Annotated in this window: 266 protein-coding genes, 1 tRNA gene and 19 pseudogenes; 133 read left to right on the plus strand and 153 right to left on the minus strand. The window is 42.2% G+C overall.

Going from position 1 to position 195,138, the window contains the following annotated elements; translation table 11 throughout:
* A pseudogene (locus K6984_RS09830) lies at positions 1–321 on the plus strand (IS30 family transposase); the annotation flags it as partial.
* A gap of 2 nt (positions 322–323) precedes the next feature.
* Here the strand turns inward: K6984_RS09830 and K6984_RS09835 are convergent.
* Positions 324–464 (minus strand): DUF433 domain-containing protein, encoded by a 141-nt coding sequence (locus tag K6984_RS09835; RefSeq protein WP_263458704.1) that lies wholly within the window; start codon positions 462–464, stop codon positions 324–326.
* Between the two features lie 302 nt (positions 465–766).
* Here K6984_RS09835 and K6984_RS09840 point away from each other — a divergent pair, with 302 nt between their 5' ends.
* The 7 genes and pseudogenes from K6984_RS09840 to K6984_RS36905 all read left to right on the plus strand — a co-directional run.
* Positions 767–1,003 (plus strand): hypothetical protein, encoded by a 237-nt coding sequence (locus K6984_RS09840; protein WP_221895383.1) that lies wholly within the window; start codon positions 767–769, stop codon positions 1,001–1,003.
* A 317-nt stretch (positions 1,004–1,320) separates the two neighbouring features.
* On the plus strand, positions 1,321–1,566 hold the full coding sequence (locus tag K6984_RS09845) for a hypothetical protein (protein ID WP_221895384.1): 246 nt from the start codon (positions 1,321–1,323) through the stop codon (positions 1,564–1,566).
* A gap of 20 nt (positions 1,567–1,586) precedes the next feature.
* Positions 1,587–2,012 (plus strand): hypothetical protein, encoded by a 426-nt coding sequence (locus K6984_RS09850; protein WP_221895385.1) that lies wholly within the window; start codon positions 1,587–1,589, stop codon positions 2,010–2,012.
* A gap of 9 nt (positions 2,013–2,021) precedes the next feature.
* Positions 2,022–2,150: a hypothetical protein gene (locus tag K6984_RS33090; protein ID WP_263458596.1), complete on the plus strand. Its 129-nt coding sequence runs from the start codon at positions 2,022–2,024 to the stop codon at positions 2,148–2,150.
* A gap of 267 nt (positions 2,151–2,417) precedes the next feature.
* Positions 2,418–2,546: a hypothetical protein gene (locus K6984_RS33095; protein ID WP_263458596.1), complete on the plus strand. Its 129-nt coding sequence runs from the start codon at positions 2,418–2,420 to the stop codon at positions 2,544–2,546.
* A 242-nt stretch (positions 2,547–2,788) separates the two neighbouring features.
* A complete protein-coding gene (locus tag K6984_RS30830; RefSeq protein WP_230988002.1) occupies positions 2,789–3,004 on the plus strand; it encodes a hypothetical protein in 216 nt (71 codons plus the stop codon).
* Positions 3,003–3,302 (plus strand): annotated as a pseudogene (locus tag K6984_RS36905) (S1C family serine protease); the annotation flags it as partial. The gene K6984_RS30830 and the pseudogene K6984_RS36905, both read left to right, overlap by 2 nt.
* Here K6984_RS36905 and K6984_RS30840 read toward each other — a convergent pair.
* Entirely contained in the window at positions 3,280–3,417 is a 138-nt protein-coding gene (locus tag K6984_RS30840; protein WP_230988003.1) for a hypothetical protein, read from the minus strand. The pseudogene K6984_RS36905 and the gene K6984_RS30840 overlap by 23 nt on opposite strands.
* 12 nt (positions 3,418–3,429) lie before the next feature.
* Here K6984_RS30840 and K6984_RS09860 point away from each other — a divergent pair, with 12 nt between their 5' ends.
* The 4 genes and pseudogenes from K6984_RS09860 to K6984_RS09870 all read left to right on the plus strand — a co-directional run bounded on the left by K6984_RS09860 (position 3,430) and on the right by K6984_RS09870 (position 4,617).
* Positions 3,430–3,600 carry a hypothetical protein gene (locus K6984_RS09860; RefSeq protein WP_221895386.1) on the plus strand — a complete coding sequence of 57 codons (171 nt, stop codon included), beginning with the start codon at positions 3,430–3,432 and terminating at the stop codon, positions 3,598–3,600.
* A pseudogene (locus tag K6984_RS09865) lies at positions 3,563–3,700 on the plus strand (trypsin-like peptidase domain-containing protein); the annotation flags it as partial. The gene K6984_RS09860 and the pseudogene K6984_RS09865, both read left to right, overlap by 38 nt.
* Positions 3,701–3,839: 139 nt before the next feature.
* The gene (locus K6984_RS33100; RefSeq protein WP_263458628.1) at positions 3,840–3,968 is read left to right on the plus strand and encodes a hypothetical protein; all 129 of its coding nucleotides are present in this window, start codon (positions 3,840–3,842) and stop codon (positions 3,966–3,968) included.
* Between the two features lie 316 nt (positions 3,969–4,284).
* Positions 4,285–4,617 (plus strand): hypothetical protein, encoded by a 333-nt coding sequence (locus K6984_RS09870; protein WP_221895387.1) that lies wholly within the window; start codon positions 4,285–4,287, stop codon positions 4,615–4,617.
* A gap of 124 nt (positions 4,618–4,741) precedes the next feature.
* Here K6984_RS09870 and K6984_RS09875 read toward each other — a convergent pair whose 3' ends face one another.
* On the minus strand, positions 4,742–5,071 hold the full coding sequence (locus tag K6984_RS09875) for a DUF5615 family PIN-like protein (protein ID WP_230988004.1): 330 nt from the start codon (positions 5,069–5,071) through the stop codon (positions 4,742–4,744).
* Between the two features lie 153 nt (positions 5,072–5,224).
* Here K6984_RS09875 and K6984_RS09880 point away from each other — a divergent pair, with 153 nt between their 5' ends.
* Complete coding sequence (locus tag K6984_RS09880; protein WP_221895389.1) at positions 5,225–6,217, plus strand: IS30 family transposase; 993 nt, start codon at positions 5,225–5,227, stop codon at positions 6,215–6,217.
* Between the two features lie 2 nt (positions 6,218–6,219).
* On the opposite strand, the gene K6984_RS09885 is transcribed toward K6984_RS09880, so the two are convergent.
* A complete protein-coding gene (locus tag K6984_RS09885; protein WP_221895590.1) occupies positions 6,220–6,402 on the minus strand; it encodes a DUF433 domain-containing protein in 183 nt (60 codons plus the stop codon).
* Between the two features lie 262 nt (positions 6,403–6,664).
* Here K6984_RS09885 and tnpA point away from each other — a divergent pair, with 262 nt between their 5' ends.
* The 3 genes from tnpA to K6984_RS09900 all read left to right on the plus strand — a co-directional run bounded on the left by tnpA (position 6,665) and on the right by K6984_RS09900 (position 8,147).
* Complete coding sequence (gene tnpA / locus K6984_RS09890; RefSeq protein WP_221895390.1) at positions 6,665–6,988, plus strand: IS66 family insertion sequence element accessory protein TnpA; 324 nt, start codon at positions 6,665–6,667, stop codon at positions 6,986–6,988.
* A gap of 199 nt (positions 6,989–7,187) precedes the next feature.
* Positions 7,188–7,949 (plus strand): hypothetical protein, encoded by a 762-nt coding sequence (locus K6984_RS09895; protein WP_221895391.1) that lies wholly within the window; start codon positions 7,188–7,190, stop codon positions 7,947–7,949.
* Between the two features lie 3 nt (positions 7,950–7,952).
* Positions 7,953–8,147, plus strand: coding sequence for a hypothetical protein (locus K6984_RS09900; RefSeq protein WP_221895392.1), 195 nt, complete (start codon positions 7,953–7,955; stop codon positions 8,145–8,147).
* Here K6984_RS09900 and K6984_RS09905 read toward each other — a convergent pair.
* The gene (locus tag K6984_RS09905) at positions 8,137–8,355 is read right to left on the minus strand and encodes a hypothetical protein (protein ID WP_221895393.1); all 219 of its coding nucleotides are present in this window, start codon (positions 8,353–8,355) and stop codon (positions 8,137–8,139) included. The two genes, K6984_RS09900 and K6984_RS09905, sit on opposite strands and share 11 nt — an antisense overlap.
* Before the next feature lie 12 nt (positions 8,356–8,367).
* Between K6984_RS09905 and K6984_RS09910 the strand changes: the two genes are divergently transcribed.
* Complete coding sequence (locus K6984_RS09910; RefSeq protein WP_221895394.1) at positions 8,368–8,529, plus strand: hypothetical protein; 162 nt, start codon at positions 8,368–8,370, stop codon at positions 8,527–8,529.
* A complete protein-coding gene (locus K6984_RS09915) occupies positions 8,510–8,764 on the plus strand; it encodes a hypothetical protein (protein WP_221895395.1) in 255 nt (84 codons plus the stop codon). The genes K6984_RS09910 and K6984_RS09915 overlap by 20 nt, the downstream gene beginning before the upstream one ends.
* Here K6984_RS09915 and K6984_RS09920 read toward each other — a convergent pair.
* Complete coding sequence (locus K6984_RS09920; RefSeq protein WP_221895396.1) at positions 8,674–9,390, minus strand: hypothetical protein; 717 nt, start codon at positions 9,388–9,390, stop codon at positions 8,674–8,676. The genes K6984_RS09915 and K6984_RS09920 overlap by 91 nt on opposite strands.
* A gap of 25 nt (positions 9,391–9,415) precedes the next feature.
* Positions 9,416–9,778, minus strand: a complete 363-nt coding sequence (locus tag K6984_RS09925) for a hypothetical protein (protein WP_221895397.1) — start codon at positions 9,776–9,778, stop codon at positions 9,416–9,418.
* A gap of 188 nt (positions 9,779–9,966) precedes the next feature.
* Between K6984_RS09925 and K6984_RS33105 the strand changes: the two genes are divergently transcribed.
* Entirely contained in the window at positions 9,967–10,095 is a 129-nt protein-coding gene (locus K6984_RS33105; protein WP_263458643.1) for a hypothetical protein, read from the plus strand.
* Positions 10,096–10,274: 179 nt separating this feature from the next.
* On the opposite strand, the gene K6984_RS09930 is transcribed toward K6984_RS33105, so the two are convergent.
* Positions 10,275–10,589: a hypothetical protein gene (locus K6984_RS09930; protein WP_221895398.1), complete on the minus strand. Its 315-nt coding sequence runs from the start codon at positions 10,587–10,589 to the stop codon at positions 10,275–10,277.
* Positions 10,590–10,903: 314 nt separating this feature from the next.
* On the opposite strand from K6984_RS09930, the gene tnpB reads away from it, so the two are divergent.
* The 3 genes from tnpB to tnpC (K6984_RS09945) all read left to right on the plus strand — a co-directional run bounded on the left by tnpB (position 10,904) and on the right by tnpC (K6984_RS09945) (position 13,096).
* Entirely contained in the window at positions 10,904–11,116 is a 213-nt protein-coding gene (tnpB, locus tag K6984_RS36090) for an IS66 family insertion sequence element accessory protein TnpB (RefSeq protein WP_420831657.1), read from the plus strand.
* A 79-nt stretch (positions 11,117–11,195) separates the two neighbouring features.
* Complete coding sequence (locus K6984_RS09940) at positions 11,196–11,387, plus strand: hypothetical protein (RefSeq protein WP_221895400.1); 192 nt, start codon at positions 11,196–11,198, stop codon at positions 11,385–11,387.
* 251 nt (positions 11,388–11,638) lie between these two features.
* A complete protein-coding gene (gene tnpC, locus K6984_RS09945; RefSeq protein ID WP_263458714.1) occupies positions 11,639–13,096 on the plus strand; it encodes an IS66 family transposase in 1,458 nt (485 codons plus the stop codon).
* Here tnpC (K6984_RS09945) and K6984_RS09950 read toward each other — a convergent pair.
* The 5 genes from K6984_RS09950 to K6984_RS09970 all read right to left on the minus strand — a co-directional run bounded on the left by K6984_RS09950 (position 13,088) and on the right by K6984_RS09970 (position 15,575).
* Positions 13,088–13,327: a hypothetical protein gene (locus K6984_RS09950; protein WP_221895402.1), complete on the minus strand. Its 240-nt coding sequence runs from the start codon at positions 13,325–13,327 to the stop codon at positions 13,088–13,090. The genes tnpC (K6984_RS09945) and K6984_RS09950 overlap by 9 nt on opposite strands.
* Positions 13,328–13,609: 282 nt before the next feature.
* A complete protein-coding gene (locus tag K6984_RS09955) occupies positions 13,610–14,170 on the minus strand; it encodes a PEP-CTERM sorting domain-containing protein (RefSeq protein WP_221895403.1) in 561 nt (186 codons plus the stop codon).
* A gap of 104 nt (positions 14,171–14,274) precedes the next feature.
* Positions 14,275–14,916, minus strand: coding sequence for a lipoyl(octanoyl) transferase LipB (gene lipB / locus K6984_RS09960; protein WP_221895404.1), 642 nt, complete (start codon positions 14,914–14,916; stop codon positions 14,275–14,277).
* The gene (locus K6984_RS09965; RefSeq protein ID WP_221895405.1) at positions 14,906–15,409 is read right to left on the minus strand and encodes a 2-thiouracil desulfurase family protein; all 504 of its coding nucleotides are present in this window, start codon (positions 15,407–15,409) and stop codon (positions 14,906–14,908) included. Before K6984_RS09965 ends, lipB begins: the two co-directional genes overlap by 11 nt.
* A gap of 1 nt (position 15,410) precedes the next feature.
* Positions 15,411–15,575 (minus strand): hypothetical protein, encoded by a 165-nt coding sequence (locus tag K6984_RS09970; RefSeq protein WP_221895406.1) that lies wholly within the window; start codon positions 15,573–15,575, stop codon positions 15,411–15,413.
* A gap of 12 nt (positions 15,576–15,587) precedes the next feature.
* Here K6984_RS09970 and K6984_RS09975 point away from each other — a divergent pair, with 12 nt between their 5' ends.
* Complete coding sequence (locus tag K6984_RS09975) at positions 15,588–15,776, plus strand: hypothetical protein (protein ID WP_221895407.1); 189 nt, start codon at positions 15,588–15,590, stop codon at positions 15,774–15,776.
* On the opposite strand, the gene K6984_RS09980 is transcribed toward K6984_RS09975, so the two are convergent.
* From K6984_RS09980 to K6984_RS33110, 4 genes are all read right to left on the minus strand, one after another.
* Entirely contained in the window at positions 15,731–16,003 is a 273-nt protein-coding gene (locus K6984_RS09980; protein WP_221895408.1) for a YbeD family protein, read from the minus strand. The genes K6984_RS09975 and K6984_RS09980 overlap by 46 nt on opposite strands.
* The gene (locus K6984_RS09985) at positions 16,000–16,839 is read right to left on the minus strand and encodes a D-amino acid aminotransferase (protein WP_221895409.1); all 840 of its coding nucleotides are present in this window, start codon (positions 16,837–16,839) and stop codon (positions 16,000–16,002) included. The genes K6984_RS09980 and K6984_RS09985 overlap by 4 nt, the downstream gene beginning before the upstream one ends.
* Before the next feature lie 8 nt (positions 16,840–16,847).
* On the minus strand, positions 16,848–18,008 hold the full coding sequence (locus K6984_RS09990; protein WP_221895410.1) for a D-alanyl-D-alanine carboxypeptidase family protein: 1,161 nt from the start codon (positions 18,006–18,008) through the stop codon (positions 16,848–16,850).
* 83 nt (positions 18,009–18,091) lie between these two features.
* Positions 18,092–18,220, minus strand: coding sequence for a hypothetical protein (locus tag K6984_RS33110; RefSeq protein WP_263458705.1), 129 nt, complete (start codon positions 18,218–18,220; stop codon positions 18,092–18,094).
* A 12-nt stretch (positions 18,221–18,232) separates the two neighbouring features.
* On the opposite strand from K6984_RS33110, the gene K6984_RS09995 reads away from it, so the two are divergent.
* Positions 18,233–18,376 carry a hypothetical protein gene (locus tag K6984_RS09995; RefSeq protein ID WP_221895411.1) on the plus strand — a complete coding sequence of 48 codons (144 nt, stop codon included), beginning with the start codon at positions 18,233–18,235 and terminating at the stop codon, positions 18,374–18,376.
* 105 nt (positions 18,377–18,481) lie between these two features.
* Here K6984_RS09995 and K6984_RS10000 read toward each other — a convergent pair whose 3' ends face one another.
* On the minus strand, positions 18,482–18,802 hold the full coding sequence (locus tag K6984_RS10000; RefSeq protein ID WP_221895412.1) for an SPOR domain-containing protein: 321 nt from the start codon (positions 18,800–18,802) through the stop codon (positions 18,482–18,484).
* Positions 18,803–18,814: 12 nt separating this feature from the next.
* Here K6984_RS10000 and K6984_RS10005 point away from each other — a divergent pair, with 12 nt between their 5' ends.
* Together K6984_RS10005 and K6984_RS10010 are read left to right on the plus strand one after the other, a co-directional pair.
* Positions 18,815–18,964, plus strand: coding sequence for a hypothetical protein (locus K6984_RS10005; RefSeq protein ID WP_221895413.1), 150 nt, complete (start codon positions 18,815–18,817; stop codon positions 18,962–18,964).
* A 118-nt stretch (positions 18,965–19,082) separates the two neighbouring features.
* Positions 19,083–19,298 (plus strand): hypothetical protein, encoded by a 216-nt coding sequence (locus tag K6984_RS10010; RefSeq protein ID WP_221895414.1) that lies wholly within the window; start codon positions 19,083–19,085, stop codon positions 19,296–19,298.
* Here the strand turns inward: K6984_RS10010 and K6984_RS10015 are convergent.
* From K6984_RS10015 to K6984_RS10045, 7 genes are all read right to left on the minus strand, one after another.
* Entirely contained in the window at positions 19,271–19,603 is a 333-nt protein-coding gene (locus K6984_RS10015) for a septal ring lytic transglycosylase RlpA family protein (RefSeq protein ID WP_338024480.1), read from the minus strand. The genes K6984_RS10010 and K6984_RS10015 overlap by 28 nt on opposite strands.
* 206 nt (positions 19,604–19,809) lie before the next feature.
* Positions 19,810–20,802: a lytic murein transglycosylase B gene (gene mltB, locus K6984_RS10020; RefSeq protein WP_221895415.1), complete on the minus strand. Its 993-nt coding sequence runs from the start codon at positions 20,800–20,802 to the stop codon at positions 19,810–19,812.
* A 68-nt stretch (positions 20,803–20,870) separates the two neighbouring features.
* On the minus strand, positions 20,871–22,283 hold the full coding sequence (gene lpdA / locus K6984_RS10025; protein ID WP_221895416.1) for a dihydrolipoyl dehydrogenase: 1,413 nt from the start codon (positions 22,281–22,283) through the stop codon (positions 20,871–20,873).
* An 11-nt stretch (positions 22,284–22,294) separates the two neighbouring features.
* Positions 22,295–23,884, minus strand: coding sequence for a dihydrolipoyllysine-residue acetyltransferase (gene aceF, locus K6984_RS10030; protein ID WP_221895417.1), 1,590 nt, complete (start codon positions 23,882–23,884; stop codon positions 22,295–22,297).
* 16 nt (positions 23,885–23,900) lie between these two features.
* Entirely contained in the window at positions 23,901–26,582 is a 2,682-nt protein-coding gene (gene aceE, locus K6984_RS10035) for a pyruvate dehydrogenase (acetyl-transferring), homodimeric type (RefSeq protein ID WP_221895418.1), read from the minus strand.
* 718 nt (positions 26,583–27,300) lie between these two features.
* The gene (locus tag K6984_RS10040; RefSeq protein WP_221895419.1) at positions 27,301–28,638 is read right to left on the minus strand and encodes an IS701 family transposase; all 1,338 of its coding nucleotides are present in this window, start codon (positions 28,636–28,638) and stop codon (positions 27,301–27,303) included.
* Positions 28,639–28,842: 204 nt separating this feature from the next.
* Positions 28,843–29,025, minus strand: a complete 183-nt coding sequence (locus K6984_RS10045) for a hypothetical protein (RefSeq protein WP_221895420.1) — start codon at positions 29,023–29,025, stop codon at positions 28,843–28,845.
* On the opposite strand from K6984_RS10045, the gene K6984_RS10050 reads away from it, so the two are divergent.
* A complete protein-coding gene (locus K6984_RS10050) occupies positions 28,982–29,209 on the plus strand; it encodes a hypothetical protein (RefSeq protein ID WP_221895421.1) in 228 nt (75 codons plus the stop codon). The genes K6984_RS10045 and K6984_RS10050 overlap by 44 nt on opposite strands.
* Positions 29,210–29,458: 249 nt before the next feature.
* On the opposite strand, the gene K6984_RS10055 is transcribed toward K6984_RS10050, so the two are convergent.
* Positions 29,459–29,884, minus strand: a complete 426-nt coding sequence (locus tag K6984_RS10055) for a hypothetical protein (protein ID WP_221895422.1) — start codon at positions 29,882–29,884, stop codon at positions 29,459–29,461.
* A 448-nt stretch (positions 29,885–30,332) separates the two neighbouring features.
* On the opposite strand from K6984_RS10055, the gene K6984_RS10060 reads away from it, so the two are divergent.
* A complete protein-coding gene (locus K6984_RS10060) occupies positions 30,333–30,506 on the plus strand; it encodes a hypothetical protein (RefSeq protein ID WP_221895423.1) in 174 nt (57 codons plus the stop codon).
* 430 nt (positions 30,507–30,936) lie between these two features.
* Here K6984_RS10060 and K6984_RS10065 read toward each other — a convergent pair whose 3' ends face one another.
* The 6 genes from K6984_RS10065 to K6984_RS10090 all read right to left on the minus strand — a co-directional run bounded on the left by K6984_RS10065 (position 30,937) and on the right by K6984_RS10090 (position 36,812).
* Complete coding sequence (locus K6984_RS10065; protein ID WP_221895424.1) at positions 30,937–32,070, minus strand: GNAT family N-acetyltransferase; 1,134 nt, start codon at positions 32,068–32,070, stop codon at positions 30,937–30,939.
* 78 nt (positions 32,071–32,148) lie between these two features.
* On the minus strand, positions 32,149–32,787 hold the full coding sequence (locus K6984_RS10070; protein WP_221895425.1) for an electron transport complex subunit E: 639 nt from the start codon (positions 32,785–32,787) through the stop codon (positions 32,149–32,151).
* The gene (gene rsxG, locus K6984_RS10075) at positions 32,788–33,372 is read right to left on the minus strand and encodes an electron transport complex subunit RsxG (protein ID WP_221895426.1); all 585 of its coding nucleotides are present in this window, start codon (positions 33,370–33,372) and stop codon (positions 32,788–32,790) included.
* Positions 33,372–34,379, minus strand: coding sequence for an RnfABCDGE type electron transport complex subunit D (locus K6984_RS10080; protein WP_221895427.1), 1,008 nt, complete (start codon positions 34,377–34,379; stop codon positions 33,372–33,374). Before K6984_RS10080 ends, rsxG begins: the two co-directional genes overlap by 1 nt.
* A gap of 76 nt (positions 34,380–34,455) precedes the next feature.
* Entirely contained in the window at positions 34,456–35,694 is a 1,239-nt protein-coding gene (locus K6984_RS10085; RefSeq protein ID WP_221895428.1) for an IS630 family transposase, read from the minus strand.
* 344 nt (positions 35,695–36,038) lie between these two features.
* Entirely contained in the window at positions 36,039–36,812 is a 774-nt protein-coding gene (locus K6984_RS10090) for a transposase (protein ID WP_230988007.1), read from the minus strand.
* 714 nt (positions 36,813–37,526) lie between these two features.
* On the opposite strand from K6984_RS10090, the gene K6984_RS10095 reads away from it, so the two are divergent.
* The 5 genes from K6984_RS10095 (at position 37,527) to K6984_RS10115 (ending at position 40,131) form a co-directional block, all read left to right on the plus strand.
* A complete protein-coding gene (locus tag K6984_RS10095) occupies positions 37,527–37,919 on the plus strand; it encodes a DoxX family protein (RefSeq protein WP_221895429.1) in 393 nt (130 codons plus the stop codon).
* 509 nt (positions 37,920–38,428) lie between these two features.
* Positions 38,429–38,938, plus strand: a complete 510-nt coding sequence (locus tag K6984_RS10100; RefSeq protein ID WP_221895430.1) for a lipase family protein — start codon at positions 38,429–38,431, stop codon at positions 38,936–38,938.
* On the plus strand, positions 38,824–39,162 hold the full coding sequence (locus K6984_RS36095; RefSeq protein ID WP_420831655.1) for a lipase family protein: 339 nt from the start codon (positions 38,824–38,826) through the stop codon (positions 39,160–39,162). The genes K6984_RS10100 and K6984_RS36095 overlap by 115 nt, the downstream gene beginning before the upstream one ends.
* A gap of 443 nt (positions 39,163–39,605) precedes the next feature.
* Positions 39,606–39,821: a hypothetical protein gene (locus K6984_RS10110; RefSeq protein ID WP_221895432.1), complete on the plus strand. Its 216-nt coding sequence runs from the start codon at positions 39,606–39,608 to the stop codon at positions 39,819–39,821.
* A complete protein-coding gene (locus K6984_RS10115; protein ID WP_221895433.1) occupies positions 39,793–40,131 on the plus strand; it encodes a helix-turn-helix transcriptional regulator in 339 nt (112 codons plus the stop codon). The genes K6984_RS10110 and K6984_RS10115 overlap by 29 nt, the downstream gene beginning before the upstream one ends.
* Positions 40,132–40,155: 24 nt before the next feature.
* Here K6984_RS10115 and K6984_RS10120 read toward each other — a convergent pair whose 3' ends face one another.
* Positions 40,156–40,716, minus strand: a complete 561-nt coding sequence (locus K6984_RS10120) for a sugar transferase (RefSeq protein ID WP_221895434.1) — start codon at positions 40,714–40,716, stop codon at positions 40,156–40,158.
* 143 nt (positions 40,717–40,859) lie between these two features.
* Positions 40,860–42,197, minus strand: a complete 1,338-nt coding sequence (gene dnaA / locus K6984_RS10125; protein WP_221895435.1) for a chromosomal replication initiator protein DnaA — start codon at positions 42,195–42,197, stop codon at positions 40,860–40,862.
* 134 nt (positions 42,198–42,331) lie between these two features.
* On the opposite strand from dnaA, the gene K6984_RS10130 reads away from it, so the two are divergent.
* The 5 genes from K6984_RS10130 to K6984_RS10150 all read left to right on the plus strand — a co-directional run bounded on the left by K6984_RS10130 (position 42,332) and on the right by K6984_RS10150 (position 44,827).
* Positions 42,332–43,159 (plus strand): SDR family oxidoreductase, encoded by an 828-nt coding sequence (locus K6984_RS10130; protein ID WP_221895592.1) that lies wholly within the window; start codon positions 42,332–42,334, stop codon positions 43,157–43,159.
* Between the two features lie 364 nt (positions 43,160–43,523).
* Positions 43,524–43,925 carry a hypothetical protein gene (locus K6984_RS10135; protein WP_221895436.1) on the plus strand — a complete coding sequence of 134 codons (402 nt, stop codon included), beginning with the start codon at positions 43,524–43,526 and terminating at the stop codon, positions 43,923–43,925.
* A gap of 27 nt (positions 43,926–43,952) precedes the next feature.
* Positions 43,953–44,093: a hypothetical protein gene (locus tag K6984_RS10140; RefSeq protein ID WP_221895437.1), complete on the plus strand. Its 141-nt coding sequence runs from the start codon at positions 43,953–43,955 to the stop codon at positions 44,091–44,093.
* Positions 44,086–44,481, plus strand: coding sequence for a hypothetical protein (locus K6984_RS10145; protein WP_221895438.1), 396 nt, complete (start codon positions 44,086–44,088; stop codon positions 44,479–44,481). The genes K6984_RS10140 and K6984_RS10145 overlap by 8 nt, the downstream gene beginning before the upstream one ends.
* A gap of 37 nt (positions 44,482–44,518) precedes the next feature.
* Positions 44,519–44,827: a hypothetical protein gene (locus tag K6984_RS10150; protein WP_221895439.1), complete on the plus strand. Its 309-nt coding sequence runs from the start codon at positions 44,519–44,521 to the stop codon at positions 44,825–44,827.
* Positions 44,828–44,963: 136 nt separating this feature from the next.
* On the opposite strand, the gene K6984_RS10155 is transcribed toward K6984_RS10150, so the two are convergent.
* Positions 44,964–46,253 carry an IS630 family transposase gene (locus K6984_RS10155; protein ID WP_221894531.1) on the minus strand — a complete coding sequence of 430 codons (1,290 nt, stop codon included), beginning with the start codon at positions 46,251–46,253 and terminating at the stop codon, positions 44,964–44,966.
* Between the two features lie 151 nt (positions 46,254–46,404).
* On the opposite strand from K6984_RS10155, the gene K6984_RS10160 reads away from it, so the two are divergent.
* Positions 46,405–46,944, plus strand: a complete 540-nt coding sequence (locus tag K6984_RS10160) for an OmpA family protein (protein WP_221895440.1) — start codon at positions 46,405–46,407, stop codon at positions 46,942–46,944.
* A gap of 71 nt (positions 46,945–47,015) precedes the next feature.
* On the opposite strand, the gene K6984_RS10165 is transcribed toward K6984_RS10160, so the two are convergent.
* The 3 genes from K6984_RS10165 to K6984_RS10175 all read right to left on the minus strand — a co-directional run bounded on the left by K6984_RS10165 (position 47,016) and on the right by K6984_RS10175 (position 49,145).
* Complete coding sequence (locus K6984_RS10165; RefSeq protein WP_221895441.1) at positions 47,016–47,549, minus strand: DUF4136 domain-containing protein; 534 nt, start codon at positions 47,547–47,549, stop codon at positions 47,016–47,018.
* A gap of 150 nt (positions 47,550–47,699) precedes the next feature.
* A complete protein-coding gene (locus K6984_RS10170) occupies positions 47,700–48,542 on the minus strand; it encodes an AI-2E family transporter (RefSeq protein WP_338024484.1) in 843 nt (280 codons plus the stop codon).
* 456 nt (positions 48,543–48,998) lie between these two features.
* A complete protein-coding gene (locus K6984_RS10175) occupies positions 48,999–49,145 on the minus strand; it encodes a hypothetical protein (protein ID WP_221895443.1) in 147 nt (48 codons plus the stop codon).
* Here K6984_RS10175 and K6984_RS33115 point away from each other — a divergent pair.
* The 4 genes from K6984_RS33115 (at position 49,102) to K6984_RS10190 (ending at position 52,175) form a co-directional block, all read left to right on the plus strand.
* A complete protein-coding gene (locus K6984_RS33115; protein WP_263458706.1) occupies positions 49,102–49,233 on the plus strand; it encodes a hypothetical protein in 132 nt (43 codons plus the stop codon). The genes K6984_RS10175 and K6984_RS33115 overlap by 44 nt on opposite strands.
* Before the next feature lie 76 nt (positions 49,234–49,309).
* Positions 49,310–51,070 (plus strand): arginine--tRNA ligase, encoded by a 1,761-nt coding sequence (argS, locus tag K6984_RS10180; RefSeq protein WP_221895444.1) that lies wholly within the window; start codon positions 49,310–49,312, stop codon positions 51,068–51,070.
* A gap of 152 nt (positions 51,071–51,222) precedes the next feature.
* Positions 51,223–51,729, plus strand: coding sequence for an SPOR domain-containing protein (locus K6984_RS10185; protein WP_230988008.1), 507 nt, complete (start codon positions 51,223–51,225; stop codon positions 51,727–51,729).
* Between the two features lie 95 nt (positions 51,730–51,824).
* Positions 51,825–52,175: a DUF1622 domain-containing protein gene (locus tag K6984_RS10190; protein ID WP_221895446.1), complete on the plus strand. Its 351-nt coding sequence runs from the start codon at positions 51,825–51,827 to the stop codon at positions 52,173–52,175.
* Positions 52,176–52,929: 754 nt separating this feature from the next.
* Here K6984_RS10190 and K6984_RS10195 read toward each other — a convergent pair.
* The gene (locus K6984_RS10195) at positions 52,930–53,070 is read right to left on the minus strand and encodes a hypothetical protein (protein WP_221895447.1); all 141 of its coding nucleotides are present in this window, start codon (positions 53,068–53,070) and stop codon (positions 52,930–52,932) included.
* A gap of 12 nt (positions 53,071–53,082) precedes the next feature.
* Between K6984_RS10195 and K6984_RS33120 the strand changes: the two genes are divergently transcribed.
* Positions 53,083–53,205 (plus strand): hypothetical protein, encoded by a 123-nt coding sequence (locus tag K6984_RS33120; protein ID WP_263458707.1) that lies wholly within the window; start codon positions 53,083–53,085, stop codon positions 53,203–53,205.
* A gap of 143 nt (positions 53,206–53,348) precedes the next feature.
* Here the strand turns inward: K6984_RS33120 and K6984_RS10205 are convergent, their stop codons facing one another.
* Both K6984_RS10205 and K6984_RS10210 read right to left on the minus strand, forming a co-directional pair.
* A complete protein-coding gene (locus K6984_RS10205) occupies positions 53,349–53,567 on the minus strand; it encodes a hypothetical protein (RefSeq protein ID WP_221895449.1) in 219 nt (72 codons plus the stop codon).
* Complete coding sequence (locus tag K6984_RS10210; protein WP_221895450.1) at positions 53,542–53,787, minus strand: hypothetical protein; 246 nt, start codon at positions 53,785–53,787, stop codon at positions 53,542–53,544. Before K6984_RS10210 ends, K6984_RS10205 begins: the two co-directional genes overlap by 26 nt.
* On the opposite strand from K6984_RS10210, the gene K6984_RS10215 reads away from it, so the two are divergent.
* From K6984_RS10215 to K6984_RS10250, 11 genes and pseudogenes are all read left to right on the plus strand, one after another.
* A complete protein-coding gene (locus K6984_RS10215; RefSeq protein ID WP_221895451.1) occupies positions 53,744–53,938 on the plus strand; it encodes a hypothetical protein in 195 nt (64 codons plus the stop codon). The genes K6984_RS10210 and K6984_RS10215 overlap by 44 nt on opposite strands.
* A 58-nt stretch (positions 53,939–53,996) precedes the next feature.
* Positions 53,997–54,599, plus strand: coding sequence for a transposase (locus tag K6984_RS10220; RefSeq protein ID WP_221895452.1), 603 nt, complete (start codon positions 53,997–53,999; stop codon positions 54,597–54,599).
* Positions 54,600–54,685: 86 nt separating this feature from the next.
* Positions 54,686–55,003 carry a hypothetical protein gene (locus K6984_RS10225; protein WP_221895453.1) on the plus strand — a complete coding sequence of 106 codons (318 nt, stop codon included), beginning with the start codon at positions 54,686–54,688 and terminating at the stop codon, positions 55,001–55,003.
* Positions 54,952–55,080: a hypothetical protein gene (locus K6984_RS33125; protein ID WP_263458596.1), complete on the plus strand. Its 129-nt coding sequence runs from the start codon at positions 54,952–54,954 to the stop codon at positions 55,078–55,080. The genes K6984_RS10225 and K6984_RS33125 overlap by 52 nt, the downstream gene beginning before the upstream one ends.
* 27 nt (positions 55,081–55,107) lie before the next feature.
* Positions 55,108–55,314 (plus strand): hypothetical protein, encoded by a 207-nt coding sequence (locus K6984_RS10230; protein ID WP_221895454.1) that lies wholly within the window; start codon positions 55,108–55,110, stop codon positions 55,312–55,314.
* Positions 55,281–55,745, plus strand: a complete 465-nt coding sequence (locus tag K6984_RS10235) for a helix-turn-helix domain-containing protein (protein ID WP_221895455.1) — start codon at positions 55,281–55,283, stop codon at positions 55,743–55,745. Before K6984_RS10230 ends, K6984_RS10235 begins: the two co-directional genes overlap by 34 nt.
* A 46-nt stretch (positions 55,746–55,791) precedes the next feature.
* Positions 55,792–55,920 carry a hypothetical protein gene (locus tag K6984_RS33130; protein ID WP_263458596.1) on the plus strand — a complete coding sequence of 43 codons (129 nt, stop codon included), beginning with the start codon at positions 55,792–55,794 and terminating at the stop codon, positions 55,918–55,920.
* A gap of 27 nt (positions 55,921–55,947) precedes the next feature.
* Positions 55,948–56,091, plus strand: coding sequence for a hypothetical protein (locus K6984_RS10240; RefSeq protein WP_221895456.1), 144 nt, complete (start codon positions 55,948–55,950; stop codon positions 56,089–56,091).
* A 183-nt stretch (positions 56,092–56,274) separates the two neighbouring features.
* Positions 56,275–56,466, plus strand: a pseudogene (locus K6984_RS36100) (UPF0175 family protein); the annotation flags it as partial.
* Complete coding sequence (locus K6984_RS36910) at positions 56,463–56,603, plus strand: PIN domain-containing protein (RefSeq protein WP_476693189.1); 141 nt, start codon at positions 56,463–56,465, stop codon at positions 56,601–56,603. The pseudogene K6984_RS36100 and the gene K6984_RS36910, both read left to right, overlap by 4 nt.
* 131 nt (positions 56,604–56,734) lie before the next feature.
* Complete coding sequence (locus K6984_RS10250) at positions 56,735–56,950, plus strand: PIN domain-containing protein (protein WP_221895457.1); 216 nt, start codon at positions 56,735–56,737, stop codon at positions 56,948–56,950.
* A 361-nt stretch (positions 56,951–57,311) separates the two neighbouring features.
* On the opposite strand, the gene K6984_RS10255 is transcribed toward K6984_RS10250, so the two are convergent.
* Together K6984_RS10255 and K6984_RS10260 are read right to left on the minus strand one after the other, a co-directional pair.
* Complete coding sequence (locus tag K6984_RS10255) at positions 57,312–57,476, minus strand: hypothetical protein (protein WP_221895458.1); 165 nt, start codon at positions 57,474–57,476, stop codon at positions 57,312–57,314.
* A gap of 128 nt (positions 57,477–57,604) precedes the next feature.
* A complete protein-coding gene (locus K6984_RS10260) occupies positions 57,605–60,130 on the minus strand; it encodes a UvrD-helicase domain-containing protein (protein ID WP_221895459.1) in 2,526 nt (841 codons plus the stop codon).
* On the opposite strand from K6984_RS10260, the gene K6984_RS33135 reads away from it, so the two are divergent.
* The gene (locus K6984_RS33135; protein ID WP_263458596.1) at positions 60,108–60,236 is read left to right on the plus strand and encodes a hypothetical protein; all 129 of its coding nucleotides are present in this window, start codon (positions 60,108–60,110) and stop codon (positions 60,234–60,236) included. The genes K6984_RS10260 and K6984_RS33135 overlap by 23 nt on opposite strands.
* Positions 60,237–60,263: 27 nt before the next feature.
* Complete coding sequence (locus K6984_RS33140; RefSeq protein ID WP_263458708.1) at positions 60,264–60,389, plus strand: hypothetical protein; 126 nt, start codon at positions 60,264–60,266, stop codon at positions 60,387–60,389.
* Here the strand turns inward: K6984_RS33140 and K6984_RS10265 are convergent.
* Positions 60,349–60,660 carry a class I SAM-dependent methyltransferase gene (locus tag K6984_RS10265; protein ID WP_221895460.1) on the minus strand — a complete coding sequence of 104 codons (312 nt, stop codon included), beginning with the start codon at positions 60,658–60,660 and terminating at the stop codon, positions 60,349–60,351. The genes K6984_RS33140 and K6984_RS10265 overlap by 41 nt on opposite strands.
* A gap of 132 nt (positions 60,661–60,792) precedes the next feature.
* On the opposite strand from K6984_RS10265, the gene K6984_RS10270 reads away from it, so the two are divergent.
* Positions 60,793–61,785, plus strand: a complete 993-nt coding sequence (locus K6984_RS10270; RefSeq protein WP_221895461.1) for an IS30 family transposase — start codon at positions 60,793–60,795, stop codon at positions 61,783–61,785.
* A gap of 2 nt (positions 61,786–61,787) precedes the next feature.
* Here K6984_RS10270 and K6984_RS10275 read toward each other — a convergent pair whose 3' ends face one another.
* The 10 genes from K6984_RS10275 to K6984_RS10320 form a co-directional block, all read right to left on the minus strand.
* Positions 61,788–61,994, minus strand: a complete 207-nt coding sequence (locus K6984_RS10275) for a class I SAM-dependent methyltransferase (protein WP_221895462.1) — start codon at positions 61,992–61,994, stop codon at positions 61,788–61,790.
* 148 nt (positions 61,995–62,142) lie between these two features.
* Positions 62,143–62,976 carry a thymidylate synthase gene (locus K6984_RS10280; protein WP_221895463.1) on the minus strand — a complete coding sequence of 278 codons (834 nt, stop codon included), beginning with the start codon at positions 62,974–62,976 and terminating at the stop codon, positions 62,143–62,145.
* An 83-nt stretch (positions 62,977–63,059) separates the two neighbouring features.
* Positions 63,060–63,851, minus strand: coding sequence for a prolipoprotein diacylglyceryl transferase (lgt, locus tag K6984_RS10285; RefSeq protein WP_221895464.1), 792 nt, complete (start codon positions 63,849–63,851; stop codon positions 63,060–63,062).
* Between the two features lie 98 nt (positions 63,852–63,949).
* The gene (gyrB, locus tag K6984_RS10290) at positions 63,950–66,364 is read right to left on the minus strand and encodes a DNA topoisomerase (ATP-hydrolyzing) subunit B (RefSeq protein ID WP_221895465.1); all 2,415 of its coding nucleotides are present in this window, start codon (positions 66,362–66,364) and stop codon (positions 63,950–63,952) included.
* A 79-nt stretch (positions 66,365–66,443) separates the two neighbouring features.
* The gene (recF, locus tag K6984_RS10295; protein ID WP_221895466.1) at positions 66,444–67,517 is read right to left on the minus strand and encodes a DNA replication/repair protein RecF; all 1,074 of its coding nucleotides are present in this window, start codon (positions 67,515–67,517) and stop codon (positions 66,444–66,446) included.
* Positions 67,518–67,523: 6 nt separating this feature from the next.
* Positions 67,524–68,624, minus strand: coding sequence for a DNA polymerase III subunit beta (gene dnaN, locus K6984_RS10300; protein ID WP_221895467.1), 1,101 nt, complete (start codon positions 68,622–68,624; stop codon positions 67,524–67,526).
* A 248-nt stretch (positions 68,625–68,872) separates the two neighbouring features.
* On the minus strand, positions 68,873–70,288 hold the full coding sequence (locus tag K6984_RS10305; protein ID WP_221895468.1) for a TonB-dependent receptor: 1,416 nt from the start codon (positions 70,286–70,288) through the stop codon (positions 68,873–68,875).
* A gap of 296 nt (positions 70,289–70,584) precedes the next feature.
* Positions 70,585–71,157 carry an arylesterase gene (locus K6984_RS10310; RefSeq protein WP_221895594.1) on the minus strand — a complete coding sequence of 191 codons (573 nt, stop codon included), beginning with the start codon at positions 71,155–71,157 and terminating at the stop codon, positions 70,585–70,587.
* Between the two features lie 449 nt (positions 71,158–71,606).
* Positions 71,607–71,744 (minus strand): hypothetical protein, encoded by a 138-nt coding sequence (locus tag K6984_RS10315; protein WP_221895469.1) that lies wholly within the window; start codon positions 71,742–71,744, stop codon positions 71,607–71,609.
* A gap of 27 nt (positions 71,745–71,771) precedes the next feature.
* Positions 71,772–72,200, minus strand: coding sequence for a hypothetical protein (locus tag K6984_RS10320; RefSeq protein ID WP_221895470.1), 429 nt, complete (start codon positions 72,198–72,200; stop codon positions 71,772–71,774).
* A 66-nt stretch (positions 72,201–72,266) separates the two neighbouring features.
* On the opposite strand from K6984_RS10320, the pseudogene K6984_RS10325 reads away from it, so the two are divergent.
* Positions 72,267–72,782, plus strand: a pseudogene (locus tag K6984_RS10325) (ABC transporter ATP-binding protein); the annotation flags it as partial.
* A 246-nt stretch (positions 72,783–73,028) separates the two neighbouring features.
* Here the strand turns inward: K6984_RS10325 and K6984_RS10330 are convergent.
* On the minus strand, positions 73,029–73,337 hold the full coding sequence (locus K6984_RS10330) for a hypothetical protein (protein WP_221895472.1): 309 nt from the start codon (positions 73,335–73,337) through the stop codon (positions 73,029–73,031).
* Between K6984_RS10330 and K6984_RS10335 the strand changes: the two genes are divergently transcribed.
* Both K6984_RS10335 and K6984_RS36105 read left to right on the plus strand, forming a co-directional pair.
* Positions 73,294–73,470, plus strand: coding sequence for a hypothetical protein (locus K6984_RS10335; protein ID WP_221895473.1), 177 nt, complete (start codon positions 73,294–73,296; stop codon positions 73,468–73,470). The genes K6984_RS10330 and K6984_RS10335 overlap by 44 nt on opposite strands.
* Before the next feature lie 40 nt (positions 73,471–73,510).
* Entirely contained in the window at positions 73,511–73,708 is a 198-nt protein-coding gene (locus K6984_RS36105; RefSeq protein ID WP_221895474.1) for a hypothetical protein, read from the plus strand.
* On the opposite strand, the pseudogene K6984_RS10345 reads toward K6984_RS36105, so the two are convergent.
* Positions 73,676–74,239, minus strand: a pseudogene (locus tag K6984_RS10345) (transposase); the annotation flags it as partial. The gene K6984_RS36105 and the pseudogene K6984_RS10345 sit on opposite strands and share 33 nt — an antisense overlap.
* Positions 74,240–74,475: 236 nt before the next feature.
* Here K6984_RS10345 and K6984_RS10350 point away from each other — a divergent pair.
* A complete protein-coding gene (locus K6984_RS10350; protein ID WP_221895476.1) occupies positions 74,476–74,982 on the plus strand; it encodes a hypothetical protein in 507 nt (168 codons plus the stop codon).
* Positions 74,983–76,614: 1,632 nt separating this feature from the next.
* Here K6984_RS10350 and K6984_RS33145 read toward each other — a convergent pair.
* Positions 76,615–76,743, minus strand: a complete 129-nt coding sequence (locus K6984_RS33145) for a hypothetical protein (RefSeq protein ID WP_263458596.1) — start codon at positions 76,741–76,743, stop codon at positions 76,615–76,617.
* A 303-nt stretch (positions 76,744–77,046) separates the two neighbouring features.
* Here K6984_RS33145 and K6984_RS10355 point away from each other — a divergent pair, with 303 nt between their 5' ends.
* Positions 77,047–77,961, plus strand: a complete 915-nt coding sequence (locus K6984_RS10355; RefSeq protein ID WP_221895477.1) for an ABC transporter permease — start codon at positions 77,047–77,049, stop codon at positions 77,959–77,961.
* A 111-nt stretch (positions 77,962–78,072) separates the two neighbouring features.
* Here the strand turns inward: K6984_RS10355 and K6984_RS10360 are convergent, their stop codons facing one another.
* The 3 genes from K6984_RS10360 to K6984_RS33150 all read right to left on the minus strand — a co-directional run bounded on the left by K6984_RS10360 (position 78,073) and on the right by K6984_RS33150 (position 79,776).
* The gene (locus K6984_RS10360; RefSeq protein WP_338024485.1) at positions 78,073–78,999 is read right to left on the minus strand and encodes a transposase; all 927 of its coding nucleotides are present in this window, start codon (positions 78,997–78,999) and stop codon (positions 78,073–78,075) included.
* Positions 79,000–79,014: 15 nt separating this feature from the next.
* On the minus strand, positions 79,015–79,371 hold the full coding sequence (locus tag K6984_RS10365; RefSeq protein WP_221895479.1) for a hypothetical protein: 357 nt from the start codon (positions 79,369–79,371) through the stop codon (positions 79,015–79,017).
* A gap of 276 nt (positions 79,372–79,647) precedes the next feature.
* Positions 79,648–79,776, minus strand: a complete 129-nt coding sequence (locus K6984_RS33150) for a hypothetical protein (protein WP_263458709.1) — start codon at positions 79,774–79,776, stop codon at positions 79,648–79,650.
* On the opposite strand from K6984_RS33150, the gene K6984_RS10370 reads away from it, so the two are divergent.
* Entirely contained in the window at positions 79,733–79,954 is a 222-nt protein-coding gene (locus K6984_RS10370; protein ID WP_221895480.1) for a hypothetical protein, read from the plus strand. The genes K6984_RS33150 and K6984_RS10370 overlap by 44 nt on opposite strands.
* A 119-nt stretch (positions 79,955–80,073) precedes the next feature.
* Here K6984_RS10370 and K6984_RS10375 read toward each other — a convergent pair whose 3' ends face one another.
* Together K6984_RS10375 and K6984_RS33155 are read right to left on the minus strand one after the other, a co-directional pair.
* Positions 80,074–80,229: a hypothetical protein gene (locus tag K6984_RS10375; RefSeq protein ID WP_221895481.1), complete on the minus strand. Its 156-nt coding sequence runs from the start codon at positions 80,227–80,229 to the stop codon at positions 80,074–80,076.
* Positions 80,230–80,256: 27 nt separating this feature from the next.
* Entirely contained in the window at positions 80,257–80,385 is a 129-nt protein-coding gene (locus tag K6984_RS33155) for a hypothetical protein (protein WP_263458596.1), read from the minus strand.
* Positions 80,386–80,678: 293 nt separating this feature from the next.
* On the opposite strand from K6984_RS33155, the gene proC reads away from it, so the two are divergent.
* From proC to K6984_RS10390, 3 genes are all read left to right on the plus strand, one after another.
* Positions 80,679–81,506: a pyrroline-5-carboxylate reductase gene (proC, locus tag K6984_RS10380; protein ID WP_221895482.1), complete on the plus strand. Its 828-nt coding sequence runs from the start codon at positions 80,679–80,681 to the stop codon at positions 81,504–81,506.
* A complete protein-coding gene (locus K6984_RS10385; RefSeq protein WP_221895483.1) occupies positions 81,506–82,081 on the plus strand; it encodes a YggT family protein in 576 nt (191 codons plus the stop codon). The genes proC and K6984_RS10385 overlap by 1 nt, the downstream gene beginning before the upstream one ends.
* A 110-nt stretch (positions 82,082–82,191) precedes the next feature.
* On the plus strand, positions 82,192–82,512 hold the full coding sequence (locus K6984_RS10390; RefSeq protein WP_263458717.1) for a DUF4124 domain-containing protein: 321 nt from the start codon (positions 82,192–82,194) through the stop codon (positions 82,510–82,512).
* Here K6984_RS10390 and K6984_RS10395 read toward each other — a convergent pair.
* The gene (locus K6984_RS10395; protein ID WP_221895485.1) at positions 82,454–82,747 is read right to left on the minus strand and encodes a hypothetical protein; all 294 of its coding nucleotides are present in this window, start codon (positions 82,745–82,747) and stop codon (positions 82,454–82,456) included. The two genes, K6984_RS10390 and K6984_RS10395, sit on opposite strands and share 59 nt — an antisense overlap.
* An 84-nt stretch (positions 82,748–82,831) precedes the next feature.
* On the opposite strand from K6984_RS10395, the gene K6984_RS10400 reads away from it, so the two are divergent.
* The 3 genes from K6984_RS10400 to K6984_RS10410 all read left to right on the plus strand — a co-directional run bounded on the left by K6984_RS10400 (position 82,832) and on the right by K6984_RS10410 (position 86,010).
* Entirely contained in the window at positions 82,832–83,680 is an 849-nt protein-coding gene (locus K6984_RS10400; protein WP_263458718.1) for an IS701 family transposase, read from the plus strand.
* A 194-nt stretch (positions 83,681–83,874) separates the two neighbouring features.
* Entirely contained in the window at positions 83,875–84,975 is a 1,101-nt protein-coding gene (locus K6984_RS10405; RefSeq protein ID WP_221895487.1) for an NAD(P)/FAD-dependent oxidoreductase, read from the plus strand.
* Between the two features lie 9 nt (positions 84,976–84,984).
* Entirely contained in the window at positions 84,985–86,010 is a 1,026-nt protein-coding gene (locus K6984_RS10410; RefSeq protein WP_221895488.1) for a quinone-dependent dihydroorotate dehydrogenase, read from the plus strand.
* Positions 86,011–86,288: 278 nt separating this feature from the next.
* On the opposite strand, the gene K6984_RS10415 is transcribed toward K6984_RS10410, so the two are convergent.
* The 3 genes from K6984_RS10415 to trxA form a co-directional block, all read right to left on the minus strand.
* Positions 86,289–86,666 (minus strand): hypothetical protein, encoded by a 378-nt coding sequence (locus tag K6984_RS10415; RefSeq protein ID WP_221895489.1) that lies wholly within the window; start codon positions 86,664–86,666, stop codon positions 86,289–86,291.
* A gap of 86 nt (positions 86,667–86,752) precedes the next feature.
* On the minus strand, positions 86,753–88,009 hold the full coding sequence (gene rho, locus K6984_RS10420; RefSeq protein WP_221895490.1) for a transcription termination factor Rho: 1,257 nt from the start codon (positions 88,007–88,009) through the stop codon (positions 86,753–86,755).
* Positions 88,010–88,197: 188 nt separating this feature from the next.
* Positions 88,198–88,524 carry a thioredoxin TrxA gene (gene trxA / locus K6984_RS10425; protein WP_221895491.1) on the minus strand — a complete coding sequence of 109 codons (327 nt, stop codon included), beginning with the start codon at positions 88,522–88,524 and terminating at the stop codon, positions 88,198–88,200.
* A gap of 145 nt (positions 88,525–88,669) precedes the next feature.
* On the opposite strand from trxA, the gene K6984_RS10430 reads away from it, so the two are divergent.
* On the plus strand, positions 88,670–89,920 hold the full coding sequence (locus K6984_RS10430; RefSeq protein WP_221895492.1) for a DEAD/DEAH box helicase: 1,251 nt from the start codon (positions 88,670–88,672) through the stop codon (positions 89,918–89,920).
* A gap of 482 nt (positions 89,921–90,402) precedes the next feature.
* Here K6984_RS10430 and K6984_RS10435 read toward each other — a convergent pair whose 3' ends face one another.
* The 3 genes from K6984_RS10435 to K6984_RS10440 are packed head-to-tail and all read right to left on the minus strand — an operon-like array spanning position 90,403 to position 91,286.
* Positions 90,403–90,564 (minus strand): hypothetical protein, encoded by a 162-nt coding sequence (locus K6984_RS10435; RefSeq protein WP_221895493.1) that lies wholly within the window; start codon positions 90,562–90,564, stop codon positions 90,403–90,405.
* 27 nt (positions 90,565–90,591) lie between these two features.
* Positions 90,592–90,720 (minus strand): hypothetical protein, encoded by a 129-nt coding sequence (locus tag K6984_RS33160; protein WP_263458596.1) that lies wholly within the window; start codon positions 90,718–90,720, stop codon positions 90,592–90,594.
* Complete coding sequence (locus K6984_RS10440; protein ID WP_221895595.1) at positions 90,669–91,286, minus strand: HAD-IA family hydrolase; 618 nt, start codon at positions 91,284–91,286, stop codon at positions 90,669–90,671. The genes K6984_RS33160 and K6984_RS10440 overlap by 52 nt, the downstream gene beginning before the upstream one ends.
* Before the next feature lie 261 nt (positions 91,287–91,547).
* On the opposite strand from K6984_RS10440, the gene nudE reads away from it, so the two are divergent.
* Positions 91,548–92,099, plus strand: coding sequence for an ADP compounds hydrolase NudE (gene nudE, locus K6984_RS10445; RefSeq protein ID WP_221895596.1), 552 nt, complete (start codon positions 91,548–91,550; stop codon positions 92,097–92,099).
* 50 nt (positions 92,100–92,149) lie between these two features.
* On the opposite strand, the gene K6984_RS10450 is transcribed toward nudE, so the two are convergent.
* From K6984_RS10450 to K6984_RS10460, 3 genes are all read right to left on the minus strand, one after another.
* Positions 92,150–92,983 (minus strand): transposase, encoded by an 834-nt coding sequence (locus tag K6984_RS10450; protein ID WP_221895494.1) that lies wholly within the window; start codon positions 92,981–92,983, stop codon positions 92,150–92,152.
* Positions 92,889–93,149, minus strand: a complete 261-nt coding sequence (locus tag K6984_RS10455) for a hypothetical protein (protein ID WP_221895495.1) — start codon at positions 93,147–93,149, stop codon at positions 92,889–92,891. Before K6984_RS10455 ends, K6984_RS10450 begins: the two co-directional genes overlap by 95 nt.
* A 79-nt stretch (positions 93,150–93,228) precedes the next feature.
* Positions 93,229–93,708 (minus strand): hypothetical protein, encoded by a 480-nt coding sequence (locus K6984_RS10460; protein ID WP_221895496.1) that lies wholly within the window; start codon positions 93,706–93,708, stop codon positions 93,229–93,231.
* Positions 93,709–93,941: 233 nt separating this feature from the next.
* On the opposite strand from K6984_RS10460, the pseudogene K6984_RS10465 reads away from it, so the two are divergent.
* Positions 93,942–94,505 (plus strand): annotated as a pseudogene (locus K6984_RS10465) (transposase); the annotation flags it as partial.
* Between the two features lie 21 nt (positions 94,506–94,526).
* Positions 94,527–94,784 (plus strand): hypothetical protein, encoded by a 258-nt coding sequence (locus K6984_RS10470; protein ID WP_230988010.1) that lies wholly within the window; start codon positions 94,527–94,529, stop codon positions 94,782–94,784.
* 560 nt (positions 94,785–95,344) lie between these two features.
* On the opposite strand, the gene recC is transcribed toward K6984_RS10470, so the two are convergent.
* The 4 genes from recC to mutY form a co-directional block, all read right to left on the minus strand.
* A complete protein-coding gene (gene recC, locus K6984_RS10475; protein ID WP_221895498.1) occupies positions 95,345–98,491 on the minus strand; it encodes an exodeoxyribonuclease V subunit gamma in 3,147 nt (1,048 codons plus the stop codon).
* Between the two features lie 457 nt (positions 98,492–98,948).
* Positions 98,949–100,238, minus strand: a complete 1,290-nt coding sequence (locus tag K6984_RS10480; protein WP_221894715.1) for an IS630 family transposase — start codon at positions 100,236–100,238, stop codon at positions 98,949–98,951.
* 338 nt (positions 100,239–100,576) lie between these two features.
* Positions 100,577–100,849 (minus strand): oxidative damage protection protein, encoded by a 273-nt coding sequence (locus K6984_RS10485; RefSeq protein ID WP_221895499.1) that lies wholly within the window; start codon positions 100,847–100,849, stop codon positions 100,577–100,579.
* Positions 100,850–100,851: 2 nt separating this feature from the next.
* Positions 100,852–101,895, minus strand: coding sequence for an A/G-specific adenine glycosylase (gene mutY / locus K6984_RS10490; protein ID WP_221895500.1), 1,044 nt, complete (start codon positions 101,893–101,895; stop codon positions 100,852–100,854).
* A gap of 233 nt (positions 101,896–102,128) precedes the next feature.
* Here mutY and K6984_RS33165 point away from each other — a divergent pair, with 233 nt between their 5' ends.
* Both K6984_RS33165 and K6984_RS35675 read left to right on the plus strand, forming a co-directional pair.
* Positions 102,129–102,257 (plus strand): hypothetical protein, encoded by a 129-nt coding sequence (locus tag K6984_RS33165; protein ID WP_263458596.1) that lies wholly within the window; start codon positions 102,129–102,131, stop codon positions 102,255–102,257.
* Positions 102,258–102,284: 27 nt separating this feature from the next.
* On the plus strand, positions 102,285–102,521 hold the full coding sequence (locus K6984_RS35675) for a hypothetical protein (RefSeq protein ID WP_338024482.1): 237 nt from the start codon (positions 102,285–102,287) through the stop codon (positions 102,519–102,521).
* On the opposite strand, the gene K6984_RS10495 is transcribed toward K6984_RS35675, so the two are convergent.
* Both K6984_RS10495 and tnpC (K6984_RS10500) read right to left on the minus strand, forming a co-directional pair.
* A complete protein-coding gene (locus K6984_RS10495; RefSeq protein WP_338024483.1) occupies positions 102,466–102,684 on the minus strand; it encodes a type II toxin-antitoxin system RelE/ParE family toxin in 219 nt (72 codons plus the stop codon). The two genes, K6984_RS35675 and K6984_RS10495, sit on opposite strands and share 56 nt — an antisense overlap.
* A 57-nt stretch (positions 102,685–102,741) precedes the next feature.
* On the minus strand, positions 102,742–104,151 hold the full coding sequence (gene tnpC, locus K6984_RS10500) for an IS66 family transposase (RefSeq protein ID WP_221894171.1): 1,410 nt from the start codon (positions 104,149–104,151) through the stop codon (positions 102,742–102,744).
* A 1,104-nt stretch (positions 104,152–105,255) separates the two neighbouring features.
* Between tnpC (K6984_RS10500) and K6984_RS10505 the strand changes: the two genes are divergently transcribed.
* Positions 105,256–107,352: a TonB-dependent receptor plug domain-containing protein gene (locus K6984_RS10505; RefSeq protein WP_221895501.1), complete on the plus strand. Its 2,097-nt coding sequence runs from the start codon at positions 105,256–105,258 to the stop codon at positions 107,350–107,352.
* A 706-nt stretch (positions 107,353–108,058) separates the two neighbouring features.
* Here the strand turns inward: K6984_RS10505 and K6984_RS10510 are convergent.
* The 4 genes and pseudogenes from K6984_RS10510 to K6984_RS33170 all read right to left on the minus strand — a co-directional run bounded on the left by K6984_RS10510 (position 108,059) and on the right by K6984_RS33170 (position 109,731).
* On the minus strand, positions 108,059–108,280 hold the full coding sequence (locus K6984_RS10510) for a type II toxin-antitoxin system PemK/MazF family toxin (RefSeq protein ID WP_420831656.1): 222 nt from the start codon (positions 108,278–108,280) through the stop codon (positions 108,059–108,061).
* A gap of 359 nt (positions 108,281–108,639) precedes the next feature.
* A pseudogene (locus K6984_RS10515) lies at positions 108,640–109,451 on the minus strand (IS30 family transposase); the annotation flags it as partial.
* Entirely contained in the window at positions 109,438–109,575 is a 138-nt protein-coding gene (locus tag K6984_RS10525; RefSeq protein ID WP_221895502.1) for a hypothetical protein, read from the minus strand. The gene K6984_RS10525 and the pseudogene K6984_RS10515, both read right to left, overlap by 14 nt.
* 27 nt (positions 109,576–109,602) lie before the next feature.
* Complete coding sequence (locus K6984_RS33170) at positions 109,603–109,731, minus strand: hypothetical protein (protein WP_263458710.1); 129 nt, start codon at positions 109,729–109,731, stop codon at positions 109,603–109,605.
* Positions 109,732–109,878: 147 nt separating this feature from the next.
* Between K6984_RS33170 and K6984_RS10530 the strand changes: the two genes are divergently transcribed.
* Positions 109,879–111,168 (plus strand): IS630 family transposase, encoded by a 1,290-nt coding sequence (locus K6984_RS10530; RefSeq protein WP_221895503.1) that lies wholly within the window; start codon positions 109,879–109,881, stop codon positions 111,166–111,168.
* Positions 111,169–111,492: 324 nt separating this feature from the next.
* Here K6984_RS10530 and K6984_RS10535 read toward each other — a convergent pair whose 3' ends face one another.
* From K6984_RS10535 to K6984_RS10550, 4 genes are all read right to left on the minus strand, one after another.
* The gene (locus K6984_RS10535; protein ID WP_221895504.1) at positions 111,493–112,176 is read right to left on the minus strand and encodes a TSCPD domain-containing protein; all 684 of its coding nucleotides are present in this window, start codon (positions 112,174–112,176) and stop codon (positions 111,493–111,495) included.
* A 14-nt stretch (positions 112,177–112,190) separates the two neighbouring features.
* The gene (locus tag K6984_RS10540) at positions 112,191–115,472 is read right to left on the minus strand and encodes an LAGLIDADG family homing endonuclease (protein ID WP_221895505.1); all 3,282 of its coding nucleotides are present in this window, start codon (positions 115,470–115,472) and stop codon (positions 112,191–112,193) included.
* A 539-nt stretch (positions 115,473–116,011) separates the two neighbouring features.
* Positions 116,012–116,614, minus strand: coding sequence for a hypothetical protein (locus K6984_RS10545; RefSeq protein WP_221895599.1), 603 nt, complete (start codon positions 116,612–116,614; stop codon positions 116,012–116,014).
* 25 nt (positions 116,615–116,639) lie between these two features.
* Entirely contained in the window at positions 116,640–117,305 is a 666-nt protein-coding gene (locus K6984_RS10550; RefSeq protein ID WP_221895506.1) for a transposase, read from the minus strand.
* A gap of 145 nt (positions 117,306–117,450) precedes the next feature.
* Here K6984_RS10550 and K6984_RS10555 point away from each other — a divergent pair, with 145 nt between their 5' ends.
* From K6984_RS10555 to K6984_RS10565, 3 genes are read left to right on the plus strand one after another with little or no spacing between them, the layout of a single operon-like run.
* Positions 117,451–117,759: a hypothetical protein gene (locus K6984_RS10555; protein ID WP_221894176.1), complete on the plus strand. Its 309-nt coding sequence runs from the start codon at positions 117,451–117,453 to the stop codon at positions 117,757–117,759.
* Positions 117,760–117,786: 27 nt separating this feature from the next.
* The gene (locus K6984_RS10560) at positions 117,787–118,779 is read left to right on the plus strand and encodes an SPL family radical SAM protein (protein WP_221895507.1); all 993 of its coding nucleotides are present in this window, start codon (positions 117,787–117,789) and stop codon (positions 118,777–118,779) included.
* Positions 118,767–119,480 carry an SDR family oxidoreductase gene (locus K6984_RS10565; protein ID WP_221895508.1) on the plus strand — a complete coding sequence of 238 codons (714 nt, stop codon included), beginning with the start codon at positions 118,767–118,769 and terminating at the stop codon, positions 119,478–119,480. The genes K6984_RS10560 and K6984_RS10565 overlap by 13 nt, the downstream gene beginning before the upstream one ends.
* A 92-nt stretch (positions 119,481–119,572) precedes the next feature.
* Here the strand turns inward: K6984_RS10565 and K6984_RS10570 are convergent.
* The 9 genes and pseudogenes from K6984_RS10570 to tnpC (K6984_RS10595) all read right to left on the minus strand — a co-directional run.
* Positions 119,573–120,031, minus strand: a pseudogene (locus tag K6984_RS10570) (transposase); the annotation flags it as partial.
* On the minus strand, positions 120,013–120,147 hold the full coding sequence (locus tag K6984_RS33175) for a hypothetical protein (protein ID WP_263458711.1): 135 nt from the start codon (positions 120,145–120,147) through the stop codon (positions 120,013–120,015). The gene K6984_RS33175 and the pseudogene K6984_RS10570, both read right to left, overlap by 19 nt.
* A 27-nt stretch (positions 120,148–120,174) precedes the next feature.
* Positions 120,175–120,303 (minus strand): hypothetical protein, encoded by a 129-nt coding sequence (locus tag K6984_RS33180; RefSeq protein ID WP_263458596.1) that lies wholly within the window; start codon positions 120,301–120,303, stop codon positions 120,175–120,177.
* A complete protein-coding gene (locus K6984_RS10575; RefSeq protein ID WP_221895509.1) occupies positions 120,252–120,536 on the minus strand; it encodes a hypothetical protein in 285 nt (94 codons plus the stop codon). The genes K6984_RS33180 and K6984_RS10575 overlap by 52 nt, the downstream gene beginning before the upstream one ends.
* Positions 120,537–120,553: 17 nt before the next feature.
* Positions 120,554–121,264, minus strand: a complete 711-nt coding sequence (locus K6984_RS10580) for a transposase (RefSeq protein WP_221895510.1) — start codon at positions 121,262–121,264, stop codon at positions 120,554–120,556.
* The gene (locus tag K6984_RS10585) at positions 121,216–121,392 is read right to left on the minus strand and encodes a hypothetical protein (RefSeq protein ID WP_221895511.1); all 177 of its coding nucleotides are present in this window, start codon (positions 121,390–121,392) and stop codon (positions 121,216–121,218) included. The genes K6984_RS10580 and K6984_RS10585 overlap by 49 nt, the downstream gene beginning before the upstream one ends.
* Before the next feature lie 27 nt (positions 121,393–121,419).
* Positions 121,420–121,548, minus strand: coding sequence for a hypothetical protein (locus K6984_RS33185; protein WP_263458596.1), 129 nt, complete (start codon positions 121,546–121,548; stop codon positions 121,420–121,422).
* Positions 121,497–121,844, minus strand: a complete 348-nt coding sequence (locus tag K6984_RS10590; protein WP_221895512.1) for a helix-turn-helix domain-containing protein — start codon at positions 121,842–121,844, stop codon at positions 121,497–121,499. Before K6984_RS10590 ends, K6984_RS33185 begins: the two co-directional genes overlap by 52 nt.
* Before the next feature lie 75 nt (positions 121,845–121,919).
* Positions 121,920–123,329 carry an IS66 family transposase gene (tnpC, locus tag K6984_RS10595; RefSeq protein ID WP_221894171.1) on the minus strand — a complete coding sequence of 470 codons (1,410 nt, stop codon included), beginning with the start codon at positions 123,327–123,329 and terminating at the stop codon, positions 121,920–121,922.
* Positions 123,330–123,643: 314 nt separating this feature from the next.
* Here tnpC (K6984_RS10595) and K6984_RS10600 point away from each other — a divergent pair, with 314 nt between their 5' ends.
* The 7 genes from K6984_RS10600 (at position 123,644) to K6984_RS10630 (ending at position 129,473) form a co-directional block, all read left to right on the plus strand.
* Positions 123,644–123,841 (plus strand): hypothetical protein, encoded by a 198-nt coding sequence (locus K6984_RS10600; RefSeq protein ID WP_221894617.1) that lies wholly within the window; start codon positions 123,644–123,646, stop codon positions 123,839–123,841.
* Between the two features lie 304 nt (positions 123,842–124,145).
* A complete protein-coding gene (locus K6984_RS10605) occupies positions 124,146–124,703 on the plus strand; it encodes a protein-methionine-sulfoxide reductase heme-binding subunit MsrQ (protein WP_230988011.1) in 558 nt (185 codons plus the stop codon).
* A 71-nt stretch (positions 124,704–124,774) separates the two neighbouring features.
* A complete protein-coding gene (gene glyQ, locus K6984_RS10610) occupies positions 124,775–125,695 on the plus strand; it encodes a glycine--tRNA ligase subunit alpha (RefSeq protein ID WP_221895513.1) in 921 nt (306 codons plus the stop codon).
* On the plus strand, positions 125,692–127,761 hold the full coding sequence (gene glyS, locus K6984_RS10615) for a glycine--tRNA ligase subunit beta (RefSeq protein WP_221895514.1): 2,070 nt from the start codon (positions 125,692–125,694) through the stop codon (positions 127,759–127,761). Before glyQ ends, glyS begins: the two co-directional genes overlap by 4 nt.
* Positions 127,761–128,306 carry a D-glycero-beta-D-manno-heptose 1,7-bisphosphate 7-phosphatase gene (gmhB, locus tag K6984_RS10620; protein WP_221895515.1) on the plus strand — a complete coding sequence of 182 codons (546 nt, stop codon included), beginning with the start codon at positions 127,761–127,763 and terminating at the stop codon, positions 128,304–128,306. Before glyS ends, gmhB begins: the two co-directional genes overlap by 1 nt.
* Positions 128,275–129,048, plus strand: a complete 774-nt coding sequence (locus K6984_RS10625; protein ID WP_221895516.1) for a lysophospholipid acyltransferase family protein — start codon at positions 128,275–128,277, stop codon at positions 129,046–129,048. The genes gmhB and K6984_RS10625 overlap by 32 nt, the downstream gene beginning before the upstream one ends.
* Positions 129,045–129,473 carry a hypothetical protein gene (locus K6984_RS10630; protein WP_221895517.1) on the plus strand — a complete coding sequence of 143 codons (429 nt, stop codon included), beginning with the start codon at positions 129,045–129,047 and terminating at the stop codon, positions 129,471–129,473. Before K6984_RS10625 ends, K6984_RS10630 begins: the two co-directional genes overlap by 4 nt.
* A 237-nt stretch (positions 129,474–129,710) precedes the next feature.
* Here K6984_RS10630 and K6984_RS10635 read toward each other — a convergent pair whose 3' ends face one another.
* The 4 genes and pseudogenes from K6984_RS10635 to K6984_RS10650 form a co-directional block, all read right to left on the minus strand.
* Positions 129,711–130,814, minus strand: coding sequence for a peptidoglycan DD-metalloendopeptidase family protein (locus K6984_RS10635; protein WP_230988012.1), 1,104 nt, complete (start codon positions 130,812–130,814; stop codon positions 129,711–129,713).
* Positions 130,815–130,881: 67 nt separating this feature from the next.
* On the minus strand, positions 130,882–131,220 hold the full coding sequence (locus K6984_RS35680) for an NADPH-dependent FMN reductase (RefSeq protein WP_338024486.1): 339 nt from the start codon (positions 131,218–131,220) through the stop codon (positions 130,882–130,884).
* A 107-nt stretch (positions 131,221–131,327) separates the two neighbouring features.
* A pseudogene (locus tag K6984_RS10645) lies at positions 131,328–131,762 on the minus strand (transposase); the annotation flags it as partial.
* Complete coding sequence (locus K6984_RS10650; RefSeq protein ID WP_221895519.1) at positions 131,665–131,895, minus strand: hypothetical protein; 231 nt, start codon at positions 131,893–131,895, stop codon at positions 131,665–131,667. The pseudogene K6984_RS10645 and the gene K6984_RS10650, both read right to left, overlap by 98 nt.
* 12 nt (positions 131,896–131,907) lie before the next feature.
* Here K6984_RS10650 and K6984_RS33190 point away from each other — a divergent pair, with 12 nt between their 5' ends.
* A complete protein-coding gene (locus K6984_RS33190; protein WP_263458712.1) occupies positions 131,908–132,036 on the plus strand; it encodes a hypothetical protein in 129 nt (42 codons plus the stop codon).
* Here the strand turns inward: K6984_RS33190 and K6984_RS10655 are convergent.
* Genes K6984_RS10655 through K6984_RS10660 form a run of 3 tightly spaced genes read right to left on the minus strand, consistent with a single transcriptional unit; the run spans position 131,975 to position 132,909 of the window.
* Positions 131,975–132,499, minus strand: a complete 525-nt coding sequence (locus K6984_RS10655) for a transposase (protein WP_221895520.1) — start codon at positions 132,497–132,499, stop codon at positions 131,975–131,977. The two genes, K6984_RS33190 and K6984_RS10655, sit on opposite strands and share 62 nt — an antisense overlap.
* A 27-nt stretch (positions 132,500–132,526) precedes the next feature.
* A complete protein-coding gene (locus K6984_RS33195; protein ID WP_263458596.1) occupies positions 132,527–132,655 on the minus strand; it encodes a hypothetical protein in 129 nt (42 codons plus the stop codon).
* Positions 132,604–132,909: a hypothetical protein gene (locus K6984_RS10660; RefSeq protein ID WP_221895521.1), complete on the minus strand. Its 306-nt coding sequence runs from the start codon at positions 132,907–132,909 to the stop codon at positions 132,604–132,606. Before K6984_RS10660 ends, K6984_RS33195 begins: the two co-directional genes overlap by 52 nt.
* Between K6984_RS10660 and K6984_RS10665 the strand changes: the two genes are divergently transcribed.
* The gene (locus K6984_RS10665) at positions 132,866–133,165 is read left to right on the plus strand and encodes a hypothetical protein (RefSeq protein WP_221895522.1); all 300 of its coding nucleotides are present in this window, start codon (positions 132,866–132,868) and stop codon (positions 133,163–133,165) included. The two genes, K6984_RS10660 and K6984_RS10665, sit on opposite strands and share 44 nt — an antisense overlap.
* On the opposite strand, the gene K6984_RS10670 is transcribed toward K6984_RS10665, so the two are convergent.
* Positions 133,079–133,348 (minus strand): hypothetical protein, encoded by a 270-nt coding sequence (locus tag K6984_RS10670; RefSeq protein WP_221895523.1) that lies wholly within the window; start codon positions 133,346–133,348, stop codon positions 133,079–133,081. The two genes, K6984_RS10665 and K6984_RS10670, sit on opposite strands and share 87 nt — an antisense overlap.
* Positions 133,349–133,722: 374 nt before the next feature.
* On the opposite strand from K6984_RS10670, the gene K6984_RS10675 reads away from it, so the two are divergent.
* Positions 133,723–135,129: a transposase gene (locus K6984_RS10675; protein ID WP_221895524.1), complete on the plus strand. Its 1,407-nt coding sequence runs from the start codon at positions 133,723–133,725 to the stop codon at positions 135,127–135,129.
* Here K6984_RS10675 and K6984_RS10680 read toward each other — a convergent pair.
* The 5 genes and pseudogenes from K6984_RS10680 to K6984_RS10700 form a co-directional block, all read right to left on the minus strand.
* Positions 135,109–135,438 (minus strand): annotated as a pseudogene (locus K6984_RS10680) (NADPH-dependent FMN reductase); the annotation flags it as partial. The gene K6984_RS10675 and the pseudogene K6984_RS10680 overlap by 21 nt on opposite strands.
* Before the next feature lie 569 nt (positions 135,439–136,007).
* Positions 136,008–137,009: an NAD(P)H-dependent glycerol-3-phosphate dehydrogenase gene (locus K6984_RS10685; RefSeq protein ID WP_221895526.1), complete on the minus strand. Its 1,002-nt coding sequence runs from the start codon at positions 137,007–137,009 to the stop codon at positions 136,008–136,010.
* Between the two features lie 8 nt (positions 137,010–137,017).
* A complete protein-coding gene (gene secB / locus K6984_RS10690) occupies positions 137,018–137,488 on the minus strand; it encodes a protein-export chaperone SecB (protein WP_221895527.1) in 471 nt (156 codons plus the stop codon).
* Positions 137,489–137,520: 32 nt separating this feature from the next.
* Entirely contained in the window at positions 137,521–137,916 is a 396-nt protein-coding gene (locus tag K6984_RS10695; protein ID WP_230988013.1) for a rhodanese-like domain-containing protein, read from the minus strand.
* 61 nt (positions 137,917–137,977) lie between these two features.
* Positions 137,978–138,292, minus strand: coding sequence for an ArsR/SmtB family transcription factor (locus tag K6984_RS10700; protein WP_221895529.1), 315 nt, complete (start codon positions 138,290–138,292; stop codon positions 137,978–137,980).
* A gap of 425 nt (positions 138,293–138,717) precedes the next feature.
* Between K6984_RS10700 and gpmI the strand changes: the two genes are divergently transcribed.
* Complete coding sequence (gene gpmI, locus K6984_RS10705) at positions 138,718–140,256, plus strand: 2,3-bisphosphoglycerate-independent phosphoglycerate mutase (protein ID WP_221895530.1); 1,539 nt, start codon at positions 138,718–138,720, stop codon at positions 140,254–140,256.
* Between the two features lie 431 nt (positions 140,257–140,687).
* On the opposite strand, the gene K6984_RS10710 is transcribed toward gpmI, so the two are convergent.
* Positions 140,688–140,972 (minus strand): hypothetical protein, encoded by a 285-nt coding sequence (locus tag K6984_RS10710; protein ID WP_221895531.1) that lies wholly within the window; start codon positions 140,970–140,972, stop codon positions 140,688–140,690.
* Here K6984_RS10710 and K6984_RS10715 point away from each other — a divergent pair.
* Positions 140,929–141,144 carry a hypothetical protein gene (locus K6984_RS10715; protein ID WP_147636564.1) on the plus strand — a complete coding sequence of 72 codons (216 nt, stop codon included), beginning with the start codon at positions 140,929–140,931 and terminating at the stop codon, positions 141,142–141,144. The two genes, K6984_RS10710 and K6984_RS10715, sit on opposite strands and share 44 nt — an antisense overlap.
* A 777-nt stretch (positions 141,145–141,921) precedes the next feature.
* Here the strand turns inward: K6984_RS10715 and K6984_RS30860 are convergent.
* Together K6984_RS30860 and K6984_RS30865 are read right to left on the minus strand one after the other, a co-directional pair.
* Complete coding sequence (locus tag K6984_RS30860) at positions 141,922–142,602, minus strand: hypothetical protein (protein ID WP_230988014.1); 681 nt, start codon at positions 142,600–142,602, stop codon at positions 141,922–141,924.
* A gap of 25 nt (positions 142,603–142,627) precedes the next feature.
* Entirely contained in the window at positions 142,628–143,293 is a 666-nt protein-coding gene (locus K6984_RS30865) for a transposase (protein WP_230987948.1), read from the minus strand.
* 41 nt (positions 143,294–143,334) lie between these two features.
* On the opposite strand from K6984_RS30865, the gene K6984_RS30870 reads away from it, so the two are divergent.
* From K6984_RS30870 to K6984_RS10735, 3 genes are all read left to right on the plus strand, one after another.
* Entirely contained in the window at positions 143,335–143,520 is a 186-nt protein-coding gene (locus K6984_RS30870) for a peptidoglycan DD-metalloendopeptidase family protein (RefSeq protein WP_263458719.1), read from the plus strand.
* 178 nt (positions 143,521–143,698) lie between these two features.
* Positions 143,699–145,030 carry a S41 family peptidase gene (locus tag K6984_RS10730; RefSeq protein ID WP_221895532.1) on the plus strand — a complete coding sequence of 444 codons (1,332 nt, stop codon included), beginning with the start codon at positions 143,699–143,701 and terminating at the stop codon, positions 145,028–145,030.
* Between the two features lie 343 nt (positions 145,031–145,373).
* Complete coding sequence (locus K6984_RS10735) at positions 145,374–145,580, plus strand: cold-shock protein (RefSeq protein ID WP_221895533.1); 207 nt, start codon at positions 145,374–145,376, stop codon at positions 145,578–145,580.
* A gap of 15 nt (positions 145,581–145,595) precedes the next feature.
* Here K6984_RS10735 and K6984_RS10740 read toward each other — a convergent pair whose 3' ends face one another.
* Positions 145,596–145,838, minus strand: a complete 243-nt coding sequence (locus tag K6984_RS10740) for a hypothetical protein (RefSeq protein ID WP_221895534.1) — start codon at positions 145,836–145,838, stop codon at positions 145,596–145,598.
* Between K6984_RS10740 and K6984_RS10745 the strand changes: the two genes are divergently transcribed.
* Complete coding sequence (locus K6984_RS10745; protein WP_221895535.1) at positions 145,795–146,016, plus strand: hypothetical protein; 222 nt, start codon at positions 145,795–145,797, stop codon at positions 146,014–146,016. The two genes, K6984_RS10740 and K6984_RS10745, sit on opposite strands and share 44 nt — an antisense overlap.
* A gap of 91 nt (positions 146,017–146,107) precedes the next feature.
* Positions 146,108–146,566, plus strand: coding sequence for a hypothetical protein (locus tag K6984_RS10750; RefSeq protein WP_221895536.1), 459 nt, complete (start codon positions 146,108–146,110; stop codon positions 146,564–146,566).
* 286 nt (positions 146,567–146,852) lie between these two features.
* Here K6984_RS10750 and K6984_RS10755 read toward each other — a convergent pair whose 3' ends face one another.
* The 4 genes from K6984_RS10755 to K6984_RS10770 all read right to left on the minus strand — a co-directional run bounded on the left by K6984_RS10755 (position 146,853) and on the right by K6984_RS10770 (position 148,388).
* Positions 146,853–147,686: a transposase gene (locus K6984_RS10755; RefSeq protein ID WP_221895537.1), complete on the minus strand. Its 834-nt coding sequence runs from the start codon at positions 147,684–147,686 to the stop codon at positions 146,853–146,855.
* Complete coding sequence (locus K6984_RS10760) at positions 147,592–147,852, minus strand: hypothetical protein (protein ID WP_221895538.1); 261 nt, start codon at positions 147,850–147,852, stop codon at positions 147,592–147,594. Before K6984_RS10760 ends, K6984_RS10755 begins: the two co-directional genes overlap by 95 nt.
* A gap of 79 nt (positions 147,853–147,931) precedes the next feature.
* The gene (locus K6984_RS10765) at positions 147,932–148,144 is read right to left on the minus strand and encodes a hypothetical protein (RefSeq protein WP_221895539.1); all 213 of its coding nucleotides are present in this window, start codon (positions 148,142–148,144) and stop codon (positions 147,932–147,934) included.
* 97 nt (positions 148,145–148,241) lie between these two features.
* Positions 148,242–148,388 (minus strand): hypothetical protein, encoded by a 147-nt coding sequence (locus K6984_RS10770; protein ID WP_221895540.1) that lies wholly within the window; start codon positions 148,386–148,388, stop codon positions 148,242–148,244.
* Here K6984_RS10770 and K6984_RS10775 point away from each other — a divergent pair.
* From K6984_RS10775 to K6984_RS10805, 7 genes are all read left to right on the plus strand, one after another.
* Entirely contained in the window at positions 148,345–148,560 is a 216-nt protein-coding gene (locus tag K6984_RS10775; protein ID WP_147660483.1) for a hypothetical protein, read from the plus strand. The two genes, K6984_RS10770 and K6984_RS10775, sit on opposite strands and share 44 nt — an antisense overlap.
* 131 nt (positions 148,561–148,691) lie before the next feature.
* Complete coding sequence (locus K6984_RS10780; RefSeq protein WP_221895541.1) at positions 148,692–149,519, plus strand: transposase; 828 nt, start codon at positions 148,692–148,694, stop codon at positions 149,517–149,519.
* Between the two features lie 33 nt (positions 149,520–149,552).
* Positions 149,553–149,711 (plus strand): hypothetical protein, encoded by a 159-nt coding sequence (locus K6984_RS10785; protein ID WP_221893723.1) that lies wholly within the window; start codon positions 149,553–149,555, stop codon positions 149,709–149,711.
* Positions 149,712–149,750: 39 nt separating this feature from the next.
* On the plus strand, positions 149,751–149,945 hold the full coding sequence (locus tag K6984_RS10790; protein WP_221895542.1) for a helix-turn-helix domain-containing protein: 195 nt from the start codon (positions 149,751–149,753) through the stop codon (positions 149,943–149,945).
* Between the two features lie 24 nt (positions 149,946–149,969).
* Entirely contained in the window at positions 149,970–150,431 is a 462-nt protein-coding gene (locus K6984_RS10795; RefSeq protein ID WP_221895543.1) for a hypothetical protein, read from the plus strand.
* A gap of 14 nt (positions 150,432–150,445) precedes the next feature.
* A complete protein-coding gene (locus tag K6984_RS10800) occupies positions 150,446–150,664 on the plus strand; it encodes a transposase (protein WP_221895544.1) in 219 nt (72 codons plus the stop codon).
* A complete protein-coding gene (locus K6984_RS10805; RefSeq protein WP_221895545.1) occupies positions 150,619–151,401 on the plus strand; it encodes a class I SAM-dependent methyltransferase in 783 nt (260 codons plus the stop codon). The genes K6984_RS10800 and K6984_RS10805 overlap by 46 nt, the downstream gene beginning before the upstream one ends.
* Positions 151,402–151,415: 14 nt before the next feature.
* Here the strand turns inward: K6984_RS10805 and K6984_RS10810 are convergent, their stop codons facing one another.
* Entirely contained in the window at positions 151,416–152,390 is a 975-nt protein-coding gene (locus K6984_RS10810; RefSeq protein WP_230988016.1) for a glycosyltransferase, read from the minus strand.
* Positions 152,391–152,681: 291 nt separating this feature from the next.
* Between K6984_RS10810 and K6984_RS10815 the strand changes: the two genes are divergently transcribed.
* Complete coding sequence (locus K6984_RS10815) at positions 152,682–153,641, plus strand: transposase (RefSeq protein ID WP_221895546.1); 960 nt, start codon at positions 152,682–152,684, stop codon at positions 153,639–153,641.
* A gap of 187 nt (positions 153,642–153,828) precedes the next feature.
* Positions 153,829–154,137 carry a hypothetical protein gene (locus K6984_RS10820; protein ID WP_221895547.1) on the plus strand — a complete coding sequence of 103 codons (309 nt, stop codon included), beginning with the start codon at positions 153,829–153,831 and terminating at the stop codon, positions 154,135–154,137.
* On the opposite strand, the gene K6984_RS10825 is transcribed toward K6984_RS10820, so the two are convergent.
* Positions 154,108–154,377, minus strand: a complete 270-nt coding sequence (locus K6984_RS10825) for a hypothetical protein (RefSeq protein WP_221895548.1) — start codon at positions 154,375–154,377, stop codon at positions 154,108–154,110. The two genes, K6984_RS10820 and K6984_RS10825, sit on opposite strands and share 30 nt — an antisense overlap.
* 12 nt (positions 154,378–154,389) lie before the next feature.
* Between K6984_RS10825 and K6984_RS10830 the strand changes: the two genes are divergently transcribed.
* Complete coding sequence (locus K6984_RS10830) at positions 154,390–154,554, plus strand: hypothetical protein (protein WP_221895549.1); 165 nt, start codon at positions 154,390–154,392, stop codon at positions 154,552–154,554.
* A 113-nt stretch (positions 154,555–154,667) separates the two neighbouring features.
* Here the strand turns inward: K6984_RS10830 and K6984_RS10835 are convergent, their stop codons facing one another.
* Positions 154,668–154,865 carry a hypothetical protein gene (locus K6984_RS10835; RefSeq protein ID WP_221894617.1) on the minus strand — a complete coding sequence of 66 codons (198 nt, stop codon included), beginning with the start codon at positions 154,863–154,865 and terminating at the stop codon, positions 154,668–154,670.
* A 314-nt stretch (positions 154,866–155,179) separates the two neighbouring features.
* Here K6984_RS10835 and K6984_RS10840 point away from each other — a divergent pair, with 314 nt between their 5' ends.
* The 6 genes and pseudogenes from K6984_RS10840 (at position 155,180) to K6984_RS36915 (ending at position 161,425) form a co-directional block, all read left to right on the plus strand.
* Entirely contained in the window at positions 155,180–156,034 is an 855-nt protein-coding gene (locus K6984_RS10840; RefSeq protein WP_221895550.1) for an IS66 family transposase, read from the plus strand.
* A 27-nt stretch (positions 156,035–156,061) separates the two neighbouring features.
* Entirely contained in the window at positions 156,062–156,190 is a 129-nt protein-coding gene (locus K6984_RS33200; protein ID WP_263458713.1) for a hypothetical protein, read from the plus strand.
* Positions 156,174–156,884: pseudogene (gene tnpC, locus K6984_RS10845) on the plus strand (IS66 family transposase); the annotation flags it as partial. The gene K6984_RS33200 and the pseudogene tnpC (K6984_RS10845), both read left to right, overlap by 17 nt.
* 178 nt (positions 156,885–157,062) lie before the next feature.
* Positions 157,063–158,295: an O-antigen ligase family protein gene (locus tag K6984_RS10850; RefSeq protein WP_221895551.1), complete on the plus strand. Its 1,233-nt coding sequence runs from the start codon at positions 157,063–157,065 to the stop codon at positions 158,293–158,295.
* Between the two features lie 58 nt (positions 158,296–158,353).
* Positions 158,354–159,364, plus strand: coding sequence for a glycosyltransferase family 4 protein (locus K6984_RS10855; protein WP_221895552.1), 1,011 nt, complete (start codon positions 158,354–158,356; stop codon positions 159,362–159,364).
* 557 nt (positions 159,365–159,921) lie between these two features.
* A pseudogene (locus K6984_RS36915) lies at positions 159,922–161,425 on the plus strand (transposase).
* A gap of 40 nt (positions 161,426–161,465) precedes the next feature.
* Here the strand turns inward: K6984_RS36915 and K6984_RS10875 are convergent.
* The 10 genes from K6984_RS10875 to K6984_RS10910 form a co-directional block, all read right to left on the minus strand.
* Positions 161,466–161,627, minus strand: a complete 162-nt coding sequence (locus tag K6984_RS10875; protein WP_221895555.1) for a hypothetical protein — start codon at positions 161,625–161,627, stop codon at positions 161,466–161,468.
* 27 nt (positions 161,628–161,654) lie between these two features.
* Positions 161,655–161,783, minus strand: coding sequence for a hypothetical protein (locus tag K6984_RS33205; protein WP_263458596.1), 129 nt, complete (start codon positions 161,781–161,783; stop codon positions 161,655–161,657).
* Complete coding sequence (locus K6984_RS10880; protein WP_221895556.1) at positions 161,732–162,286, minus strand: nucleoside hydrolase; 555 nt, start codon at positions 162,284–162,286, stop codon at positions 161,732–161,734. The genes K6984_RS33205 and K6984_RS10880 overlap by 52 nt, the downstream gene beginning before the upstream one ends.
* Entirely contained in the window at positions 162,253–162,486 is a 234-nt protein-coding gene (locus tag K6984_RS10885; protein WP_221895557.1) for a hypothetical protein, read from the minus strand. The genes K6984_RS10880 and K6984_RS10885 overlap by 34 nt, the downstream gene beginning before the upstream one ends.
* Complete coding sequence (locus K6984_RS10890; protein WP_221895558.1) at positions 162,441–162,932, minus strand: hypothetical protein; 492 nt, start codon at positions 162,930–162,932, stop codon at positions 162,441–162,443. The genes K6984_RS10885 and K6984_RS10890 overlap by 46 nt, the downstream gene beginning before the upstream one ends.
* A 159-nt stretch (positions 162,933–163,091) precedes the next feature.
* On the minus strand, positions 163,092–163,727 hold the full coding sequence (nth, locus tag K6984_RS10895) for an endonuclease III (protein WP_221895559.1): 636 nt from the start codon (positions 163,725–163,727) through the stop codon (positions 163,092–163,094).
* Positions 163,728–163,980: 253 nt separating this feature from the next.
* Positions 163,981–164,751, minus strand: coding sequence for an IS701 family transposase (locus tag K6984_RS10900; RefSeq protein WP_221895560.1), 771 nt, complete (start codon positions 164,749–164,751; stop codon positions 163,981–163,983).
* Positions 164,745–164,918: a hypothetical protein gene (locus K6984_RS10905; RefSeq protein WP_221895561.1), complete on the minus strand. Its 174-nt coding sequence runs from the start codon at positions 164,916–164,918 to the stop codon at positions 164,745–164,747. Before K6984_RS10905 ends, K6984_RS10900 begins: the two co-directional genes overlap by 7 nt.
* A gap of 27 nt (positions 164,919–164,945) precedes the next feature.
* Positions 164,946–165,074: a hypothetical protein gene (locus K6984_RS33210; RefSeq protein WP_263458596.1), complete on the minus strand. Its 129-nt coding sequence runs from the start codon at positions 165,072–165,074 to the stop codon at positions 164,946–164,948.
* A gap of 796 nt (positions 165,075–165,870) precedes the next feature.
* Positions 165,871–166,068: a hypothetical protein gene (locus K6984_RS10910; protein WP_221894617.1), complete on the minus strand. Its 198-nt coding sequence runs from the start codon at positions 166,066–166,068 to the stop codon at positions 165,871–165,873.
* A 314-nt stretch (positions 166,069–166,382) separates the two neighbouring features.
* On the opposite strand from K6984_RS10910, the pseudogene tnpC (K6984_RS10915) reads away from it, so the two are divergent.
* Positions 166,383–167,793: pseudogene (gene tnpC, locus K6984_RS10915) on the plus strand (IS66 family transposase).
* 786 nt (positions 167,794–168,579) lie between these two features.
* On the opposite strand, the pseudogene K6984_RS36110 reads toward tnpC (K6984_RS10915), so the two are convergent.
* From K6984_RS36110 to K6984_RS30890, 5 genes and pseudogenes are all read right to left on the minus strand, one after another.
* Positions 168,580–169,614: pseudogene (locus K6984_RS36110) on the minus strand (IS30 family transposase); the annotation flags it as partial.
* A 420-nt stretch (positions 169,615–170,034) separates the two neighbouring features.
* Positions 170,035–170,337: a transposase gene (locus tag K6984_RS36115; protein WP_221895563.1), complete on the minus strand. Its 303-nt coding sequence runs from the start codon at positions 170,335–170,337 to the stop codon at positions 170,035–170,037.
* Positions 170,338–170,364: 27 nt separating this feature from the next.
* Complete coding sequence (locus K6984_RS33215; RefSeq protein WP_263458596.1) at positions 170,365–170,493, minus strand: hypothetical protein; 129 nt, start codon at positions 170,491–170,493, stop codon at positions 170,365–170,367.
* A gap of 94 nt (positions 170,494–170,587) precedes the next feature.
* Positions 170,588–170,821: pseudogene (locus tag K6984_RS30885) on the minus strand (transposase); the annotation flags it as partial.
* On the minus strand, positions 170,734–170,952 hold the full coding sequence (locus K6984_RS30890; protein WP_230988023.1) for a hypothetical protein: 219 nt from the start codon (positions 170,950–170,952) through the stop codon (positions 170,734–170,736). The gene K6984_RS30890 and the pseudogene K6984_RS30885, both read right to left, overlap by 88 nt.
* Positions 170,953–170,964: 12 nt before the next feature.
* Between K6984_RS30890 and K6984_RS10940 the strand changes: the two genes are divergently transcribed.
* A complete protein-coding gene (locus tag K6984_RS10940; RefSeq protein ID WP_221895565.1) occupies positions 170,965–171,114 on the plus strand; it encodes a hypothetical protein in 150 nt (49 codons plus the stop codon).
* Here the strand turns inward: K6984_RS10940 and K6984_RS10945 are convergent.
* Positions 171,076–171,538 (minus strand): annotated as a pseudogene (locus K6984_RS10945) (IS1595 family transposase); the annotation flags it as partial. The gene K6984_RS10940 and the pseudogene K6984_RS10945 sit on opposite strands and share 39 nt — an antisense overlap.
* Before the next feature lie 283 nt (positions 171,539–171,821).
* Here K6984_RS10945 and K6984_RS10950 point away from each other — a divergent pair.
* A complete protein-coding gene (locus tag K6984_RS10950) occupies positions 171,822–172,349 on the plus strand; it encodes a dihydrofolate reductase (protein WP_221895566.1) in 528 nt (175 codons plus the stop codon).
* 19 nt (positions 172,350–172,368) lie between these two features.
* Positions 172,369–172,596 (plus strand): hypothetical protein, encoded by a 228-nt coding sequence (locus K6984_RS10955; RefSeq protein ID WP_221895567.1) that lies wholly within the window; start codon positions 172,369–172,371, stop codon positions 172,594–172,596.
* Positions 172,597–173,035: 439 nt separating this feature from the next.
* Here K6984_RS10955 and K6984_RS10960 read toward each other — a convergent pair whose 3' ends face one another.
* Genes K6984_RS10960 through K6984_RS10970 form a run of 3 tightly spaced genes read right to left on the minus strand, consistent with a single transcriptional unit; the run spans position 173,036 to position 174,177 of the window.
* On the minus strand, positions 173,036–173,476 hold the full coding sequence (locus K6984_RS10960) for a hypothetical protein (protein WP_221895568.1): 441 nt from the start codon (positions 173,474–173,476) through the stop codon (positions 173,036–173,038).
* A 16-nt stretch (positions 173,477–173,492) separates the two neighbouring features.
* A complete protein-coding gene (locus tag K6984_RS10965) occupies positions 173,493–173,945 on the minus strand; it encodes a hypothetical protein (RefSeq protein WP_221894666.1) in 453 nt (150 codons plus the stop codon).
* Between the two features lie 52 nt (positions 173,946–173,997).
* Positions 173,998–174,177, minus strand: a complete 180-nt coding sequence (locus tag K6984_RS10970; RefSeq protein ID WP_221895569.1) for a hypothetical protein — start codon at positions 174,175–174,177, stop codon at positions 173,998–174,000.
* Positions 174,178–174,189: 12 nt separating this feature from the next.
* On the opposite strand from K6984_RS10970, the gene K6984_RS10975 reads away from it, so the two are divergent.
* Positions 174,190–174,330, plus strand: a complete 141-nt coding sequence (locus K6984_RS10975) for a hypothetical protein (RefSeq protein ID WP_221895570.1) — start codon at positions 174,190–174,192, stop codon at positions 174,328–174,330.
* Between the two features lie 189 nt (positions 174,331–174,519).
* Here K6984_RS10975 and K6984_RS10980 read toward each other — a convergent pair whose 3' ends face one another.
* Entirely contained in the window at positions 174,520–174,726 is a 207-nt protein-coding gene (locus tag K6984_RS10980) for a hypothetical protein (RefSeq protein WP_221894665.1), read from the minus strand.
* On the opposite strand from K6984_RS10980, the gene K6984_RS10985 reads away from it, so the two are divergent.
* From K6984_RS10985 to K6984_RS30905, 4 genes are all read left to right on the plus strand, one after another.
* A complete protein-coding gene (locus K6984_RS10985; protein ID WP_221894664.1) occupies positions 174,683–174,823 on the plus strand; it encodes a hypothetical protein in 141 nt (46 codons plus the stop codon). The genes K6984_RS10980 and K6984_RS10985 overlap by 44 nt on opposite strands.
* A 432-nt stretch (positions 174,824–175,255) precedes the next feature.
* Positions 175,256–175,735, plus strand: coding sequence for a hypothetical protein (locus tag K6984_RS30895; protein ID WP_230987931.1), 480 nt, complete (start codon positions 175,256–175,258; stop codon positions 175,733–175,735).
* Between the two features lie 86 nt (positions 175,736–175,821).
* Entirely contained in the window at positions 175,822–176,064 is a 243-nt protein-coding gene (locus K6984_RS30900) for a hypothetical protein (RefSeq protein ID WP_230988017.1), read from the plus strand.
* 25 nt (positions 176,065–176,089) lie between these two features.
* Entirely contained in the window at positions 176,090–176,551 is a 462-nt protein-coding gene (locus K6984_RS30905; protein WP_230988018.1) for a hypothetical protein, read from the plus strand.
* Positions 176,552–176,556: 5 nt separating this feature from the next.
* On the opposite strand, the gene K6984_RS10995 is transcribed toward K6984_RS30905, so the two are convergent.
* On the minus strand, positions 176,557–178,440 hold the full coding sequence (locus K6984_RS10995; protein ID WP_221895571.1) for an IS1634 family transposase: 1,884 nt from the start codon (positions 178,438–178,440) through the stop codon (positions 176,557–176,559).
* Positions 178,441–178,763: 323 nt separating this feature from the next.
* On the opposite strand from K6984_RS10995, the gene K6984_RS11000 reads away from it, so the two are divergent.
* On the plus strand, positions 178,764–179,294 hold the full coding sequence (locus K6984_RS11000) for an IS110 family RNA-guided transposase (RefSeq protein ID WP_230988019.1): 531 nt from the start codon (positions 178,764–178,766) through the stop codon (positions 179,292–179,294).
* A 440-nt stretch (positions 179,295–179,734) separates the two neighbouring features.
* Here K6984_RS11000 and K6984_RS11005 read toward each other — a convergent pair whose 3' ends face one another.
* Genes K6984_RS11005 through cobM form a run of 3 tightly spaced genes read right to left on the minus strand, consistent with a single transcriptional unit; the run spans position 179,735 to position 181,773 of the window.
* Positions 179,735–180,145, minus strand: coding sequence for a ribonucleotide reductase subunit alpha (locus K6984_RS11005; RefSeq protein WP_221895572.1), 411 nt, complete (start codon positions 180,143–180,145; stop codon positions 179,735–179,737).
* Between the two features lie 9 nt (positions 180,146–180,154).
* The gene (locus K6984_RS11010; RefSeq protein WP_221895573.1) at positions 180,155–180,985 is read right to left on the minus strand and encodes a sirohydrochlorin chelatase; all 831 of its coding nucleotides are present in this window, start codon (positions 180,983–180,985) and stop codon (positions 180,155–180,157) included.
* Between the two features lie 2 nt (positions 180,986–180,987).
* The gene (gene cobM / locus K6984_RS11015) at positions 180,988–181,773 is read right to left on the minus strand and encodes a precorrin-4 C(11)-methyltransferase (RefSeq protein WP_221895574.1); all 786 of its coding nucleotides are present in this window, start codon (positions 181,771–181,773) and stop codon (positions 180,988–180,990) included.
* A 213-nt stretch (positions 181,774–181,986) separates the two neighbouring features.
* Between cobM and K6984_RS11020 the strand changes: the two genes are divergently transcribed.
* A complete protein-coding gene (locus K6984_RS11020) occupies positions 181,987–182,229 on the plus strand; it encodes a type II toxin-antitoxin system RelE/ParE family toxin (RefSeq protein WP_221895606.1) in 243 nt (80 codons plus the stop codon).
* Positions 182,230–182,436: 207 nt separating this feature from the next.
* Positions 182,437–182,724 carry a HigA family addiction module antitoxin gene (locus tag K6984_RS11025; RefSeq protein ID WP_221895575.1) on the plus strand — a complete coding sequence of 96 codons (288 nt, stop codon included), beginning with the start codon at positions 182,437–182,439 and terminating at the stop codon, positions 182,722–182,724.
* 172 nt (positions 182,725–182,896) lie between these two features.
* Here K6984_RS11025 and K6984_RS11030 read toward each other — a convergent pair whose 3' ends face one another.
* On the minus strand, positions 182,897–183,637 hold the full coding sequence (locus K6984_RS11030; protein ID WP_221895576.1) for a porin family protein: 741 nt from the start codon (positions 183,635–183,637) through the stop codon (positions 182,897–182,899).
* 325 nt (positions 183,638–183,962) lie between these two features.
* Between K6984_RS11030 and K6984_RS11035 the strand changes: the two genes are divergently transcribed.
* Together K6984_RS11035 and K6984_RS11040 are read left to right on the plus strand one after the other, a co-directional pair.
* On the plus strand, positions 183,963–184,619 hold the full coding sequence (locus K6984_RS11035; RefSeq protein WP_221895577.1) for a hypothetical protein: 657 nt from the start codon (positions 183,963–183,965) through the stop codon (positions 184,617–184,619).
* Between the two features lie 175 nt (positions 184,620–184,794).
* Positions 184,795–185,463 carry an IS701 family transposase gene (locus tag K6984_RS11040; protein ID WP_476693190.1) on the plus strand — a complete coding sequence of 223 codons (669 nt, stop codon included), beginning with the start codon at positions 184,795–184,797 and terminating at the stop codon, positions 185,461–185,463.
* Here the strand turns inward: K6984_RS11040 and K6984_RS11045 are convergent.
* Together K6984_RS11045 and K6984_RS11050 are read right to left on the minus strand one after the other, a co-directional pair.
* Positions 185,443–186,258: a hypothetical protein gene (locus K6984_RS11045; protein WP_221895579.1), complete on the minus strand. Its 816-nt coding sequence runs from the start codon at positions 186,256–186,258 to the stop codon at positions 185,443–185,445. The two genes, K6984_RS11040 and K6984_RS11045, sit on opposite strands and share 21 nt — an antisense overlap.
* A 234-nt stretch (positions 186,259–186,492) precedes the next feature.
* Positions 186,493–186,777 carry a hypothetical protein gene (locus K6984_RS11050; RefSeq protein WP_221895580.1) on the minus strand — a complete coding sequence of 95 codons (285 nt, stop codon included), beginning with the start codon at positions 186,775–186,777 and terminating at the stop codon, positions 186,493–186,495.
* 35 nt (positions 186,778–186,812) lie between these two features.
* On the opposite strand from K6984_RS11050, the gene K6984_RS33220 reads away from it, so the two are divergent.
* Both K6984_RS33220 and K6984_RS11055 read left to right on the plus strand, forming a co-directional pair.
* A complete protein-coding gene (locus K6984_RS33220) occupies positions 186,813–186,941 on the plus strand; it encodes a hypothetical protein (RefSeq protein WP_263458600.1) in 129 nt (42 codons plus the stop codon).
* Between the two features lie 27 nt (positions 186,942–186,968).
* Positions 186,969–187,241: a hypothetical protein gene (locus K6984_RS11055; RefSeq protein ID WP_221895581.1), complete on the plus strand. Its 273-nt coding sequence runs from the start codon at positions 186,969–186,971 to the stop codon at positions 187,239–187,241.
* A gap of 22 nt (positions 187,242–187,263) precedes the next feature.
* On the opposite strand, the gene K6984_RS11060 is transcribed toward K6984_RS11055, so the two are convergent.
* On the minus strand, positions 187,264–187,428 hold the full coding sequence (locus K6984_RS11060) for a hypothetical protein (protein WP_221895582.1): 165 nt from the start codon (positions 187,426–187,428) through the stop codon (positions 187,264–187,266).
* Between the two features lie 97 nt (positions 187,429–187,525).
* Here K6984_RS11060 and K6984_RS11065 point away from each other — a divergent pair.
* Positions 187,526–188,029: pseudogene (locus tag K6984_RS11065) on the plus strand (IS30 family transposase); the annotation flags it as partial.
* A 1-nt stretch (position 188,030) separates the two neighbouring features.
* Here the strand turns inward: K6984_RS11065 and K6984_RS11070 are convergent.
* Complete coding sequence (locus K6984_RS11070) at positions 188,031–189,329, minus strand: transposase (RefSeq protein WP_221894003.1); 1,299 nt, start codon at positions 189,327–189,329, stop codon at positions 188,031–188,033.
* Between the two features lie 233 nt (positions 189,330–189,562).
* On the opposite strand from K6984_RS11070, the pseudogene K6984_RS11075 reads away from it, so the two are divergent.
* Positions 189,563–190,060, plus strand: a pseudogene (locus K6984_RS11075) (IS30 family transposase); the annotation flags it as partial.
* On the opposite strand, the gene K6984_RS11080 reads toward K6984_RS11075, so the two are convergent.
* Together K6984_RS11080 and K6984_RS36120 are read right to left on the minus strand one after the other, a co-directional pair.
* Positions 190,034–190,189, minus strand: coding sequence for a hypothetical protein (locus tag K6984_RS11080; RefSeq protein WP_221895585.1), 156 nt, complete (start codon positions 190,187–190,189; stop codon positions 190,034–190,036). The pseudogene K6984_RS11075 and the gene K6984_RS11080 overlap by 27 nt on opposite strands.
* 174 nt (positions 190,190–190,363) lie before the next feature.
* Positions 190,364–190,660: a LapA family protein gene (locus K6984_RS36120; protein ID WP_221895607.1), complete on the minus strand. Its 297-nt coding sequence runs from the start codon at positions 190,658–190,660 to the stop codon at positions 190,364–190,366.
* Between the two features lie 129 nt (positions 190,661–190,789).
* On the opposite strand from K6984_RS36120, the gene K6984_RS11090 reads away from it, so the two are divergent.
* On the plus strand, positions 190,790–192,088 hold the full coding sequence (locus tag K6984_RS11090) for a transposase (protein ID WP_221895586.1): 1,299 nt from the start codon (positions 190,790–190,792) through the stop codon (positions 192,086–192,088).
* Between the two features lie 273 nt (positions 192,089–192,361).
* Here K6984_RS11090 and K6984_RS11095 read toward each other — a convergent pair.
* The 3 genes from K6984_RS11095 to rep all read right to left on the minus strand — a co-directional run bounded on the left by K6984_RS11095 (position 192,362) and on the right by rep (position 195,088).
* Positions 192,362–192,438 (minus strand) — tRNA-Arg (locus K6984_RS11095).
* A 66-nt stretch (positions 192,439–192,504) separates the two neighbouring features.
* Positions 192,505–192,981 carry a hypothetical protein gene (locus K6984_RS11100; RefSeq protein ID WP_221895587.1) on the minus strand — a complete coding sequence of 159 codons (477 nt, stop codon included), beginning with the start codon at positions 192,979–192,981 and terminating at the stop codon, positions 192,505–192,507.
* Positions 192,982–193,066: 85 nt separating this feature from the next.
* Complete coding sequence (gene rep / locus K6984_RS11105) at positions 193,067–195,088, minus strand: DNA helicase Rep (RefSeq protein WP_221895588.1); 2,022 nt, start codon at positions 195,086–195,088, stop codon at positions 193,067–193,069.
* Between the last annotated feature and the right edge of the window lie 50 nt (positions 195,089–195,138).

Below are 195,138 nucleotides of genomic sequence, written 5' to 3' on the forward strand. Positions count from 1 at the left end.
AAACAATTACTTTTTATAACGGGAAAGAGTTTACCCTGCATGAAAAAATAGCAGAAGCACTAGGTTGTGATACGTATTTTTCGACTCCCATACAGCTCTTGGGAAAGAGGGCAAAATGAGAATGCTAATGGCTTATTAAGACAGTATTTCCCTAAAGTAATGGAGTTGATTGATGTTACGATAAAAGAGGTTTTTATAGCCGTTGATAAGCTAAATAGTCGCCCTAAAAAGTGTCTCAATTACAAAACACCTTATGAGGTATTTGAAGAGCTGACTGGGATAGATATGAAAAATTTATTGGGTTATGTACTTATGACTTGAATTCAGGGAGTATATCTGTGCCCCATCACTTTACTAGCAAAAACTAAACAGGCATGAATATCATTGCTCTCCAGAGTAGGGTACTGCTTCAAGATTTCTTCTTCTGTCTCACCCATACGAAGAAACTCAACCACTGTTTGCACTGTTATATAATGATCCCCAAAACTAGACCAGCATTTAAGATAGAATCTTGCCCTCAAAACTGTGGATTAAGAAATGACCATAAATCGGAAGAAGCATAGTACGCAAACCAAAGTAAAAGTGGTATTAGACGTACTAAAAGGGGAAAGACAAGAGCTGAAATTACCGCGAAATATGATATTCATGCAACACAAATCAACAATTGGAAAAAAGCTGTATTAGAGTAAGCGTCAATTAAAGTACACATTCTAAACCAATATAAAAAATGGCAGACTAATACCTCCAATTAACTCAGGAGGAATTTATGAGTCCATCTCAAAAAATAAAGCGGCTATGCAAAATCATATACCGCAATGGCAAGCCAGTCGTTTTAACTCAGGTCGGGTATTGCAAAGCCCATGATATTCAAGCCGCATATCTTCAGTTTATACAAAAAGCAATTCAGTTCGCTCGCTCCACCAGTGTTACAAGCCAAGCAATTGGTTCCGGTAACACTGGTTGCAGAGGACATGTTGAACGGGATATCAGGCGTACCTGCTGATTTCATCAGTTATCAAAGTGACTTCATCTCTAATGGCTTCATGTTTGGAAATTTTGTGCCACTAGTACATCAGTGTTTCCCATTGAAAGAAGAAGTAACCTAAACAAAGCAGCCCTATACCTAACCTTGAAAGAGTAAGCACACACTCGAATTATTTACATTCTGTGTGTATTACTTTAATCACAATTATAACAAGCATCATAGACACTCTGTAGGCACCGTAAAAAAACAACAAATAATTTCAAATAAAGCTTGCAATTGCCGAAAAAATTTTTCTAAAAATTTCCGTTTAATCACCTCATAAACGGATATCACCCATGCTTAAAGACCTACCACTCTCTGAACATATTCACCAACACTGCAATGAAAGTATGGAACGTGCCCTGTTAGCAGAGCGTCATCCTTTGTGGGCTCGTTCATGCCCAGAGTTGAAGGATATCGACTTTATTCGCCTTGGGTTATTACGCTGTATCAGTGTAGTCGATAGTGGTCGCCATTTCCTCCAAACCAATGAACAGATTTATGGCCAGCTGCTTCCCCATCAACGTATTTTAAATCACTGAAGTCGCATAGACGAACAAGTATGCTTGAGGCATTTGAACAGCAGAGCTATCATCTTCACGCTGAAACACTGCTATCGCAAGGCATTGATTATCTTAAAGCATTCCCAGAACTTGACGAATACACCATAGAAGCAGCGGATGGACATTTTATTGATCATGCCTGCCATACTGAAAAAAACAGCAAGGGGAAAGTTTATGCGGCCGGGGGGGATTTACGCGTTGAATCTCAGAAGTGGGTTGCTCAGATTTCTTTGTCTGGTGACAAACGGAACTCAGAGGACATCAAGAAATACCTGTGTTACGAGATCATATTGAAAAGCAAAACAAGGGAAATAACAGCTCTCAGAAACATCTCTATGTCTACGATAAAGCCGTCACCGACTTTGTCTGGTGGGATCGGCAGAAACAGACATGCTAATTACATGATTTCCATGCTATCGGGGTAGTCGCTATTTTTGCGAAAGCTTGTTTTGGGCATCCCAGCCCAAGCAAGCAGCAAAAACTTAACGCGACCACTTATGCCTCCGGCGGCCCCGATTCGTCCTCGTCACCTCGTCCCGACCCAACAAGGGGTCGGAACATAGGCTCCAAATGACTTGACGCCGTGTCGGATGGCCTTTATTTTGTCTCCACCTTCGCTAACGCTCAGACTCCGACAAAATAACGGCCCTACGGCTATCGCGGACTAAAAATCATCACTTCGCTTAGGCTCCGTTTCCCTGATTTTCAGCGATCGAGGTTTATTTTAGGTGGTTTTGCCATGTTTATAGCAAACCCCTACTAATTCCCCTTAGGCAATAGCATTTGAAACGAATGAAAAGACTATTTTTTCATGCGGGGAGTCGCTATTTTTGCGAAAGCTTGTTTTGGGCATCCCAGCCCAAGCAAGCAGCAAAAACTTAACGCGACCACTTATGCCTCCGGCGGCCCCGATTCGTCCTCGTCACCTCGTCCCGACCCAACAAGGGGTCGGAACATAGGCTCCAAATGACTTGACGCCGTGTCGGATGGCCTTTTATTTTGTCTCCACCTTCGCTAACGCTCAGACTCCGACAAAATAACGGCCCTACGGCTATCGCGGACTAAAAATCATCACTTCGCTTAGGCTTGTCCAACAACCCAGTTTACTGCTTAGATTGTAACAAGCTCAAACCAACCTATAGTTCTGTATTCTTACTCCACTTTCACTTAGACCGTTCAATAGAGCGGGGAGTCGCTATTTTTGCGAAAGCTTGTTTTGGGCATCCCAGCCCAAGCAAGCTTTCGCAAAAATAGCGACTCCCCGATTTCGCCCAGCCAGGCTGTTCCAACGCTGGCGCCCATGCTAAAAAATGTCTTACCCAGTGTGGTGAATATTTCAACTCAGGGTATAGTGGCCATACAACAACACCCACAAATGAATAACCCTTATTTTCGCCGTTTTGCGCCGCGCGCCTAAAGAACGACAAACTCAGGGCATAGGTTCGGGCGTTATTGTGGATGCAGAAAACGGGTATATCATTACCAATAATCATGTGATTGCTCACGCAGATACTATTTTTGTAACGCTACACAACAAGAAAAAATTAAAGGCGACATTAATCGGCACAGATGCTGAAACGGATATTGCCGTATTACAGGTCGCTGCAAAAGACCTCACCAGCATTCCCCTGGGTGATTCAGATAATTTACAGGTAGGTGATTTTGCCGTCGCTATTGGCAATCCATTTGGGCTTAGCCATACAGTGACTTCTGGCAGGCGCGCCATGCTACCTCACGAAATTCCGGGACTCCTGTCGCCGTAATTCGTTCACCTACGCAGCGAATAGGAGATGCTCCAGCCGCCCTGCGTCCGCCACAGACTGAGCACAAAGCAGCTCAGTCATGGCTACCACAAATGGCTCTACGGCTATTCGGGATAAAATTTTAGCCTCCCTCGCGCGCTATCGCGCACTTCGGATTGGCAAATTTCCCTGCGCCTTCTGGAGACTATCAGCCCGTCCGGGGCTGACAGCGTATGGTCAGCGCGCTGGGTCGTACCGACCTGGGCATTGAAGGCTATGAAAATTTCATTCAGACGGATGTTTCAATTAACCCAGGTAATTCAGGCGGTGCTTTAATTGATCTACGTGGTCGCTTAATTGGTATTAATTCCATCAGTGTTCCCATTGAAAGAAGAAGTACCTAAACAAAGCAGCCTATAACCTACCTGAAGGTAGCACCACTCGAATATTTCCATATTTTTGATTTTAATCACTTATAACAGCAAATAGACACTCGGGGAGTCGCTATTTTTGCGAAAGCTTGTTTTTGGCATCCCAGCCCAAGCAAGCAGCAAAAACTTAACGCGACCACTTATGCCTCCGGCGGCCCCGATTCGTCCTCGTCACCTCGTTCCGACCCAACAAGGGGTCGGAACATAGGCTCCAAATGACTTGACGCCGTGTCGGATGGCCTTTTATTTTGTCTCCACCTTCGCTAACGCTCAGACTCCGACAAAATAACGGCCCTACGGCTATCGCGGACTAAAAATCATCACTTCGCTTAGGCTCCGTTTCCCTGATTTTCAGCGCTTGCAATTGCCGAAAAAATTTTCTAAAAATTTCCGTTTTAATCACCTCATAAACGGATATCACCCATGCTTAAAGACCTACCACTCTCTGAACATATTCACCAACACTGCAATGAAAGTATGGAACGTGCCCTGTTAGCAGAGCATCATCCTTTGTGGGCTCGTTCATGCCCAGAGTTGAAGGATATCGACTTTATTCGCCTTGGGTTATTACGCTGTATCAGTGTAGTGATAGTGGTCGCCATTTCCTCCAAACCAGTGAACAGATTTATGGCCAGCTGCTTCCCCACTCAACGTATTTTAAATCACTGAAGTCGCATAGACGAACAAGTATGCTTGAGGCATTTGAACAGCAGAGCTATCATCTTCACGCTGAAACACTGCTATCGCAAGGCATTGATTATCTTAAAGCATTCCCAGAACTTGACGAATACACCATAGAAGCGGCGGATGGACATTTTATTGATCATGCCTGCCTGACTGAAAAAGCCATCTTATAGTTCCCACGGTCTCCGTGGGAATTTATGCAGGAACGCTCTGCGTTCCGTGACGCAGAGCGTCACAACAGGCATTCCCACGCAGAGCATGGGAACGATATATTTGTTATTCGATACGAAATAATATTTAATCAATACCTTCGATTTTAGTTGCATAAACTCTAATTAACTTAAATTCTTCACTCACTTTACAATCATCATTCCAAATATTGGTTAATAGCTGGTGAAATTCTTTCATTTTCATATTACCAACCTTTATATGTATCACTCTTGGCGGAGGGTTATTCATCAAAATCAAATCAGAAAAATCGGTGTCTTTAGTAACTATCGTAAGGTCATGTTCTTTTGCATACGCCCAAATTTCACTATCTTTTAATTCATCATTAATATGAACCACATGCTCATATTCATCACCAGCCCACAAAGAAAACCGACTTGGAAGATTTACATCTATCAAGTATTTCTTCATTTATGCTATTTCTTGAAGAGCCTGAATTCGTATAATAAGTGCATAACCCTCTGCAAGTATTGGCTAGACTAACACCTGTTGAATTAAGACAAGACATAGGTGTAAAGTAAACAGCTACCAAACAATTTACAGAGGCTACAAATGAGCTATACACACCTATGTCCTAAAGAAAGATATTATATAGAAATTGAATTAAAAAAGGGAACTTCACAGAATAAAATAGCAGAAGCCTTAGAACGAAGCCAAAGCAATATTTCACGCGAGATTAAACGCAATACAGGTCAAAGAGGCTACAGGCATAAACAAGCAGAAGATTTTGCCCAAGAACGACACAAAAACAAGCCTAAAGAGGTTAAATTAACGGATGAAATAAAAGGCATTGTTAATGTTCGCATTGAGGATGACTGGAGTCCTGAGCAGATTGCAGGGCGGTTAAAACAAGAGGGTATAATTAGTCTTCATCATGAAACAATCTACCAGCATATTCTGGCGGACAAAAAGGCAGGGGGTGAACTATACAAGCATCTTCGGCATCAGAACAAAACCTATCGCAAGCGGTATGGGTCAGCCCATAATAGGACAGGAATCCCTAATAGAGTCGATATAGATGAGCGTCCTGAAGAGGTCAACAACCGTAAGCGTATAGGTGATTGGGAGGCAGATACAATCATTGGGAAAAATCACAAAGGGGCGATTGTAACGTTGGATGAGCGAGTCTCTAAATTACGGTTGGCCTTCCCTTTAGCGGGGAAAAAGGCTCAATATGTATTAGACGCAACTATTTTAATGCTTGATCCTATAAAAAGCTTTGTTAAAACAATTACTTTTTATAACGGGAAAGAGTTTACCCTGCATGAAAAAATAGCAGAAGCACTAGGTTGTGATACGTATTTTTCGACTCCATACAGCTCTTGGGAAAGAGGGCAAAATGAGAATGCTAATGGCTTATTAAGACAGTATTTCCCTAAAGTAATGGAGTTGATTGATGTTACGATAAAAGAGGTTTTTATAGCCGTTGATAAGCTAAATAGTCGCCCTAAAAAGTGTCTCAATTACAAAACACCTTATGAGGTATTTGAAGAGCTGACTGGGATAGATATGAAAAATTTATTGGGTTATGTACTTATGACTTGAATTCAGGGAGTATATCTGTGCCCCATCACTTTACTAGCAAAAACTAAACAGGCATGAATATCATTGCTCTCCAGAGTAGGGTACTGCTTCAAGATTTCTTCTTCTGTCTCACCCATACGAAGAAACTCAACCACTGTTTGCACTGTTATATAATGATCCCCAAAAACTAGACCAGCATTTAAGATAGAATCTTGCCCTCAAAACTGTGGATTAAGAAATGACCATAAATCGGAAGAAGCATAGTACGCAAACCAAAGTAAAAGTGGTATTAGACGTACTAAAAGGGGAAAAGACAAGAGCTGAAATTACCGCGAAATATGATATTCATGCAACACAAATCAACAATTGGAAAAAAGCTGTATTAGAGTAAGCGTCAATTAAAGTACACATTCTAAACCAATATAAAAAATGGCAGACTAATACCTCCAATTAACTCAGGAGGAATTTATGAGTCCATCTCAAAATAAAGCGGCTATGCAAAATCATATACCGCAATGGCAAGCCAGTCGTTTAACTCAGGTCGGGTATTGCAAAGCCCATGATATCAAGCCGCATATCTTCAGTTATTACAAAAAGCAATTCAGTTCGCTCGCTCCACCAGTGTTACAAGCCAAGCAATTGGTTCCGGTAACACTGGTTGCAGAGGACATGTTGAACGGATCAGGCGTACCTGCTGATTCATCAGTTATCAAAGTGACTCATTCTAATGGCTTCAGTCTGGAAATTTGTGCCAGTACCATCAGTGTTCCCATTGAAAGAAGAAGTACCTAAACAAAGCAGCCTATAACCTACCTGAAGGTAGCACCACTCGAATATTTCCATCTTTTTGATTTTAATCAATTATAACAGCAAATAGACACTCTGTAGGCACCGTAAAAAAACAACAAATAATTTCAAATAAAGCTTGCAATTGCCGAAAAAAATTTTCTAAAAATTTCCGTTTTAATCACCTCATAAACGGATATCACCCATGCTTAAAGACCTACCACTCTCTGAACATATTCACCAACACTGCAATGAAAGTATGGAACGTGCCCTGTTAGCAGAGCGTCATCCTTTGTGGGCTCGTTCATGCCCAGAGTTGAAGGATATCGACTTTATTCGCCTTGGGTTATTACGCTGTATCAGTGTAGTCGATAGTGGTCGCCATTTCCTCCAAACCAATGAACAGATTTATGGCCAGCTGCTTCCCCATTCAACGTATTTTAAATCACTGAAGTCGCATAGACGAACAAGTATGCTTGAGGCATTTGAACAGCAGAGCTATCATCTTCACGCTGAAACACTGCTATCGCAAGGCATTGATTATCTTAAAGCATTCCCAGAACTTGACGAATACACCATAGAAGCAGCGGATGGACATTTTATTGATCATGCCTGCCATACTGAAAAAAACAGCAAGGGGAAAGTTTATGCGGCCGGGGGGATTTACGCGTTGAATCTCAGAAGTGGGTTGCTCAGATTTCTTTGTCTGGTGACAAACGGAACTCAGAGACATCAAGAAATACCTGTGTTACGAGATCATATTGAAAAGCAAAACAAGGGAAATAACAGCTCTCAGAAACATCTCTATGTCTACGATAAAGCCGTCACCGACTTTGTCTGGTGGGATCGGCAGAAACGACATGCTAATTACATGATTTCAATGCTAAAAGAAAATTCAATTGCGACTCTGGTTGAGTCTATCCCTTTTGACTCCCGCCATGAGATCAATACAGGGGTTGAAGCATAAAGTGTGTACGAAAACAAGGGCATCAAATTTAACGTGGTGGATTACCGTGATCCAGAAACCGGAAAACTTCACCGGTTTGTGACAACCTTGCCAATGACTATTAACCCTGGAACCATTACCATGCTGTATTTCAAGCGATGGACGATTGAAAAGACATTCAATAACACTAAAAGTAATTTCAAGGAAACTAAAGCTTGATCTTCCAATACCCGCTCACTTGAAAATCAAATGCGCCTGACTGCAATGAGCTATAATTTAATGCGCGTGTTTGAAGAGATTTCAAAAACACACAGGCGCGCCATGCTACTTCACGAAATTCCGGGACTCCTGTCGCCGTAATTCGTTCACCTACGCAGCGAATAGGAGATGCTCCAGCCGCCCTGCGTCCGCCACAGACTGAGCACAAAGCAGCTCAGTCATGGCTACCACAAATGGCTCTACGGCTATTCGGGATAAAATTTTAGCCTCCCTCGCGCGCTATCGCGCACTTCGGATTGGCAAATTTCCCTGCGCCTTCTGGAGACTATCAGCCCGTCCGGGGCTGACAGCGACAGCCAGAATTGATTCATCCATCGGATAAAAAATATAGCGAGGCTCTGGAGATAAGGCAGCAACAGGCTCAAAAACGAGATCGTTTTGTGAATCCATTATTTTTCCAGGCAAGAATGTCTCGTATCACTCGATGTTCAAGTTTTTCCATCCCATTGCCATCAAACTCTTACCTTCACCCAGCAGAACAATACTTTAATGATGCTGTTGGCCCTAAGCGCCCTAAATCTCTGCCAATCATATGTTTTCCTGATGACATCAGTTGAAACACATCCTTTATTAATTCACCTAACTCTTTCAGCTTATCACCAGGATCTGGAAACTCTAGCAATGACGTGATGAACTCAAGCAGTACATCCATTTGAGACTTGCGCTGTAAGCTTCCTACGGTATACGCAGGTAGTTTGCTTTCAATGCGGGCTATTTGCCCTGGGTGAAGGAGAAGGCAATGGTCAAACAAAAGACTCAGAATCAGGCCACGGCTTGATCCCTCTTCATCTAATTGTTTGGCCTCACGCCCCCATCCTTCATAAAGCTTCCAGTCCTCAAAGAAAACATCAATCAGCCATCTCAACGTATAGGCTTGAATAATATCTTGTGTGCGCCAAGTCAGGTCTGTCGCCACTAAATAGCGATAGTCGTTTTCACCGTCATATTTTAAGGCAATGACAAAGCGTTTTTTACTGTGAGAACTCACCTTTAATCGTGCACTGCTGACAGTCACTTTAATCTCTTTGCCGCCACGTACGCGTATTATCTGATCAATGCCTTTGTTAATCGAATTAAAGTAGCTCTCGACTGACCTTATTCTACCTCTATATTCAATATTTTGGTTTTTACGTAATTGGCTAATCACCTGCGAGCCTCCAGATTCTTTAGCGGCTTCGTCCATAAAGGCTTTTTCACCATACAGCGCATCAAGCCAGTACGCCTTTAATTTTAATCAGGCTATGCGCAACTTTAAACTCTTTTAATAAGCCTAATGCAATCTCTGTTTTGGTCGGGTAGGCACTGTCACGTTCAGGCTCAATAGGCCGATCTTTTTTTGCTATACCGCTCTTTTTCAACCGTTTATCTTCTTTATCCCACTGCTTTAAGGCTGGATCCGGCATATAAAAGAAAAAACCGACAGGCACTGTAATGGATGAGGTAACTAGCAGCAATAATACTATCGTTTGTCCATTAACATACCCGCCGGAGCCTTTGTGTTTCTGCTTGTAAACCTTATAAATACGTTTTGTAGACTTAGATCGTGCTCGGTCTGATTCATCAAAGGCCAACACACCTTCAGTAACTGAAGTTTCCCAATTATTGAGTGGCTGAAATACACAATGCTGGTGTATCGAGGTTTATTTTAGGTGGTTTTGCCATGTTTATAGCAAACCCCTACTTAATTCCCCTTAGGCAATAGCATTTGAAACGAATGAAAAGACTATTTTTTTCATATAGTTTCGGGGAGTCGCTATTTTTGCGAAAGCCTGTTTTGGGCATCCCAGCCCAAGCAAGCAGCAAAAACTTAACGCGACCACTTATGCCTCCGGCGGCCCCGATTCGTCCTCGTCACCTCGTCCCGACCCAACAAGGGGTCGGAACATAGGCTCCAAATGACTTGACGCCGTGTCGGATGGCCTTTTATTTTGTCTCCACCTTCGCTAACGCTCAGACTCCGACAAAATAACGGCCCTACGGCTATCGCGGACTAAAAATCATCACTTCGCTTAGGCTCCGTTTCCCTGATTTTCAGCGGTAGCATAGTTTCAATTTTACCATAAATAATTATTGGGAAACTTCAGCTTCAGTAATGCCATAACGTTTTGAAATTAAGACCACACTCACCCGCAGCAACCAGTCACAGGGTATACTTGCTTTACGAAACACCCAGGATAATGCGGCTACTTTGCAATCTCCAAGGCTTGCTCGCTCAAACTTAGCCCAGCAAACAGAGTTCATTAGCAGTATGCACGTTAAACAAGTGCCCAACCAAGCGGCTTGAATCCGTGTCAAAGCGGCTCCGGGTTTTAGCTGATTGAGCGCATCATTTAAATCGTCAATATAGCTTTGGATAAAGGTGGCTGGGGCATTCATTAACATGGGCTTACACCGATAAAATTACAACAACCTCAGAATACCTGATTTTACCTTCTCAATATCAAAAACTTGAACATCGAGTATCAGCTCGTATACCATTCGGGCAGTTCAAAACGCAATAATAACAGGAATGTCTTTACAGTGCTTTATGAGCTCTCTTGTGGCGAGGTTAGTTTCACGGCCTCAATTGATAGGGGAACACTGATGGCCTGTACAGAACTTGCATCATTAAAGCCGCTTCTGAAACTGGTTAGGTCTATCTCATGATAAACGGGCTTGTTGTTAATCAAGTGTTTTTGGCGACCGGCGTTACTGATATGCGTAAATCTATCAATGGTCTGTCACTGATTGTTTCGGAACAGTTTGGCCATGATCCCTTTGCCGGAAGTATTTTTGTCTTTTGTAACCGCTCTCGCGATAAACTGAAAATACTCTATTGGGAGTGTAATGGGTTCTGGCTTTATTATCGGCGCCTGGATAACAGGCGCGCCATGCTACCTCACGAAATTCCGGGACTCCTGTCGCCGTAATTCGTTCACCTACGCAGCGAATAGGAGATGCTCCAGCCGCCCTGCGTCCGCCACAGACTGAGCACAAAGCAGCTCAGTCATGGCTACCACAAATGGCTCTACGGCTATTCGGGATAAAATTTTAGCCTCCCTCGCGCGCTATCGCGCACTTCGGATTGGCAAATTTCCCTGCGCCTTCTGGAGACTATCAGCCCGTCCGGGGCTGACAGCGGGGGAAGTTTCAGTGGCCAACCGAGTTAAACGAACATCCGTTATCATTAACCTTACGTGAATTACACTGGTTATCCTATCGGCAAGCGCAAGCTCATACCGCTATTTCTGGCTTAATAAATAATTGATTTGTTGCCGTTATTTTACGTGGAAAATATCTAATAAAACAGCTAGTTAAATGATTATTTAACCCTGTTTTGCGGTATAATAAACACCATGAAATCACTTCCTGAAATACTGCCAGACGAGACGAATGTACTGCACAAAATGGTGCTGGACTATCAGCCGACAGTGGATTAATTACAGGAAAAACTGACATGGTATGAGGAGCAGTTTCGTCTGTTGCAACATAAGCGTTTTGGCACCTCCAGTGAGAAATGTCCGGGTCAAATGGAGTTGTTTAATGAAGCGGAGTCCATTCTTGATAGCTTAAAGCAGGATGATTCCGACCCTGAAGAAACCCTAAGCTATCAGCGTAAAAAGCCAGGCCGCAAGCCATTATCCAGAGATATCCCGCGCGAAGTTATCCGTTATGAATTACCTGAAGCAGAGCGTGTTTGTGCCTGCGGTCATGCATTGCATGAGGCTGGCGAAGACAAGTCAGAGCAGTTAGAAATCATTCCTGCCCAGATCAAAGTCATTGAACATATACAGATCAAGTATGGCTCCCGCGCCTGTGAAAATGGCATTATCAGTGCACCAAAACCCGCACAGCCCATTCCTCGTAGTTTTGCCTCGGCAAGTTTATTAGCTTACATTATTGTCGCCAAGTTCATGGATAGCCTGCCACTTTACCGGCAGGAAACCATTTTCAAGCGCTTAAGTGTTGACCTTTCTCGTGCCACGCTATCTAACTGGGTATTAAAGTCCGCTGAATTGCTCCAGCCCTTTTATGATCGACTGCATGCTCTGCTGATTCTACAGAAGATCCTCCAGGCCGATGAAACAACCTTAAATGTGATTCAGGATGGTCGAGAGACGAAATCGAAATCCTATATGTGGCTCTATCAGAGTGGTGGGCATGAATCCGAGCACCCGATCGTTTTGTATGATTATCAGTCAACGCGGGCAGGAGCGCATGCTGAAAGCTTCTTGCGGGCCTTTTCAGGTCACTTGCAAGTAGATGGCTATGCAGGCTATCATGCACTGGCATCAGATGATTGTATCCTCGTGGGGTGTATGGCACATGCGCGGCGTAAATTCGATGAAGCGCTAAAAGCCCTCCCTAAAGAGAGTCGCAAGAATAAAATGGGGCTGGCTCAAACCGCATTACGTAAGTTTGCCCGACTGTATGCACTTGAAAAACAGATCAAAGACCTGACGATAGAGCAACGTTATTTACAGCGTCAGGAAAAAAGCAAACCTTTACTGGAAGAGTTAAAGCAGTGGTGCGATAACAACCTTACCAAGACAGCAAAGGACAGCGCAATAGGTAAAGCCATTCGTTACACTATTAACCAGTGGGGTAGCTTGATCCGCTATATTGATGACGGTAATATACAAATTGATAATAATGCAGCTGAACGGCATATCAAACCGTTTGTGATTGGACGTAAAAACTGGCTGTTTAACCAGACACCACGCGGTGCAAATGCCAGCGCACTACTTTACAGTCTTGTGCAAACAGCCATTGCTAATAACCTGCAACCTTTTGATTACCTGAAATACCTATTAACTGAACTACCCAAGCTGGGTAGGCATTATGAACCAGAAGCACTGGATCAGTTTTTGCCCTGGAACTTGATTGAAAAAATTAAGCCTCTAAAGTAATTGGGGTAGCTTGTCTAGGTGGAGAGAATTGACGCTTACATCAGGAACATCCTTAGTGACTACACTATTCGCACCAACTACAACATTTGAGCCTATAGTCACCTCACCAATTACTTTACAACCTGTTGCTAAGTATACATTATCACCGATTACTGGAGCTCCTTGGATCCCTTTCCCTTTCCCTTTTCCTCCTATAGTTACGCAGGTTCCTATTATACTGAAGTTTCCCAATAATTATTTATGGTAAAATTGAAACTATGCTACAACTATATGAAAAAATAGTCTTTTCATTCGTTTCAAATGCTATTGCCTAAGGGGAATTAAGTAGGGGTTTGCTATAAACATGGCAAAACCACCTAAAATAAACCTCGATACACCAGCATGGTGTATTTCAGCTACTCAATAATTGGGAAACTTCAGCTTATACAATACTCATCATACTTTATGTCTCTTTAACGCTTACTGAAGCAAGCCTGTTAAAGCTTAATATGATACCAATGCATACTCTCTGTATTAGCTTTGTAAGTTGCGGCTAGCGCGGCGTGTGCTCCCCCAGAAACCGAGTACGCCTAGACTCAACAATATCAGAGTGGATGACTCAGGAACTGTGTGTACCGGCTGGTAAGATACTAAGCCTGAAAGGGCAGCCTGTTTATTGATCACAAGCCTTGCAAATGGACCGCTGAATGATTCAAATATCTCTAGGTTACAGGATATATTCATGTCACAGCCCACTACATTATTATTCACATTTGAGGCCGTTAGCCTAAATGAAGTCATCTGCCAGTTATCATCAATTTCCCAGAATGCAGAATCAACATTTGATTGGTCAAACGTTACTCCGGATAACTGCACATAAAATGAGAATAGAAATCCGCTACACTCCCCGCCATCGTCACAATCAGAAACAGAACCGCTTTCGGTAGGTAATGTCACAGTCCCTAGGTACTGATTGTCCAAGTCTAGCGTAATATCTTGAATTAGAGATGCCGAAACAGTATTACTAAAGACACATAACAGCGCCAACAGGGTACTTCTTATTAACAGGGAAAAGCTTTTATTTAAGGGGAACATAATATCAATCCTCAACTAGTCATTATAAAAATCTGCACCTATGCAGAGCTAATAACTATTAAGCAACTTACATGCCACCCATGATATTGATACGCTTACCGTGTCTAAATGATCGCCCCTGTGCTGCTAGAAAACTCAGCCCTCTCTAAAGTATTGATAATAGATTTCACCACGGGTATCGCCAGCTCATTGGTCTTGATATTTACCCCTAAATCGGCTAGTTGCGTGACTTGCAAACCTTGATATCCACAGGGATTGATATAACTAAAAGGCGTTAAGTCCATATTGTTATTTAAACTCAGACCATGATAACTACAGCCTTTTTTTATGCGCAAACCGACTGAGCCTATTTTCTTATCCTGTATGTAAACTCCAGGCGCTTCGGCTCTTGCGGCTGCCTGCAAGCCATATTGAGCAAGGGCTACTATCATTGCCTGCTCGATAACAGTCACCAACTGACGCACACCTAGTCCTCTGCGCTTTATATCAATTAAAGTATAAACAACCAACTGGCCCGGCGCATGATAGGTAATTTGTCCACCCCTATCAGCATTCACTACAGGAATATCCGATACTTGTAATAAATGCTCAGGCTTACCATTTAGCCCCTGGGTAAAGACGGGAGGGTGTTCGACTATCCAGATTTCATCAGTACTGTTTTCATCTCTGGCTAAAGTATAATCCTGCATCTTTTTCCAGCAGCTTAGATAGTCTTGCTGCCCTAGATGGCGAACCTTAATGTTCATAGTCAGCTACTTTCTGCAGAAAACTATCCAGATCACCCGCCTGGGTAACTAAATTACCTTGCAACATTGGTAAGTCAGGTTTTAGTTTTATAATGTTTGCGGCAAAAATTCCGGTACCATTGCGCTGCATTTCTCCTGTATCGGTCCATTGCTTACAGTTAGCAACGCCACAGCTCGGGGATTTATCTTTTAAGATCATTCCGGAAATTTTATGATTTTGCAGGAAAGCTTGCGCATACGTAATCATTTGCCCGGTTAGATCGACAACTGGCTGTTTACAAGTTAATAAATGGATTTTTGCGCCTCGTTGATGTAATTCGATTTTCTCTCGTGGCACACCGAGACCTATTTCTACTTCGGGGCAAACGGGGATGATATTAAAATTAGCTTCTAATCGCTGCAGGATAATTTTATTTTCCTGATGATTCCCATCGTAACGGACTTTATGGCCTAGCAGACAGGCGCTGATTGCTATAGCTTTTTTTTGTGGCATTTCAGAGTGCACTCAGGTACAGCAAAAACCCATAAAACAGGGAAATAAGACAGGCGCGCCATGCTACCTCACGAAATTCCGGGACTCCTGTCGCCGTAATTCGTTCACCTACGCAGCGAATAGGAGATGCTCCAGCCGCCCTGCGTCCGCCACAGACTGAGCACAAAGCAGCTCAGTCATGGCTACCACAAATGGCTCTACGGCTATTCGGGATAAAATTTTAGCCTCCCTCGCGCGCTATCGCGCACTTCGGATTGGCAAATTTCCCTGCGCCTTCTGGAGACTATCAGCCCGTCCGGGGCTGACAGCGAAAGCCACGCCCTACAAAGTCATTGTTATATGCGGGCATGCATTTAAATCTGTGTAGATGGCATCCAGTTGCGCTTTACTTTGCGCTTCAATTTCTACAGTAATAGCGATAAACTTACCGCCCTTACTAAGCCGTGTAGTCACTGCACCTTCACTTAAATCATCTACGTGGCAGCGAATAAGTGCCACGATAATGGCATCCAGGTCAGGGACATTTCTCCCCATCGCTTTAATAGGAAACTGACAGGGAAACTCAAAGAGCGACTCTACTTCTTGCTTAGTCATGAAACTGCCCGCTTGTACTCTTGAAATAAGTTCTGCATGGATTGCCAGATAGGCCCCACCTGCCCATCTCCTACCGGTTTATTGTCCAGAGTGATAACCGGCAAAATTTCACGCGTGGAACTGGTCAGCCAGATTTCGCTTGCGCTGCGTAAGTCTGCGTCAGGAATAGACTCTACGCGCAAACTGATGCCATTTTCCTTGGCTAGGTCAATAATCACATTGCGGGTAATGCCTGGTAATATTTTATTGCTATTGGGCGGGGTAATTAACACATCATCAATCACCGAAAACACGTTACTCGCCGCTCCCTCTGTTGCATAGCCGTCTTTTAACAGGATTGCTTCTGCACAGGATTGGTCTACCGCTTGCTGACGTAATAATATATTTGCCAACAAGGTAGTCGCTTTAATATTGCATAAAGCCCAGCGCATATCGTCTAGTGTAATGGCTTGTACGCCGCTTTCCCGGTTAAATGGCGCTATGGCAGAACACATGGCAAAAATAGTTGGCTCACACTGCTCTGGAAATGCATGATCCCGGGTATCAGCAACACCGCGTGTTATTTGCAGATAAATATATTGTGCATCACCCTCGACTAATAGAGGCTGCAATATTTCCAGCCATTGCTGGGTATTTAAGGCAACTGGCAGACGTATTGCATTTAGACTATTATTAAGCCGTTGTAAATGTGCTTCCAGGCAAAACAATTTACCAAAATAGACGGGGATTACTTCGTAAATACCATCGCCAAATAAAAACCCCCGATCTAATACCGATACCTTTGCCTCGGATAAAGGTAAATATTCGCCATTCAAATAAACTGTTTTATCTTGCATGGATTGACTTACTTAATGAGCATTAATGCGGAATCATAAGTGCGCTGCAAGAAACTGCCTTTTTCTACAGAATTCAGGGCGACTAATGGCATAGACCTGACTGTTTCATCACGCAAAATCACATTTACCACGCCTAGTTGATCGCCTTGTTTTATCGGAGCTATGATTTTTACATCGACACTGGTCGCCGCTTTCATTTCCTTATAATGACGTCTGGATATAGTGACATATAAATCTTCAGCAACCCCCAGACTCACGGTATCACTGGCACCTTTCCAGACTTTAGCAGTTGTTAGCTCAGTATTTGCATCATAGAGTTTATGTGTATCATAAAAGCGGAACCCATAATTCAGCAAAGTCTGGCTTTCATTAGCGCGGGCACTTTTACTTTTAGTGCCTAAAACAACCGAGATTAAGCGCATTTGTTCCCGTTTCGCAGAAGCAATTAGACAATAGCCTGCCTCTTCAGTATGCCCTGTCTTGACACCATCAACGGATTCATCACGCCATAATAAAATATTGCGATTTTTCTGAGTAATATTGCTATAGGTAAATTCTTTGACCGAATCCCAGCGATAATATTCTGGAAATTCTCTAATAACGGCACGCGTTAGTGTGGCTAAATCTCGTGCAGTGGTGTAATGCTTCTCAGGAACAGGCAGTCCTGTGGCATTCATAAAATGCGTACTGTACATCCCCAGACGTTGCGCTTGCTGGTTCATCATTTCAGCAAACGTTGCCTCATCACCGGCAATATGTTCCGCGATGGCAACACTGGCATCATTACCGGATTGAATAATAATTCCTTTTAATAAATCTTCTACGCTGACCTGTTTATTGACTTCAATAAACATTTTAGAGCCTGGTGTGCGCCAAGCCTTTTCGCTGATAGTGACCATTTCATCAAGGCTTAGACGATTGTTGCTTAACTCGCGAAACGCGATATAAACCGTCATGATTTTAGTCAGGCTAGCAGGTGGCAACACTTCGTCTGCATTTCTCTCTGCCAGGATGCGGCCACTGTCAAAATCCTGTAAAAAATAACTGCTTGCAGCCAGACGTGGTGGCTCTGGAATTTTGATTTCACTTTCTGCGTAACTTTGCGCCAAGGGCAGTAACAAGAAAATAAAAACAACACTGTGTAAATTTTTCTGGAATTTTAGGAACATAAACAAAGAATCTGAGTGTAAGTTGAAAAAATTATAACATGTGCATCTAACGGTAACTTTTTACATTTAATGCATTGATTTTATTACCATGAAGAGCAGGCGCGCCATGCTACCTCACGAAATTCCGGGACTCCTGTCGCCGTAATTCGTTCACCTACGCAGCGAATAGGAGATGCTCCAGCCGCCCTGCGTCCGCCACAGACTGAGCACAAAGCAGCTCAGTCATGGCTACCACAAATGGCTCTACGGCTATTCGGGATAAAATTTTAGCCTCCCTCGCGCGCTATCGCGCACTTCGGATTGGCAAATTTCCCTGCGCCTTCTGGAGACTATCAGCCCGTCCGGGGCTGACAGCGCATGAAGGGTAAAAGCATAGTATTTTGTTGAATAAATAAGACCCTTCAATTCCTTCATACCCTTCATGTAAAAACAGGCTTTTAGTTCCCTGCTTAGCTAAAGTAAGTAGCTATATTTTATTCAGAAATATAGTGGCCGCTGCGTATACCTATTTGTTTGAGTTTTTTACTGATATTATCTGCTTCGCTCACCGAACTTATCGGACCGATCTGCAGTTTTAACAGCTTATTGTCTGCTGTTTCATCTGCTACAATTCTACTGGCTGATATACCGGCTGCACTTATTTTCTCTTGCAATAAAAGCGCATTTTCACGTGTTGCACAGGCGCGCCATGCTACCTCACGAAATTCCGGGACTCCTGTCGCCGTAATTCGTTCACCTACGCAGCGAATAGGAGATGCTCCAGCCGCCCTGCGTCCGCCACAGACTGAGCACAAAGCAGCTCAGTCATGGCTACCACAAATGGCTCTACGGCTATTCGGGATAAAATTTTAGCCTCCCTCGCGCGCTATCGCGCACTTCGGATTGGCAAATTTCCCTGCGCCTTCTGGAGACTATCAGCCCGTCCGGGGCTGACAGCGAATGCACCAATCTGGTAAAAAATCTTTTGTGCCGGTATCCCACCCGCATCATCCAAATTTTCACCAGCAGGCGCGCCATGCTACCTCACGAAATTCCGGGACTCCTGTCGCCATAATTCGTTCACCTACGCAGCGGATGGGAGATGCCCTGAACGCCCTGCGTCCGCAACGACTACGCACAAAAGCCGCTTCGTCATTACTACCTCACTGGCTGGACGGCTATTCGGAATGCAATTCTTGCTCCTCTCGCGTGCTGCTAGCACACGTCGAATCAGCGAATTGCCCTGTCGCCTATCAGGGACTAAAAATCACCACTTCGCTAAGCTACGTTTCCATGATTTTCAGCGGCTGAATCGCCACTACATCAACAAAGCCAGTGCCCGCTTTCACCAGACCTAACCTGGCCGCCGCCGCAAAGGACAAATCAATAATTCTGTGCGCATGAAAAGGGCCTCTATCATTTACCCGAACAATCACGCTGTGCTGGTTATCCAGATTTGTGACCCGCACATAACTGGGTATGGGCAAAGTTTTATGTGCCGCAGTCATCGCCCACATGTCATACACTTCACCGGTTGCAGTATTTTTCTGGTGAAACTTGGTTCCATACCAGGAAGCAATGCCCTGCTGCCTGTAGCCTTCATTGCTGGGCAACACATGATAGGTTTCTCCCAGAACTTTATAAGATTCTGGATTAACCGAAGCAGACCATGGCTCAAAACGCGAAACTGCATCCGGTATCTCGGATAGATCAAGCAGAATATTTTCCGGGCGACCATCAATAATCTGTGGTTCAGCTTACTCAGTTTTTTTCAGGCGCTGAACAGGCGCTCAGACAAGCTGTTAATACGAATAGGCCTACTCTATTCATTGCTCGCTATCGCATACTGCTGTTTTACTGCCTGACTCAACTGAAATACAGCCAATGCATAAAGAGGGCTATGATTATAACGCGTAATTACATAAAAATTTTCTAGCCCTACCCAGAGATCATCTCCGTTTTCCTGCTCAAAACTTAATAGCTTAAGCAATTCACCGTCAGCAATTGTTTCTGGTAATTGAACATGAAGAGCTCTAAGTTCTGCTGCATTAATGTCTGGTTTTAAGCCTTTACTCAATGCCTGCTTGTATTGATCACCTGTCGCAGTAACTGCAAAAGCAATATCTTTGCCAGCTTGCCAGTGGTGCTTTGCAAAGTAATTTGCCACACTGGCAATGGCATCCGCCGTATTGTTCCAGATATCACGTTTGTCATCACCTTCATAGTCCGCTGCAAAGTGACGATAACTGCTCGGCATAAACTGTGGCATACCCATTGCCCCGGCATAAGAGCCAACTGGCTCTAAAGGATTCATTTTTTCTTCCCGGCACAAGATCAGGAAATTCTCTAATTCACTTAAGAAAAATTTGCTACGCTTAGGATAATCGAAACCTAATGTTGCCAGTGCATCAATAACCCGGTGTCCGCCAGTACGTTCTCCATACAAAGTTTCTACGCCGAGAATGGCAACGATAATCTCGGCTGGTATGCCGTGTACCTGCTGCATTTTAGCCAGGCTTTGCTGGTTATCCTGCCAGAATTTCACTCCACCCTGGATACGTGAGTCACGCATAAAAATCTTGCGATATTTATACCAGGGCATGCCTTCAGCAGGGCGAGTCATCGCTTCGATAATCTTGGGCTGTAGTTCTACAGAGTCAAATATCACTGCTAACTCGGCTTGCTCGAATTGATGCTCTTCCACCATTTTGTTAATAAATTTATCAACAGCTACTCTATCTTTAATTTCAGCCTGAGCAAATGAACCAATCATTAAGGATAAGAAGAGCAATATTGCAAGTATTCGCTTTTGCATAATATGAAGTTTGAGTGGAAATAAATCAGGTATGTAGAGCGGACTTTAGTCCGCTCTACATTTACCAGTTATTTTTTAACGTACAGATCAGTAATCGTACCGGTGACCATTTCTGCGGCAAAAGCAAAGGTCTCAGAAAGTGTTGGATGCGCATGAATACTTAAACCTACATCTTCAGCATCTGCACCCATTTCCAACGCTAATACCGCTTCTGCAACCAATTCACCTGCATTTGGCCCCACCATACCCGCACCTAAAATACGTCCTGTTTCAGGATCACAAAGCACTTTGGTTACGCCTTCATTACGATCCAAGCTTAAAGAACGCCCACTAGCAGCCCAAGGGAATGCACCTTTATCATAGGCAATACCCTGCTCTTTTGCCTGATTTTCGGTAAGTCCCATCCAGGCGACTTCAGGATCTGTATAAGCAACCGAAGGAATGGTCAAGGCATCGAAGCCTGATTTATGTCCAGCCGTCACCTCAGCAGCAACCTTGCCTTCATGCACTGCTTTATGTGCCAGCATAGGGTTACCAACAATATCTCCTATGGCAAAGATATGTGGCTTGTTGGTTCCTTGCTGCTTATCAACTGCAATAAAGCCACGCTCATCAACATTAACACCTGCCTTATCGGCTCCGATTAAAAGCCCATTGGGCTTACGCCCGATAGCAACCAATACTTTATCAAACACCTCTGCTTCAGGAGCTTTATCGCCGCCAAAGGTCACTTTCAGCCCATCATCTTGCGGCACGATACTTTCAACTTTGGTTTTTAGCCAGATATTTTTATACTGTTTTTTAATGCGTCTTTGTAAAGGCGTCACCAGGTCTTTATCACAACCCGGGATAATCTGATCCATCAGCTCTACCACACTAATTTCAGACCCTAGCGCATGATACACCGTGGCCATTTCCAGGCCAATAATACCGCCACCAACGATTAACAGCTTTTTAGGCACATCTTGCAGATTCAAAGCATCTGTTGAGTCCATTAAGCGTGGGTCATCGTTAGGAAATACTGGAACCTTGTTAACCTGAGATCCTGCGGCAATAATTGCATTTTCAAAGGTAATTTTCTGCACGCCATTCTCGCTTGCAACATCTAGCGAATTAGCGCCAGTAAACACCCCCAGGCCATGCACAACCCGAACTTTACGTTGCTTTGCAAGCCTAGCCAAACCTCCAGTCAAGGTATTGCTAACGCCCTCTTTCCATGATCGAATTTTATCCAGATCAAAAGCAGGTTTACCAAAGCTTAATCCATGTTGTTCAAAGTGTTCAGCTTCATGTACGATTTGTGCAACATGCAATAATGCCTTGGAAGGAATACAGCCAACATTTAAGCAGACCCCGCCTAAAACAGGATATTTCTCTACCAGCACCACTTGCTTACCTAAGTCAGCGGCACGAAAAGCTGCTGTATAGCCACCAGGACCACCACCTAAAACCAGGACTTCTGCGTGTATAACATCTGTCATATTCTCAACTCCTAGAGTAATAAGCGGCGAATATCGCCTAAGTATTTAATAATTGTCGACATAAATCGTGCGCCATCTGCACCATCAATCACCCGGTGGTCATAAGTTATATCTAGTGGCAACATCAGCCTGGGCACAAATTCAGAGCCATTCCACACCGGCTGCATTGATGATCGGGTCACTCCCAGAATCGCTACTTCAGGCGCATTAACGATAGGCGTAAAAGATTTTCCCCCAATGCCTCCCAGGCTAGAAATGGTCATACAGCCACCACGCATATCAGCGGGTAGCAACTTACCGGTACGTGCTTTTTCGCTGAGCTCATTCAACTCCCGGGTTAATTCCGCGATGCCTTTTTTATCTACATCTTTTAGTACGGGAACCACTAGCCCATTAGGTGTATCAACCGCAATGCCGATATTAAAGTATTTTTTCAAAATTAAGGACTCGCCGTCTGGCGATAAGGAACTATTGGTTCTGGGGAACTTCTGCATAGCCGCTACTAGCGCTTTAACGATAAATATTAACCCCGTTACCTTAATCTCAGTCGACTTATCTGCATTCAGCGCCTTGCGAAATGCTTCCATTTCGGTAATATCAGCCTCATCATGATAGGTCACTAGTGGTAAATTCAACCACACGCGACTTAAATTCTGACCGGTCAGGCGTTGAATCTTGCTCAGTTTTTGCTCTTCAATTTCACCAAACTGGCTGAAATCGACTGCCGGAATAGGTGGAATTCCTGCACCACTTTGTGCCGAAGCACCAGATGCCATCACCTTTTTAATAAAGTTCTTAACATCCTCTTTTAAAATACGTCCTTTACGCCCACTCCCCTGCGTAATCTGGCTTATATCAACACCTAGCTCACGCGCAAATAAACGTACACTTGGACTCGCATGAGCAGATTTACCAGACTGACTAGTTACAGCGCTGGCTGGAGCGGATCTAGCGGCTGGTTTTGATGCTGCAGGAGCAGGTGCTGCTTTGGGTGCTTCTTTAACCGCCGGCGTTGCTACTGGGGCAGCCTCGGATTGAACTTCCAGGCTAATAACTAAAGCACCTTCAGAAACCTTATCACCAACCTTAACAAACACATCTTTAACGATACCCGCATGCGTGGAAGGCAAATCCATACTCGCCTTATCTGTTTCCAGTACCGCTAAAGTCTGCTCTTTTTCAACCGTATCACCGGTCTGAACCAACACTTCAATAACGTCTATATCTGCTACATCACCTACATCAGGTACTTTTACTTCAATGATGCTCACTTTCGTCTCGGTTACAGCAGGTGTTGCAGTTTTCTCTGCGCTGGCAATTTTTACATCTTCAACTACCGGCGCATCCGAAACCTCCGCTGTGGCAGCCTCTAATACAACCACTAAAGCCCCTTCAGAAACTTTATCACCGACATTGACATGTACTGATTTTACGATGCCTGCAGCGCTGGAAGGTAGTTCCATACTCGCCTTATCTTTTTCTAACACTGCGAGTGTTTGCTCCACAGCAACCACATCACCCACGTTTACAAGCACTTCAATGACATCAATATCAGCAACATCACCGACATCGGGCACTTTTACTTCTGTTAATAGAGTCATAATTTGTTCTTTAATATTAGATTAACCAGGGCGCAATGATTTCTGCATTGATATTATATTTTTTAATGGCTTCATCAATTTTCGCAGCATCAAATTCACCTTTATCTGCTAGGCTCTTTAGTGCTGCAATCGTAATATGATGACGATCAACTTCGAAAAAGCTACGTAATTTTTCCCGCGTGTCAGAGCGACCAAAACCATCGGTACCTAAAACTGTATAGTCCGCTTTAATAAACGGACGAATTTGCTCGGCAAAAGCACGAATATAGTCAGTTGCAGCAATCACCGGAATATCTGCTTTAGTCATGCACTTTTCTACATGCGATACTCGTTGCTTCGCTGTTGGGTGCAAACGATTCCAGCGCTCACACGCCACACCATCGCGGGCTAATTCAGTAAAGCTAGTACAACTCCAGAGATCAGACTCAACTCCCCAGTCCTCACGTAATAAGCTGGCCGCTTCAACCACTTCACAAAAAATTGTACCTGAGCCTAATAAATTTACTTTAGGTGCTTTTTTACGCGTTATTCCTGGCTGGAACAAGTGCATACCTTTAAGAATATTTTCAGCCGCGCCATCTGGCATCGGTGGCTGGTCATAGTTCTCGTTCATCACACTAATATAGTAGAACACGTCTTCCTGCTCGCTATACATACGGCGTAAGCCATCCTGAATAATAACGGCTAGCTCATAACCATAGGATGGATCATAGGAAATACAGTTAGGTATGGTTGACGACATCAAATGACTATGCCCATCTTCATGCTGTAAACCTTCACCATTCAGCGTGGTTCGTCCGGCTGTTCCACCGAGCAAGAAGCCACGCGTGCGCTGGTCAGCCGCAGCCCAGATTAAATCACCTACGCGCTGAAAGCCAAACATGGAATAATAGATAAAGAATGGAACCATAGGCACATTATGCGTAGAGTACGATGTTCCCGCCGCAATCCAGTCACATAAGCCACCGGCTTCATTAATGCCTTCCTGTAATACTTGCCCAGCTTCATCTTCTCTGTAATACATGAGCTGCTCGGCATCCTGAGGCGTATATAACTGCCCTACTTGTGACCAGATGCCTAGCTGACGGAACATACCTTCCATACCGAAAGTGCGTGACTCATCAGGCACAATCGGTACGATACGCTCACCAATTTTTTTATCTTTAACCAGGATATTCAGGATTCTGACAAAGGCCATGGTTGTCGAAATACCATGCCCCGCTTTGGTGCCATCCAGAATCGCCTGAAACGCACTTAATGGTGGAATTTCCAGGGTTTCCGATTTTTGCCTACGTGCAGGAATATGACCGCCCAGGTCTGTTCTACGCTGTAGCATGTATTTATACTCTTCCGAGTCTTCGGCAAATTTCAAATACGGCAAGCTTTCAATTTCCTTATCTGTCACTGGAAGTTGCCAGCGATCACGAATATTGATGATCGATTGCAAGCTCATTTTCTTCTGCTGATGACTGGTATTCTGTGCTTCACCAGAGTCTCCCATGCCATAACCTTTAATGGTTTTCGCCAGAATAACCGTAGGCTGTCCCGAATGCTCATTCGCAGCCTGATAAGCGGAAAATACCTTAATCGGATCATGTCCTCCACGATTAAGTGACCAGATATCTCTATCGGTATATTCTATTACCAGCGCCTTTAATTCCGGGGTATTAAAGAAATGCTCACGCACATACGCTCCATCTTTGGATTTATAGGTTTGGTAATCACCGTCCACACACTCCATCATGCGTTTCATAATCAAACCATCTTTATCTTTAGCAAGTAGCGCATCCCAGTGCCTACCCCAGATCACTTTAATAACATTCCAGCCTGCACCACGGAAACTAGCTTCCAGTTCCTGAATAATCTTGCCGTTACCTCGTACAGGCCCATCCAGACGCTGTAAATTACAGTTAACAACAAAGATAAGATTATCCAGTTTTTCCCGGCCAGCCATGGTAATCGCGCCCAGTGTTTCTGGCTCATCGGTCTCACCATCGCCCAAAAATGCCCAGACTTTGCGACCCTCAGTTTTAGCCAGGCCACGACTCTGCATATAGCGCATAAAGCGCGCCTGATAAATTGACATGATCGGACCCAGCCCCATAGAAACAGTTGGGAATTGCCAGAAGTCAGGCATTAGCCAGGGGTGTGGATAAGAAGACAGGCCATTGCCACCAACTTCCTGACGGAACTGATCCATTTGCTCATCTGCAAAACGGCCAAGTAAATAGGCGCGAGCATAATCACCTGGACAGGAATGCCCTTGCACGAACACCATGTCCGCACCGCGCTCATCAGTCGCTGCATGCCAGAAATGATTATGCCCGACATCATAAAGAGTCGCTGCAGATGCAAAGCTGGCTATATGTCCGCCAACATTAGTATTTTTATTGGCTCTTAACACCATCATCATCGCATTCCAGCGTACATACGCGCGAATTTTGCGCTCTATCGTGGTCATGCCTGGATATTTGGGTTGCTGCTCTACAGGGATGGTATTGATATACGCAGTATTGGCACTAAACGGAATTGCCGCGCCAGATTGTCTTGCCATTTCGACCAGCTGGCCAATTATAAACTGAACCCGCTCATTACCATCTTGCTCTTGAATAGCGCCTAAAGCCTCAAGCCATTCTTTTGTTTCTTCCGGATCTATATCAAGCTGATCTAACATATTGGCATTCAAACCATTACTCATCCCATACTCCTGCGATTTTGTGTCGTGCCTATACTCAGCACTTTAAAAACTACTTTATCATTGCTCCCATGCGCGGCATGAGAACTTATTAAATTATGGCGTAGACTGGAATTTCTTATCATGCGTAGCTCGATATCCCCATCCAGCATTTCTCAAATAAATTACCGGATAACGTTTTTTAACTGAAGTTTCCCAATAATTATTTATGGTAAAGTTGAAACTATGCTACAACTATATGAAAAAAATAGTCTTTTCATTCGTTTCAAATGCTATTGTCTAAGGGGAATTAAGTAGGGGTTTACTATAAACATGGCAAAACCACCTAAAATAAACCTCGATACACCAGCATTGTGTATTTCAGCTACTCAATAATTGGGAAACTTCAGTTTTTTAACTGAAGTTTCCCAATTATTATTTATGGTAAAATTGAAACTATGCTACAACTATATGAAAAAAATAGTCTTTTCATTCGTTTCAAATGCTATTGCCTAAGGGGAATTAAGTAGGGGTTTGCTATAAACATGGCAAAACCACCTAAAATAAACCTCGATACACCAGCATTGTGTATTTCAGCTACTCAATAATTGGGAAACTTCAGTTTTTTAATACTGCGCAATAAAAAGCTAATCCGGCCTACGTTTTTGCATTTACAAGCGCTACTCTGGCTAATAACTTTAATCGCGGTATTATACAGCAACTGAAGTTTCTTAGAAATTCATCAAGCAACCATTCGCAATAAAACGGCTACCACCGAATTTACAGGGGGGCTGCTGTATTTGGGGCAAACCCTTTCAAAATCCGGATCCAAAGCCGCTTCGGCAATGATGCGGCGGATATCTGAAAAGGCGAAACTGGCTCGCCCCTTCACTTTGTGCCGACGTTCCGGATCGGTTTTTAAACGATCCGCGTAAATCCACGTCAGCGTTGTTGCCATCATACAGAAGTTCAAATGGTTGGTCACTGCCTGCGCATTTCGACACTGACTTTTATGGCTCCCTATGTCTTGCTTGAGCTCTTTGAACCCGGATTCTATTTTCCATCGCGCACCATAATACTCAATAATCTGTGTGACGGATAAACTTAGATCGGTCGTAAACAAAGCAATCCACTGTGTGCGACGAAACACCCAGACAACCTGAACGGGTCGTTTCAATGTTTTCAGCATGACAACGCGACTATAAGCCCTGACTTCACGCTGTTTTCCATAGAGATTCACGGTATACGATCGGGCCTTTTGTTGTACTGTTTTTGCCATGTCTGTGGCTGACCTCAGACGCTGCCCGTACTTTTTATTCCGCCCCCTCTGCTTGGGTTTTCTTTTTTCTGGACGATCGTACAGTACATTATTGCACCTTAACCTAGAGAGAATATTAAACCGGCTTCCGATAGCTTTGTAAACCGGCTTCCATAGGCCATTGTTGCCAAACCAGCTATCAGTGACTGTCAATATCGGAGCGGTGGAAAAATGTTCTGCAATTGCAATCAGCATTTGAGCCGCCTGAGTCATCTTGGTCTGGAAAGGAACGACTTCCCCTCTTATCGTGGCGGTTTCTTTTTTTGCCTGAATTGTTTTTAAGGGGAGATAAAATAGGAAATCTAAAAATAAACACGCCCAGCGACCTTTGACCTGTTTCAGCAACCCTACCGATACAATGTTTTGTGCCCATGGATATTTGCTTTGATTCGATTTGGCCGCGTGTTCAAAAATGGCTTCACAGCCGAAGATCTTCTTGCCTACTTTAGTGATAATGGAGTCATCCAGTGCAACCAATATGCGCCCATCTGTTTCAGGAGACGGAATCATCTCCCAGATAGTTTTCCACAGCCCAGCCCACGGCAAAGTTGAAGAAGCCATGAAAGTGTAAAAGCGCTTATTCTTGATCTCAAACCCGAACAACGTATCAAGGCAACGCCAAAGATTAGATGTCATCGACGACGTAAAGGGAACGATAATAGACAGGGTCGTGTAAACAAACAGAGAGGCTCGTTCGCGGCCTAAAGTGGTTTTGGAAAAATGATCTTGAAGCGGGAGTAAAATATCGCGTAAAATGAACATGAATGAGGTCGTTTTATTTGTACAATCAAGGTGTTAGAAACTTTCATTATACACTAAAACTAGGCCTCATTCACGATTAACCTGTTGTTTTTAAAAAGAATTCAAGGCTTTTAGTCAACGGAATGCCATTAATATTAGTAATATCTAATGTTTCAGAAAAATAAGCATTAGCTGGTATTCTTATGCTTTAAAAACTAGGAAACTTCAGTACAGCAACACTGTGCCAACAAAAACCACTGCACTCTCCACTGCACTACGTTGGGCGGAAAAACGCCAGGCGCGCCATGCTACCTCACGAAATTCCGGGACTCCTGTCGCCATAATTCGTTCACCTACGCAGCGGATGGGAGATGCACTGAACGCCCTGCGTCCGCAACGACTACGCACAAAAGCCGCTTCGTCATTACTACCTCACTGGCTGGACGGCTATTCGGAATGCAATTCTTGCTCCTCTCGCGTGCTGCTAGCACACGTCGAATCAGCAAATTGCCCTGTCGCCTATCAGGGACTAAAAATCACCACTTCGCTAAGCTCCGTTTCCATGATTTTCAGCGAGCGCATTTCGTCATAGCATAATCAAGTCTACGAGATTAAGACTGGTGAATTCATACCTGTAGGGCGTGGCTTCAGCCCGCCAACACTCCTTGGCACTGACGGGCTGAAGCCACGCCCTACGGTTTTCGACGTATTCCGCGTTAAATGGTAGATGGTGCGATAGCTATACCACCTAGTAAACTGAAGTTTCCCAATTATTGAGTAGCTGAAATACACAATGCTGGTGTATCGAGGTTTATTTTAGGTGGTTTTGCCATGTTTATCATCAGTGTTCCCCTATCAATTGAGGCCGTGAAACTAACCTCGCCACAAGAGAGCTCATAAAGCACTGTAAAGACATTCCTGTTATTATTGCGTTTTGAACTGCTCGAATGGTATACGAGCTGATACGAGATATTCTTGCCTGGAAAAATAATGGACTCACAAAACGATCTCGTTTTTGAGCCTGTTGCTGCCTAATCTCCAGAGCCTTGCTATATTTTTTATCCGATGGATGAATCAATTCTGGCTGTTGTGTTTTTGAAATCTCTTCAAACACGCGCATTAAATTATAGCTCATTGCAGTCAGGCGCATTTGATTTTCAAGTGAGCGGGTATTGGAAGACCAAGCTTTAGTTTCCTTGAAATTACGTGCCTGAGTTCCGTTTGTCACCAGACAAAGAAATCTGAGCAACCCACTTCTGAGATTCAACGCGTAAATCCCCCGGCCGCATAAACTTTCCCCTTGCTGTTTTTTTCAGTATGGCAGGCATGATCATAAATGTCCATCCGCCGCTTATCAGGGACTAAAAATCACCACTTCGCTAACCCATCTTCGTCACTATTGATGATGTAGTTGTTATAAATCAATTGGTTGAAATTTTAAAAAGTAGCCAGTTGGCACTACAGATTTTGTGTTTTTGTATAAAACGTTGGATTTTTTAGAGTATTTTTGTCGCATGTAAATTACACTCAAATAATGATGATTTTTTTGACAAAAGTCAATGAATTTATCGACAAAAATAATATAAATGGCACTACAAAACTTTCAAAAAAAACACCATTGATTTTAAAGAGAATTTTTCGACAAAAAATCGCTTAAAACCGATGAATCAATGGCTTAGAAAGATTGAAAGTACAAGCTGGGCGCTTGGGCTGGGATGCCCAAAACAAGCTTTCGCAAAAATAGCGACTCCCCGAGGCTGGACGGCTATTCGGAATGCAATTCTTGCTCCTCTCGCGTGCTGCTAGCACACGTCGAATCAGCGAATTGCCCTGTCGCCTATCAGGGACTAAAAATCACCACTTCGCTAACCCATCTTCGTCACTATTGATGATGTAGTTGTTATAAATCAATTGGTTGAAATTTTAAAAAGTAGCCAGTTGGCACTACAGATTTTGTGTTTTTGTATAAAACGTTGGATTTTTTAGAGTATTTTTGTCGCATGTAAATTACACTCAAATAATGATGATTTTTTTGACAAAAGTCAATGAATTTATCGACAAAAATAATATAAATGGCACTACAAAACTTTCAAAAAAAACACCATTGATTTTAAAGAGAATTTATCGACAAAAAATCGCTTAAACCGATGAATCAATGGCTTAGAAAGATGAAAGTGACGAAGATGGGCTAAGCTCCGTTTCCATGATTTTCAGCGTGGGTTACGTGTTATCTGCGCTGCGCTTGCTAATCTAACCCAGTCTACGGTTTTTAACGCATTGTTTACAATAGTCTAACTCTTAACAGTCGGTGCCAGTACCCTAAACAAGCGTCTTAAAGGGCAATTGTTTAAAACACGCCTGTTTATACTGCTGAATCATTTCCCGCTCGCGCTGTAAAAAATCTGCGATGAGTCTTGCAAATTCAGCATTCTGAATCCAGTGTGCTGAGTAAGTTTCAATGGGTTTAAATCCACGTGAAATCTTATGCTCTCCCTGAGCGCCAGAATCAAATATTTGCTTGTTATGTGCTATACAAAATTTCAGCCCTTGATAATAACAGGCCTCAAAATGCAGGCTATGATACTCTTCATAACATCCCCAGTAGCGTCCATATAAAGTATTCTGACCAATAAAACTAAGCGCTGCTCCCACGTATACTTGAGCATTGTTAGCCAGTACCAGTAATATCTTCTCAGGCATGGACTGCGCGAGTTGCTTGAAGAAGGCGATATTCAAATAAGCGCTCTGCCCTCTTTTTAAATAGGTTAGTTCATAAAACTGGAAAAATACCTGCCATTGTTGTTCGCTGATTTCACTTCCGGTAATTCTCTGTAATTTAATTCCTTGCTTAGCGACCCTGCGCCGCTCTTTATTGATATTTTTGCGTTGTCGGGAAGTAAAGCTCTGTAAATAGTCGGTAAAATCACGGTAACCATTATTAAACCACTGAAACTGTACGCCGGTGCGAGTCAGCATTTCTTTTGGCAGGTTTTGCATTTGCCCTTTATCAGCAAACAGACAATGCAGGCTGGAAATATTGTTTTGTTCAGAATAAGCTTTGAGCTTATCGATACATAGTTGCATAACAGCAGATTTACTCTGTCCGTCTTTAATCAAGATTTGCTGCCCCTGACAGGGAGTGAAAGGGATAGCATTAAGCCATTTAGGATAATATTCCATGCCCGATTGAAAATAGGCATCGGCCCATTGCTGATCGAAAACATATTCGCCCCGCGAATGACTTTTTAAGTACAGCGGCATGGCGGCAATCAATTCCTGTTGTTCAAAAACAAGCATGTGCTTTGACTGCCTGCCCTTTGTGCTGCTGATCGAACCACTTTGCTCCAGAGCCAGTAGAAATTCATGGCGAACAAATGGATCCTGGTTTTGCACCAGACTATTCCAGCAACTCGCGTTAACCTCGCTTAGACTATTAATTTGCTTGATGATCATAGGTAAAACTTTGCTGAATTCCCAAAACTAAACGGTTAAATTAATAATCGAACCGGGTGAGTATAAGACAGTACGTGCTTATTTGTGCAAAGTATATGCGTTTTTTGCCGCGATTAATAAACCCAGGCCGATAAATGTGCCAGGCGGTAGCAGGGCTAATAATGCCCCGGTGTAATTATCGAATACATGAATTTGCCAGTTTTTCGCAGTCTCGCCAAATAGTAGCTCAGCCTGAGAAAATAAGGTACCTGCCCCCAATATTTCCCTAAAAACGCCGAGTGCGAGTAGCGCGAAGCTAAAACCCAGTCCCATCGCTAGTCCATCTAGTAAGCTGGGTAAAATACGGTTTTTAGAGGCAAACACTTCGGCTCGTCCTATAATGGCGCAGTTAGTGACGATTAGTGGGATAAAAATGCCCAGAGATTTATACAGCTGATAAAACCAGGCATGCATCAGTAATTCAATAATGGTTACGATACCGGCAATCATTAAGACGAAAAGCGGTAAGCGAATTTCGGGCAGGATATATCCGCGTAGTGATGAGACTAGCCCGTTTGATAACACTAGGGTTAAGGTGGTCGCTATGCCTAGCCCCAGGCTGTTGATAACGGTATTGCTGACGGCAAGTAATGGGCACAAGCCCAGTAGCGCAACTAGCGCCTGATTGTTGTGCCATAGGCCATTGCGGATAATTGATTGAGTACTACTTGTTGCCATTTATTGAAAAATAATCTGCTGGTTTTGCTGAAAAAACAGCCCGGATTTCTTCACTTCATTAACAATTGCGCGGGGTGTAATGGTTGCGCCAGTGAATTGATCGAACTCACCGCCATCGCGTTTGATGGCCCAGTGTTTTGAGTGCATGTCGTTGATTGATTTATGCTTAAAACTATGAATCCAGTTAGATTTTTTGATCTCTATTTTATCGCCTAGCCCTGGAGTTTCTCGGTGTTTCAGAACCCGCACACCGCTTATTTTACCGCTTATATCTATGCCGATTAGCAAACCGATGTCGCCATTATAGCCATGAGCTGTCGTGCTGCTAAGAATTGCGGCAACAGACGTGTCTGACTTTTTTGCCCGGTAAATGGTATAGCCCTGTAATTGGATAACATCATTTGCCAGATCATTATCATAGCTGTTCTGGTTCAATACAGATTGCAAGCTATCTAGTAAAGCCTGATGTTCATTGTCTGCAATTTTATCTTTTGTGGCATTAAATACTAGAGAAACCATGCCGACGATAATAAATGAAAACAAGCCTATGCGTAGTGCGGTAGTTATTGGAGTAGAGGGCTTCATTAACGTTGTGATGTAGATTTTGGCCGCATATAAACATCAATAGCAGGTGCTGCAAGATTAGCGATTAAAACTGCAAAGGCAACTGCATCGGGGTATGCCCCCCAGCTACGAATGACATAGATCAATAGCCCAATAAGTGCACCATAATATAAGCGCCCGGTATTACTGGCTGCTGCGCTAACAGGATCGGTGGCAATAAAAAAAGCGCCGCACAGACTTGCGCCGGAAAATAGCTGAAATAGTGGCGAGTTGGCTACATTATTAGCATCAATTAGGTAGTGAATACTGGTAGGTATGCATAAGCTGAGCAGGACAGCAGTGGGAATATGCCAGCTGATAATTTTTCGATATAAAAGCCATAGCCCCCCTGTTAGATAAGCCAGGGAGATTAACTCCCAACCCTGGCCTGCAATAAAGCCAAACAGGGAGGAGCTACGTAAGTCCAATAGTGATGTGCCCAAGGTTTTAGTGGTTTTTATACTGTCCAGCACGGTAGCAGAGCTAATACTATCAAATGCTACTGAGCCTGAAAAAATAAGATTAAGTGAATCTGATATTGGTAAAAAGGTATAGGGCGTTTGCCATGCGGTCATTTGCTGTGGAAATGAAATTAATAAAAATACATAACCTGCCATCGCCGGATTAAACGGGTTATACCCTAGTCCGCCATAGATCTGTTTGGCAATAATAATGGCAAATAAAGTACCGCTGATGCTCATCCACCAGGGTGCAATAGTGGGTATGGCAAGGGCTAATAACGTCGCAGTAATCAGGGCGCTATAATCCAGTAAATGAATTGTTACCGCACGCTTTCTTAGCCACAGGCATCCGGCTTCTGCGAGCAATGCGGTGCTGCTTGCTAATAGTAGATGTAGCAGAACTGTGTAGCCAAATAACCAGAACATCACGCCCAGTACGGGGGTTAGCGCAATTAATACCTGGCGCATAACCAGACTTACGCTGGTGTTTGCAGGTATAAAAGGCGAGCAGCTGGTTGAAAATTGCATTAATTGCCGGGGCGGGTTAAAAAAACATATCTATAGTTTCTCAGATAAATAATTTCCAAATTTGGAGCGCTTAAACTTAGGCGGTAACAACGAAATCTTCCCGCAATTTTTGCATAACACAAATCACTTTACTGGCATCATACATATAAGTGTTAAAAGTTTGCACAACTGAATCATGAAGATCTTCAAAAGTTTTAAAATACTTCATATGAGTCGAATCGCGTTTCGTATTTTTCCATAATTTCTCAATCGGATTAAAATCCGGCGAGAACGCAGGGAGACGTTCTACTGTCAAACGATCTACATTAGCTAACTTAAATTCCTTAATAACACCGCTTCCATGATACGGGGCACCATCTTCAATTAGAATAATCTTGCCTTTATAATAAGCCAGCAATTGTGTTAAAAACTCAACATAGCTTTCACCATTAAAACGCCCAGATGTTTCAGCGTGTTGTAATATCATTGGCTTATAACTCTCGATTAAGACGTTGTCGGCAATAGAATATATCGCTTCCATAAAAAGCTTCTGTGTTGGATATTTCTCATTTTTTAAGCTTTTAAGAATAGCTAAAAATTCTTGAGGCAGCCCAGCTTCTTTTAAAAGTCTAAGTGACTTTGGTTTTATCTCATAAGCCAATGATTCTCGGTATTGAAAACTCCCTCCTTCGAGTTCGATCGTACCAAACATTTTCAACCCTTTTCGAATCCCTGATGTTTTCACTGTGGGTTGCTCTCCTATTGGAGCCCAGGTTCGTGCCAATGAACCCCACATAGCAAATGACACCTCATCACCGAATAAAACGACACTCTTTTCTTCTACCGCCTTTTCCATAATGGCAGGCAATGTTTCTTCCAGCCACGTTTTTCTTTCAAGCTCGTACTTTTCTTCTTCTTGGCGATCAGTCACAAAACGAGCTTTTTGATAACTGAAGCCCAGTTTTTTCATTAGGCTTGATAAATAGTTCAAGTTATAACGAACTTCAAATTTTAACCAAATAAGCTCGGCAATCATCGCAGTATTCCATATTCCACAATGAAATCCATTGTCTTCTGGGCCTTTCTTTATCAACTCAACCAATTTATTTTTCTGGTCTTTAGTTAACTTTGACTTCCGACCACGTCCTTGATAGTGTTGCCCTATTAACCAACCGACACCTTTATCCATGAATGTTTTCAGCCAATTTATAATGGTTTTTTCACAGACTCCCATTAGGCGTGCTATTTCTTTGATTCCCATGCATTCACTGAACCAGAGTAGAGCTTGAGTTAATCGATATAAACAAATATTACTTAGCTTGAGAGCTGTCGCCATATTTTTTTTAGTCGGTCTACAATTGACTTTGAAAAAGTGAGGGATACCATTTTTGACTGTTTCCGTTAGTGTTGGGACGAAAATTATAAGCCAGTTTCCCCTCTGTCGTTTTTGTTTGTTCGGAAATTAATTTTCTGAAAGTCTATATTATTGCGATATTATGGCATGTTTATCGGACAGTGGAGTTACAATTTCCTCTGGATTATGCACTTGATAAACAATGCCTTTAAGGCTGTTTATATAATATCAACTGAAGTTTCTTAGAAATTCATCAAGCAACCATTCGCAATAAAACGGCTACCACCGAATTTACAGGGGAGCTGCTGTATTTGGGGCAAACCCTTTCAAAATCCGGTTCCAAAGCCGCTTCGGCAATGATGCGGCGGATATCTGAAAAGGCGAAACTGGCTCGCCCCTTCACTTTGTGCCGACGTTCCGGATCGGTTTTTAAACGATCCGCGTAAATCCACGTCAGCGTTGTTGCCAAACCAGCTATCAGTGACTGTCAATATCGGAGCGGTGGAAAAATGTTCTGCAATTGCAATCAGCATTTGAGCCGCCTGAGCCATCTTGGTCTGGAAAGGAACGACATCACCTCTTATCGTGGCGGTTTCTTTTTTTGCCTGAATTGTTTTTAAGGGGAGATAAAATCGGAAATCTAAAAATAAGCACGCCCAGCGACCTTTGACCTGTTTCAGCAACCCTACCGATACAATGTTTTGTGCCCATGGATATTTGCTTTGATTCGATTTGGCCGCGTGGTCAAAAATGGCTTCACAGCCGAAGATCTTCTTGCCTACTTTAGTGATAATGGAGTCATCCAGTGCAACCAATATGCGCCCATCTGTTTCAGGAGACGGAATCAGCTCCCAGATAGTTTTCCACAGCCCAGCCCACGGCAAAGTTGAAGAAGCCATGAAAGTGTAAAAGCGCTTATTCTTGATCTCAAACCCAAACAACGTATCAAGGCAACTCCAAAGATTAGATGTCATCGACGACGTAAAGGGAACGATAATAGACAGGATCGTGTAAACAAACAGAGAGGCTCGTTCGCGGCCTAAAGTGGTTTTGGAAAAATGATCTTGAAGCGGAAGTAAAGTATCGCGTAAAATGAACATGAATGAGGTCGTTTCATTTGTATAATCAATGTGTTATAAACTTTCATTATACAGTAAAACTAGGCCTCATTCACGACTAACCTGTTGTTTTTAAAAAGAATTCAAGGATTTTAGTCAACGGAATGCCATTAATATTAATAATATCTAATATTTCAGAAAAATAAGCATTAGCTGATATTCTTATGCTTTAAAAACTAGGAAACTTCAGTTAAAAATAATGTTGGTAAAAACTTGTCACCTGCTGGGCGAGTGTCCTGCGCTTAACAGCCTTGTAAATAAACCCGTGCACGAAATCTTGCGTTACAGCGGATGAAGTCACACAAAAAGAACGGGCACTGGAAGAGAGAAAAAGATCAACCGGGTTTCTAGATGCAGAGTACCAGATAAATACGCATCAGGATCAAGCGCCATTATTAAAAGACAAACCGTAATCGTTCATACTGGATTTTGTACAGATGAATTTCGTAAACTGAAGTTTCCCAATTATTGAGTAGCTGAAATACACAATGCTGGTGTATCGAGGTTTATTTTAGGTGGTTTTGCCATGTTTATAGCAAACCCCTACTTAATTCCCCTTAGGCAATAGCATTTGAAACGAATGAAAAGACTATTTTTTTCATATAGTTGTAGCATAGTTTCAATTTTACCATAAATAATTATTGGGAAACTTCAGTTTCGTAAATACCCGTACCAAAAGGCTGAGGATGATAAGTGATGTATAGTGATGCAATGGGCAAATTAGTACTGCGCTTAACAGTGGGGATATTGTTGCTGCTGCATGGGGTTGCGAAAATCATGCACCCTGGATCGCTGGAATTTATAGCAAGTACTCTTGCAAGTGCAGGCTTGCCTGCTGAAATTTCCTACGCCATTTATATAGGCGAAGTGACTGCGCCCTTAATGCTTATTTTCGGCTACTACACCCGAATAGGCGGCTTAATTATTGTAGTCAACATGCTGTTTGCTATTGGTTTGGTGCATCAGCATGAATTATTCAGCTTAACTAAACATGGTGGCTGGAGTCTTGAATTGCAGGCATTTTATTTGCTAGGAGGGCTTTCAGTTGCGTTACTGGGTAGTGGCAAATACGCAATAAAACAAGGCTGATTGAGTCGCCCCTTAGGTAATATTAATCGGTGCATCAGTTCTTGTACTTCTGTGGAGGCATAGGCTTTAGTTTACACGGGGTAATATCAGTGCCAGCTAAAACCAGCGACCCATATACTGAACTTTATACAGCGGACATGGATTTTTCAGCTAATGTTTTTGGGCGTATACTGAATAAGCAGATTGAAGAGAGTACAGCACAGCACTGTGTTGCTTTGATGGATAGAGTCGTTTTTTGCACTGTTGATTTAACATTAAACTTTATTCACTATGCATTTTTTCCAACACGGTGCTGTACTAGTATGCTCAACTTCAATCATCGCCCTTGTTAAACGCTGATTGATAAAGCACCAAGCTGTGTGAGGAATAGGGTTCGTATCATATTGATCCATCGTAATAAAATCAGCGTAACAAATGATAATCTTATATCAACTGAACGATTAAGGAGCTAGGTCATCGTGTAATTAAGGTTTCCTTATTTTCAGCTAACGCTAAAAGAGGATAAAACAATGAACGATTACAATTTTCAAGCAGACTTCAGTAAGTTCAATCCGGACACTATGCGCTACACCGGTGAAAATGCTCTATTTCTTACCGATTGCGCAAAACTCGCTTATAAGCCAGAAGCATCAATCAAAAAAGTGATGGATGAGCTGGAACTTAATAATTTCAAGTTCTTTACTGGACCCAGCACGCAGGCTTACATAGCCGGCAACGACAAAATGATCATCGTGGCTTTTCGCGGCACGGAAATGAAAGTCAAAGACTTTCTGGCCGATACACAACTTAAACCGGAACCCGGCCCAGTCGGAAAAGTACACAGAGTTTTTCAAGATGCCTTACGTGAAGTCTGGGCAGATATGCGCAATTGCATAGATCAGTTTCAGGATAACAATCAAAGCGTGTGGTTTTGTGGTCACAGCCTGGGTGCAGCGCTGGCAACACTTGCTGCAGCGGAATATGTACTAAAAGACCGCAAAGTGGCTCATGGTATTTATCCATTGGTCAGCCACGCGTAGGGGATGAAGACTTTGCCGCAGGTTTTGATGCTGCGCTGGCAGAAAAATGTTTTCGCTTTGTTAATAACAATGATGTGGTAACGCAGAACCCGCTCCCCGGGCTAGTATTCAAGTACGCCCACGTTGGTCAGAAACTCTACATAGACAGCAATGGCATATTACGTTCCACTATCCCCTGGTGGAAGAAACTCTGGGATCAATGGAATGGAATGGAATTAAGGTAGATGTTGGTGACTTTGGTATCGATGCACTTAGGGACCATGGTTCTGAGGGCTATGTTGCATTGATTAATAATAATCGTGCAGTAAGCACTCCGTGGTCATAACAAATACAAGCAGCTGAAATATCATTTACATATAGAGCGTTGAGAATATGTGCGCTGCGCTCCCTGAGCCTGTCCCATTTATTAGTCTGTCTAGACTATCTGGCATACATGGTATCTCCGCAATTTGCTTAATTTTGACCCATATGGGTCATGTGTAATGTAGTGAGAAGGTGTATTCTTATTTTTTATTAAATCATCGTCGAGTATGCTATCCGCTACAGTTACTTCCGCAATTTAATATCATAAAATAGCAACGATAATGTGCTTAAAACTCGGTGTTCAAGTTTTCAGCTATAACTGGGCTAAGAAAAGTACATTTTTCCGGCTTTGTTTTATAAGTGATTGATTTACAATGATGTTGATGCTTTCTTTGTCAGTAAAATTATCAATAAAATCAATCAGTTAAAAAACTTGAACATCGAGTTTAAGTGTCCAGTAACTTTTGATGCACCAGCTAATAAGATCACTTTTACTCAAGCGGTGGTTGATAAAAGATTAATCTCTGACAATCCAATGCTTGCACAGTTACATGATCAATTACCTGGCAAAACTGGATGAGGATAATATTGTTGATCGAGTTAAAGCGGTAATTATTGAGCAATTACCTTCAGGCGGGCTAACAGACAGTACTGTTGATGATGCACTGTATATGTCCAACAGAACTTTTCACCGCAGACTGCAGCAATCTGAGACTACTTTTAGAGTTGTTCTTAATGACTTAAGACATGAGCTTGCTGACAAGTATATTAAGGACAGTAGTTTGAATCTGAATGAGATTTCTTTTTTACTTGGATTTTCTGAGTTGAGTTCTTTTTCCAGGGCTTTTAAGCGCTGGACTGGGATATCGCCGAGGGCTTATAGAGGGTAATAGATTAAGCCAAATTGTGATGACTTAATGCCTTACTCCATACCTGGTAATTACTCTGAAAAAGGTTAGCCAAAGGATAGTCAGATCCCAGGTGAAAGACAGATTGTGTAGATATTCAGCATCCAGCTTCACTTTTTCGGGAATAGGCAATTCATCACGGCCATTTATTTGTGCCCAGCCAGTTAAGCCCGGAACCAATGTCTGTATGCCTTGTTCAGTTCGTAGTGCTATTAAATCATTTTGATTAAATAAGGCTGGCCGTGGGCCGACAAAACTCATTTCGCCTTTTAGGATATTCCATAATTGAGGTAATTCATCCAGGCTGGTTTTGCGCAGAAAATTTCCGATCGGGGTTAGAGTGCTTTGCGGATCGGTTAATAAATGTGTAGCCACTTCGGGCGTATCAGTTTTCATGCTTCTAAATTTAGGCATTTTAAACAAGTCATTGTTTAAGCCTACCCGATCCGACCAGTATAAAACGGAGCCTGGTGAGGTCAGTTTGACTAGCAGTGCAATTATTAGAATCGGGATACCTAGAAGTAGTATTAAAAAGAGGGAAAAAATAATATCAAAGGCTCGTTTCATTATTTCTTTGCTTAATTAATGTTGTTGAGCGTGGCTTTAGCTCGCAGTTCATGCTGAAATCCGCTCTACAATAATACAATTTATTTTTACTACTCTTTATTTGCGTAACAAGGATGCGGGGCTAAAGACCCCGATTCCGGTTTTTAATGCGATAAAGTACGTAATAAATTGGCATAATCTTCATCAACTTTATATTCGCTGGTACGTAATGCTTTAATCCGTTTGCAGGCATTAATAACCGTAGTATGGTCGCGACCACTAAAGGCATCACCAATTTCCGGCAAGCTATGGCTGGTTAATTCCCTTGCGAGTGACATGGCAATTTGCCGAGGCCGGGTGACTGATTGTTTACGGCTTTTAGAGAGTAAATCAGCGATTCTTATTTTGAAGTAATCGGCAACGGTTTTTTGAATATTGTCGATGCTGACCAGTTTATCTTGCAAGGAGATTAAATCGTGTAGTGCTTCTTTGGCAAAATCAATGCTGATATCTGCCCCGGTAAACTGGGCATTTGCCAGAACACGGCGTAATGCACCTTCTAGGTCTCGTACATTGGATGGAATACGTTTACCTATAAAAAAAGCAACTTCGTGATCTAGTTCAACGCCATTTTGCTGGGCTTTGTTGATTAAAATTGCGGCGCGTGTTTCCAGATCAGGCGGCTCGACAGCCACGGGTAAGCCCCAGCCAAAACGTGATTTTAGCCGATCTTCCAGGCCTTCAATTTCCTTTGGGTATTTATCACAGGTTAGAACTACCTGGTTTTTCTTTTCCAGCAGGGTGTTAAAGGTATGAAAAAACTCTTCCTGTGAGCGTTCTTTTCCGGCAAAAAACTGGATATCATCAACAAATAATGCATCTACATTACGGTAATATTCTTTAAACGCATTAATGCTGTTTTGCTGGAATGCCCTGACCATATCCTGAACAAATTTTTCTGAGTGTAAATACACTACATTTGCATTAGGATTTTTTGCCAGTATTGCATTGCCAATAGCATGCATTAAATGTGTTTTTCCTAACCCAGATGCACCATAGATCAGCAGAGGATTATAGGCTTTGCCTATATTTTCAGAAACCTGTATAGAAGCGGCTTTTGCTAGTTGATTGGATTTACCTTCAACGAAATTTTCAAAGGTAAAAGCGGTATTAATAAAGGTGGGTGTTTTTTTCTTTTTCTGCGGCTCATTTGCCGAACCAATCACACGGGTGTTGCGATTTGGTACAACGGTCGGTTTAACGCTTTTTGTGCCGATCGCCATTTTTACAGTATATTGGCCACTGGAGAATTCATAGACGGCATCTTCAATTTTAGCTATGAAATGATCTTTTACATGCGCAATAATAAACTGGTTAGGTGCCAGCAGTGTAATCACATCTTTTTCATCTTGCGCTTGTAATGGCCGAATCCAGGTGTTTAAATCATTTGTAGAGATTTCATTTTCAAGACGGGAAAGACAGGAATTCCAGATAGAGCTCATTAAACGATTCACAGGATTAAGTAAACAGCAGCTATAGCGCTGTTAGGTATAAGAAAAAACAGGATCTGAAGCATGCTTCAGTTAAGGTAAATCATAGCATAAAAGTGCATATCACTCTTCAATTAATAACTAAAATGAATACACTAACGATATTAATAACAGGCTGCTCAACTGGGATCGGTTATCGAACAGCGGTACTTTTAAAGCAACGTGGTTATCGCGTAATTGCTTCTGCCAGAAAAGCTGAAGATGTTGCGCGTTTGAGTAGTGAAGGATTTGAAACGGTGCAACTGGATTTAGCAGATAGCGAAAGTATTCAACAAGCGGTTAAACAAGTGACCGCAATGACCGAGGGTAAAATCGATGGCTTATTCAATAATGGTGCCTTTGGACAACCGGGTGCGGTAGAGGATTTGAGTCGGGATGTATTGCGTGAGCAGTTTGAAACAAATTTCTTTGGCACACATGAATTAACCAACCTGATTATTCCATTAATGCGCGCGCAAGGTAAAGGTCGGATTATTTATAATAGCTCGATACTGGGCTTTATTGCGATGACTTATCGCGGCGCTTATAACGCCAGTAAATTTGCCCTGGAAGGGCTAGTCGATACACTACGCCTGGAGTTACATGGAACCAACATTCATCTTTCATTGATCGAGCCTGGGCCTATTAGTAGCGATTTTCGTAAAAATGCATTTGCATTATTTCAAAAAAATATAGATCCTACCCATAGCCCGCACCAGGAAACCTACCAGACTATGGCGCTGCGCCTGCAAAAAAAAGGTCCTGCTGTGCCGTTTACTCTTCCGCCTGATGCCGTCGTGCAGAAGGTTATTCATGCCATGGAAGCAAAGCAGCCTAAAATTCGTTATTATGTGACTTTCCCTACGTATTTATTTGGCTATTTAAAAAGGTTTTTACCCGCTAGCTGGCTTGATTATCTGGCACGCAAAGTCTAGCCAAGGCACTATATAAATTTAACTTAAAAAGAGGAACACTTAAATGAACTGAAGTGTCCCAATTATTGAGTAGCTGAAATACACAATGCTGGTGTATCGAGGTTTATTTTAGGTGGTTTTGCCATGTTTATCATCAGTGTTCCCATTGAAAGAAGAAGTACCTAAACAAAGCAGCCTATAACCTACCTGAAGGTAGCACCACTCGAATATTTCCATCTTTTTGATTTTAATCAATTATAACAGCAAATAGACACTCTGTAGGCACCGTAAAAAAACAACAAATAATTTCAAATAAAGCTTGCAATTGCCGAAAAAAATTTTCTAAAAATTTCCGTTTTAATCACCTCATAAACGGATATCACCCATGCTTAAAGAGCTACCACTCTCTGAACATATTCACCAACACTGCAATGAAAGTATGGAACGTGCCCTGTTAGCAGAGCGTCATCCTTTGTGGTCTCGTTCATGCCCAGAGTTGAAGGATATCGACTTTATTCGCCTTGGGTTATTACGCTGTATCAGTGTAGTCGATAGTGGTAGCCATTTCCTCCAAACCAATGAACAGATTTATGGCCAGCTGCTTCCCCACTCAACGTATTTTAAATCACTGAAGTCGCATATCGGGGAGTCGCTATTTTTGCGAAAGCTTGTTTTGGGCATCCCAGCCCAAGCAAGCAGCAAAAACTTAACGCGACCACTTATGCCTCCGGCGGCCCCGATTCGTCCTCGTCACCTCGTCCCGACCCAACAAGGGGTCGGAACATAGGCTCCAAATGACTTGACGCCGTGTCGGATGGCCTTTTATTTTGTCTCCACCTTCGCTAACGCTCAGACTCCGACAAAACAACGGCCCTACGGCTATCGCGGACTAAAAATCATCACTTCGCTTAGGCTACGTTTCCCTGATTTTCAGCGGACGAACAAGTATGCTTGAGGCATTTGAACAGCAGAGCTATCATCTTCACTCTGAAACACTACTATCGCAAGGCATTGATTATCTTAAAGCATTCCCGGAACTTGACGAATACACCATAGAAGCAGCGGATGGACATTTTATTGATCATGCCTGCCATACTGAAAAAAACAGCAAGGGGAAAGTTTATGCGGCCGGGGGGGGGATTTACGCGTTGAATCTCAGAAGTGGGTTGCTCAGATTTCTTTGTCTGGTGACAAACGGAACTCAGAGACATCAAGAAATACCTGTGTTACGAGATCATATTGAAAAGCAAAACAGCGGGGAGTCGCTATTTTTGCGAAAGCTTGTTTTGGGCATCCCAGCCCAAGCAAGCGGCAAAAACTTAACGCGATTTCAAGGAAACTAAAGCTTGGTCTTCCAATACCCGCTCACTTGAAAATCAAATGCGCCTGACTGCAATGAGCTATAATTTAATGCGCGTGTTTGCAGAGATTTCAAAAACACAACAGCCAGAATTGATTCATCCATCGGATAAAAAATATAGCGAGGCTCTGGAGATAAGGCAGCAACAGGCCAAAAAACGAGATCGTTTTGTGAATCCATTATTTTTCCAGGCAAGAATATCTCGTATCAGCTCGTATACCATTCGAGCAGTTCAAAACGCAATAATAACAGGAATGTCTTTACAGTGCTTTATGAGCTCTCTTGTGGCGAGGTTAGTTTCACGGCCTCAATTGATAGGGGAACACTGATGATGTTTATAGCAAACCCCTACTTAATTCCCCTTAGGCAATAGCATTTGAAACGAATGAAAAGACTATTTTTTTTCATATAGTTGTAGCATATAGTTTCTCAGATAAATAATTTCCAAATTTGGAGCGCTTAAACTTAGGCGGTAACAACGAAATCTTCCCGCAATTTTTGCATAACACAAATCACTTTACTGGCATCATACATATAAGTGTTAAAAGTTTGCACAACTGAATCATGAAGATCTTCAAAAGTTTTAAAATACTTCATATGAGTCGAATCGCGTTTCGTATTTTTCCATAATTTCTCAATCGGATTAAAATCCGGCGAGAACGCAGGGAGACGTTCTACTGTCAAACGATCTACATTAGCTAACTTAAATTCCTTAATAACACCGCTTCCATGATACGGGGCACCATCTTCAATTAGAATAATCTTGCCTTTATAATAAGCCAGCAATTGTGTTAAAAACTCAACATAGCTTTCACCATTAAAACGCCCAGATGTTTCAGCGTGTTGTAATATCATTGGCTTATAACTCTCGATTAAGACGTTGTCGGCAATAGAATATATCGCTTCCATAAAAAGCTTCTGTGTTGGATATTTCTCATTTTTTAAGCTTTTAAGAATAGCTAAAAATTCTTGAGGCAGCCCAGCTTCTTTTAAAAGTCTAAGTGACTTTGGTTTTATCTCATAAGCCAATGATTCTCGGTATTGAAAACTCCCTCCTTCGAGTTCGATCGTACCAAACATTTTCAACCCTTTTCGAATCCCTGATGTTTTCACTGTGGGTTGCTCTCCTATTGGAGCCCAGGTTCGTGCCAATGAACCCCACATAGCAAATGACACCTCATCACCGAATAAAACGACACTCTTTTCTTCTACCGCCTTTTCCATAATGGCAGGCAATGTTTCTTCCAGCCACGTTTTTCTTTCAAGCTCGTACTTTTCTTCTTCTTGGCGATCAGTCACAAAACGAGCTTTTTGATAACTGAAGCCCAGTTTTTTCATTAGGCTTGATAAATAGTTCAAGTTATAACGAACTTCAAATTTTAACCAAATAAGCTCGGCAATCATCGCAGTATTCCATATTCCACAATGAAATCCATTGTCTTCTGGGCCTTTCTTTATCAACTCAACCAATCTATTTTTCTGGTCTTTAGTTAACTTTGACTTCCGACCACATCCTTGATAGTGTTGCCCTATTAACCAACCGACACCTTTATGCATGAATGTTTTCAGCCAATTTATAATGGTTTTTTCACAGACTCCCATTAGGCGTGCTATTTCTTTGATTCCCATGCATTCACTGAACCAGAGTAGAGCTTGAGTTAATCGATATAAACAAATATTACTTAGCTTGAGAGCTGTCGCCATATTTTTTTTTAGTCGGTCTACAATTGACTTTGAAAAAGTGAGGGATACCATTTTTGACTGTTTCCGTTAGTGTTGGGACGAAAATTATAAGCCAGTTTCCCCTCTGTCGTTTTTGTTTGTTCGGAAATTAATTTTCTGAAAGTCTATAGTTGTAGCATAGTTTCAATTTTACCATAAATAATTATTGGGAAACTTCAGTTAAATGGATATTAAAGTAATTATCTGGGTTGCGTTTGTCATATTGCTACTCATTATGACCGTGCAATGTGAAAAATCACACCCTGTTCAAGAAGCCGGAATACCATCAGAGCAAGTTGTTGTGGTGACAGAAGAAATAGTCGCTAATGAAACCGCAATAAGTTTAACCACAACGGTGGATGATTTTATAGTTTTAAATGGCGCTCTGTTATTTGCGCATGACGAGGCTGAATTATCTGATGACAGTAGGGCTATTCTGGATGAGCGGATAGCCAAATACCGAGGCAAGGTGAAAAACACTCTGGATATCGAGGTCATTGGCTATACTGATAATAGCGGTGATGCGAGCTATAATCAAAGCTTGTCGCTACGCAGGGCACAAGCAGTTGCAGACTATATAGAGCAACAAACAGATATTCCTCATAATGAAATCAAAGTGATCGGAATGGGAGCTACCGAATCGAAGTCGGATGCTACTACAGAGGAAAGCCAGGCCATAGAACGGCGGGTTGAAATTCACTTTATGGGAGTTATATTACAATAATAGCCTGATACCTCTCTGCTAAAAAAGGAGCTGTATCATTGCAATTTTAGATCTCGCTCCTTTTTACTTAATTAACCCCAAAAACCACTAAAAAACGATTTTTTACCCAGCGCTTTAAACATTTTAGTAATCGTGTAGTCAATACGCTTACGTACTAATTCCGCATCGTATCCTTGCTGTATCTCAGCTTCTGCCTTACTAATCCAGATAATGTCTTTGGTCACGGTATCAATTAATATAACCGCCAGTGTCGCATCAGGCACATTGCTTAAAACGGCAAGTTTGGATTTCGGATTTTGCTGGAGCTTTAAAGACTGCATATCTGCACCAAACTGGAATGCTACGCCTAATTCCGGATCGGTGGTGTTAAGGTGCAGGCCATGATCTTGCAGCTCACGATCAATAAAAAACTTAATTTCTCCTGCCAAATCCAGACCCGTAGGCTGCCATTTCCCACTGGGGTCATTCAGCGTAGACATAGTTTCTAGCCAGGTGTAAGTGTTGTAGTCACTAAGATCAGCTTGAGTGCCGACTTCTGTTTTAACCTCAATATCCCTGGTATAGGGTACGCAGCATTGTAAGAGTATTAACAGGCTAAAAGGCAATAGATATAACTGCAACATATTATGCACTTTCAATATCCTTATCCAGCCATGCCATAAATATCTCATAACCTAGTGCCAGAGTAATAGCACCGACAAATAGACCCAGAATTCCAACCCACATCATGCCACCAATAGCGCCGAGCAGGATAATCAGTGTGGGGTATCCATACCACGGCCTAAAAGCATGGGTTTGAGAAAGCTATCACTCATACTGACCACAATGCTCCATACGGCAAAAATTATTGCGGGTGTTGTTGCCGCGACTGAAAAGACATAAAACATGGCTGGAATCAGGACTGAAAGCGGGGGTAATTGCGCGACTGCAAGAATAAGAATCATTAAGGTCCAGAGCCCCCAGCCGGGTATATCCATAACATACATCCCCATTCCGGCGAGTGTCGCTTGAATCAAGGCTACGCCAAGTACCCCCTGCGCAACACTACGAATGGTAGCAATTGCAAGATTGGTAAACTGTGGTCCTTGTTCGCTATCAGTCAGCCGCGATGCAATTTTTACCGCTACATCGTAGGCTTTCTGGGTGTTGACTAAAAAAATCCCGGAGATAATGATAGAAAAAATAAATTGTAGAATGCTACCACCGACACCTGCGACAGCAGAAATAAACGCTTCCCCGAGCTTTTTAATCGCCGGGATATTTTGTTTTAGCGTATTTTCCAGATTATTAGAAGCCTGATTCCAGAAGGCATACACCTTATCCCCGATCAACGGCCATTCGCTAACACTTTTAGCCGGTGGCGGAACAACCAGGCTACCCTCACTAAAGCCTTTTGCCAGGTGCGCAGACGTTTCTACTAGTGAACTAGACAGCAGTATTGAGGGGCCAATTAACAGGCTTAATGCCAATAGTGTATAAAGTATTGCAGTGAGTTTAAAGCGTCTGCCAAGAGCCAGGCTTAGCTTGTTATAAAGTGGGAAAATAGCAACCGCAATAATAATCCCCCAGACCATAATAATTGTAAACGGCTTAATAATTTCAAAGCTGAAGTTTCCTAGTTTTTAAAGCATAAGAATATCAGCTAATGCTTATTTTTAAGCAATATTAGGTATTGCTAATATTAATGGCATTCCGCTGGCTAAAAGCCTTGAATTCTTTTTAAAAACAACAGGTTAATCGTTAATTAGGCCTAGTTTTACTGTATAATGAAAGTTTATAACACATTGATTATACAAATAAAACGACCTCATTCATGTTCATTTTACGCGATATTTTACTCCCGCTTCAAGATCATTTTTCCAAAACCACTTTAGGCCGCGAACGAGCCTCTCTGTTTGTTTACACGATCCTGTCTATTCTCGTTCCCTTTACGTCGTCGATGACATCTAATCTTTGGCGTTGCCTTGATACGTTGTTTGGGTTTGAGATCAAGAATAAGCGCTTTTACACTTTCATGGCTTCTTCAACTTTGCCGTGGGCTGGGCTGTGGAAAACTATCTGGGAGCTGATTCCGTCTCCTGAAACAGACAGGCGCGCCATGCTACCTCACGAAATTCCGGGACTCCTGTCGCCATAATTCGTTCACCTACGCAGCGGATGGGAGATGCCCTGAACGCCCTACGTCCGCAACGACTACGCACAAAAGCCGCTTCGTCATTACTACCTCACTGGCTGGACGGCTATTCGGTACGCAAAGAAAACTCGGCAAATAAACATATATCCAGATAATAAATTTTACTATCGTCAGTGAGTTTTTTCAGGGATAATAGAAAGATTTGCTAAGTCAGTTTAATTCCATAAGCGCATGAAACAAAAGTTAGAATCTCTCTTGGTACACGCCGTAGAAACACTGAAAACAGACGGTACTTTAGAGCGAGAACTCAATCCCAAAATCAATATTGAGCGTGCTCGTGATCTGCAGCACGGTGATTTTGCGACTAATCTAGCCATGATGCTGGCAAAACCCGCCAAAATGAACCCGCGTCAGCTAGCGGACAAAATCATTACAGCGCTACCTTTAGATAAAGCAATTACCAAAGTCGAGATTGCAGGCCCCGGGTTTATTAATTTTTTCATAGACCCTAAAGCGCAATACCAGATTATTACCACTATTCATGAGCAAGGTAAAAAGTTTGGGCTAAGCCAGATAGGTGTCGGTAAAAAGGTGCAGGTCGAGTTTGTTTCTGCCAATCCCACAGGACCTTTGCATGTCGGGCATGGGCGTGGCGCGGCATACGGTTCGGCGGTTGCTGACTTACTGACTGCAGTTGGTTTTGAAGTGGAACGTGAATACTACGTTAATGATGCAGGCCGGCAAATGGATATCCTTGCTGCCAGTGTCTGGCTACGTTACCTAGAAGAGTGTGGCGAAGTGCTTACTTTTCCCAGCAATGGTTATCGCGGCGATTATATACGCGAAATTGCAGCTAAGCTGCACCGTGAATCAAATAACGAATATCGCCACCCTGTGGCACTTGTTTTTGAAGAAATTCCCGCAGACGAGCCACAAGGTGGCGATAAGGACATTCATATAGATGCATTAATTGCTCGCGCAAAAACGCTGCTGGGTGATAAGCAATATCGTAATGTGTTCCAGGCGGGTCTCAATGAAATACTGGCTGATATCCGCCATGACTTAAGCGAGTTTGGTGTAGATTACCAGCAGTGGTTTTCTGAGCGTCAACTAATGGATGACGGCTCTATTAATGAAGCATTAAAGCGCCTGGGTGAAGCCGGGTATTTATATGAAAAAGATGGTGCAACCTGGTTTGCGTCCAGCCGCCTTGGCGATGAGAAAGACCGGGTAGTGGTGCGTGAAAATGGTCAAAGTACCTATTTCGCTTCAGATATCGCCTATCATATGCATAAGCTGGCGCGCGGCTTTGACCAGATCATTAATATCTGGGGCGCAGATCATCACGGCTATATTCCCCGGGTAAAGGCTGCTATGCAGGCACTGGGTGCAGACACTGAAAAGCTGAAGGTTTTACTGGTACAGTTTGCGGTGTTATACCGTGGTGGCGAGCAAGTGCAAATGTCCACGCGTTCAGGGTCATTTGTTACCTTGCGCCAGCTGCGTAATGAAGTGGGTCAGGATGCCGCACGTTTTTTCTATGTAATGCGCAAATCTGAGCAGCATATGGATTTTGATCTAAAGCTGGCCACGTCTAAAACTAATGAAAACCCTGTGTTTTATGTGCAATACGCGCATGCACGCGTCTGTAGCGTGTTAAAACAATTAGCTGAAAAAGGCTTGCAGCGTGATATCCAGACTGGGGATGATAATCTGGATAAACTAACTGTAGAGCAGGAAATCGCGTTGGTAAGTAGTCTGACCCGCTACCCTGAAGTACTGGAACGTGCAGCAGTGCAATTTGAGCCGCATTTATTAATCAATTATTTACGCGAATTAGCGGCCGAGTTTCATAGCTATTATAATGCTCAGCAATTTATTGTAGATGATGTCGCACTGCGTAATGCACGATTGAATTTAATTTATTCTGTCAAGCAGGTCATAGCAAATGGCTTAAGCCTACTCAGGATTAATACGCCGGAAGCAATGTAATGGCAAGAGACTATAAGCACAGAGCCAGTAAATCAGGCCAGGCTCCTAAACGTCAGGCACCAAAAATCAACAGGCGCACACCTGTTGCGCGAGCAAATTCTGCAAACGGGCAGGAGAGCGTGCCACTATGGCGCTGGGGATTGGTTATAATTTTGCTTGGCTTATTTGCTTATTTTTTATACAGCCTTTCCCAAACGCCAGAACCAAGCCAAGCCACTAGGCTAACTAAGCCTTTGGCTAGAGAGGTTAGCAAGCCAGTCGCTAAAAAAACGTCTAAACCCACTAAGAGCGTTAAAAAACCAGCAGCTCAGCATGATATTCAATATGATTTTTATACCATTCTCCCTGAAGCTGAATTTGTTATTCCCGATCATGAAGTAAAAACCCGCAAACGGGAAGAGCGGGTAGGTAAAGCTAAGGCGGGGGGGCAATACTCCGTTCAAGCGGGAGCTTTCCGTAAACACAAGGATGCCGATAGCTTGAAAGCAAAATTAATCATGATGGGCTTTTCGCCCAAGATTGAAAAAGCCGTGATAGGCTCAGCAACATGGTACCGAGTCAAAATGGGCCCATACAATCGACTGGCCTCAGTAGATGCCATACAATCCCGCCTTAAATCCAATAAAATGGATGCGCTGGTGATCGAAGTAAAAAAATAGCAGGGAAAAGGTGAAATACCCAGACGAACGATACAATGTCTTAGAATAAGCAACCCTTTAGCGGAAAGAACGACCTTTAGAATTAAGAAAAAATCATGGAAATTTTCAAAGAAATAATTCAAGTCGGTGGCTATGCCATCGAAGCAATGGGCGTTTTAATAATTTTAGTCGGTAGCTTCGTTGCCAGTGGGTGGTTTCTTTTGCACTTGAAAAAAACTGACCTGGCAGTTACTTACAATGCGTATCGCATAATGCTCGGTAGAATCATTCTATTAGGGCTGGAACTTCTATTGGCTGGTGATATAATCCGGACTGTTGTTATATCGCCTACGCTGGAGCAAGTTGGCGCATTGTCTGTTATCGTCTTAATTCGTACTTTTTTAGGCTTTACTCTAGAATTAGAAATTGAAGGGAAATGGCCCTGGCAAAAAATACCAAAAACCTAAGTGCCTAAGATAAAATTGAGAAAAATCAAGGGCCAGCCAGTAATACCGCCACCAGTCACAGCAATTCCTTGCACGATCAATTACCTGTGGTCGTTAAAGGGCTAGATAAAGTTTATGCAAACAATGGCTAATTGATATGTACATTTTTATAATACTACACGCAGTAGAACAGCCTGAATTCGAATAATCGTTATCGACAAGCTCAAAATCCAACTGCTTTATTAAGTAACTATCCGCTACAGGCTTTGTTGCCATGCGGCCTTAACCCATCTTCGTCACTTTTAGAACCACTATCCTTATATTTCAATACCCTGCATTTTTAAAAGTATCCAGTTGACACTACAAAAGGATTTAAAATTATTGATTTTAAAGGAGTTTTTATGATATCAATAAGCCATGAACGACAAATCAATAACTTATTGAATTAGACCCTGCAAAGATGGGTTACCATTCGAAATAAAAACGCTAAATCGAGCACTTTAACCTTCAAGTATTTTACCAGCTTGAAAATAAAAGTGTTTTACTCGATGTTCAAGTTTTTTAACTGATTGATTTTATTGATAATTTTACTGACAAAGAAAGCATCAACATCATTGTAAATCAATCACTTATAAAACAAAGCCGGAAAAATTTACTTTTCTTAGCCCAGTTATAGCTGAAAACTTGAACATCGAGTTTTACCCTAGCCCCCGGCTATAATCAATAAAGCCCTTATTGATGCTATTGATTTTGCGCTTATTGCGGCGGAATACGCCTATGCCTTCGCTGTCAGCCCCGGACGGGCTGATAGTCTCCAGAAGGCGCAGGGAAATTTGCCAATCCGAAGTGCGCGATAGCGCGCGAGGGAGGCTAAAATTTTATCCCGAATAGCCGTAGAGCCATTTGTGGTAGCCATGACTGAGCTGCTTTGTGCTCAGTCTGTGGCGGACGCAGGGCGGCTGGAGCATCTCCTATTCGCTGCGTAGGTGAACGAATTACGGCGACAGGAGTCCCGGAATTTCGTGAGGTAGCATGGCGCGCCTGCTCTTGACCCTCCGTTATTGGTATTACCTTCGATTGATACCAGCCGCCCGCCTTGAACTTTTTCGACTATGCCTGTGTGCCCAGCACCTCCGGGAGCTCCCGTATCTATAATAAAGGTCATGCCGGGCTGTACTAATTGTGGGTCATGCTTTACTTGCTCATGGGTGATGCGGCGAACTCCCTGCCTGCTTCATTCCAGTGATTCAGTACGCCTGCTGTCTTGATGCAGGGGTTGTCAAGTTCTTTTGCGGCTTCCTGAAAGCAAAAATGAATAAAGGCAGCGCACCAGGCATATCCACCATCGAGACCTGTGCTGGCAAGGTATTGTTCAATTCTTTCGCCTTTATTTGAACCTAAGGGTTGCTCCATCGTGCCAATCGCTGAAAATCATGGAAACGGAGCTTAGCGAAGTGGTGATTTTTAGTCCCTGATAGGCGACAGGGCAATTCGCTGATTCGACGTGTGCTAGCAGCACGCGAGAGGAGCAAGAATTGCATTCCGAATAGCCGTCCAGCCAGTTAGGTAGTAATGACGAAGCGGCTTTTGTGCGTAGTCGTTGCGGACGCAGGGCGTTCAGGGCATCTCCCATCCGCTGCGTAGGTGAACGAATTATGGCGACAGGAGTCCCGGAATTTCGTGAGGTAGCATGGCGCGCCTGTTCATTTTTTGCAAATGCAAGCATTTTTGCAAGCAATGGAGACTGCGTAGAACGTTCTGTTACTCGATGTTCAAGTTTTTGATATTGAGAAGGTAAAATCAGGTATTCTGAGGTTGTTGTAATTTTATCGGTGTAAGCCCATGTTAATGAATGCCCCAGCCACCTTTATCCAAAGCTATATTGACGATTTAAATGATGCGCTCAATCAGCTAAAACCCGGAGCCGCTTTGACACGGATTCAAGCCGCTTGGTTGGGCACTTGTTTAACGGGCATACTGCTAATGAACTCTGTTTGCTGGGCTAAGTTTGAGCGAGCAAGCCTTGGAGATTGCAAAGTAGCCGCATTATCCTGGGTGTTTCGTAAAGCAAGTATACCCTGGGACTGGTTGCTACGGGTGAGTGTGGTCTTAATTTTAAAACGTTATGGCATTACTGAAGGTGTGTTGGCCTTTGATGAATCAGACCGAGCACGATCTAAGTCTACAAAACGTATTTATAAGGTTTACAAGCAGAAACACAAAGGCTCCGGCGGGTATGTTAATGGACAAACGATAGTATTATTGCTGCTAGTTACCTCATCCATTACAGTGCCTGTCGGTTTTTTCTTTTATATGCCGGATCCAGCCTTAAAGCAGTGGGATAAAGAAGATAAACGGTTGAAAAAGAGCGGTATAGCAAAAAAAGATCGGCCTATTAAGCCTGAACGTACAGTGCCTACCCGACCAAAACAGAGATTGCATTAGGCTTATTAAAAGAGTTTAAAGTTGCGCATAGCCTGATTAAAATTAAAGGCGTACTGGCTGATGCGCTGTATGGTGAAAAAGCCTTTATGGACGAAGCCGCTAAAGAATCTGGAGGCTCGCAGGTGATTAGCCAATTACGTAAAAACCAAAATATTGAATATAGAGGTAGAATAAGGTCAGTCGAGAGCTACTTTAATTCGATTAACAAAGGCATTGATCAGATAATACGTGTACGTGGCGGCAAAGAGATTAAAGTGACTGTCAGCAGTGCACGATTAAAGGTGAGTTCTCACAGTAAAAAACGCTTTGTCATTGCCTTAAAATATGACGGTGAATCGGGGAGTCGCTATTTTTGCGAAAGCTTGTTTTGGGCATCCCAGCCCAAGCAAGCAGCAAAAACTTAACGCGACCACTTATGCCTCCGGCGGCCCCGATTCGTCCTCGTCACCTCGTCCCGACCCAACAAGGGGTCGGAACATAGGCTCCAAATGACTTGACGCCGTGTCGGATGGCCTTTTATTTTGTCTCCACCTTCGCTAACGCTCAGACTCCGACAAAACAACGGCCCTACGGCTATCGCGGACTAAAAATCTTCACTTCGCTAAAGCTCCGTTTCCAGGATTTTCAGCGGGGGAAACTGGCTTATAATTTTCGTCCCAACACTAACGGAAACAGTCAAAAATGGTATCCCTCACTTTTTCAAAGTCAATTGTAGACCGACTAAAAAAAAATATGGCGACAGCTCTCAAGCTAAGTAATATTTGTTTATATCGATTAACTCAAGCTCTACTCTGGTTCAGTGAATGCATGGGAATCAAAGAAATAGCACGCCTAATGGGAGTCTGTGAAAAAACCATTATAAATTGGCTGAAAACATTCATGCATAAAGGTGTCGGTTGGTTAATAGGACAACACTATCAAGGACGTGGTCGGAAGTCAAAGTTAACTAAAGACCAGAAAAATAAATTGGTTGAGTTGATAAAGAAAGGCCCAGAAGACAATGGATTTCATTGTGGAATATGGAATACTGCGATGATTGCCGAGCTTATTTGGTTAAAATCTGAAGTTCGTTATAACTTGAACTATCTTATCAAGCCTAATGAAAAAACTGGGCTTCAGTTATCAAAAAGCTCGTTTTGTGACTGATCGCCAAGAAGAAGAAAAGTACGAGCTTGTCGGGGAGTCGCTATTTTTGCGAAAGCTTGTTTTGGGCATCCCAGCCCAAGCAAGCAGCAAAAACTTAACGCGACCACTTATGCCTCCGGCGGCCCCGATTCGTCCTCGTCACCTCGTCCCGACCCAACAAGGGGTCGGAACATAGGCTCCAAATGACTTGACGCCGTGTCGGATGGCCTTTTATTTTGTCTCCACCTTCGCTAACGCTCAGACTCCGACAAAACAACGGCCCTACGGCTATCGCGGACTAAAAATCTTCACTTCGCTTAGGCTACGTTTCCCTGATTTTCAGCGAAAGACTATTTTTTTCATATAGTTGTAGCATAGTTTCAATTTTACCATAAATAATTATTGGGAAACTTCAGTTAATAAACAATCCCTCAACCACTTTACGGGCAGCACATAAGAATGACATGGTTGTTGTTATGAATCGTGATAACCCAACCGCTTTATTAGTTGATTTAGAAAAAATGGCACTGCCAGTCTTGAGTCCGTCAAGGTTTCCCTTGCAATTTCTTTATTTAAAAGCGGGATTATTTCTCTTGGTTCAGCTGCACGCATGGCAAATCATAATCTATCCGATATGATCACTTTACTCTCTAGTCTCAATATACCTCTGACTAGAAATAATGCGGATGATGCAAAAAATGATATAACAGTTGCCCGACAATGGCTCAAGCAAAACTCATGACAGTTGTTATTTCCGATGCGGAACCATTGATTGCTTTATCCCGAATTGGGAAACTAGACTTACTACAACAACTTTTCAACAAGTTTTTATTACAACGATTGTACGAGATGAAGTCCTGGAGAATGACCACTGCATAGGTAAAACCGACGTCATAAAAGCAATCGATGCAAACTGGCCCAAAGTTCAAAGCGATTGTATCGGAGGCTGGAAAACAATCAATTCTGGTGTAGATTCCGGAGAGGCTAGTGCAATATATCTTGCGTTATAAATGCCTGAAAGTACTCTTATTATTGATGACCAAGCGGGAAGAGCCGAGGCAAAATTCCAAAAAATAACCATAACCGGTACAGCTGCAATTGTGGCTATGGCAAAAATTCAGGGATACATTTCATCTGCAGGTGATGTATTACATGCTTTGCGTGAATCAGGGTATTACATTGGCGATGCTATTGTTGAGATGGTTTTACAGGATATTGGGAAATAGCTTTCATAACAAGATAGGCTGGCAAAGCTCCTCTGTCGATAATAAGGTATTTGAATTTTGCAGCATCCCACGTAAACAACTTATATCCTGTTCTGTATTATTTTTCCTTGCTTGTAATATAACTCCACTTTCTGAAGCAACTAGGGTTAGCTCTGCACCAGTATCCCAATGTTGTGATTCACGTATTGCTTTGGGGGTTACAATTTACCCTTTGCTTGATAATTTAACATAAGAAGACAGCATATTTTTCTCTGTAAGAATAAAAGTAAGACGTTAATTTATACGCTCTTTCTTCTTTGTCTTCAACAAACTAATTCCCTATAGTTCCAGGTATTGTTCCTGAATTGTTGGGCTTCGTTCCTCAGCACCAACCTACGCTGAAAATCATGGAAACGGAGCTTAGCGAAGTGGTGATTTTTAGTCCCTGATAAGCGACAGGGCAATTCGCTGATTCGACGTGTGCTAGCAGCACGCGAGAGGAGCAAGAATTGCATTCCGAATAGCCGTCCAGCCAGTGAGGTAGCATGGCGCGCCTGCATAATTAAGCTTCATCTGAGTATTTTGAAAACTTATTATCATATGCTTCTTCATTTCCACCTTGATCCCAGGATGAATCATATTTTTCTTTCATAGTATTTCTTAAATTCTATGTATTTACTGAGTTGGCTTTAGCAAATTCGCCTGAACAATTTTAATCTGTGACTTTATATATCTTTTATTATGCTCCAGTGAATCAGCTAAACGCTCATTCATATCAATTCTCCACCAGTCTTCCTGTTTTTCATGCTGGATGGCTAATTTGTCTAGCGACAATAAATCATAAATATTCACCCATTCATCTCCGACTTTAAGTGCCAGATTCGGATTGAAAAGATAATGACCCCGCTTGATGCGAAAAAATATTTTACGATTGTTTTTATCATCTTTAGTAAATTCATTTTTGGATAAAATACTGGAAAGATAAGCCCGCTTTTTTCTCCGTTCGGGTAAGACACTGTTGGGCATGTGCTGAACTGCATCCATAAAATCCTGACTAGAAAAAGCACCTGCCGAATATACTATTTTTTGGGGCAATGTACGATAAAATAAAGCAATCATCATATTCAACATAAAAAATTCCATTTGATGTTTGTCTAGTTTAATTAAACGTCCATCAACCTGAATACTAATACTTGTTGGTTCTAGTAGGAGGTAGGTGTCTGCTAATTTTTTACGTGCGTAATTCTCATCGCCACTTGCCTGAGAAAGTGCTATTTGTAAGGCGGTAAATCCATTTTCATCTACTTTTTCGGTATCCGCACCTTGTTCAAATAAGGCTTTAATGACCCCGACATTGCTCACCCATGCAGCAACCATTAATGGTGTCTGGTTAAATAGATTACGAAAATCGGGACCATATTGGTTCACTTGCTTTATGGCTGCATCCGGTTTTTTAAAGTTATAAGCTGCATAGTGCTTCTGCTGTAATAGCTGTAGTCCCTTAGCAGGATTCTTAGCCGGTTTAAAATCAGCTTTGATCAAGCTATTCAGTAGTTTACGGTCTTCATAAACCAAGGCATACTCAAATAATTCTAATTTCGCTTTTTTATTGTTTTGTTCAAAAGCTTGTTGTTTCAATGCTTCTAAACTCTCACCACTTATCACTGTCCAGTTTGGTGTTTTTTGTTTGAGAATTTCCTCACGAATACGCTCAGCTTGTTCCTGTTTTCCTTGTAGTTCCAGTTTATGTGCTTCTTGCCGCCAATCATCAAGGCTAGAGTTGCTATCGGCAATTTCCAGAGAGGCCTGAGCATTATCCAGTCCAAGTAAAGCTAGTAGTTGTTGTTTAGGCGCACTTTCTATCCAGTATAGATTTTTAATCGCACGGGTTAAGGCTACATACAGAGAGTTTATGTAAAACTTATAAATCTCTAATGATTTATCGGTTTTGTCTTTGGTACGGGAGAATTTAAGGTCTTTATCCAGGTCTTCAGCTGTGACACCTTTACTGATTTCCCGATAGCGTTGCTCTTCCTGAGACAGAAAATTGTAAAGAATAATATTTTCGTATTCCAGACCTTTAGCTTCTTGTATGGTAAAAACCAGTGGTGTACTAAAGTGCTTTTGCGCCATCGGTTTTTTCTCTGGGCTCATCACTATGACGGCAAAGCGTGTCGAAGCTTTGGTTTTTTTATCCAGCTCTTGTTTGATATGGTCGTTATCTTGTAAGAAAACCACTTCACCTTGCGTGTGACCGTTGCTTTCGACCAGGTAATGGCTTTCCTTATCAATCGAGCCAAAGCGGTTATTTTTGATTTTCAGTATTTTATTTGCAATCTCAGTCACCTGAGGTGAGTTCCGATAGTTGGTATTTAAAATACGAATCAGGTTTTCTGCTCCGCCTAAATCTTCTTGCTTATAAAATAGGCTTTTTACTTTTGACCAGGAAAAAAAGTTGGGATGAACTATCTGATTGGAGTCACCACATAAAATAAAATCATGCACATGATGCAGGGATTTTATAATCAAATAGAGCTGAATATTGGTCAGATCTTGTACTTCATCGACAATAATAAAATCATAACGTGCTTGCAGTTTATCTAAATACTGATGACTAACAACATTGCTATCATAGAGTTTATTGTCTTGTAAAAAACTGAGGTATTTTTCAAAAATACTATAAACGGCATCTCGCTCTGCTTGCAAGAAGATGGTTTCTTTTATACCTAAAGCTGAGTAGTCTTCTCGACTTAGCCAGCTTTTATCAGTTGCCGGTCCTGTAATGACACCACGGAATTCTTCAAATAATTTATGCGCATCATTCAGCTGCTTGCCTTGTTTATGGCGGCTAAACCATTGCTGGAAACGCTGAAAAGTGATGGGCTTGCCTTCGGGAACATGAATGCTTTCTAAAAATTCCTGAAACGATAGAAAATCTACTTGCTGATCTTCATTATCGTAGTTATGGGCATAATATAAATCACGTGAATTTTTGACTAGATAAGCCGACTGGGTCACATATAATACATCACCCACAGCATGTTTCATTTTTTCCAAAGTCAGTGCGGTTTTACCGCTACCCGCCGAACCAATAATTACCAGAGGCGACTGTAAGGCATAGACTGCTTGCTGACTATCATCAAATGAGACAATTTTATCCATCGGGGAGTCGCTATTTTTGCGAAAGCTTGTTTTGGGCATCCCAGCCCAAGCAAGCAGCAAAAACTTAACGCGACCACTTATGCCTCCGGCGGCCCCGATTCGTCCTCGTCACCTCGTCCCGACCCAACAAGGGGTCGGAACATAGGCTCCAAATGACTTGACGCCGTGTCGGATGGCCTTTTATTTTGTCTCCACCTTCGCTAACGCTCAGACTCCGAAAAAACAACGGCCCTACGGCTATCGCGGACTAAAAATCTTCACTTCGCTAAAGCTCCGTTTCCCTGATTTTCAGCGTTAGAAAATCCACAGGCTTGTACGGTCTTTACAGTTTCACGGTTTATATTGGCACCCACTAAGCGCACGGTAATGGGGTTTAGCAGATGCATGATTGCAGCGGCAATTTTATTACTACTAAGTACATGCTCTAGTAATAAAACTTCTCCGCCTGGCTTACAGACTCTCTTTAATTCTAGTATTCCCTGCTTTGGGCCGGGTACTGAACAAAACAGAAAAGTTCCAATAACACTATCAAAGTGGTTATCCGGGAAATCTAATTGTTGTACATCCATAATTGATAGATCCTGAATTCGTATAATAAGTGCATAACCCTCTGCAAGTATTGGCTAGACTAACACCTGTTGAATTAAGACAAGACATAGGTGTAAAGTAAACAGCTACCAAACAATTTACAGAGGCTACAAATGAGCTATACACACCTATGTCCTGAAGAAAGATATTATATAGAAATTGAATTAAAAAAGGGAACTTCACAGAATAAAATAGCAGAAGCCTTAGAACGAAGCCAAAGCAATATTTCACGCGAGATTAAACGCAATACAGGTCAAAGAGGCTACAGGCATAAACAAGCAGAAGATTTTGCCCAAGAACGACACAAAAACAAGCCTAAAGAGGTTAAATTAACGGATGAAATAAAAGGCATTGTTAATGTTCGCATTGAGGATGACTGGAGTCCTGAGCAGATTGCAGGGCGGTTAAAACAAAAAGGTATAATTAGTCTTCATCATGAAACAATCTACCAGCATATTCTGGCGGACAAAAAGGCAGGGGGTGAACTATACAAGCATCTTCGGCATCAGAACAAAACCTATCGCAAGCGGTATGGGTCAGCCCATAATAGGACAGGAATCCCTAATAGAGTCGATATAGATGAGCGTCCTGAAGAGGTCAACAACCGTAAGCGTATAGGTGATTGGGAGGCAGATACAATCATTGGGAAAAATCACAAAGGGGCGATTGTAACGTTGGATGAGCGAGTCTCTAAATTACGGTTGACCTTCCCTTTAGCGGGGAAAAAGGCTCAATATGTATTAGACGCAACTATTTTAATGCTTGATCCTATAAAAAGCTTTGTTAAAACAATTACTTTTGATAACGGGAAAGAGTTTACCCTGCATGAAAAAATAGCAGAAGCACTAGGCTGTGATACGTATTTTGCGACTCCCTACAGCTCTTGGGAAAGAGGGCAAAATGAGAATGCTAATGGCTTATTAAGACAGTATTTCCCTAAAGTAATGGAGTTGATTGATGTTACGATAAAAGAGGTTTTTATAGCCGTTGATAAGCTAAATAGTCGCCCTAAAAAGTGTCTCAATTACAAAACACCTTATGAGGTATTTGAAGAGCTGACTGGGATAGATATGAAAAATTTATTGGGTTATGTACTTATGACTTGAATTCAGGGATCAACGACTACTCCCAGATGCTGGCTTTTCTTTTTAGCTTCATTGATCATTGCAGGACTGAAGTCAATTGCAGTTATTGCTTTAGCCGGATAATAGGAGAAATTTTTTCCTGTTCCGACACCGACCTCAAGGATCTTTTCTCCATGAATTTTCTGCCAGATCTTTTCTCTTAATGCTCCCATCATCATTTTTTCCATCATACTTTCTATGCGTTCAAAATAGGGTGCCAAACGATCGTAGCGTTTTCTTATGATTTCGGTTTCATTTTCCACTGTTCTTGAGTCTCAATTATATGTTTTGGTTTCACTGCAAAAGGCGTGCTAAAGCCACGCCCTACGCTTTTTATTTCTACACAGCTATGGGCGCTGCGATATGCGGGTGTGGATCGTATCCTACGATTTCAAAATCTTCAAAACGGTAGTCGAAAATACTATCAGGTTTACGTTTGATAATCAGTTTAGGTAATGCTCTGGGTTCGCGCTGTAATTGTATTTTCGCCTGCTCAAAATGGTTGCTGTATAAATGACAATCACCAATTGAAATAATTATTTCACCAACATCCAGATCGCATTGCTGAGCAATCATGTGCGTAAATATTGCCAGACTACAAGTATTATACGGATTGCCTAAAAACAGATCATTACTTCTGATATACAGCGATCCGCTTAGTTTTCCATCAGCCACATACCATTGATAAAGTAAGTGGCAGGGCGGTAAGGCCATTTTTCCATTAGCTACATTTTCTTGCGGCGATTTTGTTTCATCTGGTAGATCGGCAACATTCCAGCCGCTGATAATATGTCGGCGGCTATCTGGATTGTTTTTTATGCCAGATATTAATGCGGCTACCTGGTCATAACTCTCACCTTCTACGCCTTTCCAATGCCGCCACTGTGCTCCATAAACAGGACCAAGCTCACCTGCTTCAGTCGCCCATTCATTCCAGATTGAGACACCATGCTCGCTTAGATATTTTATATTTGTATCGCCTTTAAGAAACCAGAGTAGCTCATGAATAATAGATTTAGTATGTAAGCGCTTGGTGGTAACTAAAGGTAGCCCTTCCTGTAAATTAAAGCGTATCTGACGGCCGAATAGAGATTTTGTACCTGTTCCGGTACGATCTCCTTTTAAGCAGCCTGTAGTAAGTGTTTCTTCTAGTAATTCGAGATATTGTTTCATGATCTTATTTGAATTAGCGGGCTAAAGCACCGCCCTACGGTAAAAACTGCATTGTAGGGCGGTGCTTTAGCCCACTGTTTAAATTAGTCAGGTAGGCTGTTTTTTGTATACGCTATGCTCAACAAAATTATTCCAACAACGATTAATGGCGCTGACAGAATTTGCCCCATAGTTAACCAGTCCATTGCCAGATAGCCTAGATGCGCATCGGGAACCCGGTAGAACTCTACTATAAAGCGAAAGATTCCATAGAATAATGCGAACATGCCCGAAACTGCCATATAGGGTCTTTGCTTATTTGAGTAAATCCATAAAATCAAAAAGAGAGCAAGGCCTTCTAATCCCGCTTCGTATAATTGTGAAGGATGTCTAGCTATAGGCCCTGCGCCAGGAAATACAAATGCCCAGTAAACATCAGTAGGTCTACCCCATAATTCTGCATTGATAAAATTCCCTATACGTCCAAAGAATAATCCGACGGGTACAACTGGCGCAATAAAATCAGTGAGTGCCAGCATAGTACATTGGTTCTTACGGGCTGATACCCACATGGCAATAATCACACCTAATAATCCACCATGAAATGACATGCCGCCTTCCCAGACTTTAAACAGTATTAGAGGGTTATCAATGAACTGTGGAAAATTATAAAAGATTATATAACCCAATCTTCCTCCAAAAATAACCCCCATCGCTGCATAAAAAACCAGGTCTTCTAAGGCATCCGGCTTAATTGGTGAATAGCTTCTGGTTACACGCTTAGTTAGCAATAACCAGGCTCCCCCTATGCCGATTAAATACATAAGCCCATACCAGTGAACTTTAATTGGGCCTAGACTAATTGCAACTGGATCTATAATTGGGTAAGTAAGCATGAGTTTTAGTGTAGTAAAAAAAAGGGCGAATTAGCTTTTCGCTAATCCGCCCTATGATACCAAACTTATTAGCGGACTGAAGTCCGCACTACTTTTTTTTATACGTCCAGATTAGAAACCTCTAGTGCATTTTTAACAATAAAATCTCTGCGAGGCTCTACCACATCTCCCATTAAAGTGGTAAAGACTTCATCAGCAGCAATAGCATCTGCAATGTGCACCTGTAATAATACCCGCTGATTAACATCCAGCGTAGTTTCAAACAATTGCTCGGGGTTCATTTCTCCTAAACCTTTATAGCGCTGGATATGCTGGCCTTTTTTCACTTCACGCATCATCCAGTTAAAAGCTTGCTTAAAGTTTCCTACAAGCTGCTTACGTTCCCCCATTTGAATAAACGATTCCTCACTAAATAAGCCAGCCGTATCTTCTACATAATTTGCTATTTTCTTATAATCATTACTCTTAAAAAAGACCGCCTCTACGATAAAAACCTTCTCTACGCCATGCTCTTTTTTATGGATCGTTAAGGTGTAATCTTCAGCGCTACGAAAGGCGAGTTCTATGCTAAAGCTTGCTTTACTAATACGTTGATTTAAGCCTTGCTCAACTATACTCAGCCACACAGACAGTTGCGTTTCATCTTGCTGTGCTTCTGTTGATAATACAGTTTCATAACTAAGCTGTTCCAAAAAGTCATCATCATAGCGTCTGCCCATGCGTGCAATGACTTCTTCAACGCCCAGGTATTCTTTAGCCAATTTTTCTAAACCGATCCCTTTTATTTCGGGTGTTTCGCTATTAGTCACTAGTTGTGTTTTTTCCAGTGCTAATTGAATCAAGTAATCATTGAGCTCGGCATCATCTTTTACATAACGCTCTTGCTTACCTTTTTTTATTTTGTACAAAGGTGGCTGTGCAATATAAATATGTCCACGTTCAATTAACTCAGGCATTTGCCGGTAAAAAAAGGTCAGTAATAGGGTTCTGATATGCGAGCCATCAACATCCGCATCGGTCATAATAATAATACGGTGATAGCGTAGCTTTTCAGGGTCGTATTCATCTTTACCAATACCACAACCTAATGCGGTAATCAGCGTACCTACTTCATCCGACGAGATCATACGATCAAAGCGCGCTCTTTCTACATTAAGGATTTTTCCCTTTAATGGCAATATCGCCTGTGTGCGTCTGTCTCTGCCTTGCTTGGCAGAGCCACCCGCTGAGTCCCCTTCCACAATAAATATTTCAGATAAGGCTGGGTCTTTTTCCTGACAATCGGCTAACTTACCTGGTAAGCCGGCAATATCCAGTGTGGTTTTACGCCGGGTTAATTCTCTTGCCTTACGTGCAGCATCTCTGGCTCTGGCTGCCTCGATAATTTTTCCGGCAATGATTTTTGCTATTGCCGGGGTTTCCTGTAAAAAATCATTCAGCCTTTCATTCATAGCGGATTCAACTAAGGGCTTAATTTCAGAAGAGACTAGCTTATCTTTAGTTTGCGATGAAAACTTGGGATCTGGTACTTTTACTGATAATACCGCCGTCAAGCCTTCACGTGCATCATCTCCTGTAGTTGATACCTTTTCTTTTTTTGCTAAGCCATTCGCTTCGATATATTGATTAATGGTTCTTGTTAGGCCCCCTCTGAATCCTGCTAAATGAGAGCCACCATCACGCTGAGGAATATTATTAGTAAAACAAAATATGTTTTCCTGATACGAGTCATTCCACTGCATCGCTACTTCCACAATGACATCCTCTTTTTCTACGGTGAAATGAAATACCTCTGGAAATAACGGTGTTTTGTTTTTATTAAGATGCTCAACGAAAGCTTTTATACCGCCTTCGAATTCAAAAATATCCTCTTTATCATTTCGTGCATCTTTAATATGAATGCGCACACCTGAATTCAGAAAAGATAGTTCACGTAGGCGTTTAACCAGAATTTCATAATGAAACTCCACATCAGAAAAGGTTTCTGTGCTCGGTAGGAATGTAACTTGTGTGCCCTGTTTATCCGTTGCTTCCATTTTTTCTAGCGGCGCAACAGGTTCGCCATGTTGATAGGTTTGACGATAAACATAGCCATGTTTATAAATCTCTAGGTCCAGCTTTTCTGATAAGGCATTAACAACCGAAATGCCTACGCCATGCAAACCGCCAGATACTTTATAAGCATTATCATCGAACTTACCTCCTGCATGTAGCACAGTCATAATTACTTCAGCAGTAGAGCGACCCTCTTCAGGGTGTGTATCCACAGGAATACCACGGCCATCATCAGTCACAGTTACAGAGCCATTATCATTGATAGTAACCGTAACTTCCTTACAGAACCCCGCCAAAGCTTCATCAATTGAATTATCCACCACTTCAAAAACCATATGATGCAGTCCTGTTCCATCATCGGTATCTCCAATATACATTCCTGGTCTTTTGCGTACTGCATCCAGGCCTTTTAAAACTTTAATATTAGAACTATCGTAATTATCCGTATTGTCGCTCATGTTTAACCTTTTTTTTGTGTTCCACGTGGAACATGTTTATTGTGCCTTTTATTTTAATGTTTCACGTGAAACATTCTTATCACTCAGATACTACTCCATGTTTCACGTGAAACATTTTGTATTCTCCAATTTTATTTAATTTACCAAATTCATTCTGCTCAGTTGCTGTTATAAATACCTGTACATCCATTCCAGCAAGGAATTCTATTAATTTTGTTCGATTAGAAAAATCCAGCTCAGCGACCGCATCATCAATCAATACGCAGCCAGAATGAAACCCGTTACTTAAAAGAAGTTCTACTTGCGCTAGTTTTAAAGATAAGACCAATAATTTTAACTGTCCACGCGAAACAAAATCCTTTGCCTTTCTGGAATCACATAGTAATTGAAAATCTGCCCGATGTGGGCCACTATGAGTAAAACCGTAACGTAAATCTTTTTCCTGATCTTCTACTAGTTTATCAAGTAATGAACTCTGCTCATTCCAGCCTTGCACCAGCTTTAACTGAAGATCCTCTAAGCCCAAAAATTTCTGTGCAATACTTAGAAAAAAAGGAGTGAGTTCTGCTAAATATTCTTTCCTAAAATTAGCAACTATTGTACCGTATTGTTGTAATTCATGATTCCAAACATTTAACTCGTTTACACTACGAATTTTCAATAATGCATTACGCTGGTTTAACGCTTTTTTGAAATTTCGCCAATTATCCAGATAATCTGAATGTTGGTTAAAAACACCCCAATCCATAAACTCACGGCGTAACTGTGGGCCAGCATCTAATAATTGATAACTTTTAGGATGTATTAACTGGATGGGCAGAGCATAAGCTAAATCGGAACGAGAATACCGAGTTTCTTCATCTATACGAATCTGTAGGTTTTTACCATCATGCTGAATTCCAAGCGTAGATATATGGGCATTCTTGAAGCGAACCTTACCCGAAACAATGAGTTCATTATGGGTAAAATTGATAACATTTTTAATTGTTGATGAACGAAATGAATTTGCTCTGCCTAGCAAATGAATGGCTTCTAGAATAGAACTTTTGCCACTCGCATTACTACCGTAGATGAAATTAAGCTTTGTTGCTGGATATAAACTGACATTGCCAAGATTACGCACATGATATATATCCAGCTTTTGTAAACTCATTGCGTTTTATAAACGCATAGGCATAACGATAAATTTATATTGCTGCTCACTAGGTTCTTCAATAAAACAGCAGCTGGAATTTTCAGCAATCGTGAGTACTGCCAGCTCCGAATCAAGATTAGCGACCGCATCTAAAATATATTGTGAATTAAATGCAATTGCCAGAGGTTGTCCCTGATACTCTATCGCTATTTGTTCTTCTGCTTCTTCGTGTTCAGGGTTGTTTGTACTAATCGTTATGGTATTTCCATCGATAACAAATTCAACTCCCTTGAATTTTTCATTTGCAAGGATTGATACCCGTGTTAATGCATCTTTTAAAACGTCTTTTTGCACATGTATGGGGCTATTAAATTCCTGTTCAAATACTTTACTAAAATCTGGATATTTGGAATCCACCAGTTTGGCGGAAAAAATCAGATTATTAATCACCACACGTATATTATTACGTGAAAATTCTACCTGCACTTGCTGCTCTGCATTATCTAATAGTCGAACTAATTCTATAACACCTTTACGAGGAATAATGATACGTAACTCAATACCTGTTTCTTGTTCAATGGTATCCTCATAAATTGATAATCTATGCCCATCCGATCCAACCAGCTTTAATTGCTGATTAAAAATACTCAACATCAGACCATTAAGGTAATAACGGATATCCTGATTCGCCATACAAAAGGTTGTTTTATCTAATGCTAGCTTCAGTTGACTCGCTGGCATAGAAAACTGGCACTCCATCACACCCATTTCAAAATCAGGATACTCATCTGCACTTAAGGTACTCACTGAAAAACGACTACGACCCGATTTTATTTTTAATTTTCTATCAACCAATTCAAATTTTATATCTGCAGCACTCGGTAACAGCCGACAAATGTCCAGCAGCTTTCTCGCTGGAATAGTAATGCTTGCTTCTACGTCATTTTCTAAAATTACTTGTGCAACAATTTGTACTTCAAGATCAGTCCCCGTCAATGTCAGCTGATTTTCTGATAGCTTGAAAAGTACATTGGCAAGAATGGGCATAGTTTGCCTTTTCTCGATAACATTGACGATTTGCTGTAGAGGCGTGAGTAATAGCTCTCTGTTAATTATAAATTTCATAAAAGAATATATTATTTATTATTACTATTAGGCAGGTGTCTATCTGTTGAAAAGTCATTTTATAAGCATAAAATCAGTATTTTAACCTGTTTTTAAGTCTGTTCCCAAATTAGACAATAGCTGTAGTTAAAATGTGCATATATGAGGAGTTTCAATTCAAACACAGCTAGTGCACAGGTGCCGGGGATACTAAAACACAGGATTATGCACAGAAAGAGGGGGAGCGGACTGAGGCCCGCTCTATACTATTAACTATTAACAAAACCCAGTAGCTTCTTCTTAATAATCATCTCAACGATAGATTCCGGTACTTTATTCTCCCAGTCACCACGTCCATTTTTAATATCAGCCAGTACTTCATTTGGGTTGATATGTAGAACGCTTTCATCAACATTTTCTAGACCAACTAAATAATTATTTTCCAGAACATACTTATACAGGTACTGTAACTTCTTAGGTGCTTTGAAGTTGTAAACAGTGATTAATTCATCCTGCTCAGGGGTTTTAAACGGGTAAATATACAGATGCGTATTATCTGGAAACAGCTTGGCAAAGGCTTCCAAAATTCCACCTTCAAGCCCATGATAATATTCCTCATCAAAAATTAGCTCTAAATTTGATATACCTAAAATCATGCCTATCTGTAATTGAGTATAACGACGGAAATAGGCACGTAAGCGGAAATAGCGTAGGTAATTGGAAATCATGACCGTATAGCCTTGCGTATTTAGCATATCTACACGTGCCAAAAAATCCGCATCATCAATTTCATCACCTACTGTTAAACTCGCCATAGTAATTTCGGCCAGCACTAATGTTCTTTCAGCATTAATGTTTTCCATATCATTAAAATGCTGTTGACCACAACGGGTCATATCCAGTTGAACTTTAGTTAAAGGAGTGAAGTTACCGCGGATCACCAGGATATTCTTTTTATAAAGTAGTTCACTAGGAACCTGTACTTCACCGCCTGGGCTAAACATAATCGCATGAGTCAGGTTATGATGCACAAGATGCAAGTTCATTAATCTATTTTCTATCTCCTCAAAATAGGGACCAGAAAAATCTATCATATCGATCTCTATTCGACACTCCTCTAAATCATCAACTAAAGATTCAATAATTTTTTTAGGTTGGGTGAAAAAACTAAATGCTGAATGAATTAAATTAACTCCAAGAATTCCCAGAGCTTCTTGTTGTGCACTTCCATCATTATCTAACATGCGCACATGCAGAATAATATTACTGGGTGCAGCACCGGGATAAAGTTGCGCACGCAAACCGATCCAGCCGTGACACTCTTTTTTTTGTAAATAACTTTTCGCTGTTACTGTAGCAGCATAAGAAAAAAAGGTTGTATTTTTGGGGCGGGTAGCAGTAAGAAGTTCGGTGACACCGGTATATTCTTTATCCAGCATTTTCAGTAATCGACTACGGCTGACATAGCGCTTAGTTTCTTCCGCACCATAGATATCATCACTTACCTGCATATCATACGCAGACATGGTTTTAGCTATTGTCCCGGCAGCGCCACCCGCACGGAAAAAATTTCTGGCGACTTCCTGGCCCGCTCCAATTTCAACAATAGTTCCATACTTACAATTATCAAGGTTTATTTCTAGTGCTTTATGTAAGGTATTATGTTTTTTTTCTCGATTGGTCATATAGATAAAAGGCTGTTTAGTGACTAAAATAATTCAGTGTATAGAATAGCATCCTTAATAATAATAAATAAGAGTATCTTTATATAAAACTTATTATTACTATTAGTCTACTGCCTACTTGTGGATAAGTCATTTTTAGGATTAAAAATCATGTTGTTAACTTATCTGTAAGTTTGTTATAAAGTTTAGGCTAATTTGTAGAAAGACTGTGCTAAAAATGAAGGGGGATTTTTATCTACAAAACATAAACATCTTTGCAGTAGCCTAACCCACAGACTTATCCACAACACATCACATTATAATAATGGCAATAAGTAAGCTGCAACGTGATTGGCTATGATGGGCTGGGCTTTTTCATTGGGATGTAAGCCATCATTTTGCATTTGCGATTTATCCAGAGCGATCCCATTAAGTATAAAAGGTACAACTGAGATATTCTGTTCCCTGGCAACTTTTTCATAGCTACTGTAAAACATATCGGTATAGCGCTTTCCATAATTACTGGGGATGCGCATACTCAGTAGTAAAACTTCTGCCCCGGACTTTTTTGCCTCTGCAATTATGGTGGATAAATTTTTCTGCATGCTGATTAATGACATGCCTCTTAAGCCATCGTTAGCACCAAGTTCAAGTAGCAGAATTTCAGGTTTGTACAATTTTAATAGTTGCGGCAAACGTGCTAAGCCACCGGCTGAGGTATCACCACTAATACTAGCGTTATAAATAGTATATTCAGCGTGACTAGCATTTAATTTTTGTTGCAGTAATGTGACCCAGCCATGTTGTGCTTCAAATCCATGGTTAGCACTGATACTATCTCCTAGGACTAGAATTGACTTTGCCTGAGCTAATGTAGGAAAAAAAACCAGATATTAATATCATCCAGACCAATAAAATATTACGCATAATGAACTCCCCTATAGATAAAAATAACACCAACATTATCGTTGTAGATAATTTGTATAAAACAGTGAACAGCCATAATGGCCGCTTAGCCCATCTTCGTCACTATTGATGATGTAGTTGTTATAAATCAATTGGTTGAAATTTTAAAAAGTAGCCAGTTGGCACTACAGATTTTGTGTTTTTGTATAAAACGTTGGATTTTTTAGAGTATTTTTGTCGCATGTAAATTACACTCAAATAATGATGATTTTTTTGACAAAAGTCAATGAATTTATCGACAAAAATAATATAAATGGCACTACAAAACTTTCAAAAAAAACACCATTGATTTTAAAGAGAATTTTTCGACAAAAAATCGCTTAAACCGATGAATCAATGGCTTAGAAAGATGAAAGTGACGAAGATGGGTTAACTATCTTGTCATCAGTCGCTGAAAATCCTGGAAACGGAGCTTTAGCGAAGTGAAGATTTTTAGTCCGCGATAGCCGTAGGGCCGTTGTTTTGTCGGAGTCTGAGCGTTAGCGAAGGTGGAGACAAAATAAAAGGCCATCCGACACGGCGTCAAGTCATTTGGAGCCTATGTTCCGACCCCTTGTTGGGTCGGGACGAGGTGACGAGGACGAATCGGGGCCGCCGGAGGCATAAGTGGTCGCGTTAAGTTTTTGCTGCTTGCTTGGGCTGGGATGCCCAAAACAAGCTTTCGCAAAAATAGCGACTCCCCGATGGCTTTAGAATCAAACCCGCCGAAAGTCTTGCAATTATGGGGCATCGGGCTCAGGTAAATCAACCTTACTCCGCTGAAAATCATGGAAACGTAGCTTAGCGAAGTGGTGATTTTTAGTCCCTGATAGGCGACAGGGCAATTCGCTGATTCGACGTGTGCTAGCAGCACGCGAGAGGAGCAAGAATTGCATTCCGAATAGCCGTCCAGCCAGTGAGGTAGTAATGACGAAGCGGCTTTTGTGCGTAGTCGTTGCGGACGCAGGGCGTTCAGGGCATCTCCCATCCGCTGCGTAGGTGAACGAATTATGGCGACAGGAGTCCCGGAATTTCGTGAGGTAGCATGGAGCGCCTGAGCCTACTGGCTGGACTGGATGTTGCAAGTTCGGGCTCAATAGAAGTATTAGGTCAATCGATCAGTGAGCTAGATGAAGATGCACGTGCAGTATTACGTAGACAGAAGATTGGTTTTGTTTTCCAGTCTTTTCAGTTATTACCTAATCTGAATGCTCTGGAAAATGTTATGTTGCCACTGGAATTAGTGGGGGATAAGCAAGCGCATCAACTGGCGTCAGATTTGCTCGATCGTGTAGGGTTAAGCAAGCGTTTAACTCATATTCCTAGTCAGTTATCAGGAGGTGAGCAGCAGCGGGTTGCACTTGCGCGAGCTTTTGTAACTAAACCGAAAATCTTATTTGCCGATGAGCCTACCGGAAATCTAGACAGCAGTACAGGCGATACGATAATCAATTTACTGTTTGAGTTAAATAAGGAAAACCAGACGACACTCGTTTTGGTCACTCATGATCAGCGATTGGCAGAGCGCTGTGAGAGGATTATTGAGTTAAAAGCTGGGTGCATAGTATGAATGGCTTATATTTATCGCTACGATTCTTGCGCCGGGATGGTCGATCGGGGGAATTGAGCTTATTAACTGAAGTTTCCCAATTATTGAGTAGCTGAAATACACAATGCTGGTGTATCGAGGTTTATTTTAATTTTAGGTGGTTTTGCCATGTTTATAGCAAACCCCTACTTAATTCCCCTTAGGCAATAGCGTTTGAAACGAATGAAAAGACTATTTTTTTCATATAGTTGTAGCATAGCTTCAATTTTACCATAAATAATTATTGGGAAACTTCAGTTTATATAGTTTATCACCCAGAGTGATTATTAATGCGCAGGATTTAGCTGCAACTAAAACATTACAACCGCTGAAAATCATGGAAACGGAGCTTAGCGAAGTGGTGATTTTTAGCCCCTGATAGGCGACAGGGCAATTCGCTGATTCGACGTGTGCTAGCAGCACGCGAGAGGAGCAAGAATTGCATTCCGAATAGCCGTCCAGCCAGTGAGGTAGTAATGACGAAGCGGCTTTTGTGCGTAGTCGTTGCGGACGCAGGGCGTTCAGGGCATCTCCCATCCGCTGCGTAGGTGAACGAATTATGGCGACAGGAGCCCCAGAATTTCGTGAGGTAGCATGGCGCGCCTGCCGGAAGTCACGTACATCGATTCTATCAATTTGCTGGAGACGAAGGCAGTATCTTAAATTTTAAGCGCTGGTTAGGGCCGCAAATAACTGTATCGCAACGGATTATGGATGTGTATGAGGACCGGCCAAAATTAGGTTCAGCGCTGCAAAAAGCAGAGCGCTATTTGGGGCTGTCCAGCATTGTGGTGATTTTAATTTCGGGTGTTGCGATTGCCATGGCGACAAGGCGGTATAGCGGTGTTTTTCAAGATAGTTTTCGCCTAAATTATTTAAGCCGCTTCATCAGTCCTGTCAGGATTTAATGAAACTGGCCCTGTAGCATCCCAGTTTCTGGTTGAGCCAGACCATCTGGAAGGTTTTTCTTTTTTCTTCTGGAGACATAATTTATCTCGCATTTCAAGAATATTTTTGTCTTTTCCTTCATGTCGTTCCGCAGGTGTGACGAATTTTATTTTGCTGTGCCGGTGCTCGTTGTTATACCATTCGACAAAGTTACCTACCCATTCCCGGGCTTCATCAAGACTATCAAAGCCACTGCCAGGCCAGTCAGGACAATACTTTACCGTTCTAAAAAAAGCTTCAGAATAAGGGTTGTCATTACTCACTCGTGGGCGGCTGTATGAGCTGGTTAAGTTTAAATCATACATTTTGCTGCGCAAGGTGAGTGATTTCATTGGTGCGCCATTATCAGAATGGAGCACCAATGGGTTATACATCATTTTTTCCTTTAATAGGCTACGCTCAAGTAGTGTAGCGGCATCTTCGCCACTTTCTTGTTCATACACTTCAGCCCCGACTATTTTTCGGCTATAAATGTCCTCTATCATATATAAATCATCAGTGTTCCCATTGAAAGAAGAAGTACCTAAACAAAGCAGCCTATAACCTACCTGAAGGTAGCACCACTCGAATATTTCCATCTTTTTGATTTTAATCACTTATAACAGCAAATAGACACTCTGTAGGCACCGTAAAAAAAACAACAAATAATTTCAAATAAAGCTTGCAATTGCCGAAAAAAATTTTCTAAAAATTTCCGTTTTAATCACCTCATAAACGGATATCACCCATGCTTAAAGAGCTACCACTCTCTGAACATATTCACCAACACTGCAATGAAAGTATGGAACGTGCCCTGTTAGCAGAGCGTCATCCTTTGTGGGCTCGTTCATGCCCAGAGTTGAAGGATATCGACTTTATTCGCCTTGGGTTATTACGCTGTATCAGTGTAGTCGATAGTGGTCGCCATTTCCTCCAAACCAATGAACAGATTTATGGCCAGCGGCTTCCCCACTCAACGTATTTTAAATCACTGAAGTCGCATAGACGAACAAGTATGCTTGAGGCATTTGAACAGCAGAGCTATCATCTTCACGCTGAAACACTGCTATCGCAAGGCATTGATTATCTTAAAGCATTCCCGGAACTTGACGAATACACCATAGAAGCAGCGGATGGACATTTTATTGATCATGCCTGCCATACTGAAAAAAACAGCAAGGGGAAAGTTTATGCGGCCGGGGGGATTTACGCGTTGAATCTCAGAAGTGGTTGCTCATATTTCTTTGTCTGGTGAGCCAGCGGAACTCATAGACACTCAAGAAATACCTGTGTTACGAGATCATATTGAAAAGCGAAACAAGGGCAAATAACATCTTCTCAGAAACTCTCTATGTCCTAACGATACAGCCGTCCACCGACTTTGGTCTTGTGGGATCGGCAAACACATGCTAATTACACTTATGTTCAATGCTAAAAGAAATTCAATTGCTACTCTGGTTGAGTCTTCTCCCTTTTGACTCCAGCATGAGATCATACAGGAGTTGAAGCATCAGTGTGTAACGAAACAAGGGGCATCAAATTAACGTGGTGATTACCGTGATCCAGAACCGGAAAACTTCACGCGGTTTTGTGACAACCTGCCAATGACTATTACCCTGGAACATTGCCATGCTGTAATTTCAAGCGATGAACGATTGAAAAGACATTCAATAACACTAAAAGTAATTTCAAGGAACTAAAGCTTGGTATTCCCATACCCGCGCACCTAAAATCAAATGCGCCTGACTGCAATGAGTTTATCATTTTAATTCGCGTGTTTGAAGAGATTTGTCCAAACACACAGCACAGAATTGATCATCCATCGATCAAAAATATAGCGAGGCTCTGGAGATTCGGCAGCAACAGGCTCAAAAACGAGATCGTTTTGTGAATCATATTTTTTCCCAGTGCAGATATCTCGTATCAGCTCTATAACCATTTCGGGCTAGTTCAAAACGCAATATAACAGGAATGTCTTTACAGTGCTTTCTTGAGCGCCTCTTGTGGCGAGGTTAGTTTACCGCCTAATTGATGGAACACTAGATGGCCAGCTAGGGATTGTTCCGAGACAACATAGCAGGTGTGATCATCAGGTTTATTTAGGAATTAGTAGTCGAGTAACCTCTATATTCGTCCGCATGTTAATTCATGGAGCACGATCGTGTGTTAAACACTAGTAGTGGTAAAAAAGATAAATTAAGCTATGGTCTACAAGCACTCATGAAGCGTGCGTGGATTTAATAAAGCGCCGTTGCGCCTTGGCCAAATAGTAAATAATGCCCGAATACTGTGTGCGTGGTGGCGAGTCCGGATAAGAGACTATGATACAGCTCTGACATAGTTTAGAGTGCATAAGCAGGGTTACCCACCCTTGCCCCCGACTGCGAGCGTAGAGGGATGGCCTTCGTCCTGTGGACAAAAGCGTGTATAACCCCTGAGATAACCGATTAACCAGAGAATTGCGAGGCAAGTTAACCATATTGATGACAACAACAGGTCAGACCGATACTTTTACAGAACCTTGCAACCCAGAGTAGTCCATTGCTAGACCGTTATGCTGGTAGGTCAAAAAGTCTGACGAATAGATTCCATCAGGAGTCCTGATGCAAAAAAGCCTGTAGAGACCGGATATATGGGCTGCATCTGTTCACTGTTTTATTAGCATCACTTCTGAAAACTTGGCTTGCAATAAACGAGGAGGTTCCATATATTGGTTACCTAGGAAGTTTATTGCATACCTTCGCGAAATCAGAACCGTAGCCTAAGCGAAGTGATGATTATTTAGTCCGGCGTAGCCGTAGGGTCGTTGTTTTGTCGGAGTCTGAGCGTTAGCGAAGGTGGAGACAAAATAAAAGGCCATCCGACACGGCGTCAAGTCATTTGGAGCCTATGTTCCGACCCCTTGTTGGGTCGGGACGAGGTGACGAGGACGAATCGGGGCCGCCGGAGGCATAAGTGGTCGCGTTAAGTTTTTGCTGCTTGCTTGGGCTGGGATGCCCAAAACAAGCTTTCGCAAAAATAGCGACTCCCCGAACATGACTTATTACCAGCCAGAGTTGCTGATCCTAGTGTACTAGCAGTTGTATTCGGTATGCTGATGGGTATCGTAGTGTTGTTTGGCTTTGCCACCCTTATTACGTTTAAAACAGGTATCACCCTTACGTATATTACGTCGTGATCTAGTGCCTGGCTAGTTTATGGATTGGCATTTAGCTTATTGTTTGTTCTAATTAAGCAATACATAGACGATCTGTCATTAACCCTGAGTATAATCGGTGCGTGTGTACTGAGTTTATTAATAATAGCAGGGTTAGTATATTTGTTATTAACTGCGAGTCGTTATTTATTAGCCTATGTGAATTTAAGCTGGCGCTTCGGCCTACAGGGCTTGTCCAGAAATAGGCAGTCAAATATCGTCCAGATTCTGGCGTTTAGTATGACTTTACTCGCTATCATTTTAAGTTTTACCGTACGTTCAGATTTAATCAACGATTGGCAAAAGCAGTTACCAGACCATGCTCCGAATCATTTTGCATTGAATGTGTTTGCCGATCAGAAAGAAAATTTAGCACAGGAGTTAAAGCAGCAAGGCATACAGATCAATCGTTTTTATCCAGTCGTACGAGGGCGGTTGGTAGAAATTAATGCAATTCCGGTACAGCAAATTGTCACTAAAGAATCTCAGGGGGAGCGTGCGATACATCGCGACCTGAGTTTAACCTGGTTTACAGTAGCTCCTAAGGATAATAAAATTATTGCAGGGCGTTGGCAAACTGAACGTAAGCCTGGCCTGGTTTCTATAGAGCAAAAACTGGCAAAAAGTTTAATAGTCAGTGTAGGTGATATGCTAACGTTTACTATAGGTAGCCAGCAAATAACTGCACAGGTTGATAGTGTTCGAAAAGTGGATTGGGATACCATGAAACCCAATTTTTATATGATGTTTTCACCCGGAACTATTGATCAGTTTGCACATACTTTTATTAGTAGCTTTTATCTAGCTGAAGAGCAAAAGGAAATATTAAATCAGTTACTCAAGCATTATCCTGCGATGACGGTATTAGACGTAGATTTACTCTTGCAGCAAATAAAGCAGATTCTGACTCAGTTGACTGCAGCGATTAATTATTTACTGTATTTTGCTTTAGTTGCAGGGTTTATAGTGTTATTCGCAGCAGTACAAACAACATTAGATAGTCGAATTTACAGTGGCGTGTTAATGCGTACTTTCTGAGCCAGGCGGAGTTTTTTACAAAAAATTCAGTGGATAGAGTTCAGTGTATTGGGATTTATCGCAGGCTTACTCGCGGTGATAATGTCACACATGGTGATTTATGTTTTATCATCAGTGTTCCCCTATCAATTGAGGCCGTAAAACTAACCTCGCCACAAGAGAGCTCATAAAGCACTGTAAAGACATTCCTGTTATTATTGCGTTTTGAACTGCCCGAATGGTATACGAGCTGATACGAGATATTCTTGCCTGGAAAAATAATGGATTCACAAAACGATCTCGTTTTTGAGCCTGTTGCTGCCTAATCTCCAGAGCCTCGCTATATTTTTTATCCGATGGATGAATCAATTCTGGCTGTTGTGTTTTTGAAATCTCTTCAAACACGCGCATTAAATTATAGCTCATTGCAGTCAGGCGCATTTGATTTTCAAGTGAGCGGGTATTGGAAGACCAAGCTTTAGTTTCCTTGAAATTACTTTTAGTGTTATTGAATGTCTTTTCAATCGTCCATCGCTTGAAATACAGCATGGCAATGGTTCCAGGGTTAATAGTCATTGGCAAGGTTGTCACAAACCGGTGAAGTTTTCCGGTTTCTGGATCACGGTAATCCACCACGTTAAATTTGATGCCCTTGTTTTCGTACACACTGTATGCTTCAACTCCTGTATTGATCTCATGCTGGGAGTCAAAAGGGATAGACTCAACCAGAGTCGCAATTGAATTTTCTTTTAGCATTGAAATCATGTAATTAGCATGTCGTTTCTGCCGATCCCACCAGACAAAGTCGGTGACGGCTTTATCGTAGACATAGAGATGTTTCTGAGAGCTGTTATTTCCCTTGTTTTGCTTTTCAATATGATCTCGTAACACAGGTATTTCTTGATGCCTCTGAGTTCCGTTTGTCACCAGACAAAGAAATCTGAGCAACCCACTTCTGAGATTCAACGCGTAAATCCCCCCGGCCGCATAAACTTTCCCCTTGCTGTTTTTTTCAGTATGGCAGGCATGATCAATAAAATGTCCATCCGCTGCTTCTATGGTGTATTCGTCAAGTTACGGGAATGCTTTAAGATAATCAATGCCTTGCGATAGCAGTGTTTCAGAGTGAAGATGATAGCTCTGCTGTTCAAATGCCTCAAGCATACTTGTTCGTCTATGCGACTTCAGTGATTTAAAATACGTTGAGCGGGGAAGCAGCTGGCCATAAATCTGTTCATTGGTTTGGAGGAAATTGCGACCACTATCGACTACACTGATACAGCGTAATAACCCAAGGCGAATAAAGTCGATATCCTTCAACTCTGGGCATGAACGAGCCCACAAAGGATGACGCTCTGCTAACAGGGCACGTTCCATACTTTCATTGCAGTGTTGGTGAATATGTTCAGAGAGTGGTAGGTCTTTAAGCATGGGTGATATCCGTTTATGAGGTGATTAAAACGGAAATTTTTAGAAGAATTTTTTCGGCAAATGCAAGCTTTATTTGAAATTATTTGTTGTTTTTTACGGTGCCTACAGAGTGTCTATTTGCTGTTATAAGTGATTAAAATCAAAAAGATGGAAATATTCGAGTGGTGCTACCTTCAGGTAGGTTATAGGCTGCATTGTTTAGGTACTTCTTCTTTCAATGGGAACACTGATGTGTTTTATACCACTGGGTACTTAAACTGGATTTTACATTTAACTTTATTTTATTAATTTCCAGGCGCGCCATGCTACCTCACGAAATTCCGGGACTCCTGTCGCCATAATTCGTTCACCTACGCAGCGGATGGGAGATGCCCTGAACGCCCTGCGTCCGCAACGACTACGCACAAAAGCCGCTTCGTCATTACTACCTCACTGGCTGGACGGCTATTCGGAATGCAATTCTTGCTCCTCTCGCGTGCTGCTAGCACACGTCGAATCAGCGAATTGCCCTGTCGCCTATCAGGGGCTAAAAATCACCACTTCGCTAAGCTCCGTTTCCATGATTTTCAGCGAGTGCCGTTAGCCTCTGCTTTAGTAATAGGGTTTGCTGGTTTCTGGGGTACACGCTCAGTTGTGAGACAGTCACCTATGCAAGTTTTGCGAGATTTATAGTAGACGATGTAATAACAGTCTGCAATGTTTTCAGTACTTAGGCAACTCGCAATAAACCCCCGACCGCTGAAAATCAGGGAAACGTAGCCTAAGCGAAGTGATGATTTTTAGTCCGCGATAGCCGTAGGGCCGTTGTTTTGTCGGAGTCTGAGCGTTAGCGAAGGTGGAGACAAAATAAAAGGCCATCCGACACGGCGTCAAGTCATTTGGAGCCTATGTTCCGACCCCTTGTTGGGTCGGGACGAGGTGACGAGGACGAATCGGGGCCGCCGGAGGCATAAGTGGTCGCGTTAAGTTTTTGCTGCTTGCTTGGGCTGGGATGCCCAAAACAAGCTTTCGCAAAAATAGCGACTCCCCGACTATCTTGCTAGTCTTTTTGTCCGTCTTCTGCATTGTAGAAATAGTTGTGTAGCTAGCTATGCGCAGTGTTTACGCCTTGAAGACAAACAAAAATTCTGGGCAATATGGGTAGATTTTTTACTGCGCGTTACTTTAAATGCAGATGCAAGCTAATTATAAATAACAGGTTATTGATAAACAGGTAAAATGTCCCTATCTTAATAAGGAATAAATAATAGTGAATATTATAGATACGGATCAGTCGAACTTACACAAATAAAGAGATTGCTTAAATAATGAAAACAAAGAAAATAGGATTTATCGGCGGCGGTAATATGGCTAATAGCCTCATCAGTGGTTTAATTGCCAGTGGACACTTAGCACAGCAGATCTGGGTATCCGATGCTGATCAGGAAAAGTTATCCAGCCTAGCTACCAGTATGAACATTAATACTTCAGCAAGTAATGATGCACTGATAGCCGAAGTTGATGTAGTAGTTTTAGCTGTGAAGCCACAAGTTATTTCTGCAGTGATTAAATCCTCTATAGATGGCTTTAATCAAAGTGGGGCTTTAATTGTTTCAATTGCAGCGGGAATTAATCAGCAGAGTTTACGTAAATGGCTAGGTGCCGATAAAGCAATTGTGCGCTGTATGCCAAATACACCAGCCTTAGTGCAAACAGGTGCAACGGGACTGCATGCAAATAATAATGTGAGCGAAGAGCAACATAATCTGGCAGAAAATATTATGCGCTCGGTTGGTATTTTAGTCTGGGTTGAGAGTGAAGCTGAACTGGATGCTGTCACCGCAGTTTCCGGCAGTGGTCCTGCTTATTTCTTTTTGTTGATGGAAGCGATGGAAAAATCAGCATTAGAATTAGGTTTATCACCAAGCACAGCACAGTTATTAATAGAGCAAACAGCGTTAGGAGCGGCTAGGATTGCATTGGAATCTACAGAATCACCGGGGGCATTAAGAAAGCGTGTGACTTCTCCTGGCGGTACTACGGAGCAAGCGATTAAAACATTTGAGAAGGGCGGTTTTATAGATTTAGTAAAACAAGCTATGCAGGCTGCGAATGATCGATCTATCTCATTATCTAACGAATTAGGAGCAGAGTAATGGGGACTACATATTTTAGTAATCCAATCATTTTTTTACTAGATACCGTTTTTTCTTTTTATATTTTAGCGGTAGTTTTACGTTTTCTTTTACAATGGCTCGGTGGGGATTTTTATAATCCGATCTCGCAATTTTTGGTAAAAATTACTCATCCGCCATTACGTGTACTGAGGCGTTATATACCAGCCGTAGGTAAAATCGATACCTCATCGATCGTATTTGTTATGGCCCTGCAAATGTTATCAGATTTTATTACCCTGAGTTTGAAAGGTGTACCGTTTAGCTTTGCGGCACTGACTTTATTATCTGTTAGTCAGTTAATTTCCCTGGTGATAAATGTGTTTGTGTTTGCTGTTTTTGCACGCGCACTGCTTAGCTGGGTTAATCCGGGTACTTTTAATGCGGCTTCAAATTTACTGTACAGTATTACTGAGCCATTATTAGTTTCATGTAGACGCATAATTCCTGATATCGGTGGTATTGATCTTTCTCCTCTGATTGTGCTGGTGGGTTTGCAACTGGCAAAAATGTTAATTATTCCTCCGTTGCAGGAGTTAATTGTTTTAGTTGGATAATTGTAATAAAAGTAGTTGGTGATCCTGGTTGTTATTAAGCTTAAATTTACGTATTTAATAATTGCGCCTTTACGATGAATTATTCACGTTGGTTTTGTTGTTTTAATTTGATGGTGTGTTTGATCCCATTGCCATCCGCAGCGCATGCAAAAATGTACCGCTGGGTCGATAAACAAGGCAATGTTTACTATTCAGATCAAGTTCCGCCCAGTCAGTCAAAGCTGGAGCGTAAGGTATTAAGCGATACAGGGCGTGTGATCGAAACGATTAGAGCGGCAAAAACTCAGGAAGAAATTGATCTGGAGAAAAGGCTGGCAATTTTAAGAGCAGAGCAAGAAAAGATTATAGCCAAGCAAAAATCTACTGATAACATCAGTGTTCCCCTATCAATTGAGGCCGTGAAACCAACCTCGCCACAAGAGAGCTCATAAAGCACTGTAAAGACATTCCTGTTATTATTGCGTTTTGAACTGCCCGAATGGTATACGAGCTGATACGAGATATTCTTGCCTGGAAAAATAATGGATTCACAAAACGATCTCGTTTTTTGGCCTGTTGCTGCCTTATCTCCAGAGCCTCGCTATATTTTTTATCCGATGGATGAATCAATTCTGGCTGTTGTGTTTTTGAAATCTCTGCAAACACGCGCATTAAATTATAGCTCATTGCAGTCAGGCGGATTTGATTTTCAAGTGAGCGGGTATTGGAATACCAAGCTTTAGTTTCCTTTTTTATCTCCTCTTAAAAACAATTCAGGCAAAAAAAGAAACCGCCACGATAAGAGGTGATGTCGTTCCTTTCCAGACCAAGATGGCTCAGGCGGCTCAAATGCTGATTGCAATTGCAGAACATTTTTCCACCGCTCCGATATTGACAGTCACTGATAGCTGGTTTGGCAACAATGGCCTATGGAAGCCTGCTCACAAAGCTATCGGAAGCCGGTTTAATATTCTCTCTAGGTTAAGGTGCAATAATGTACTGTACGATCGTCCAGAAAAAAGAAAACCCAAGCAGAGGGGGCGGAATAAAAAGTACGGGCAGCGTCTGGGGGCAGCCACAGACATGGCAAAAACAGTACAACAAAAGGCCCGATCGTATACCGTGAATCTCTATGGAAAACAGCGTGAAGTCAGGGCTTATAGTCGCGTTGTCATGCTGAAAACATTGAAACGACCCGTTCAGGTTGTCTGGGTGTTTCGTCGCACACAGTGGATTGCTTTGTTTACGACCGATCTAAGTTTATCCGTCACACAGATTATTGAGTATTATGGTGCGCGATGGAAAATCGAATCCGGGTTCAAAGAGCTCAAGCAAGACATAGGGAGTCAGAAAAGTCAGTGTCGAAATGCGCAGGCAGTGACCAACCATTTGAACTTCTGTATGATGGCAACAACGCTGACGTGGATTTACGCGGATCGTTTAAAAACCGATCCGGAACGTCGGCACAAAGTGAAGGGGCGAGCCAGTTTCGCCTTTTCAGATATCCGCCGCATCATTGCCGAAGCGGCTTTGGATCCGGGTTTTGAAAGGGTTTGCCCCAAATACAGCAGCTCCCCTGTAAATTCGGTGGTAGCCGTTTTATTGCGAATGGTTGCTTGATGAATTTCTAAGAAACTTCAGTTTAGATATACGCTGCCACAAATCTAGCCTGGGTGCCGAGCTATGCTTAAGTAAACAAGTGGATTTATATAGCGGGCATTTGCTGTTCTTTAATGCAAATCGATGCATACTTATCTGTTTGTTCTGAGGGGCAAAAGGTATAATGATTGCCTATTTTTTAACTTCCTTTTTTTATGCATCCTATACCTGATATAACTTTTGTAGGTGGTGGTATCACTAGCCTGTTAAGTGCGCGCTTGTTTGCTTTAGCTGGAGCAAAAGTCACGATTATAGAAAAGGGTCAGGTCGGACAAGAGTCTTCCTGGGCCGGAGGGGGGATTTTACTGCCCCTATATCCCTGGCGTCAGGCGGATGCTATTAGCCAGCTTGTGTTACCGAGCATAACAGCGTATCCAGAGTTAGTACAAACATTGATTGAATCCACGGGACTGGATCCTGAATATACAGTCAGCGGTTTGTTAATGACCCAGCTTGCGGATTTAGACAAAGCCACCAGTTGGTGTGAAAAATATGCTATTAATTATAACTTTGCAAGCCCAGAGCAGCGAAGCACGTTTTCTAGCTGTAATGGCCAATCCTTGTATCTGGACTCTATAGCCCAGGTTCGAAATCCTCGTTTACTTAAATCACTAAAGCAAGACCTGCTACAGCGTGGTGTTAATATAGTTGAAAACTGTACAATAGAAAAAGCGCAGATAAGTAATCACCGGATTGCCGCAATAGCCTGTGAGTCGGAAACGTTTACAGTGAATACTGTAGTGATAACAGCAGGCGCTTGGACGGGGAATTTATGCAGGCAATTATTCGGGGATAGAGAAAATGCACGTGTTGAAGTTTTTCCTGTTAAAGGACAAATGTTGATATTAGATGCACCTGTCAATACTCTGCAAACGATGGTACTAGATAATAACCAGTATTTAATTCCCCGGCGTGATGGAAAAATATTATGTGGTAGTACTGTAGAATATGCAGAATTTAATAAATCGACATCCCAACAGGCGCAACAGTCACTAGCTGGTTTTGCCAGAAATCTATTTCCTGCCCTGGAATCAGCGCCTATTATCCATCACTGGGCAGGTATACGTCCGGGTACGTTGCAAGGCATCCCATATATAGGTATGCATCCAGAAATTAACAATCTGGCAATAAATGCCGGGCACTTCAGAAATGGCTTTGCGATGGGGCCAGCCGCTGCACAATTACTTTATGACATAATTACCCGGCAAGCGACGACGATGGATGCGGGTTTGTATGAATTTTCAGCTAAGCACTAACAATCAGCCATGAATTATTACCCTTTCATCAAGCCTTTACTATTTAAGTTAGATGCTGAGACGGCACATTACCTGACTTTAAAAGGCTTAAAACTCTCCCATCAGGCAGGTCTGGATAAACTACTTAATCCAGCCATGATTACAAAGCCGGTAACAGTGATGGGGCTAGATTTTTCCAACCCTGTCGGCTTGGCAGCAGGCCTGGATAAAAATGGTGATTATATAGATGCATTAGCCGCACTTGGATTTGGCTCTCTGGAAATTGGTACAGTGACTCCACGTCCCCAGCCCGGAAATCCAAAACCACGATTATTCAGATTAATTGAGCACCAGGCGATTATTAATCGTATGGGATTTAATAATCAAGGCGTAGATTATCTATTAGAGCAAGTTAGAAGCAGTCAGTATAAAGGTGTACTGGGGATTAATATAGGTAAAAACTTTGATACGCCAATGGATAAAGCGACTGACGATTACCTGGTTTGTTTACGTAAGGCCTATCTGGATGCGAGCTATATTACGATTAATATTTCATCGCCTAACACTAAGAATTTGCGTCAGCTACAACAAGGTGATGAAATTAAAAAGCTACTCCCTGCGTTAAAAGAAGAGCAGCTGGCTCTACAAAGACAGCATAACAAATATACCCCGATCGTAGTTAAAATTGCACCTGACCTAAGCGATCAGGAAATTCAGCATATTGCAGGGCTTTTAATTGATTTTTCTATCGATGGTGTGATTGCAACCAATACAACCCTGGAGCGCAGTGCTGTTCAAGGCCATCCTTTAGCAGATGAAATGGGTGGGTTAAGTGGATCTCCCGTCAGGCAGAAATCAACTTATGTGGTTGCTAGACTTGCCGAGGAGTTACGAGGAAATATACCCATCATCGCAGTAGGCGGTATTATGAGTTATGCAGATGCACAAGAGAAACTGGATGCAGGAGCGTGCCTGGTGCAAGTCTATAGTGGACTGATTTATCAAGGTCCGAACTTAGTCAATGAGATTATGCAAGGCTTAACAGCACAGGCTTAAGCGTATGTGGTATGAACCTAACACTTAAACAAAAAAAGGCTGCGAGAGCTAAAGCTCTTGCAGCCTTTTTTATTGAATTACCTGATTACCCATAATCCTCTGCTATATTCAAATACGCCCGTCATTTCTGCATGTTGTTAGCAGGAATCTATAGGCCTAAGCAATAGATTCCCGATAAAATACTTTGGGAATGACGAAGTCGGTTTTGTATAAAATACAGATATTAATTTTTTTTATAATGGCTGCGACATGTACGTAATCAGGTTGAATGATAAGGTTTAATGATTTAGCTCAACTGAATAATCGCCAAGTGGGCGGCGGAAAGCGAAAAAATAGGGAGTTACCACAAAGTTATCCCAGGTCTTTTTAAAAGCATCATGTGGCTCCGGTATACTCGCCAGCCCAGAAAAAGGTGATGCAGCAAGAAAAAGTGCAAACCCTGTAACACTACCTAGCACGGCGAAAGGACGAATGATCACTTCGGAAAGCATATATTTGTCAGTAGAAGATGTATCATCCATTTCTGTTTCTGTAATATTCTCTGCAGACTGTGATAAGTCTGGGTCAACTTCCTGTTCAGTTGCAGTGGTACTAGTCTGGGTTACTTCAGTCGCTTGTGATGCGTTCGAATCATATTGCTGTTCAGCAAAAGCCATCGGCTGGCTAAGGCAAGTTAATGTAGCAATAAAAAATAAGTCCTGTGCTTTTTCATATCGTTCTCCAGGTTTTGCTGAATAATGATCTAGCGCTTCATAGACTCAAAAAATTCGGCATTGGTTTTGAAGTCCTTAAGTTTACCAAGTATAAATTCAGAGGCAGCCATTTCATCCATAGGTTGCAGGATTTTGCGTAAGATCCAGGTCTTTTGTAGGGCTTCCGGGTCAACAAGATAATCTTCACGACGCGTGCCAGAGCGGTTAATATTGATCGCAGGATAGATGCGTTTTTCAGCAATTTTACGTTCCAGGTGCAGTTCCATATTACCTGTGCCTTTGAATTCTTCGTAAATAACTTCATCCATACGTGAGCCGGTATCCACCAGAGCAGTTGCGATAATAGTTAAGCTGCCACCTTCTTCGATATTACGTGCTGCTCCAAAAAAGCGCTTGGGCTTTTCCAGTGCGTTGGCATCCACCCCCCCAGAAAGTAACTTGCCGGACGAAGGAGCGACGATATTATAAGCACGTGCCAAACGGGTTAATGAGTCTAACAAAATAACTACATCGTGTTTGTGCTCAACCAGGCGACGGGCTTTTTCTATCACCATTTCAGCAACCTGTACATGACGCGTAGCAGGCTCATCAAAGGTGCTGGAAATAACTTCCCCACGTATACAGCGCTGCATTTCTGTAACTTCTTCCGGGCGCTCGTCAATGAGTAGTACGATCATGTAACACTCAGGATTATTTTCTGCAATTGAGTGCGCAAGGCTCTGCAGAATCATGGTTTTACCGGCTTTAGGTGGAGAAACGATAAGGCCACGCTGGCCTTTACCGATGGGAGAAATTAAGTCGATGACTCGTCCGGTTAAATCTTCACTGCTACCATCACCGCGTTCCATAATAAAACGCTTGTTAGGGAATAAGGGTGTCAGGTTAGAAAAGAGAATTTTGTGTTTTGCATTTTCTGGTGCTTCAAAATTGATTCTCTCAACTTTGAGCATGGCAAAATAGCGCTCGTTGTCTTTCGGAGGTCTGATTTTACCGCTGATGGTATCCCCGGTGCGTAAGCTAAATCGGCGGATCTGGCTAGGTGAGACATAAATATCATCAGGGCCTGTCAGATAAGAACTGCCTGGTGTGCGTAAAAAACCAAAGCCATCCTGTAAGATTTCTATAACACCATCGCCGTATATGTCTTCGCCACTTTTAGCCTGTTTTTTCAGAATGGAAAAGATAACTTCCTGTTTCCTCGATCGAGAAACATTTTCGATACCTAGATTTTCAGCAAGTGCAATAATTTCTGTAATTGGTTTTAATTTTAATTCGGTAAGATTCATACAAGGATAGTTAAGGAAGATATAACATGTTCACTAACAGATGAAGTTAGTTTAGTGTGTAAGATGTGGTTATTTTGATATGCAGAAAGTGCAGAAAGAGGTCAGCACCAGTTGCGTAGTATACGCATAAAAAAGGGAAGTAACAACTTTATTGTTACTTCCCTTCAGAATTCTAAAAAGTGTGTGCTTTAGATGTTACCGTCGATGAACTGAGTAAGCTGTGATTTTGTTAATGCGCCAACTTTAGTTGCTTCAACATCGCCATCTTTAAATAGCATTAGTGTTGGAATTCCACGTACACCATAATGGGAAGGTGTGGCAGGATTGTCATCAATATTCAACTTTGCAACAGTAATTTTACCGGAATACTCTGCAGAAATTTCATCTAAAACCGGAGCAATCATTTTACAAGGACCGCACCATTCAGCCCAGTAGTCAACTAATACAGGCGCATCAGCTTTTAAAACAAGTTCATCAAAATTACTATCAGTTACATGAAGGACTGAGTCACTCACGCTATTCTCCAAATTATTTTACGAAGGAGTAATGTCGCTGTATCGCAATATTTTGTCAATCTATTTTTTGAAAAATATTGGCCGCTTATTTCTTCAATTTAAACTGGACAGTGCAAACTAGCGGCTATTGATGTATTCTACTCAGATGAAGAAGACACATTTAACGGATACACAATTCATTAACCTGGAACTTTCCAGCAGTATTTTAAAAGGCTTGAAAGACGCTGGTTTTGATCAATGCTCGCCGATTCAGGATAAGTCCTTGCCAATCGCTCTGCGCGATAGAGATGTCGCAGGGCAAGCGCAAACAGGAACGGGAAAGACCGCGAGCTTTTTATTGGCGACTTTCCAGCGGCTGTTAAATGACAACAGCGAAAAAAGAAAATACCCCCGAGCGATAATTTTAGCCCCAACACGTGAGCTTGCCATACAAATTCATAAAGATGCTTTATTATTAGGTAAACATCTGGATTTTAATCTAGCACTTATCTATGGTGGTACAGACTATCAGAAGCAATTAAAAGCAGTTCAGGGCAATGTCGATATCATTATTGCGACGCCTGGTAGAATTATTGATTTTTATCGGCAAAAAGCATTTTCTCTGGATAATATCCAGGTGATGGTGCTGGATGAAGCGGATAGAATGTTTGATTTAGGCTTTATAAAAGATATACGTTATTTGCTTAATCGTATGCCGAACCCTGAAAAACGCCTGAACATGCTGTTTTCTGCGACCCTGTCGTTCAAGGTGTCTGAGCTGGCTTATGAGCATATGTATCAGCCGGTGATGGTTAAAATTGAGTCTGAAGAAGTCACCTCGGAATCTATTAATCAATTTGCCTTTTGCCCTGCGAACGAGCAGAAAATCCCGTTGTTAATCGGCCTGCTTAATTCACATAATCCCGAGCGTAGTATAGTTTTTGTCAATACCAAGCGTAGCGCAGAAAGATTAGCGGACTACCTTGCTGCCAATGGCTATAAAACGGCACTATTAAGCGGCGATGTACCACAGGAAAAGCGCCAGCGTTTATTAGCAGATTTTCAGGCAAGTAAAGTCACTATTATGATCGCCACAGATGTTGCGGCACGTGGACTGCATATACCTGATGTCTTGCATGTATTTAATTTTGATTTACCTCAGGATGCAGAAGATTATGTGCATAGAATTGGCAGAACAGCGCGCTTTGGCGCAAAGGGTGAAGCGATTAGTTTTATCTGTGAAGAATATGCCTATTCTATGCCCGATATAGAAGACTATATCAATCAGAAAGTGCCGGTACATAAAGTTACCGAAGATTTATTACCCGAATTAACCAAGCCCGCCCCAAGGCCACGAGCAGAACGCAAGCAATATTCACCAAGAAAGCTAGGAACAAGAACACACTCAAAAGCGTAGAGAACTGGATGATTAATTTTTTACCCTGAAGGACATGAAGAGAGTGAAGGTAAAAAGAAACAACATTCCTGCGTAGACAGAAATAAGTCATGCTTGGATATTATTGAAATTTGCTTCCTTATTCAACATAAAAAACTTGAAGCCAGTTAAGCTAAATCTTCAAGTCCTTCATGCTCTGCATGGTAAAAAGCATTTGTAAACATTATGCTGCGGGCATAATCTCCCGAAAATCATGAATCGCAGGGAACTTGGTAATACTTCGGGCTGCTTTTTTTGAGTCGGGTCTACTAATGGACTGAAGTTTCCCAATTATTGAGTAGCTGAAATACACAATGCTGGTGTATCGAGGTTTATTTTAGGTGGTTTTTCCATGTTTATAGCAAACCCCTACTTAATTCCCCTTAGGCAATAGCATTTGAAACGAATGAAAAGACTGTTTTTTTCATATAGTTGTAGCATAGTTTCAATTTTACCATAAATAATTATTGGGAAACTTCAGCTAATGGATAGTAAATACTCAATCGCTGAAAATCAGGGAAACGTAGCCTAAGCGAAGTGATGATTTTTAGTCCGCGATAGCCGTAGGGTCGTTGTTTTGTCGGAGTCTGAGCGTTAGCGAAGGTGGAGACAAAATAAAAGGCCATCCGACACGGCGTCAAGTCATTTGGAGCCTATGTTCCGACCCCTTGTTGGGTCGGGACGAGGTGACGAGGACGAATCGGGGCCGCCGGAGGCATAAGTGGTCGCGTTAAGTTTTTGCTGCTTGCTTGGGCTGGGATGCCCAAAACAAGCTTTCGCAAAAATAGCGACTCCCCGCGCCAAAAGTCTTGGCAGATTGCAGTACGGCCAGACTATCATCCACCATTAAAGTTGTTTGCTTATTCCAGCCATGCTGATTTTGAAAGGCTTGCCAAAACTCTTGATGCTCTTTGGCAAAAGCATAATCATGCGAGCAGATAATCTCATCAAAAAAAGGTTGCAAACAGGGTTTTTCCATTTTAATTGATAAGCTGTTACGATGCGCATTAGTGACTAAGAACACCTTTTTATCGGTAACCTTCAAGGCATTTAAAAACTCTGTCACATGAGGCAATACATTGATTAAACCTGAAATCTCTGCTTTCAGGCCAGCGATATCCAGGTTTAAAATGCCACTCCAGTAATCTAGGCAATACCATTCCAGCTTGCCTTCCATACTCTTGAATAAAGGCAACAAAATATCTGTTGCTTGCGTAATAGTTAGCTGGTTTTTAAGTGCATAGCACTCGGGAATAAACTCTAGCCAGAAATGATTATCAAAATTCAAATCCAGCAAAGTTCCATCCATATCTAGTAAAACTGTATTAATTTTATTCCAATCCAGCATAACAAAGGCTATAGTGATATTAAGTAAACTGAAGTTTCCCAATAATTATTTATGGTAAAATTGAAACTATGCTACAACTATATGAAAAAAATAGTCTTTTCATTCGTTTCAAATGCTATTGCCTAAGGGGAATTAAGTAGGGGTTTGCTATAAACATGGAAAAACCACCTAAAATAAACCTCGATACACCAGCATTGTGTATTTCAGCTACTCAATAATTGGGAAACTTCAGTTAAGTAAATATTGATCACCATAACAAAAATGTCCCAAGAACCGAAGATACTTAATAGAAAAATCGTGGCTCAATCGCGTTTATTTAGAATTGAATCGCTGGATTTAGAATTTAGCAATGGTGCGACCCGGCAATATGAGCGCTTGATGCGAGGTAGTGGAAGTAATGGCGCGGTGCTGATAGTTCCGATGCTAGATCCGCAAACGGTATTATTGATTCGGGAGTATTCAGGCGGTGTAGAGCGCTATGAACTGGGATTGGCAAAGGGAAAAATTGATGCGGGTGAAACGGCTCTGGAGGCAGCAAATCGTGAATTAAAGGAAGAGGTAGGTTATGGGGCAAACAATTTACAGCAACTTAGTTCGTTTTCTATTACTCCGAGTTATATGGAGCATATGACCGAAATTATTCTTGCCCAGGACCTATACCCCGAAAAATTGCCAGGGGATGAGCCGGAAGAGTTAGAAGTTGTCCCCTGGAAACTGGATAATCTAACGGAATTAGTGAATAGTGGCCAATGTACTGAAGCGCGGAGTATTGCCGCTTTATATATGGTTCGAGATTATTTGTTGCAGTGCTAAATTTAAACTGAGTGCTTGAGATATTTGACCATGAAACTCTCTGACAAACATCAGTGTTCCCCTATCAATTGAGGCGGTAAAACTAACCTCGCTACAAGAGAGCTCATAAAGCACTGTAAAGACATTCCTGTTATTATTGCGTTTTGAACTGCCCGAATGGTATACGAGCTGATACGAGATATTTTTGCCTGGAAAAATAATGGATTCACAAAACGATCTCGTTTTTGAGCCTGTTGCTGCCTTATCTCCAGAGCCTCGCTATATTTTTTATCCGATGGATGAATCAATTCTGGCTGTTGTGTTTTTGAAATCTCTTCAAACACTCGCATTAAATTATAGCTCATTGCAGTCAGGCGCATTTGATTTTCAAGTGAGCGGGTATTGGAAGACCAAGCTTTAGTTTCCTTGAAATTACTTTTAGTGTTATTGAATGTCTTTTCAATCGTCCATCGCTTGAAATACAGCATGGCAATGGTTCCAGGGTTAATCGTCATTGGCAAGGTTGTCACAAACCGGTGAAGTTTTCCGGTTTCTGGATCACGGTAATCCACCACGTTAAATTTGATGCCCTTGTTTTCGTACACACTGTATGCTTCAACCCCTGTATTGATCTCATGGCGGGAGTCAAAAGGGATAGACTCAACGAGAATCGCAATTGAATTTTCTTTTAGCATTGAAATCATGTAATTAGCATGTCGTTTCTGCCGATCCCACCAGACAAAGTCGGTGACGGCTTTATCGTAGACATAGAGATGTTTCTGAGAGCTGTTATTTCCCTTGTTTTGCTTTTCAATATGATTTCGTAACACAGGTATTTCTTGATGTCTCTGAGTTCCGTTTGTCACCAGACAAAGAAATCTGAGCAACCCACTTCTGAGATTCAACGCGTAAATCCCCCCGGCCGCATAAACTTTCCCCCGCTGTCAGCCCCGGACGGGCTGATAGTCTCCAGAAGGCGCAGGGAAATTTGCCAATCCGAAGTGCGCGATAGCGCGCGAGGGAGGCTAAAATTTTATCCCGAATAGCCGTAGAGCCATTTGTGGTAGCCATGACTGAGCTGCTTTGTGCTCAGTCTGTGGCGGACGCAGGGCGGCTGGAGCATCTCCTATTCGCTGCGTAGGTGAACGAATTACGGCGACAGGAGTCCCGGAATTTCGTGAGGTAGCATGGCGCGCCTGTTGCTGTTTCTTTCAGTATGGCGGGCATGATCAATAAAATGTCCATCCGCTGCTTCTATGGTGTATTCGTCAAGTTCCGGGAATGCTTCAAGATAATCAATGCCTTGCGATAGCAGTGTTTCAGAGTGAAGATGATAGCTCTGCTGTTCAAATGCCTCAAGCATACTTGTTCGTCTATGCGACTTCAGTGATTTAAAATACGTTGAGTGGGGAAGCAGCTGGCCATAAATCTGTTCATTGGTTTGGAGGAAATGGCGACCACTATCGACTACACTGATACAGCGTAATAACCCAAGGCGAATAAAGTCGATATCCTTCAACTCTGGGCATGAACGAGCCCACAAAGGATGACGCTCTGCTAACAGGGCACGTTCCATACTTTCATTGCAGTGTTGGTGAATATGTTCAGAGAGTGGTAGGTCTTTAAGCATGAGTGATATCCGTTTATGAGGTGATTAAAACGGAAATTTTTAGAAAAATTTTTCGGAAAATGCAAGCTTTATTTGAAATTATTTGTTGTTTTTTACGGTGCCTACAGAGTGTCTATTTGCTGTTATAAGTGATTAAAATCAAAAAGATGGAAATATTCGAGTGGTGCTACCTTCAGGTAGGTTATAGGCTGCTTTGTTTAGGTACTTCTTCTTTCAATGGGAACACTGATGATTTATATATGATAGAGGACATTTATAGCCGAAAAATAGTCGGGGCTGAAGTGTATGAACAAGAAAGTGGCGAAGATGCCGCTACACTACTTGAGCGTAGCCTATTAAAGGAAAAAATGATGTATAACCCATTGGTGCTCCATTCTGATAATGGCGCACCAATGAAATCACTCACCTTGCGCAGCAAAATGTATGATTTAAACTTAACCAGCTCATACAGCCGCCCACGAGTGAGTAATGACAACCCTTATTCTGAAGCTTTGTTTAGAACGGTAAAGTATTGTCCTGACTGGCCTGGCAGTGGCTTTGATAGTCTTGATGAAGCCCGGGAATGGGTAGGTAACTTTGTCGAATGGTATAACAACGAGCACCGGCACAGCAAAATAGAATTCGTCACACCTGCGGAACGACATGAAGGAAAAGACAAAAATATTCTTGAAATGCGAGATAAATTATATCTCCAGAAGAAAAAAGAAAAACCTTCCAGATGGTCTGGCTCAACCAGAAACTGGGATGCTACAGGGCCAGTTTCATTAAATCCTGACAGGACTGATGAAGCGGCTTAAATAATTTAGGCGAAAACTATCTTGAAAAACACCGCAGTGACCAACCATTTGAACTTCTGTATGATGGCAACAACGCTGACGTGGATTTACGCGGATCGTTTAAAAACCGATCCGGAACGTCGGCACAAAGTGAAGGGGCGAGCCAGTTTCGCATTTTCAGATATCCGCCGCATCATTGCCGAAGCGGCTTTGGATCCGGATTTTGAAAGGGTTTGCCCCAAATACAGCAGCTCCCCTGTAAATTCGGTGGTAGCCGTTTTATTGCGAATGGTTGCTTGATGAATTTCTAAGAAACTTCAGTCTAATAATATCGGAGCTTGTTTATGTCATTAGTTTGCTTAACTTCATCCGATCCATCACCAGCGCAGACACGTTTTTACTATCATTATTTTTAATATTCAGGGGTTTACAAGGTTATGACAGGAGTATGTGTGTTTGACGCCCAGACTCGTCAATCGCATTACACATGACTTTGCCGTCAATTGCGAGAGAATTGTTCACTTGGGCATAGGCTTTATTCCAGGCGTTGAAGACCGTTTCAAGTTCATTCGGGTCCAAGGGGGCATCTCTAAAAATACTTAGGCTTGGTATAGCATAATGTCCTTTGTCATAACGGCAACGAAAATGCACTCAGAAGATATGGGTTCATTTCCCTAATCCAGACGGAGAAGGGACTGAGAGGGAGCTGAAGTTACTAATGATAAGTAGGAATAAAGCATATCTACTTTAAATCCAGAATAGGAGTAAAAAAGCTTTAGTTTTTTTAATGACAGCAATAGCTAAAGCTATTGCACTCATGTGAATTACCCTTATTTTTACAGACGATCAAAAAAGCTCTATCAACCGCTTGCCTCCCAAACAGGGAGCAATAAATCATTACAATACTGCTCAAACTCACTATTTAATAATTCTTCTATACCTCCCAGGTTTTTATAGAGCAGCTGTAGTTCAGGTTCATAGCTTTGCTCTATAGCATGGCTTAATACCTCCTGCGCTTTTACAATGGCCGGGACGGAGCTGCGGCTTGAGGGGGTATTCAGTGCGCTTTGCTGTTTTATATAGGAAAAAGCAGCTTCGGTAAAAAATGCACCCGGTCTACTTTGCCCCTGCAGATACAGTTGTAGAAATTGCTCTAGCTCGTTGCCCTTGATATGTTCCGGCAAAAAAGTAATGTACTCATCCAGGCTGATTAAATGAGTCGTATGCGTGCCATGCCGATTAAGTATCAGGTGCTGTAGCCAGGCAATAATAAAGTCTTTACCTTTCATCGGCGTGTAACGATAAATCAGGCTTGCCTCGGTATATTGATTAGCGATAGTACCGACCAGGCGTATAGCGTCGATATTAATGTCTATTGCAATAGGGTCGCTACTCAGGCCGGCACTTTTCGACAGAATTTTCTCGACAAATTTGTCTATTTCCTGCTCTTGCGCATTAAAGGCAAGCACACCTAATTCACCTGAGATCCACCGCCCCTGTGCTTTTAATTTGGCCAGTGATAAATTATCCTGCTTTAGCTTTGCCTCAATCCATTGATGATTTAGCAGGTAGCTATCCATACCTTCAAGACTAAATGGCTCATGCTCTTGCTCATCAGCTTCGATACCATGCAGGCGAATATTCAGTTGCTGCTGTAAAAAATACTTCTGCGGATGGCGATAAAAACGCAATAGTTCCTGCACTTCTATCACTGCTTGATTATCTGCTTGAATCTCACCTTGCCACCAGGCTTGTTGCTCTGTTTTGTGGGCGCTTAGCGCCTGTGCTGTTGCAAAGTCGGTGTGGCTATAGCTGATCAGTCCGGTTTCCGATTTAAAATAACGCGGGCTAAAGCTTTGTAGTGGGTGCTGAGTAATAAGGCTATCCAACTGGTAATGCTCCTGCATCACGTCCAGCAACTCGTGAATAACTACTGAAGCGGGTATAGGTTCATTTTCGCTAATTGACTGACCGATATAGGTAATAATCACCTGCTGGCGTGCAGAAAGCAGGATTTCCAGAAACTGGTAACGATCATCGGCACGCCTGGAACGGTCGCCCGGTTGAAAGTCTTTGCCTAATAAATCAAAAGTCAGGTGGTGGTCGATATGTGGGAATTCGCCCTCATTCATACCTAATAAAGCAATAACTTTAAATGGAATCGAGCGCATCGGTAGCATGGAACAGAATGTCAGCTGACCACGTAAAAATCCATTGGACGACTTCACTTCTTCAACTCGCCCCTCTAGCCAGGCTAAAATAACGCTTAATGAAACAGGCTGATCATGTATTGCGGCAAACTGCTGACTTAACTCCAGAAAAATTTCATTCATCTGCTGCTTTTCCGCTTGTTGAGCAGCATCGTCTAATTGCTCGGCAGGAAATAATAAATCAGCATAAGCCAGCAGATGAGCGGCCCACTCTGCCAAGGTATAGCTCTTGGCCAGCTTGCTACTCGCACTAAATAATAATTGCAGAAAATCGTGCAACCCGCCCAGAGCCTGAGCGGATGAGCCTTCAATTTCACTATATGGTAGAATGCCAGCAAAAAAATCATCTTCAGTGCCAACTGCATAGCCCATTAACAGCCGCTCTAAGCCGGCTTGCCAGGTATTTTCAGCTGTTTTGGGTAAATTTAACTGTTGTTTATGCGTTGCTGACTTACCCCAGCGTATATATGTCCCGGCCACCCAGTGCTGAATTAACTCCACATCGGTTTCAGTAAGGCCAAAACAGCGATAAACTTCAGCCTGGCTTAGTAAGTCCATTACCTGCTGCCAGCCAAAGCGACTTTGGGTCAAGCGTATAAAGCGTAGAAAAGTATCAAAGGTGCTGTTGCTATTACGCAAGCTGCGATCTGCAATCGCATGCTGAAGCTCATCAAATACACCACTGATAAATGGCGCATACTGCTGTATATCAGGTGCCATCACCACAATATCGCGCAATTCCAGCTTAGGGTCCGTTTCTAGCGCGTGTAACAATTGAGCCTTTAGTACTTCCACTTCACGCATACGCGTGTGACAGGAATGTATGCTGATAGAGCCGTCACTAACCATGGGCAGGCTGCTGCTAGCGTTATTTAGCATATCATTCTGTAATTGCTGCAAATTACTTAATGATTCCCCAGGGTTATCTTCAAAGCTATCCAGTTCCAGCTCGAAAGCACGATCCAGCAGCATCTGCTGAAACTCACGGCCTTGTTGCCCCAGACTGGCTAATAGTGGGTGACCATTTTCAAATGCCTCTAAATTCACTCGCTTGCTACTTACCATATCAGCCCAAAATGCCTGCGCTGGATTCAGCAGATAGAAATGCACATCGGTATGCCGTGCCAGTCCCTGGATAAATTCCATAAAGAGTGGCGGCATGGTGTTTAAGCCAAAAATAGAAATTCGCTCAGGGAGTTCAGTACCTAATTTACCGGGCGGCAAGCCATTAAATTTTGCGATAGCCTGTAACCATAATGCACCACGATGTTGCTCAGTCGTTAGTAAGCTTAGTTTGAGCCATAAAGCCTGTTGCCATTTTTCCGTTGCGGAGAAATAATGTAATTTTCCCTGTTGCCAGTCATTCAACAGCATGGGACGCATCACTTGATATTGGTCAAAAATCTGTGCTAAATGCGTTGCCAGTTGAAAGCGCTTCAGATCGATATTTTCACCGCTGATATATTGCTTTAATTCAGAAAAAACGGGGGCATCCAGATCACGTAATAAATTCTCGATGCGCCACACCATTAATTCGCGTGCAAAGATATCGGTTTGAATCTGCTGATTAATATGCCGCGCCATCTGGCTAAAAAACTTACCTGGAAATAAAAACTCGGAGTTTGCAAATAACTGAAACTTCCTTGCGAGCTGTTGCGACAGCCAGCGCTCCATGCCCTGACTCTGAATTAGAAAAACTTCTTTGGCTAAAGGGTCAGCCAAAGGTGAGTTGCTGATAATAGCGCAGAGATGCTCAAGCAGGTTTTCAGTTTTATTGGAGCTGTGCAGGATAAACATGGTTTTCCAGAGTGGGGGGAGTTTGTATAGGGAGTATACAAAAAACCTACTTTCGGTAGGAGCCAGATTAATAAAATCCAGCTATTCAGAAGGGTAAGAGAAACTGGCGCAAACATGCAAAATATTTTTCCCTTTAGCAAAGAAAGGCTAGGGGAGGTTGGCATATAAAGGTAATCTAAATGCCCTTCTGTCCCCAATACTGCTTACTTAAGCATTAACATATTAATGAACAATAGCTTGGATATGTAGGCTGGGCTAGTTTATCAAGCAAGGCGCGATTACGTAACCCAGCATTTTCCCATAAATTAACGTATTGCTGGGATACGTTTTTTCGCTACGGTAAAAATCTAATCCAACCTACATTCTTAACTTACTGAAGTTTCCCAATAATTATTTATGGTAAAATTGAAACTATAGTTTCTCAGATAAATAATTTCCAAATTTGGAGCGCTTAAACTTAGGCGGTAACAACGAAATCTTCCCGCAATTTTTGCATAACACAAATCACTTTACTGGCATCATGCATATAAGTGTTAAAAGTTTGCACAACTGAATCATGAAGATCTTCAAAAGTTTTAAAATACTTCATATGAGTCGAATCGCGTTTCGTATTTTTCCATAATTTCTCAATCGGATTAAAATCCGGCGAGAACGCAGGGAGACGTTCTACTGTCAAACGATCTACATTAGCTAACTTAAATTCCTTAATAACACCGCTTCCATGATACGGGGCACCATCTTCAATTAGAATAATCTTGCCTTTATAATAAGCCAGCAATTGTGTTAAAAACTCAACATAGCTTTCACCATTAAAACGCCCAGATGTTTCAGCGTGTTGTAATATCATTGGCTTATAACTCTCGATTAAGACGTTGTCGGCAATAGAATATATCGCTTCCATAAAAAGCTTCTGTGTTGGATATTTCTCATTTTTTAAGCTTTTAAGAATAGCTAAAAATTCTTGAGGCAGCCCAGCTTCTTTTAAAAGTCTAAGTGACTTTGGTTTTATCTCATAAGCCAATGATTCTCGGTATTGAAAACTCCCTCCTTCGAGTTCGATCGTACCAAACATTTTCAACCCTTTTCGAATCCCTGATGTTTTCACTGTGGGTTGCTCTCCTATTGGAGCCCAGGTTCGTGCCAATGAACCCCACATAGCAAATGACACCTCATCACCGAATAAAACGACACTCTTTTCTTCTACCGCCTTTTCCATAATGGCAGGCAATGTTTCTTCCAGCCACGTTTTTCTTTCAAGCTCGTACTTTTCTTCTTCTTGGCGATCAGTCACAAAACGAGCTTTTTGATAACTGAAGCCCAGTTTTTTCATTAGGCTTGATAAATAGTTCAAGTTATAACGAACTTCAAATTTTAACCAAATAAGCTCGGCAATCATCGCAGTATTCCATATTCCACAATGAAATCCATTGTCTTCTGGGCCTTTCTTTATCAACTCAACCAATTTATTTTTCTGGTCTTTAGTTAACTTTGACTTCCGACCACGTCCTTGATAGTGTTGCCCTATTAACCAACCGACACCTTTATGCATGAATGTTTTCAGCCAATTTATAATGGTTTTTTCACAGACTCCCATTAGGCGTGCTATTTCTTTGATTCCCATGCATTCACTGAACCAGAGTAGAGCTTGAGTTAATCGATATAAACAAATATTACTTAGCTTGAGAGCTGTCGCCATATTTTTTTTTAGTCGGTCTACAATTGACTTTGAAAAAGTGAGGGATACCATTTTTGACTGTTTCCGTTAGTGTTGGGACGAAAATTATAAGCCAGTTTCCCCTCTGTCGTTTTTGTTTGTTCGGAAATTAATTTTCTGAAAGTCTATATATGAAAAAAAATAGTCTTTTCATTCGTTTCAAATGCTATTGCCTAAGGGGAATTAAGTAGGGGTTTGCTATAAACATGGCAAAACCACCTAAAATAAACCTCGATACACCAGCATTGTGTATTTCAGCTACTCAATAATTGGGAAACTTCAGTTAACTTATTGTTTATTAGTAAATGTTCACTTAAGTAAGCAATATTAGTCTCTGTTCCCCCATTCGAGTTTTGCTGGTTTGTGCAGCACTAGCTTTTGGGTGGAACGTAGCCTTCGGGCATCTGGAAATCAGAGCCAAATAAAAATTTCTCTCTTTCTGTCTCGATCATCTTTTTTGCTTTGGCCTCAAAGCTTGCCAGACGGTTTTCATTAATCAGCATGGTCTGCATGCTAATCCATTCTTTCCAGGCTTTCTGGGAGACATTATCGTAGATGTATTGTCCTTTAACGCCCGGGAAAGGCAAGGATTCCAAGCCTTCTTCCTTGCTGCCTAATTTCACACAGTTTACATATCTAGTCATTATTAATCCTTGTTGAGTTCATCAAATAATTGTTTTACAGGCGCAGGTAGCGCAATATTTTTAGTTTGCCGATGTTTATACCAGAGTGCTGTTTCTGCTTCCAGTATATTATTTTTAGTCTGACTAATATTAAGCACAATCGGCTGATAATCCAAGTGATAATGGGAAAATGTATGCCGTCTCACGGCTAATTCCTGTTTGTTAGTTACCACCATCGCCTGCTTCAGTAGCCATTCCTCCACTTCAGAGTGGTGTGCTAATTCTGGAACGCTCCATAAGCCTCCCCAAATACCTGTCGGGGCTCTTTTTTCCAGCAAAATTTGCTGATCTTCATTGATGGCAATAATAAAGGTACTTTGTTTAATCGGTATTTGTTTACGCGGCTTGGGCGTGGGTAATTCAGCCACGCGTTGCTGCTCAAGTGCTAGGCAATCTGTCTGTAAGGGACACACTGTGCATCGAGGCTTAGCGCGAGTGCAGATTGTTGCGCCTAAATCCATAATGGCTTGAGTATAGTCGGCAACACGTATTTCGGGTGTATATTGTGCACTTATAGACCATAGCAGCTTATTAACTTGCGTGCCCCCTGTCCAGCCTGATATGGCCTGAAAGCGAGCCAGTACTCGGCGTACATTGCCATCGAGAATGGCCTGACGTTTATTAAAAACTATGCTTAGTATCGCACCAGCAGTTGAGGCCCCAATTCCTGGCAAGACGACTAAGCCTGCAAAAGAATCTGGGAACCTGCCAGCCTGATTAATGATACCGGCAGTTTTATGTAGATTTCTAGCGCGTGTATAATAGCCTAAACCAGCCCATAGACTAAGGACTTCATCTAAGGGGGCATTAGCCAGAACCTGTATATCAGGATATTGCCGGACGAATTTATTAAAGTAGGGAATCACAGTCACAACCTGAGTCTGTTGTAACATGATTTCAGATATCCAGACTCGATAAGCAGTAACAGGATGTTGCCAAGGCAGATCTTTACGCCCGAACTGGTCAAACCAAGTCAGTAGGTATTGGCTAAAGGTATGTGGGTTCATTTATGCTAAGGGAGTAATGCGTTAATTGCTGATTGGAGCATATTTTCTCAGCTTAGATGCCAGGTATTAGTTTGATAACGCGAGAAGCCCAGGTTTGTGAGCTTGATAGCCTGGTTATGAGTAAACACATACTGGTCAAAGTAAGCCTTATTTATGGATGCTAAGGAGTGAATTAAACGGAGTTAGCTTTGCTGACTTCCGGGTTAAATGATTTGCTCGGGGAGTCGCTATTTTTGCGAAAGCTTGTTTTGGGCATCCCAGCCCAAGCAAGCAGCAAAAACTTAACGCGACCACTTATGCCTCCGGCGGCCCCGATTCGTCCTCGTCACCTCGTCCCGACCCAACAAGGGGTCGGAACATAGGCTCCAAATGACTTGACGCCGTGTCGGATGGCCTTTTATTTTGTCTCCACCTTCGCTAACGCTCAGACTCCGACAAAACAACGGCCCTACGGCTATCGCGGACTAAAAATCTTCACTTCGCTTAGGCTACGTTTCCCTGATTTTCAGCGTATGTTTCACTCTCTATCCTATGGCAAGATTAAAAGACGCTCGCTTCTGCAAACCCTTGCTATGTGGATTTTGACTTTTCCCTCAAATAAACAATGCGGAAAGGTGGGTGAATAGTCTCCCTAATATTCTGAGCCTCAAACTCCGGAACAACACGGCCAATATCTGTATGGTCTAACAGGGTTTCGATACGATCAATAATGTCAGCCACAAACATTTCCCCGACATGAGGCACTAATTGATCTTCGTAGTACTGAATAATTTCTTGTAGGTCGTTCAAAGCGGAATCAGCAAAAAATATCGTAACTACTCAGCGAAGCTGAGTAGTTCAATGAAATTATAAAGCAAATTCAGGTAACTTTCCCTCAAAGACCAAGGTCATTGCCTGAGTTGCACTTAGACCTTGTTTACGGCACGTTGATAAATACCCTCTAACACGACAAAATATCTCTGCACCCTTGGTACTACGAAAGCAGCCGGATATTTTCTGTTGAACCTTGGTCATCCGAATCGAATTTTCTGCGGCATTATTGGTAAATGGCACCCAGGTATTTGTCATGAAGCGCAAGACATCCTCTTCATAATTAATCAGCCTTTCCAGTAAGTTTCTAGCTTTACTGCGTTTTATTCGCTCCCGTTTTACTTCTTTAGGCTTATCGGGTGGTGGGCATTCGATCTCCGCTTTGCCAAGTAATTCTCTGTATTGTACCTTCCATTTTTCTGCTTCTTTATGTAGTAGCATGCCACCTGCTTCATTGACGGCATCATTCATTTTTTCAAGTAGTCGTTTCATTTCAAGCGCCCACTCCTGTTTATCCTGCTCCCAGGCGCGCGTTAATTCCCTCAAATGATGTGCATTACAAAGCGAATGAGTACAATCATATTTATAGTAGGGCTTCCAATGATCATGACATAAAATCCCATGAAAATGGGGTAAAATACCAATGTCATTCATTGCCTCTGTGCCACGTTTGGCATGGGGAAAGAAGTGTGTCCACTGAACATTGGAGGCCCCATGTAGCCAATGGCGCTTACCATTAATATTAATGCCTGTTTCATCCGCATGAATGCACGCTGATTCGACTAAGTGTTCTTTACTGATAGTTTCAAACCCAGCCAACTTCTCATAGGCCAGTTCATTGAAATTATAGATAGAGCCTTCACTAATCGGCATACCTAATTGATCAGCGAAATACTCCTGTATTCGGTTGTAGGGCAATAACTGATATTGCGAAAGATAAACCACATGGGCTTTTATCCCATTACCATATTGCGCAGCCTTAGTAACCTCATCTGGAAAAGGAGCGATAAAACACTGACCTTTTCCATTTATCAACCGTTGCGCCTGGTATTCTGTCACTACCCTTGAGATATCAATATCGAATACCTGGCGTGTTTCAAAGCCATCTGCCGTGTATCGCCCTTTTGGCAAGGTACGGCGATCAATGGTAATGATCTCGATTTCATCCGGGTCATCTATTTTTTGGAGTGTCGTGCCGACATGCGATTTTTGTCCGCCAGAAGGCTTATCTGATTTTTTTCGATTCCCTTTTTTACGGTTGGGATCACTTGCAGGTGGTTTACTGCTATTTTTGCTGTTCAGTGTCACTCGATTGAGTAATACCGTGACTAATAATAGAATCACTTCCAGTGCTGATTTTAGCGCAGGCGATATATCACGCTCAGTTTCAAGTAACTGTTTGGCATGACTGATTGCGGAATCAACATCGATGAAGTCTATTTTCAAAGGGTAACCTGTATTGCTTTAAGGACAGGCTTATTATCTCATGGGTTTTAAATCCCGAATTTTCCTTGTTTTAAGCGATTGTAAGGCGAATAAAAAAGTTCTTCGAGGTCGTAGATGTTTAAGGGGACATTTTGTGATGACTATAGCGATAGAAGCAATAAAGCGTGGATTAATCGACTGTTGGGCAGTTTACTAAAAATCACAAAAACCAGACTAAAACCCTGTCACTCGATGTTCAAGTTTTCAGCTATAACTGGGCTAAGAAAAGTAAATTTTTCCGGCTTTGTTTTATAAGTGATTGATTTACAATGATGTTGATGCTTTCTTTGTCAGTAAAATTATCAATAAAATCAATCAGTTAAAAAACTTGAACATCGAGTAAAAGCGCTTATTCTTGATCTCAAACCCAAACAACGTATCAAGGCAACGCCAAAGATTAGATGTCATCGACGACGTAAAGGGAACGAGAATAGACAGGATCGTGTAAACAAACAGAGAGGCTCGTTCGCGGCCTAAAGTGGTTTTGGAAAAATGATCTTGAAGCGGGAGTAAAATATCGCGTAAAATGAACATGAATGAGGCAGGTTTATTTATATAATCAATGTGTTATAAACTTTCATTATACACAAAACTAGGCCTCATTCACGATTAACCTGTTGTTTTTAAAAATAATTCGTAACTACTCAGCGTGTTTTTTAACTTTAAAATCAAATGGATATATTTTAATTTAACCTTACTTTAGTCATTTTCACCTTTAAAAAGGGGTGAAAATTGGACTAAAATTCAGAGAGATACATTAATTATTATTTTAAATCAATCTGTTATGATTGTAAATTACGCTGAGTAGTTACAATAATTCAAGGCTTTTAGTCAACGGAATGCCATTAATATTAGTAATACCTAATGCTTCAGAAAAATAAGCATTACCTGATATTCTTATGCTTTAAGAACTAGGAAGCTTCAGATACCTTATATAACATAGTTTAATTAATGGCAGCCTCTGAGCTAGACATATCCTATAATATAAATGGCCTGATGTTTGCTTAAGCTAAACAAAAAACAATTTTCGTGCATTTTAAGCATTTATTTATGATCGGAGCTATTTTGAAAAAAAAGTTAAGTATTGCAATAGCCATTGCGTTAGTATTGCCGGTGCCTGGTTATGCAGAAACGGAGCAGTTAACAACCATTGTAGTTGAAGGAAGTAGTAATAGGCCGGGGGCTATGGCTATAGCACCTGATTCATCAGGCTTTAAAGATACCGCTGCATTATTGGAGCATATTCCCGGCGCCAATATTAATCGTAATGGTCCACTAACGGGAATTCCTCAATATCGTGGCATGTATGGCAATCGTATTAATGTAGAAATTGATGGTGCGAATATTAAAGAAGCAGGCGCCAATTCGATGGATACGGCTTTAAGCCATATTCCTGCTGTATTAACGGAGTCACTCACTGTTTATCGAGGTATTGCGCCTGTCAGTAGCGGTATTGAAACAGAAGGCGGCACCATGAACGTCAAAACTAAAAAAGGATATTTTGCTACTTCTGAAGGTGAAATTGAATCAAATGGCACACTTTCGTCGGGTTATAGTTCAGTTGATAATGGTTATTTTGTTTCCGGGTTCTCTTCCCTGGCGAATGAAAATCATAAAATCCGTTTTGGCATGAGTAAGGAAGAGGGCAATGATTACAAATACAATGAGCGTGATGGTAAAAAAGTTGTACCCACAAGCTATGATCGTCAAGCCATCATTGCCGGATATGATTATCAACGCAACGGGCATGAGTTAAGTCTAAATTATACCAATAACTATACGAGAAATTCTGGTGCGCCTGCCTTACCGATGGATATTGTTTACATAAAAAGTAGTATTTACAATGTGGATTACAATTGGGATCTTGGACAAGGTTATGAGCTGAAAACCAAATTCTTTTACCAAAACTCAGATCATTTAATGGATAATAATTCATTGCGAATGCCTATGATGACAAAAGGCGCTCCCAGGCTCATGCAGAACCAGACCAATGTTCAAGGTGGAGGCTGGGATATTGCCTTGCTAATGCCTTTATTTTCAGGAGAATTTAGTACTGGATTTACGGGCGATACTTCATTCCATAATTCTGATGTCACTATGAATATGGCGATGATGCCAATGAACATGAATATTCAGAACTTTAATAATGCTAATCGTTCCCGGTATAGTTTTTTTGGTGAATGGAAAGGTGATATTGCGGATAAATTATCCACTGAACTAGGGCTTCGATATACCTACACAACTGCGGATGCAGATAATGTATCAACGACTAATATGAGGCTGAAGCCAGCGGCAGCAAGGTTCAATAGTAAAGGTCATAGCAAAGATTTTCATAATGTCGACTTAACCGCTATTTTACGTTACGCCATGCGTGACGATTTAGATTTTGAGATTGGTTTTGCCAGAAAGAATACGGCACCCTCTTATCAAGAGCTCTACTTATGGGCCCCTTCCCAGGCAACTGGGGGTTTGGCTGATGGAAGAACTTATGTAGGTAATTTAGACTTAAGCAGTGAAACAGCGTACCAGTTTGAGTTAGGTATGGAGTGGCATACAGATAATATTTATTTTGCACCTCGTGCTTTTTATCATTATATAAATAATTATATTCAGGGTACACCATCGACACTCAATCAGCTGCAACCGAGCTGTCCAACATTGAGTGCAAGTTGTCCAGTGTTGGAGTTTAATAATATTGAAGCTCAGATATATGGTGTTGATGTAGAAGGTGGATATGAGATAACGGATTGGTTGCGTTTTGATGCCGGTTTAAATTATGTTAGTGGTGAGCGCCTTGATGGCCCAAAGGGCAATTTATACAGAATAGCACCATTTAATGGCCGTACGCAATTAACCTTTAATTATGCAGGATTTACTACTTCAATTGAGGGTATTTACTATGCTGCACAAAATAAAGTCGCCGATTATAACAATGAGCGTACAACGCCCAATTATCAAATCATGAACCTTCGTGCCAGTTATGAGCCATTTGATGGATTTGTAATTGGTTCCGGGATCGAAAATATTATTGATGCAACAAATTTTAATCACTTAGGTGGTTATTACACTCCCATGTCTGATCCCACGAATGGTTTAACTCAAGGGCAAAGGATTCCATTACAAGGCCGTAATTATTATGTGACTTTGGCTTACCAGTGGTAACATTTATATGTTTCGGAAAAACAAAGTTTCGATTAATTATTCTTGATTTTCTACAAAAACCAAAACTTTAATTTTTGGCCTATATTTGTCCAGAATAGTTTTTTACTGAAGTTTCCTGGTTTTTAAAGCATAACAACATTAGCTAATGCTTATTTTTGCGGAACAATAGTAATATCAAGTATTAAAATAATATTCCGGTTAAAAACAACAGGGTAATGATGAATGAGGCCTGGCTTTAGTGTATTATGAAAGGTTCTAACACACTGAGCATACAAACAAAATGGCCTCATTCAGATTTGTTTTTACGCGATATTTTATCCCCGCTTCAAGGTCATTTTTTCGAAACTACTTTAGGAGCTTGCACGGAATAAGTTTGGTACACCGTTACGCTGGCACAGGATTTTTGTTCGTATTCAAGACGTAGTAACAGGCGCATAGCAGACTACATAAAGTTACTACAACGCAGAAGACGGACAAAAAGACCAGCCGTTTTGGATGATGTGTGTTTCCATCTCCCTAAGCGCTTTTATACTTTCATGACTACTCCATGTCAATCAGCATCGATAATGTTTCGCTTTAAGTTCGTAGTCGCTTTACTCTATCAACAATTTAGCAAGTGACTTTATTTCTTCAATTTCTTTTTGCTTTACTCTCTCTATAAATACCGCTTCTCGTTCGCTAAAATCGAGTGACTTTAATTGATGTACTAAAACCGCTGTCCTTTGGTTTTTAATTGCTCAGGTAATACCACTTCTAGTTTAATACCTCTCACGGTACTTGATATAGGTGCAATAAAAGCTAGCCCAGTATGTTTATTAAAAATTTTTCTTGAAATAACATACGCAGGCCTGCGCTTCATAATCTCTTTACCGCTACTTGGGTCAAAACTTATCCAGACAATATCGCCTTGCTCTGGAAAATAATCCATTAAATTTCTTTCCCAACTACAGGACTATTTAACCATTGCTTATCTTCCTCGGTTAAACTCAGTGCGGATTTAGGGCTGCCATCTAAAATCGCTTGTAGTGTTAAACTTTCTTTTACAGGTGTTAATATTATTCTATCTGAAGTTTCCCAATAATTATTTATGGTAAAATTGAAACTATGCTACAACTATATGAAAAAAACAGTCTTTTCATTCGTTTCAAATGCTATTGCCTAAGGGGAATTAAGTAGGGGTTTGCTATAAACATGGCAAAACCACCTAAAATAAACCTCGATACACCAGCATTGTGTATTTCAGCTACTCAATAATTGGGAAACTTCAGTTATTCTATTATCCTGAATTCAAGTCATAAGTACATAACCCAATAAATTTTTCATATTTATCCCAGTCAGCTCTTCAAATACCTCATAAGGTGTTTTGTAATTGAGACACTTTTTAGGGCGACTATTTAGCTTATCAACGGCTATAAAAACCTCAGGGAAATACTGTCTTAATAAGCCATTAGCATTCTCATTTTGCCCTCTTTCCCAAGAGCTGTAGGGAGTCGCAAAATACGTATCACAACCTAGTGCTTCTGCTATTTTTTCATGCATGGTAAACTCTTTCCCGTTATCAAAAGTAATTGTTTTAACAAAGCTTTTTATAGGATCAAGCATTAAAATAGTTGCGTCTAATACATATTGAGCCTTTTTCCCCGCTAAAGGGAAGGCCAACCGTAATTTAGAGACTCGCTCATCCAACGTTACAATCGCCCCTTTGTGATTTTTCCCAATGATTGTATCTGCCTCCCAATCACCTATACGCTTACGGTTGTTGACCTCTTCAGGACGCTCATCTATATCGACTCTATTAGGGATTCCTGTCCTATTATGGGCTGACCCATACCGCTTGCGATAGGTTTTGTTCTGATGCCGAAGATGCTTGTATAGTTCACCCCCTGCCTTTTGTCCGCCAGAATATGCTGGTAGATTGTTTCATGATGAAGACTAATTATACCCTCTTGTTTTAACCGCCCTGCAATCTGCTCAGGACTCCAGTCATCCTCAATGCGAACATTAACAATGCCTTTTATTTCATCCGTTAATTTAACCTCTTTAGGCTTGTTTTTGTGTCGTTCTTGGGCAAAATCTTCTGCTTGTTTATGCCTGTAGCCTCCGCTGAAAATCCTGGAAACGGAGCTTTAGCGAAGTGAAGATTTTTAGTCCGCGATAGCCGTAGGGCCGTTGTTTTGTCGGAGTCTGAGCGTTAGCGAAGGTGGAGACAAAATAAAAGGCCATCCGACACGGCGTCAAGTCATTTGGAGCCTATGTTCCGACCCCTTGTTGGGTCGGGACGAGGTGACGAGGACGAATCGGGGCCGCCGGAGGCATAAGTGGTCGCGTTAAGTTTTTGCTGCTTGCTTGGGTTGGGATGCCCAAAACAAGCTTTCGCAAAAATAGCGACTCCCCGATGTAAATTGTTTGGTAGCTGTTTACTTTACACCTATAGACTTTCAGAAAATTAATTTCCGAACAAACAAAAACGACAGAGGGGAAACTGGCTTATAATTTTCGTCCCAACACTAACGGAAACAGTCAAAAATGGTATCCCTCACTTTTTCAAAGTCAATTGTAGACCGACTAAAAAAAAATATGGCGACAGCTCTCAAGCTAAGTAATATTCGTTTATATCGATTAACTCAAGCTCTACTCTGGTTCAGTGAATGCATGGGAATCAAAGAAATAGCACGCCTAATGGGAGTCTGTGAAAAAACCATTATAAATTGGCTGAAAACATTCATGCATAAAGGTGTCGGTTGGTTAATAGGGCAACACTATCAAGGACGTGGTCGGAAGTCAAAGTTAACTAAAGACCAGAAAAATAAATTGGTTGAGTTGATAAAGAAAGGCCCAGAAGACAATGGATTTCATTGTGGAATATGGAATACTGCGATGATTGCCGAGCTTATTTGGTTAAAATTTGAAGTTCGTTATAACTTGAACTACTTATCAAGCCTAATGAAAAAACTGGGCTTCAGTTATCAAAAAGCTCGTTTTGTGACTGATCGCCAAGAAGAAGAAAAGTACGAGCTTGAAAGAAAAACGTGGCTGGAAGAAACATTGCCTGCCATTATGGAAAAGGCGGTAGAAGAAAAGAGTGTCGTTTTATTCGGTGATGAGGTGTCATTTGCTATGTGGGGTTCATTGGCACGAACCTGGGCTCCAATAGGAGAGCAACCCACAGTGAAAACATCAGGGATTCGAAAAGGGTTGAAAATGTTTGGTACGATCGAACTCGAAGGAGGGAGTTTTCAATACCGAGAATCATTGGCTTATGAGATAAAACCAAAGTCACTTAGACTTTTAAAAGAAGCTGGGCTGCCTCAAGAATTTTTAGCTATTCTTAAAAGCTTAAAAAATGAGAAATATCCAACACAGAAGCTTTTTATGGAAGCGATATATTCTATTGCCGACAACGTCTTAATCGAGAGTTATAAGCCAATGATATTACAACACGCTGAAACATCTGGGCGTTTTAATGGTGAAAGCTATGTTGAGTTTTTAACACAATTGCTGGCTTATTATAAAGGCAAGATTATTCTAATTGAAGATGGTGCCCCGTATCATGGAAGCGGTGTTATTAAGGAATTTAAGTTAGCTAATGTAGATCGTTTGACAGTAGAACGTCTCCCTGCGTTCTCGCCGGATTTTAATCCGATTGAGAAATTATGGAAAAATACGAAACGCGATTCGACTCATATGAAGTATTTTAAAACTTTTGAAGATCTTCATGATTCAGTTGTGCAAACTTTTAACACTTATATGCATGATGCCAGTAAAGTGATTTGTGTTATGCAAAAATTGCGGGAAGATTTCGTTGTTACCGCCTAAGTTTAAGCGCTCCAAATTTGGAAATTATTTATCTGAGAAACTATAGGTCTTGTCTTAATTCAACAGGTGTTAGTCTAGCCAATACTTGCAGAGGGTTATGCACTTATTATACGAATTCAGGTATCTTCAATTGATAAGTCTAGTGATGCACCTGTTTCCAACGCTAAGGTTCTGAGTATAACTTTAGGAATGCTAATAATATTAGCTCCCCCTGATTGTCTTATCGCAACTTGTGTCATTACTATTCCTCTCAAATGTTATACTAAAATATAACATTGTCATTTGGATTTAACAAGTTTTGCTGCAATGGAATTCGAAAAAATATTAGCCACACTTACTTTCACCACAATTCAGACAAGTCATACAACCATCCATTAACACTAGAGCTTTAGCCTGACACTTTGTACATAGCTGAGCCTGTTCCGGGAAGTTATCACTTTCATTAGCCTGTCCACCATGCTTGGCTTCAAATTCTTTGCGTTTTTCAGCAAGAAATTGCTTTTGGTGCGCTTCGATTTCCATGTCTTTTAACATGCCGATCTGCTTCATATGCTGCTCAATCGCATGACCGATTTCAGCGACCAGGGAGGGCATATACACGCCGCCTTTCTTGAAATAACCACCTTTGGGATCAAATACGGCTTTTAGCTCTTCGACCATAAAAGTGATATCGCCACCTTTACGAAATACGGCAGAAATAACTCGGGTTAATGCGAGTACCCATTGAAAGTGCTCCATATTTTTTGAATTGATAAACACTTCGTAGGGGCGGCGCTCTTCATGCTCTGTGCCCATATTTAGGATCACGTCATTAACGGTGATATACAGCGCATGTTCTGATTGCGGGGTTTTAATTTTATAGGTAGAGCCAGATAACATTTCCGGACGTAACACATGTTCATCCATTTGAATGACATCCAGTGCCGCCGCTTCTTTTTCTGCTGCTTGCTGGTCTTCTTTGGTGATTACTTTATAGCCGACAATTTTTTTATCTATTTTTATGGTCATTATTTTTTTTCGCCTTAGAATTTTCCGTAATAGCCTTCTTTTAAGGCATCAAACAAATTAGCTGCACTGTGCATTTCGCCGTCGTATTCAATTTCTTCATTCCCTTTTAGTTCCAGCACATGTCCATCTTCCAGTGTAAATTGATAGGTGGTATTTTCCAGGTCTGATTCTTTCACCAGTACTCCCTGAAACGCTTCAGGATTAAAACGGAATGTTGTACAGCCTTTTAAGCCCTGATCATATGCATACATATAAATATCCTTAAAATCTTCATAAGGATAGTCGGTAGGAACATTCGCTGTCTTGGAAATGGAGGAGTCTATCCATACTTGTGCTGCCGCTTGTACATCCACATGTTGCCTGGGAGTAATCGCATCGGCAGTGATAAAATAATCGGGTAATTGTTCATCTGCTTTTTCGCTATAGGGCATGGCTTTATCATTAACCAGTGCGCGATAGGCAAGTAATTCAAAGGAAAATACATCGACTTTTTCTTTGCTCTTCTTACCTTCACGAATCACATTACGCGAATAATGATGTGCAAAGCTGGGCTCGATTCCATTGCTGGCATTATTAGCCAGGGAAAGTGAAATAGTACCCGTTGGTGCAATAGAGCTATGATGCGTAAAACGTGCACCCTGTTCAGCAAGTTCAGCTATCAGTTTGGGATCTTCCTGAGCGAGTTGTTGCATATAGCGACTATATTTGGCATGTAACACTTTGCCGCTCACCACATCACCCACTTTATATCCATCGGCTACCATTTCCGGGCGTTTATGTAACATAGCGCCAGTTACGCTGTAATCCTTTTCCAGAGCGGGCGCTGTGCCTTTTTCTTTAGCCAATGCGAGCGCTTCTTTCCAGCCTTCTACCGCCAGAACTTTAGTGACTTCACTGGTAAAGTCTAGCGAATTAGCATCGCCATATTGCATGCCCAGCATGGTGAGAGTTGAGCCTAATCCGAGATAGCCCATGCCATGTCTACGTTTAGAGACGATTTCTTCGCGTTGTTTTGCTAATGGCAGGCCATTAATTTCAACTACATTATCCAGCATGCGGGTAAATATGCGGATGGTTTTACGGTAATTATTCCAGTTAAACGATACATTTTTAGTAAATGGCTTTTCGATAAACCGGGTTAGGTTGATTGAGCCTAGAAGGCATGAACCATAAGGCGGTAAGGGTTGCTCACCACAATTGTGTGCATGCAGGCCATTGGCATCAAACGTATTGATACCAGGAACCTGAATATCAAAGACATCTTCAGTGCCATCTGCAACGATAGCCTCAATTGTTGCAGTAAAACGTTCACGATTTAGATTACGCTTATAGCTGGATAAGACATTTTTAAGTTTTATTGACTTAGTGATGTCGGTAAAATTGATTAGTTTCTGGAATGAAACCAAATTTTCGCCGCTTATGACTAATTCATGTTGTGCTTTAATTTGATAGTCCGCACTCTCCCCTTTTCCATTAGGTAGTTGCTTGATTCCGGCAGGTCGACGGTTACGATAAATACTGGCATTAATTCCCAGGCGTAACAACATGCGTTGTACTGCTTCAAGGCGGGGTAAGTCAGACTGGGCTAAGCGTACACTCACGCCTTTTTCTTGCGTATCCTGCACACTGCCATCGGCATCAAAAAATCCTTGCAAGAAGCCTTTATAAAAATTACTTGATGCTTCTTCCATTTTCGCTGTAATTGCTTTATTTCCAGCTGATAGTCCTAATTCTTCAGCAAAATATTTGAGTCCTGAAAAGCTGAATCTACATTCATTTCTGCCAGCAATTTCAGACCAACCTTTAAAGTCACTCCGCGTTGTGAATTCCTGGGAGGCAGCAAGCACCTTGTCCATAATTGCATTAACGCCAGCATTGATGCAATCAAAATTGTCATTTGCAGCTTTAGCTGATTTCCATACAGATAAAACTGCCTTATCCTGTGTTAAAGTACCATCGCCAACTAGTAAGCCTATTAAATACCCCAGGTTTTCGTTATAGAGTCCATGCCATGAGTTTTCGGCATGATGGTTGTTTAATAAGACTTGATCCCCTGATATTAAATCACCTGCTGCGCACCATTGTGTTTCTTGTTTGTAGTGGCTCTGATTGGTGACCTTGCGCACTTGGTGGTCTGCAGTTAAACGTAAATTAAAGCCTTCCTTAGTTATTAATTTAACGACTTTTTTAGTCGCTGTTTTAAAAAAACCTTGTTTCCCTGACTGGTATAATTTGCCATCGACCAGAACATTAATCTGTTGCCCTAAAAGTGAACTAACCTGCCTCGCACCGTTTTCAGTTTGTACCCATGTGTCAGCTGTAACACATGGATTGGTCGCCCGGATGTCCTCACAAAACCAGTTATTATTCATTTCATTGACTTTATCAATCAGAATAAAGCCTGGCTCAGCATAGTCGTAGGTTGAAGACATAATAATGTCCCATAAACGACGCGCGGGCATTGTTTTAGCGACTTTACAGGCTACCAAGCCATCCGTATTTTCAACATAGCCTTCCGTATGCGGTAAATCACGCCAGATAATTAAGCCATCATCAGCTACTGCCAGATTGTCTTCATCCCATTCTTTTTGCATCACGGGGAAAGAAAGTCGCCAAGGTTTGTCTTCTTTGACTGCTTCAACGAATTCCGCTGTTATTAATAATGATAAGTTAAACTGACGTAAACGCCCGTCTTCTCGTTTAGCACGAATAAAGTCAACCACATCAGGATGGCCGATATCAAAGGTCGCCATTTGTGCACCGCGTCGCCCACCCGCAGAGGACACGGTAAAACACATTTTGTCGTAGATATCCATAAAGGATAAAGGCCCTGACGTATATGCACCGGCTCCTGAGACATAAGCATCTTTAGGTCTAAGAGTGGAAAATTCATAGCCGATTCCACAGCCTGCTTTTAAGGTAAGCCCTGCTTCATGCACCTTACCAAGAATATCATCCATCGAATCGAGGATCGATCCAGAAACTGTACAGTTAATTGTTGAGGTGGCCGGTTTATGTTCGCGCGCTCCAGCGTTTGAAATAATACGACCTGCCGGAATCACCCCCTGACGTAATGCCCATAAGAATTCTTTATAATATTTATCCTGTTTTGCCTTACCTTTTTCGACTCTGGATAAGGCTGTGGCTACGCGCTGGTATGTTTCATCAATACTGCCATCGATGGCAACACCTGATTTTGTTTTTAAACGATATTTTGTATCCCATATATCTGCGGACGCATCTTGTAGGGGGATATCGATAATGGCATCCAAATCAGTGCTTAACTTTGTTGTCATATTTATTCCTTGTCTCAGTGTATTGTATCGACATACCTATATTGAATTTTCAGCGTAAGAAAGTTTTTTTGCTTGGGCGGACAGAGGTATGTTTCTTTTGAAACTGAAGTATAGCACAACCGCTGAAAATCCTGGAAACGGAGCTTTAGCGAAGTGAAGATTTTTAGTCCGCGATAGCCGTAGGGCCGTTGTTTTGTCGGAGTCTGAGCGTTAGCGAAGGTGGAGACAAAATAAAAGGCCCTACGGCTATCGCGGACTAAAAATCTTCACTTCGCTAAAGCTCCGTTTCCAGGATTTTCAGCGAAAGAACGGTCTATACGTGAGAGTCCCTGCAGGCGGACTCCATGTGGACAAAGCGTGAATTTCCTACGGAACGTGTGGATAAGCTGATGGAAAACGATAAAGCCGTTTCCCACGAACTTACCCACACTAATTCACCCTTTGACCACATTTCACCGCAGTCGGCAAAGAGTAGTATCAAAACGCCTGCGGCGCAATAATAACAAATTATTAATATAAAAAGGGAAGGGCTATCTTAACTATTTAATAAATTGGTCTGGACAATGGGGAGTATTATACAATGACGTGATGAACTCAAGCAGTACATCCATTTGAGACTTGCGCTGTAAGCTTCCTAAGGTATACGCAGGTAGTTTGCTTTCAATGCGGGCTATTTGCTCTGGGTGAAGGAGAAGGCAATGGTCAAACAAAAGACTCAGAATCAGGCCACGGCTTGATCCCTCTTCATCTAATTGTTTGGCCTCACGCCCCCATCCTTCATAAAGCTTCCAGTCCTCAAAGAAAACCTCAATCAACCATCTCAACGTATAGGCTTGAATAATATCTTGTGTGCGCCAAGTCAGGTCTGTCGCCACTAAATAGCGATAGTCGTTTTCACCGTCATATTTTAAGGCAATGACAAAGCGTTTTTTACTGTGAGAACTCACCTTCAATCGTGCACTGCTGACAGTCACTTTAATCTCTTTGCCGCCACGTACACGTATTATCTGATCAATGCCTTTGTTAATCGAATTAAAGTAGCTCTCGACTGACCTTATTCTACCTCTATATTCAATATTTTGGTTTTTACGTAATTGGCTAATCACCTGCGAGCCTCCAGATTCTTTAGCGGCTTCGTCCATAAAGGCTTTTTCACCATACAGCGCATCAAGCCAGTACGCCTTTAATTTTAATCAGGCTATGCGCAACTTTAAACTCTTTTAATAAGCCTAATGCAATCTCTGTTTTGGTCGGGTAGGCACTGTCACGTTCAGGCTTAATAGGCCGATCTTTTTTTGCTATACCGCTCTTTTTCAACCGTTTATCTTCTTTATCCCACTGCTTTAAGGCTGGATCCGGCATATAAAAGAAAAAACCGACAGGCACTGTAATGGATGAGGTAACTAGCAGCAATAATACTATCGTTTGTCCATTAACATACCCGCCGGAGCCTTTGTGTTTCTGCTTGTAAACCTTATAAATACGTTTTGTAGACTTAGATCGTGCTCGGTCTGATTCATCAAAGGCCAACACACCTTCAGTAATGCCATAACGTTTTAAAATTAAGACCACACTCACCCGTAGCAACCAGTCCCAGGGTATATTTGCTTTACGAAACACCCAGGATAATGCGGCTACTTTGCAATCTCCAAGGCTTGCTCGCTCAAACTTAGCCCAGCAAACAGAGTTCATTAGCAGTATGCCCGTTAAACAAGTGCCCAACCAAGCGGCTTGAATCCGTGTCAAAGCGGCTCCGGGTTTTAGCTGATTGAGCGCATCATTTAAATCGTCAATATAGCTTTGGATAAAGGTGGCTGGGGCATTCATTAACATGGGCTTACACCGATAAAATTACAACAACCTCAGAATACCTGATTTTACCTTCTCAATATCAAAAACTTGAACATCGAGTAACACTAAAAGTAATTTCAAGGAAACTAAAGCTTGGTCTTCCAATACCCGCTCACTTGAAAATCAAATGCGCCTGACTGCAATGAGCTATAATTTAATGCGCGTGTTTGAAGAGATTTCAAAAACACAACAGCCAGAATTGATTCATCCATCGGATAAAAAATATAGCGAGGCTCTGGAGATTAGGCAGCAACAGGCTCAAAAACGAGATCGTTTTGTGAATCCATTATTTTTCCAGGCAAGAATATCTCGTATCAGCTCGTATACCATTCGGGCAGTTCAAAACGCAATAATAACAGGAATGTCTTTACAGTGCTTTATGAGCTCTCTTGTGGCGAGGTTAGTTTTACCGCCTCAATTGATAGGGGAACACTGATGGATTTAATAGTAAATCAGACTAAATATGATTGAAACAATCTATATAGAAGAAAATATTCTGCAACACCCACGAGTATTAGATATTTGCACACGCTTTCCCAAAGCAAGAAAAATTACCTGCGAGCGTTATGGTGAAGTATTTAATCCCAAGGCGCAGAATTTTCGCTTGCAGAAACAACAACCCGCTTTAATTCTAGCGGAAAAATATCGTGGATTTATGCTTAAAGCGCCGCCTAATTATGGCATTGGAGCGCAGCATAATTACTATTTTTCACATATGCTGAATTGCCTATATGACTGTCGTTACTGCTTTCTTCAGGGTATGTACCAATCGGCGAATTATGTCTTGTTTGTTAATTACGAAGATTATTTTGCAGATATACAGCGAATCTGTGCGGCAACCCCTGATGAACCCGTCCACTTTTTCTCAGGATATGATTGCGACAGTCTCGCTTTAGAGCCAGTCACTGATTTTGCTAAGGAATTTTTACCGCTGATCCGATCCATTCCTAATGCCTGGATGGAGCTGCGTACTAAAAGCACCCAGGTGCGCCACCTTCTGGATACCCCCGCACTTGAACGCTGTATTGTTGCCTTTAGCTTTATCCCGGATGAAATTGCCCGCGCATTAGAACACAAGGCCCCTGCTATTTCCAAGCGCCTGGATGCACTGAAGAAATTACAGCAACAAGGCTGGCCGATCGGTCTCCGATTTGACCCGATTATTTATGAAGACGATTATCAGCAACATTACCAGTTGTTATTTAAAACCGTCTTCGCTGAAATTAATCCAGATACCTTACATTCAGTTAGCTTAGGCGTGTTTCGTCTGCCCGATAATTACTTTAAAAAAATACATAAGCTGTATCCAGAGGAAAAACTGTTTGCCAGTCCACTGGAATCGAGACAAGGCATGATGTCTTATAAAACTGCATTAGAAGACGAAATGATGGATTTTTGTAGCAAGGAACTTATGCGCTATATTCCCACAGAAAAATTTTTCCCATGCAGCCTGTAAAACGTACGATCCTGGTAACCGGTGCCAGCTCAGGAATAGGGCGATCCTGTGCTGTTACTCTGCTAAACCAGGGGCATGATGTTATTGGCCTGTCCAGAAACTGCAAGCAATTTATCCATGCTCACCCTCGTTTTACTAGCGTGGAATGCGACTTAAGTGACTTAACGGCCTTAGCTGATAATATCAAACGGATAAGCAAACAGTATCCCGCTATTAACAGCATTATTTTCAGTGCGGGTAAAGGACAGTTCAGTAGCCTGGAAGAGTTTTCATATAGCCAGATCCAGGAATTAATGAATCTCAACTTTATCAGCCAGAGCTTTCTTGCTAGAGGATTTTTACCCGCTTTAAAAAGAAAACCCTTGGCTGATTTAATATTTATCGGATCGGAAGCCGCATTGACAGGAAGTCGCAAAGGTTCGATTTACTGCGCTAGTAAATTTGCCTTACGTGGATTTAGCCAGGCGCTTAGAGATGAGTGCGCAAAAAGCAGTGTGCGCGTCTCTTTAATTAACCCCGGTATGGTAAAAACAGATTTTTTCCAGTCTTTGAACTTTGAGCCTGGAGAACACCTCAGCCAACATTTGCTTGCAGAAGATGTTGCAGAGGCAGTTAGTTATATTATCAATGCCCGAGGCGGTATTATTATTGATGAAATCAATCTCAATCCGGCAAATCATGTGATTCAGTTTAAAAAATAAAGCTTGATTTTTTGAAAATACGCCCTGCGACAATTTGTCACATTTTAATTTGCATTTAACTTAGTTATGATCTGAAGTTTCTTAGAAATTCATCAAGCAACCATTCGCAATAAAACGGCTACCACCGAATTTACAGGGGAGCTGCTGTATTTGGGGCAAACCCTTTCAAAATCCGGATCCAAAGCCGCTTCGGCAATGATGCGGCGGATATCTGAAAATGCGAAACTGGCTCGCCCCTTCACTTTGTGCCGACGTTCCGGATCGGTTTTTAAACGATCCGCGTAAATCCACGTCAGCGTTGTTGCCATCATACAGAAGTTCAAATGGTTGGTCACTGCCTGCGCATTTCGACACTGACTTTTCTGACTCCCTATGTCTTGCTTGAGCTCTTTCAACTCGGATTCGATTTTCCATCGCGCACCATAATACTCAATAATCTGTGTGACGGATAAACTTAGATCGGTCGTAAACAAAGCAACCCACTGTGTGCGACGAAACACCCAGACAACCTGAACGGGTCGTTTCAATGTTTTCAGCATGACAACCGCTGAAAATTCTGGAAACGGAGCTTTAGCGAAGTGAAGATTTTTAGTCCGCGATAGCCGTAGGGCCGTTGTTTTGTCGGAGTCTGAGAGTTAGCGAAGGTGGAGACAAAATAAAAGGCCATCCGACACGGCGTCAAGTCATTTGGAGCCTATGTTCCGACCCCTTGTTGGGTCGGGACAAGGTGACGAGGACGAATCGGGGCCGCCGGAGGCATAAGTGGTCGCGTTAAGTTTTTGCTGCTTGCTTGGGCTGGGATGCCCAAAACAAGCTTTCGCAAAAATAGCGACTCCCCGAGCGACTATAAGCCCTGACTTCACGCTGTTTTCCATAGAGATTCACGGTATACGATCGGGCCTTTTGTGGTACTGTTTTTGCCATGTCTGTGGCTGCCCCCAGACGCTGCCCGTACTTTTTATTCCGCCCCCTCTGCTTGGGTTTTCTTTTTTCTGGACGATCGTACAGTACATTATTGCACCTTAACCTATAGTTTCTCAGATAAATAATTTCCAAATTTGGAGCGCTTAAACTTAGGCGGTAACAACGAAATCTTCCCGCAATTTTTGCATAACACAAATCACTTTACTGGCATCATGCATATAAGTGTTAAAAGTTTGCACAACTGAATCATGAAGATCTTCAAAAGTTTTAAAATACTTCATATGAGTCGAATCGCGTTTCGTATTTTTCCATAATTTCTCAATCGGATTAAAATCCGGCGAGAACGCAGGGAGACATTCTACTGTCAAACGATCTACATTAGCTAACTTAAATTCCTTAATAACACCGCTTCCATGATACGGGGCACCATCTTCAATTAGAATAATCTTGCCTTTATAATAAGCCAGCAATTGTGTTAAAAACTCAACATAGCTTTCACCATTAAAACGCCCAGATGTTTCAGCGTGTTGTAATATCATTGGCTTATAACTCTCGATTAAGACGTTGTCGGCAATAGAATATATCGCTTCCATAAAAAGCTTCTGTGTTGGATATTTCTCATTTTTTAAGCTTTTAAGAATAGCTAAAAATTCTTGAGGCAGCCCAGCTTCTTTTAAAAGTCTAAGTGACTTTGGTTTTATCTCATAAGCCAATGATTCTCGGTATTGAAAACTCCCTCCTTCGAGTTCGATCGTACCAAACATTTTCAACCCTTTTCGAATCCCTGATGTTTTCACTGTGGGTTGCTCTCCTATTGGAGCCCAGGTTCGTGCCAATGAACCCCACATAGCAAATGACACCTCATCCGCTGAAAATCAGGGAAACGTAGCCTAAGCGAAGTGATGATTTTTAGTCCGCGATAGCCGTAGGGCCGTTGTTTTGTCGGAGTCTGAGCGTTAGCGAAGGTGGAGACAAAATAAAAGGCCATCCGACACGGCGTCAAGTCATTTGGAGCCTATGTTCCGACCCCTTGTTGGGTCGGGACGAGGTGACGAGGACGAATCGGGGCCGCCGGAGGCATAAGTGGTCGCGTTAAGTTTTTGCTGCTTGCTTGGGCTGGGATGCCCAAAACAAGCTTTCGCAAAAATAGCGACTCCCCGAACCGAATAAAACGACACTCTTTTCTTCTACCGCCTTTTCCATAATGGCAGGCAATGTTTCTTCCAGCCACGTTTTTCTTTCAAGCTCGTACTTTTCTTCTTCTTGGCGATCAGTCACAAAACGAGCTTTTTGATAACTGAAGCCCAGTTTTTTCATTAGGCTTGATAAATAGTTCAAGTTATAACGAACTTCAAATTTTAACCAAATAAGCTCGGCAATCATCGCAGTACTCCATATTCCACAATGAAATCCATTGTCTTCTGGGCCTTTCTTTATCAACTCAACCAATTTATTTTTCTGGTCTTTAGTTAACTTTGACGTAACTACTCAGCGAAGCTGAGTAGTTCAATGAAATTATAAAGCAAATTCAGGTAACTTTCCCTCAAAGACCAAGGTCATTGCCTGAGTTGCACTTAGACCTTGTTTACGGCACGTTGATAAATACCCTCTGACACGACAAAATATCTCTGCACCCTTGGTGCTACGAAAGCAGCCGGATATTTTCTGTTGAACCTTGGTCATCCGAATCGAATTTTCTGCGGCATTATTGGTAAATGGCACCCAGGTATTTGTCATGAAGCGCAAGACATCCTCTTCATAATTAATCAGCCTTTCCAGTAAGTTTCTAGCTTTACTGCGTTTTATTCGCTCCCGTTTTACTTCTTTAGGCTTATCGGGTGGTGGGCATTCGATCTCCGCTTTGCCAAGTAATTCTCTGTATTGTACCTTCCATTTTTCTGCTTCTTTATGTAGTAGCATGCCACCTGCTTCATTGACGGCATCATTCATTTTTTCAAGTAGTCGTTTCATTTCAAGCGCCCACTCCTGTTTATCCTGCTCCCAGGCGCGCGTTAATTCCCTCAAATGATGTGCATTACAAAGCGAATGAGTACAATCATATTTATAGTAGGGCTTCCAATGATCATGACATAAAATCCCATGAAAATGGGGTAAAATACCAATGTCATTCATTGCCTCTGTGCCACGTTTGGCATGGGGAAAGAAGTGTGTCCACTGAACATTGGAGGCCCCATGTAGCCAATGGCGCTTACCATTAATATTAATGCCTGTTTCATCCGCATGAATGCACGCTGATTCGACTAAGTGTTCTTTACTGATAGTTTCAAACCCAGCCAACTTCTCATAGGCCAGTTCATTGAAATTATAGATAGAGCCTTCACTAATCGGCATACCTAATTGATCAGCGAAATACTCCTGTATTCGGTTGTAGGGCAATAACTGATATTGCGAAAGATAAACCACATGGGCTTTTATCCCATTACCATATTGCGCAGCCTTAGTAACCTCATCTGGAAAAGGAGCGATAAAACACTGACCTTTTCCATTTATCAACCGTTGCGCCTGGTATTCTGTCACTACCCTTGAGATATCAATATCGAATACCTGGCGTGTTTCAAAGCCATCTGCCGTGTATCGCCCTTTTGGCAAGGTACGGCGATCAATGGTAATGATCTCGATTTCATCCGGGTCATCTATTTTTTGAAGTGTCGTGCCGACATGCGATTTTTGTCCGCCAGAAGGCTTATCTGATTTTTTTCGATTCCCTTTTTTACGGTTGGGGTCACTTGCAGGTGGTTTACTGCTATTTTTGCTGTTCAGTGTCACTCGATTGAGTAATACCGTGACTAATAATAGAATCACTTCCAGTGCTGATTTTAGCGCAGGCGATATATCACGCTCAGTTTCAAGTAACTGTTTGGCATGACTGATTGCGGAATCAACATCGATGAAGTCTATTTTCAAAGGGTAACCTGTATTGCTTTAAGGACAGGCTTATTATCTCATGGGTTTTAAATCCCGAATTTTCCTTGTTTTAAGCGATTGTAAGGCGAATAAAAAAGTTCTTCGAGGTCGTAGATGTTTAAGGGGACATTTTGTGATGACTATAGCGATAGAAGCAATAAAGCGTGGATTAATCGACTGTTGGGCAGTTTACTAAAAATCACAAAAACCAGACTAAAACCCTGTCAAGAACTTTTTTAATTATTCAGGCGCGCCATGCTACCTCACAACATTCTGGGACTCCTGTCACCAACATTCATTCGCCTACGCAGCGAATGGGAGATGCCCTGGTCGCCCTGCGTCCGTCTCAACTACTCAACTACGCACAAAACCCTGCTCAGTTAAGTCTACCTCAAATGGCTGGACGGCTATTCGGAATGCAATTCTTGCCTCCCTCGCGCGCTACTAGCGCACTTCGGATCAGCGAATTGCCCTGTCGCCTACCAGAGACTAAAAATCATCACTCCGCTTAGGCTCCGTTTCCCTGATTTTAAGCGTACGCTGAGTAGTTACGGCATTAATAAAACTGAAGTTTCCCAATAATTATTTATGGTAAAATTGAAACTATGCTACAACTATATGAAAAAAATAGTCTTTTCATTCGTTTCAAATGCTATTGCCTAAGGGGAATTAAGTAGGGGTTTGCTATAAACATGGCAAAACCACCTAAAATAAACCTCGATACACCAGCATGGTGTATTTCAGCTACTCAATAATTGGGAAACTTCAGTAATAAAAGTCCTCATATTTTTACTTAGCCTAAGCCCTTTCCTGCTATTGCTTAATGATACCGTTCACGATCAATTGGGCGCAAACCCGATACAGACCCTGCACTTTAGTCTCGGCGACTGGGCGCTGAGTTTTCTATGTATAGGACTGGCTTTAACCCCATTAAAAAAACTTATTAAGCAAAGCTGGCCAACCCGATTCAGGCGCATGGTGGGCTTGTTTGCCTTTTTTTATGCCAGCATGCATTTCCTGGTTTATATCGCGCTTGACCTTTCATTATCATGGGAGGAGTTTGTTGATGAAGTACCTAAAAGCCCCTACATTCTAGTCGAACTGTTTACTTATTTACTGCTGATTCCTTTAGCAATCAGCTCACCCAAGGCTATACAAAAACGGCTGGGCAAGCACTGGGTACAATTACATAAACTGGTCTACATTGCTGGGATCAGCGCTGTTATCCATTACCTCTGGTTAGTCAAATCTGACTATCGCGAGCCCATTTTTTATGCATGTATCATGTTTGTACTGCTTTCATTGCGTATATTTACTTACCTGAAAACCCGAAAAGCAACCAGCTTTTTTGTAAAACACTGCTCAACTACATAAGGAAAAACACCTGCATGTATTTTTTAAGCTATAATTAGTGGATTTTTTTACGCTTAAATAACCTCGATATAGTGTCCAGTTCAAATAACGTTTTATCTACCTTTCAAGGACTTATCCTTGCATTACAAAATTATTGGTCTGAGCAAGGCTGTGTTTTATTACAACCTCTCGATTTAGAAGTCGGTGCAGGAACATTTCACCCGGCTACCTTCCTGCGTGCTATTGGCCCTGAGCCCTGGAATGCGGCTTATGTTCAGCCTTCGCGCCGTCCTACCGATGGTCGTTATGGAGAAAACCCAAATCGCTTGCAGCATTATTATCAATTTCAGGTGGTTTTAAAGCCGTCTCCTGATGATATACAGGAACTATATCTTGGCTCTTTACGTCATCTTGGCCTGGATTTACTGGAACATGATGTGCGTTTTGTTGAGGATAACTGGGAATCTCCAACGCTCGGCGCCTGGGGCTTAGGCTGGGAAGTCTGGCTCAACGGCATGGAAGTCTCGCAGTTTACTTATTTTCAGCAGGTGGGTGGATTGGAATGTCACCCTGTCACCGGCGAATTAACCTACGGCCTTGAACGTATTGCCATGTACATACAAGGCGCAAAAAGTGTGTATGACCTGGTCTGGTCTAAAGGGCCACAAGGCACTGTAACCTATGGCGACGTATTTCATCAAAATGAAGTGGAAATGTCCGAGTATAACTTTGATCATGCCAAAGTTGATTTTCTGTTTAGCTGCTTTGATACCTATGAAACTGAGTCGGCCATGCTGATCGAGCAAGGTCTGGCGCTACCTGCTTATGAAATGGTACTAAAAGCATCGCATACCTTTAATTTACTCGATGCCCGTCATGCGATTTCGGTAACTGAGCGCCAGCGCTATATCCTCAGAGTAAGGAATATGTCTAAAGCCGTAGCCGCAACCTATTATGCCAGCAGGGAAGCCCGCTGCTTTCCCATGGTACAAGCAGCGGGAGAAACAGCGTGAGCAATACTCAACACCTGTTGTTTGAACTAGGCTGTGAAGAGCTGCCTCCTGCGTCATTACGCAAACTTAGTAACGCCTTACTGGAAAATGTTCAGCAAGGTCTTAACCAGGCAGGCCTAAACTATGGCGAGTGTATTGCCTATGCAACGCCGCGCCGCCTGGCCGTTTTAATAAAAGATCTAGCCAGCTCACAGGCTGATAAACATATCGAAAAACGTGGCCCTGCAGTGCAAGCCGCTTTTGATGCGAAAGGCGAGCCTAGCAAGGCATGCCTCGGCTTTGCCAAAAGCTGCGGCACCACTGTAGAGCAACTCAGCACACTTAAAACTGGTAAAGGTGAATGGCTAAGCTTTAGCCAAGAAGTCAAAGGTCAGCCCAGTGTCGTTTTAATTCCAGAGATTATCGCCAAAAGTATCAATCAGTTACCGATTGCCAAGCGTATGCGCTGGGGCGCATCGAATACAGAATTTGTACGCCCGGTGCACTGGGCTCTGTTGATGTATGGGCAAGATGTCATTGATACTGAAATTCTAGGTTTAAGTACTGGCAATATCACCTACGGTCATCGCTTCCATGCGCCTAAAGCGATTACTGTAACAGCGCCTGAAAAGTATGCAACGATCTTGCTGGGACAAGGAAAAGTCATCGCTGACTTTAATCAGCGCATGCAAATCATTCGCGATGCAGCTAATAGTGCCGCATCTGCCGTCAGCGGCATAGCACATATTGAAGAGGGCTTACTCGAAGAAATTGCCGCTCTGAACGAATTTCCAGTCCCTATTACCGGAAATTTTGCTACCCGTTATCTGGCTCTACCGGCTGAAGTATTGATTACCACCATGCAGATTAACCAGAAATATTTTCCAGTTAAAAATGCCGAGGGTGATTTACTTGCGCACTTTATTACCTTTAGTAATATTGAGAGCAAAAATCCGGTTTCTATTCAGCAGGGTAATGAACGAGTAATTATGCCTCGTCTGGCAGATGCCGAATTTTTCTGGAATCAGGATCGTAAATTTAGTCTGGAGGAACGTACCGGGAAATTAGATACTATTATCTTCCAGAAAAAATTAGGTAGCCTGGCAGATAAATCACAGCGAGTCGAAAAGCTTGCCGAGTTTATTGCCGATAGTTTGCAGCAAGATAGTAACCTGGTCACCCGGGCGGCAAAACTGGCAAAAACTGACCTTGTGACTAATATGGTTGAGGAATTTGGCAGTTTACAGGGGCTAATGGGGCGTTATTACGCCTTAGCAGATGGCGAAAATCCGGAAGTTGCACAAGCGATTGAAGAGCAATATTACCCTAAGCAATCTGGTAGTGCGACTGCAGCGAATGCCACAGGACAAATCCTGGCGATTGCAGAAAAAATTGATACCTTAACCGGTATTTTTAGTGCTTGCTTAATCCCTAGTGGCGATAAAGACCCCTATGCTTTAAGGCGTACTGCTTTAGGTGTGCTAAGAACTATTATTGAAAACAAGCTAGAAATCAATCTACTATCCTGTTTAGATTTTTCTCTACAGGAATTCAAGCATGAGTTTGATTTAGAAAAAACACGCAAGCTGCTAATTGCCTTCGTTTATGAGCGCTTAAAAGGCCATAGTCTTGAGCATGGGTATACAGCAGATGAATTTGCTGCTGTTTTCGCCATCCTGCCAGCAAAACCCTATGATTTTCAACGCCGCTTGCAGGCGGTGCAAAACTTCAGGACGCTACCGGAGGCGGAAAGTCTGGCTGCTGCTAATAAGCGTATTGCTAATATTCTTAAAAAGACTGATAACCAGGCAGCGGAAACTATAGGACAATTAATTGAAGCAGCGGAAATCACCCTGTTCGCGTCTGCCCAACAAGCTGAAAAAGATGTTGCACCATTACTAGCAGCATCAGATTATCAGGCTGCGTTAAATCGCCTCGCGGGTTTGCGCGAGGATGTTGATCGCTTTTTCGATGATGTCATGGTGATGTGTGATGATCCAGACTTACGTGCTAATCGTTTGGCCTTGCTAACCAAGCTATCAACCTTATTTTTACAGATAGCTGATATATCAAAATTGCAAAGCTAATGACCGCACCTAAAAAATATATCCTACTGGATCGTGATGGTGTCATCAATCACGATTCAGGTGATTTTATAAAATCACCTGATGAATGGCTACCGATCGACAAAAGCCTGGAAGCCATTGCTTTATTAACTCGACATGGATATCAAGTCGTGATTATTACCAATCAATCGGGGGTAGGACGTGGTTTGTATAGTGATGCAACTCTTACCGACATGCACCTTAAAATGTCCCGCTTGACGGAAGCAGTAGGTGGCAAAATAAGCCATATTTATTATTGCCCACACTTGCCTGATGCCGGCTGCAAATGTCGTAAACCCCTGCCCGGCATGCTGCATCAATTTAGCGCTGATGCAGACGTGGCACTGAATGATATTTTCTTTATCGGTGATTCATTACGCGACATCCAAGCAGGCATCGCGGCGGGGGCAAAGCCCATTTTAGTCAAAACTGGAAACGGTGCAAAAACCCTAGCCGCTAATCCTGATTTAAACATTCCTATTTTTGAGAATCTTTATGACGCAACAGCACACATCTTATCAAGGTAGCCGACTCTTGCTTTATCTCCGTTCGGGCTTGTTATTTATTGTGGTACTAAGTGCTGCAATAATAATAAGCCTGCTGGTGTTGCTGGCAACATTATTACCTTTTGCACTGCAATATAAGCTAGCATCATTCTGGGGGACTTATGTTATGTTTATGACTAAAGTAATCTGTGGACTGAGCTATCAGGCTTCCGGACTGGAAAATATTACCCCAGAGCAAAATGCCATCGTCCTGTGTAAACATCAGTCCGCATGGGAAACAATTTTCTTAATGGCGGCATTACCGCCCTCGAGTGTCCTGTTAAAAAAATCCCTGCTTAAGATCCCGTTTTGGGGCTGGGCAATGGCGACCTTGAAACCTATTGCTATCGATCGCTCTAATCCTAAACAAGCCTTAGCGCAATTATTAAAACAAGGGGCGAAACGACTGCAGGAAGGCTACTGGCTAGTTATATATCCGGAAGGAACACGCATGGCACCAGGAGAGCAAGGGAAATTCAGTGCCAGCGGCAGTTTACTTGCGCAACGCACGGGTTACCCGATTATTCCCATAGCGCATAACGCAGGTGAATTCTGGCCGCGCAATAGTTTTTTAAAATATCCTGGGGTTATCCAGGTCAAAATCGGCCCGGCGATACCGACTGAAGGCAGAAAAAGCAGAGACATTAATACCGATGCAGAAGCATGGATTAAAAATGCCATGCAAGAAATTGATACGACTACACACACTTTAAAAAACTTATGAAAAAATTATTACTTATCAGCGTTTCCGCCTTATTATTAACCGCCTGTACCGAACAACAGGAATATGAAGCAACAGTCCTAGAACAAATAAGCAATGACCCGGATATTAAATCCTACCATCTTGACCCTGCGACTGTCGCTGACTGTATTGTTGACCTATCCTCAAAAAAAATGCCCGGGCTCGCACCATTTGAGCCTATACGCAAGACTGCCTATAAGGGCTATACAAAAATGATCGCTATCAAGACACCCGAAAAACCCGAGGAAGTTTTAGCCGAATTACGCCTGAGCTTTGGTTCAGCTCAGGCGCTTGCTGATGCACATAGAAATTATTCTAAGAGCTACCTAGAATGTGTTTCGACCGTGACCAATCTTGAGTTAGATGATGAAGAAGGTGATATCACTGAAGAGCTGGTACAAAATTAAGCAATAAGCAAAACACACGGAGTTAGACTTTTCTCTCTAAGGAACGCGTCCGGAATAAGTTTGGCACACCGCTACGCTAGCGCAGGATTTATGTTCGTATCTAAAGCGTAGAAACAGGCGCATAGCTGGCTGCGCAACTATTTCTACAATGCAGAAGGCGAGCATAAACACAAGGTAGTTGTCGAAGTTATTTCGTGCACGTTCCTAAACAGTTTAATCCGGTAATATCTTGCCTCACTAATTTACTACAAAGCCAGCCAGCCATTGTCCCGCCCTAGGTTGAGACACCTCTCCCTGGGCATCGGTGAACCTAAAGGGCACAGACACTAGGCTCATTCCCCGATTTACCTGTACAGCAAAGTGCAAATGCGGCCCGGAGCTAAACCCTGTATTCCCCGAATAAGCAATTAATTGCCCGGCCCTTACCCGCATACCGGCATAAACTTGTGCCCGATCGACTTGTAAATGCGCATAAACCGCCATCGATCCATCGTCATGTAAAATCCTGATGTTATTCGCGCGTGCTTTATACGCCTGCTTATCCGTGCCACCTTTAAAAAAATCATTTTCCAGGCTCATGACTACGCCCGCTCGAGCAGCATGTACCTCGGAACCTTCTGGCATAGACAAATCTACAGCATATTTGTTTTGCTTGTCAGTATGTGAAAACTTGCCATTAAAGGACTGACTAACCTGATACTTTCTATAACTGGCAAATGGAGGATAGTACACTGCCTGAGTATCATACCGAGCCGAAGGGTCACCAAGCGAATACCGATAACTCAGCGCATATCGCCAGCCCTGAAATTCATCTACTGCACCCAGTCCAAACAATGGCTTGGAAACGCCAGGCTGCACCACAAACTTTCTCGGCAGAACAGGGCTAGACTGTACATTCTGCTGTTCATAAAAAACCACCTCCACTTCAATCGGACCAAAATAATCATTTCTAATGACAAACTCTGGCTGCCGCTTCTCGCCTATCTGATTAAGCCGGACGCGCTGCTTGCTGGCAACTTTTAATTGCCGAACTTCAACTTTAAACTCCTCGCTTTGTCTAGCTGAAGGAGCTTTGTCGGTATAATGCCAGCCGCCTTTTTCGTCCTGATACTTGTACAGCTTCTTCGCTTCGCTCGGCATGCTTGTCAGGCACAAGCATAGCAACACCAGGCTAGTGCAGCACCTATTTGGGCTTGATGCATAGGGAGCCTTATATACTGCTAATTTAAAAACTAAATTCCAGTTAGCTTTTAATCCGTCCTGAATAGCGGCTGCAATAGCAGCGAAATTCCATCCGGCCATTCTTATTGTGCGATAGGGTTGGTCATTAGGCTTTATCATGATCTCACTATATTGCGATTATGCCCTGGATGCAATAGTCAGCTATGGTAAAAATACCCACTAGTGCTTACAGCAGACTATGCATTGCAACCTGTAATTTTTCGTTAAGCACATGATTTATCAAACAGTTATTATCACTATCAAAATTCTGCTTAAAGCTTGGAATAGACAGGCTTGCTTTTAGATCGCCATTAAAATTCTCAACAGAACTCACTGCTGTTGCCAAAACTTTAGCTGCTCCCCCAGCACCTGGGGACGTTGCAAGTAGCACCACGGGCTTATGTTGAAAGATTTCTTGGTTGATGCGCGAGCACCAGTCAAATAGATTCTTATACTCGATGTTCAAGTTTTCAGCTATAACTGGGCTAAGAAAAGTAAATTTTTCCGGTTTTGTTTTATAAGTGATTGATTTACAATGATGTTGATGCTTTCTTTGTCAGTAAAATTATCAATAAAATCAATCAGTTAAAAAACTTGAACATCGAGTAACACTGAAGTTTCTTAAGAAATTCATCAAGCAACCATTCGCAATAAAACGGCTACCACCGAATTTACAGGGGAGCTGCTGTATTTGGGGCGAACCCTTTCAAAATCCGGATCCAAAGCCGCTTCGGCAATGATGCGGCGGATATCTGAAAAGGCGAAACTGGCTCGGCCCTTCACTTTGTGCCGACGTTCCGGATTGGTTTTTAAACGATCCGCGTAAATCCACGTCAGCGTTGTTGCCATCATACAGAAGTTCAAATGGTTGGTCACTGCCTGCGCATTTCGACACTGACTTTTCTGACTCCCTATGTCTTGCTTGAGCTCTTTGAACCCGGATTCGATTTTCCATCGCGCACCATAATACTCAATAATCTGTGTGATGGATAAACTTAGATCGGTCGTAAACAAAGCAATCCACTGTGTGCGACGAAACACCCAGACAACCTGAACGGGTCGTTTCAATCGCTGTCAGCCCCGGACGGGCTGATAGTCTCCAGAAGGCGCAGGGAAATTTGCCAATCCGAAGTGCGCGATAGCGCGCGAGGGAGGCTAAAATTTTATCCCGAATAGCCGTAGAGCCATTTGTGGTAGCCATGACTGAGCTGCTTTGTGCTCAGTCTGTGGCGGACGCAGGGCGGCTGGAGCATCTCCTATTCGCTGCGTAGGTGAACGAATTACGGCGACAGGAGTCCCGGAATTTCGTGAGGTAGCATGGCGCGCCTGGTTTTCAGCATGACAACGCGACTATAAGCCCTGACTTCACGCTGTTTTCCATAGAGATTCACGGTATACGATCGGGCCTTTTGTTGTACTGTTTTTGCCATGTCTGTGGCTGACCCCAGACGCTGCCCGTACTTTTTATTCCGCCCCCTCTGCTTGGGTTTTCTTTTTTCTGGACGATCGTACAGTACATTATTGCACCTTAACCTAGAGAGAATATTAAACCGGCTTCCGATAGTTTTGTAAACAGGCTTCCATAGGCCATTGTTGCCAAACCAGCTATCAGTGACTGTCAATATCGGAGCGGTGGAAAAATGTTCTGCAATTGCAATCAGCATTTGAGCCGCCTGAGTCATCCGCTGAAAATCCTGGAAACGGAGCTTTAGCGAAGTGAAGATTTTTAGTCCGCGATAGCCGTAGGGCCGTTGTTTTTTCGGAGTCTGAGCGTTAGCGAAGGTGGAGACAAAATAAAAGGCCATCCGACACGGCGTCAAGTCATTTGGAGCCTATGTTCCGACCCCTTGTTGGGTCGGGACGAGGTGACGAGGACGAATCGGGGCCGCCGGAGGCATAAGTGGTCGCGTTAAGTTTTTGCTGCTTGCTTGGGCTGGGATGCCCAAAACAAGCTTTCGCAAAAATAGCGACTCCCCGAGTGGTCTGGAAAGGAAGGACTTCCCCCGCTGAAAATCATGGAAACGGAGCTTAGCGAAGTGGTGATTTTTAGTCCCTGATAGGCGACAGGGCAATTCGCTGATTCGACGTGTGCTAGCAGCACGCGAGAGGAGCAAGAATTGCATTCCGAATAGCCGTCCAGCCAGTGAGGAAGTAATGACGAAGCGACTTTTGTGCGTAGTCGTTGCGGACGCAGGGCGCTCAGGGCATCTCCCATCCGCTGCGTAGGTGAACGAATTATGGCGACAGGAGTCCCGGAATTTCGTGAGGTAGCATGGCGCGCCTGTCTAGCCAGTGTCGTGTCTGGTACAGGGTCACTGCTTAACTCTGCAATTCTTGCGCCTTATAACCGAGAGCAGGAAAATGATGCAGATGCGATAGGGCAGTTACTTGCTATTAAAGCCGGCTGGAATCCAGATGGTATTACCCATTTTCTTAGCACGCTCGCTGAAGATCATGGAAACGTAGCTTAGCGAAGTGGTGATTTTTAGTCCCTGATAGGCGACAGGGCAATTCGCTGATTCGACGTGTGCTAGCAGCACGCGAGAGGAGCAAGAATTGGATTCCGAATAGCCGTCCAGCCAGTGAGGTAGTAATGACGAAGCGGCTTTTGTGCGTAGTCGTTGCGGACGCAGGGCGTTCAGGGCATCTCCCATCCGCTGCGTAGGTGAACGAATTATGGCGACAGGAGTCCCGGAATTTCGTGAGGTAGCATGGCGCGCCTGAGATCGCGAAACTGCCCGGAAAGGGGAAGAGGAGGAGTTCGCTTTTCTTGCGACGCACCCGTCTACACCTAAGCGAGTTAAAGCCACTGAAACAAGAGCGGCTGAGCTTAAAGCGGATGGCAGTATCAGTCAGCAAAAAAACTCAGCGGTCAAAAATCATAAGGCTTTTCTGAGCATGCTTAATGGCTTAATTGTCGGTGCAGATGTTAAACAAGGTATTTTTATTACTCGATGTTCAAGTTTTTGATATTGAGAAGGTAAAATGAGGTATTCTGAGGTTGTTGTAATTTTATCGGTGTAAGCCCATGTTAATGAATGCCCCAGCCACCTTTATCCAGAGCTATATTGACGATTTAAATGATGCGCTCAATCAGCTAAAACCCGGAGCCGCTTTGACACGGATTCAAGCCGCTTGGTTGGGCACTTGTTTAACGTGCATACTGCTAATGAACTCTGTTTGCTGGGCTAAGTTTGAGCGAGCAAGCCTTGGAGATTGCAAAGTAGCCGCATTATCCTGGGTGTTTCGTAAAGCAAGTATACCCTGGGACTGGTTGCTACGGGTGAGTGTGGTCTTAATTTTAAAACGTTATGGCATTACTGAAGGTGTGTTGGCCTTTGATGAATCAGACCGAGCACGATCTAAGTCTACAAAACGTATTTATAAGGTTTACAAGCAGAAACACAAAGGCTCCGGCGGGTATGTTAATGGACAAACGATAGTATTATTGCTGCTAGTTACCTCATCCATTACAGTGCCTGTCGGTTTTTTCTTTTATATGCCGGATCCAGCCTTAAAGCAGTGGGATAAAGAAGATAAACGGTTGAAGAAGAGCGGTATAGCAAAAAAAGATCGGCCTATTAAGCCTGAGCGTGACAGTGCCTACCCGACCAAAACAGAGATTGCATTAGGCTTATTAAAAGAGTTTAAAGTTGCGCATAGCCTGATTAAAATTAAAGGCGTACTGGCTGATGCGCTGTATGGTGAAAAAGCCTTTATGGACGAAGCCGCTAAAGAATCTGGAGGCTCGCAGGTGATTAGCCAATTACGTAAAAACCAAAATATTGAATATAGAGGTAGAATAAGGTCAGTCGAGAGCTACTTTAATTCGATTAACAAAGGCATTGATCAGATAATACGTGTACGTGGCGGAAAAGAGATTAAAGTGACTGTCAGCAGTGCACGATTAAAGGTGAGTTCACACAGTAAAAAACGCTTTGTCATTGCCTTAAAATATGACGGTGAAAACGACTATCGCTATTTAGTGGCGACAGACCTGACTTGGCGCACACAAGATATTATTCAAGCCTATACGTTGAGATGGCTGATTGAGGTTTTCTTTGAGGACTGGAAGCTTTATGAAGGATGGGGGCGTGAGGCCAAACAATTAGATGAAGAGGGATCAAGCCGTGGCCTGATTCTGAGTCTTTTGTTTGACCATTGCCTTCTCCTTCACCCAGAGCAAATAGCCCGCATTGAAAGCAAACTACCTGCGTATACCGTAGGAAGCTTACAGCGCAAGTCTCAAATGGATGTACTGCTTGAGTTCATCACGTCATTGCTAGAGTTTCCAGATCCTGGTGATAAGCTGAAAGAGTTAGGTGAATTAATAAAGGATGTGTTTCAACTGATGCCATCAGGAAAACATATGATTGGCAGAGATTTAGGGCGCTTAGAGCCAACACCATCATTAAAGTATTGTTCTGCTGGGTGAAGGTAAGAGTTTGATGGCAATGGGATGGAAAAACTTGAACATCGAGTTATACGCTGCGGTATAAGAGCCATTATGTTCGGCAAATGAAATAATAAGCGCATCACACGCGCTAATTTTAGCAAAAAACTCCTGAGCCAGTTTAGGCTGCCCAAGCTCTTCCTCTTTACCCACACTAAACAAGGGCAGTTCATAGTCATTTAAGTCCAGCACTTCAACCTGCGCAGCTTCAATTAAGCTAGCTGCATAGGTCACCAATTGTTTATTTATCGATTGCTTACTATTACTCGCAGCAAATGCTAGAACTTTCATTCTTTCTCCTATGAATTATTTGATCTGTATAACCACTCATATTATCAAAATCCAGGAGCTTTATTGTGAATTTAATAATGCGATGGTAGTTGACAAGAGCATGCTCGGGGTATTTTGAAATTTGCCTTGCAGAAGCAGACAAAAAAGGATGATCTATAACTGTGTTAGATAAACTGAAGTTTCCCAATAATTATTTATGGTAAAATTGAAACTATGCTACAACTATATGAAAAAAACAGTCTTTTCATTCGTTTCAAATGCTATTGCCTAAGGGGAATTAAGTAGGGGTTTGCTATAAACATGGCAAAACCACCTAAAATAAACCTCGATACACCAGCATTGTGTATTTCAGCTACTCAATAATTGGGAAACTTCAGTTAGATAAAGTACCGCTGGAGAAATATTCCGCTGAACTTTATGCGCTCAATATAGAGCTGCAGAAAGCGTAGGTAACGCGCAATAAATAATCTACCCGGATTGCGCTGGATTTTTATTCGTCTTCAAGGCGCAACGAAGAAGGCGGATAAAAAGACAAGCAAGGTGGGGTCGGTTATTTATTCCGAGTTGCCTTACACAGTTTCAGATTTTTGATCGCGTTGTAACAGGTTCTGTACTGCACTTAATGGCGCAAGCCCTTCATACAGGACCCGGTAAGTTTGCTCGGTAATGGGCATATCAATAGCGTGTTTTTTAGCCAACATATAGGTTTCTTTTGCAGCAGAAATACCTTCCACTTCCTGACCAATTTCCTGTATAGCTTGCTGCCGGCCTTTCCCCTCTCCCAGAGCGATACCAAAGCGGCGATTGCGTGACTGATTATCAGTACAGGTCAGAATCAGGTCTCCCAGGCCAGCTAAACCCATCAGGGTTTCTTGTTGCCCACCTAAAGCAGTATTCAGGCGAATAATTTCGGCAATACCACGGGTAACCAGCGCTGCTCTGGTGTTCGCACCAAAACTAAGTCCATCCGCGATGCCCGCAGCAATCGCCAGTACATTTTTAACCGCGCCACCCACTTGCACACTAATAATATCGTTAGTTGTGTAGGTACGAAAACGCGGGCTGTGCATAATTTGCGCTAACTGATCAGCAAAGCTTTGCTGGGTTGCGGCGATAGTCACAGCTGTAGGCAACCCAACCGCAACTTCCTGGGCAAACGAAGGCCCGGATAAAACTGCAGCAGGTGTTTCAACCGAAAAAACATTAGCTACAATCTGGTGCAATAATTCACCCGTTTCCGGATTAAAGCCCTTACTTGCCCAGGCAATTTTTATCTGCTTACCAACAAAGGGCTTGATGTTAACCAGTGTTTGCTTAAATACATGGCTGGGGACTGAAATTAGCAGGATATCGCTAAATTGCGCAGCTACTTCTAGCTTATCAGTCAGCTCGAGGGTCTCCGGAAAATCCAGCCCGGCAAGATAACGCTTGTTTTGTCGGTCTTTAGCAAGATTAGCAATGTGCTCTGGAAGATGCCCCCAAAGCATGGTTTGATTGCCATTTCTAGCGGCCTGTATTGCCAATGCTGTGCCCCAGGAGCCAGCTCCCAGAACGCTGATCTTGCTTGTCATAATAGCTGTTAATTTAAGGTACTGCTGCTAGCTGATTGCTGTTGTTTCTGCTGTACATGTTGAGAATACAAGGCATCAAAATTAACCGGTGCCAAAAGCAGTTGTGGAAAGCCTCCCTTTGCTACCAGGTCTGAGATAACTTCCCGCGCATAGGGAAATAAAATATTCGGACAAAAGCTACCCAGCATAGGCCCCATTTCCTCGTCTGAAAAAGCAGACAATGAAAAAATACCTGCTTGCGTAGCTTCCACTAGGTAAGCTGTATTGTCGCCCGTTATTACTGTGACTGTAACAGTAATAGCAACTTCATATAGCGCATCTTCGAGGGGCGTTGAATTGGTGCCTAAATTAAAGTCTACCGAAGGCTCCCACTTTTCAGTGAAAATCTTAGGTGAACCGGGAGATTCAAAAGAAATATCTTTAGTGTAGATTTTTTGTATTGAAAATTGTTTTTCTTGCGCCTGTTTTTCTTCAGCCATGATTACCTGTGCTTATATTTTTATTAGAGTGTTTATTTTTTGCTTTTGACTATAGGTAGTTTATTCTCTTCCCAGGACTGCATACCGCCCGTCATCAGAAAAATATTTTCAAAACCTAATTTTTTTAGAGTCGCGCAAGCTGGAGCAGAGCGGGTACCTGTCTGACAGACAACGATCACATCATCTCTTTTGTACAGGTCAATTTTATTAACTTGCGCTTCTATGTTGGCAACAGGAATATTTATCGCATCTGTAATATGTCCCTTGCTGTATTCACCCGGCTCACGCACATCTAGAACAATTGGGTGCCCCGTATTTAATTTGGTCACCGTGAGCATCGGCGAAATCGTATTATATTTACGCATTCCCGCTTCGACTATATCCTGAATTAGAAAAAAGGAAACTGCAAAAAATGCTGTTACAAGCATCCAATGAGTGGAAGCGAATTCGATATATTGATCCATTATGAGTATTATTTAGGGGTTAAAGTTAGCATTGATTACAAAAAATTTCGCGCATCATCTCAATCAACTTGAGCATACGCGGATCATCAGTATAGTAAAAAACACGGTTTGCATCTTTTTTAAACTTTAGAATATCTTTTTCTCTTAATATCGCGAGATGCTGAGAGATATTACTCTGACTAGTGCCCACTTTTTCGACGATATCCTGAACGCTAATTGCTTCGGTACCGAGTACGCAAAGAATTTTTAAACGTAAAGGATGAGACATGGCCTTTAAGCAACGTGCCGCCCGTTCTATATCGGCATCTGCGTATAATTGTTGATTATCTTGAATTTCCATGGGATTGTATTAATTACAAGGCGCGAATTATAACACTCAAATAAGCTGTTTTTGCATACTTGCTGCGCTTTTAATCAGGAAGCAACAAGGCAACAATGAAATTTTATTTGCAAGGTGTAGAAAAATGCCTAGTTTAGCCTGTTAAGGGCTCATTAGAAAACTCTTAAATATATCAAAAACAGGAACATTCGGCAAATTTGGCCGCTTTTTTCATTAAAAATGTTTGTTCAGCATACGCATCTCTCTTCTTTTACCGAACCAGAAACTATGCAAACTACCAAACCAGCGCGCTATTCACACGCTATATTTTCGCTATCCTTTTGCCAAGGTTATCTCACTACGTACAAACGCCTCATATTGTTATAAAATAGGCAGTAGCACAACTTTGAGTTGTTTATATATTTTTAGCACTGATGAGTCCCACCATGACCAAACCTAAACCCTTAATTCTATTAATTCTTGATGGCTTTGGCGTTAGAGCAGAAACCAGCTATAACGCTATCGCACATGCCAACACGCCTTGCTGGGACAGCTTGCAGAAAAAATACCCGATGACCCAGCTGGATTGTTCCGGGCGTATTGTTGGCCTGCCTGATAAGCAAATGGGTAATTCAGAAGTCGGGCATATGCACATTGGTACCGGGCGTTATGTGCCACAGGATTTCTCTCGCGTAAGCGATGCCATTGAATCAGGCAGCTTTTTTGAAAACCCGGCACTATGCCTTGCTGTGGATCAGGCATTAAATAATGATGGAACATTACATATCCTTGGTTTGCTTTCTACCGGCGGTGTCCACAGCCATATTAACCATATATTGGCGATGCTGGAACTGGCTGCAAAGAAAGGCTTAAAAAAGGTCGCTATCCATGCCATTCTGGATGGTCGAGATGTTGCACCTAGCAGCGCCGAATCTTCGCTACAAGACCTGCAGGCTAAAATTGACCAATTAGGTGTGGGGCATATTGCATCAATAGTCGGGCGTTTTTATGCAATGGACAGAGATAACCGCTGGGAGCGCGTACAAAAAGCACATCAGCTTATTGTGCTAGGTAAAGGTGAATACACTGCAAAATCCGCAATAGAGGGGCTTCAAGCTGCCTATCAGCGCGAGGAAACTGATGAGTTTGTATCAGCAACAGCTATTTTAAATGCTCAGGATGAAGCAACCAGCATGAATGAAAATGATTCTGTCGTGTTTATGAACTTCCGTGCTGACCGTGCACGCGAAATTAGCCAGGCTATTACCGATACTGATTTCTCAGGATTTGAACGCAAACATAACGGATTTCAAGGCTGTTATGTCACTCTAACCGAGTATCATGAAAAATTCACCTACTCGGCCGCATACCCTGCTATAGAAATCAAGAACAGCCTGGGTGAAGTATTAGCGCAACAAGGCTTGCTACAATTGCGTTTGGCAGAAACAGAAAAATATGCGCATGTTACCTTTTTTATGAATGGAGGCGAGGAAGAGCCCAATGTAGGTGAAGATCGTATTCTGGTGCCTTCTCCAAAAGTAAAAACCTATGACCTGCAACCTGAAATGCATGCGGAAAAAGTTACCGAGCACCTGGTTAATGCGATTAACGAGCAAAAATATGATGTCATTATCTGCAATTACTCCAACTGCGATATGGTTGGACATACTGGCAAATGGGAAGCGGCACTGAAAGCAGTAGAGACCATTGATGCCTCACTAGCTGAGCTAGTGACCGCACTGGAAAAAGTCGGCGGACAGATGCTACTCACTGCGGATCATGGTAATATTGAGCAAATGCGTGATACACAGGGCGGACCGCTAACCTCACACACCACTAACCCGGTACCACTGGTCTATGTCGGTGGCCATCAGCCACTAGCCGATGGGGGTAGCTTAAAAGACCTGGCTCCGACTATGCTGGCTATTTTAGGCATACAACAGCCTGTTGAAATGGACGGCAAATCGTTACTAGTTGCGTCTTAAGTTTAGGTGAGATTGTTTTTACTGTTTTTGCTACTCTGCGGGCATGCCTCTGGTATGGCCGCAGCCAGCAAAGATCAAGAGTTACTACAGCTCCAGGGTAAAATTAAAGCCCTGGCTGACAATTTATCCAGCCTAAGCCAGCAAAAAAATCAGGCGGGCACTGAATTAAAGCGTATTGAGCAGCAATATGGCGAAATATCGCGTACAGCTCAGGACTTAAATGCGCACGTTGCATTAAAGCACAAGCGCATCGATGCAATCCAGCAGGAAATACAACTGCAAAATGGCTGGCTACTCACCCAACAATCACAGTTGGCCGAGCAAGTTAAAACCGCGTATGCACTAGGGCCGCAGGAGCAATTAAAATTATTGCTCAATCAGCAAGATATCAACCGCAGTAGCAGGGTTATGACGTATTACCGGTATTTTAATCAGGCACGCATAAATAAGTTGCAGCACATAAATACCAGCCTGGAACAAGAAAAGCAACAGGAAAAACAGGAGCTAGCCAAACTAATTGCTGCAAACAAGTTGTTACTGCAGGAAAAATTATCCTCAAGTAAAGCGGAGCGCAAGCAGATACTTGCGCAAATCAAAAAAGACCAGGCGCGCCATGCTACCTCACGAAATTCCGGGACTCCTGTCGCCATAATTCGTTCACCTACGCAGCGGATGGGAGATGCCCTGAACGCCCTGCGTCCGCAACGACTACGCACAAAAGCCGCTTCGTCATTACTACCTCACTGGCTGGACGGCTATTCGGAATGCAATTCTTGCTCCTCTCGCGTGCTGCTAGCACACGTCGAATCAGCGAATTGCCCTGTCGCCTATCAGGGACTAAAAATCACCACTTCGCTAAGCTCCGTTTCCATGATTTTCAGCGAATGAGCGGCAAATTAAGCAGCTTATTTACAGACTGGAAGAAGTCACCCAAAGCCAGGTTGCCAGCAAAATATCGAGCAAGTCATTTGCAAAATCAAGAGGCCGATTACCCTGACCAGTAAGCGGTAAAATTGTACGCAGTTTTGGTAGCCCACGCGCTGATGGTAAATGGAACGGGGTATTAATTCGAGCTAAAGAAGGCAGCAAGGTCAAAGCCATTGCCCATGGACAAATAGTCTTCTCAGACTGGTTTAAGGGTTACGGATTATTACTCGATGTTCAAGTTTTTTAACTGATTGATTTTATTGATAATTTTACTGACAAAGAAAGCATCAACATCATTGTAAATCAATCACTTATAAAACAAAGCCGGAAAAATTTACTTTTCTTAGCCCAGTTATAGCTGAAAACTTGAACATCGAGTATTAGTTATTATCAAACATGATAAGAACTTTATGAGCTGAAGTTTCCCAATAACTATTTATGGTAAAATTGAAACTATGCTACAACTATATGAAAAAAATAGTCTTTTCATTCGTTTCAAATGCTATTGCCTAAGGGGAATTAAGTAAGGGTTTGCTATAAACATGGAAAAACCACCTAAAATAAACCTCGATACACCAGCATTGTGTATTTCAGCTACTCAATAATTGGGAAACTTCAGTTTATGAGTCTGTATGCATTTAATCAAAGCCTGTATACTCGATGTTCAAGTTTTTCCATCCCATTGCCATCAAACTCTTACCTTCACCCAGCAGAACAATACTTTAATGATGGTGTTGGCTATAAGCGCCCTAAATCTCTGCCAATCATATGTTTTCCTGATGGCATCAGTTGAAACACATCCTTTATTAATTCACCTAACTCTTTCAGCTTATCACCAGGATCTGGAAACTCTAGCAATGACGTGATGAACTCAAGCAGTACATCCATTTGAGACTTGCGCTGTAAGCTTCCTACGGTATACGCAGGTAGTTTGCTTTCAATGCGGGCTATTTGCTCTGGGTGAAGGAGAAGGCAATGGTCAAACAAAAGACTCAGAATCAGGCCACGGTTTGATCCCTCTTCATCTAATTGTTTGGCCTCACGCCCCCATCCTTCATAAAGCTTCCAGTCCTCAAAGGAAACCTCAATCAGCCATCTCAACGTATAGGCTTGAATAATATCTTGTGTGCGCCAAGTCAGGTCTGTCGCCACTAAATAGCGATAGTCGTTTTCACCGTCATATTTTAAGGCAATGACAAAGCGTTTTTTACTGTGAGAACTCACCTTCAATCGTGCACTGCTGACAGTCACTTTAATCTCTTTGCCGCCACGTACACGTATTATCTGATCAATGCCTTTGTTAATCGAATTAAAGTAGCTCTCGACTGACCTTATTCTACCTCTATATTCAATATTTTGGTTTTTACGTAATTGGCTAATCACCTGCGAGCCTCCAGATTCTTTAGCGGCTTCGTCCATAAAGGCTTTTTCACCATACAGCGCATCAAGCCAGTACGCCTTTAATTTTAATCAGGCTATGCGCAACTTTAAACTCTTTTAATAAGCCTAATGCAATCTCTGTTTTGGTCGGGTAGGCACTGTCACGTTCAGGCTTAATAGGCCGATCTTTTTTTGCTATACCGCTCTTTTTCAACCGTTTATCTTCTTTATCCCACTGCTTTAAGGCTGGATCCGGCATATAAAAGAAAAAACCGACAGGCACTGTAATGGATGAGGTAACTAGCAGCAATAATACTATCGTTTGTCCATTAACATACCCGCCGGAGCCTTTGTGTTTCTGCTTGTAAACCTTATAAATACGTTTTGTAGACTTAGATCGTGCTCGGTCTGATTCATCAAAGGCCAACACACCTTCAGTAATGCCATAACGTTTTAAAATTAAGACCACACTCACCCGTAGCAACCAGTCCCAGGGTATACTTGCTTTACGAAACACCCAGGATAATGCGGCTACTTTGCAATCTCCAAGGCTTGCTCGCTCAAACTTAGCCCAGCAAACAGAGTTCATTAGCAGTATGCACGTTAAACAAGCGCCCAACCAAGCGGCTTGAATCCGTGTCAAAGCCGCTCCGGGTTTTAGCTGATTGAGCGCATCATTTAAATCGTCAATATAGCTTTGGATAAAGGTGGCTGGGGCATTCATTAACATGGGATTACACCGATAAAATTACAACAACCTCAGAATACCTGATTTTACCTTCTCAATATCAAAAACTTGAACATCGAGTGTATAGCGAAGTAGGCGAGTGGGTTAATGCGGGTGATACGATTGCAACGCTAGGTAATAGCGTAGGAAGAAATAAGGCTGGATTATATTTTGAGATTCGCAAAAAGAACAGGCCGCTTAACCCGAAAAAATGGCGCAAAAAAAGATAAGGCCTTATTAGCCCAATGTCAGCAAGCAAAATCATGTGTTGTAATTCGCTCTTTTTGCATTGAATTACATTATTTATTTGTATTGTTATAAAATACATTTTCTCTGCAACCTGTAACCGATGTAAAATCTGGATACAGTTGGAATTTATCAGGAATATTGTTACGGAGTTTTTACAAGGTGCTTAAACAAAAAAATATTTTTATCTTATTTACAGGTTGTTGCCTGGGCGTTTTATTTGTTACCGCCGGTTCAGCTCTGGCAGATAAGGAAACCGGGAAAAATGAGCAAGCCGTTAGCTTGCCTTTTGAAGAATTACGTACTTTTACCGAGATTTTTGGGCGTATCAAACAAGATTATGTCGAACCAGTTAGCGATAAAGATCTACTGGAAAATGCAATACGTGGCATGTTGGTAGGCCTGGATCCTCACTCTAGCTACCTTAATACCGAAGAATATAAAGAACTAAAGGTTGGCACAACCGGGCGCTTTGGAGGCTTAGGCATTCAAGTCACCATGGAAGATGGCTTTGTAAAAGTAATCTCCCCTATCGATGACACGCCAGCACAACGCGCCGGCATAGAATCAGGCGACTTAATTATCAAGCTGGATGACCAGCCGGTTAAAGGCATGACCCTGACTAATGCTGTTAAAATCATGCGTGGCGATGTGGGTAGTAAAATCGTGCTAACCATTGTGCGCAAAGGCAAAGATGCCCCGTTTAATGTGACCCTGGTCAGAGACATTATTAAAGTAAAAAGCGTACGCAGTCGCACCCTGGAAGACGGCTTTGGCTATTTGCGTATCAGCAGCTTTCAATCGCCTACCGGTGCCGCTGTTAGAGAAGCGGTTAAGAAACTTAGACAAGAGAACGGTGGCTCTTTAAAAGGCATGGTACTGGATTTACGTAACAACCCTGGTGGCGTATTAGATGGGGCTGTATCTGTTAGTGACGCCTTTTTAGACTCTGGTAAGATCGTTTATACCGAGGGGCGTATTAAGGACTCGCAAATGGATTTTAATGCGACTCCGGGTGATTTACTCGATGGCGCACCTATCGTAGTATTAATTAATGCCGGCTCTGCATCAGCCTCCGAAATTGTCGCGGGTGCATTACAGGATCATAAGCGCGCTATTATTATGGGTAGCAAATCTTTTGGAAAAGGCTCGGTACAAACGATTATGCCTATCGGTAGCGGCGGTGCAGTTAAAATTACCACAGCGCGATATTTCACGCCTGCAGGTCGTTCAATACAAGCCACAGGCATCGAGCCAGATATCGAGCTTGAGCGCCTGAAGCTGGAAACACTGGAAGCAAGTAATTTCGAGCCCATTAAAGAAGCTGACTTATCACATCATTTAACTAATGGTAATGGTAAAAAATCGGATGCTCCAAAAAATGACAAGCAAGATAAGGATGGCAAGGATGAAGACCCAAAGGGCGTTGATATGCGTGACTATCCATTGCGAGAAGCACTGAACTTATTAAAAGGCATTGCCATTCTAAGATAACCTGCAGAATTGATCATACTTCGCACGACTTCAATTCGTGCGAAGTATTTAAACTTTTATAGTTGACTCAGCTTTACTAGCACAAATATTCAAAATAAAACCTCACCACTACAAATGCGGCTCATTTTCAACGTAACAAAGAATATGAGTTGACTACAGTGAAAATCTATATATAATAAAAATAGCTTGCAAGTACGTCTTATATTTATGCACACCATTTCGATGTTTTATCTTTAGTATTATATCTTTAGTAGCTCGTCCTGTTTTATAAGTAATAGCATCACTTCCAGCAAAACAGCCTGCATAAGGCTTCAATTACTCTTAAAATAAATAGGATATTATTATGTCTACTACAACTGGTACAGTAAAATGGTTTAACGAAGCTAAAGGTTTTGGCTTTATCGAGCAAGAATCAGGCCCTGACGTTTTCGCTCATTTCAGCGCAATCTCAGGCTCAGGCTTCAAAACCCTGGCTGAAGGCCAAAAAGTTGAGTTCACTGTGACACAGGGCGATAAAGGCCCACAAGCAGAGGACATCGTAGCGCTTTAATTATAAGCCCACGATTTAAAGGCCTGTCTTTGGACATGCGCTAAAAGAATGGTTCCTCCTTTGGAGGTTCCGCCTTTTTTTTATGCCTATATGGCCATAACAGTATCGACATACACAAGCGACTATCGAAAAGAAAAAATATCTACAGGCGCGCCATGCTACCTCACGAAATTCTGGGACTCCTTTCGCCATAATTCGTTCACCTACGCAGCGGATGGGAGATGCCCTGAACGCCCTGCGTCCGCAACGACTACGCACAAAAGCCACTTCGTCATTACTACCTCACTGGCTGGACGGCTATTCGGAATGCAATTCTTGCTCCTCTCGCGTGCTGCTAGCACACGTCGAATCAGCGAATTGCCCTGTCGCCTATCAGGGGCTGAAAATCACCACTTCGCTAAGCTCCGTTTCCATGATTTTCAGCGTAGGCAATTGATTCTGGTGTATTTTGCCAGTTTGCAATATACTCAGTCGCGCAGTTAGTTAGCTAGGCATTAAATAATTATCATATTTTGGAGGAACTTAGGATGTTTGAGTTTTTATTTATTTTAGCCGTGATTTTTATAGCGTACATAACTTTTAATCAGAACAAGAATGATGACGGACAAAATCCACACTCAAAAGAGCAAGTTGAGAGCATATTAACCCCCCCAGGAAATAAAACCGTCAAAGTAGAAATCACTAGCACCAAACCAGTTCCGGCTAAAAAAACTCAGCCTGTAACACCGAAGCCAAAAGCTAAAGCAACTAGACAGGCAGCGCCAAAAATCGAGCTACGTACAGTGATAATGAGAAATCCTGCAACCTGGGAAGAAGCAAAAGTTGCCGGAAACTATCGAATGGCCAAGCGTTGGATAAAAGAAGCTTTAGTTGAAGAAGGCTTGCTGGAAAAAATCTATAAAAATAATGAACTAGACGATGCTGCTAAAGTCCTTGTTGCCGAAGCACTTTCGATTATCAAGGCGATGGATAAATATAAAGCTTAGGCATTTTTTGCCTAGCTCAAGACTCTTCTTTCTACGTGAGCCTGAGAAAACTGTAATGGTCAACAATAACCGGACACTTTCTTAAGACACTTTCCTATAACTACTCTCTCAAATTGTAATGGTGATTGATAACCTAATTTTGAGTGAGCACGCTTACCGTTATAAAAAGCTACACATCAATAATGCTATTGATTGCTGCTTCTTTGGTTCTAAAGTTGTAACTACTCAGCGTAAATAATTAAAAAAGTTCATGACAAAGTTTTAGCTCAATTTTGTGTGTTTTACATCAGTGTTCCCCTATCAATTGAGGCCGTGAAACTAACCTCGCCACAAGAGAGCTCATAAAGCACTGTAAAGACATTCCTGTTATTATTGCGTTTTGAACTGCCCGAATGGTATACGAGCTGATACGAGATATTCTTGCCTGGAAAAATAATGGATTCACAAAACGATCTCGTTTTTGAGCCTGTTGCTGCCTTATCTCCAGAGCCTCGCTATATTTTTTATCCGATGGATGAATCAATTCTGGCTGTTGTGTTTTTGAACTCTCTTCAAACACGCGCATTAAATTATAGCTCATTGCAGTCAGGCGCATTTGATTTTCAAGTGAGCGGGTATTGGAAGACCAAGCTTTAGTTTCCTTGAAATTACTTTTAGTGTTATTGAATGTCTTTTCAATCGTCCATCGCTTGAAATACAGCATGGCAATGGTTCCAGGGTTAATAGTCATTGGCAAGGTTGTCACAAACCGGTGAAGTTTTCCGGTTTCTGGATCACGGTAATCCACCACGTTAAATTTGATGCCCTTGTTTTCGTACACACTGTATGCTTCAACTCCTGTATTGATCTCATGCTGGGAGTCAAAAGGGATAGACTCAACCAGAGTCGCAATTGAATTTTCTTTTAGCATTGAAATCATGTAATTAGCATGTCGTTTCTGCCGATCCCACCAGACAAAGTCGGTGACGGCTTTATCGTAGACATAGAGATGTTTCTGAGAGCTGTTATTTCCCTTGTTTTGCTTTTCAATATGATCTCGTAACACAGGTATTTCTTGATGTCTCTGAGTTCCGTTTGTCACCAGACAAAGAAATCTGAGCAACCCACTTCTGAGATTCAACGCGTAAATCCCCCCGGCCGCATAAACTTTCCCCCGCTGTCAGCCCCGGACGGGCTGATAGTCTCCAGAAGGCGCAGGGAAATTTGCCAATCCGAAGTGCGCGATAGCGCGCGAGGGAGGCTAAAATTTTATCCCGAATAGCCGTAGAGCCATTTGTGGTAGCCATGACTGAGCTGCTTTGTGCTCAGTCTGTGGCGGACGCAGGGCGGCTGGAGCATCTCCTATTCGCTGCGTAGGTGAACGAATTACGGCGACAGGAGTCCCGGAATTTCGTGAGGTAGCATGGCGCGCCTGTTGCTGTTTTTTTCAGTATGGCAGGCATGATCAATAAAATGTCCATCCGCTGCTTCTATGGTGTATTCGTCAAGTTCCGGGAATGCTTTAAGATAATCAATGCCTTGCGATAGCAGTGTTTCAGCGTGAAGATGATAGCTCTGCTGTTCAAATGCCTCAAGCATACTTGTTCGTCTATGAGACTTCAGTGATTTAAAATACGTTGAGTGGGGAAGCAGCTGGCCATAAATCTGTTCATTGGTTTGGAGGAAATGGCGACCACTATCGACTACACTGATATAGCGTAATAACCCAACAGGCGCGCCATGCTACCTCACGAAATTCTGGGACTCCTGTCGCCATAATTCGTTCACCTACGCAGCGGATGGGAGATGCCCTGAACGCCCTGCGTCCGCAACGACTACGCACAAAAGCCGCTTCGTCATTACTACCTCACTGGCTGGACGGCTATTCGGAATGCAATTCTTGCTCCTCTCGCGTGCTGCTAGCACACGTCGAATCAGCGAATTGCCCTGTCGCCTATCAGGGACTAAAAATCACCACTTCGCTAAGCTCCGTTTCCATGATTTTCAGCGTTTGAAATTATTTGTTGTTTTTTTACGGTGCCTACAGAGTGTCTATTTGCTGTTATAACTCGATGTTCAAGTTTTTGATATTGAGAAGGTAAAATCAGGTATTCTGAGGTTGTTGTAATTTTATCGGTGTAAGCCCATGTTAATGAATGCCCCAGCCACCTTTATCCAAAGCTATATTGACGATTTAAATGATGCGCTCAATCAGCTAAAACCCGGAGCCGCTTTGACACGGATTCAAGCCGCTTGGTTGGGCACTTGTTTAACGGGCATACTGCTAATGAACTCTGTTTGCTGGGCTAAGTTTGAGCGAGCAAGCCTTGGAGATTGCAAAGTAGCCGCATTATCCTGGGTGTTTCGTAAAGCAAGTATACCCTGGGACTGGTTGCTACGGGTGAGTGTGGTCTTAATTTTAAAACGTTATGGCATTACTGAAGGTGTGTTGGCCTTTGATGAATCAGACCGAGCACGATCTAAGTCTACAAAACGTATCTATAAGGTTTACAAGCAGAAACACAAAGGCTCCGGCGGGTATGTTAATGGACAAACGATAGTATTATTGCTGCTAGTTACCTCATCCATTACAGTGCCTGTCGGTTTTTTCTTTTATATGCCGGATCCAGCCTTAAAGCAGTGGGATAAAGAAGATAAACGGTTGAAAAATAGCGGTATAGCAAAAAAAGATCGGCCTATTAAGCCTGAACGTGACAGTGCCTACCCGACCAAAACAGAGATTGCATTAGGCTTATTAAAAGAGTTTAAAGTTGCGCATAGCCTGATTAAAATTAAAGGCGTACTGGCTGATGCGCTTTATGGTGAAAAAGCCTTTATGGACGAAGCCGCTAAAGAATCTGGAGGCTCGCAGGTGATTAGCCAATTACGTAAAAACCAAAATATTGAATATATAGACTTTCAGAAAATTAATTTCCGAACAAACAAAAACGACAGAGGGGAAACTGGCTTATAATTTTCGTCCCAACACTAACGGAAACAGTCAAAAATGGTATCCCTCACTTTTTCAAAGTCAATTGTAGACCGACTAAAAAAAAATATGGCGACAGCTCTCAAGCTAAGTAATATTTGTTTATATCGATTAACTCAAGCTCTACTCTGGTTCAGTGAATGCATGGGAATCAAAGAAATAGCACGCCTAATGTGAGTCTGTGAAAAAACCATTATAAATTGGCTGAAAACATTCATGCATAAAGGTGTCGGTTGGTTAATAGGGCAACACTATCAAGGACGTGGTCGGAAGTCAAAGTTAACTAAAGACCAGAAAAATAAATTGGTTGAGTTGATAAAGAAAGGCCCAGAAGACAATGGATTTCATTGTGGAATATGGAATACTGCGATGATTGCCGAGCTTATTTGGTTAAAACTTGAAGTTCGTTAAAACTTGAACTATTTATCAAGCCTAATGAAAAAACTGGGCTTCAGTTATCAAAAAGCTCGTTTTGTGACTGATCGCCAAGAAGAAGAAAAGTACGAGCTTGAAAGAAAAACGTGGCTGGAAGAAACATTGCCTGCCATTATGGAAAAGGCGGTAGAAGAAAAGAGTGTCGTTTTATTCGGTGATGAGGTGTCATTTGCTATGTGGGGTTCATTGGCACGAACCTGGGCTCCAATAGGAGAGCAACCCACAGTGAAAACATCAGGGATTCGAAAAGGGTTGAAAATGTTTGGTACGATCGAACTCGAAGGAGGGAGTTTTCAATACCGAGAATCATTGGCTTATGAGATAAAACCAAAGTCACTTAGACTTTTAAAAGAAGCTGGGCTGCCTCAAGAATTTTTAGCTATTCTTAAAAGCTTAAAAAATGAGAAACATCCAACACAGAAGCTTTTTATGGAAGCGGTGTTATTAAGGAATTTAAGTTAGCTAATGTAGATCGTTTGACAGTAGAACGTCTCCCTGCGTTCTCGCCGGATTTTAATCCGATTGAGAAATTATGGAAAAATACGAAACGCGATTCGACTCATATGAAGTATTTTAAAACTTTTGAAGATCTTCATGATTCAGTTGTGCAAACTTTTAACACTTATATGCATGATGCCAGTAAAGTGATTTGTGTTATGCAAAAATTGCGGGAAGATTTCGTTGTTACCGCCTAAGTTTAAGCGCTCCAAATTTGGAAATTATTTATCTGAGAAACTATAGATCAATACGCGACTATTTACCTGAAGACCATTCCAGTCAGCAGTCATTGCATCACTATATAGAAATGTTCTTTGCTAAACACCCTAAATCAGTAAAGGTACTCGATCTTGGCTGTGGAGAGGGAAATTCCATCGATTTGTTTCGAAAATTTGGGGATGATGTTGCCTGGCATGGAGTCGATATTGAAAATTCCCCTGAAGTGAAACAGCGAATCCGTGAAAGCGACTTACTTTCGAGTTTCAATGGCGTTGATCTGCCATACCCTGACAACTATTTTGACTTGATATTTTGCCATCAGGTTCTTGAGCATGTGCGATATCCAGATGCATTAATTTCCGATGCGCTTCGTGTCTTGAAACCCAATGGATTGTTTGTAGGGTCTGTTTCCTATCTAGAACCATATCACTCGTACAGTATATTTAACTTTACACCGTATAGGGTTGTTCGAGTGTTTCAGGATGCGGGTTTCGAGCTTAAGGAAATACGCCCTGGAGTTGATGTATCGGTTTTAATTAACCGTCAATTACTAAATCGCTCAAAGCTATTACGCCCAATATGGAAGCATAACTTTCTGTATGGAATAACCGGGCTAATTGGAAGTATTTTTAGCCTGGGGCACAGAGAGCGCAACTTCCTGAAAATTCAGTTTTCTGGTCATCTAGTTTTTCTTGCAAAGCGACCAGATAAATAGGAAAAATAAGAGAACTATCTTTCCGTCTTAACTTGATTATAAAGAGCCTGAAAGCTATGCCCAATTCGTGACCAGGCATATTTTTGTGCTGAATGCTTACCTTGTTCAGCCATCTTCTCTCGAAGTTTACTATCCTCTAAAAGCTGGATGATTGCTGCTTTAATTTCTAAAGGAGCCTGAGGTGCAACTAGTATTCCGGTATGGTCATGTTCAATCACCTCACTAATGCCTCCGGTATAAGTGCTGATAATTGCCGTACCACTTGCCATCGCCTCAACTAAAGTCACCCCCTGACCTTCGGTATCTCCTGAGGAATCCATGATAGATGGCGCAATAAAAATATCTGCAGCGGCATAATAATCCGGCAATTGTTCATTGGGTAATTTACCCCAGAACCTTAGCTTATTATCTATATCTAATTCCCTGCTAAGCTCCTCTAATGCCTTCCTTTCGGATCCATCACCGATAATCCATAACTGTGTTTGCTTTTTTTGTGCTGCGGAAAGTAAAGCATACGCACTTAGCAAATCTTCAACGCCTTTCTTCTTAACCAAGCGCCCGACAAATAATAAGATCGTAGTCCCTTTAGCTAATTCAGAGCGTAACAACAGGGCATTACCAAAGCCAAATCTCTGGCAATCAATCCCCATAGGAATAATTTCAGGTTGCGCAATATTCCCTAAAAAAGTATTTGCAGTTGCCGAGGTATTACTCGTCCATGCAAAGCAATTCCTCAAACTCCATAGTTTAATTCGGTTGAGCAACGAACCCTGTAGTGCAAAAGCATCACCTCCATGAGCGGTAATAATTACAGGCGTATTAGTTAATCTACCAATCAAACTTGCGATGCTGCCTTGTGGAAAAACCCAGTGAGCGTGGATCAGTGCAGGTTTTAGCTTTTTCACTAATCGATAACAGAGAACAAACTGACTGAGCAAAAAGAAAGGAACTTGAATAAACAGCAATGGATGCGCTTTTACATTAGGCAAAATCCCGGACCCATACGCCAGTTTTTGTAAGCGACGTGGTATAAAGTACTTAAAATAACATCAGTGTTCCCATTGAAAGAAGAAGTACCTAAACAAAGCAGCCTATAACCTACCTGAAGGTAGCACCACTCGAATATTTCCATCTTTTTGATTTTAATCACTTATAACAGCAAATAGACACTCTGTAGGCACCGTAAAAAAACAACAAATAATTTCAAATAAAGCTTGCAATTGCCGAAAAAATTTTTCTAAAAATTTCCGTTTTAATCACCTCATAAACGGATATCAACCATGCTTAAAGACCTACCACTCTCTGAACATATTCACCAACACTGCAATGAAAGTATGGAACGTGCCCTGTTAGCAGAGCGTCATCCTTTGTGGGCTCGTTCATGCCCAGAGTTGAAGGATATCGACTTTATTCGCCTTGGGTTATTACGCTGTATCAGTGTAGTCGATAGTGGTCGCCATTTCCTCCAAACCAATGAACAGATTTATAGCCAGCTGCTTCCCCACTCAACGTATTTTAAATCACTGAAGTCGCATAGACGAACAAGTATGCTTGAGGCATTTGAACAGCAAAGCTATCATCTTCACGCTGAAACACTGCTATCGCAAGGCATTGATTATCTTAAAGCATTCCCGGAACTTGACGAATACACCATAGAAGCAGCGGATGGTCATTTTATTGATCATGCCTGCCATACTGAAAAAAACAGCAAGGGGAAAGTTTATGCGGCCGGGGGGATTTACGCGTTGAATCTCAGAAGTGGGTTGCTCAGATTTCTTTGTCTGGTGACAAACGGAACTCAGAGGCATCAAGAAATACCTGTGTTACGAGATCATATTGAAAAGCAAAACAAGGGAAATAACAGCTCTCAGAAACATCTCTATGTCTACGATAAAGCCGTCACCGACTTTGTCTGGTGGGATCGGCAGAAACGACATGCTAATTACATGATTTCAATGCTAAAAGAAAATTCAATTGCGACTCTGGTTGAGTCTATCCCTTTTGACTCCCGCCATGAGATCAATACAGGGGTTGAAGCATACAGTGTGTACGAAAACAAGGGCATCAAATTTAACGTGGTGGATTACCGTGATCCAGAAACCGGAAAACTTCACCGGTTTGTGACAACCTTGCCAATGACTATTAACCCTGGAACCATTGTCATGCTGTATTTCAAGCGATGGACGATTGAAAAGACATTCAATAACACTAAAACTCGATGTTCAAGTTTTCAGCTATAACTGGGCTAAGAAAAGTAAATTTTTCCGGCTTTGTTTTATAAGTGATTGATTTACAATGATGTTGATGCTTTCTTTGTCAGTAAAATTATCAATAAAATCAATCGGTTAAAAAACTTGAACATCGAGTAAAAGTAATTTCAAGGAAACTAAAGCTTGGTCTTCCAATACCCGCTCACTTGAAAATCAAATGCGCCTGACTGCAATGAGCTATAATTTAATGCGCGTGTTTGAAGAGAGTTCAAAAACACAACAGCCAGAATTGATTCATCCATCGGATAAAAAATATAGCGAGGCTCTGGAGATAAGGCAGCAACAGGCTCAAAAACGAGATCGTTTTGTGAATCCATTATTTTTCCAGGCAAGAATATCTCGTATCAGCTCGTATACCATTCGGGCAGTTCAAAACGCAATAATAACAGGAATGTCTTTACAGTGCTTTATGAGCTCTCTTGTGGCGAGGTTAGTTTCACGGCCTCAATTGATAGGGGAACACTGATGTAAAATAATGCAAAAAGATTGTGGGTGAATACAGCGAGTTATCTACATATTGATCATCAGCTGATAAAATATGTAAATCATACATTTTATGATCGATTGATTCTGCCAGATAACGCAAGAAACAGGCGCGCCATGCTACCTCACGAAATTCCGGGACTCCTGTCGCCGTAATTCGTTCACCTACGCAGCGAATAGGAGATGCTCCAGCCGCCCTGCGTCCGCCACAGACTGAGCACAAAGCAGCTCAGTCATGGCTACCACAAATGGCTCTACGGCTATTCGGGATAAAATTTTAGCCTCCCTCGCGCGCTATCGCGCACTTCGGATTGGCAAATTTCCCTGCGCCTTCTGGAGACTATCAGCCCGTCCGGGGCTGACAGCGATTGAGGCGCTATCCTGTGCATATCGAGGATAACTGGAAGTAAGCCAGAGAATAGACTGCTTTTTTTGCATTTGCACGAGAATGTTTAAAGGAAGCAAATTGGTTTGTAACTACTCAGCGTACGCTTAAAATCAGGGAAACGGAGCCTAAGCGGAGTGATGATTTTTAGTCTCTGGTAGGCGACAGGGCAATTCGCTGATCCGAAGTGCGCTAGTAGCGCGCGAGGGAGGCAAGAATTGCATTCCGAATAGCCGTCCAGCCATTTGAGGTAGACTTAACTGAGCAGGGTTTTGTGCGTAGTTGAGTAGTTGAGACGGACGCAGGGCGACCAGGGCATCTCCCATTCGCTGCGTAGGCGAATGAATGTTGGTGACAGGAGTCCCAGAATGTTGTGAGGTAGCATGGCGCGCCTGAATAATTAAAAAAGTTCTTGACAGGGTTTTAGTCTGGTTTTTGTGATTTTTAGTAAACTGCCCAACAGTCGATTAATCCACGCTTTATTGCTTCTATCGCTATAGTCATCACAAAATGTCCCCTTAAACATCTACGACCTCGAAGAACTTTTTTATTCGCCTTACAATCGCTTAAAACAAGGAAAATTCGGGATTTAAAACCCATGAGATAATAAGCCTGTCCTTAAAGCAATACAGGTTACCCTTTGAAAATAGACTTCATCGATGTTGATTCCGCAATCAGTCATGCCAAACAGTTACTTGAAACTGAGCGTGATATATCGCCTGCGCTAAAATCAGCACTGGAAGTGATTCTATTATTAGTCACGGTATTACTCAATCGAGTGACACTGAACAGCAAAAATAGCAGTAAACCACCTGCAAGTGACCCCAACCGTAAAAAAGGGAATCGAAAAAAATCAGATAAGCCTTCTGGCGGACAAAAATCGCATGTCGGCACGACACTTCAAAAAATAGATGACCCGGATGAAATCGAGATCATTACCATTGATCGCCGTACCTTGCCAAAAGGGCGATACACGGCAGATGGCTTTGAAACACGCCAGGTATTCGATATTGATATCTCAAGGGTAGTGACAGAATACCAGGCGCAACGGTTGATAAATGGAAAAGGTCAGTGTTTTATCGCTCCTTTTCCAGATGAGGTTACTAAGGCTGCGCAATATGGTAATGGGATAAAAGCCCATGTGGTTTATCTTTCGCAATATCAGTTATTGCCCTACAACCGAATACAGGAGTATTTCGCTGATCAATTAGGTATGCCGATTAGTGAAGGCTCTATCTATAATTTCAATGAACTGGCCTATGAGAAGTTGGCTGGGTTTGAAACTATCAGTAAAGAACACTTAGTCGAATCAGCGTGCATTCATGCGGATGAAACAGGCATTAATATTATCGGGGAGTCGCTATTTTTGCGAAAGCTTGTTTTGGGCATCCCAGCCCAAGCAAGCAGCAAAAACTTAACGCGACCACTTATGCCTCCGGCGGCCCCGATTCGTCCTCGTCACCTCGTCCCGACCCAACAAGGGGTCGGAACATAGGCTCCAAATGACTTGACGCCGTGTCGGATGGCCTTTTATTTTGTCTCCACCTTCGCTAACGCTCAGACTCCGACAAAACAACGGCCCTACGGCTATCGCGGACTAAAAATCTTCACTTCGCTTAGGCTACGTTTCCCTGATTTTCAGCGATGGTAAGCGCCATTGGCTACATGGGGCCTCCAATGTTCAGTGGACACACTTCTTTCCCCATGCCAAACGTGGCACAGAGGCAATGAATGACATTGGTATTTTACCCCATTTTCATGGGATTTTATGTCATGATCATTGGAAGCCATACTATAAATATGATTGTACTCATTCGCTTTGTAATGCACATCATTTGAGGGAATTAACGCGCGCCTGGGAGCAGGATAAACAGGAGTGGGCGCTTGAAATGAAACGACTACTTGAAAAAATGAATGATGCCGTCAATGAAGCAGGTGGCATGCTACTACATAAAGAAGCAGAAAAATGGAAGGTACAATACAGAGAATTACTTGGCAAAGCGGAGATCGAATGCCCACCACCCGATAAGCCTAAAGAAGTAAAACGGGAGCGAATAAAACGCAGTAAAGCTAGAAACTTACTGGAAAGGCTGATTAATTATGAAGAGGATGTCTTGCGCTTCATGACAAATACCTGGGTGCCATTTACCAATAATGCCGCAGAAAATTCGATTCGGATGACCAAGGTTCAACAGAAAATATCCGGCTGCTTTCGTAGTACCAAGGGTGCAGAGATATTTTGTCGTGTCAGAGGGTATTTATCAACGTGCCGTAAACAAGGTCTAAGTGCAACTCAGGCAATGACCTTGGTCTTTGAGGGAAAGTTACCTGAATTTTCTTTATAATTTCATTGAACTACTCAGCTTCGCTGAGTAGTTACAAACTTTTTTAACAAGAAAACCACAAATGTTCCTCAAGCGGCTTAATAAATCATGGTAGCCTACACAACACATCTGCTAAGGCTTTTATTCCCTTAAAAATGAATTACACTTATTATTTGAATCTAAGATAATTATAGGACTTATGGATAAATTTATTACAAAATATCTCACTATTTCCTTGGCATCCATGCCTGCATTTATCTTAACCATTCCCCATGGCGCAAGCATATCATCTATATGTATTTTTTTGTTTTCCTTTATTGTTCTAATAGCGCATTACCCAATTGATATGGCACTCAGTAAAAAAGAAAAAATATTGATTTGTTCTTTGCTACTGCTGCCAATAGTGATAATTTTTGATGTCATTTTAAGGGATCTGAGATTCCATTATCTAGATTATTACACAAGGTTTATTTTAGTTATCCTAGTTTTTTTTGCATTAAGGACAATTAAAGTAAGCCTAGCACCCTTAATGATTGGCATATTGTTTGGTGCGGTAGGGGCTGGAGTACTGGCTTTATATCAGAAATATTATCTAAATCTGCATGATATTCATGGCTATGCTATGCAGATAAATTTCGGTAATATCAGTATATTGCTAGGAATGATGAGCCTGGCTGGGCTATTTATGGTCAATAGTGTTGCTTATAAAAAATCATTCTATATTATCACTATACTTGCTTTTGTTATGGGTATAGCCGGGTCACTATTATCTGGAACAAGGGGAGGCTGGGTTGCCATTCCTTTTTTTATTGGCTTATTTATAATATTTTTTCCCTTTAGCAGAGCTTATAAAATAATTGGCAGTGTTAGCTTGATCCTAGCTTTAATACTAGTCTATTTTTCTAATGATTATGTACAATCTCGGGTGAATTCAGTTTATAAAAATACGCATATTTATTACAACAGTAGTACTATTGATTCTCTAAACTCTGCTGGCCGGCGTCTAGTCGAATGGAAGGCTGGGTGGCTAATGTTTACTGAACATCCAATATTTGGCATAGGTTCCGGGGAATATAAGCAAGCATTGCAAGAAAAAATAGCTGCTGGTGAAGTAAAAAAAATAGACTTAGTTGGGCATGCGCATAATGAAGCATTACAAATAATGGTCATAACCGGGATCATAGGTCTTTTTGCTTATTTATCATTATATGCAGGAGTTACTTATTTCTTTTATAGCTCACTGGTTAGAAGTCATATTACAAGAGTTAAATACTTAAGCTTTTTAGGGGTAATGATTGTTGGGGCTTTTTTTATTTTTGGACTAACTAATTATTCTTTTGTCCATAATATGATGATTTTGTTTTTTGCCGTGATGGTTGCTGTACTTGCAGGCATGATTAGTCGTGTTGAGCGCGAATCTATTGAAGCATAATCCATTTATTTACGTCTCATTATAAGCAAACAATCATAACTAAATTATGAGCAGTCAGATGAGCTTAGAATTAGATTACCAACTATTTTCTTTGTCAGCTACTATAATTATTATCTCCTATGTGCTTAGCAAGATATTAATTATAGTTTCCCCAAAACTCTCCTTACTAGCTTCCCCTAATAAACGCACAATGCATATGCAAGCCACTGCGAATAGTGGCGGAATCGCTATTTTTTTTGCATTTATATTGGGCGACCTATTCTTTGGCCGTTTTTTAAATACAGCTGAAATAGTCACTCTTTTTCTGACCTTATGCCTTGGTATCTACGATGATAGACAAGATATTCGTTCAACTCATAAATTACTTATACTGATAGGCATCGTGCTAATACTTGTCTTAAATGGCTTATCAATTCAATCGCTGGGTAGTTTTGCGGGCTACAATTTAGCACTGCCTTTTATAGTTGCTGAAGTAATTCTAGTTTTTTCCTTTGTTGGTTTTATTAATGCAATGAACCTTATTGATGGGCTAGATGGACTCGCCGCATCAATCGGCATTATCATTATTTCTGCTTTTGCCTATATGGGATACAAATATAATGATAGCTTTCTATTTTTTACTTCTCTAAGTTATGTTTGTGCACTCTTAGGTTTTTTCATACTCAACTGGAAGCCCGCTAAAATATTTATGGGCGATAGTGGCAGTCTGGTATTAGGTCTGTTTATTGCAATAATCTCAGTACATTCCATACAGCATGACTATATATCACCCATCAGTGTCTTACTATTAGCAGCCGTACCTATACTGGATACACTCATTGTTTTAATACGCCGCATCTCAAGAGGCAAGAACCCCTTTGTGGCTGACAGAACGCATATACACCATATAATATTTGGTCAGCAGCGCAAGAATGTTAAAATAACGGTATTAATATTAGCGCTTATTCAACTTCTTTTTACTTCGATTGAATTAGGCTTCAAGGTTCGCGATGACCTGGTAAGCCTAATAGTTTTTATATTAATGCTGGCAATTTTCTATTTATTACTGACGCCTAAAAGATACAAATAAACTTGTTTAATGTGATTGTTGGAAAAGAATATAGCAGATTGCACAGGATTTTAGTTTGTCTTCAAGGCACGATAACTGGAACATAGTTATTCTATGTACTGAAGTTTCCCAATAATTATTTATGGTAAAATTGAGACTATGCTACAACTATATGAAAAAAATAGTCTTTTCATTCGTTTCAAATGCTATTGCCTAAGGGGAATTAAGTAGGGGTTTGCTATAAACATGGCAAAACCACCTAAAATAAACCTCGATACACCAGCATTGTGTATTTCAGCGTGTATTTCAGCTACTCAATAATTGGGAAACTTCAGATTCTGAATATAAGGGGCAAGCTTGTTAAACTGAACTGAAGTTTCCTAGTTTTTAAAACATAAGAATATCAGCTAATGCTTATTTTTCTGAAATATTAGATATTGCTAATATTAATGACATTCCGTTGACTAAAAGCCTTGAATTCTTTTTAAAAACAACAGGTTAATCGTGAATGAGGCCTAGTTTTAGTGTATAATGAAAGTTTCTAACACATTGATTATACAAATAAAACGACCTCATTCATGTTCATTTTACGCGATATTTTACTCCCGCTCCAAGATCATTTTTCCGAAACCACTTTAGGCCGCGAACGAGCCTCTCTGTTTGTTTACACGATCCTGTCTATTATCGTTCCTTTTACGTCATCAATGACCTCTAATCTTTGGCGTTGCCTTGATACGTTGTTTGGGTTTGAGATCAAGAATAAGCGCTTTTACACTTTCATTGCTTCTTCAACTTTGCCGTGGGCTGGGCTGTGGAAAACTATCTGGGAGCTGATTCCGTCTCCTGAAACAGATGGGCGCATATTGGTTGCACTGGATGACTCCATTATCACTAAAGTAGGCAAAAATATCTTCGGCTGTGAAGCCATTTTTGACCACGCGGCCAAATCGAATCAAAGCAAATATCCATGGGCACAAAACATTGTATCGGTAGGGTTGCTGAAACAGGTCAAAGGTCGCTGGGCGTGCCTATTTTTAGATTTCCGATTTTATCTACCCTTAAAAACAATTCAGGCAAAAAAAGAAATCGCCACGATAAGAGGGGAAGTCGTTCCTTTCCAGACCAAGATGGCTCAGGCGGCTCAAATGCTGATTGCAATTGCAGAACATTTTTCCACCGCTCCGATATTGACAGTCACTGATAGCTGGTTTGGCAACAATGGCCTATGGAAGCCTGTTTACAAAGCTACAGGCGCGGCCATGCTACCTCACGAAATTCCGGGACTCCTGTCGCCATAATTCGTTCACCTACGCAGCGGATGGGAGATACCCTGAACGCCCTGCGTCCGCAACGACTACGCACAAAAGCCGCTTCGTCATTACTACCTCACTGGCTGGACGGCTATTCGGAATGCAATTCTTGCTCCTCTCGCGTGCTGCTAGCACACGTCGAATCAGCGAATTGCCCTGTCGCCTATCAGGGACTAAAAATCACCACTTCGCTAAGCTCCGTTTCCATGATTTTCAGCGGGGGTCAGCCACAGACATGGCAAAAACAGTACAACAAAAGGCCCGGTCGTATACCGTGAATCTCTATGGAAAACAGCGTGAAGTCAGGGCTTATAGTCGGGTTGTCATGCTGAAAACATTGAAACGACCCGTTCAGGTTGTCTGGGTGTTTCGTCGCACACAGTGGATTGCTTTGTTTACGACCGATCTAAGTTTATCCGTCACACAGATTATTGAGTATTATGGTGCGCGATGGAAAATCGAATCCGGGTTCAAAGAGCTCAAGCAAGACATAGGGAGTCAGAAAAGTCAGTGTCGAAATGCGCAGGCAGTGACCAACCATTTGAACTTCTGTATGATGGCAACAACGCTGACGTGGATTTACGCGGATCGTTTAAAAACCGATCCGGAACGTCGGCACAAAGTGAAGGGGCGAGCCAGTTTCGCCTTTTCAGATATCCGCCGCATCATTGCCGAAGCGGCTTTGGATCCGGATTTTGAAAGGGTTTGCTCCAAATACAGCAGCTCCCCTGTAAATTCGGTGGTAGCCGTTTTATTGCGAATGGTTGCTTGATGAATTTCTAAGAAACTTCAGGTTATGATATACCAACTCTTTAATGCACTCCCAAACGAGATTTAGAGTTTACCCTCCTCCGCTGAAAATCCTGGAAACGGAGCTTTAGCGAAGTGAAGATTTTTAGTCCGCGATAGCCGTAGGGCCGTTGTTTTTTCGGAGTCTGAGCGTTAGCGAAGGTGGAGACAAAATAAAAGGCCATCCGACACGGCGTCAAGTCATTTGGAGCCTATGTTCCGACCCCTTGTTGGGTCGGGACGAGGTGACGAGGACGAATCGGGGCCGCCGGAGGCATAAGTGGTCGCGTTAAGTTTTTGCTGCTTGCTTGGGCTGGGATGCCCAAAACAAGCTTTCGCAAAAATAGCGACTCCCCAATGCCTGGGATGTCTGCCCGGTCAGACTAAAAGACATAAGCCGAATTGGAACCTCACGAGCTGCCGATGAACCAAACAGCAGAGCACCCCCAATCGGATCCATGCGGAAATTGAAGTCATTAACAGTCTTGCCATTAACGCTGACTGACTCGCCTTCTACACGGGATGCCAGGATGATTATTTCTGCAATTTTAGTTTTGATTTCTGGCGATGTGGTCAGTAAACAGGCAACATCAGTCAATGGGCCAATTGCCAGAATAGTAATTGGCTTATCACTGCTTATTAATCTCTGGTACATCATCTCTACACCGGAGTTTCGACAGGAAATAGCAAACGATCCATCCGGCCCTTCTATTTTCACATTTTGATTAGTAAACCAGAGTGATGTGGGATGCAGCGTCTGACTCGCCTGTGCCATGGCACCTGGAACTACCGGGATATCATGACGCCCTTTTAATACCCGGGTAAGATAAAGTGCCACGGCCATTTCTGACGGTAAGGGGCATTCCCATAAGTAGGAATAACCGCATCAACATCAACCAGGCCAGCAGCATCCGCTGTCAGCCCCGGACGGGCTGATAGTCTCCAGAAGGCGCAGGGAAATTTGCCAATCCGAAGTGCGCGATAGCGCGCGAGGGAGGCTAAAATTTTATCCCGAATAGCCGTAGAGCCATTTGTGGTAGCCATGACTGAGCTGCTTTGTGCTCAGTCTGTGGCGGACGCAGGGCGGCTGGAGCATCTCCTATTCGCTGCGTAGGTGAACGAATTACGGCGACAGGAGTCCCGGAATTTCGTGAGGTAGCATGGCGCGCCTGTGCCTGTTTAGCCACTTTAGGGGAAGCATTTGAGGCTGCCGCAAATGCGGCTAAAGTAAAAAATGAGCAATATATCAGCGTACCAATAAATATAACGCGCTTACATGCGCTGAAAATCATGGAAACGTAGCTTAGCGAAGTGGTGATTTTTAGCCCCTGATAGGCGACAGGGCAATTCGCTGATTCGACGTGTGCTAGCAGCACGCGAGAGGAGCAAGAATTGCATTCCGAATAGCCGTCCAGCCAGTGAGGTAGTAATGACGAAGCGGCTTTTGTGCGTAGTCGTTGCGGACGCAGGGCGTTCAGGGCATCTCCCATCCGCTGCGTAGGTGAACGAATTATGGCGACAGGAGTCCCGGAATTTCGTGAGGTAGCATGGCGCGCCTGCTAATGTTTTCATCATGATAACTCCTAAAACAGCAAAAATTATTTTATAGACTCAATTGATACTCTGCATAAACTACACTTTACCTTATATTACATATCAGGCTTATCTTTATACTCACATAAATCCTCAATTACACAGCTTGCACAACGTGGCTTTCGGGCAATGCAAGTATAACGGCCATGTAGAATTAATAAATGATGAGCATCCAGTTTATATTGCTTAGGTACATGTTTGTCCAGTTTTGCTTCCACCTCTAAAACATTTTTACCCCTGGCAATACCGGTACGATTGGATACCCGAAAAATATGCGTATCCACCGCCATCACTGGCTGACCAAACGCTGTATTTAAAATCACATTAGCCGTCTTACGCCCCACACCTGCAAGAGATTCTAGTTCCTCCCGCGTTTGCGGCACTTCGCCCTGGAAATCATCCAGTAATTTACGGCATAGCTTAATAATATTAGCGCCCTTACTATTGTATAAGCCGATGGTTTTAATATACTCTTTTAAGCCCTCTTCACCCAGATCATAAATAGCTTGTGGTGTATTAGCCACCGGAAATAATATGGCCGTCGCTTTATTGACACCTTTATCAGTAGCTTGTGCAGATAAAACCACCGCAATTAGTAATTCAAACGTGCTGTTATAGTTTAGTTCGGTAACAGGATCTGGAATAGCTTCGGCTAGTCTAGAGAATATCTCCAGGCGTTTTTGTTTATTCATGATTTTCAGCGATCGCTTTAGACAAGATAATTCAAATTATTGTATCGTTCCTGTTCGTCCCGACTGGCATGAACCCTCGGATTTATTAGGTTATATTTCCCGTCTGGGTAGCAATGGCGCAGAATATATTGTGACTGATTTTTTACAATTTATTGTTGCGGCCTGGAAAAATATTACCCAAAGTATAGACGAGGGAGAGATTCATTTTAAAGAGGACTGTGTACCTTATTGGCTGAAGTTTCTTAGAAATTCATCAAGGAACCATTCGCAATAAAACGGCTACCACCGAATTTACAGGGGAGCTGCTGTATTTGGGGCAAACCCTTTCAAAATCCGGATCCAAAGCCGCTTCGGCAATGATGCGGCGGATATCTGAAAAGGCGAAACTGGCTCGCCCCTTCACTTTGTGCCGACGTTCCGGATCGGTTTTTAAACGATCCGCGTAAATCCACGTCAGCGTTGTTGCCATCATACAGAAGTTCAAATGGTTGGTCACTGCCTGCGCATTTCGACACTGACTTTTCTGATTCCCTATGTCTTGCTTGAGCTCTTTGAACCCGGATTCGATTTTCCATCGCGCACCATAATACTCAATAATCTGTGTGACGGATAAACTTAGATCGGTCGTAAACAAAGCAATCCACTGTGTGCGACGAAACACCCAGACAACCTGAACGGGTCGTTTCAATGTTTTCAGCATGACAACGCGACTATAAGCCCTGACTTCACGCTGTTTTCCATAGAGATTCACGGTATACGATCGGGCCTTTTGTTGTACTGTTTTTGCCATGTCTGTGGCTGACCCCAGGCGCTGCCCGTACTTTTTATTCCGCCCCCTCTGCTTGGGTTTTCTTTTTTCTGGACGATCGTACAGTACATTATTGCACCTTAACCTAGAGAGAATATTAAACCGGCTTCCGATAGCTTTGTAAGCAGGCTTCCATAGGCCATTGTTGCCAAACCAGCTATCAGTGACTGTTAATATCGGAGCGGTGGAAAAATGTTCTGCAATTGCAATCAGCATTTGAGCCGCCTGAGCCATCTTGGTCTGGAAAGGAGCGACATCACCCGCTGAAAATCAGGGAAACGGAGCTTTAGCGAAGTGAAGATTTTTAGTCCGCGATAGCCGTAGGGCCGTTGTTTTGTCGGAGTCTGAGCGTTAGCGAAGGTGGAGACAAAATAAAAGGCCATCCGACACGGCGTCAAGTCATTTGGAGCCTATGTTCCGACCCCTTGTTGGGTCGGGACGAGGTGACGAGGACGAATCGGGGCCGCCGGAGGCATAAGTGGTCGCGTTAAGTTTTTGCTGCTTGCTTGGGCTGGGATGCCCAAAACAAGCTTTCGCAATAAATAAGCGACTCCCGATCTTATCGTGGGCGGTTTCTTTTTTTGCCTGAATTGTTTTTAAAGGGCAGATAAAATCGGAAAATCTAAAAAATAAAGCAGCACAGGCGACTTTGACCTGTTTCAGCAACCTTACCGATACAAGAATTTTGTGCCCATGGATATTTGCTTTGATTTCGATGGGCAGCGTGGTCAAAACTGGCTTCACAGCCGACAAGATATTTTTGCCTTACTTAGTGATATGGAGGTCATACAGTGCAACCAATATGCGGCCCAATCTGTTGTCGGAACGGAATCCAGTCCCAGATAGTTTCCCACAGCCCAAGGCCACGCAAAGTTGAAGAAGCCATGAAAGTGTTAAAAGCGCTTATTTCTTGATCTCCACCCAAACAACGTATCAGTGAACGCCAAAGATTAGAGGTTCATTGATGGACGTAAAAGGAACGATAATGACAGGATCGTGTAAACGAAAGAGAGGCCGTTCGCGGCCTAAAGTGGTTTCGGAAAAATGATATTGAAGCGGGAGTAAAAATATTCGCGTAAAATGAACATTGAATGAGGTCATTTTACTTGTATAATCAATGTGTTATAAAACTTTTCATTATACAGTAAAACTAGGCCTCATTCACGATAAACCTGTTGTTTTTAAAAAGAATGCAAGGCTTTTAGTCAACGGAACGCCATTAATATCTAATAAAAATAGGCATTAGCTGATATTCCTATGCTTTAAAAACTAGGAAACTTCAGTTAAAAATAATGGTAACTACTCAGCGTACGCTTAAAATCAGGGAAACGGAGCCTAAGCGGAGTGATGATTTTTAGTCTCTGGTAGGCGACAGGGCAATTCGCTGATCCGAAGTGCGCTAGTAGCGCGCGAGGGAGGCAAGAATTGCATTCCGAATAGCCGTCCAGCCATTTGAGGTAGACTTAACTGAGCAGGGTTTTGTGCGTAGTTGAGTAGTTGAGACGGACGCAGGGCGACCAGGGCATCTCCCATTCGCTGCGTAGGCGAATGAATGTTGGTGACAGGAGTCCCAGAATGTTGTGAGGTAGCATGGCGCGCCTGAATAATTAAAAAAGTTCTTGACAGGGTTTTAGTCTGGTTTTTGTGATTTTTAGTAAACTGCCCAACAGTCGATTAATCCACGCTTTATTGCTTCTATCGCTATAGTCATCACAAAATGTCCCCTTAAACATCTACGACCTCGAAGAACTTTTTTATTCGCCTTACAATCGCTTAAAACAAGGAAAATTCGGGATTTAAAACCCATGAGATAATAAGCCTGTCCTTAAAGCAATACAGGTTACCCTTTGAAAATAGACTTCATCGATGTTGATTCCGCAATCAGTCATGCCAAACAGTTACTTGAAACTGAGCGTGATATATCGCCTGCGCTAAAATCAGCACTGGAAGTGATTCTATTATTAGTCACGGTATTACTCAATCGAGTGACACTGAACAGCAAAAATAGCAGTAAACCACCTGCAAGTGATCCCAAACGTAAAAAAGGGAATCGAAAAAAATCAGATAAGCCTTCTGGCGGACAAAAATCGCATGTCGGCACGACACTTCAAAAAATAGATGACCCGGATGAAATCGAGATCATTACCATTGATCGCCGTACCTTGCCAAAAGGGCGATACACGGCAGATGGCTTTGAAACACGCCAGGTATTCGATATTGATATCTCAAGGGTAGTGACAGAATACCAGGCGCAACGGTTGATAAATGGAAAAGGTCAGTGTTTTATCGCTCCTTTTCCAGATGAGGTTACTAAGGCTGCGCAATATGGTAATGGGATAAAAGCCCATGTGGTTTATCTTTCGCAATATCAGTTATTGCCCTACAACCGAATACAGGAGTATTTCGCTGATCAATTAGGTATGCCGATTAGTGAAGGCTCTATCTATAATTTCAATGAACTGGCCTATGAGAAGTTGGCTGGGTTTGAAACTATCAGTAAAGAACACTTAGTCGAATCAGCGTGCATTCATGCGGATGAAACAGGCATTAATATTAATGGTAAGCGCCATTGGCTACATGGGGCCTCCAATGTTCAGTGGACACACTTCTTTCCCCATGCCAAACGTGGCACAGAGGCAATGAATGACATTGGTATTTTACCCCATTTTCATGGGATTTTATGTCATGATCATTGGAAGCCCATACTATAAATATGATTGTACTCATTCGCTTTGTAATGCACATCATTTGAGGGAATTAACGCGCGCCTGGGAGCAGGATAAACAGGAGTGGGCGCTTGAAATGAAACGACTACTTGAAAAAATGAATGATGCCGTCAATGAAGCAGGTGGCATGCTACTACATAAAGAAGCAGAAAAATGGAAGGTACAATACAGAGAATTACTTGGCAAAGCGGAGATCGAATGCCCACCACCCGATAAGCCTAAAGAAGTAAAACGGGAGCGAATAAAACGCAGTAAAGCTAGAAACTTACTGGAAAGGCTGATTAATTATGAAGAGGATGTCTTGCGCTTCATGACAAATACCTGGGTGCCATTTACCAATAATGCCGCAGAAAATTCGATTCGGATGACCAAGGTTCAACAGAAAATATCCGGCTGCTTTCGTAGTACCAAGGGTGCAGAGATATTTTGTCGTGTCAGAGGGTATTTATCAACGTGCCGTAAACAAGGTCTAAGTGCAACTCAGGCAATGACCTTGGTCTTTGAGGGAAAGTTACCTGAATTTGCTTTATAATTTCATTAAACTACTCAGCTTCGCTGAGTAGTTACAAATAATGTTGGTAAAAACTTGTCACCTGCTGGGCGAGTGTCCTGCGCTTAACAGCCTTGTAAATAAACCCGTGCACGAAATCTTGCGTTACAGCGGATGAAGTCACACAAAAAGAACGGGCACTGGAAGAGAGAAAAAGATCAACCGGGTTTCTAGATGCAGAGTACCAGATAAATACGCATCAGGATCAAGCGCCATTATTAAAAGACAAACCGTAATCGTTCATACTGGATTTTGTACAGATGAATTTCGTAAACTGAAGTTTCCCAATTATTGAGTAGCTGAAATACACAATGCTGGTGTATCGAGGTTTATTTTAGGTGGTTTTGCCATGTTTATAGCAAACCCCTACTTAATTCCCCTTAGGCAATAGCATTTGAAACGAATGAAAAGACTATTTTTTTCATATAGTTGTAGCATAGTTTCAATTTTACCATAAATAATTATTGGGAAACTTCAGTTATTGGTAAACCCTGAATTCAAGTCATAAGTACATAACCCAATAAATTTTTCATATCTATCCCAGTCAGCTCTTCAAATACCTCATAAGGTGCTTTGTAATTGAGACACTTTTTAGGGCGACTATTTAGCTTATCACTCGATGTTCAAGTTTTCAGCTATAACTGGGCTAAGAAAAGTAAATTTTTCCGGCTTTGTTTTATAAGTGATTGATTTACAATGATGTTGATGCTTTCTTTGTCAGTAAAATTATCAATAAAATCAATCAGTTAAAAAACTTGAACATCGAGTATCAACGGCTATAAAAACCTCTTTTATCGTAACATCAATCAACTCCATTACTTTAGGGAAATACTGTCTTAATAAGCCATTAGCATTCTCATTTTGCCCTCTTTCCCAAGAGCTGTATGGAGTCGAAAAATACGTATCACAACCTAGTGCTTCTGCTATTTTTTCATGCAGGGTAAACTCTTTCCCGTTATCAAAAGTAATTGTTTTAACAAAGCTTTTTATAGGATCAAGCATTAAAATAGTTGCGTCTAATACATATTGAGCCTTTTTCCCCGCTAAAGGGAAGGCCAACCGTAATTTAGAGACTCGCTCATCCAACGTTACAATCGCCCCTTTGTGATTTTTCCCAATGATTGTATCTGCCTCCCAATCACCTATACGCTTACGGTTGTTGACCTCTTCAGGACGCTCATCTATATCGACTCTATTACTCGATGTTTAAGTTTTTTAACTGATTGATTTTATTGACAATTTTACTGACAAAGAAAGCATCAACATCATTGTAAATCAATCACTTATAAAACAAAGCCGGAAAAATTTACTTTTCTTAGCCCAGTTATAGCTGAAAACTTGAACATCGAGTATTAGGGATTCCTGTCCTATTATGGGCTGACCCATACCGCTTGCGATAGGTTTTGTTCTGATGCCGAAGATGCTTGTATAGTTCACCCCCTGCCTTTTTGTCCGCCAGAATATGCTGGTAGATTGTTTCATGATGAAGACTAATTATACCCTCTTGTTTTAACCGCCCTGCAATCTGCTCAGGACTCCAGTCATCCTCAATGCGAACATTAACAATGCCTTTTATTTCATCCGTTAATTTAACCTCTTTGGCTTGTTTTTGTGTCGTTCTTGGGCAAAATCTTCTGCTTGTTTATGCCTGTAGCCTCTTTGACCTGTATTGCGTTTAATCTCGCGTGAAATATTGCTTTGGCTTTGTTCTAAGGCTTCTGCTATTTTATTCTGTGAAGTTCCCTTTTTTAATTCAATTTCTATATAATATCTTTCTTCAGGACATAGGTGTGTATAGCTCATTTGTAGCCTCTGTAAATTGTTTGGTAGCTGTTTACTTTACACCTATGTCTTGTCTTAATTCAACAGGTGTTAGTCTAGCCAATACTTGCAGAGGGTTATGCACTTATTATACGAATTCAGGAACTTCAGTTCTTATATTTCAACTTGATAAAGTATTTTTTGAAGGTTAAGCTCTTCTTTATAATCATATATAATTGAATTACAAAGTAAAATTAATCTGATAAAGAGCTTAACCATGTCTAATGTTACGAAAAAATCGTATCGTATCAAGTTCAAAAATTCAAAAAATCCATATTTCAATTCTCCCACCTACCTTTTAACGATATTTTATCCACGAACACCTTGGAGCAAATCATTGAGCATTCTGCGGATAATAGAGATCGTATATTTACTCCCTTAGTCACACTTAAAGCTTCCTGATTACCCATAACCCTCAGCTACTTTCAATAGCTTCACAGGCATAGGAGCAGTTCTTGCTGCAATATACCCCAGCCGGGGTATCATATCCTCCAGCTGAAAACGCCGAATAAAGCGATAACAAAATTCTGCCAAGTATCGTGGTAGGTGATTTTTACTGACCGAATGATAAGTTCCTGTCATTCGCTGAAAATCCTGGAAACGGAGCTTTAGCGAAGTGATGATTTTTAGTCCGCGATAGCCGTAGGGCCGTTGTTTTGTCGGAGTCTGAGCGTTAGGGAAGGTGGAGACAAAATAAAAGGCCATCCGACACGGCGTCAAGTCATTTGGAGCCTATGTTCCGACCCCTTGTTGGGTCGGGACGAGGTGACGAGGACGAATCGGGGCCGCCGGAGGCATAAGTGGTCGCGTTAAGTTTTTGCTGCTTGCTTGGGCTGGGATGCCCAAAACAAGCTTTCGCAAAAATAGCGACTCCCCGAGCATTTTTCACATTACCAATCATGGTGTTAACTCATGTAAATTCTTCAAGTGATACGCATTCAGGTCCACCACCAGTGACAATGCTGACATGAGCACAACCGGCTTTTTTCACTGAAGAAAAACAGGCCAGACCATCGGAAACAACTGTACTGCCTGCTGTTAAGTGGCCTGTTGTCCACCTTTCAATCTCTTTAGCTTGAAACCCTTTCACCACATTCATATTCATGGCCATCGGGTGGCCTTCTTTGGAAACCGATACAGCTGCAACAAAAGGAACTTTATTTGCTGAGCCTCTTCCTCGTTTGCCGCCGCTGTCAGCCCCGGAAGGGCTGATAGTCTCCAGAAGGCGCAGGGAAATTTGCCAATCCGAAGTGCGCGATAGCGCGCGAGGGAGGCTAAAATTTTGTCCCGAATAGCCGTAGAGCCATTTGTGGTAGCCATGACTGAGCTGCTTTGTGCTCAGTCTGTGGCGGACGCAGGGCGGCTGGAGCATCTCCTATTCGCTGCGTAGGTGAACGAATTACGGCGACAGGAGTCCCGGAATTTCGTGAGGTAGCATGGCGCGCCTGCCCGCCTTTCGCCACCCCAGTAAACATCGTCTAACTGAATAATTCTCCACTTTGTGGTTTGCTGTCATCCCGCTCCTTCATAACCTGCATTATCTTCTGTTTCATACTCCAGGCAGTATTGTATGAAACGCCCAACGACGCATCAGAGCCAAGGCTGATATCCCAGTTTTAGCTTGTGTGATCAAATGCATCGCTAAAAACCAAATAGTCAGTGGTAATTTGGTTTGCTCGAAGATGGTCCTACTGATGAGTGAAGCCTGATGGTGACACCCCTTGCACTGATACAGTTTGCGTGTCTTCAGTGCATAATAATGAGTGCAACCACATTCTGCACAGATAAACCCGCTTGGCCAACGCCACTTAAATACGGCGTCCTCACATTGCTTTTCCGTCCCGTACTCACGAAATAAATCTGTTAAACTATAGCCCGATTGAAACCGCACTTTATTTTTGCACATTTTCTGATCCTCCACTTTTTCCTATACTTTCAGTATAGCCCGCCATGGGAAGTTGCTGAGGCTTATACTCGATGTTCAAGTTTTTTAACTGATTGATTTTATTGATAATTTTACTGACAAAGAAAGCATCAACATCATTGTAAATCAATCACTTATAAAACAAAGCCGGAAAAATTTACTTTTCTTAGCCCAGTTATAGCTGAAAACTTGAACATCGAGTTATACGTAATCAGGAAAATTAATGTAATATTTCATACTATATAAAAACTGACAAAATATAAAAATGAAATTGTCGCTTATTGTCGCCATGGCGACTAATCGTACTATCGGCATTAATAATCAAATGCCCTGGCACTTATCTGCTGATCTTAAGAAATTTAAGCAGATCACTATGGGTCAGCCGATTATTATGGGACGTAAAACCTTTGAATCTATTGGTCGCCCTTTGCCCGGCCGGCAAAATATCATTATCAGCCGTGCCCCACATTATCAACAAGCAGACTGCCTGGTTTTTAATGATCTGGATAGCGCTTTACAAAACTGTGCGAATAAAGCTGAAGTCTTTGTGATCGGGGGAGCAACTTTGTATGCAGCAACCTTGGCACGAGCAAATAGGCTGTATATTACCGAAATCAAGCAGAACTTTGATGGCGATACCTGGTTTCCCGAGATTAACCCCGAACTATGGCAAGAAGTAGCACGCGAAGATATTAATGATGATAACAGTGTTGATTTTGCCTACAGCTTTATTGTTTACGAAAACAGGCGCGCCATGCTACCTCACGAAATTCCGGGGCTCCTGTCGCCATAATTCGTCACCTACGCAGCGGATGGGAGATGCCCTGAACGCCCTGCGTCCGCAACGACTACGCACAAAAGCCGCTTCGTCATTACTACCTCACTGGCTGGACGGCTATTCGGAATGCAATTCTTGCTCCTCTCGCGTGCTGCTAGCACACGTCGAGTCAGCGAATTGCCCTGTCGCCTATCACTCGATGTTCAAGTTTTCAGCTATAACTGGGCTAAGAAAAGTAAATTTTTCCGGCTTTGTTTTATAAGTGATTGATTTACAATGATGTTGATGCTTTCTTTGTCAGTAAAATTATCAATAAAATCAATCAGTTAAAAAACTTGAACATCGAGTATTAATATGTAGGCTTAGGTCTTTCGCTGGTGCCGCGTTGAGCCTGATGGAATGCTCCGCCCAATAAAGTGAGTTTATAGTAAACATCAAAGCAGAAGTCAGATAATAATACTGCAAAAGAATTGATTACAGCGCTGATTTTACTACTTCTTTTTTAAAAAGCTGGAATGTTAGAAATCTGAAGTTTTCCAATAATTATTTATGGTAAAATTGAGACTATGCTACAACTATATGAAAAAAACAGTCTTTTCATTCGTTTCAAATGCTATTGCCTAAGGGGAATTAAGTAGGGGTTTGCTATAAACATGGCAAAACCACCTAAAATAAACCTCGATACACCAGCATTGTGTATTTCAGCTACTCAATAATTGGGAAACTTCAGTCTTGAAAAACACCGCCAGAGTCGCAATTGAATTTTCTTTTAGCATTGAAATCATGTAATTAGCATGTCGTTTCTGCCGATCCCACCAGACAAAATCGGTGACGGCTTTATCGTAGACATAGAGATGTTTCTGAGAGCTGTTATTTCCCTTGTTTTGCTTTCCAATATGATTTCGTAACACAGGTATTTCTTGATGTCTCTGAGTTCCGTTTGTCACCAGACAAAGAAATCTGAGCAACCCACTTCTGAGATTCAACGCGTAAATCCCCTCGGCCGCATAAACTTTCCCCCGCTGAAAATCCTGGAAACGGAGCTTTAGCGAAGTGAAGATTTTTAGTCCGCGATAGCCGTAGGGCCGTTGTTTTGTCGGAGTCTGAGCGTTAGCGAAGGTGGAGACAAAATAAAAGGCCATCCGACACGGCGTCAAGTCATTTGGAGCCTATGTTCCGACCCCTTGTTGGGTCGGGACGAGGTGACGAGGACGAATCGGGGCCGCCGGAGGCATAAGTGGTCGCGTTAAGTTTTTGCTGCTTGCTTGGGCTGGGATGCCCAAAACAAGCTTTCGCAAAAATAGCGACTCCCCGATTGCTGTTTTTTTCAGTATGGCAGGCATGATCAATAAAATGTCCATCCGCTGCTTCTATGGTGTATTCGTCAAGTTCCGGGAATGCTTTAAGATAATCAATGCCTTGCGATAGCAGTGTTTCAGCGTGAAGATGATAGCTCTGCTGTTCAAATGCCTCAAGCATACTTGTTCGTCTATGCGACTTCAGTGATTTAAAATACGTTGAGTGGGGAAGCAGCTGGCCATAAATCTGTTCATTGGTTTGGAGGAAATGGCGACCACTATCGACTACACTGATACAGCCGCTGAAAATCATGGAAACGGAGCTTAGCCCATCTTCGTCACTTTCATCTTTCTAAGCCATTGATTCATCGGTTTAAGCGATTTTTTGTCGAAAAATTCTCTTTAAAATCAATCGCTGTCAGCCCCGGACGGGCTGATAGTCTCCAGAAGGCGCAGGGAAATTTGCCAATCCGAAGTGCGCGATAGCGCGCGAGGGAGGCTAAAATTTTATCCCGAATAGCCGTAGAGCCATTTGTGGTAGCCATGACTGAGCTGCTTTGTGCTCAGTCTGTGGCGGACGCAGGGCGGCTGGAGCATCTCCTATTCGCTGCGTAGGTGAACGAATTACGGCGACAGGAGTCCCGGAATTTCGTGAGGTAGCATGGCGCGCCTGGGTGTTTTTTTTGAAAGTTTTGTAGTGCCATTTATATTATTTCTGTCGATAAATTCATTGACTTTTGTCAAAAAAATCATCATTATTTGAGTGTAATTTACATGCGACAAAAATACTCTAAAAAATCCACCGTTTTATACAAAAACACAAAATCTGTAGTGCCAACTGGCTACTTTTTAAAATTTCAACCAATTGATTTATAACAACTACATCATCAATAGTGACGAAGATGGGTTAGCGAAGTGGTGATTTTTAGTCCCTGATAGGCGACAGGGCAATTCGCTGATTCGACGTGTGCTAGCAGCACGCGAGAGGAGCAAGAATTGCATTCCGAATAGCCGTCCAGCCAGTGAGGTAGTAATGACGAAGCGGCTTTTGTGCGTAGTCGTTGCGGACGCAGGGCGTTCAGGGCATCTCCCATCCGCTGCGTAGGTGAACGAATTATGGCGACAGGAGTCCCGGAATTTCGTGAGGTAGCATGGCGCGCCTGGTTGGTGAATATGTTCAGAGAGTGGTAGGTCTTTAAGCATGGGTGATATCCGTTTATGAGGTGATTAAAACGAAAATTTTTTCGGCAATTGCAAGCTTTATTTGAAATTATTTGTTGTTTTTTTTACGGTGCCTACAGAGTGTCTATTTGCTGTTATAAGTGATTAAAATCAAAAAGATGGAAATATTCGATTGGTGCTAGCTTCAGGTAGGTTATAGGCTGCTTTGTTTAGGTACTTCTTCTTTCAATGGGAACACTGATGCCTACTGTACCAATGTATGCATCGGTTCCTTTATAACTGAAGTTTCCCAATTATTGAGTAGCTGAAATACACAATGCTGGTGTATCGAGGTTTATTTTAGGTGGTTTTGCCATGTTTATACTCGATGTTCAAGTTTTTGATATTGAGAAGGTAAAATCAGGTATTCTGAGGTTGTTGTAATTTTATCGGTGTAAGCCCATGTTAATGAATGCCCCAGCCACCTTTATCCAAAGCTATATTGACGATTTAAATGATGCGCTCAATCAGCTAAAACCCGGAGCCGCTTTGACACGGATTCAAGCCGCTTGGTTGGGCACTTGTTTAACGGGCATACTGCTAATGAACTCTGTTTGCTGGGCTAAGTTTGAGCGAGCAAGCCTTGGAGATTGCAAAGTAGCCGCATTATCCTGGGTGTTTCGTAAAGCAAGTATACCCTGTGACTGGTTGCTACGGGTGAGTGTGGTCTTAATTTTAAAACGTTATGGCATTACTGAAGGTGTGTTGGCCTTTGATGAATCAGACCGAGCACGATCTAAGTCTACAAAACGTATTTATAAGGTTTACAAGCAGAAACACAAAGGCTCCGGCGGATATGTTAATGGACAAACGATAGTATTATTGCTGCTAGTTACCTCATCCATTACAGTGCCTACCCGACCAAAACAGAGATTGCATTAGGCTTATTAAAAGAGTTTAAAGTTGCGCATAGCCTGATTAAAATTAAAGGCGTACTGGCTGATGCGCTGTATGGTGAAAAAGCCTTTATGGACGAAGCCGCTAAAGAATCTGGAGGCTCGCAGGTGATTAGCCAATTACGTAAAAACCAAAATATTGAATATAGAGGTAGAATAAGGTCAGTCGAGAGCTACTTTAATTCGATTAACAAAGGCATTGATCAGATAATACGTGTACGTGGCGGAAAAGAGATTAAAGTGACTGTCAGCAGTGCACGATTAAAGGTGAGTTCTCACAGTAAAAAAACGCTTTGTCATTGCCTTAAAATATGACGGTGAAAACGACTATCGCTATTTAGTGGCGACAGACCTGACTTGGCGCACACAAGATATTATTCAAGCCTATACGTTGAGATGGCTGATTGAGGTTTTCTTTGAGGACTGGAAGCTTTATGAAGGATGGGGGCGTGAGGCCAAACAATTAGATGAAGAGGGATCAAGCCGTGGCCTGGTTCTGAGTCTTTTGTTTGACCATTGCCTTCTCCTTCACCCAGAGCAAATAGCCCGCATTGAAAGCAAACTACCTGCGTATACCGTAGGAAGCTTACAGCGCAAGTCTCAAATGGATGTACTGCTTGAGTTCATCATGTCATTGCTAGAGTTTCCAGATCCTGGTGATAAGCTGAAAGAGTTAGGCGAATTAATAAAGGATGTGTTTCAACTGATGCCATCAGGAAAACATATGATTGGCAGAGATTTAGGGCGCTTAGCCTATCTTCGTGACATATACAGTCAATTTCCCATTATTTCAATGAGTTAAATTTTTCAATCGGCCCCAGTTGGCACTACAGGTTTCATATCAACGATCGTTTTAACTTTTCCAATCGGGTCGGGGTTAATATTCAACGCAGTGTATATTTGTTTTTGTCTGGTTTCTGCTTTGCTTGTGGTTCGCAGGTGAATGATTGTATCGTTATCCGTGGGTAAAGTAATGGTCATGCGTTGCTGGGTCGACATCCTGTTGCGAATGCTTTCCCAGCTTAGATGGATGTCCTGCAATCTAAGTTGATAACGCAGTACATGTACCAGGTGGTAAGCTAATAATGTGATGAATAGGTGTCCGGTAACCCGCTCTTCTTTTTTGTGATAGACAGGGCGCAAGCCTAGCTCGGTTTTCAGGCTTCTAAAGGTCGCTTCAATCTCAGTCAGCATGGTATAGGTTAGCCATAACTGTTCTTCCGACCAGTCAGGGATATTCGTTCTTAGGCAGTAAACACCACAGTGCTTATCTTTTTGGTCACTTTCAGGTTTACGTTGCCATTCTATACCGATGGCTTTGTTTTTTTTGTCATCCGCGATAACGTTAATGGTGTAATCTGCAGCAACACGGCTATGTTTTTCACGTAGTCGTCCGATACGTTCCAGTATTTTGTCGTATTTTTTAAGGGTGCCTTTTTTGCTCAGACCTGTGTGCAGTTTTTCTAGGGCCTCTTCCAGACGAGCATGGAAGCGATTACGGATACCTTGTTCTTTTTTTGCTTTTTGTTCTGAATGACAATAGAGTCGGGTTTCCTCGGTTTCTTGATCAACTTCACGATAAACAACAACATTGCTGTCCCGGGTATCCCTGACCGCTACCGGAGTTTTCTGATCTCTTGGGTTTTTTACATGTTGTTCTCGACTGACAACGAGATAATGATAATCTTGTTCGATTAACCAGGCAATATTGTCAGCGCTGGCAATGCCGGCATCCATGATAACCACCGGCTTTATTTGATGAAAGGGATCCTTGTCTCGAAGTTCGTCAAGCATCAGTTTCAAGGTCGCGGGCTCACTGGCGTTGCTGGGAAAAACCTGACTACTCAATGGAAAGCCGTCACCATCCAGAACCAGCCCCAGAGTAACCAACGGGCAATCAGTGCGTTTCTCTTTAGAGCGACCGAATTTCGCTTTCGGGTTTCGGGCGCACTGGCCTTCAAAATAAGTATTGTTCAGATCGTACAATACAATCTTGCGGTTTAAATTGAACAACGTCTGCTCTCGGTCAGCCAGAAAATATTCAAGAGTTGCCTGATGTTTGAGTAGCTTGTCACTGACTGTATATAATCGCGTCAGGCTGGTGTTACCGTAGTCATGACCCAGTAATTCGCCCAGGCCTGTTCGATTTTGCAACCAGTCATGTGTTTGCAGTTCACTGCCGGGTGAAACCATACGTCCTATGATAGTGCCCAGGGCCGTCGCCGTATCTACTTTATTAAAGCCCAGCGCCATGAGTTTTTCGTCTAGCTGTAACTGCTGTGCGGCATGCAGTGCCAGGATTCCAACACCAATACTACGGGTATTAATGGCTTCGACATGATTAATATCGACATGATGAAAATCTCGCGTTGTTGTTTTTGAATCTAGCGGTTGTGACAGTTTTGCAGTCATCAGTGAGCTATAGCGCTGGGCTGTTGCTTCCAGAAGTTGATTTAAATCATCGGCTAAATTGAATAGCTCTTCCTGATGTGGTTCCAAACCTTGCTGTAATTGTTCGATTCTGGCCGTCAGCAAGGGCCAGTACTTTTTATCAATCGTAAAGTCCGCACCTATATTGAGCAATGTACGTTGCTTGACTTGTTTTCCTATACGCACAGATTCTACAATGCGGTAAGTGAAATAAGCTGAGCCGTCTTCAAGGCTTTTTGTTTTGGTTCTTCGAATATACATACCACTAGCATCGGTGAAAAACCAGGGAAAATCAAGGGGCAGAGCAAGTTAAGATGGCACTACAGAGACCCTCAAAAAAAACACCATTGATTCCAAAGGGATTTTTACGATGAATTTTTAATGCGAATTATAAATCAATGACTTGAAGAGATAAAAGTGACGAAGATAGGTTAGGGCCAACAGCATCATTAAAGTATTGTTCTGCTGGGTGAAGGTAAGAGTTTGATGGCAATGGGATGGAAAAACTTGAACATCGAGTATCAGGGACTAAAAATCACCACTTCGCTAAGCTCCGTTTCCATGATTTTCCATCAGTGTTCCCATTGAAAGAAGATAGCGACAATGATTTAACTGATTTAAGTCGAGAAATGTTTGCTGAGCAATATGAAAAACCAGTTGCACTAGATGAAGAGATTAAACAACAGGACAGACGTATTAGCCGGCTATGTAATAGCCATCAGTTAAGCCAGCGTTTTCTTGATGTGCCAGGTATTGGGGCAATAACAGCCACCATCATTGCCTCAGACATAGGGACAGGTAAAAGCTATCAGAGTAGCCGAGATTATGCAGCCAGCTTAGGGATTGTTCCGAGACAACATAGCAGTGGTGATAATCAGGTTTATTTAGGAATTAGTAAGCGAGGTAACCGCTATATTCGTATGATGTTAATTCATGGAGCACGATCGGTGTTAAAGCACTGTAGTGGTAAAAAAGATAAATTAAGCCTATGGCTACAAGCACTCATTGAGCGGCGTGGATTTAATAAAGCCGCCGTTGCGCTGGCCAATAAAAATGCCCGAATACTGTGGGCGATGGCGAGTCAGGATAAAGAATATGATGCAGCTCTGACATAGTTAGAGTGCATAAGCAGGGTTACCCACCCTTTGCCCACCGACTGCGAGCTAGGAGGGCTCTTCGTCTGTGGACAAAGCGTGGATAACCCTGAGATAACCGAGTAACCAAGATTGCGGAGGCAAGTTAACCAATATTGATGACAACAACAGGTCAGACCGATACTTTTACAGAACCCGTGCAACCCAGAGAGTCCATTGCGAGACCGTTAGGCTGGTAGGGTCAAAAAGTATGCGAATAGATTCATCAGGAGTCCTGAGGCAAAAAAGCCTCTGTTAGAGACCGAATATATGGCTGCAATCTTGTTCACTGTTATTAGCATCAATTATGTAAAACTTGGCTTGCAATAAACGAGGAGTCCATATATGGGTTTCGTTCCTCAACCCAGCCTACACGGAATGCATTGACAAAGGTTTGGCTTGTTATTGGGAGATGCCAATCTTTAAGAAAAATGCAATAAAAAACCTTGCCGGTCAAAAGCTAGATACTTCGATAAATCACCACCACTTTGTACCGTCTGCACCATCATCTTCAGCGGCTGCTCAGCTTCTTCAGCACTCGGGTGCATACCATTATTACCCGCCAGGCAGGCAATCAAAACCATACTCCAGTCTTGCTCCATCTGCTTTGATTCGCTGACTAGATCAGAAAAATTAGTGAGTTCATCTAGATCTTTATCGACACACATAATGGCTTTTAATTCCCCACCTTGCCCGGCATGGAATTTATCCTTATCAGTTTCATTATACTCTTCAGGTAAAGATGCTTGCAGAAAAACAAAGAGAAAACGCTGCGGGTTTGGTTCTTGTCTGCCAGCTGCTAGTAAGCTTTGATAATCGGTTATTTCAATCATGTGTTTTTATTAGTGCTGATGTCCGTGGCCATGTTCCTGGGCTATTTGCCTGTAATGACAGCCATCGCATTCCATCATATGTTCTTGCTTAGCATCCACAAGCTCCAGCACACGCTCATCTAGAGCGGCGTAGATTTCCGGCTCAAAGCCAAAATATTTGCCTAGCGAAAAACTCACTTGCGGATATAAGCTTTGCAGATTAGCAAATTGCCGGGCGATACGCTCGATCAAAGTGCCGGTAAATAAGTAATACGGCAAAATGCATATTTGCGTCATACCCAGCTTGACCTGTCTTTGTACTGCAGATTCCAGGCGCGGAAAGGTAATGCCGGTAAAGGCAATATCGACTAACTCATGTTGGGTTTCTTCCCAGAGCCAGCGCGCAATTTTAGCCACTTCACCATTAGCGACTTTATCCGAAGAGCCACGGCCTAGCACAATCACCCCGGTAGTTTTAGGGTCAGGCATATCTATTTTAGCCATGGTTTTTTGCAGGCTACGCTTGAGAATACTTAAGATACCGGTACTTGCCCCCAGGTGTCTGGCATAAATAAATTCCACATCAGGGTGGCGCTTTCTTGCCTGTGCCAAATGCTCCGGAATCTCCATTTTGACATGCCCGGCTGCATTTAAAATAAGCGGCACCACAATCACTTTTTTTGATTTTTTAGCCGCCAGATCAAATCCCGCATCGAGTAATACCTCGGAAAATTCTATAAAACAGACATGGATCTGCCATTCAGGATGATGCGCCTGCCACTGTTTGGCAAAGGCATCGATTTCTACATTTCCCTGCTCTGCTCTGGAGCCATGCCCGACTAATAAAATACTGAATTCCATGTTTATTCCTGGGTTTTGCTTGCTTTACGAAAACGATGGCTAAACTCTGCATCGTATAATTTGGATTTTTTAATCTTGTCCCACTGCCTTGCTCCCAGTGCCGGGCTGATAATAATCATGGATTGTGAATTGATACCTGCCTGTTTACATAAGTCTTTTATAGTTGCCAGTGTGCCATGAATGATTTTTTGCTCATCCGGCCAACTAGCTTTATGCACCACTACGATCGGCGCTTCATCCTGCCAGCCTGCGGCAAGCAGATCGGTGCGCACTTTTGATAGCAAAGTAATGGAGAGATATAAGCACAGGGTACAGTGATGCTGCCCCAGTTCGACTAAAGACTCGCCCTCAGGCATCGGCGTTCGACCTTCGACGCGGCTGAAAATAACGGTTTGCGTTACTTCTGGCAATGTCAGTGTTTCTACCGCCGCTGCAGCAGAAGCCATTGCGGAGGTCACGCCGGGGACAACGCCTATCGCTATCTTAGCTTTATCTAAGGGCTGCACCATTTCAATCAGTGCCCCATATAAACCAGGATCACCCGTTTGCAGGCGAATCACAGTGGCATCTGCCTTTGCTTGCGAGATCAGCCAGTCGGTAATTTCATCTAAAGTCATGCCTTTAGAGTCTTGAATAGTACAGCCAGGCTTGGCCCATTGCGTAGCAGCGATTGAAACTAAAGAGCCTGCATATAAAATTGCATCTGCCTGGGCAATCAGTTTTTGTGCTTTTAGAGTAATTAGTTCAGGGTCACCAGGCCCTGCACCAACAAACCAGACTTTGGCCATAGAGAGTATTAGTAGTTTATTAAAACGGTAGGGCGTGGCTTTAGCCCGCTTTGTGTTCCGAAACAGGCGGGCTAAAGCCACGCCCTACGCCAGGGTTTTGCAATGCTATTTTTTAAGCCGCCTGAACAGACCTGTGATTTTAGCGGCTATATTAACACAAGTGTAGGCAATAAAAAATTGTAACTTGAAACCTCTGGGGTTACAATTTTGCCCATGATAAAAAGCTTTATCCACAAAGGTTTAGAAAAATTCTATCAAACAGGTAGCAAGGCAGGTATTCAAGCGAAACACTACGAACGGTTACGATTAATCCTTGCTCAATTAAACCAGGCAAAATCAATCAAGGATATGGATATTCCATTTCTTAAGCTTCACGAATTAAAAGGTGATAGAAAAGGGATATGGTCTGTAACAGTTCAACCTAAAAAAATCAGTTGCTCACGGTTTCTAGCATAAGCTATTGATCCCACAGAACTTCCAAAAAATGCCCAATTAACCTATGGGTGAATCTAAGATTTTTTGAAAGCACTGTGAAACCTATATCTTGCACTATAATTCCGTGCTCAACTGTTTTTTTAGGTTCAAGCAAATTGGCGTATTACCTTCCAATTTCATGAAGGTGATGCAGAAATAGTTACATGAGGATTACCATTAGGAGGTATTATGGAAATGTATAACCCACCTCACCCCGGGGAAGTCATAAAAGGCTTATGGTTAGAACCAGAAAAAATAAGTATTACGGAAGCGGCAAAGGCATTAGCGGTTAGTAGGAAAACCTTGTCAAAAATAATAAATGGAAAAGCAAGTGTAACACCAGAAATGGCGGTCAGGTTATCAATTGCCTTGGGTGGTAGCGCAGAAAGCTGGATTGGATATCAAGTGAGCTATGACCTTTGGCAAGTTAAACAGTATAAAAATGAATTAGGCGTACATGCGTTAAAAGTCGCTTAGACGGTAGGGTGTGGCTTTAGCCCGCCGTGTATGTCGAAACAGGCGGGCTAAAGCCACGCCCTACGCAGGATTTTGGAATGATATTTTTAAAACCAGGCATTTGTTTCAGGCATAAAAAAAGGGAAGGTTGTTAAGCCTTCCCTTATAGCGAGGTACAGCTTAAGCGCTTAACTTAGAAACCAAAACCTACATATGCACCTGTGGTGAAACCATTGATATTTACACCATTCAGGTCACCGAATGTCAGGTTATAACGAACGTCTGCACCGACAAAGAGGTTGTGCCAGACATTGTAATCCGCACCAGCAGCAAAATGCATACCTGACTCTAATACAGTTACACCGTCAGATGGTGGGCTGATAACGTGGATAGCCAAACCCACTGGGATAACCCAAGGTCTGAACTTGCTACCACGCATAAATTTAACTTTTGGTGATGCGGTTAATGTAAATTGATTCACTTTAACGGAGCCTCTTGTATTTAAGCTGTCAATAACAGTGGGAAGAGGCTGTAAATTTAGGTTGGTGTTATCAAATTCTTTATATTCAAACATGATTTCACCCAGCACTTCGATACTGTCTTCAAAGCCAAAGAAATCATTGGTTAAAACCAGGTCCAAGCCAGCACCTACATACCAGCCGTCTTGCTTACCATTTGCAGAGCTTGACAAGCCAGCTGTATCGGTAAGAATATTACCAAAGCGATCATCATTATTTCTCGCATAACCACCGCGGAAATAGACCATATTGCCTCCGCCCATCGTTTGTCTTTCTGTTTCTTGCTTTTCTAATTTTGCAATTCTTGCTTGCAATTGAGCCATATCGTCAGCATGAGCTAGTGGCGCTACTGCTAGACCGCTTAATGCTAGAAGCGCTGTCGCAGCACTTAGAGCTAATTTTGTTTTTTTAAACATAGTCACCCCCCCAAGGGTAATTTATAGTTTTTGTATGAATATCACAACAAATTGTATCGTTCACACAACATTTTGTAACACGGTAGAAAGGATAGCAGTAAACTTTGCCCCTTACAAGCTGAAGTTTCATAGTTTTTAAAGCATAAGAATATCAGCGAATGCTTATTTTTCTGAAATATTGGTATTACTAATATTAATGGCATTCCGTTGACTAAAAGCCTTGAATTCTTTTTAAAAACAACAGGTTAATCGTGAATGAGGCCTAGTTTTACTGTATAATGAAAGTTTATAACACATTGATTATACAAATAAAACGACCTCATTCATGTTTATTTTACGCGATATTTCACTCCCGCTTCAAGATCATTTTTCCGAAACCACTTTAGGCCGCGAACGAGCCTCTCTGTTCGTTTACACGATCCTGTCCATTATCGTTCCTTTTACGTCATCAATGACCTCTAATCTTTGGCGTTGCCTTGATACGTTGTTTGGGTTTGAGATCAAGAATAAGCGCTTTTACACTTTCATGGCTTCTTCAACTTTGCCGTGGGCTGGGCTGTGGAAAACTATCTGGGAGCTGATTCCGTCTCCTGAAACAGATGGGCGCATATTGGTTGCACTGGATGACTCCATTATCACTAAAGTAGGCAAAAATATCTTCGGCTGTGAAGCCATTTTTGACCACGCGGCCAAATCGAATCAAAGCAAATATCCATGGGCACAAAATATTGTATCGGTAAGGTTGCTGAAACAGGTCAAAGGTCGCTGTGCGTGCTTATTTTTAGATTTCCGATTTTATCTGCCCTTAAAAACAATTCAGGCAAAAAAAGAAACCGCCACGATAAGAGGTGATGTCGTTCCTTTCCTGACCAAGATGGCTCAGGCGGCTCAAATGCTGATTGCAATTGCAATTGCAGAACATTTTTCCACCGCTCCGATATTGACAGTCACTGATACTCGATGTTCAAGTTTTCAGCTATAACTGGGCTAAGAAAAGTAAATTTTTCCGGCTTTGTTTTATAAGTGATTGATTTACAATGATGTTGATGCTTTCTTTGTCAGTAAAATTATCAATAAAATCAATCAGTTAAAAAACTTGAACATCGAGTGATAGCTGGTTTGGCAACAATGGCCTATGGAAGCCTGTTTACAAAGCTATCGGAAGCCGGTTTAATATTCTCTCTAGGTTAAGGTGCAATAATGTACTGTACGATCGTCCAGAAAAAAGAAAACCCAAGCAGAGGGGGCGGAATAAAAAGTACGGGCAGCGTCTGGGGTCAGCCACAGACATGGCAAAAACAGTACAACAAAAGGCCCGATCGTATACCGTGAATCTCTATGGAAAACAGCGTGAAGTCAGGGCTTATAGTCGCGTTGTCATGCTGAAAACATTGAAACGACCCGTTCAGGTTGTCTGGGTGTTTCATCGCACACAGTGGATTGCTTTGTTTACGACCGATCTAAGTTTATCCGTCACACAGATTATTGAGTATTATGGTGCGCGATGGAAAATCGAATCCGGGCTCAAAGAGCTCAAGCAAGACATAGGGAGTCAGAAAAGTCAGTGTCGAAATGCGCAGGCAGTGACCAACCATTTGAACTTCTGTATGATGGCAACAACGCTGACGTGGATTTACGCGGATCGTTTAAAAACCGATCCGGAACGTCGGCACAAAGTGAAGGGGCGAGCCAGTTTCGCCTTTTCAGATATCCGCCGCATCATTGCCGAAGCGGCTTTGGAACCGGATTTTGAAAGGGTTTGCCCCAAATACAGCAGCTCCCCTGTAAATTCGGTGGTAGCCGTTTTATTGCGAATGGTTGCTTGATGAATTTCTAAGAAACTTCAGTTCGTACACACTGTATGCTTCAACCCCTGTATTGATCTCATGGCGGGAGTCAAAATGGATAGACTCAACCAGAGTCGCAATTGAATTTTCTTTTAGCATTGAAATCATGTAATTAGCATGTCGTTTCTGCCGATCCCACCAGACAAAGTCGGTGACGGCTTTATCGTAGACATAGAGATGTTTCTGAGAGCTGTTATTTCCCTTGTTTTGCTTTTCAATATGATCTCGTAACACAGGTATTTCTTGATGTCTCTGAGTTCCGTTTGTCACCAGACAAAGAAATATGAGCAACCCACTTCTGAGATTCAACGCGTAAATCCCTCCGGACGCATAAACTTTCCCCTTGCTGTTTTTTTCAGTATGGCAGGCATGATCAATAAAATTTCCATCCGCTGCTTCTATGGTGTATTCGTCAAGTTCTGGGAATGCTTTAATATAATCAATGCCTTGCGATAGCAGTGTTTCAGAGTGAAGATGGTAGCTCTGCTGTTCAAATGCCTCAAGCATACTTGTTCGTCTATGCGACTTCAGTGATTTAAAATACGTTGAGTGGGGAAGCAGCTGGCCATAAATCTGTTCATTGGTTTGGAGGAAATGGCGACCACTATCGACTACACTGATACAGCGTAATAACCCAAGGCGAATAAAGTCGATATCCTTCAACTCTGGGCATGAACGAGCCCACAAAGGATGACGCTCTGCTAACAGGGCACGTTCCATACTTTCATTGCAGTGTTGGTGAATATGTTCAGAGAGTGGTAGGTCTTTAAGCATGGGTGATATCCGTTTATGAGGTGATTAAAACGGAAATTTTTAGAAAAATCTTTTCGGCAAATGCCAGCTTTATTTGAAATTATTTGTTGTTTTTTTACGGTGCCTACAGAGTGTCTATTTGCTGTTATAAGTGATTAAAATCAAAAAGATGAAAATATTCGAGTGGTGCTACCTTCAGGTAGGTTATACTCGATGTTCAAGTTTTTCCATCCCATTGCCATCAAACTCTTACCTTCACCCAGCAGAACAATACTTTAATGATGGTGTTGGCCCTAAGCGCCCTAAATCTCTGCCAATCATATGTTTTCCTGATGGCATCAGTTGAAACACATCCTTTATTAATTCACCTAACTCTTTCAGCTTATCACCAGGATCTGGAAACTCTAGCAATGACGTGATGAACTCAAGCAGTACATCCATTTGAGACTTGCGCTGTAAGCTTCCTACGGTATACGCAGGTAGTTTGCTTTCAATGCGGGCTATTTGCTCTGGGTGAAGGAGAAGGCAATGGTCAAACAAAAGACTCAGAATCAGGCCTCGGGGAGTCGCTATTTTTGCGAAAGCTTGTTTTGGGCATCCCAGCCCAAGCAAGCGGCAAAAACTTAACGCGACCACTTATGCCTCCGGCGGCCCCGATTCGTCCTCGTCACCTCGTCCCGACCCAACAAGGGGTCGGAACATAGGCTCCAAATGACTTGACGCCGTGTCGGATGGCCTTTTATTTTGTCTCCACCTTCGCTAACGCTCAGACTCCGACAAAACAACGGCCCTACGGCTATCGCGGACTAAAAATCATCACTTCGCTTAGGCTCCGTTTCCCTGATTTTCAGCGACGGCTTGATCCCTCTTCATCTAATTGTTTGGCCTCACGCCCCCATCCTTCATTAAAGCTTCCAGTCCTCAAAGAAAACCTCAATCAGCCATCTCAACGTATAGGCTTGAATAATATCTTGTGTGCGCCAAGTCAGGTCTGTCGCCACTAAATAGCGATAGTCGTTTTCACCGTCATATTTTAAGGCAATGACAAAGCGTTTTTTTACTGTGAGAACTCACCTTTAATCGTGCACTGCTGACAGTCACTTTAATCTCTTTTCCGCCACGTACACGTATTATCTGATCAATGCCTTTGTTAATCGAATTAAAGTACCTGAATTCGTATAATAAGTGCATAACCCTCTGCAAGTATTGGCTAGACTAACACCTGTTGAATTAAGACAAGACATAGGTGTAAAGTAAACAGCTACCAAACAATTTACAGAGGCTACAAATGAGCTATACACACCTATGTCCTGAAGAAAGATATTATATAGAAATTGAATTAAAAAAGGGAACTTCACAGAATAAAATAGCAGAAGCCTTAGAACGAAGCCAAAGCAATATTTCACGCGAGATTAAACGCAATACAGGTCAAAGAGGCTACAGGCATAAACAAGCAGAAGATTTTGCCCAAGAACGACACAAAAACAAGCCTAAAGAGGTTAAATTAACGGATGAAATAAAAGGCATTGTTAATGTTCGCATTGAGGATGACTGGAGTCCTGAGCAGATTGCAGGGCGGTTAAAACAAGAAGGTATAATTAGTCTTCATCATGAAACAATCTACCAGCATATTCTGGCGGACAAAAAGGCAGGGGGTGAACTATACAAGCATCTTCGGCATCAGAACAAAACCTATCGCAAGCGGTATGGGTCAGCCCATAATAGGACAGGAATCCCTAATAGAGTCGATATAGATGAGCGTCCTGAAGAGGTCAACAACCGTAAGCGTATCATCAGTGTTCCCCTATCAATTGAGGCCGTGAAACTAACCTCGCCACAAGAGAGCTCATAAAGCACTGTAAAGACATTCCTGTTATTATTGCGTTTTGAACTGCCCGAATGGTATACGAGCTGATACGAGATATTCTTGCCTGGAAAAATAATGGATTCACAAAACGATCTCGTTTTTGAGCCTGTTGCTGCCTTATCTCCAGAGCCTCGCTATATTTTTTATCCGATGGATGAATCAATTCTGGCTGTTGTGTTTTTGAAATCTCTTCAAATACGCGCATTAAATTATAGCTCATTGCAGTCAGGCGCATTTGATTTTCAAGTGAGCGGGTATTGGAAGACCAAGCTTTAGTTTCCTTGAAATTACTTTTAGTGTTATTGAATGTCTTTTCAATCGTCCATCGCTTGAAATACAGCATGGCAATGGTTCCAGGGTTAATAGTCATTGGCAAGGTTGTCACAAACCGGTGAAGTTTTCCGGTTTCTGGATCACGGTAATCCACCACGTTAAATTTGATGCCCTTGTTTTCGTACACACTGTATGCTTCAACCCCTGTATTGATCTCATGGCGGGAGTCAAAAGGGATAGACTCAACCAGAGTCGCAATTGAATTTTCTTTTAGCATTGAAATCATGTAATTAGCATGTCGTTTCTGCCGATCCCACCAGACAAAGTCGGTGACGGCTTTATCGTAGACATAGAGATGTTTCTGAGAGCTGTTATTTCCCTTGTTTTGCTTTTCAATATGATCTCGTAACACAGGTATTTCTTGATGCCTCTGAGTTCCGTTTGTCACCAGACAAAGAAATCTGAGCAACCCACTTCTGAGATTCAACGCGTAAATCCCCCCGGCCGCATAAACTTTCCCCTTGCTGTTTTTTTCAGTATGGCAGGCATGATCAATAAAATGTCCATCCGCTGCTTCTATGGTGTATTCGTCAAGTTCTGGGAATGCTTTAAGATAATCAATGCCTTGCGATAGCAGTGTTTCAGAGTGAAGATGGTAGCTCTGCTGTTCAAATGCCTCAAGCATACTTGTTCGTCTATGCGACTTCAGTGATTTAAAATACGTTGAGTGGGGAAGCAGCTGGCCATAAATCTGTTCATTGGTTTGGAGGAAATGGCGACCACTATCGACTACACTGATACAGCGTAATAACCCAAGGCGAATAAAGTCGATATCCTTCAACTCTGGGCATGAACGAGCCCACAAAGGATGACGCTCTGCTAACAGGGCACGTTCCATACTTTCATTGCAGTGTTGGTGAATATGTTCAGAGAGTGGTAGGTCTTTAAGCATGGGTGATATCCGTTTATGAGGTGATTAAAACGGAAATTTTTAGAAAAATTTTTTCGGCAATTGCAAGCTTTATTTGAAATTATTTGTTGTTTTTTTACGGTGCCTACAGAGTGTCTATTTGCTGTTATAAGTGATTAAAATCAAAAAGATGGAAATATTCGAGTGGTGCTACCTTCAGGTAGGTTATAGGCTGCTTTGTTTAGGTACTTCTTCTTTCAATGGGAACACTGATGAAGCGTATAGGTGATTGGGAGGCAGATACAATCATTGGGAAAAATCACAAAGGGGCGATTGTAACGCTGGATGAGCGAGTCTCTAAATTACGGTTGGCCTTCCCTTTAGCGGGGAAAAAGGCTCAATATGTATTAGACGCAACTATTTTAATGCTTGATCCTATAAAAAGCTTTGTTAAAACAATTACTTTTGATAACGGGAAAGAGTTTACCCTGCATGAAAAAATAGCAGAAGCACTAGGTTGTGATACGTATTTTTCGACTCCCTACAGCTCTTGGGAAAGAGGGCAAAATGAGAATGCTAATGGCTTATTAAGACAGTATTTCCCTAAAGTAATGGAGTTGATTGATGTTACGATAAAAGAGGTTTTTATAGCCGTTGATAAGCTAAATAGTCGCCCTAAAAAGTGTCTCAATTACAAAACACCTTATGAGGTATTTGAAGGGCTGACTGGGATAGATATGAAAAATTTATTGGGTTATGCACTTATGAATTGAATTCAGGTCTTTTAATAAGCCTAATGCAATAATCCGTGTCAAAGCGGCTCCGAGTTTTAGCTGATTGAGCGCATCATTTAAATCGTCAATATAGCTTTGGATAAAGGTGGCTGGGGCATTCATTAACATGGGCTTACACCGATAAAATTACAACAACCTCAGAATACCTGATTTTACCTTCTCAATATCAAAAACTTGAACATCGAGTGATACCAACAATATCACAGGCTTTGCCCTTTCTGGCACCTTGTCCAATGGCTTGATTGATCCATGTGACATAATTTACGCGCTCTGAGTGAGGAATTAAGCGTCCTCGTTTTCCTCCCAGAGCGCATCCAGCTTTTTTCTAAGCACCAATAAGGCCACTGTTTCTGCAAGTGCTTTCTCTTTGCGATTAAGCTCTTTCTTTAATTTTTTGTTTTCACTACGTAATTGTTTTAATACGTTTCTACCTGTTTTTTCTTGCGTCACGTTTTGCTCTGATCCTTTAATAAAATCATCAGTGTTCCCATTGAAAGAAGAAGTACCTAAACAAAGCAGCCTATAACCTACCTGAAGGTAGCACCACTCGAATATTTCCATCTTTTTGATTTTAATCACTTATAACAGCAAATAGACACTCTGTAGGCACCGTAAAGAAACAACAAATAATTTCAAATAAAGCTTGCAATTGCCGAAGAATTTTTCTAAAAATTTCCGTTTTAATCACCTCATAAACGGATATCACCCATGCTTAAAGACCTACCACTCTCTGAACATATTCACCAACACTGCAATGAAAGTATGGAACGTGCCCTGTTAGCAGAGCGTCATCCTTTGTGGGCTCGTTCATGCCCAGAGTTGAAGGATATCGACTTTATTCGCCTTGGGTTATTACGCTGTATCAGTGTAGTCGATAGTGGTCGCCATTTCCTCCAAACCAATGAACAGATTTATGGCCAGCTGCTTCCCCACTCAACGTATTTTAAATCACTGAAGTCGCATAGACGAACAAGTATGCTTGAGGCATTTGAACAGCAGAGCTATCATCTTCACGCTGAAACACTGCTATTGCAAGGCATTGATTATCTTAAAGCATTCCCGGAACTTGACGAATACACCATAGAAGCAGCGGATGGACATTTTATTGATCATGCCTGCCATACTGAAAAAAACAGCAAGGGGAAAGTTTATGCGGCCGGGGGGATTTACGCGTTGAATCTCAGAAGTGGGTTGCTCAGATTTCTTTGTCTGGTGACAAACGGAACTCAGAGGCATCAAGAAATACCTGTGTTACGAGATCATATTGAAAAGCAAAACAAGGGAAATAACAGCTCTCAGAAACATCTCTATGTCTACGATAAAGCCGTCACCGACTTTGTCTGGTGGGATCGGCAGAAACGACATGCTAATTACATGATTTCAATGCTAAAAGAAAATTCAATTGCGCCTCTGGTTGAGTCTATCCCTTTTGACTCCCACCATGAGATCAATACAGGGGTTGAAGCATACAGTGTGTACGAAAACAAGGGCATCAAATTTAACGTGGTGGATTACCGTGATCCAGAAACCGGAAAACTTCACCGGTTTGTGACAACCTTGCCAATGACTATTAACCCTGGAACCATTGCCATGCTGTATTTCAAGCGATGGACGATTGAAAAGACATTCAATAACACTAAAAGTAATTTCAAGGAAACTAAAGCTTGGTCTTCCAATACCCGCTCACTTGAAAATCAAATGCGCCTGACTGCAATGAGCTATAATTTAATGCGCGTATTTGAAGAGATTTCAAAAACACAACAGCCAGAATTGATTCATCCATCGGATAAAAAATATAGCGAGGCTCTGGAGATAAGGCAGCAACAGGCTCAAAAACGAGATCGTTTTGTGAATCCATTATTTTTCCAGGCAAGAATATCTCGTATCAGCTCGTATACCATTCGGGCAGTTCAAAACGCAATAATAACAGGAATGTCTTTACAGTGCTTTATGAGCTCTCTTGTGGCGAGGTTAGTTTCACGGCCTCAATTGATAGGGGAACACTGATGATAAACATGGCAAAACCACCTAAAATAAACCTCGATACACCAGCATTGTGTATTTCAGCTACTCAATAATTGGGAAACTTCAGTTGATTAAAGAATTTAGACCACTGACCTGAGAGACTAACAAAGGTTTTTAAAATTAGCGAACTAATTTTGGTTAAGAATCAAAAAGGAATATTTAAGTTTAATCGCAACTCAGTAGCAACTCAGAAACTAATGTATTCAACTTCAAAGTTATTAATCAATTAATATCTCATTAAATTCAATGCGTTAATGGCGCGCCCGAGACGATTCGAACGTCCGACCCCTGCCTTCGGAGGGCAGTACTCTATCCAGCTGAGCTACGGGCGCTTATTTGAATAAGCTATTTTAACCTATCCTTATACTCGATGTTCAAGTTTTTCCATCCCATTGCCATCAAACTCTTACCTTCACCCGGCAGAACAATACTTTAATGGAGGTAACTAGCAGCAATAATACTATCGTTTGTCCATTAACATACCCGCCGGAGCCTTTGTGTTTCTGCTTGTAAACCTTATAAATACGTTTTGTAGACTTAGATCGTGCTCGGTCTGATTCATCAAAGGCCAACACACCTTCAGTAATGCCATAACGTTTTAAAATTAAGACCACACTCACCCGTAGCAACCAGTCCCAGGGTATACTTGCTTTACGAAACACCCAGGATAATGCGGCTACTTTGCAATCTCCAAGGCTTGCTCGCTCAAACTTAGCCCAGCAAACAGAGTTCATTAGCAGTATGCCCGTTAAACAAGTGCCCAACCAAGCGGCTTGAATCCGTGTCAAAGCGGCTCCGGGTTTTAGCTGATTGAGCGCATCATTTAAATCGTCAATATAGCTTTGGATAAAGGTGGCTGGGGCATTCATTAACATGGGCTTACACCGATAAAATTACAACAACCTCAGAATACCTGATTTTACCTTCTCAATATCAAAAACTTGAACATCGAGTTATAGCTTACGATAGCATCGATTTTAAATGCGCCAGGTTAGCTTTGCCGCGTTGTTTTTGCTCTGCTTTATCAACCGGCTTTTTACTCTGCCACTCCAGGTCTTCTTCGGGGAGTTCGGCTAAAAACCGGCTCGGCTCGCTTTCAGAAATATCGCCATAACGCTTGCGATGGGTGCAGTAGCTAAACGTGCAGCTGCGCTGCGCACGGGTAATGCCTACGTAGGCCAGGCGGCGCTCTTCTTCTATATTATTGCTTTCGATACTGTTCTGGTGCGGCAGGATATTTTCTTCGAAACCGATTAAAAATACATGCGGGAACTCTAGGCCTTTTGCTGCGTGTAAGGTCATTAAGCTGACCTGTTGATCCGCCTGCTCATCCTGGTTACGCTCCATGATATCCATGAGTTGAATTTTAGCTACGATTTCATCCAGGTTTTTTTCTGCCTGGTTATCAGTTTGGTGGTCATCGTCACTTTTTGCAATGCGCTGTAGCCATTCGGTCAGTTCGCAAACATTTTTAATTTTGCGTTCAGCTGTTTGCTGGGTATTGCTGTTTTCATGCAGCCATTGGTGATAATTAATTTGCTCTATAAAGGCATTTATTTCTGCAAAGGTATCGCCAGTTTGTAGTGCGTGTGCGGTGCGGTGCGTCCACTCGCAAAATTTTTGTAATCGTGCCAGTGCAGTCTGGGGTAGCTTTTCTCTGATGCCCATTTCGGAGCATGCGCTAAACAGGCTGATATGTCGCTCACTGGCATAAGCGCCTAATTTTTCTAATGCGCTAGGACCAATTTCACGGCGTGGCGTGTTCACTATGCGCAAAAAAGCGGCATCATCATCTTGGTTTACAAACAGTTTTAGATAGCTGAGGATATCCTTGATTTCGGCATAGGCAAAAAATGAAGTGTTGCCAGTAATAAAATACGGTACATCAAATTCGCGCAAGCTGCGCTCAAATAAGCGCGATTGATGCTTACCGCGATATAAAATCGCATAGTCGCCATAATCGGCTCCGGTTTTAAATTTATGATGAACGATTTCGGAAACGATTTGCTTGGCTTCTTCGGCATCATTTTTATGCGTTAATACGCGTAACGGCTCGCCAAAGCCCATATTACTCCAGAGCTTTTTTTCAAATGCGTGTGGGTTATTAGCAATAAGCTGGTTAGCGACTTTTAAGATACGTCCATAGGACCGGTAATTCTGCTCCAGCTTGATAACTGTCAGACGCCTGTAATCTGTTTGCAGTTGTGACAGGTTTTCTGGTTGCGCGCCTCGCCAGGCATAGATTGATTGATCATCATCACCGACCACGGTAAATTTACCCAGCTTACCGACCAGTAATTTAACCAGTTGATACTGGGTGATATTGGTATCTTGATACTCATCGACCAGTAAGTAGCGGATTTTGTTTTGCCATTTCTCCAGAACCTCGGGGTAGTTTTGCAGCAGCAAAACAGGTAGTAAAATTAAATCGTCAAAATCAACTGCATTGTAGGCTTTTAAGCTGCGGGTATATTCCACATAGACAAGTGCGGCAATATTATCTTCTTCGCTGGCATGGCTTAAGGCTTGTTCGGGGGTGATAAAGGCATTTTTCCACAGTCCTATTTTGCCAGAATACAACTCCACACTATCAATATCGTATTGTGCATTGCCATGGGCAATCAGGTTTTTTAGCAGGGTGATTTTATCCTGCTCATCAAACAGCGTAATCCCCGTTTTATATTGCAAGGTTTTATGTTCTTTGCGCAGTATATCCAGCCCTAAGGAGTGAAAGGTCGAGACACGTAGGCCGCGCAATTGATTATTATCCAGTAATTTACCGACCCGCTGTTTCATTTCCCGTGCGGCTTTATTAGTAAAGGTGAGTGCCGCAATATGCCGGGCGGGCAAGCCTTGCTTGACTAAATAGGCGATTTTCTCAGTAATCACCCGGGTTTTACCGCTGCCAGCGCCTGCCAGCACTAGCAAAGGGCGGTCAATGGTTTTAACCGCGCGTTCTTGTTCAGGGTTTAGTTTTGGCATTGACCTAGAAACTGCAGTTGAGTACGGATTTATTCACAAAATCGTGAAGC

Origin of the sequence: Bathymodiolus japonicus methanotrophic gill symbiont (assembly GCF_019721995.1) — a bacterium.
In the GTDB taxonomy this organism is placed as follows: Bacteria; Pseudomonadota; Gammaproteobacteria; order Methylococcales; family Methylomonadaceae; genus Methyloprofundus.

What these genes read in the sequence shown, in the direction of transcription:
- K6984_RS10735 (WP_221895533.1), top strand. Translation starts at nt 145,374, where the DNA reads ATGTCTACTACAACTGGTACAGTAAAATGGTTTAACGAAGCTAAAGGT.
- K6984_RS10995 (WP_221895571.1), bottom strand. Translation starts at nt 178,440, where the DNA reads ATGTATATTCGAAGAACCAAAACAAAAAGCCTTGAAGACGGCTCAGCT.
- K6984_RS10080 (WP_221895427.1), bottom strand. Translation starts at nt 34,379, where the DNA reads ATGCAATTTTCAACCAGCTGCTCGCCTTTTATACCTGCAAACACCAGC.
- K6984_RS30865 (WP_230987948.1), bottom strand. Translation starts at nt 143,293, where the DNA reads ATGTTAATGAATGCCCCAGCCACCTTTATCCAAAGCTATATTGACGAT.
- K6984_RS10970 (WP_221895569.1), bottom strand. Translation starts at nt 174,177, where the DNA reads ATGGCTACCACAAATGGCTCTACGGCTATTCGGGATAAAATTTTAGCC.
- dnaN (WP_221895467.1), bottom strand. Translation starts at nt 68,624, where the DNA reads ATGAAATTTATAATTAACAGAGAGCTATTACTCACGCCTCTACAGCAA.
- K6984_RS10480 (WP_221894715.1), bottom strand. Translation starts at nt 100,238, where the DNA reads ATGGTATCCCTCACTTTTTCAAAGTCAATTGTAGACCGACTAAAAAAA.
- K6984_RS10350 (WP_221895476.1), top strand. Translation starts at nt 74,476, where the DNA reads ATGCTTAAAGAGCTACCACTCTCTGAACATATTCACCAACACTGCAAT.
- K6984_RS10775 (WP_147660483.1), top strand. Translation starts at nt 148,345, where the DNA reads ATGGGAGATGCCCTGAACGCCCTGCGTCCGCAACGACTACGCACAAAA.
- K6984_RS10530 (WP_221895503.1), top strand. Translation starts at nt 109,879, where the DNA reads ATGGTATCCCTCACTTTTTCAAAGTCAATTGTAGACCGACTAAAAAAA.
- K6984_RS10410 (WP_221895488.1), top strand. Translation starts at nt 84,985, where the DNA reads ATGAATTATTACCCTTTCATCAAGCCTTTACTATTTAAGTTAGATGCT.
- K6984_RS09920 (WP_221895396.1), bottom strand. Translation starts at nt 9,390, where the DNA reads ATGGACGAAGCCGCTAAAGAATCTGGAGGCTCGCAGGTGATTAGCCAA.
- K6984_RS09880 (WP_221895389.1), top strand. Translation starts at nt 5,225, where the DNA reads ATGAGCTATACACACCTATGTCCTAAAGAAAGATATTATATAGAAATT.
- K6984_RS10715 (WP_147636564.1), top strand. Translation starts at nt 140,929, where the DNA reads ATGGGAGATGCCCTGAACGCCCTGCGTCCGCAACGACTACGCACAAAA.
- K6984_RS09860 (WP_221895386.1), top strand. Translation starts at nt 3,430, where the DNA reads ATGGCTACCACAAATGGCTCTACGGCTATTCGGGATAAAATTTTAGCC.
- K6984_RS10205 (WP_221895449.1), bottom strand. Translation starts at nt 53,567, where the DNA reads ATGGAGCAACCCTTAGGTTCAAATAAAGGCGAAAGAATTGAACAATAC.
- K6984_RS09955 (WP_221895403.1), bottom strand. Translation starts at nt 14,170, where the DNA reads ATGTTCCCCTTAAATAAAAGCTTTTCCCTGTTAATAAGAAGTACCCTG.
- K6984_RS10830 (WP_221895549.1), top strand. Translation starts at nt 154,390, where the DNA reads ATGGCTACCACAAATGGCTCTACGGCTATTCGGGATAAAATTTTAGCC.
- K6984_RS09840 (WP_221895383.1), top strand. Translation starts at nt 767, where the DNA reads ATGAGTCCATCTCAAAAAATAAAGCGGCTATGCAAAATCATATACCGC.
- K6984_RS09930 (WP_221895398.1), bottom strand. Translation starts at nt 10,589, where the DNA reads ATGTTAATGAATGCCCCAGCCACCTTTATCCAAAGCTATATTGACGAT.
- K6984_RS10960 (WP_221895568.1), bottom strand. Translation starts at nt 173,476, where the DNA reads ATGGCCTTTTATTTTGTCTCCACCTTCGCTAACGCTCAGACTCCGACA.
- K6984_RS10900 (WP_221895560.1), bottom strand. Translation starts at nt 164,751, where the DNA reads ATGCTGATTGCAATTGCAGAACATTTTTCCACCGCTCCGATATTAACA.
- K6984_RS10155 (WP_221894531.1), bottom strand. Translation starts at nt 46,253, where the DNA reads ATGGTATCCCTCACTTTTTCAAAGTCAATTGTAGACCGACTAAAAAAA.
- K6984_RS11030 (WP_221895576.1), bottom strand. Translation starts at nt 183,637, where the DNA reads ATGTTTAAAAAAACAAAATTAGCTCTAAGTGCTGCGACAGCGCTTCTA.
- K6984_RS10885 (WP_221895557.1), bottom strand. Translation starts at nt 162,486, where the DNA reads ATGGCTACCACAAATGGCTCTACGGCTATTCGGGATAAAATTTTAGCC.
- K6984_RS10145 (WP_221895438.1), top strand. Translation starts at nt 44,086, where the DNA reads ATGCTTGAGGCATTTGAACAGCAGAGCTATCATCTTCACTCTGAAACA.
- K6984_RS10695 (WP_230988013.1), bottom strand. Translation starts at nt 137,916, where the DNA reads ATGCTTGTAACAGCATTTTTTGCAGTTTCCTTTTTTCTAATTCAGGAT.
- K6984_RS09895 (WP_221895391.1), top strand. Translation starts at nt 7,188, where the DNA reads ATGCTTAAAGACCTACCACTCTCTGAACATATTCACCAACACTGCAAT.
- mutY (WP_221895500.1), bottom strand. Translation starts at nt 101,895, where the DNA reads ATGAACCCACATACCTTTAGCCAATACCTACTGACTTGGTTTGACCAG.
- K6984_RS10795 (WP_221895543.1), top strand. Translation starts at nt 149,970, where the DNA reads ATGAAAAAACTGGGCTTCAGTTATCAAAAAGCTCGTTTTGTGACTGAT.
- K6984_RS10600 (WP_221894617.1), top strand. Translation starts at nt 123,644, where the DNA reads ATGGGAGATGCCCTGGTCGCCCTGCGTCCGTCTCAACTACTCAACTAC.
- K6984_RS10655 (WP_221895520.1), bottom strand. Translation starts at nt 132,499, where the DNA reads ATGGCCTTTTATTTTGTCTCCACCTTCGCTAACGCTCAGACTCCGAAA.
- K6984_RS10460 (WP_221895496.1), bottom strand. Translation starts at nt 93,708, where the DNA reads ATGCTTAAAGACCTACCACTCTCTGAACATATTCACCAACACTGCAAT.
- K6984_RS10150 (WP_221895439.1), top strand. Translation starts at nt 44,519, where the DNA reads ATGCGCCTGACTGCAATGAGCTATAATTTAATGCGCGTGTTTGCAGAG.
- K6984_RS10210 (WP_221895450.1), bottom strand. Translation starts at nt 53,787, where the DNA reads ATGGGAGATGCCCTGAACGCCCTGCGTCCGCAACGACTACGCACAAAA.
- K6984_RS10135 (WP_221895436.1), top strand. Translation starts at nt 43,524, where the DNA reads ATGCTTAAAGAGCTACCACTCTCTGAACATATTCACCAACACTGCAAT.
- K6984_RS10115 (WP_221895433.1), top strand. Translation starts at nt 39,793, where the DNA reads ATGATCAATTACCTGGCAAAACTGGATGAGGATAATATTGTTGATCGA.
- K6984_RS10765 (WP_221895539.1), bottom strand. Translation starts at nt 148,144, where the DNA reads ATGCTTGAGGCATTTGAACAGCAGAGCTATCATCTTCACGCTGAAACA.
- K6984_RS10435 (WP_221895493.1), bottom strand. Translation starts at nt 90,564, where the DNA reads ATGGCCTTTTATTTTGTCTCCACCTTCGCTAACGCTCAGACTCCGACA.
- K6984_RS10275 (WP_221895462.1), bottom strand. Translation starts at nt 61,994, where the DNA reads ATGATGGAAAAAATGATGATGGGAGCATTAAGAGAAAAGATCTGGCAG.
- lipB (WP_221895404.1), bottom strand. Translation starts at nt 14,916, where the DNA reads ATGAACATTAAGGTTCGCCATCTAGGGCAGCAAGACTATCTAAGCTGC.
- K6984_RS10745 (WP_221895535.1), top strand. Translation starts at nt 145,795, where the DNA reads ATGGGAGATGCCCTGAACGCCCTGCGTCCGCAACGACTACGCACAAAA.
- K6984_RS10700 (WP_221895529.1), bottom strand. Translation starts at nt 138,292, where the DNA reads ATGGAAATTCAAGATAATCAACAATTATACGCAGATGCCGATATAGAA.
- K6984_RS10855 (WP_221895552.1), top strand. Translation starts at nt 158,354, where the DNA reads ATGAGCTTAGAATTAGATTACCAACTATTTTCTTTGTCAGCTACTATA.
- K6984_RS10650 (WP_221895519.1), bottom strand. Translation starts at nt 131,895, where the DNA reads ATGGCTACCACAAATGGCTCTACGGCTATTCGGGATAAAATTTTAGCC.
- K6984_RS10675 (WP_221895524.1), top strand. Translation starts at nt 133,723, where the DNA reads ATGTTAATGAATGCCCCAGCCACCTTTATCCAGAGCTATATTGACGAT.
- K6984_RS10280 (WP_221895463.1), bottom strand. Translation starts at nt 62,976, where the DNA reads ATGAAACAATATCTCGAATTACTAGAAGAAACACTTACTACAGGCTGC.
- K6984_RS11010 (WP_221895573.1), bottom strand. Translation starts at nt 180,985, where the DNA reads ATGGAATTCAGTATTTTATTAGTCGGGCATGGCTCCAGAGCAGAGCAG.
- rep (WP_221895588.1), bottom strand. Translation starts at nt 195,088, where the DNA reads ATGCCAAAACTAAACCCTGAACAAGAACGCGCGGTTAAAACCATTGAC.
- K6984_RS10555 (WP_221894176.1), top strand. Translation starts at nt 117,451, where the DNA reads ATGCGCCTGACTGCAATGAGCTATAATTTAATGCGCGTGTTTGAAGAG.
- K6984_RS10630 (WP_221895517.1), top strand. Translation starts at nt 129,045, where the DNA reads ATGAAAAAATTATTACTTATCAGCGTTTCCGCCTTATTATTAACCGCC.
- K6984_RS10790 (WP_221895542.1), top strand. Translation starts at nt 149,751, where the DNA reads ATGCATAAAGGTGTCGGTTGGTTAATAGGGCAACACTATCAAGGACGT.
- K6984_RS10950 (WP_221895566.1), top strand. Translation starts at nt 171,822, where the DNA reads ATGAAATTGTCGCTTATTGTCGCCATGGCGACTAATCGTACTATCGGC.
- K6984_RS09990 (WP_221895410.1), bottom strand. Translation starts at nt 18,008, where the DNA reads ATGTTCCTAAAATTCCAGAAAAATTTACACAGTGTTGTTTTTATTTTC.
- K6984_RS36115 (WP_221895563.1), bottom strand. Translation starts at nt 170,337, where the DNA reads ATGGCCTTTTATTTTGTCTCCACCTTCCCTAACGCTCAGACTCCGACA.
- K6984_RS10965 (WP_221894666.1), bottom strand. Translation starts at nt 173,945, where the DNA reads ATGATTTTCAGCGGCTGTATCAGTGTAGTCGATAGTGGTCGCCATTTC.
- K6984_RS11025 (WP_221895575.1), top strand. Translation starts at nt 182,437, where the DNA reads ATGGAAATGTATAACCCACCTCACCCCGGGGAAGTCATAAAAGGCTTA.
- K6984_RS10835 (WP_221894617.1), bottom strand. Translation starts at nt 154,865, where the DNA reads ATGGGAGATGCCCTGGTCGCCCTGCGTCCGTCTCAACTACTCAACTAC.
- K6984_RS33140 (WP_263458708.1), top strand. Translation starts at nt 60,264, where the DNA reads ATGGCCTTTTATTTTGTCTCCACCTTCGCTAACGCTCAGACTCCGAAA.
- argS (WP_221895444.1), top strand. Translation starts at nt 49,310, where the DNA reads ATGAAACAAAAGTTAGAATCTCTCTTGGTACACGCCGTAGAAACACTG.
- K6984_RS09850 (WP_221895385.1), top strand. Translation starts at nt 1,587, where the DNA reads ATGCTTGAGGCATTTGAACAGCAGAGCTATCATCTTCACGCTGAAACA.
- K6984_RS10750 (WP_221895536.1), top strand. Translation starts at nt 146,108, where the DNA reads ATGTTTGAGTTTTTATTTATTTTAGCCGTGATTTTTATAGCGTACATA.
- K6984_RS10270 (WP_221895461.1), top strand. Translation starts at nt 60,793, where the DNA reads ATGAGCTATACACACCTATGTCCTGAAGAAAGATATTATATAGAAATT.
- rsxG (WP_221895426.1), bottom strand. Translation starts at nt 33,372, where the DNA reads ATGAAGCCCTCTACTCCAATAACTACCGCACTACGCATAGGCTTGTTT.
- K6984_RS10040 (WP_221895419.1), bottom strand. Translation starts at nt 28,638, where the DNA reads ATGTTCATTTTACGCGATATTTTACTCCCGCTTCAAGATCATTTTTCC.
- K6984_RS10120 (WP_221895434.1), bottom strand. Translation starts at nt 40,716, where the DNA reads ATGAAACGAGCCTTTGATATTATTTTTTCCCTCTTTTTAATACTACTT.
- K6984_RS33175 (WP_263458711.1), bottom strand. Translation starts at nt 120,147, where the DNA reads ATGGCCTTTTATTTTGTCTCCACCTTCGCTAACTCTCAGACTCCGACA.
- K6984_RS10235 (WP_221895455.1), top strand. Translation starts at nt 55,281, where the DNA reads ATGGTATCCCTCACTTTTTCAAAGTCAATTGTAGACCGACTAAAAAAA.
- K6984_RS10890 (WP_221895558.1), bottom strand. Translation starts at nt 162,932, where the DNA reads ATGGGAGATGCCCTGAACGCCCTGCGTCCGCAACGACTACGCACAAAA.
- K6984_RS09845 (WP_221895384.1), top strand. Translation starts at nt 1,321, where the DNA reads ATGCTTAAAGACCTACCACTCTCTGAACATATTCACCAACACTGCAAT.
- K6984_RS10230 (WP_221895454.1), top strand. Translation starts at nt 55,108, where the DNA reads ATGGCCTTTTATTTTGTCTCCACCTTCGCTAACGCTCAGACTCCGACA.
- K6984_RS10395 (WP_221895485.1), bottom strand. Translation starts at nt 82,747, where the DNA reads ATGAGCTATAATTTAATGCGCGTGTTTGCAGAGATTTCAAAAACACAA.
- K6984_RS10050 (WP_221895421.1), top strand. Translation starts at nt 28,982, where the DNA reads ATGGGAGATGCACTGAACGCCCTGCGTCCGCAACGACTACGCACAAAA.
- K6984_RS09985 (WP_221895409.1), bottom strand. Translation starts at nt 16,839, where the DNA reads ATGCAAGATAAAACAGTTTATTTGAATGGCGAATATTTACCTTTATCC.
- K6984_RS10820 (WP_221895547.1), top strand. Translation starts at nt 153,829, where the DNA reads ATGCGCCTGACTGCAATGAGCTATAATTTAATGCGCGTGTTTGAAGAG.
- K6984_RS10160 (WP_221895440.1), top strand. Translation starts at nt 46,405, where the DNA reads ATGGATATTAAAGTAATTATCTGGGTTGCGTTTGTCATATTGCTACTC.
- tnpA (WP_221895390.1), top strand. Translation starts at nt 6,665, where the DNA reads ATGAGTCCATCTCAAAATAAAGCGGCTATGCAAAATCATATACCGCAA.
- K6984_RS10005 (WP_221895413.1), top strand. Translation starts at nt 18,815, where the DNA reads ATGGCTACCACAAATGGCTCTACGGCTATTCGGGATAAAATTTTAGCC.
- secB (WP_221895527.1), bottom strand. Translation starts at nt 137,488, where the DNA reads ATGGCTGAAGAAAAACAGGCGCAAGAAAAACAATTTTCAATACAAAAA.
- aceE (WP_221895418.1), bottom strand. Translation starts at nt 26,582, where the DNA reads ATGAGTAATGGTTTGAATGCCAATATGTTAGATCAGCTTGATATAGAT.
- K6984_RS10140 (WP_221895437.1), top strand. Translation starts at nt 43,953, where the DNA reads ATGGCCTTTTATTTTGTCTCCACCTTCGCTAACGCTCAGACTCCGACA.
- nudE (WP_221895596.1), top strand. Translation starts at nt 91,548, where the DNA reads ATGTCCCAAGAACCGAAGATACTTAATAGAAAAATCGTGGCTCAATCG.
- K6984_RS11055 (WP_221895581.1), top strand. Translation starts at nt 186,969, where the DNA reads ATGGCCTTTTATTTTGTCTCCACCTTCGCTAACGCTCAGACTCCGACA.
- K6984_RS30900 (WP_230988017.1), top strand. Translation starts at nt 175,822, where the DNA reads ATGGACGAAGCCGCTAAAGAATCTGGAGGCTCGCAGGTGATTAGCCAA.
- K6984_RS10430 (WP_221895492.1), top strand. Translation starts at nt 88,670, where the DNA reads ATGAAGAAGACACATTTAACGGATACACAATTCATTAACCTGGAACTT.
- K6984_RS36105 (WP_221895474.1), top strand. Translation starts at nt 73,511, where the DNA reads ATGGATGTGTATGAGGACCGGCCAAAATTAGGTTCAGCGCTGCAAAAA.
- K6984_RS10225 (WP_221895453.1), top strand. Translation starts at nt 54,686, where the DNA reads ATGGACGAAGCCGCTAAAGAATCTGGAGGCTCGCAGGTGATTAGCCAA.
- K6984_RS09965 (WP_221895405.1), bottom strand. Translation starts at nt 15,409, where the DNA reads ATGCCACAAAAAAAAGCTATAGCAATCAGCGCCTGTCTGCTAGGCCAT.
- K6984_RS10255 (WP_221895458.1), bottom strand. Translation starts at nt 57,476, where the DNA reads ATGCTACCTCACTGGCTGGACGGCTATTCGGAATGCAATTCTTGCTCC.
- K6984_RS10880 (WP_221895556.1), bottom strand. Translation starts at nt 162,286, where the DNA reads ATGGCCGTGGCACTTTATCTTACCCGGGTATTAAAAGGGCGTCATGAT.
- K6984_RS10540 (WP_221895505.1), bottom strand. Translation starts at nt 115,472, where the DNA reads ATGACAACAAAGTTAAGCACTGATTTGGATGCCATTATCGATATCCCC.
- lpdA (WP_221895416.1), bottom strand. Translation starts at nt 22,283, where the DNA reads ATGACAGATGTTATACACGCAGAAGTCCTGGTTTTAGGTGGTGGTCCT.
- K6984_RS10375 (WP_221895481.1), bottom strand. Translation starts at nt 80,229, where the DNA reads ATGGCCTTTTATTTTGTCTCCACCTTCGCTAACGCTCAGACTCCGACA.
- K6984_RS10625 (WP_221895516.1), top strand. Translation starts at nt 128,275, where the DNA reads ATGACGCAACAGCACACATCTTATCAAGGTAGCCGACTCTTGCTTTAT.
- K6984_RS36910 (WP_476693189.1), top strand. Translation starts at nt 56,463, where the DNA reads ATGACAGTTGTTATTTCCGATGCGGAACCATTGATTGCTTTATCCCGA.
- lgt (WP_221895464.1), bottom strand. Translation starts at nt 63,851, where the DNA reads ATGCTTACTTACCCAATTATAGATCCAGTTGCAATTAGTCTAGGCCCA.
- K6984_RS10535 (WP_221895504.1), bottom strand. Translation starts at nt 112,176, where the DNA reads ATGACCATAAAAATAGATAAAAAAATTGTCGGCTATAAAGTAATCACC.
- K6984_RS10240 (WP_221895456.1), top strand. Translation starts at nt 55,948, where the DNA reads ATGGCCTTTTATTTTGTCTCCACCTTCGCTAACGCTCAGACTCCGACA.
- K6984_RS10660 (WP_221895521.1), bottom strand. Translation starts at nt 132,909, where the DNA reads ATGGGAGATGCCCTGAGCGCCCTGCGTCCGCAACGACTACGCACAAAA.
- K6984_RS09995 (WP_221895411.1), top strand. Translation starts at nt 18,233, where the DNA reads ATGGCTACCACAAATGGCTCTACGGCTATTCGGGATAAAATTTTAGCC.
- K6984_RS10095 (WP_221895429.1), top strand. Translation starts at nt 37,527, where the DNA reads ATGTATAGTGATGCAATGGGCAAATTAGTACTGCGCTTAACAGTGGGG.
- K6984_RS10130 (WP_221895592.1), top strand. Translation starts at nt 42,332, where the DNA reads ATGAATACACTAACGATATTAATAACAGGCTGCTCAACTGGGATCGGT.
- K6984_RS10875 (WP_221895555.1), bottom strand. Translation starts at nt 161,627, where the DNA reads ATGGCCTTTTATTTTGTCTCCACCTTCGCTAACGCTCAGACTCCGAAA.
- K6984_RS30890 (WP_230988023.1), bottom strand. Translation starts at nt 170,952, where the DNA reads ATGGCTACCACAAATGGCTCTACGGCTATTCGGGACAAAATTTTAGCC.
- K6984_RS10305 (WP_221895468.1), bottom strand. Translation starts at nt 70,288, where the DNA reads ATGACCAATCGAGAAAAAAAACATAATACCTTACATAAAGCACTAGAA.
- K6984_RS11035 (WP_221895577.1), top strand. Translation starts at nt 183,963, where the DNA reads ATGTTTATTTTACGCGATATTTCACTCCCGCTTCAAGATCATTTTTCC.
- gpmI (WP_221895530.1), top strand. Translation starts at nt 138,718, where the DNA reads ATGACCAAACCTAAACCCTTAATTCTATTAATTCTTGATGGCTTTGGC.
- K6984_RS10485 (WP_221895499.1), bottom strand. Translation starts at nt 100,849, where the DNA reads ATGACTAGATATGTAAACTGTGTGAAATTAGGCAGCAAGGAAGAAGGC.
- K6984_RS33115 (WP_263458706.1), top strand. Translation starts at nt 49,102, where the DNA reads ATGGGAGATGCCCTGAACGCCCTACGTCCGCAACGACTACGCACAAAA.
- K6984_RS10370 (WP_221895480.1), top strand. Translation starts at nt 79,733, where the DNA reads ATGGGAGATGCCCTGAACGCCCTGCGTCCGCAACGACTACGCACAAAA.
- K6984_RS10070 (WP_221895425.1), bottom strand. Translation starts at nt 32,787, where the DNA reads ATGGCAACAAGTAGTACTCAATCAATTATCCGCAATGGCCTATGGCAC.
- K6984_RS10365 (WP_221895479.1), bottom strand. Translation starts at nt 79,371, where the DNA reads ATGCTTAAAGACCTACCACTCTCTGAACATATTCACCAACACTGCAAT.
- K6984_RS10065 (WP_221895424.1), bottom strand. Translation starts at nt 32,070, where the DNA reads ATGATCATCAAGCAAATTAATAGTCTAAGCGAGGTTAACGCGAGTTGC.
- K6984_RS10440 (WP_221895595.1), bottom strand. Translation starts at nt 91,286, where the DNA reads ATGCTGGATTGGAATAAAATTAATACAGTTTTACTAGATATGGATGGA.
- K6984_RS10905 (WP_221895561.1), bottom strand. Translation starts at nt 164,918, where the DNA reads ATGGCCTTTTATTTTGTCTCCACCTTCGCTAACGCTCAGACTCCGACA.
- K6984_RS10415 (WP_221895489.1), bottom strand. Translation starts at nt 86,666, where the DNA reads ATGGCTTTTGCTGAACAGCAATATGATTCGAACGCATCACAAGCGACT.
- K6984_RS10585 (WP_221895511.1), bottom strand. Translation starts at nt 121,392, where the DNA reads ATGGCCTTTTATTTTGTCTCCACCTTCGCTAACGCTCAGACTCCGACA.
- K6984_RS11060 (WP_221895582.1), bottom strand. Translation starts at nt 187,428, where the DNA reads ATGCACTTATTATACGAATTCAGGTACTTTAATTCGATTAACAAAGGC.
- K6984_RS11080 (WP_221895585.1), bottom strand. Translation starts at nt 190,189, where the DNA reads ATGTTAATGAATGCCCCAGCCACCTTTATCCAAAGCTATATTGACGAT.
- K6984_RS11100 (WP_221895587.1), bottom strand. Translation starts at nt 192,981, where the DNA reads ATGTTAATGAATGCCCCAGCCACCTTTATCCAAAGCTATATTGACGAT.
- K6984_RS10100 (WP_221895430.1), top strand. Translation starts at nt 38,429, where the DNA reads ATGAACGATTACAATTTTCAAGCAGACTTCAGTAAGTTCAATCCGGAC.
- K6984_RS10390 (WP_263458717.1), top strand. Translation starts at nt 82,192, where the DNA reads ATGGTGTGTTTGATCCCATTGCCATCCGCAGCGCATGCAAAAATGTAC.
- K6984_RS10010 (WP_221895414.1), top strand. Translation starts at nt 19,083, where the DNA reads ATGGGAGATGCCCTGAACGCCCTGCGTCCGCAACGACTACGCACAAAA.
- nth (WP_221895559.1), bottom strand. Translation starts at nt 163,727, where the DNA reads ATGAATAAACAAAAACGCCTGGAGATATTCTCTAGACTAGCCGAAGCT.
- K6984_RS10785 (WP_221893723.1), top strand. Translation starts at nt 149,553, where the DNA reads ATGGTATCCCTCACTTTTTCAAAGTCAATTGTAGACCGACTAAAAAAA.
- K6984_RS09980 (WP_221895408.1), bottom strand. Translation starts at nt 16,003, where the DNA reads ATGACTAAGCAAGAAGTAGAGTCGCTCTTTGAGTTTCCCTGTCAGTTT.
- K6984_RS10635 (WP_230988012.1), bottom strand. Translation starts at nt 130,814, where the DNA reads ATGATAAAGCCTAATGACCAACCCTATCGCACAATAAGAATGGCCGGA.
- K6984_RS10250 (WP_221895457.1), top strand. Translation starts at nt 56,735, where the DNA reads ATGCCTGAAAGTACTCTTATTATTGATGACCAAGCGGGAAGAGCCGAG.
- K6984_RS10385 (WP_221895483.1), top strand. Translation starts at nt 81,506, where the DNA reads ATGGGGACTACATATTTTAGTAATCCAATCATTTTTTTACTAGATACC.
- K6984_RS10060 (WP_221895423.1), top strand. Translation starts at nt 30,333, where the DNA reads ATGCCCAAAACAAGCTTTCGCAAAAATAGCGACTCCCCGAGGCTGGAC.
- K6984_RS10085 (WP_221895428.1), bottom strand. Translation starts at nt 35,694, where the DNA reads ATGGCGACAGCTCTCAAGCTAAGTAATATTTGTTTATATCGATTAACT.
- K6984_RS10405 (WP_221895487.1), top strand. Translation starts at nt 83,875, where the DNA reads ATGCATCCTATACCTGATATAACTTTTGTAGGTGGTGGTATCACTAGC.
- K6984_RS10760 (WP_221895538.1), bottom strand. Translation starts at nt 147,852, where the DNA reads ATGGCTACCACAAATGGCTCTACGGCTATTCGGGATAAAATTTTAGCC.
- K6984_RS10455 (WP_221895495.1), bottom strand. Translation starts at nt 93,149, where the DNA reads ATGGCTACCACAAATGGCTCTACGGCTATTCGGGATAAAATTTTAGCC.
- K6984_RS11020 (WP_221895606.1), top strand. Translation starts at nt 181,987, where the DNA reads ATGATAAAAAGCTTTATCCACAAAGGTTTAGAAAAATTCTATCAAACA.
- K6984_RS10265 (WP_221895460.1), bottom strand. Translation starts at nt 60,660, where the DNA reads ATGGATGTACAACAATTAGATTTCCCGGATAACCACTTTGATAGTGTT.
- K6984_RS10980 (WP_221894665.1), bottom strand. Translation starts at nt 174,726, where the DNA reads ATGGGAGATGCCCTGAACGCCCTGCGTCCGCAACGACTACGCACAAAA.
- K6984_RS10220 (WP_221895452.1), top strand. Translation starts at nt 53,997, where the DNA reads ATGTTAATGAATGCCCCAGCCACCTTTATCCAAAGCTATATTGACGAT.
- K6984_RS10955 (WP_221895567.1), top strand. Translation starts at nt 172,369, where the DNA reads ATGGGAGATGCCCTGAACGCCCTGCGTCCGCAACGACTACGCACAAAA.
- K6984_RS10685 (WP_221895526.1), bottom strand. Translation starts at nt 137,009, where the DNA reads ATGACAAGCAAGATCAGCGTTCTGGGAGCTGGCTCCTGGGGCACAGCA.
- gmhB (WP_221895515.1), top strand. Translation starts at nt 127,761, where the DNA reads ATGACCGCACCTAAAAAATATATCCTACTGGATCGTGATGGTGTCATC.
- K6984_RS11045 (WP_221895579.1), bottom strand. Translation starts at nt 186,258, where the DNA reads ATGCTTAAAGACCTACCACTCTCTGAACATATTCACCAACACTGCAAT.
- K6984_RS10780 (WP_221895541.1), top strand. Translation starts at nt 148,692, where the DNA reads ATGTTAATGAATGCCCCAGCCACCTTTATCCAAAGCTATATTGACGAT.
- K6984_RS09870 (WP_221895387.1), top strand. Translation starts at nt 4,285, where the DNA reads ATGCCCAGAGTTGAAGGATATCGACTTTATTCGCCTTGGGTTATTACG.
- K6984_RS10670 (WP_221895523.1), bottom strand. Translation starts at nt 133,348, where the DNA reads ATGGGAGATGCCCTGAACGCCCTGCGTCCGCAACGACTACGCACAAAA.
- K6984_RS30860 (WP_230988014.1), bottom strand. Translation starts at nt 142,602, where the DNA reads ATGGACGAAGCCGCTAAAGAATCTGGAGGCTCGCAGGTGATTAGCCAA.
- mltB (WP_221895415.1), bottom strand. Translation starts at nt 20,802, where the DNA reads ATGCAAAAGCGAATACTTGCAATATTGCTCTTCTTATCCTTAATGATT.
- K6984_RS10910 (WP_221894617.1), bottom strand. Translation starts at nt 166,068, where the DNA reads ATGGGAGATGCCCTGGTCGCCCTGCGTCCGTCTCAACTACTCAACTAC.
- K6984_RS10565 (WP_221895508.1), top strand. Translation starts at nt 118,767, where the DNA reads ATGCAGCCTGTAAAACGTACGATCCTGGTAACCGGTGCCAGCTCAGGA.
- K6984_RS10260 (WP_221895459.1), bottom strand. Translation starts at nt 60,130, where the DNA reads ATGCCCAAAACAAGCTTTCGCAAAAATAGCGACTCCCCGATGGATAAA.
- recC (WP_221895498.1), bottom strand. Translation starts at nt 98,491, where the DNA reads ATGTTTATCCTGCACAGCTCCAATAAAACTGAAAACCTGCTTGAGCAT.
- aceF (WP_221895417.1), bottom strand. Translation starts at nt 23,884, where the DNA reads ATGACTCTATTAACAGAAGTAAAAGTGCCCGATGTCGGTGATGTTGCT.
- K6984_RS10550 (WP_221895506.1), bottom strand. Translation starts at nt 117,305, where the DNA reads ATGTTAATGAATGCCCCAGCCACCTTTATCCAAAGCTATATTGACGAT.
- K6984_RS09975 (WP_221895407.1), top strand. Translation starts at nt 15,588, where the DNA reads ATGGCTACCACAAATGGCTCTACGGCTATTCGGGATAAAATTTTAGCC.
- cobM (WP_221895574.1), bottom strand. Translation starts at nt 181,773, where the DNA reads ATGGCCAAAGTCTGGTTTGTTGGTGCAGGGCCTGGTGACCCTGAACTA.
- K6984_RS35675 (WP_338024482.1), top strand. Translation starts at nt 102,285, where the DNA reads ATGGCCTTTTATTTTGTCTCCACCTTCGCTAACGCTCAGACTCCGACA.
- K6984_RS10190 (WP_221895446.1), top strand. Translation starts at nt 51,825, where the DNA reads ATGGAAATTTTCAAAGAAATAATTCAAGTCGGTGGCTATGCCATCGAA.
- K6984_RS10510 (WP_420831656.1), bottom strand. Translation starts at nt 108,280, where the DNA reads ATGGATTATTTTCCAGAGCAAGGCGATATTGTCTGGATAAGTTTTGAC.
- dnaA (WP_221895435.1), bottom strand. Translation starts at nt 42,197, where the DNA reads ATGAGCTCTATCTGGAATTCCTGTCTTTCCCGTCTTGAAAATGAAATC.
- K6984_RS09940 (WP_221895400.1), top strand. Translation starts at nt 11,196, where the DNA reads ATGGCTACCACAAATGGCTCTACGGCTATTCGGGATAAAATTTTAGCC.
- K6984_RS10850 (WP_221895551.1), top strand. Translation starts at nt 157,063, where the DNA reads ATGGATAAATTTATTACAAAATATCTCACTATTTCCTTGGCATCCATG.
- K6984_RS10525 (WP_221895502.1), bottom strand. Translation starts at nt 109,575, where the DNA reads ATGGCCTTTTATTTTGTCTCCACCTTCGCTAACGCTCAGACTCCGACA.
- K6984_RS10330 (WP_221895472.1), bottom strand. Translation starts at nt 73,337, where the DNA reads ATGGGAGATGCCCTGAACGCCCTGCGTCCGCAACGACTACGCACAAAA.
- K6984_RS09910 (WP_221895394.1), top strand. Translation starts at nt 8,368, where the DNA reads ATGGCTACCACAAATGGCTCTACGGCTATTCGGGATAAAATTTTAGCC.
- K6984_RS10320 (WP_221895470.1), bottom strand. Translation starts at nt 72,200, where the DNA reads ATGGGAGATGCCCTGAACGCCCTGCGTCCGCAACGACTACGCACAAAA.
- K6984_RS11090 (WP_221895586.1), top strand. Translation starts at nt 190,790, where the DNA reads ATGCTTAAAGACCTACCACTCTCTGAACATATTCACCAACACTGCAAT.
- gyrB (WP_221895465.1), bottom strand. Translation starts at nt 66,364, where the DNA reads ATGAGCGACAATACGGATAATTACGATAGTTCTAATATTAAAGTTTTA.
- K6984_RS10315 (WP_221895469.1), bottom strand. Translation starts at nt 71,744, where the DNA reads ATGGCCTTTTATTTTGTCTCCACCTTCGCTAACGCTCAGACTCCGACA.
- K6984_RS10090 (WP_230988007.1), bottom strand. Translation starts at nt 36,812, where the DNA reads ATGTTCATTTTACGCGATACTTTACTTCCGCTTCAAGATCATTTTTCC.
- K6984_RS33200 (WP_263458713.1), top strand. Translation starts at nt 156,062, where the DNA reads ATGGCCTTTTATTTTGTCTCCACCTTCGCTAACGCTCAGACTCCGACA.
- tnpB (WP_420831657.1), top strand. Translation starts at nt 10,904, where the DNA reads ATGCGTAAATCTATCAATGGTCTGTCACTGATTGTTTCGGAACAGTTT.
- rho (WP_221895490.1), bottom strand. Translation starts at nt 88,009, where the DNA reads ATGAATCTTACCGAATTAAAATTAAAACCAATTACAGAAATTATTGCA.
- recF (WP_221895466.1), bottom strand. Translation starts at nt 67,517, where the DNA reads ATGAGTTTACAAAAGCTGGATATATATCATGTGCGTAATCTTGGCAAT.
- K6984_RS11005 (WP_221895572.1), bottom strand. Translation starts at nt 180,145, where the DNA reads ATGATTGAAATAACCGATTATCAAAGCTTACTAGCAGCTGGCAGACAA.
- proC (WP_221895482.1), top strand. Translation starts at nt 80,679, where the DNA reads ATGAAAACAAAGAAAATAGGATTTATCGGCGGCGGTAATATGGCTAAT.
- K6984_RS10195 (WP_221895447.1), bottom strand. Translation starts at nt 53,070, where the DNA reads ATGGCTACCACAAATGGCTCTACGGCTATTCGGGATAAAATTTTAGCC.
- K6984_RS10815 (WP_221895546.1), top strand. Translation starts at nt 152,682, where the DNA reads ATGCTTAAAGACCTACCACTCTCTGAACATATTCACCAACACTGCAAT.
- K6984_RS10560 (WP_221895507.1), top strand. Translation starts at nt 117,787, where the DNA reads ATGATTGAAACAATCTATATAGAAGAAAATATTCTGCAACACCCACGA.
- K6984_RS30895 (WP_230987931.1), top strand. Translation starts at nt 175,256, where the DNA reads ATGTTAATGAATGCCCCAGCCACCTTTATCCAAAGCTATATTGACGAT.
- K6984_RS10545 (WP_221895599.1), bottom strand. Translation starts at nt 116,614, where the DNA reads ATGGACGAAGCCGCTAAAGAATCTGGAGGCTCGCAGGTGATTAGCCAA.
- K6984_RS11070 (WP_221894003.1), bottom strand. Translation starts at nt 189,329, where the DNA reads ATGCTTAAAGACCTACCACTCTCTGAACATATTCACCAACACTGCAAT.